The following is a 230,686-nucleotide window of genomic DNA, read 5'->3' as shown; positions in this document are numbered from 1 at the left end:
TGCATGCTTCGCAGGACGGCATAGTTGACGGCGGCTTGCTCCGGCTTGCCTTTGACCTCGTTCAAGACTCGGATGATCTCGAACCGGCTTTCCAGGCTTTCGCACTCGATACCAAGATCGCGGACGAACTCGGTCAGGTCGGCCAGCTTCTTGGGATCTGGCGAAGCATGGGCACGACGCAAAAAGAAGAGCTCGCGGTCGAACAGGGCTTCGGCCACGGCTTCGTTGGCCGCGAGCATGAACTCTTCAATGATTTGATGGCTCTCGGTGTTTTCCACCGTGTGGGCACCAATCACTTCGCCATCTTTATTGATGTCGAGCTTCAATTCCGGCATGCTCAGTTCCATGCTACCGCGAGCGAATCGACGCTTGCGGAGCATCATCGCCAGTTCGTGCATGCTACCGAGCAAGCTAAAGACCTCCGGCGTGAGTTTCTCTTTCCAGGGCTCGCGATCGGCCAAATACTCGTCCACCTCTTCGTAGGCGAAGCGGCGCTTGCTGCGGATCGCTCCTTTGCAAACTTCACAGTTCACCCGGGCTCCTTCCGGGGTGAACTCGATGATCGCCGTTCGCGTGTAGCGAACCTTGTCAGGCTGCAGGCTGGCCAGGTTGTTGCTGATCGTCTCCGGCAACATCGGAATGACTTTGTCGGGCAGGTAGACGCTGGTCGCGCGATTGCGAGCTTCGACGTCGAGCGCACTTCCTTCGGGGACAAAGTGCGAGACGTCGGCGATGTGTACGCCCAGGATCCAGTGCCCGTTGTCCAGCCGCTCCAGACTGATCGCATCGTCGAAGTCTCGGGCATCGATCGGGTCGATCGTGATGACCGTGTCAGGGGTGAAGTCGCGACGCCCTTCGGGGATCGACTCGTCGAACAGTTCGGCCTGTTCGCGGGCCACCTCCAGGGCATCTTCGGGGAACTCGCGCGGCAGGTCGTATTCGACGATGATCGACATCAAGTCGACGCCTGGTTCGCCCCGTTTGCCCAGCACTTCCACGATGACCGCTTCGCCGTCGTGGGCATGGGAAGGAAAGCGGACCATTTCGATGACGACTTTGTCTTCCGGCTGAGCATTCTTCGCCCCGGGATCCCCAACAGGAATCGGCTCGGCGAAGATACGACCATCGACCTGGACCAGGGCCATGCCGTGGATTTCATAATAGGTGCCGACGAAACAATGCGTTTCGCGCTCGACCACCTCGACCACTTCACCACACAGGCGCTGATCGCCGCCGGGACCACGCCCCAGGTAAGTGCGGATCATGACGAGGTCGCCAGTGGCGGCATCCATCCCGCGTCGCGGAGGGACGAAGATGTCGGCTTCGCGTCCTTTCGAGGCGGCAACCCCTTGTGGACGGACGAATCCAAAACCTTTGGCGTTGCGCTGGTAGCGGCCGACGATTCGCTTATCGCCATCCTCCGCCGAGGGCTTTTTCACCAGATGATTGGCTCCGTAGCGAACCAATCCTTTCCGAATGAGCCGCTTCAGGGCTCGCTTGAAGGGCTTCCGATCGTCCTCGGTAAGGCCCAACTTCTTGGCGATGACTTTTGGTTTGACCGGTTGATAATTCGGTGCGTTAACGTGACTGAGTAACTTTGCTTCGATTTCTTCTATTTCCATAATCCAAGTTTACGGCTCGCCTATCGAGCGAGCAATCATAAGAATCGCCCTGACGGCGATTTAGAGAGAATTGATTTCACGAGCCTGGCTCAAATTCTTATCCGGCGCCAATCGCCAGACCAGGCTCTTATACCAATGTCGTCGACGGCAGATGCTTGCGAATGGCAGCCAATGCCGGAGGATTGCCGTTGGTTTGCCCCCGGTATTGGGCAAGGTTCTCGCGGAACTTCGAGAGTCCATCGAGGAACGAAACGAGGTTGGACTTGGCGAACGTCTCGATCGCCGTCCAGCTTCCCACCCCCATCTCTTTCAGGAAGTGGGAATTGATCATCTGCTCGTGGTGCGAGGACTCAGGCAGGGCCAACACGGGCTTGCCCAGGTAAATCGCCTCGCCGAGCGACTGGTTGCCTGCGGCGCCGATCAACGCGTCACAGTGAATAAAGTCGTCTGTAAATCTTTGCTCATCAATTTCATGAAAGGTCAACGGACCGTCGTCGGGACGCTTGCCCAGGCCGTAGACCTTCACCGGTCGATCGCACGACTTCAGTAGCTGGAGCGTGTCGTCGGTCGTTGCTTTACGGACGTACGACAGGATGAAACCTTCTTCGGATGGCCGTGCCTGGCACACATCGGGGCGGAGCAGGGGACCAACCTGCACGACGTCGTTGTAGCCAGGGCGAAGCTTCGGCGTGAAGAAGGACGAAACGACCGTCGCTTGCTTCTCGACATGATGCGCCTTGACGACGAACCCCATGGCCCATGCATACCACTGCAAACTGGCCGGTAGCGACGACAAATCGTAGGCCAGCAGGAAGTCCTGATGATTCAGGCTGACCACGGGGATGTCGCACTTGCGACCCGCTTTGGGCAGGATCGGCTCGAAATCGGAAACGATCAGATCAGGCTTCTCGCTTTTGAGGATCTCGGTCGTTTCTCGAATGTTCTTATTCAATTGTCCCAGGAACTTGAGTCCCTGGTAAATCGATTTCGAGAGATCGAGCCGCCGCTTGGTGTAGTAAAACTTCAGCCCCGGCAATTTGCGAACTTCCACGCCAGGTACATCGGGCGTGTTGTAGATCGGGGCGAGGAAGTCGTAAGCTTCGTTGGGCGCGAAAAGGACCAGTTCATGCTCGTGGCGGAGATGCTCCGTCATCGTCCGAACTCGGGCCGCGTGTCCACGCCCTTCACCCGACATGCTGTAAAAGATTTTCGCCATAATTGCTTGGGGAAGAATCTCTCGGCGAAGCTCAGCAGGATTGATCCTCAACCCCGTAAAGTACTCCGCTCAAATGTCGCTGCGTCAGCAGTGATTGTAATGTATATGCTTAGTTCTTGCTGCGAGACAAGACAATTCCCATGAATTCGAGGTTCATCCTTGAAACTTGGAAGACGCTGTTACATGTTCTCGTCAGCATGGAAAGGAACTGCCAGGACGGGGGCTTCATCCGATCCCCGCAGGTCGACGCCGAGCGCCGCGGCCATCAGTTCCTGTCGGCGTCGTTCGACCTCAGCTGGATCCAAGGGGATTACCTGGGCGGCATCCCGATTGGTTTCATGCGGCACGTCAATAATTTCATAACGCCCGTCGGCGTATTCCAACAAGGCGGTGCTGTTTTCGATCCAGTCGCCGGTGTTGTAGTAGGTAATGCCATGTTTTTCGACGACGATCGGGGTGTGGATGTGACCGCAAATCACTCCCTGACACTCAAGCGACTTCGCATGCAACATCAGGCTGTCTTCAAAGTCGCTGACGAACTGAACCGCCGATTTGACGTTCTTCTTGATGGAAGCCGCCAAAGGCCAGCGGCTGAGCTTGTAGTGCCGCCGCCAACGATTGACCCGCTCGTCGGCCCAGCAGATCGAGTCGTACAGAAACGAGCCCATCACCGAAATCCACTTGGCCTTCTTTTCGACCTGGTCGAACTTATCGCCATGGGTGACGAGGATTCGACGGCCATTAGGGCAGTGGTGGATGAACTGGTCGGCGATCTCGACGAAATCAAATTTGAAGCGAAAACTGCGGAGGAAGTCGTCGTGATTGCCCGGCGTGTAGAAGATCTTCGTCCCGGTCTGCGACATCTCGAACAAGCGGCTCAGGATGGCGTTGTAAACCGGTTCCCAGTGCCAACGCTTGCGAAGACGCCATCCATCGATGAAGTCTCCCACAATGTAGATGTATTGTGGTTCGTGTTGATTCAGCAGATCCAAGAAGGGTTCGACTCGGGCATAAGGACAACCCAAGTGAAGATCGCTGAAGAATAACGTTCTAACCCGATCTCGATTGCGCGACATGGCACCCATAATCTGACAGGCTCCATCCTGATCGAAGTTCTGAGGGACTCGAAAGGCTTAGCTGTGCGTGTGGGGCCATCACAACTCGATGCGATCCTGCAAAGTTGTGATGATAGCTTAAGGAAACCTTTCGGAACATTAGAATTTATGACAGACAATCGTTGAGATGGAGTGAATGGGCCGTAAAGGTCTGATAAATCTGGCGCAAGCCAATGATTGTCGACCTGCACGCTAAGGTTTCAGCCATCCCGGCCAATCAATTGACGTAAGTCACTGCAAAAATGATACTTAAAACATCACCCCAACCAAAATGGAAGCGGATTATCGCTTGAATTCGGGTTCTAGCTATCGCATGATAGCCATGAGGGAGCCCAAAATTATCGACATTGCATCGACAATTGTCCCTCGTGGAAAAGATGTCGTTGAAAACGAATCAACGTCGGGCAGGGCTCTGTTAGGCTTCGCCGCCACCCTTGTAGAGCTTTCGACCGAATTGCGGACTGTACGTCGTCCAGCGGCTGTCGGTGTTCACGTCATCGGCCAGCAGTTTATCGAAGCCATGCATGTGGGCATCCAGGCTATCGATGTAATGCAAGGCGAGTGCTTCCGCCGTCATTGGAACCTTCGGACTGCCATACTCGAGCTTCCCATGATGGCTGACCACCATGTGCTTGATTCGCAGCGCCAACTCTTCCGGAAAAGGTTCGTCGGCCAGTTTCTCGGCTTCCTTGGTCAAGCGATCGACGATGCTCACACCGCTTACGAGGTGGCCAATCAACTGGCCTTCGTCGCTGTAAGCAAGCCCCTTATCGGTGCTTAGTTCGTCGACTTTGCCCATGTCGTGGAAGAGAATTCCCATCACCAGCAGATCTTCGTCGACCTGCGGATAGAACGGGACGATCGCCTTGCCGACCTTGATCAGATTGACCACGTGCTCCAGCAAACCACCTTCGTAGGCATGGTGATTCTTCACCGCGGCCGGCGACTTGCGGAAGCGAGCGATCAGGGCCTCGTCGATGAGGAAGCATTCCGCCAGATTCCGCAGGTGAATATTGCGGATTGCCCGCAAATGCTCGGCCAGTTCCTTCAGCATGTCGTCCATGCGTTGGGGACTGACCTGCATGAAATCGGACTCATCGACATCGCGAGCATCGACCTTCTCGATATGCGAGACGATGACCTGCATGGCCCCATTGTAGAACTGGGAAGTCCCTTGGATTCGGATGTAGTCCCCATCTTCGAAACGCTTGTAGATGCCTTCGTTGGCGTTCCACATCATGGCGTTGACGGCACCCGATTTGTCAGAAAGTTGCATTTGCAGGTAGAGGTTGCCCTGGCGATTGGGACGAAGCTGCTTACTGGAAGCGACGTAAACCTCGTTGATGCTCTCGTTTTCGCCCAACTGAGTAATGCTTCTTCTGGCCATTCCTGGTCCTATCTTATCTGTTTTAATTGCTGCTTTTCCGCAAATCGTTTCCCCCAGAGAGAAGGTTGGAGGCGATTCTAGAGACACCCCACTTTCTCAACAAGGACCCGCAAATGGAGTTGCATGGAACCACATGCCTACCTCGGCTGTCCCCAGTTGATAGATTTTTTTAGAATGCCGATCCATCCAATGGTGCAAACTTGCCCTCATTAAAGACATAGGAACATAGGGATCCCGATGGCCAAGGCGCCCAAGAACGCAATCAGCCCGACTCGCGAAGCGGACTATCCCGAGTGGTATCAACAGGTGATCAAGGCCGCTGATCTGGCCGAGGTATCCCCCGTGCGGGGATGCATGGTGATCAAACCATGGGGGTGGGGCATCTGGGAAAACATGCAAAAAGTTCTCGACGGCATGTTCAAGGATACGGGCCACGAGAACGCTTATTTTCCCCTCTTTATCCCCATGAGTTTCCTGGAGAAAGAGGCCGAGCACGTCGAAGGCTTCGCCAAGGAGTGTGCGGTCGTCACGCACCATCGCCTGGAACCTGGCCCCGATGGAGGGCTGGTTCCCGCCGGCAAGCTGGACGAGCCATTGATCGTCCGTCCCACCAGTGAAACGATCATTGGCGCGATGTACGCCAAGTGGGTTCAGTCGTACCGCGATCTGCCGATTCTGATCAACCAGTGGGCCAACGTCGTTCGCTGGGAACTGCGTACGCGCATGTTTCTGCGCACGGCCGAATTCCTGTGGCAGGAAGGGCACACGGCTCATGCCACCAAGGAAGAAGCCCTGTTTGAAACGCGCCAGATGCTCGACGTCTACGCCGATTTTGCTGAAAACTACATGGCCATGCCGGTCATCAAAGGAGAGAAGCCCTCGTGGGAACGCTTCCCTGGCGCCGACATGACCGTCAGCATCGAGGCCATGATGCAGGACCGCAAGGCGCTGCAAGCCGGCACGTCCCACTTCCTGGGACAGAACTTCTCGAAAGCCCAGGAAATCAAGTTCCAGTCGGCCGAAGGAACCGAGGAATTCGCCTGGACGACGTCGTGGGGCGTTTCTACCCGGTTGGTCGGCGGTCTGATCATGACCCACAGCGACGACGACGGTCTGGTGGTTCCCCCACGCTTGGCACCCAAGCACGTCGTGATTCTGCCCATCTATCGTAGCGACGAAGAGAAAGCCGCGGTTCTCGCGTTTTGCGATGACCTGGAAGCCAAACTCAAAGCGCAGTCGTACGACGGCGCACCCGTTCGCGTGATAATGGACGATCGTGACCTGCGAGGCGGGGAAAAGACCTGGTATCACATCAAGCGTGGCGTGCCGATTCGCGTTGAAGTCGGACCGCGCGACGTGGCCTCCGGCAGCGTTTTCGTCGGTCGCCGAGATCAAACCCCAAAAGACAAGCAAGGGATCCCCGTCGATCAGTTCGTGTCGGAGGTTGCCGCCACTCTGACCGAGATTCAGAACGGCTTATTCGAGAAAGCAAAGAAGCTACGCGAGGACAACTCGCGGAAGATCGACTCGCTCGAAGAACTCAAGAAGTGGTTCACCCCTAAAAGCGATGACAAGCCAGAGATCCATGGTGGCTTCGCGCACGTCCACTGTGCGGACGTGAAGGAAGTCGAGGAGGAACTCAAGAAGCTGAAGTTAACCGCTCGTTGCATTCCGGTAGACGGCGACGAGGAACCAGGCAAGTGCCTGTTCACCGGCCAGGAAGTATCCCGGCGGATGGTCATCGCCAAGGCCTATTAAGCCAAAAAAATTAAAGCCTCAAGAAACAAAAAAAACGGGTGCGATGAATCGCAACCGTTTTTACTTGGCTTTTGTTCGACGATCGCTTAATACGAACCGTTGATCACGGTGCCGTCGGCCATGGCCGTCAGTTGGATCCAGACGTCGCGGTCGATGGTCAGCGTAATGGCATGAACCGAACCGTCGCCGAAGACGCACTGCTCGACGTTGTGAGGCGTGCAAGCCGACTGCGAATTCGAGTTGATCGCCTGTTGCGAAATGAAGACAGGAGCGAATAGCGAGGTCGCCGGTGCGTTGGTACCGTCAGGCCTGTATCCTGAAGCGTCCGTAAGTCCCGAGTGAGAAGATGGCAACTGCGATGACGTCGGATAACGTCCCACCAGTGCGGCTCTTGCTCGGCCCGAGGTAATAAACGCCGACTCGCCGGAATCGGTTTGGGTATCCACGCCACCGGTGAACCCAGCCGCGGTCACTTCCGCCACCATGACGGTGTTGGATAGGCCGTCGGTTACCTTCGCCAAGTTGGTTGGGTAAGCCGGTCGGAAAATGCCACCCAAGTCGACCTTTTTGCCGAGGTAGTCTGGATTGCTTGAGGTCGCAAAGAATGCCGGCCGCGTGAGCGAGCCTGTGACGGCGTCGGTCTCATTTCGGTTGAATTGCTGATTCGATACCGCGGAAATAAACCCTTCCGCCCCGGCGTAGTTGGTGATGCCAATGCCGTCCACAGGCGTCAGGTTGTCGTTTTCAGGATCAGAAGGGCACTTCAACATTTCCAACTGCGTCGACAAAGCGGTTCGGTTCGCAGGCGGAACGTCTGGAACATTCATGTTGAAGCTCTCGGCCAGGTTGTTTTGTTCCAACTGCGGCAAGATCTTCGCGATCCATGAATAGCCATTGGCATCCACGGCTTCCGGCAGAAGCTGCTTGTCCGTCGAGAAGTTGATCAGGGCCAAACCGATCTGTTTCAAATTATTCTGACACTCAGCACGTCGACCGGCCTCACGAGCCATCTGAACCGCTGGCAGGGTCAAACCAACCAAAATCCCGATGATCGCGATAACGACGAGGAGCTCCACGAGCGTGAAACCGCGACGTACTTTCGTCGCGCGAGAGACATAACTGTTCATACGAATAGACCTTCCGAACGAAACGATGAGCCGGCACAGAGGAGTTTGTGGCTGAGAAAGCTGGCTGCATTCCTTAATAAGATTGATTGTTACCGAACTATGCCCATAACTCAAGGGATTTGTCGACTTAGGACGCTTCAAATCGACATCTGTACATCTCACCAACGCCATATTCCCCACCATTGGCCCTTCTCGAAAGCCAAATGGTGCCAATTGGCCTCCCTAATATCAACATAGGCAATACAGGCCAACTTTACGGATATGGCAAAGCTACGGGGCTGAATATAGCGGACTGAATTTCCACAGCGTCTGTATCGATAAACCAACTAAACCTGGACTAGCTGCGAGACGCTACGCACCTCCTGTCGTGCCCCTTGGCGGCGATAGACCTCCTGGTTTCGCCCTGACCGGCGAGTCACTAAGAAGGTCATAAAAGAGGTTCGATGGGGATGCGTAAGTTTTTTACCCGCCCCGATGGACACGGGCGTTAAGGCATCCGAGCGGCGGGTTGGGTAATTCGCGTTATGGACGCTCACGAATTCCTGGGAATTGGAGGGAGTTTTACAATGAAAATGGATTGGAAGGCCGCCATGTTGGCAGCCGCAATGATGGTCGGCGGTTCGACCGTCGCTTCGGCTCAGGAAGCTGGTATTTATGATGCCAGCCAAGTGAGCTACAACGCAATCGCTTCCGATTGCGGTTGTGCGACGGACGTAGCCTGTGGCTGCGATGCCGCTCCGGCCTGTGGTTCGGATTGTGGCTGCTACAGCGATTGCTGCTGTGGTGGCATGGACTGGTTCGGTTGCTGCGAACACGGCGACGCTTGGACCCTGTTTGGCGAAAACGACTGCGGTGTCACCATCGGCGGTTGGGTTTCGGCTGGTTACTATGGCAACTTCCGTGGTGTGAACACCAACAACGGAAATGCCCCGGTTGCCTTCCGTCAAATCTCCAACGCTCCGACCGTGAACCAAGTTTGGTTGTACGCTGAAAAGGCCGCTGACGCTGAAACCTACTGCTTCGACCTCGGTTACCGAGTTGACGCTATGTGGGGTGCTGACGGTCCAGACACGCAAGCTTTCGGATACGGCGACCGTTATCGCTGGGACAACCAGTGGAACTCGGCTACGACCAACGCTGGCGAAGCCCTCTACGGTTCGGCCATTCCACAAGCTTACCTGACCGCTGCTTGGGGCGACTGGGAAGTTAAGGTCGGTCACTTCTACACCATCATTGGTTACGAAGTCGTTACCGCTCCGGACAACTTCTTCTACAGCTACGCTTACACGATGAACTACGGCGAGCCGTTCACCCACGGCGGTATCCTCGCTACCTACAGCGGTGTTGAAGACACCACGCTGTGGGGCGGTTACGTTCAAGGTTGGGACACGGCTTTCGACAACTGGGAAGCTCAAGCGACGTTCCTCGGTGGTATCAGCCGCGACCTGTCCGACAGCACCACCTTCACTTGGGCCGTCAACGCCGGTGACTGGGGTAAGACCAACGGTGGTAACATCTACATGAACAGCTTCGTGCTGACTCATGACCTCGGATGTGGCTACAGCTACGTCTTCCAGCACGACTTGGGCGTTCAGACGAACATCCCTGGCGAAGCTGCTTACTGGTACGGTGTTAACCAGTACTTCTTCAAGGAAATCAACGACTGCTGGTCGGCTGGTATCCGTGCTGAATGGTTCTGTGACGAAGACGGTGCTCGCGTCGGTAACGGCTCGGGTAGCTACTACGCCACCACCATCGGCCTGAACTGGAAGCCAAACGCCAACGTCATCGTTCGCCCAGAAGCTCGCTTCGAGAAGTTCGACGGCATCTACGGCAACGGTGCCACGCCATACGCCGAAGGCACGCATGACGACTGTGTGTTCTACGGCATCGACGCTATCTTCACCTTCTAAGGTGCAGGAAAGAGTCGAAAGACGCTTACAAAAATGCCGCGGGTGGAAACATCCGCGGCATTTTTATTTCTTGTAAGATAGTCAGAAAGTACCTCAACTTCCCGTTCCGCATCCTTCGAGAGAGAACCCCGAGTGGGAGATATCCAAGAGCCGAGAAAGATCTTGCCCATCGTCGCCGCGTTTAGTCGCTACGGGGAAGCACTCGAGTGGGGCAAGACGCAGGCGGAAGCCGCTTGGGGCGAGATTGCCCTAGTCAGCGAACCCTTCCTACTGACCGAAACCACTTACTACGACCAGGAAATGGGGCCCGGCCAATCCAAGCAGTTCTGGGCGTTTTCCGAGCTTCGCTCGCCTGGCGATCTCCCCGATTGGAAACGAACTTCCAACCGCTGGGAAGAAACCTATGCCCAGACAGGCCTGTGGCCGGAAGAGCGGCCGTTGAATCTTGACCCAGGGTACATCTCCGAGGCCAAGCTGATCCTGGCAACCACCAAGGATCGTGACCACCGCATTTATTTGCGGGACGGGATCTACGCCGAGGTCACGCTTCACTTTCGCCACAAAGCATGGACCTCGTGGCCCTGGACCTATCCTGACTACCAGCGGCCGGAATATCACGAGTTTTTCGATCGCTGCCGGGCCTATCTGCGTCAGCGGATGACCGCTTAGAAAGCGAAAGGGCGGTCTACGAATTGCCGCCTTTTTAAATAGAATGGATTCTTTGCTCTTCGAACCTTAAATCTTCTGCCTAGGAAAAACTGTGACCTGGAGCCCTGGCATTGCCTTTGCATTTATCGTCGCGGCGATACTGCCGGGGTTGATTCTGTCGCTCATCACGACGTTTCTGGTACGCCGCTGGGCTCCGAAGCTGGGCCTGGTCGATCTACCCAGTGAGCGAAAAGTACACGTGGTTCCCACGCCACTTGGGGGCGGTATTGGAATCTGGGTTGGGCTGATCGTACCCTTCGCCATCGCCCAGGCACTGGTGTGGTACGCGTCGAACCATCCCGACATGACTTTCAGTTCCAGTCTGCTTCAGCGTGGCTGGGATTTCGCACAGCCCCATTTGGCTGGATATCAGGAAAAAGCGATCCATCTTTGGACGTTACTGACCCTGGCCACGGTTTTATTTACCGTTGGCCTGTTGGACGATCTGACAGGCCTGGGCTGGAAGATTCGTCTTGCCGTGCAGTTTGCCGTGGCCGCGATCGTCGTTTGGTTTCTCGATTGGAAACTCAGTTTTTTCGTCGACATTCCCGGGATACCAGAAATCGTCACGCTGTTCTGGATCGTGGCGTTGATCAATTCGTTCAATATGCTCGACAACATGGATGGGCTTTCGGCGGGAATCGCTGGAATTGGTTCGTTCATGTTGGCTTCGGTGTTGTTGTTAGCCCCCGACCCAACCACCGCTGGCCCTCAGCTTTTCGTGGGGGGCTTTCTGCTGGTGCTTACCGGTTCGATCCTTGGTTTTCTCTATCACAATCGCCCCCCAGCAAAGATCTTCATGGGAGATGCCGGCAGTTACCTGATCGGTTTTTGCATGGCCGTGATGACCATCCTGGCGACGTTCGGAAGCTATGAAAACAATCGCCAGCATGCCATCCTCGCTCCGCTGTGCATTTTGGCGGTGCCGCTATACGACTTGATCACGGTGCTTTACATCCGTCTTCGCGAAGGACGCAGCCCTTTTCAGGCCGACAAGTGCCACTTTTCACATCGCCTGGTCGAGATGGGCTTCAGCAAAACGAGCGCCGTGCTGGTGATCTACCTGCTGACGATGACATGCGGGCTGGGCGCGTTGCTGCTGCATATGGTCGATCTGATTGGGGCCATTTTCGTTTTACTTTTGGTATTTTGTGTTCTGTGTCTGATCGCCTTGATCGAAAAGGCGGCCCGTCGCAAAGAACGGAATCGAAGCGAATAGATGGCAGCCAAGCACAAGAAAGACCGACGTCCGACCAACGAGCCCTCTGGCAGTTCGCTGCTGCCGAATCTCGTGGGGACAGGCATCGCGTTTCTAGCCGTCGCCACGCCGCTTGTTTCCAGCGAAGGCTCTCCCGAACGTGGCGCGGAACTGTGGCTGGCCGTCGCCTGGTGCCTGCTTCTGGTGCTCTGGGGCGCTACGGCACTAATGAAGCCTAAACTGGAGATCCGCTGGAGTTGGACCGAAACGTGCCTGGCAGGGTTCCTCGTCTGGCTCGCCATTTCGACCTGGTTTGTCGCCGGTGAAGGGAACCTCCGGGCAGCGTTCAACAGCTATTGGGACTACGCTCATCTACTGATTGCGTACTTCCTGATCCGACAATGGGTCGTCAACGACTGGCAGCGACATGCGATGCTTTCCGCCATGATCTGCCTGGCTGTGTTTGTTTCGTCGTTCGCGGTATACCAATACCTGGTCGAGATGCCGGCGCAGCGTGCTGCTTACGCGGCCAATTCCGAGCAGATCCTCATTGAAAACGGCATCGATCCAACCCCCGGCAATCCCATTCGATCGCTGTTTGAGAATCGTCTGAACAGCACCGAACCGACGGCCACGTTCACCCTGACCAATTCATTGGCGGGCTTTCTGGTGCCGTGGATCTTGCTTTCGATCGGTTGGCTGAAGAACTCTCTGACAGGCGAAACCAACTGGAAGCGTGTGGGCGGATTGGCGCTCGCGATCGCGCTGCTGGGGATATGTCTCCTGCTTACCAAGAGTCGTACCGCATGGCTGGCGACTCTGTTCGGACTGACCTTGCTGGGGCTTTACGGAACGTCGATCGGACGACGTGTCTCTTGGGTGATTCCAGCCGCCGGGCTAACCATCTTTCTGGGACTGTTCATGCTGGGCTTTGTTACCGGCGTGCTCGACGTCGAGGTCTTGAGCGAAGCCCCCAAGTCGGTACTGTATCGACTTCAGTATTGGCAAGGAGCCGCGGCGATCATCGCCAATCATCCGATCTTTGGTTGCGGTCTCGCCAATTTCCAAGGGTACTACCCCGAGTTCATGCTGCCGATGGCCAGCGAAACGGTTGCCGACCCGCACAACTTTATCTTTGAAGTCTGGGCCACGGCCGGTACGCCCGCGTTACTGTTGCTGGTTTCGGCGATGGTGTTTTGGACGCTGCGAGTCGCCCGCGATCCTCAGCCAAGCGATGAGACCACAGAGCCAGCTAACCAAGACGATGCGTCATCCGCCTACCCACTGTGGCTTGGTGCTGGACTGGCACTGGTTTTTGCTCCGCTGCTGCAGATGATCATGCAGGAAGTTCCGCCCGACTTCACGCCGCTATTGATCGGTATCATCCCTACTGGTTTGGTCGCGTGGGTGCTGTGGGGCAGGCCCATCACGCAGAATCTGCGTTTGTGGCTTTGCATTGCGGTGGCCGCATTGGTCATCAACTTGTTGGCTGCCGGCGGGATCAGCTTCCCGAGCGTCGCTGGATCCCTTTATTTGCTCGCGGCCATCGCTTCGCCGGCACGACCGAGCTTCATCGTCGAAGACATGTCCAAGAAGCTCGCTCCCCTGGGCGTCGGGGCAATCGGACTGATGGTGGTGACGCTCTGGGGCATTCAACCTTCGCAAGCGCGACGCACGCAGATGAGCCTGTCGACGCTGGCCGCACGCCGCAGTGATTGGCAGGCCATGGAGCAGCACGCCAGGTTGGCAACCGCAGCCGACACCTGGAGCAAAGAAGGACCCTCCGCATTGGCCAACGTCTACTTTCAAGGCTGGGTGAATAACGCGGATGCCAGCCTCGAAGCCCGGCAGCCACTGCTGGATAGCTTTGACGATGCCCTGGCGGAAACGTTCCAACGCGCGGGGCACTCGTTTCCACTCCATAGTTCGGCGGGCCAATGGCTGCTGGACATCTATCGACAGTCGGACGATCCCGATCACTTACTCGCCGCGATCGACCATGACCGCGAGGCGGTCCGTCTTTTCCCCAATCGAGCGATTCACCATGCCCAGTTGGCCTGGACCCTTCATTTGGCGGGTTTGAAAGAAGAAAGCATGACCCATGCTGACGAGGCGCTGCGGCTAGACAAGCTGAATCCCCATGCCGAGCGGGCCCTCGACCAGCTGAAAATCCACGATCCTGGCCCCTGGAAGACGATCGAGAACCAGAAGCCGGGGCCAGACCCGAAACTTTCTGCCAAACAAGTCGTTGAGAATTTGCGTACAATGGGAAGATAGTATTCCCTCTCGATCATCCCGACTCTTTTCCTTGCCAGTGCCATGAAACCCATTGCCCTATTGCTTGTCTGTCTGCTCATTGGCTCTGCGGCCGGTTATGGCATCGCCTACCGTGACGCGACCCTTCCCAATCACTTCGGTCCCATTACCGATCCGGATCAAGCCTGGAAATCGATTCCGATTTCGGAAGATGCGCCCCAAGCCGTCGTCGTGGGGGGGCCGGTCTTTCTGTTTGGTCGCATGGAACTGAACTCGGTGGGCAAACACACGTTCGTTGTGAAAAACGAAGGGAAAGGGGTACTCGAGTTGACCATGGAAGGCACCACCTGCAAGTGCACCATGGCCGACCTGAAAGAGGGTGACACGCTACGGGTCGCTCCTGGTGAGTCGACCGACATCAAGTTGGAATGGCGTCCCAAGAGCTATTCCGAAGACTTCGCCCAGACAGCCCGCATCGCGACGAATGACCCGCGCAACTCGATGCTCGAATTGCGCATCAGCGGCAGCGTGGTCCAGGCCATCGTCCTTGACCCCGCCGAAGTCCGGTTCACCAACCTGGCCGCCGGCGAAACCCGCAAGGCAGGAACCAAGGTGCTGAGCTTTAAGGAGGAAGCGTTCGAAATCCAAGACCTCAACGTAACCGGCGACCAGTCGAAGCTGCTCACGGCCACCCAGCGTCCCCTCACCGAAGAAGAACTGAAGCAGTCCAACGGCGCACTAGCTGGGTACATGTTGGAAGTCGAAGTGCAACCAGGGCTGCCGCTGGGTACCAATCGTCATACGATCGTCGCCCATACCACAAGCGAATTTGCTCCGGAACTCGAGATTCCCGTCACCAGTTTCATCGTCGGCGACATCTCGGTCATCGCCGTGAAGAAGTACGATCGTGACAAGTCGGTTCTCTATCTGAACAAGTTGAAGAAAGCGGAAGGAGCTTCCACCAAGCTGTTCCTGATCGTCAAAGGGCCTCATCGTAACGACGTCAATGTGAAAGTCGAGGAAACGTTTCCTGAGTTCATGAAGGTCGAGATAGGCGAGCCTGAGTCGATCAACAACGGAAGTGTCCGCAAGATTCCTCTTTCGATCGATATTCCTGCTGGCGTTCCGGAAGGGAATTATCTTGGTCCAGAACGTAAGGATTTAGGGAAAATCGCTCTATCTGTGGAAGGACACCCTGAGATCAAAGAGGTCAATATTGGTGTTTATTTCTCCGTCGAGTAGATTCATCGGTATCACTTAGGTCGTTTCGGGCCGATCACCAGGGCAGAAGGGGATCGGCCAACGCTTCGTCGAACCAACAACCCCCTCAATGGTATGCGTCACGAATCGGGTTACTTCGCCACCTTCCTCTCCATCTTGACCATCTTGCTCGCAGGCGTTTTCGGCTGCGGTCCATCTTCGGAAGTCGGGATGGCTGATTCCTCTTCCCCGCAAGCGCCTGAGAAAAACCGTGTCGACGTGGGGGCCGCCGCGCCCATGCCTACCGGCAAAACGGCATCGGTTGGATCTTCCGAGGTTGCGCAAACCGGCGCTGAAATGCCGCTTGGCCCGCAAGGATCCGGCAAGTCGAGCGTCCAGCCAGTCGCAATGCCCTCAGAAATCGCGATGAAGGATGATTCCGAAGAGGAAGCAACGGAGCCCAAATTTTCGCGACGCGAACTGTTCGAGGGTTGGGACAAGCCGCAACTCGCGCTGTTTCTCACCGGACAGCAGCACGGATACATCGAACCGTGTGGATGCACCGGTCTCGACAATCAAAAAGGGGGACTGATGCGGCGTCAGACCTTCTTGAATCAGTTGCGCAACGATCGCGGCTGGGATGTGGTTGCGTTGGATGTCGGTAACCAAGTCCGCCGCTTCGGGCGTCAGCCAGAGATCAAGTTCCAGACCACGGCCGAAGGTTTGAAGAAAATGGGCTACGAGGCGGTCAGCTTCGGTCCCGATGACCTGCGCCTGTCCGTCGACGAGGTCTTTGCCGCCGTCGCTTCGGAAGACCCTGACAACATCAAGTACATCTCCAGCAATGCCAGCCTGTTGGGCTTCACCCCCAAGCATCGAATTGTGGAAGCTGGCGGCAAGAAGATCGGCATCACAGGCGTTCTCGGCGCGAAGGAACAGCAGAAGATCTCGAACTCGGAAGTCGAGATGGGGGATCCGATGCAAGAGCTGGAAGCCAGCTGGAATGCCTTGAAAGCGGAGAACTGCGATCTGTACGTGCTTCTTTCCCATGCCTCGCTTGAGGAAAGCCGACAATACGCCAAGGCGTTTCCCGGGTTCCAGATTGTGGTCACCGCCGGCGGGGCAGGCGAGCCTACGCTTCAGCCGGAGGTCGTTGAGGGTACCAACAGCCAGATGATTCAAGTCGGCACCAAAGGCATGTACGTCGGTGTGGTTGGCCTGTTCAACGATCCGCAAAACCCGATTCGTTACGAACGCGTTGCCTTGGATGCTCGCTTCAAGGACTCGGAAGAGATGCTCCGTCTCTTGGCGAGCTACCAGAAGCAGTTGGAAACGCTCGGTCTCGACGGGCTCGGCATTCGCCCTCAGCCGCATAGTAGCGGCTATTCCTACGTCGGTTCCGAGTCGTGTGCCGATTGCCATTCGGAAGCCTACGAAGTCTGGGAGAACTCCAAGCATAGCCACGCGACCGATACTTTGGTCCATCCGCCAGAACGCTATGAGGTTCCACGGCACTTCGATCCCGAGTGCCTGGCATGCCACGTGACCGGTTGGAACCCCGAACTTTATCTGCCGTACCGCTCTGGCTATCTGGGTCTGGAAACGACTCCCAACATGAAGAGCGTCGGCTGCGAGAACTGCCACGGGCCAGGCTCGCATCACGTTGCCTCTCAGAACGGGGAAGGGGGCTTCACCGACGAGCAGACCGCCCTGTTCGTCGATCAGATGAAGCTGCCGCTGGAATCGGCCCGCGATACGTGTCTGAAATGCCACGACCTGGACAACAGCCCCGACTTCCATGTGAAAGGGGCCTTCGAGAAGTACTGGGAAGAGATCAAGCACTAAGACCCAGAGTTGCTTTCCAGTCGCCTGGTCGCTGGCCGAGGCACTCTCAGCCGTTGGCTTCCTGGTGCGCCCTTCGGTCGCTCACATTGCGAGAGACGCCTGCATTCACCTGCGCAGGGGCGCAGCAGGCAAGTTTTTTCCTGCCGATCATTTCTTTGCCACGGGTGGACGAAACGAAGCCACTTTCTTTCTGGCATTCCATAAGTCGTTTTTCATAAAGCAGTTATACGCCTGCAGCGATCGACGAAAGATTCCTCATCCCAACTGGGCACACCGCTTGCGTTCCACCTGACGGCAAACTGCGCAAGTGCATCCTAAACGAGGGAATCCATCTTATGGTGACAGACGATCAGCAAACCATTGTGGTGATCGGCAATGGCATGGTCGGGCATCGGTTCGTCGAGAAGCTCGTCGACTTCGATCAAGCACGACAATACAAAATCGTCACCTTCTGCGAAGAACCACGCGCCGCTTACGATCGCGTCGGTCTGACCTCCTTCTTCGCCCATCGCGACGCAGAGAAGCTGATGATCGCCCGGCTTGAGTGGTACCACGAGCACGGCATCGAGCTTCACCTGGGAGACCGCGCTCACAAGATCGATCGTGAGAAGCAGGTCGTCTACTCCGAGAAAGGCGCCGAGATCCCTTACGACAAAGTCGTGCTGGCCACCGGATCGTACCCTTTCGTCCCGCCGGTCGAAGGGATCAACAAGCACGGCGTTTACGTTTACCGCACCATCGAAGACCTCGAGAAAATCATCGAGCACGGCAAGACGGCCAAAACCTGTGCCGTGATCGGTGGGGGCCTGCTCGGCCTGGAAGCGGCCAAAGCGGCGTTCGACCTGGGTTTGAAAACCCACGTGATCGAATTCGCCCCACGCCTGATGCCCCGCCAGGTCGACGACCGCGGCTCGAAGGTGTTGGTTCAAAAGATCGAGGAACTGGGCGTCGACGTTCATCTCAATAAGGGAACGAAGGAGATCCAAGGGGATGGCAAAGTCGAGAAGATGGTCTTCACCGACGATACCGACCTGGATGTCGACATGATCATCGTCTCGGCCGGCATTCGTCCCCGTGATGATGTCGCCAAGGAAGCAGGACTCGATATCGGACCGCGCGGCGGTGTTTCGGTCGACGACCACCTGCGAACGTCCGATCCCAATATCTTTGCCATCGGTGAAGTCGCGTTGCACTCGGGCATGATTTACGGCCTGGTCGCCCCAGGTTACGAGATGGCCGAGATCGTCGCCGGCAATCTGTGCGGACAAGACCTGAAGTTCAGCGGGACGGATCTCTCGACCAAGCTGAAGCTGATGGGGGTCGACGTGGCCAGCTTCGGCAACTACGAAGCCAGCGAAGACGTCAGCAAGTCGCTGGTCGTCGAAGACCCCTTCCAAGGAACGTACAAGAAGCTGCTGTTCAGCAAGGATGGCAAAACCTTGCTGGGCGGGATCCTGGTGGGCGATGCCTCCGAATACGGCACGTTTTCTGTCTTCGCGAAAAGTGGCGATCCATTACCCTGTTCCCCCAGCGATTTGATGGGCACCAGCGGGAATGGTGGTGGTGCTTCCGCGCTGGGTGGTGCCGAAAGCATGCCGGACAGCGCTCAGATTTGTTCCTGCAATAACGTGACCAAGGGACAGATCTGTGCGGCGATTCGCGACAACGACTTGATGACGCCTGCGGAGGTCAAGAAGTGCACCTCGGCCGGGGGTGGTTGCGGCGGCTGCATGCCGTTGGTAACCGATATCCTTACGGCCGAGCTTGCCGCCGCCGGCAAGACGCTGAGCAAAGACCTGTGCGAACACTTCGCTTACTCGCGACAAGAGTTGTTCGAGATCGTCAAAATCAAAGAGATCAAAACGTTCGACGACCTGCTGGCTTCGCACGGCAAGGGGGATGGTTGCGAGATCTGCAAGCCGGCCGCCGCGTCGATCTTCGCTTCGCTCTGGAACGACCACATTCTGGAAGCGTCGCACAAGACGCTGCAAGACACCAACGATCGCTTCCTGGCCAATATTCAGCGCGATGCCACTTACAGCGTGGTCCCGCGAGTTCCCGGTGGTGAGATTACGCCTGACAAGCTGATTGTCCTCGGCGAGGTGGCCAAGAAGTACCATCTGTACACCAAGATCACCGGCGGTCAGCGTGTCGACTTGTTTGGAGCCAAGGTACAAGACCTACCCGATATCTGGTCTGAATTGATCGATGCCGGATTCGAGAGTGGCCATGCCTACGGCAAAGCCGTGCGAACGGTCAAGAGCTGCGTCGGTAGCACCTGGTGCCGCTACGGGGTCGGTGATTCGGTCGGTTTTGCGATTCGGATCGAAAACCGTTACCGAGGCATTCGCGCCCCCCATAAGCTGAAATTCGCGGTCAGCGGGTGCGTACGCGAATGTGCGGAAGCCCAAGGAAAAGACGTCGGCCTGATCGCTACCGAGAACGGTTACAACCTCTATGTGTGTGGCAACGGCGGAGCCAGTCCTCGGCATGCCGACCTTCTGGTCGCCGACATCGACGAAGAAACGGCGGTGAAGTACATGGATCGTTTCCTGATGTACTACATCATGACCGCCGACAAGCTGACCCGTACCAGCGTTTGGCTGGAAAAGATGGAGGGAGGGCTCGACCACATTCGCGACGTGGTGATCAACGACTCGCTGAATATCTGCGAGGAACTGGAAGCCCGGATGCAGATGCTGATCGATACCTATCAGTGCGAATGGAAGACGGTCGTGGAAGATCCCGAGAAGCGGGCCTTCTTCAAGCAGTTCGTCAACACCGACGAAAGCGAACTGGGCATCGAGATCATCACCGAACGTGACCAGCAGCGTCCCGCCGACTGGCCCGACAACGGCGTCAGCCTGGTGGAACTCAAAGGCCTCAACGGCGAAACGATCTCGCACGATCCCGCCGGCGAGGAAGAGCTCGCGTGGGTCAGCATGGGCAAGGAGGCCGACTTCCCGATCAACGGCGGTGCCGCGGTCAAATATGGCGACGTCCAAATCGCCGTCTTCCGAGCCACGACCCACAGCGATTGGTATGCCTGCCAGAACATGTGCCCGCACAAGAATGCGTTCGTTCTTTCCCGCGGCATCATCGGCGACGCCGGCGGCGTGCCGAAGGTGGCCTGTCCGCTGCATAAGAAGACCTTCTCGCTCGAATCTGGCGAATGTCTGTCAGGCGAAGACTTCAAACTGCAGACCTTCAAAGTCAAGGTGGAAGACGGGACCGTCTTCGTGCAACTTCCACCGCAAGAAACATTGAACGCCACCTTGGCGACTAACCTTCACTGCATTTCAGCGTGCGATGCGGAAAAGAGTCGCCAGATGGCATGTGTCGGGGGTTGAGGAGAACCCTTCGATCATCACAAGAGGTAGATGGGTTGATTTGCCGTTGCCGTCCCGGGCACTGCGAATCGCTTCGTACCGCACCCATCTGCCTCTTGTTGGAACACTTTTCCTGCCTGGATCGAGACGACGAAACGACGCCGTAGCGTTGCCTCACCCCAGCCGTTGTACCTCGATCCCTCCGAGGCGAATGGGCAGGGTGAGGCACATCTCGTTCTTGGTTCCAAGAATTCTCAAGTCGCGGCGAATACTTTGCAGATAGAGTCTCGATGACGCTACATTTGTAGGCGCTTACATCCCACTCTTTTCATTCGTGGCACTTTTCATGGCAACCACACCCTGTCGCGATTGCGGCAACGAAGTGAGCTTTTCGGCGCGTTCGTGCCCCCAGTGCGGAGCCCCTTACCCTTATCTCGAAACGTGGGATGGGTATGGCTTCGAGTACAAGTCGGGTGCCAAACTGTTCGGGCTTCCGCTCTTGCACATTTCGTTCAAGTATCGCAGCAACGGTACGCCCGTCGTTGCCAACGGCGTGATTGCGATCGGCCAGTTTGGCTATGGCATCATCACGATCGCCCAGTTTGGAGTCGGCATGATTACCCTCGGACAATTTACGTTCGCTGGGGCGACCATCGCGCAATTTACGCTCGCCGCCTACGGCATCTGCCAGATAGGTGTACTCTACAAGGGAATTGGCCAGTTGATTATTCCGCTGGATAATTTTCTGTAGGCAGCAATGAATAATCCCTTCGAATCTCCGATTGATACCGAAGTTCGTGAACCAGAATGCGTATGCCCTGGATGCGGTGAGTCGATGCAAGCCGGAACGATCCGGACGGCGTACATCGGCTGGGACGATCCGACACGACCTTGGTACAAGAAGTTTCTCTCGTTCGGCAAGAATTTGGCGAGACCGAGATTCTTCCAAGTGATGAGCAAAGTTCCCAGCTTTCACTGCCAGGCGTGCCAATTGCTGATCATGGACCTCGATCCGAGAAAGCGTTAGCGGCTGCGCGATTCGTTCAAGCGACGACGCAGCGCATTGAGTCGCTCCTCCGCTTCGGCCAGGCGGTCGTTGGTGGAAGGTGCCGTCGACTCCGGCAGATCAGGGATCGACCCTAAAGAGTGCCGGCTGTTGTTGGCGATGTCGCGGATACCGCCCAGTTGATTCTGCACATCGGCGAGCCACTTCTGCGTTTCGGCCTGCTTGCCGGACGCATCTTGAAAGAACAAACACGCCGCCAAGGCCATACAGGCCAGCGAGATGACGGCGATCGGAAAGCCGATATTGAACAGTTCCGGACGTTTGGCCAACACGCTCCAAACGACCAGGAAACAGCCACAGACAAGCAGCATGACGCCGCCAGCCAGACTGAGCGAGGCAAGCAGCGGGAAGCCGTCGTCCGTGTCGGCCGAAACAGCCTGATCGGGAAGCGCTTGCGTCTGGGAAGCACGCTTCGCCGGGATTCGCTGAGCCATCTCTTTGAAATCAGCCGTTTCACCAAAACGCTGCACCAGTTGATCAACCCGGCTGAGGGTCACTTGCATGCGGTGCGTATCGAGTCGCATCCCAGGCAGCGGCACGGAAGCCTCGGAGCTTCGTGGCATGGGGGACGTCGATTTCGTGTCCGTGGAGAGACGCGTTTGGCACTTCGCGCAAACCAAGGCCGACTGCTCTCGTGGCGAGGCAATTCCGGCAACCTGGGTTTGACACTGAGGGCACCACATGTGCTAGCGACTCTCTGGTGATACGTGAGTGGGGTTTCACTCGTTATCGGCACCAGCGAGCATGCGGATTGAATCGATTTGGCGGGCTGGGAAAAAGATCCGGTCAAGGTCGATTCTATCGATCGAGCTAGCAGATTAGCCCATCGCTCGTTCGGTCGCTTCCAGCAGCATCGAGACCGTTTCGTCCAGCGGCTTCTTGACCAATGCCCCCGCGGCCGCGACGTGCCCGCCACCGCCAAACTGCTGGGCAAGCTTGGCGACGTCGAGCGACGAGCGACTCCGGAAACTGGCTTTCACGCCGTCTCCATTGGGCAGTTCGACAAACAAGATCGCCGCCTCGACGCCAGTCACTGCCATCGTCTTGTTGATGGCATCTTCGGTATCACTGGGGGTCGCGCCTGTTTCTTCAAAGTCCTGCTGGGTCGCCATGCTGTAGGCCAGCTTGCCGTCGTGAATGATCTTGGCACTGGCCAGAATTCGTCCCCGTAAATTGACCCGCTGGAGACGCTCGTTCTCGAAAAGATTCCCATAGATTTCGCTAGGCACCGCTCCGGCATCGATCAGATCGCCGATCGCCCGATAGGTCGAACCGCTGACCGAAGGAAAACGGAACCAACCGGTGTCCGTGGCAATCGCCGTGAACAGGACCGTCGCGACTTCCTTCGTCATGGTCATGTCCCAGGCCTTGTAGGCTTCGTAGACCAGGCGACCTGTTGCCTCGCACTTCGGGTCTTTGAACATCTCGCCTCCAAGATCGTCCTGGCTGACGTGATGATCGAGCACCAGCTTGACGCCCCGAAACTCCTTCATCACCTCGGCCATTTCGCCTAGCTGAATCCAGGCACTCGTATCGACCACCATGAACGCGTCGTAGCCGCTTACGATTTCCTCTCGCGAGACGTCTTTGCCAAGCTGCTTGATCTCGCCGGCGGGGTCGATGAATTCGAGGTGCGTTGGCGTCTCGGAGTCGTTGACGATCGTCACTTCTTTGCCCATCTGGCGAAGGAGGGCCGCCATACCCAGCTCGCTGCCCAGCGCGTCGCAGTCAGGACGAACGTGGCTAGTCAGGACAAATCTCTGCGGAACGTCGATCGCCGCTCTCAGTGCGGCCCAGTCAATATTCATGGGAGTTTCCATCGTCCTTCAGGCAGTCTAACAAGAAGTCTTCGACTGATAGTTTTGAAAAGTCTGGATCGTGGTTTGAATGTCTTGATTGAGTTGGTTCTTGAGTGCATCGACGTCGGGAAACGTGGTCACATCGCGCAAGCGCGACAGAAACGAGACTTCCAGCGGCTCGCCGTAGAGCGATCCTTGAAAATCGATCAGGTGGACCTCGATCTTGCGGGCCTTCTCGCCGAACGTGGGATTCGGACCAATGTTGATCGCGGCGGCGTACGCATCGTCCCCCCGATAACTCATTCCGGCGTAAACCCCCATCTCAGGCACCAGCGTATCGACCGCTTCCAGGTTGGCGGTCGCGAACCCTAGATTTGCTCCGCGGCCGGCTCCGTGCGTGACCATTCCGCGGATGCGATACGGCTGCGTCAACATCTCGCAGGCCAGCTGGACATTACCCTGAGCGATCAGCTTGCGAATGCGGCTGCTCGAGACGTACTCGGTTTCGCCTGGGCGGGTTAGGGGCTCGACGATATCCAGCAGGATGCCGTTCTTCAGGCATAATGCTTCTAATGTTTTGACGTCGCCGGCGCGGTCTTTTCCAAAATTAAAATTGGGCCCTTCAACCATTGCCTTGGCAGCCATCTTCTGCACGATGATCTGCTGGAAGAATTCGTCCGGCGTTAACTGCAGAAGCTCGGGCGTGGTGGGATATGCGATGACGGCATCGATGCCGAGTTGACCGAGAAGCTCGACCTTGCGCCGTGTCCAGGTAAGGGGGGGCGGAGCCAATTCCGGGCGAAGAAGCCGCACCGGATGGGGATCGAACGTAAACACAACCGCCGGGCCGGCAACTTCGTCAGCTCGCTTCCGCACTTGCTGCGCAATCTTGGCGTGTCCCAAGTGAACGCCATCGAAGTTGCCGATCGTTAGCGCTCCGCTTCGGATTTCTGTCGAAAGTGAATCCAGGTCCCGATAAAGTTGCACAATTCGCCTTTGCCCAAGGGCGACGTGGCCTGCATATTTTGCCCAGCCACTCGTCGGAAAACTCGTATTTTGCTTGGTTCGTTACCGAATGACAACCAAACCTTCATCCGAATTCTAGCTAACTTACTTCACTAGTTGACGTTAAATCGAGACAATCGATATAAATGCGCCTCGGTCTGGGCCGGCAGGAACGAACTTACGCAAGATCCACGTTCGTTTTCCGAAGTGCAAAGAAAGCGGAAGCCAAAGAGTATTGCTGGTTTTCTGCGTTAGAATAGTAGTTGTCTTGTCCAATATTGCCCATCTGCTAGAAAGTCCGATTCGTGACTGAGCATTCCTCCTCGCATATCAAGACGCACGTGGTGAAGTGCCCCGTCTGCTCGACCCGCATGTCGGTTCGCACGATGGATGTGGGGCGCAAGACGGAGTGCCCTGACTGCCACCATCGCTTCACGATTGAAAAGGCCGAGATCAAGCTGGAGGTGCCTGACCCGATTGTGCTTGAAGACGGGTATGGCCTGAAAGAGGTAGCCCACGATCATGATGATGCTCGAAAGAAGATGGGGCAGGAAATCATGTCCCAGGCCCAAAGAGAGATCAAGGAGCAAGCCGAGCGCAAAGACCTAAACAAGCGGACTCAGGGGGCGTTCGAGGAACGCAAACCACGCAACTACCAGGAGTCCGAGGAAGAAGAGAAAAAGCATCGCGAGCAACTGACTCCCATCGATTACGATCCACGTGAAGAGTTGGTCGATTACCCGCTCACCTTTTCTCCCAAAGAAATCCAACGAGACATCCTGTTGTTTTCGGACGTGGGATTGTTGATGCGCTGGGTCTTTCTTTCGCTGTTCGCTTCCGTGACGGTCTACTTCGCGGCCAATGCGATCTATTACGGACTGCAGCCGAACCAGACCTTCATGACTTATATGTACAGCCTGGCCGGCAGCGCCCTATCGGTGGTTCTCGGCGCCGGTACGATCATCTTCCTGGGAAGCCATTTCCTATTCCTGGTGATGTCGATCTCGAGCGGCCAGGAAGAATGGGACTGGCCGGAACTGGGTATCTTCGATCGCATGATGGAAGCCCTCTTTTTGGTGATCGCCGCGCTGCTGAGCTTCGTTCCATTCGGCATCATGGCCACCATCGACCCGTGGTCGGCACTTCCCCTGTTGGCATTCACCTTCCTGGCCTTTCCGGTGATCTATCTCTCGATGCTCGACCAAGGCTCGGTGGTCACGCCGTGGAGCGGCATGATCGTCTCGTCCCTTTTCAAGCTGCCGGGGAAGTGGCTGCTGTTCTATGTGGCAACGTCCGTCTTGATCTCCGCAATCCTGGCTGCCGGCGCGGCTCTCTTCTTCTTCGCCGGAATTGATCGCCTGGCATACATCGCACTGCCAGGCGGGGTGATGCTCGTCGGGGGCACGTTCGTCTATTCCCTCTGGCTCGGTCGCCTGAGCTGGGAGATCGGCGCGCTGAGTGCTGCCCAGCGGGAAGAAGAAGAGTAGTCAACACTCCTCAACCACAGAGTACCCATTCCACAAAAAAGGGAGCATGTCTTCAACATTTGAGACATTGCTCCCGGATCATTCGGTAGAAGTGGCTACACGTTCCAGATGCGGTCCGGACGCGAGATCAGTCCGTTGGCATCGGCGTCGTTCACGAAGACTTCCCTCTGTGGATCGATGGTCAGTTTGCGATCAAAGATCCAGGCCGCGGCGGCTGCGTGACAGGCAATGTGCGACTTGCGCATCACGTTCTGATTGGCCGCAGTCAGCTTGCGAGAGCGAATGCAATCGAGGAAGTTACGCGAGTGACTGGCCACGTCCAGGCCCCGCACGCGCGTCGTGTCTTCGGTGATCTCTTTTTGCAGTGCCGGCGAAGAGCAGACGATCTCGCCGCTGTCCCCTGTTTCGACCCAGCCTTCGGAGCCGATGAAACGTACCGGACACGTTCCCAGCCGCGTGATGTAGTCTGGCGAACGATCACCAAACGGATCGGCCAGGAAATCGATTTCCAACTTCACGCCGTTCTCGTACTGACAGGTAATACCATCCTTGTGTGGCTGGTACTCGACCGGCATGGTCGCGTCGGCCTTGTTGGCCCACTGGCAAAGGTCCAACGTATGAGCCCCCCAATCCAGCAGCCGAGCGCCGGAATCGAAGTCCCACTGACCGCGCCATTTCCCTTGCACGTACGCCAGGTTGAACGGACGCCAGGCGGCTGGGCCAAGCCACAAATTCCAATCGATCTCGTCTTGGGAAGGCTGAGCCTGGGCAGGCAACCAACTGTTATCGAGGACGGGCCGATAAACGGAAGCATGGAGCGTTTGCAGTTCACCCAGTTTGCCTGAGTGGGCCAGTTCGACCGCTTTAATGAAGTTAGGAACGCTACGCCGCTGCGTGCCGGCTTGAAACACCTTCTGCTCGGCCGTGATCGTATCGGCAAGTTGCTGACAGTCTTCAATCGTGATTCCGCATGGCTTCTCGCTGTAGACATCCTTGCCGGCCTTGGCGGCCAGGATCGATGCCGCCGCGTGCCAACGATCACCGGTCGCGATGACGACGGCATCAATATCTTTACGGTCTAACAGCTCGCGAAAGTCACGCATCGTCTCGCAGTCGGTGTTGCCGTAGTGTTTGTCGACGATCGCCTTGCCTTCGTCACGGTGCTTCGACCAGACATCGGCAATGGCGATGCAGCGGACGTCGGCATGGGGCAGGGTGCCTCCCATGACGTATTTGCAGCGGTTGCCGAAACCGATCACGCCAAGGTTCACTTTGTCGTTGGCACTCGGCACGCCGTCGGCACCCAGCACATGCCGGGGGACGTAGCTGGCAACGCCAGCGATAGCCGCAGCGGTCCCGGCTGTTTTCAAGAAGTGACGACGCGAAGATTTTTGCGGGTGTTTCATGGAAAGATTCCTCGAAGAGGGCAGGGGGCAAGTGGGTGGGAAAGCATGGTGCAGGAATCCATCCATTAAACCATGACATCCATTAAACCATGATCGGATAGGGATTTCCAAAAAGAATTTTGACCCAGCCCCAAGCGGTGACGATTTCGTATAATCAAACGTTTTATTTCGCTCCACTATCGAAAACCATTGACCTCGATCTCCATGAAACGCCACGAACTGGAACGCCTCGCCAAGCATTACCGCGCCGGTAAAGTAACTCTCGCGGACTTCTGTGCCCAAGTCATGCAGCCCAAATCGGAGCAGCTTACGGACACGACGCTTGACATCGATCGCGCTCGCCGCTGCGGCTTTCCGGAAGTCGTCTTCGGCGAAGGCAAGTCGGTCGAAACGATCGTCGAGATCTTTCGCAAACAACAAGAGCGTGGTGACAAGTCGCTGGCGACACGTATCGACGCAACCAAGGGTGCCGCATTGAAAGAGGCGTTGCCCGCAGCGATCTATCACGAAAAGGCCCGCACGTTTCGCATGCCCAGCAACGAGCCGACCTGGGGCAACGTCGGCCTGGTCACTGCGGGCACCAGCGATTTGCCGGTCGCGGAAGAAGCACGCGAGACGTTACGCTGGATGGGCATCGAACCAGTGTTCATTCAAGACGTCGGTGTCGCGGGTCCTCATCGCTTTGGAGAGCAAGCTCACCTATTGAGTGATGCCGATGCCGTAATTGTCGTGGCTGGCATGGAAGGGGCACTTCCCAGCGTTGCCGGCGGTCACCTGGCCTGTCCGGTCATCGCCGTACCAACGAGCGTCGGCTATGGAGCGAGCTTCCAGGGAGTTGCCGCACTGTTGGGCATGCTGAACAGTTGTGCTTCGAATGTCACGGTCGTGAACATTGATGCTGGCTTTAAAGGTGCGTACCTGGCCGGCCTCATTTCGCTTCGCGTGCACCAAGCCAAATCCCAATCCGAAGGTTAAAGTGACGGAACGACTCATGCCCAATCAACCTTTGCCATCCGGCTTGCCGATCATCGCCGCCCGAGCGGCCGATTCTCATAAGGGAACGTTTGGCAGGGCGCTGCTGGTTGGTGGTTCGGTCGGCATGCCTGGCTCGATTAGTCTATCCGGACAAGCGTGTCTCAAAGGGGGAGCAGGCCTGGTGACGCTGGCCGTGCCTGATGCGATCATCAACACGGTCGCCAACTTTGAACCGTCGTACATGACGTGGGCCTTGCCGACCGATCGCACCGGACGCATTCCCTTGCATGCCAAAGCACGCTTGAACGAAAAGCTTCACTCTTCAGACTGCCTGGCAATCGGCCCGGGGCTGGGACAAACACGCGGCTTGTTTCATCTGGTGAGTCATCTTTATGAAACGTTTTCTAAACCGATGGTCATCGATGCCGATGGCTTGAACTTGTTAGCGCAGCGCGACGATTCCCTTGCTGGTCATGCTGGCCCACGTGTCGTCACGCCGCATCTCGGCGAATTTCGGCGTCTTGTCGGCAAACCGCATCTGTCGATGGAAGACGCGCGCGACATGGCCGTCGACGTCGCGGGGAACCAGCAAGTCGTCGTTGTCTTGAAAGGCCCCCAGACGCTCGTTACCGATGGACATCGTCATTGGCATAATCCCACTGGCAATCCCGGCTTGGCCACCGGAGGAACAGGCGACGTGCTCACCGGTCTGATCACCGCACTGCTCGCTCAGTCGCTTGATGTTTATGAAGCGGCGCTTCTTGCGGTTTATCTTCATGGATTAGCTGCCGACCTGGCTATCCGAGAGACGACCCAGTCAGGTCTGACGGCATCTGGTTTGCTGACGTTCTTAGAGGAAGCGTGGCGCGATTACGAGTCGCGACGCGATCTCCCTTCGACGTAAATCAAACGTCCATGCAACAGTGGTTGTTTGCACGACTATCGTTTCCGTTGCGGTGATAACGTCATGGCGAAACAGTCATCCGCTAATCACAGATTAGTGCGTACGGATATCCACAACGATTTTGCAATTGGTTCACGTCGATGAAGTGAGTATTCTTTGACAAGGTTTAACGGAACTTCGACATGAAATTTCACGTCGGAGTTGTTCACCGAGGATTCGTTCAACAATCACTTAACACCGCGACTTGCTGGAACAGAGGCAAAAAGAGGCAGGACGCGAAGGAGGGCGACCTATGGTAACGATGAACGCAGTCGTTTATGAGAAGGATGGTCAGACTTACGTCTGGGCATTTCGTGAAGGGGATGAACAGCGTGCCCTGGAAGCGATTTGTCAGTCTGCCAACAGCAGTGAAACAAATCTTGACTGGGACGATGCCAACACGATTTGGCAACGCATGGCCGACGCCCCAGACCAGGTCGACGTTAGCGAGATTGGTACCTACCTGACTCGCGGTTCGCGTCGCTAATTCATTCTGAACTAGAGCACCCACGTACGCTTAATGACTTGGGTGCTCAATCTTACTCAGCAGGGCAACCTCTGGTTGTGACTGAACTGAGGGGGCGGTTAAGATGGGGATATTATCTAAATCCCATTTACGCCCAAGGTAATCTGCCTGTCATGCTGGCTCGCAAAGAAATCTTCCCCAACGTTATCGAACTCAACTACCAGGCCGGCGAGCTGTTAGGCTGCAATGTTTACCTGGTTTTCGAGGGAAATGAATGGATTCTCATCGACATCGGTTTCGATGAAACGGTCGAGGAATACATCGACGTCATCCGAAACATCGATTTTCCTCTGGCCAACTGCAAAACGCTGATCGCCACCCATGCCGACGTCGATCACATCCAGGGACTGGCCAAAGCCAAGCAAATTCTCGGCACGACGGTCACCTCCCATCCATTGGCTGTGAAGGCTCTGGAATCGGGCGATAAACTGCAAACGTTCGCCGAGATCGCCCTGCAAGACATCCATCTCGACATGCCGCCGGTGAAGATCGAGCATCAGATTGAAGATGGCGACGTCTTGAGGGTCGGCAAGCTCGAACTCGAAGTGTGGCATACACCGGGCCATACCAACAGCCAGTTGAGCTTCCGCATGGGGGATCTGCTCTTCTCCGGAGATAACATCTATCGCGATGGATGCGTTGGCGCGATCGATGCCCACCATGGCAGCGATATCCCGGACTTCATCAAATCGCTCGAGCGAATTCGTCACAGCGACGTGAAATGGCTTTTACCGAGCCACGGCCCCATCTTCCGGAAAGATGATGCCATGCTCGATAAGACGATTGCCCGCTTAAATGGCTACCTTCACATGGCCGACTTCGGAACGTGTGCGGTCGACTGGCCACTGATGGACGAGTGGGAAGACGAAATCGTCAAAGGCGTTCTGCCCAAGTAGAGACGAAATCGCCGAAGTCCTCACTCGATCGAAGCAGCAAGAGAGACCTGATTCAGGCCTCTCTTTTTTTGCGCATTTTTTTACGGCCAAAACATGCCTCTATCGGCCGGACCGATTCTCGTTGCGCCGCTCCACAAGCCATTATTACGGCGATTGCGTATGCCAAGGGCGTCCCAAACGGAGGCAGTGGCGCCAAGCAAAAGTGCTGAGAATCGTAGCAAGCTTCATGCGCGCATTCTTTGCATGCGGCGGCCCTGGCAAAAACGTCCAGTGAAAAGCGCAAATTCCCGCCTTCTCCTAAGTCGTTCTTAGAAAACGACATAGAACTCCAGCAATTCTTGCATGAGGCTTTTCATTGGCATAGTCGGAACTAATGGCACAACGCTTGCGAACAGGGGGTTCTCGTGCACACGACCCTACGTGGGAAGGCGCACTCAGAGATGTCCCACGTTGGATCGATTCCTGGCCCTGGCATATAGCTGGCTGATGTTTGTTTCATCTTATGTAAAAGGTACGAATCACATGGTAAGTTCCCTCTCCCTCCCCAACCGAGTGTGGTTTGCGATGCTCGCAATCGCTCTCGGGCTCATGATCTCTTACCCGCTTTCGGCGCAAGACGCCGGAACCCCGGCATCGGAGGAAGCTCCGATGGCCGAAGCAGGCGAACCAAAGGCTGAAGAAGCCGCCGCCGAAGAAGGTGCTGCTGAAGAAGAAGAAGCGGAAGAACCTCTCACCGCTGATGCCGTTCTGGGCGACGTTGACACGCTGTGGACCTGTCTGGCGGCGTTCCTCGTGTTCTTCATGCAGGCTGGTTTCGCTCTGGTAGAAGCTGGGTTCACGCGTGCCAAGAACGCTTGTAACATCATCATGAAAAACCTGATGGACTTCTCCATCGGCTCTCTTTCATTCTGGCTGATCGGTTTCGGCCTGATGTTCGGTCACACCAACGGCTTCCTTGGAACGGACATGTTCATCTTCGATGGCGGCAGCGATGCAGCAGTGGAAGTGAACTCGAACGTCGGTTTCAACTGGGCGTTTCTGATCTTCCAAACCGTGTTCTGTGCTACCGCCGCGACGATTGTTTCGGGGGCGATGGCTGAACGAACCAAGTTCTCCGCTTACCTCGTGTACTCGGTCCTGATCACCGTGATCGTCTACCCGATCTTTGGTAGCTGGGCTTGGGGTGGTCTGTACGCTGGCGGCGGATGGCTGGAAAGCATGGAAACCGGTTTCTACGACTTCGCTGGTTCGACGGTGGTGCACTCGGTCGGTGGTTGGGCGGCTCTGGCCGGTGCCATCACGATCGGTCCCCGTATTGGCAAGTACACCGCTGACGGTAAGGTCAAGCCAATTCCTGGTCACAGCATTCCGCTGGGTGCCTTGGGTGTGTTCATCCTGTGGTTGGGTTGGTTCGGCTTTAATCCTGGTTCGACCACAGCTGTCGGTGGTGGTTCCTTCGCTTACATCGCTGTCACCACCAACCTGGCTGCCGCAGCCGGTGTGGTTGGTGCCATGGTCGCCTCATGGATCATGTTCAGCAAGCCTGACACCTCGTTCACTTTGAATGGTGCTCTCGCCGGTCTGGTTTCCATCACCGCTGGTTGTGATGCCTTGAGCCCAGCATGGGCAGCTGTCGCCGGTTTGATCGGTGGCGTGATCGTGGTTCTCTCCTGTGTGATGTTCGACAAGCTGAAGATCGACGATCCCGTCGGTGCAGTCTCGGTTCACGGTGTCTGTGGTGCTTGGGGTACTCTGGCTGTGGGCCTCTTCATGACCGACGGCGGTCTGGTCACCACTGGTGGCACGGCTCAGCTGATCAGCCAAATCATCGGTGTCGCAGTTGGCTTCGTCTGGGCCTTCGGCGTCAGCTTTGTGATCTTCAACCTGATCAAGTTCACCATGGGCTTGCGAGTCAGTGCTGAAGAAGAAATGGCCGGTCTCGATATCCACGAGCACGGCATGTACGCCTACCCAGCTCACCTGGTTTCCGAAGGAACCCAGCAAGCTGGCCACGTCGCCTCCTAAGACTGAATGTTTTGAAAGCCAACCTCGCGGGCTTTGCCCCTGGTATCGCCCGCGAAGTTAATGAAGACACTTCGGCCTTTGCCTGGGCCAGAAGTTCTACCCCAATGACTTGGAAGGGTGTTCCGCCTCGCTCTTCCAAGTCGGGGTTTTTTTATGCGCTTCGCTTTCTTTTGAAGTTTTCAGTGTTCAGCGAGTACATTGATGGTGAAATCTGTACTTGGTTCGCCCCCGCACCCCGCGTAGGCGAGGGGACCAGAAAGGTCGCTGGGCGACTGCTTTCCTACTGAATACTGAAAAACTTGCCAGCTGCTACTCTGGCATCTGTCTTATTTTCCCGGTCTGCCAGCTGGCACTTGCCCCTTACGGGCACTCCGTTTACATTCGACGGTTTGGACTCCCATCGAACTTTCGATCTGGACCCCTCTCCATGAAACTTGTGATCGCCATCATTCAGCCGAGCCGCCTGGAAGCCGTGAAGGAAGCCTTGACTGAAGTCGAGGTTTTTCGTCTGACGGTGATGGATTGCCAGGGTTTTGGCCGCCAAAAGGGGCAAACCGAGGTCTACCGAGGGCATGAGTTCACGGTCAATCTGCTCCGCAAGGTCCAGTTGCAGATCGCCGTCAACGAAGATTTCGTCGAACCCACGATCGACGCCATCGTGAAGGGTGCCCGGTCGAGCGATAAAGGAGAAATCGGTGACGGCAAGATCTTCGTCGTCCCGATGGATGACTGTATCCGAATTCGCACCGGAGAACGCGGTCCTGAAGCCATCTAGCCGGTTGCCCGGGGGTTACTCTTGGCCTGGTTCCAATTCGGCACGAATCGCCTTGGCAATCGGAGCCAAGTCGCCCCCATAGCCCACCCATACGGCTTTGATCGTACCGTCGCGCCCCACCAGGAAATTGGTCGGATAGCCAAACTGCGGATTCAATTTCACCAGTTCTCGCCGAAAATCGGCATTCAAGTCGACATAGACGGGCATCGCAGAATTGTACTGTGCCAGCACCAACTGCGAGTCGTGTTTGAGCTGCTCGGTGTCTTCCTCAAACAACCCTGGCTTGCCCGCCATCCACTGCCCATCGGCCGCGATGGAGACTAGCTGAAAGTCTGGATCATCCGCGTAGCGCTGCTCGATTCCCAGGAGTTCCGGAAACTCCATCAGGCAAGGACCACACCACGGCCCCCAGAAGTTCACCAGTGTGACCTTTCCCGCGAAACTGCCCGTATCAATAGCCTCTTCCGCATTAAAAAGCGGCTGAAGCTGAGCTCCCGGCACCGGATGACCTACCCAGGGATGCGACGTGGCAGGTCCACTACTGCCTGGCCCCAGAAGCGAAATGAGCAGCATGACCGCCAAGCCTGCCAGGATGCATAGCAGGACAAAAAGCAGGACATTGCCGCTTCGCGGACTGCTGCTTTGTCTGGGGATTGCGGTAAATCGAGTCAAAAGTCGTGGCATTTCAGATTCGCATTAAGGTCACATGAAGGGACACGCGTGCCCCAGGCCCACCTTATTCTATCGGCCAATGCCGGTACCGTGGGATCCAATGAAGCGACAAACAAGGGACTTTCAGCTCGTCTTCGGCACCTCGCAGCTAGATCGCTCTGGCAACAATCGCCCCGTAAGGAAATAATAGGTCATTGTGTTCCCGTCAGCCTGTTGTACAACTGCGACTGACAGCTTCCCGATTTTGGAAGCAAACCGCTGCTTGAAGGATTCACTTGTGCGATGAATTTTGAGGTTGAATTAAAATTTCCGGTCGACGACCTAACCCCCATCGAGTCGCAGTTGGAAGAACTGGGTGGAATCATCGAGGTCCCCAAGCGTCAGGCAGACAAATACTACAGCCATCCTTCCCGGAATTTCGCCGAGACGGATGAAGCGCTGCGGATCCGTCGCGTCGGAGATCAGAACTTCATTACGTACAAAGGCCCGAAAGTCGACGATTCCACCAAAACCCGGCGTGAAATTGAAGTTCCACTGATTTCCGGAGCAACCGGGGCAGCCAACATCGTCGACATGTTTGAATCGCTCGGCTTTACCCCAGTCGCCGAAGTGACCAAGGATCGCCGTAAATCGCACATTCAGTACGAAGGCTTTGAGGTACTGGTGGCCATGGACGAAGTGCTCAACCTGGGCAAGTTCGTCGAACTGGAAATCACCTCAGGCGAGGAAGACATGGAAGCGGCCAAGGAAGCCATTGCCAAGCTGGCCCAGCAACTGGGGCTTTCTAATAGCGAACGTCGCAGTTATCTGGAACTGATTTTGGGCGAGAAGTAAGGCAGGAATTTTTCCCTAGAACTTTCCTGGATTTTTTTCGATTCGGCCAAAACCTTACCCAACTACCGGGGTTTTACCTCTCACCGCGACAATTTTCTGCATGAAGATCCTCTCTTCATCCAGCGATTGTTTGAGGAAGCCCTGGATCGTTAAGTTACCGCGCACTCGATCTGGGGCTTTCCTCTTTTCTTGCTTCTAGCCCAAATTGGCCCCCGTCGTCGGTTCTTATGGCCAGTTCTATAATGGTCTAAATGAGCGCAAACCCTCTTTCCTCGACTGCCAAGGAGCCCGACGGCCGCCAGGCCCCGCAATCTGAAGTAAACGCAGCGGCTGGCATCCAATTCGAGGAGGGGGTTTCACGAAACTTCGCCCTGCTCACGATTTATCAAATCGTGCTGCGGTGCGGCTGGATCTTTAAGACCGAGAGCATTATCATTCCCGCCGTGCTCGATCTAATCGCCGGTTCTGGCTGGGTCCGCGGGTTTCTCCCCATTCTCGGCCGGATTGGACAAAGTTGCCCGCCGCTGCTTTATGCCGACCGACTTCGTAGTCTTCCGCTGAAGAAATGGTCGCTGTTTGGTACCTCGCTGGCCATGTCGGTGGCCTTTGCCGGCCTGGCGGCCATGTTCATTCCTGGCGTCGATGCGGCGATTGGCCAATCGGCGATGGTCGTGGGGTTTCTGGGCTTTTACTTTCTCTTTTTCTGCGCCACCGGCCTGAATCAACTTGGTTTTGGAACCGCCCAAGGGAAGCTCGTTCCGCCCCATCTCCGTGGGCGACTCATGCTGGCCTCGAACGTGATCGGGGCAGTCATTGCCATCTCGCTGGCGGCATGGCTGCTGCCGAAATGGCTTGAAGGAAACACGATTCAGGTCAACTGGATCTTTGGTTTCGCAGCGTCTGCGTTTGTCCTCAGCGCGTTGAGCATTGTTGGATTAAAGGAAAATCGCGATCAACTCGACAGAAAAACGTTCTCGGCCAAGCATCTGTTGCTGGAATCATTTCTGGTTGTTCGCGATGATCTTCGCTTTCGCTGGGTGTGCTTGATCGCGGCGGCATTTGGCTTTTCGCTGATGCTCTTCCCGCATTATCAAGCCCTGGCGAGAGAACGCCTGGACGTCAGTCTTTCGCGGATGATTTTCTGGGTAATCATTCAGAACGCCGGGACTGCGATTTTCAGTTTGCTGGGCGGTCCCTTGGCCGACTGGAAAGGGAATCGCCTGGTGCTGCGAACGATGCTCTTCGGCGTGATGATCTTGCCGCTGGGGTCGATTGCCTTGGTGCACTCCGGCGACGTGGGCCTGCATCTGTTTGATTGGCTCTTCCTGTTCGTCGGAGTGACCCCTATTACGTTCCGCGCGTTTACCAACTACACGCTGGAACTCGTTCCGGCCGAACGGCACCCGCGTTACCTGGCCACCCAAAGCTTGTGCATCGCCATCCCGATGGTGCTCTCGCCGTTTGTCGGCCTGATGATCGACCTGACGAGCTTTGAAGTGGTCTTCAGCGGAATCGCCGTCATTCTGTTTGTCGGATGGGCGATGACATGGTTCCTGGTCGAACCGCGGCACGATCCGGGACATCATGTGCTATACGGCGAGATGGACGTCGATCCGGATGATGAATTGGAACCGCTCTAGCTACTCGCGCTGCGGTAACTCTTCAGAGACTTTTTGAAGACCCAGCGTGAAAAGAGCAGGCTTAATCCCGTAGCAACGATCATGTAGCCTGAGAGCAGCCACTTGTCGGTCGGATCGACGCCCATGGGCTGAGCCAGAATCCGTGCTGGTACGTTCACGACGATCAGAATGGGAATCGCGAACGTGAAGATCATCTTCAGAGTCAGGCCCAGACTGCCTGCATTGTAGATCTCCATCGGGTAACGCGAGAAGCTGGTGATGTAAAACCAGAAGTCGTACAGCGAAGTATTTCTACCGAGCCAAATGCTGGACGCGGCCAGGACGATCATCAGGCTATAAAGGATCGCCACGCCACACAGCAAAAAGACGATGTACACGGCCACCATCCCCACGGTCAATTCAATCGGATCATTCGGCCGATGCGTCAACTGATAGAGACTGATCGACATCAACAAGATGCCGAACAGAAAGTTCGCGGTGGAAGGCCAGTTCACTTTTTCAAAACTGATCAGGAACTGCGTATCGATCGGCTTGAGCAAAGCAAAGTCGAGTTTTCCGGTGCGGATCAACTCGGAGAACTCCTGAATGTTCGGCATGAAGAACATCTGCACCAGGCTGTTGACCAGCAGCGTCGTCGCCAGGAAGACGAAGAACTCCCACTTGCCCCAGCCGGTGTCGTTCCCGATCGAGTTGGTGTAACTGAAAATGAGCAAGTAAAAGCCCAAATTCATGATCACCCATGACAGGCTCGAAACGCATTCGACCCAGAAGTTCGAGCGAAAGCTCAGGTCACGGACCAGGCTGTTTCGCAGGAACATGAAGAACACGCTTCCATAGGAAGGTCGGTCGTTCATCGAGATCAACCTCCGTAAGCGCTATATTGCTTCACGCCGTAGTGAAACGCGAGGCGCGAGGCAATGATGAAGAAGACAACCCAGCCAACCTGTACGATCAGCCCCCACATCAGTTCCGCGCCGGTGATCTTTTCAAGAAACACGGCCGCCGGGAAATAGGCCAGGTACATCAATGGCAACGACTTCACGATCGTCGACCAGGGGCCTCCCAGTTCGTTCAGCATGTCCAAAGGAAACATGTGCCCGGACAGGAAGAACGTGAACAGCATATAAACGAACAGCAGCGACCGTACTTCCAGAAACCAGAAGCCGATCATGCCGATGGTGGCCTCCATGAAGAAGCCCAGCATGAACGACAGAATCAGCGAGAAGGCGTACGCACACAGCACGTGAGTCGGCGGCCATCCTTCGAAGTAGCCACGACAGATGAAGAAGACAATCGCAAATGGCACGGCCGCCACAATGTAATACGTCAACTTGTGGGCCACGCGATTCAACAGAAAGAACGAAATCAGATCCAGTGGTTGGATCAGGTACTTCTTGATTTCCCCTTCGCGAATCTGCAGGGCGATGCCAGACGCCAGCCCCGGCATGCTGGAAAACGCACGGGAAATGGTCGACAGCAAGTAATAAGCGACGATGTTGTAGTAGGTATAGCCGACGATCTCTTCGCCGGCGCTGTCTCCCCCACCTCGGGCCGAGAAGATCGCCGACCACAGAAAGATTTGCGTGACGATCGGCAGGAAACGCATCAGCGTCCCCAGCATGAAGTCGCCTCGATAAACGAGCTTCTCGTAGAAGTTGATCTGAAAGATGGCCCACCAGGTGGAGGCCCGTGCGGCAAGTTCCGCCATGTGACTCTCCTGTGGTTAGCTCGACGCCTCGGCCATCTTCTTTTCGTTCGCGGATTTGTCGCCGGGGTGTGCCAACGAAAAGACGTCCGCGATCACTTCTTCCAGCGGTGGATCTTCGACACCAACGTCGGCCAATTCGTACTGATCGAGAATTGAGGCGAGTACTTCGCCCACCTTCGCCCGATCGACCCGCAGTTTGACCTTGGGGAAGTCCTCGGAGATGACGTCGCCAAAGCGAGAAAGATTGCCCGACGCGGCATCCTCGCCGAAGGTCAGCGTCAGAATCTTATAGCCGCCAAAACGATCGATGATGCCGCTCAGTGAGCCATCATAGATGATCACGCCATGGGCAATGACCACCACGCGTTGGCACAGCGCGGCGATGTCCTTCATATAGTGGCTGGTCAACAGGACGGTGATCTTGCGTTCCTGCTGATAATGCTTGAGGAACTGCTGAATGTTGTGCTGGGCGACGACGTCCAGGCCGATCGTTGGTTCGTCGAGAAACAACACGTCCGGCGAATGGAGCAGGGCGGCGATCAACTCCATCTTCATGCGCTCGCCCAGCGAGAGTGCCCGGACCGGCTGCGAGAGGAGATCTTTCACCCCCAACAGGTCAACTAGTTCGTCCTGCGTTCGTTGGAATTGATCGGCATCGATGCGATAAATTTTTTGATGAAGCCGGAAGCTGTCTTGGGCCGGCAGGTCCCACCACAGTTGGTTTTTCTGCCCCATCACGAGGGCAAAACGACGACGATAGGCATTATCGCGATGCCAGGGAATGTGCCCCATGACCGTGGCCGAACCGGAGGATGGATTGATCACGCCAGAGAGAAGTTTCAGCGTGGTCGTTTTACCCGCCCCATTGGGGCCGAGAAAGGCGACGAATTCCCCCTGATCGACGGTCAGATCGATCCCTTTGACCGCCTCGACGGTCTTGTATTGCCGATGAAATAGCCCGCGTATGGAAGAAAGCAGGCCCTCTTGCTTCTGATAGACCTCGTAGGTCTTGGTCAGCTTTTCTAGTTGGATGATCGGTGCCATGTGCAGATTATAGACCAGGGGGGTATTTTCGGACAGTTGGCCGAGCCCCCTCGCGTTGTGGCAATATGGGGTATTAGCTATAATCGCCGCGCTTTCGGGCGTGTTTTCCGGTCAGGGAGATCGGAACGTGACCCAGCGAGGTTTGATTCGCCTTGGGAAATAATTACGGATGATACGTATCGGGCTCGGACACGACACCCATCGCCTTGCCGACGGGGGGCCACTCATTCTTGGTGGCCTCGAAATTCCGCACGACAAACACCTGGTCGGACATAGCGACGCCGATGCTTTGATGCATGCCATCACCGACGCGTTACTGGGTGCGGCCAATCTTCCTGATATTGGGCAACTTTTTCCCAATACGGCCGAAGAGAACAAAGATCGACCGTCAAGCGAATTTCTGCAACTTGCTTATCAAAAAGTCCTCGACGAAGGCTGGACGCTGATCAATCTCGATTGCGTCATCCATACCCAACGTCCCAAGCTGGCCGATCTGAAGTCGCTGATGCAAATCCGCATCGCCGAAATCTTGCACGTCTCGCCCGAGGACATTGGCATCAAAGCCAAGACCGGCGAGGGCGTCGGCAGTGTCGGCCGCGAGGAAGCGATCGAAGTCCAATGCGTATGTCTGCTTCGTAAAGTTTAAACTCCACCCAATCATTCGCCGAACCAACCGCATCCACTGGCGGTCTAAAGGAAGATCATGAGTAATCTCCGGGTCTACAACACGCTGAGCCGTACCAAGGAAGAATTTAAGACCGTCGAGCCTGGCAAAGTCGGCATCTACTTGTGCGGACCAACCGTCTACGCCGAAGCCCACATCGGTCACATGGTCGGCCCGGTGATTTTCGACACGGTCAAACGCTACCTCCAGCACAGCGGCTACGACGTTCGTCTGGTGGTGAATATCACCGACGTCGACGACAAACTGATCAACAAGGCGAACGAGCGCAAGATGACGATGCTCGAAGTCGCCGAAGAGAACATCAAGGACTACCTCGATAACCTCGCGGCGCTGAACGTCACCACGATCGACGACATGCCGCGGGCCACTTCTTCGATGGACGACATCATTCAGTTCATCCAAGACCTGGTCGAGAAAGGCTTTGCCTACGATGTCGATGGGGACGTCTTCTTTGAGGTCAGCAAAGATGCCCAGTACGGCAAGCTGACCAATCGCAGCGTCGATGCGATGCAAGGGGAGGGGGGGGGTGCCGCCGCCAGCAAACGCTCGCCAGGCGACTTCGCGCTATGGAAGAAAGCGAAAGCGGGCGAACCTTCCTGGGACAGCCCCTGGGGGAAAGGCCGTCCAGGCTGGCATATCGAATGCTCGGCGATGAGCAAGAGCATTCTCGGTGAAACCTTTGATATCCATGGTGGCGGTCTCGACCTGACCTTCCCCCACCACGAAAACGAAATTGCCCAAAGCGAATGCTGCCATGGCAAGCCGATGGTCAACTACTGGATGCACAACGGACTACTGCGAAGCGACCCCAGCGCCGGCAAGATCGGCGGTAAGGCCGAACGCGAAAAAGGCGCGACCGAAGGAGAAGCCGGCGGCAAGATGAGCCGCAGCGGCGGTGCCGGTGGTTTGCACTCGCTGATCGATCGCCAGGGGGGTGAACGCATTCGCTTCTTCCTGTTGCGAACCCATTACCGCAGCACAATCTTGTTCAGCGAGCCAGCCATCGAAGAAGCCGGGACCGGGCTCGATACGTTCTATCGTTTGTTCGAGCGATACGAGCGCATCACCGGCAAAAGCTTCTACGACATCGCGGCGGCCAAGACCCGCAGGGAAGGTGAAATCGAAGCAGGCAGCGACGAACTGCTGACGCTGCTCAAAAAGCATCGCGACGCTTACCTCGAAAAGATGGACGACGACTTCAACACCGGTGGCGGTGTGAGCGAGTTGTTCGAGATCGTCCGCGGCGTGAACAAGTACATCGATCAGAACAAGTTGGAAGAAACCAAAGACGCCGACACCCGTTCGCTCGATCAAGCGATGGCGACCATCCGAGAATTGTCCGCCATCCTGGGCCTCTTCACCGAAAAGCCCGAAGCCGATTCGAGCGAAGACGCCGGCCTGGTCGATCAACTGATGAGCCTGGTCATCGAGATCCGAGCCAACTCGCGAAAGAAGAAAGACTTCGAAACGAGCGACCTCATCCGCGATCGCCTGACTGAGTGCGGCATCACATTGGAAGACCGCAAAGACGGCACGCTTTGGCGTAAAGGTTAACTCGGCCATTCCTAGCCCTGAAAGGGCGATAGATAATAGCCAGGGGCGCAAGCCCCTGGTTGCATGTCCCAATTATTGACTGAGCCCCAACGGGGCGACAGAATTTCTGTCGCCCCGTTGGGGCTCACAACTATACACTTCCTTTCCAGGGGCTTACGCCCCTGGCTATTATCTGCCGCCCCGTTGGGGCTAAGACATGAAGAAACGTATCCTCGGCATCGATCCTGGTTTGAACATCACCGGCTATGGTGTGCTCGACGTCGGTCCGTCCGGCGTTTCGATCGTGGAAGCTGGCGTCGTGCGGGGGAAATCGCGGGGGGATGTACCGGCTCGGGTTCGTGAGATTCATGAGGGAATCACCGACGTCATCACGTCCCTCAAACCAAGCGTGATGGCGATGGAAGAGTTGTACTCGCATTACGAACGCCCCAAGACGGCCATCATCATGGGGCATGCTCGCGGCGTATTATGCCTGGCGGCGGCCCAGAATGACTTGACGTTCCACAGCTATGCTGCCACTCAAATCAAAAAGATTCTGACCGGTAACGGCCGAGCCCCTAAAAGCCAGATGCAGGAATCGATCCGCCGAGAGCTTGGCCTTTCGGAAGTTCCCGAGCCGGCGGACGTGGCCGATGCCTTGGCTGTGGCATTGTGTCATCATTACCTCAGCAAAATCGCAACGACCATCTAACACTTATTCTCGAAACGGAATTCTCCCTTGATTACGAAAATCACCGGCAAGTTGGTCTCGGTTGACATCACCAGCGTTACGATCGCCGCCGATCCCTTCGAGTATGAAGTGCTGGTGCCGGATTTCGTTCGCCGCCAGGTTCAGTCGCAGATTGGTCAGAAAGTTTCCTTTCACACGATCAACTACCTCGACGGCGATCCTTCCCGCGGGCGAATGAGCCCTCGCCTGGTCGGTTTTTCCAATCACATCGAACGCGAGTTTTTCGAGCTGTTTTGCTCGGTGGACGGGGTCGGCGTGAAAAAAGCTTTGCGAGCCATGGTCCGTCCGGTCCAAGAAGTCGCCAATCAGATCGAACAACAGGACGCCAAGGGTTTATCGGCCTTGCCGGGTATCGGTCCCGCCACCGCGGACCGAATCGTGGCGAAGCTGCGCCGCAAGGTCCCCAAGTTCGCCTTGTTGATCTCAGGTGCCGATGGCGAGCACCCCGAAGTTTCGCGCGACGTCGTCACCGAAACCTTCGAGGTCCTGTTGCAACTGGGTCACTCGGAAACCCAGGCCAGAAAACTACTCGACGCGGCGGTCGCCGAGAAAAAGAGCTACAAGGACGTGGATTCCCTCGTCCAGGCAGTGTACAAAATTGCTCATCAAGAGGGATGAAAAAGAAAAGGCTAACCACGGATTGCACGGATGTTCACGGATACTGAAAAGATGGTGCAGGAAATGAACATACTGTGAGTTCCGAACTGATTCATAAAGAGATAAGCGAATCGATCATTGGGGCATCCATGACTGTTTTGAATCAGTTAAGGCCAGGCCTCGACGAGAAACTTTATGAAAATGCCCTTGTCATTGAACTTAAAAGACGAGGGCACCAAATCGACCAACAAAAGCAATACCCTGTATTTTATTCAGGCGAGCGAATCGGAACGCTTATTCCCGATTTGATCGTTGACGATTTGGTCATTGCTGACACGAAGGTCGTGACTGCGTTTAGTGAGACTCATATCGCTCAAATGATTGGCTATTTAAACATCACATCACTCCGCCTTGCATTGCTTCTCAATTTCAAAAACGTCAAGCTCACGTGGAAACGCGTCGCTAACTAATCCTTATTTGTGTTAATCCGTGAAATCCGTGGTTAGTCCTCCTTCCAACGAAGAACAGCTAGTTGTTGCCGAGTCGGCGGCGGACGATGAATTGGTTGCTGCTGAAGTGGCTCAGCCGCAGGGGGAGCCATGTGCGGCTTGCGGTTGTCCGGTGGAACCAAACGATAAGTTCTGTCCTGCTTGCGGTACGCCTCACGAGGTGAAAGGGGCGGCCGAAAGGAAAGCGGAAGCCAAGCAGTCGATCAAGAAATATTTCCACTGCAAAACGTGCGGGGCGAATGTTTCGATCGATCCGCAAGAGTTGAGTTATGTCTGCCCCTTTTGCGATTCGACCTACGTCGTCGAGTATTCGCCAGAGGTCTCTGGCCGGCAGCTGCCTGAGTTTGTGATTCCATTTCGCGTGACGCCCGAAATGGCGATGGAAAAGTTTCGCGCGTGGATCAAGGGCAACGACTGGTATCGACCTGGCGACTTGCACATGGCCCAGATCGAAGACAAGCTGCGCGGGGTGTACCTTCCGTTCTGGAGTTTCTCGATGCTTGCCGAAAGCCGCTGGAGCGCTTCGATCGGCGAGTATTGGTACAAGACCGAATCGTACACGACCATGGAAAACGGCAAGATGGTCACTAAAACGCGTCGCGTTCAAAAGACCGAATGGTGGCCTCTCTCCGGCAGGCATCACCGGTACTACAGCGGCTACATGATCTCGGCCAGCAAAGGGCTGACCCAGGCCGATGCCGATCGCATCAAGCCGTTCTCTCTGTTAGCCGCCAAACGCTACGAGCCCTATTTCCTGGCCGGCTGGGCTGCCGAAGAGTACCAGATGGAAATCGCCGAGGCTCAGAAGTTTTGCTACGAAGAATTCTATCGCCGCGAACAAACGAATATCCGACAGTTTCTTCCAGGCGATACCAGCCGCAGCCTGGTCGTTAAGACGGAATTCTCCTACGAAAACTCCGACTTGTACCTGCTGCCGATTTATTTGCTCACCTATCGCTACAACGATAAGGTGTACCGCTTCCTGGTCAACGGACAAACAGGCCTGATCAATGGAGACAAGCCCGTCTCGTGGAAACGAATCTGGGGAGCCATTGGCGGCGGCATCGGTCTTCTGATCCTGTTCATTCTCATCGTTCTGCTGATCTCGGCACTGATGCACTAGAAAGTCGCAAAGAAAGCCTGGCCCCATGAGTGACCTTCTCGAGAAATGCACGGTTTGCGGCGGACTGATCGACGAGGAAGATCTGTTCTGCGGCAACTGCGGAACCGAAGCGCCTCACCGTCAAGATGCCCATACGCCTGATTCCACCCTGTCTACACACAGCTTCAACTGCAGCGGGTGCGGTGCGGCCATGAGCTACTCCGCGGAAGCGGAAGCCCTGCGATGCCCCTTTTGCGGATCGACCAATCTCGAAAAGGGAAAAGACCACAAAGTCATCGCTCCCACGAAAGTGATTCCGTTTCGCGTGACTGAGGAAGAAGCGCGAAAAGAAATGCGCGAAGCGATTGGCCAAGGCTTCTGGCGTCCGCCGGATATTTCCGAGAAGGCGGTGATCAAGAATATGGTGCCGGTCTACGTACCTTATTGGGTGTTTTCCGCCGACGTCTCGACGTTTTGGACGGCCGATACCAGCCAGACCCCCATGGGAGCCAGCGGCGATTGGTATCCCATGTCTGGCGAACATCGGGCTCGCTACGAAGGCGTTCTGGTCGGTGCCAGTGGTGCGCTTACCCCGAACGAGACCTCTCAGTTATGTCCTTTCGACATGAGCCAAGGAATTTCGCCCCAAGAGGCCAATCTCGATCAGTATACGGTCGAGCAGTTCAACGTTGCTCGCAAATACGCTCGACCGATGGCCAAATCGGGGCTTGAATCACTCGAGCGGAAAGCGGTTGACATGAAGTTCGTTCCTCCACGAAGCCGTAACGTCCAGGTCAATCTTCGTATCCAGAATATGGCCAGCGATCCGATTCTGCTACCGGTTTGGATCATGGCCTATCAGTACAAGGACGAGGTTTATCGTTTCCTGATTAATGGACAGAACGGACGCTCGACCGGACATGGCCCAGTCTCGTATCACCGCTTGATGATGGTGCTGGGAACGGTTCTCGCCGTGGGGCTTGGCATCGCGATCATTGCCATTCTATGCGGCGGCTTGGGAAGTTTGCTCGGTGGCTAGCGACGCAGATCACTGCTGGTCGTCGACAAAGTCGTAGACCATACCTTCGAGCACTTGCTCCGCTTCGCACTTGTCCATGTGAAGTTGGTCGGAAACATCGTTTACCATGTCATGGGCGACGATTTCAGTCATTTTCAGGGTTCCTTTGCTTGGGGGAGTGATGGGAGTGTAAATCTCCTTTACGCAAAGGCAGTGCCAATGGGCTATTTTCCTCTGAAATCAATATCTGGCGAACGAATCATGGTCGTGCGACAGGCAGTTCGCCTTTCACTAGACCACAAGCGTATCAGTTGAGGGCTGCGATCCAAAAGTTGAGCACCGCGGCGAACGAAACCCATAGCAGGTAAGGCACCAACAGCAGCGCCGCCACGCGGTCGTGCCGCCAGAATGCGACGATCGTAATGAGAATCGAAATCCAAAGCGCAGTGATTTCCACGGCCGCGAGTTTAGGGTTTTCGAGTCCGAAGAAGATCACCGACCAGGTGGTATTCAAGAGTAATTGAAAACACCACATCCCCAGCGAGTGAGGGGCGTTGGTCCAGCCTGCATTCTTCCACACAAGCCAAACGGCTACCGCCATCATCAGATAGAGCGTCGACCAGACCGGTCCGAAGATCCAATTGGGTGGATTGAAGGAGGGTTTCTCCAGGTCAGCGTACCAGGAATCGATTTGCGGAACCGTAAACGAAGAACCAACACCCGCCGCCGTGAAGCAAAGGACGATCCACCCCAACAGGCCCAAAACACTCTGCCAGGTAGGCGTAACCTCTTGCTCTTTGGTTATCGAATCCATGCGACCTGCCTCTTATCCGGAGAATACCGAACTTTTCGACCTCATCCTCTATTTGTTATAGTGGACGATCATAGTCAACACCTGTTCAGTTGCTATCAGGCATTAGACTCGCAAATTTATCACGGGAAAAGGTTTTTCCAATGGGCAGGGAAGCGATTCTGCAAGGCGAAAACAGCCCAAATGAAGAAGACAAGAGCCTCCGCCCGCAATCCATTTCTGAAATGGTTGGCCAACTTGAGGTACGTGAACGTCTGAAAGTGGTCGTCGATGCCGCCGTCAAACGTGATGAGCCACTGGGGCATATCTTGTTTGACGGTCCGCCTGGCCTTGGCAAAACGACCTTTGCAACCTGCATTCCCAAAGACCTCGGCGTTAATTTCCAACTCACCTCGGGACCGGCACTGCAGGCACCGAAAGACCTGGTTCCCTACCTGACCAACGCGGATGAAAAGTCGATTCTCTTCATCGACGAAATCCATCGTCTCCCCAAAGCGGTTGAAGAGTACCTTTACACGGCGATGGAGGACTTCCGAATCGATATCGTCCTGGGGGAAGGAACCAACGCGCGGACGATTAATCTACAAATCAAACCGTTTACTTTGATCGGAGCGACAACCCGCAGCGGGATGCTGACCGCTCCCCTGCGCGATCGGTTTCCGCTCCGCGAACATCTCGACTTCTATACCCACGAAGAACTGGCAGAGATCATCCGGCGAAACTCCCGCAAATTAGACGTCACCATCGACGATGACGCGTCTCTCGAAATCTCCAAGCGAAGCCGCGGAACACCTCGTGTTGCCAACAACCGTTTGCGTTGGATCCGCGATTACGTCACCAGCAAGGCTGACGGGCATATCACCTTGCAGTTGGCCCAAGACGCGATGGCCATGCAGGAGATCGATTCACTGGGCCTCGACAATCAAGATCGCAAGTACCTCAATACGATCATCCGGGTCTTCGCGGGCGGCCCGGCCGGCATCGAGGCGATTGCCCACACGATGAATGCCGCCCCAGAGACTTTGGCGGATGAAGTCGAACCGTTCCTGCTGCGCAGCGAACTTCTCGTTCGTACTCCGCGCGGCCGGATGGTAACGACCAAATCAGTCGAACACATTCAAAAGATGATCGCCGCCAAGAGCAAAGGCTTGCTCGACTAACTGCTATCAAATAGGGGACGCGATTTCAAAGCGAAGTCGCGCTACGGCAGCGCAATCTTTCTCAGGGAAATCTGCTTCGCGAACGACGAAGACGTCTCCGCCGTTCTTAAGTGTCTCCACGGCGGCATCGTCTAACAGATCGTGGCTGACTTCACTCGGGCCGCCATCGTTCTGAACGTGCCCGTCTTGGTCGACGTGTCCCCAAATGGCTGTATCCTCACGAATGAGAAGGGCCTCGACGGCGCCCATCTCCGATGCCCGTAGGATCGTCTCCAGATCGTTCGTGGCACGATTCTGGCCGTAGGCGTCTTGATAGTTGGAAATCGCTCTTTCGCATTCCTGCTGGAAGTACGGCCGAACGACACCCTGTGCTTTTTCGTGAAGCTCATCGGCCGAAGCGTCGTCGAAATTCCCATGTACGCTCTCAGGCAACAGGTTTGGGTAACTAATCGCTTCCTTGAAGATCGGATAAAGATACTCGACGCCGGCAAATATGAGCGGATCGTTGCGTCCTTCCAAGAACTGATTCAAAGGGGCGTCTATTCGGTGGAAGAACTGCAGGATATTTTGTTTGTGATCATCCTCACCGGCACCTTGGCCGTGATACATCGTGTCGACGTCGTTCCCCTGGGCATAGCTGAAATGCTGGATCGACGTCATGTAGTCATCAATGTTCAGTGCGTCCTTCAGGTTCTCAGGCAGTTCGGCTGGAACGCGTTCTTCCAGGCCATCCGCGTTGCCATCAAACAATCGCACATGGTTGTGGCTGACGGCGATTAGCACGAATCGGCCATCACCATGCAGCGCTGGCAACAGGGGACGCAGATAAAAACGTTCGCCAACATGCACCTGTTCAGTCAACTTGCAACCCATTTGTTGCACTTGCATAGAGTCTGGCGTAACGAAGAGTGCTAAACCGGCGGAAGGATGACGCCATGCTTGGTGCGTTTCGTCATCTCCAAAGTCTTCCAACCGCTTAAGAATGGCTTTGCGGCAATCGGCGTCACAAACTTCATCGCTTTGAAGCAGCGTCGCCGTATCTTTCATCAAATTCTTGTAGCGGATTTCATTTTGCTGAACTTCGCGGCCCCAGCGAAACATGGGCATGTAGATTGAGACGCAAATCTGGCTCGGGTCGTCTAGGAGCGTTTGAATCAATTGCGGTTCCATGTCAAAGTATCTCCTTATTCCAACTCGAAGCGCCTCGATGGTTTAGAAAACACCATGCTGGTTGCAGAGCCACCCACTCTGGCAGCTTACAGCGCGCCAAGTCGCATGTCACTGGTTATTTCGATTGATCCTATACAGCGTGCAAAGTCCGCGCCATAACTTTAGAATTGTTCTTCGACAGCTCGCCTTACGTCCAACTCGAATAGCTTCATGCCCACTTGGTTAACTGTTACTTTACTGACGCTGATGGCCGGTATGTCGATGCCGCTGGGAGCACTCTTCGCACGCATCGAACATATCCATCGCGAATGGCTTGAGCAGGAATTCCGGCATGCCGTGATGGCATTTGGTGGCGGTGCTTTGTTTTCCGCTGTGGCCTTGGTTTTAGTGCCGGAGGGGATAGAAGAACTCCCTACCCACTATTCGGTATTGTGGTTTGTCTTGGGAGGGCTCATCTTTTGTGGGCTCGATATCCTTCTGGCCCGTTACCATAGCCCCACCACGCAGCTCGTGGCGATGTTGTCCGACTTCATCCCCGAAGCCATGGCACTAGGAGCGGCTTTTAGTGCTGGCGGAAATTCCGGGCCGTTGCTAGCCATTTTGATTGCCCTACAAAATCTTCCCGAAGGATTTAATGCCTACCGCGAAATGAATCAGGGGCCTGGTATTTCCGGCTTCAAGATCGTCATGGTATTTGGCGTTCTGGCACTCCTCGGACCGATTGCGGGACTGGGTGGCTTTCTTCTTTTGGCGCAGTACCCGGCCGTGGTCGCGGCGATCAAACTCGTCGCTGGCGGTGGAATCTTATTCTTGGTCTTTCAAGACATCGCGCCTCAGGCCCGGCTAGAAAAGGCCTGGGCACCGGCACTGGGTGCCGTGCTGGGATTCGCTTTGGGTGTATTGGGTTGCGAACTGCTTCCGTAACTTTCAACTTTTTCTCCGTGCCAGCGTGAACCCCACGGCGTTTGGCACGTCCATCTATCCAGAACAATCAACCAGCCGCCTGAGCAAGTGCCAGGCAACATCAGGAGAGACCCCGTGTCATCCCATCTCAATCCACTAATAACGCAATATTCCAACGGCTTCGGTTTCAGGGCAGAGCAACCCACGCTCCGAGCCGGCCGAAGCTGGCAACGCATTTGACGCGTCGACCTCTCTGTCTCTCCGATAGAAGGCTCCTCGTCGAATGCGGCGAGGAGCCTTTTTTTGTTTTCATGCGGGATATTCGCTGCTGGTACGCGATCCTCGATTTTGAATCGAGACGTCGTTGGTTCAATTCCAACTCCCGCAGCCTCGTACGATCGCAATGGTGATCGCACGAACGAAATGATTGACTGCCGATTGGAGTACATGCTTGCAGAGCCGCGTGTCGCAGGTTCGAATCCTGCCACCCCTGCTTTCAAATTTGGGGGTGTAGCTCAGTGGATAGAGCAGCGTTATTACCTCTGGTCAATTCCTCGTCGATCATTTCCTTTTAAAACATTTTTCGCACACCCTCGACTGCTGGTTGGGAGTACATGGTTTTTCAAGTTCGATTCTTGACGGCCCGCCCTTTTTGATTGTGCGGGCCGAGCTCTCGCCATCCCTTCGTCGAGTGTGCTTTTTCACTTTTTTATTCTTCGCCAAGGAGAATGTTTCCATGGCTAACAAGCTGTTGTTCGGTTCTACCAAGTCTCATCGTCCCAGCGCTAACGCGCGTAATGCTGCCGGAGGCCCCGCCTACGCGTTGTCGCCCCAGCATGCACTCGCGCAGTTGGCATCCACCGGATGCTTGAGCGGTACGTTCTACGCAACCGGTCAGCAGCAGTTGGACGAGGTCGTGAAGCTCGTAGATCAGGTCAACGACGACCGGTTCCTGGCCAAGCTGGCCATTTACGCGCGGCAGCGCGGAATGATGAAGGATATGCCGGCCGCGCTGTTGGTGATGTTGTCGGTTCGCGATACGGAGTTGACCCATCAGGTGTTCGACCGCGTCGTCGACAATGGACGCATGCTGCGTAACGTGTTCCAGATGGTTCGTAGCGGACGCTTTGGACGCAATGGATTGTCTTCCAGCTTGAAGCGGGCCTTCGAGCGTTGGCTGAACGACGCTTCCACGCTGAAGCTGCTTTCCGCTTCGATCGGTAACGATCCTTCGCTGCGCGACGTGCTGCGGATGGCTCGGCCTAAGCCAACCAACAACGAGCGCCGTGCGCTGTTTGGTTGGTTGACCGGAAAGCCGGTCGCGCAGTGGGCTCCCGCTACGCTGCACGACTTGCCGGAGGAAGTGCGCCAGCTGAATGCCTTCCGTGAAGCGAAGAAGGGGGCCGAACAGGCCCGCATCGTGCGCGATTTGTCGGTGCGGTGGGACCTGCTGGCTGATGCGGCCAAGGATGCGCATGCCTGGAAGGCGATCGCCAAGCAGATGGGTCCGCAGGCACTGCGGATGAACTTGAATACGCTGCTGCGTCAGGGCGTACTGCGGAGCGAATCAGGTAAGCCTGATGCCGAAATGGTTGCCTTGATCGCGAAGCGGCTGTCCGACGAGCGTGAGATCAAGCGTTCGAAGCAGTTCCCGTACCAGTTCCTGGCCGCCTACAAGCATGCCTCGGATGAAGTTCCGCAGGCAATCAAGTCGGCGCTGCACCGCGCTGCCGAGATTGCGTGTGGGAACATTCCGCAGCTACCTGGTCCGGTCCTGATCGGCTTGGACGTGTCGGGATCGATGCATTGTCCGGTCACCGGCTACCGCGGCCGCGGAGCAACTTCCACGATGCGGTGCGTCGACGTGGCGGCGCTGTTCGCAGCGGCGATCCTGCGTCGTAATCCGGACAGCGTGGTCGTGCCGTTCGATACCGTTGCGTACGATGCGAAGTTCGATCCCAACGATTCGATCTTGAGCTTGTCCGATCGGCTATCCCGTTACGGTGGTGGTGGAACCGACTGTTCCATTCCACTGCAAACCGCCAACGGACGTTACGCACATCGGCCCTTTGCCGGGGTGATCCTCTTAAGTGATAACGAAAGCTGGATCACCAAGAATCGTCCGTACGGATATGGAAGCTACGGCCAGACGGGCGTGATGAGTGAGTGGCAAAAGTTTGTTGCCAACCAGATGAAGCTTCGCGGTCACGAGATCGCTACGCCCAAGCTGGTGTGTATCGACTTGCAGCCCTACACCACGACCCAGGCTCCGGAGCGGGCCGACATCCTGAATGTCGGTGGGTTCAGCGATGCGGTCTTCCAGGTCGTGGCATCGTTCCTGGAGGATGACGGAAGCCGTTTCGTGGCGGAAATTGACGCCATTAAATTGGCTGAATAATTGAAAACTATGTGGATAACGCCTCGGCTAATCGCAGCCCTGGCGTTTTTTTAGGCTAGCCGCACAATTCCCCGTCAGATTCGCCCAGCAAACGACGTAATATGGTTGTGAACCTCTGCTGTTGGACCACAATAGAAGGATTGCGTCTGTCCTGGTGATTCTCAAAGAATCATACGGACAACCGATCCAGAAATTCCTGCCAAATTCCTTTTCACCCCCATAGCATCATGAAGCTCTCTCGACGTATCTGGCTGAAGCTCTCCTCGGCATTTGCTTGGAGCGGACCAGCCGCCATCGCTTCGGCTCAAGACGCGCAGGCCGCCGCGAAAGAAATGGATCCGGCCATGCCGTTTGGTGCCGACCATAAGCGGCTCGATTCTCTCGCCGTCGGAAACTGGTGGGACAAGAAAGCCAACGGACGCAACGCGCCTCCGTCGATGATTGTTCCACGCGATGAAGTAGTTGCGTTTGCCGTCTACACGCAAGCCAACGGCGTGCTGAAGATGACCGCGCAGCTCTACCCGCTGAAACCGGACGAGGCCCGCGTCGCCCGACTGGAAATTCAAAAGGATGGCAAGTGGGTCGAGATCGCCAAAGAGGAAGTCCTCTTTCCAGGCTGGAGTGCCCACTTCCGCGTCGAAGACTGGGACGGGTCGAAGACGGTGCCTTACCGCGTGCGCCACGGCAACGAGGCCATGTTCGAGGGAACGATCCGCAAAGATCCGATCGACAAGGAAACGATCGTCGTCGCGAATATGTCGTGCAACTCGAGCCGTACGACCGGTGAACGTCACGAGATCGTCGAGAACCTGCTGCATCAAGATCCTGATCTGCTCTTTTTCGCCGGCGATCAAACTTATCGCCATACCGAACACACTGCAGGCTGGATCGAATTTGGTCTGCAATTCCGTGACGTGATCAAGGATCGTCCTACCATCTGCACACCGGACGACCACGACGTGGGACAGCCCAATCTCTGGGGCGAAAACGGCAAGCTGTCGACATTGTCAGGCAATGCAGACGGCGGCTTCATGTTTCCGGCCGAGTACGTCAACATGGTGCAGCGGCAACAGTCGTGGCACTTGCCTGATCCACCCGATCCAGAGCCGATCGAACGCGGCATTACCGTTTACTTTACGAGCATGAAGGTAGGTGGCGTCGACTTCGCGATTCTGGAAGATCGAAAGTTCAAGAGTGGCCCGGCCGGTAAAATCCCGCAGATGGGTCCGCGGCCTGACCATATCAACGATCCCGCGTACGACCCGGCCACGATCGATCTGTCAGGCTTGGTCCTTCTGGGCGAGCGCCAGCTCAAGTTCCTGAACAACTGGGGACAAGACTGGGAAGACGTGCAGATGAAGTGCGTCCTCTCGCAAACCGCATTCTGCGGGGCCGTTCATATGCACGGCAGCGAAACCGGCCGACTCTTGGCCGACCTCGACTGCAATGGCTGGCCACAAACGGGCCGTCGCAAGGCCTTGGAAGAAATTCGCCGAGCCAAGGCAATCCACCTGTGCGGTGACCAACACTTGGCTGTCGTGGTGAAGCATGGCATCGACCAATTCGGCGACGGGCCTTATGGATTCACGAGTCCCGCGCTGGTGAACACCATCTACGGCCGTTGGTGGCATCCAGAAGATGAAAAGCCAGGCCCTAACCCAGTTCCCGACAGCCCGCTACCGTGGACCGGCGACTTCAAAGATGGCCTGGGTAACAAGATCTCGATGATGGCTTATGCCAACCCGCCGAACATCAAAGACGAGAAGCAGCGAGCCGACGGTTATGGCCTGGTGCGTTTCAATAAGAAGACGCAAGAGGTCACGATCGAATGCTGGCCGCGATTCTCGGATGCCACGAAGGGGGACGAAGGGCAGTTCCCAGGCTGGCCCATCCAAGTTGCCGTCGCGGACTACGACGGACGCAAACCGGTCGGCTTTTTGCCGGAGCTCAAATTCGATGCCGAGGCGAACCCGGTCGTACAAGTCGTGAAGGATGACACCAACGAGATCATCTATACGCAGCGCGTCTCCGGAACTTCGTTCCGTCCGCCTGTTTTCGCCGAAGGTACGTACACCGTTCATGTCGGCAAGAACAAAGCTGGCGAGGTAAGTTTCGCTTCTCTGGCCATCGCCGAAGCCGAAACAGCAATCGACGTGGTACTCGCCTAACGCTGTTTCACTCACCAAATTCAGGGCCCGGCGATTTGCTTCGCCGGGCCTTTTTTACTTCTTGCCGTGCTTCTCCTGCAAGGCTCTCTGCTTCGCATCGGATGCTTTGGTGATTGCTTCGTGCTTGCCTAGCGCTCGGCGAAGCATCGCAATGCGTTCCGGCTCTGAACCTGGGGGCATGCTGCCGGCCAGATCATTCTTTTCGAGTGGATCCTCAACGACATCGTAGATTTGACCGCTGGCATACACTTTGTACTGCGAGTCACGAACATGCTGCGACGCTTTCCCACGCATCCCGTTGCGTTCGTACCAGCAATAGATGTATGGCTTGGCCCTCTCGTGGCCATGAAAGACCGGGGCCAGGCTGACTCCGTCGACTTCCAGCTTTTTAGGCACTTCGACCCCAGCCACCTCAAGGACCGTCGGCAGCACATCGCTGAAGTCGACCAGGTCCGCGGCGACCTTGCCTTGCTCGATCGTGCCTGGCCAACTCGCCACGAAACCGACATGCGTTCCGTTGTCCTTCGTCTTTCCCTTTCCACCGCGATAGTCTCTTCCATGAAACGGCGTGACGACCGACTCGTACGTTCCGTTATCACCGGTCCATAAGATCAACGTCTTCTCGCGCAGGTTGAGTTCGTCCAGCTTATCGACGACCTTGCCGACCATCTTGTCGGTGTAACGCACCATGGCGTCCCAATACTTCGGTCCTTTGTATCCGCCTGGTTCGTTCTTCGCGTCCCGCCACATCGTGGGGTCCCAGTCGGGATGATCAGGGGTCGGCAAAAACGGCCAGTGGGGAGCGATCATCGGGTAATAAACAAGGAATGGCTTATCCTGGTGCGTCTGGATGAAGTCGCAAACGTAGTCACTCACCACGTCGGGACCGAACTCACCATTCTTGAAGTCGACTTCTTTGCCATCGATTTCTAAGCCGGGGTTCGGGTAACGACTCGGACGCCGCGTGAGTTGCCACAAACAGTAATGATCGAAACCAAACTGACGTGGCCCGTCGAAACCGCCGTCGAGTTGCCATTTTCCAGCGATACACGTCTGGTAACCGGCATCGCGCAACAGGTTGGCAAAAGTGACCGCTTTGGGATCGAGCATTCCAAATCGAATGTAATTTCGATTGTTGTAAATGCCCGTCATGATCTGCACACGTGAAGGGGTACAGATCGGCTGTGAATGAGCGTTGTCGAAACGTAACCCTTCCGCGGCCAGACGATCGATATTCGGCGTAGGATAGGCCTCGCTCCCGTAGCATCCCAGGCACTCATAGCCGATATCGTCCGCCATGATGACGACAATGTTCGGCCGCTGCGTTTTTTCTGCCAAGAGGGGAGAAGAGCAAACCAAAAGGAGGGCGAAACCAACGGCGAATCTCAGCATGGGTAAGGACTCGGGAGGAAGAGGAAGTTCGGTGAGCTAGATCACCTATTGTACCGATTCGACCGGATCTAAGCGAATTCTCGATGAAGATTCGGTCAGGGCACTTTCCCTTGCTCCAAAACCTCGAACAATGACGTAGCGGTCACCTATCAATTCCCACTTTCGTTCACCCCAACGGCAGCGAAGCGTCAAGGATGAACCCTACGCCTAAGACACCTTCTGCCAGCACTTCAAGAGGTCAAACTTCGCATCCCATGGGATGGGTGTTGGTTTGCGTGATGGGTGCGTCGGTCATGTGCGGAGTTGTCTGGCACGGTCGCGCGTTCATCGTGACCGGGACATTACTACTGATCGCAGCCGTCGGGGTTCTTCTACCTTATCTGTCGATCCAAAAGCTGCTCGCCAAAATCACTCCTTTGCAGTACCGCGGACAAGTAGGGCAAGAGATGCCGGTTCGGATTCAAGTCGAAAATCAGAACTGGTGGACCTGGGGGACGACAGTCCTCCGTCTCAGTGAACGTCCGTCAGGAAGTAGCCCGGAAGGGTATCAGCACGAACACATGGTGCCGCGTATCGAGCGTAAGGGAACGACCAACGACGTCGTTTCGCTGGTCCCTAGTGCACGCGGCCTGTTTCCCGATCAAACTGGCACGCTCGTCACGCGATTCCCCTTCGGGCTTTTCACCGCCACGAAGACCTTTCCTATCCCCAACCAAGCGATCATTTGGCCCGAGATCGTTCCGTTAGCCGGTCGCGTCAGCGACTCTCGCTATTCGGGTTACGAAAGTTCAGCGACCAGTGCTCGTCACTGGGGGGATGAAGGGGACATTGCCGGACCACGTCCCTATCGGCCTGGCGAATCCCTCCGCCGCGTTCATTGGCGGCATACGGCCCGACGCGGTGATTTGATCGTTTGCGAACGGGAATCGACTTCTTCGCGGCGGCTGCGAATCCGACTCGATCTTGAAAAGCAAAACTCGGACGACATCGAAGCGGCCGAGGCGTATGAAGCCGCGATCAGTATTGCTGCCAGCCTCATTTCACAAGCCGTCGGTGATAACTGGCATGTCGATTTTGAATTGTCCGGTCATCGCTCGTGGGAAGGAATCGACCAGAACGGACTGTTGCCGGTGTTTGACTATCTCGCCATGCTCGATACGGAAAATCACCCTCGGGAAGTCGAGTACCCCTCCACGACTCGACGCGATACCATGCGATCGGTGCTTGTAACCCAGCGTCCGCTTGGTGAAAGCTACCCCGATAGTTGGCACGACGAAATCCTGTGCACCAGTCCCATCGAACCCGCGCCAGGGCAGGGTGCTCGTTGTGTATGGCTACCGCCCCACAGTGACTGGCGTAACACGATTCAGCAAACGGGATCGGTACTGTATGGCTAATACGCAGACGACGATGCGTCTCCAATGGCTTACGCTGGCGTCGGCCATCGCCGGAGTTACCGCCGCCAACGTGACGATCTTCGACAAGTTGGGCACGCCCATCGCCCTGGCAATCAGCGCCGGTTGGGGGCTGGGAATCTGGTTACTCTTCACCCTGGCCAGCCGATTCGGCCGCGATCAAACAACCGCGAGACACCCTTATTTTCCGCCAATCGTTCAAGCAACCATCATGTGCGCGGCGTTGGCAATCCCAGTTGTCCGCGTCTTCGGATTCGGGGCCGACGAGCGTATCGATGCTCTGCTGATGGAGTCGCTGCGTAATCTGTGCGCGACCTCGGCGATCTTCACGTTCGACCCGATCCGTCGTCGGGCAACGCTGTTTATTGGACTACTGCTTGTTCTGTTTTCCTTCACGCTGGAAAGTTCGCTCGCGGTCACGATCTGTACCCTGGCCGAACTAATCATCATGGCATTCTGGTTGTCTGCCAATGAATCACTGCCATGGGAAACCGACGGTCGATATGGCGCTACCCGCTGGAAGCCAGACTTCGTGATTACCTGTACTTTGCTGGTGCTAACCGGTTTCGCGGTGACCTTCTTCATCTACTCGGATAAAGAAAGAAAGGTTGATAAGTCGTTGGATAGCCTCGCGCGGCAGAAGGAACGCCGAGTGAAGTCGGACTTTTCCTTTCAAAAGGAAGAGGAAGAGATTGCCATCGACCATGCCACGAACAAGAAACATGGCGAAGATGCCGAAGGGAGCAGCCAAGGCAAGGACGAGGCCAAACGGCGTGCCCACCGTGAACAGTTCCGGGAATTCTCGACGATCCGCAGTGCCCCCAGCGAGAATCAAGACTTTGAGAAGCTATTCAGCCTGGATACCACCCAAGTCCGCCACATACCTTCCACGCATTACGAACAATTCAACGGCAAGCAGTGGCTCGCCGAGAAGAAATCGCAACTACCTGCCATGACGGCGCAAATCGCCGATCAACAAGGATTGTCGAAGCTGCTCAATGCCGATGATCTCGACTATTCGAAGATCACTCAGAACTTGGATATCACCGACGAAAACTTTCTGGAACAGGCCCGCACGGCCATAGTCAAAGCAATGGCCGACCAAGGTGCCGGCACAATGTCGCCTGATCTCAGTAAGATCTCTCCTTCCGATCTGCAGCGTTTGATGCAAAGCCACCCAGAGTGGGCCAACGAAGCGTCCCTGGTCGTGACCCACTACGAGCTTCAGGCACTAGCCGAACAAATGAAGAGCGATCCCCAACTGCTCTGGAAGTTTTTAGCGACGACCCGCGGAAACGAATACCGCCAGTCCAGCGTTCTCTCCAAATTAAGGCAGTGGCGAGAAGCACAAGAGGGACCATTCCTGCCCGACGAGTTAGCCGCACTCGTTCAGGAGTGGACCGACGGCACTGATCCTGGTTGGGAGGAAATCATGGGGGTCGTTAATGGACTCCGCAATCACGCCGAGTACGATCCCCAGGCAACGATTCCGGCTGGCGAAACCGATTCCGTCTTCTACTTTCTCGTTGAATCCAAACGTGGCCCTGACTATCTCTTTGCGTCGTCCGCCGTCGTGCTGTTGCGGTCCCTCGGCTATCCGACTCGCCTGGTAGGTGGCTACTACGCCAACGAGAACAAACGCTCGTGGCTTACCGGTAACGTTGCCATTGAAGAAGACGACGTGCATTACTGGGCTCAGGTCAAACTCGATGATCGAGTGTGGGTCGATATTGAACCAACTCCTGGCTTTGACATCCCTTCGGCAAACGATCAGGAGCAAGCGACCATCGCGTTGACCGTATGGAATTTTCTCGCTGATCATGGCGTTCGAATTGCCGGCGTGCTGATTTGCGTGCTGGTGCTCGCGAAGCTGGTTATTCGTCCGCTTGAGAGCTTGATCTTTTACCTGCTCTGGCGTTACTGGCCCTGGCAAACACCTCGTGAAATTGTTCATAAGACGCAGCGATTGCTCCGAAACCGGTTCAAAACAGCCGGTATTGCGCCGCACGCAGGGCAATCCTTTGCCAACTGTGTTCTTCGTCTCGATCCGCAGCAAGATTGTTTGCAGCGCTATCACACGCTAGGGCAACAAGCAATCTATCATGATGACCCATCCACCAATTCAACCCTCAAGCAAGAGCTTCGTAAAGCTTCGCGAGAAGTGGTTGCCTGGGCGACCCCCGGGCGTTTGAAGGATACCGTCCGCGCGTTGGATTCCGCCAGCTAACATCCGCTGATCAAGGATTTGTTCATGACCTCCTCCCATGAAATGGCTTCCCCGACAACCTCGGCAGACCTGGATGCTGAAGCGGTCCTGGGCCGGCTGCGTAATCGCCTGAACGAGCATCTGCGCGGCAAACCGGAAACCGTACAGCTCGTACTTGCCTGTCTGCTTGCCCGCGGAAATCTGTTGATTGAGGATCTGCCGGGTCTGGGCAAAACGACGCTGGCCAAGGCCCTCTCGGAAGCCATCGGCGGGCGTTTCTCGCGCGTTCAATGTACGCCGGACTTGCTGCCGGGAGACGTCACCGGATTCAACATCTTTAATCAGCAAACGTCACAATTCGAGTTTCACGAGGGGCCTGTCTTTGCCGATGTGGTCTTGGCCGACGAGATCAATCGTGCCACGCCCCGCACTCAGAGTGCCTTGCTGGAAGCCATGGCAGAGCACCAGGTAACCATTGACAATCACACCTACCGGCTTTCTGAAACGTTCTTTGTCATCGCCACGCAAAACCCGGAAGAACTACACGGCACGTTTCCGCTTCCAGAAGCACAGCTCGATCGCTTCTCGATGAAGATCAGCATCGGCGCGCCGGACCGAAACAGCTTGATGGAACTCATGAAATCGCGCGGCGGCGTATTGGAAGGGTTTCAAGAGGCCGAAGAGCCTATTTTGAATCGCACGCAGCTTCTTCAGCTGCAGCAGCAAGCCGCTTCGGTCGAAACAGGCGAAATGCTACTCGAGTACGTCGCTGATCTCGCCGAAGCATTCAGCGCCAATAATAAGTTCACCGGTCATGTGAGTCCGCGAGGCATCCTGCAGTGGCTGCGTTGTGCGCAGGCCTGGGCCTACCTGCAAGGTCGCCAGTTCGTCACAGCGGATGACGTGCAACACGTGGCGTTACCGGTGATTTCGGCCCGTTCGACGGGAGGTTCCGCCCAAAGCCGTCAAGTGATTGGTGACCTGATCGCTGAGGTCAATGTCCCTTTCTAAGGATCAGTCGATGCGAACCCCGTCGCCCACCATTTTGGCGACTTCCTCTTCCCCTCGGTAAACCCAGGCTTCCAGATCGTCTCCATGTTGCGTTTCAATCTGCTCGCCGATTTCGTTAACGCGTGACAGTGCCGCCTCGAACGTCGCTTCCGTCTTCGCGTCGGCCCGGGCAAACCCCTTCGCGTTGCGATCGTCTTCGTCCGACTGGGCCGTCCATGGCTCGAAGATCAAGTTCACCTGGTGATTGGGCGCATCGGGGTCGTAAGCGTCTCGATCCGCCTTGTCCGCAGTCCGCCCGCCGAAGTCAGGCACAGGACTACGCAACGCGGTCCAAGCCATTTGGCCGCCACGCGAAAAACGGATCATGATCATGCCTGGCAACCACTCGACGCACCAATAGACGTCGTCGCCATCCAAGATGTAGCTGTAGCGTGCCAACATGTGCAAAATGGCCGCCGGCCCCTTCATGTATTCTTCCGCTGAGAGGGGTTTGAGCGTTTCCGCGGCGCGGCGAAGGTAATCGGCATCGTCCTGATCGACCGGAGCCGTGAACATCGCTGGGGCCTGACGTTTTTGCTCGACAAGAATGACATACCGCATGATGACTTCTCAACAGACATAGGAAACCAACTGGGAATCCCGCATTTTACGGGGTGAAGGGAATCTTCGCGAGAACCTGCGAAATGCAACCCCTAAGGGCAAACTAATTGCCATCCACCGATCTGACTGGCGATGCGTTTTCCTTAAGTCAGATACTTTCTGGTTGGGATACAACCGCATCCATCCAGGCGGCTATCCGAATCCGCGAGAATGAGTGCGGTTGCATTTTCAAATTTGACGAGGTAGTATTCTCTGAGTCTTACTCAAGAATTTATTGCCTACCAGCATCGCTTGATGTTCCGTTCCTCCGCACAAAATGATTCCGCTGAATCTGCCTCGACCGCAGGTGGTGGTTCTGTGCTGCGTTGTGTACACGGGGCGAGATTTCATCTTTCGGACAACATTTCTCCCGTTCGAGCGTTCCTGGTGATCTTCTATGCCGTGCTGGTGGTTGGCGGTCTGCTACAGACCGATTTTTCCCCTAGCGGAAAGCTGACCAGCCCCCACTCGCACGACAGCGGATTGGCGGAAGTCACCGAAATTGATGCCGAAAGTAAGACCGAAACACAACTGCTGACGTTAGCTTCAAATTGGGCGACGCCTACATTCGAGGTCACAGCGACTTTCGTCGTCAGCGATCGTCCAGCGGCTATCATCTCTCGGCAACACGTCGTCTCTTGTTTGCGTGGGCCGCCGAACGCCTAGGCGTCTTGCCCTTCTGCCACTCATGCATTTCGATCGATCCCTTGCGGCGTGGCAGATCTCGCATCTCATAAGCCGTCACGTACAGACTTGCGTCGTGATTTTCGGCGAACGAGATCTGCGAGACCTTCCAATGAGCTTCCTCGGGATAACTTTTCCTGAGGTTTGAAATCGAGTGATCGGAAGCGGAAAGGCACCTTTTCGATTTGCTCAAACGCTCTATCAGAGCCTAACGAAACACTTGCTAGTCGCGACCGACTGGCATATTGGCGCGTTGATGGCTTTATAGCCATCTTCGGAACTGGCGGTTGCCGGCGGGTTGGCCGCAGTGGGGTTCATCGTGAATGGTAGTCCGGGACGGATCGTGACGTGGATGTTGCGAACATTCCTTCCGACACGCCATTTCTCGATGCGGTAACCGTCAGTTCTTTTTTTGATCAGATACGGCAGCGACATTCGGTCAGGCGATCGCTTTGGCCGAAGAATCCGACCTGGCAGAAATCACCATTTAATTTGTCGACGCGATGTCGAGCACTTCCTCCACCTCCTGAGTTCAAGAAGCGGCACCGAAAGCTTCAAGCCATCCCCTGCGCTTGAAAGCTGAGGTGTTCCTGAGAAATGGCCGCCGGCGCGCCTTTAGCCGACGGCTATTTCTTTGCGCTCAAACAGTCGTTCTCGTCGTTATGCGTGAGCGGCATCTTCCGATGGAGGCTCGGACTGGGTGGTGACCTCCTCGATCTTGTCCGCGATCTTTCCCAGAGTCATCGCGACGAAAATCAACGCCATACCGGTGATCAACAGATCGACACCTACCAGAATGCCAATCGCCCACATGCCCGAAGCGGGCCACTGCGTCCAGATCATCGCGCCCAACAGCCAGGTAATGACGCCACTAAAAAGCATCCCTAGCCAGCCTTGGGCTGGACGAAAGCTGAAAGAAGCGACGACCTTCCAGATACCTTCGGCAACAAAGTATGCCGCGAGAATCATCGTCAGAATCTCCATCCCCAAAATCGGATGCGCGAGAACGGCAATCCCACCCAACGTCGTCACGGTACCAAGAATCAGCGGAAGTAGTTTATGGGACCATCCTTCCGCTTTAAGCCCCATGGCAACCTGCGAGATTCCAGCGATCAGCATGATGGCACCCACGATATAAACGACCGCGGTACCAGCAACGGCCGGCGACCCAATCGCGATCACACCCAATATCGCCGTCAAAATGCCCATGATCAAAAGAAAGGTAACGCTTGCTTTTTTTGCTTCGGCCATGGTGTTTCTCCCCCGATTAGAATTTACCCAGTCCCCAGATTGTACCGCTGAAAACTGAGACATTCTACAAATAACTTCTCGCAGGGGTACGATGCGTGTGTTTGGTCTTAAGTCGATGCAGGCAGTCTGGAACGTATCCTTCACTATTGCTTTGCAGAGCGATCCCAGGTTCGTCGAACCGAAGCCGATAGAGCTACAGCCCGGTCATCTGCTCCAAATGCTCTGGATAGCGTTCGCCGTGGACGGCCACCTTCGCTGCTGCGTCTTCGATATCTGAGAGATCCTCAGCCGTAAGCTGCATCGAAGCGGCCGCCAGATTTTCTTCCAGCCTATTAAGATTCGTTGTGCCCGGTATTGGCACGATCCACGGCTTCTGAGCCAACAGCCAAGCCAGGCAAATCTGGGCGGCGGTCGCATTCATTCGACTGGCGACTTCCTGCAAGACATTCACCAGGGATTGATTCGCCTCTAAGGCCTCGGGGCTAAAACGCGGTAGCTTAGCGCGGAAGTCCTTATCATCCAGCTTCGTCGTTCCCTTGAGTGCCCCGGCCAGAAATCCGCGGCCCAGCGGGCTGTAGGGAACCAAGCCGATGCCGAGTTCTTCCAGTACCGGCAACATTTCGTTTTCGATCCGCCGCCACCACAGCGAATACTCACTTTGCAGCGCCGCGACCGGCTGCACGGCATGAGCCCGGCGAATGGTCTCGATGCCTGCTTCGGACATGCCAAAGTGCTTGACCTTACCTTCGGCAATCAACTCCTGAACCGCACCGGCGACTTCCTCGATCGGCACGTTGGGATCGACGCGATGCTGATAGAATAAATCGATCCGATCGGTTCGCAGCCGCTTAAGAGACTGCTCGCAGACCTCCTTGATATGCTCGGGCCGACTATTCAGTCCGATGGCCCCAGGCACCTTATCAGGACCGGTCAAATCAAATCCAAACTTGGTTGCCAACACAACCTGATCGCGTACCGATTCCAACCCTTCGCCGACGACCTCTTCATTGGCAAAGGGACCGTAAACCTCGGCGGTGTCGAATAGCGTCACGCCTCGTTCAACCGCTGCCAGTAGCAACGATTTCATTTCCTCCTTGTCCTTGCCGGGGCCGTAATAGGCCGTCATGCCCATACAGCCCAGGCCAATGGCCGAGACCTCGAGTCCGCTAGTTCCAAGCGTTCGCTTTTGCATGCGATTGCCTTTCTCTGTTCCAAGTGAGTTGTGCCGTTTTATTTCTCCGCAACGTCGTAGCACAGCAGCAGGTCGTGATCGCGAATGTACAACTTGCCATTGGCGATCACCGGGTGAGCCCAGGCCGGCGAATCGGTTCGATCAGGCTGCTCGAAACGTCCCTTCTCGACGTATTCTTCCTGGTTGGGTTCAATCAGCAGAACGGTACCATCCTCGGTTCGCAGATAGAGCAGACCATCCGCCATCGCCAAGGCACCTTTCTGGGCACTTCGTTCACGCCACAGCACTTCACCGGTTTGATAGTCCAAGCAGGCGAGAAATCCACCGCCGTTGCCACCGTTGGCACCGTACAGACAACCATCGACCACGATCATACCGCCGTGGTGGTTTTGCATGTTCGAGGTGAAATAGACCTCTTCGGCTTCGATGGTGCCGTCGTCCGTCTTATTCAATTGGACCGCTCCACCACCGTTTCCGTAGGCCGATGCAGCGAAGACCAAACCATCGTGGTAAATCGGCGTCGAGCAGTTGATTCCCATGGCATTGGCCGGACGGTCGTACTTCCAAAGAAGCTGGCCGTCGTCGGCAGCCACGCTCACCAAAGCCTTGGCCGTCAACTGCACATACTGCCGCTGGCCGCCGAAATCGATCGCAATCGCCGAAGCATAGGCCGCGTCCGGTCGAGGTCCACCTCGGCTAAAGCCACGTCGCCCTCGGCCACGTTCCCCGCCACGTGGTGGTTCCTCGCGTGGCTCTTCCTTCATCGGCTGGGCTTCCTCCTGCTGCGTCTTCGATTGCCAAAGCGTCTTGCCGGTTCGCTTGTCGAGAGCGACGATCGTGGCTTTGTTGCCGCCAGGCGTAACGATCATCTTTTCGCCGTCGATCAGTGGTGACTCGCGGTAGCTCCAACGTGGAATGGTGCCCCCGAAATCCTCCTTCAGGTCACGCTGCCAGACGAGCGTCCCGTCTTCGACACTCAAGCAGGCCACATTACCGGCCATTCCCATGACGAACAGAAGCTTGCCATCGACGGTCGGCGTGCAGCCGGGACCTTCCTTCGACTGGGGCATATCCTGCTGGTAAGCAGGGCCCAGCTTGGTTACCCAGAGCTGCTCGCCATTTTTTTCGGAAAGTGCCCACACCACTTCGTCCTCGCCACGATTGCTCATCCCGAAGATGCGTCCGTCGGCGATCGATGGAGTGCTGTCTCCGCCCCCGAGGCCGGTGACTCTCCAGGCGAGTTCAGGGCCACCGCTGGGCCAGGTTTTCATCAGGCCGGTCTCCTGGGAGATGGCATCCCGATGGTATCCCTGCCACTGCGGCCAATCGTTGGCCATAAGCGAAGCCGAAAAGCCAAAGCTGGCCACGAAAAAGGTAAGGATAAGCCGCTGCATAGTCATTCCCCTTGAATATCGTATTGACGTATCTTTGCCGAGCAAACGTACTTGGTTAAACACGTAAGCCGGCGGAACGTCCCGCTAAACCTGGTCGATTTACGCCGTTTTCAGCGATTCCATGTCAATGAAAAAACGATACTTAACATCTGATTTTAAAAGACGTTCGTACGCCTCGTTCACTTTCTGAATCGGAATCACTTCGACATCCGACGTGATGTTCTTTTCACCACAGAAATCGAGCATCTCCTGCGTTTCCGCAATGCCGCCAATGATCGAGCCTGACAGACTTCGGCGTCCAAATAGCAGCGAAAACCCAGAGACCTCGATCGGCTGTTCGCTGGCCCCGACCAAGGTCAGATTACCGTCGGTCGTAAGCATCCCCAGTAGCGCGTTCATATCGTGCGGAGCCGAGAGCGTATCGAGGATAGAGTTGAAACTGCCGGCGTGCTTTTGCATCTCGTCTGCATTGCGAGAGATGATCACTTCATCGGCACCCAAACGCAGGGCGTCTTCCTTCTTGCTAGGCGAAGTCGTGAAGACGACCGTGTGGGCCCCCAGCGCGTGAGCGAACTTAATACCCATGTGTCCCAGCCCGCCCAGGCCAACAATGCCGACCTTCATGCCAGGGCCGACGCCATAGCGTTTGATGGGGGATTAGGTGGTAATCCCAGCACAGAGCAGGGGGGCCGTTCCGGCCAAATCGAGATTCTCAGGCAGACGCAGCGTAAAGTGCTCGTTACTTGACCCGTTTCGGTGGAAATGCCCATCGCATGGTGCGAGCCATCGAATCGATCCTGGCCAACTTCGACCAGCCGATCCGCATTGAAGACCTCGCCAAAGAGTTGAGCATGAGCGTCTCCGGTTTTCATGTGCATTTCAAAACGGTCACTGCGATGACCCCCATCCAGTTCCAGAAGCAACTTCGCCTGCAGGAAGCACGACGACTGATGCTCGACGACGGCCTCGATGCCGCGCAAGCCGGCTTCCAGGTCGGCTACGAAGACGCCTCGCACTTCAGCCGGGAATACAAACGGCACTTCGGCAAGCCACCGATGCGCGATGTGGAACAGCTGCGAGCAACCGCCATATTGGATCGCGCCTAGCGTTTTTTTCTACATTTCTGCTGCGCGGTTGTTCATAATACGGGTTCCGCTGAGCGCTTCTCACCCTAAGGAAACCTATCATGACACGACATCTTTTCTTCACGCTTCTCTCGCTTCTTCTGTTCGCTTCGACTTCGCTGATCCAAGCTGCCGAGCCTTCAAATCTCGTCCGACCTGACGATCAGCCTGCCGATATGAGTAAGCCCGTGAAGGTCTACATCCTGATGGGGCAATCGAATATGCTCGAAATGGGCAAGGTCGCCGGGGACCAGGAAGGTACGCTCGAGCACGCGGTGAAGAGTAAGGGACTCTATCCCTACCTGGTCGATGACGCCGGCAATTGGACACAGCGTAAAGACGTTCGCAACGTGGCGGTGATGGGGAGCGGCGGCCCTGACAAATGGCAAGTGAGAAAGAACGATTGGCTGAAGGTCGCCGGAGGAAAGATCGGCGTTGAAATCGGCATCGGTCAGCATATGGGTCAATTCCACGACGAGCCTGTGCTGATCCTCAAGAGCGCGATCGGAAATCGCTCCCTCGGCTGGGACCTTCTTCCGCCTGGCTCACCCTCGTACGAGTTTACCGACCCCAAAGACGGCAAGACGTATGTCTATGCCGGTTACGGGCAGTCTCCACTTCGTTGGGAGAAAGGGACCGAGCCTGAGCCGATCGGCTGGAAGGCTGGCCTCCAATACGACGGCGACGTCGCGCGTGCCAAACAAGTCTTGAGCGAACTCGACAAGTACTATCCCGGTGCCAAGGGTTACGAGATCGCCGGCTTCTTTTGGTGGCAGGGGGACAAGGATCGCTACAACGCCGGCCATTCGCAGAAGTACGAACAGAACCTGGTCAACCTGATCAAGCAGCTTCGCAAAGAGTTCGACGCGCCGCATGCCAAGTTTGTGTGCGCTACCCTGGGACAAACCAACAAGGACGATGCTTCAGGCACCGAGAAGGACATCATCGAAGCCCAGCTGGCCATCAGTGATCCCAGCAAACACTCCGAGTTCAAAGGGGAAACTGCGACTGTTTACACCCATCCACTATCGAAAGGAGGGGCTTCCAACGGCCACTATGGAGGCAACGCCGAGACCTACATGAACGTAGGCCAGGCGATGGGAGCGGCCATGGTTCAGTTGATGAAGAACCAATAGCAGTCAGCGTTTCTTTCTCATCCTTCGAAAAGTCATCGACCTGCCCGCCGATCATTTACTTGCGGTGCGGCAGGTCCATTTCGATCCACTTCTTGATCAGTTCCATTTCCTCCTGCGGAAGCTTGCCGCCGCGGGGCGGCATTTGCGGAACGAGAGAATCAGGGGGAGCATTAAGCGCCTTGAAGATCATGCTTTCGTCGGGCCTGCCAGGCACCGCGCCGGGACCGCCGTAACCGCCAATCAAGATTTCCTCGCGCGAGTTCAACGCCAGATCACCTTTCGGCTCTTTCTCGGTCGTATGACAGCGATAACATCGCCGCTGCAGGATTGGTTCAACTTTCTCGGTGAAGAACGCAATCTGCTCTGGCGTGAACTCAATTTCCGACTTCTTAGCATTCTCTGGCTTCATAGCGGCTAACGCTGCTTCGTCATCGTGGTCCGCGACACTCGGCAGCAATTGAGCCATCGCATAGACCGACCAGGCAGTCGCCACGGCCGAGATGAATTGATCTTTCCCGTGCGGGAAGGACGTCTCGAAGTGAGGCTGCACGAAGGGGGCCCGCTTCTTCACGTGCCACGAACCATCTTCCAGCTGCGAGCCCAACAGAAAACGCAGTCCGGCCTGAATAGCAACGTCATCACGCTTGAGTTGTTCCGATTCGAGCAACGCAATCAGCACGGTACTGGTCGCGTACGCGTCGCTCTCTTGTCCAGGCAGCTGTGCCCAACCCCCATCGTCTTGCTGGATCTCAAGCAACTTCTTCGCTTCGTCTCGGATCGCACGCTCGTCAGCTTCCACAAGCTTCAGCGTCCGCAGCTTCGAAACACTCTCTTCGGTATCGCGACTGGGCGTGCGGATGAGCCAATCTCGAGCTTCAGTCACGCGCACCGCGACCCCCAGTTTCGTATCAGGCGTCGTGTAATCGAGAACCCCGCGGACAACGGCCCACGTGGTGGTGAACGGGCTGGCCACCGTCGGCGGACGAGGCCTTCCGGCCCAGGCCCAGTGGTCACTCTCGTGGTCGTATTGAACCAGGTGCTCGACGGCGAGGTGCGTCGCCTCATCGGCCGGCCAATCACCAGCGGCCAGCGTCATCAGTTGCCAACCAATCCCATCGGCCTGACCCGGCGTCCGCCCGCCAACGCCTACCCGGCGAATGGCCCGCGTAAGATTCAACTGGGCACGCTCCATCTGCTCAAGCACATTCTGCCGATCGACCTCAAACCCACGCAGCCGCGCGGCCTCGATCGCCATCGTGGTGACGCCCCCATGATGACATGTGTAACAAGCCCGCTCCCGCAGAGCGACCTTCGAGGTCTCTTCCACCAGCGGCAACGCCTTCTGAATCGAAGCACGAAGCTCGTCATCGGAAACAGGCTGCTGGGCATGTAGCAGAGAAGGGAGGAACAAGAGCACGGAAAGAGAGAAGAGCAATCGCATCCTGTTGGCCTTAGTTAGGGTCTTTGCGAGTAAAAGACTTTGGCAATCGTGCGGACCTAGGCCCAGCCAATCGAACCCCGTCGATGGGTTCGAGTTTCGGTAACAGAAGGTGAATCGCTCTTCATCCAGTGATCGTCGCCAAGAGTACTCTCGGATCACCTTTGGCTTCTTATTGAGACCGACTCACCACAACGCTCGTCTCAACAAGGCCCCTTGTTGAGAGCGACTATCTTTTGATGAAAAATGCAAGTGAAGACCACGCTTAGGGTTACTTCCCTCTGGATTTTGTCGATACGAGTGATACCATTCGGGAAGAAGTTGAGACTGTACACGATGATGTAGCCACCGCCAACGTATCGTTCAGGCTCGCGACTTGCACCGTACTTATCCAGCGTATCCGCTGCTTACTCAACGGTGATGACGCAACACTCACGAGCGACCTTGCTCGCTCTTAAGCCAGAATGAAAGGACACCACCATGGATCAGGCCGTAATTGACAAGTTGAATGAAATTCTGAAGCACGAATGGACCGGAGTCGCTCAGTACTCGCAGGCCGGCTTCGTTGTCAGCGGGCTGTGGCGCGAAGTTTACAGTGAAATGTTCCTGGATGCCGCCAAGGAATCGTTTGGCCATGCCAAGATCATCGGCCAGAAGATTTCCGCACTCGGCGGCGTTCCGACCATCGAACGTAACCAGGTCAAACAAACCGATGACCTGTACGAGATGCTAACCAACGGCCTGGCATTCGAATCGAAGGCCGTTGAGCTTTACCAGGAAGTCCTGTCGATGGTCGACGGAAAGAATCGCCCTCTGGTCGTTCTGCTGGAAGAAATCTTGCTGGAAGAGCAGGAAGGCGTGGACGAATTCACGATGATCCTGAAAGACCCAAGCGTGGCCGCCCAGGCCAAGGGTGGCAGCGCCTCGAAAGCTGGCTAAGCCGCCAAGAAAACAAACGACCCTTTGAACCAGGCGTTCAAAGGGTCGGCTGATTACACGAGTGTTGTTGGGGTGACACCCAGGCAAAACCCAGGCACTTGCCTCAACAATGCTTTTATCTAAGCGGATTCCGCGTGCCAGACACGCAGCGATGGGGCCGACGACGAACCGATTCTTCCCGACACGATGGCATCTTGTTCCGTGCGGGTCGCTTTAAGAGTGACACGCTCGCGATTCTTTGCGGAAACCATGTCTGGCAAAGCACTTGCGATACCCAAGGCCGTTCGCAGGGCGGCAAGCGATTCTGGCGATACTTGAACGCTGGATTGAGTGAACCAGCCCACACGCTGACCACCGAAGCTTTGCTGGCGGATTTCGACAAACGCGCAACCGTCACGGTCGGTACAATTGACGACGAGCGTGCGGTCACGGTCTCCGGTCGAGATCGTTTCGACCACATGTTCTTTGAGGTAGGACATAAATTCAGGCGAGAGTGTTATCGGCTTAAATAAAGTTGATATCAAGTCTCAGTACATGCTTATTCTGTGGCGATTGCATGGATGCGTCAATAACAAAAATCCCAAATACGGGAATTAGTAGGGCTTATTGACGGTTCTGCGGAATACCAGTATCATTTCGCGTTTCCACCTGCATATTGTGCCTCATCTATTTTGAGGCTTTCATCGGACGTTCGCCCCACCAGTCGCTGGATCGGCATAATCCACCGCGGCTTTCAGGGCACTAAATTGTGGCAAGCAAGCGACTTACGCTTTGCTACACCCTCGCTGGAAACACGGTCATGGCAGTACCAAAGAGAAAACAGTCGAATTCCCGCACCGGCATGCGTCGCGCTCACGATGGCCTGAAGGCCCGCGAGCTGACTCTCTGCCCCCATTGCTTGCACGAACGTCGCATTCGCGTCGCCGTTCCTACCCACGTGGTATGCCCTGAATGTGGCTACTATCAGGGTCGCATCGTCATGCCAACTAGCGAAGTCGCCGAATAAGCACTCCCCTGGGCTTCCAAGCGAACAAGACCGCTGGGACAATGCCCGTGCGGATGATTTCATCCGTACGTGTAGACCTCTGCCAGCGGTCTGTCGACTTCGAAGCTTGATCGAGAGAAGGGCCCCCTGCGATGAGCAAGATCGCATTTCTGTTCCCGGGACAAGGCGCGCAAACCGTTGGAATGGGGAAATCCCTCTACGAATCGTTGCCGGCCGCGAAAGAGCACTTCGACCGAGCCAACGAAATCCTGGGCTACGACCTGGCCTCGATCTGCTTTGAAGGCCCCAGCGAAAAGCTCGACTCAACCGTCCATAGCCAGCCAGCCCTGTTCGTCACCAGCATTGCGGCACTTGCGCAGCTGCGGGACCAGACCCCAGACGTTCTTCTCTCCGCGGAAGCCACCGCCGGACTGAGCCTGGGCGAGTATACGGCCATGGTCTTCGCTGGCGTGATGGAGTTTGAAGACGCGCTGAAAGTCGTCCAGGTACGCGGCGAAGCCATGCAGGCCGCCTCCGATGCCGTACCAAGCGGTATGGTCAGCATCCTGGGACTTGAACAGGATGCCGTCGAGAAGATCTGCGACGAAGCCCGCGGCGATGGCATTCTACAAATCGCCAACTTGCTTTGCCCTGGCAATATTGTCGTTTCCGGCACGAACGATGCCTGCGAGCGAGCCGCTGAAATCGCTGAGAAGAGCGGTGCCATGAAGGTCATTCCCCTGGCCGTCGCCGGGGCGTTTCACACGGAAATCATGCGACCTGCAGTCGATAAGCTGACCGCCGCGCTCGCGAACGTCACGCTCAAGAGTCCTAAGATCCCGGTTATTTCCAATGTCGACGGTCAACCGCACGACGACGTCGAAGAGATCCGCTCGCTTTTGCAGCAACAAGTCTGCTCGCAGGTTCGCTGGGAACAATCCATGCGCTACCTCTTGGACCAGGGCTTCGACGAGTTTTACGAAATCGGTGCCGGCAAGGTGCTTCGCGGCCTGATGAAGCGAATCAATCGCAAAGTTGCGTTCACCGGCGTCGAAGCCTAACCCCTTTGCGATTCCACTAACTCTTTTGAATACAACCTATTAGGCAATTTCCTCATGAGCGACGCTGAACGAACCGCACTTCCCGTTGATTTGACTGGCAAGATCGCCATCGTTACTGGTGCCTCGCAGGGGATTGGTCAGCAAATCGCCATTGGACTGGGCAAGCGCGGTGCTAAGGTCGCTTGTGTGGCCCGCAGCGCCGACAAGTTGGCCGAAACCGTCGCTGCCATTAAAGAAGCCGGCGGCGAGGCGGAAGCCTTCCCCTGCGACGTGACGTCGCGGGAAAGCGTCGAGCAACTGATCGACAAGGTTGCTGAAGACTGGGAAAAGATCGATATCCTGGTCAATAACGCTGGCGTTACCCGCGACAACTTGCTTCCCCGGATGACCGACGAAGAATGGGATACGGTCATCAACACGAACCTGCGCGGCATGTTCCTGTTCAGCCGAGCCGCGTCGAAGTACATGATGCGTGCCCGATATGGCCGGATCATCAACATCAGCAGCGTCTCCGGCATCATGGGTAACCCAGGCCAGACGAACTACTCGGCCTCGAAAGCGGGTATGATTGGTTTTACCCGCAGCTTGAGCCGCGAACTGGCCGGCCGCAAGGTAACGATCAACGCCATCTGCCCAGGCTTCATCGAATCGGACATGACCAAAGCCCTGGGCCCAGCAGTCGAAGACGAAGTCAAGAAACGCATTCCAGCCAAGCGGATGGGCAAGCCGGAAGAGATCGCGGACGCGGTCCTATTCCTGGCCAGCGATCACGCCGCCTACGTCACCGGCCAGGTTCTGACCGTCGACGGCGGCATGACCGGCTAGCATTCAATGGAAACACCTTAGTGACATTGACTTAGACACCAAATTTTTCCTAAGAGCGTGTTTCCTGAAAATTAAGATGGATAAGGTGGTCTCCACCTTGACCCGTTTTACTTGGGTCATCTATCTTGTTGAGCTTGAAACTTCATAAAAAACCAACTAGGTCACCATAGACGACCGAGCTTTCGGTCGCTTGCCCCAAAACGGAGGACACGTCGTGTCGGTTGAAGAGCGTGTAATTGAGATTGTTGCTAGCCAACTGGGTGTTGATAAAGAAAAAGTTTCCCGCGACAGCTCGTTCGTGAACGATCTGGGTGCCGACTCGCTAGACATGGTCGAGCTGGTCATGGAACTGGAAGAAGAATTTGATATCGACATTCCAGAGGATTCCGCGGATAAGATCGAAACGGTCGGTCAAGCGATCGATTACCTGGAAGAAGCCAAGAACTCCTAATCGGCTGAACTCTTCCTTCCCGCTTGTACTCCTAGCGTTCATAGAATCATGAAGCGTCGCGTTGTCGTTACCGGAATGGGGATTGTCTCCTCGCTTAGCTGCCAACTTGATCAGTTCTGGTCCAAGTTGATTGCAGGGGAGAGTGGTATCCACGAAATCAAGATCCTGGATACTTCCCGGTTCAAGGTGAAGTTCGCCGCTGACGTTCATGACTGGGCACCTGACGAGTACATCGATTCGAAGGAACAAAAGCGTCTAGACCGTTTCTCGCAGTTTGGAATGGTCGCGGGAATCGACGCCGTCACTCAATCTGGCCTCGATTTCTCGCAAGAAGATTCGTACCGCTGCGGCGTGATCCTGGGATCAGGCGTGGGGGGCATTGCCACCATCGAAGAGCAAACCGAAAAGCTTCTGACCAAGGGTGCCGATCGTGTCTCGCCGATGACGATTCCACGCCTGATGCTCAACGCCGCCGGCGGAAACATCTCGATCCGCTACGGCATGCGAGGCCCCAACTACACGGTGGCCACGGCTTGTGCCAGTGCGACCAATGCTCTGGGAGATGCTCTGAAAGCCATTCAATATGACGAAGCGGACGTCATGATTTCGGGCGGTACCGAAGCGGGCATCACCCCGATGGGAATCAGCGCCTTCTCGAACATGAAGGCCCTCTCGTTCCGCAACGACGACCCGAAAAGGGCAAGCCGTCCGTTTGATCTCGATCGCGACGGTTTCGTCATGGCCGAAGGGGCCGGCGTGGTCGTCCTGGAAGAACTCGAACACGCCAAGGCCCGCGGCGCGAACATTCTGGCCGAACTGGTAGGCTTTGGTTGCAGCGGCGATGGCGGCCACATTACCTCGCCTGACCCAGAAGGTCGCGGGGCAGCCCGGGCAATGCAGAACGCATTGAACGACGCTCACTTGGCACCGGAAAAGATTGACTACATCAACGCGCACGGAACGAGCACGCCCCCAGGCGACAAGGCCGAAACGACCGCCATCAAGACGGTCTACGGCGACCACGCCTACAAGCTGGCCGTCTCCAGCACGAAGAGCTCGCTGGGACACTCTTTAGGTGCCAGCGGCGGCATCGAACTGATCGCGTGTATCAAGGCCATTCAGGAGGGCATCGTCCCGCCGACCATCAATCTGGAAAAGCCAGATCCGGCCTGCGATCTCGACTACACGCCCAACGAAGCCAAGAACCGCAAAGTTAGCTACGCCATGAGCAACAGCTTCGGTTTCGGCGGCCACAACGCGTGTGTTATCGCGAAAGAGTACGCCGAGTAAGCCTCAAAGCATCTCTGACTCTGCGGAAGTCCTTGCGTTTTTCCTCACTTTGGGGAATGATCGGAAATAGAAAACCCTGCCTCGGGCCAATGGCAGGGATCATTTAACTTCCGTCCCGAGATTCACGCGAGCATGATTCGCATTACCTGTCCTTGCTGCGGTGTCGGCATCAATGCCGAAGAGCGTCTGATCGGCCAGACGGTCCGCTGCCCCAAATGCTTGAGCATCACCAAGGTTGTTCGTCCGAAGAGCGACAAAGACGACCTCGCGCCGGTGATCGAGCCCAGCTACGAAACCAAGACCTACGAAGATGACCGCCCGCAGCCGACCGACTGCCCGAAGTGCGACAAGGTGATTCCTGCCCAAGAGTACCTCTGCAAAGGCTGCGGCTGGCACACCAAGCTCGAAGCCTACTTCGAGGATCTCACCGAAGAAGCACTCGCGAGGGATTCCGAGCCCAAAACCAAAATGGAAAAATGGCTCGCCGAGCAGCTTCACGAACTGGCCACCCCCAGAGACTTCCTCATCGCATCGGGTCTCTGCGCGGCCTTTTTGGGTTTCGTGGCCGTGGTCGCGGGAAGAATCTTTTTCGGCCCGCTGGCGGGAACCATTGTCGGGCTGATCGTTGCTGCCGGCCTGGCGTTCGCCTGGTTCATCCTGATGCAACGATTTGGCGTACTGAATGATCCGAAGCGAGCAGAACGCCTTCAGCGAGAACGCATGGACCAGCGAACCAAGGTTGCTCGCGATCCGGGGCGGGGCAGAGGAGTCAGCGAGACGATTGCCAAGCCTGTCGGCGAATCGAGCCGAGCCGTCGCCACCGCATCGAAGCATATTTCGCTTCCCGACGAAGAGTACGACGTCGACGATATCGACCTCTTCGCCGACGAACCTGCCAAACCACGTAAAGCCGCGATACAAGACGCACCCGCCAGCTCCCCTCAGCACGCTAGCACTCCATCGGCGTCGACATCTCAAAAAACGGCCAAAAACAACGATGACGACTGGCTGAACGATCTCCTGTAACGCTGGGTTGCCGACGCATTCCGCGCGATCGGCCGATTCGCCTTGCCGCGGTTCTGCGTGGTTTCTATACTCCGGCACCTTTCGACGAAGCGTCTCAGCTACCAGTGGAATCGGCGAGACCAAATTGGCGTCGGATCATGGAGGATCGAATCATGGCACGTGGCACTCTTTTCAGCATTCTATTGGTTGCATTGACCACCCACGTGGCAACCGCTCAGTCGGAACCTCGGCCCATGCCGATCAGTGGCTCGACAACGACCGCTTCTGATACTTCGCTTCAATGGCGAAATCCAGGAGCCGCCGTTCCCAGCAGCCCTGGCAGCACCGTTCAGCCGGCCGCCTACGCCAGCGATCCACCGACACGCCAGGCCGAAAACGTCTCGAAGTCAGGTAGCCTGTTGAAGGTAACATCCGGCCTGAAAGAACTTCCTAATAGTGCCGGTCAGGTGTGGCGCGATTACGATCTCACGCCGTACACTAGCCGCGTCACCACCACCGCGAAGCCGGAGCAAGCCATCATCGACTGGATTCTGCGTGAAACAGGCACCGACGTCTGGTTCGGCGATCCCCTCGGCATGCTTTCCGCCAACAAGAGCACGCTTCGCGTCTATCACACGCCTGAGATGCAGGAAGTGGTGACCGAGGTCGTGACCAAGTTCGTCGACAGCCAAGCCGAAGTCAAAAAGCTGGGCGTTCGCCTGGTCACGGTGAAAAGCCCCAATTGGCGTCGTCTTGCCTACCGCATGATGCAGCCTGTTTCCGTGAAAACGCCAGGCATCGAGGCCTGGCTGATGAGCAAGGAAAACGCCGCTGTGCTGCTAAGTGAACTGCGACAGCGAAGCGACTTCCGCGAACATCACGCAGCCGACCTTTTGATTCACAACGGCCAATCGAGCACGATCTCGATGCTTCAGCCTCGTTCGTTCGTCCGCGGTGTTCGCGCAACGCAGACCTTCCCAGGCTACGAACTGCAAACCGACCAAATCGAGGAAGGTTTCTCGATGGAAGTCAGCCCGCTGCTGACGCCGGACGATCGCATGATCGATGCAGTATTGAAGTGCAGCGTCGACCAGGTCGAGAAGTTCGTCACCGTTGACGTCGACGTCCCCACCTCTGGTGTCCAGCGACAAGCGGTCGATATCCAGATTCCGCAAATGGTCAGTTGGCGACTGCACGAGCGTTTCCGCTGGCCGTCCGATCAAGTCTTGCTGATTAGCTGCGGTGTCGTGGCCCGGCCTCAGGCAGGCATGGCCTCGGCTGCTCAGATTCCGAGCCTTCCCAGCTTGATTCCCACCGGCCCACCGCGTGCCGACGGCTTGATGTTCGTGGAATTCAAGGGAGACGCCAAGACCGGCGCTGGCGCCCCAGTTCCGACGGCTCAGCCGAATGCTGTGGATAGCCGCGGTCGATACTAACAATCCCCCAACAGGTGGCATTCTGGCAATCGGCGTGAAGAGTCCGCTGCCAGATTCCGATTTCATAAGTACGCGGGCCCAAGGAAGTCTTTCCGCGCATCTCGCACTGGGGATGCTTGCGGTTCTGATTCGAGCGATCCAATTGGCATTACGGCACTTGGACGCCCTTCGTCAGCGTGGGGGCAGCGGCTGGCTCCCATCGACAGTGCCGCCCTAGTGGCCTAAAATTTTGGGTCACCATTAAAAATCCCCAACACCCTAGGCACAACCTAGTTTGCCCGGTGTCGATAGGCGTACGAATGCAATCGAGACGAGTCGTCATTACTGGTATGGGTCAGATCAGCCCCCTAGGGATGGATCTGGACACCTTCTCCGCAGCTTTGGAAGCGGGCACCTCCGGGATCCGCAAGATCGAGAGCTTGCCAGCCGATGCGTTACCTTCGCCATATGCCGGCGAAGCCCTCGATTTCACGGGTAATATCTCCGACTTTGGCGAAGTCGATAAGAACCAGATGCGGTCGATCCGCAAGAACCTGAAGGTCATGTGCCGCGAGATACAAATGGGGGTCGCCGCCGCGCAACGTGCCTTGCAGCACAGCGGCCTGGCAATGGGTGACTACGATCCAGAACGTTCGGGCGTCATCTTCGGTTCCGACTACATGATGACCATTCCGGAAGAGTTCGACAAAGCGACCGCCGCGTGCCTCAACGGCTCGAACGAGTTCGTATTCGAGCAGTGGGCCGAGAAGGGCCTGCCGGAGATCACACCGCTGTGGTTGCTCAAATACTTGCCGAACATGCCGGCCAGCCACGTCGCCATCTTCAACGACATGCGCGGCCCGAATAACTCGATTACGCTGCGGGAAGCTTCGGCTGGGGCGGCCCTGGGGGAAGCGATGATGACGATCGCCCGCGGCCATGCTGACGTGATCGTGGCTGGCTCGACGGGTACCCGCGTGCATGAAACCCGCACTTGCCACTCGTACCTTCAAGACCCGATCGCCAAGGGCTCGGACGAACTGAGCGGCCAATGCCTGCCGTTTGACTTGAACCGAAAGGGAATGATCATCGGCGAAGGCGCCGGATCGATCGTTCTCGAATCGCTCGAACACGCCGAGGCCCGGGGGGCCAAAATCCTGGGGGAAGTCATCGGTCAAGCGATTTGCACCGGCTGGAAGGCTGATCGCACGCCTGACCGTGCCACAGCCATCGGTAATGCGATGTCGGTCGCTTGCCGCGATGCGGGCATCCAACCAGGCGATATTCAGCACATCAACGCCCACGGCTTGGGCAGCGAGCAATCGGACTGGGACGAAGCCGCCGGTCTCACGCAGTTCCTGGGGGATCATGCCCAAAAGGTCCCAGTGGTCGCCCTGAAAAGCTATTTCGGTAACCTCGGAGCAGGTTGCGGCGTCATAGAAGTGATTGGTAGTTTGCTCGCCCAGCAGAAAAAGTCGCTGCCGGGCACCCTGGGCTATTCGACCCCGGACCCGAAGTGCCAACTGAAGGTATCGGCCGAACCCCAGGAGATCACCTCAGATGGGGTATTCGTGAGCCTGAATTTCAGCCCTCAAGGGCAGGCCTCGGCAATCGCGATTCGCGGAGTTTAATCGATTTCAGCGGATTGGCCGAAACGCTCATCCGGTACTTGAGTTGGTTGACACTCGCGGGGGTAGCCGATATCTTAACGGGATTGTGACTGCCACTAAGTTCAGCATGTAGGACGGCTTTCATTTTGAGAGCCGTTTTCCGTTTGGTAAACGAGCGAAGCACATAGCGGCAGCAGGCGATCATGGCGAAAGTCGTTCTAAATCAAGTTAGTAAACGATTTTCCGACACGGTTGCTGCTGTTCGTGAGTTGAATTTAGAGGTCGCCGACCAGGAATTCCTGGTACTGGTGGGTCCCAGTGGTTGTGGAAAGACGACCACGCTGCGGATGATCGCCGGTCTCGAGGATGTTTCCGGCGGTGTGATCACCATCGGGGACCGAAACGTCACCCACGTCTCGCCGAAAGATCGGGACATCGCCATGGTTTTCCAAAACTATGCGTTGTATCCCCACATGACGGTGCGACGAAACATGTCGTTCGGTCTGCAGCTTCGTTACGGAGGGAACATTGTTTCTCGTCTGTGGCGACGCTTGAAAGATGCCCAAAGCGCGGCAGAGCGTGAAAAGCAGTATCAGCAGATTCCGACCAAGGTCGACCAGGTGGCCGGCACGTTGGGAATCAGCAAACTGCTGGATCGCTACCCGCGAGAGCTTTCGGGCGGGGAGCGTCAACGGGTAGCCCTAGGGCGGGCTATTGTGCGACAGCCAGCTGCCTTTTTGTTTGATGAGCCTTTGTCGAATCTCGATGCGAAACTTCGCGTGGAGATGCGACGAGAATTAAAAGAACTTCACCGTCGCCTTGGTGCGACGATGATATACGTCACCCATGATCAGGTCGAAGCGATGACGCTCGGAGATCGGATCGCGGTGATGGACCAAGGAGTTCTCCAGCAAGTCGGTTCGCCGAGCGAGGTTTACCACAAGCCTGCCAATCGGTTCGTCGCCAGCTTCCTGGGAACCCCTGGCATGAACTTGCTCGAGGGTGAGTTGGTTGAAGAGAATGGCCAGGTTCAATTCCGCGCTTCCGGCGTGCAGTTGAAAGTGAGTGCCAACCAGCGTCCCGAGTTAAAACCAAGCAGTTCGAGGAAAATAGTCCTTGGAGTTCGCCCGGAAGACATCCTTTTAACCGAGGAGTCTTCTGCCGACTGCCCCCAGGCAGGACGCGGACAGGTCGAACTGGTCGAATCGCTGGGAGATACGGGCTACGTCCATATTCGTCTTCCTGGCGAGACACCTGGCAGTGAAGAGCTGCCACGTATCACGGCCAAAGCCAACGGCGCCATGTTAAGCGGCGACCTGGAAGCTCGGCCCGTGCCGATGGCATTCAGGGCCGACTCGCTGCATTGGTTTGACGTAGCAACAGGTCTTCGTCTATCGCCCGCCGGGCGAGACTGAGATCGCCTTACAATTTGGATATCCGCGGTGAATTGCCGCAAGTAAGCCTGCCCAGGCTGCGACCCCTTGGCTCATCAAGTCAAGTGCACCCCAGGCAGCACCCATCGTTGAAAGTGAAGGACTCATGAATCCGTCTGAAGTCTTGCGAATCGTTGACGCGATTCACCGGGACAAAAAGATCGACAAGGAAATCGTCTTCCAGGCGATCGAATCGGCATTGGTATCGGCTTCGCGCAAGTACCACTCCGAAGACGCCGAGGTCGTGATCAACATCGATCGGAAAGATGGGTCCATCAGCGGGACCATCGATGGCGCACCCATGGACCCGGAAGAAACGGTGGGCCGTATCGGTGCGCAAACTGCCAAACAAGTCATCATCCAAAAGATTCGCGAAGCCGAACGCGACGCACTGCACGAAGAATACGACGAACTGATCGGCCAGATGGTCAACGGCGTCGTGCATCGCAGTGAAGGGGGCGCGACGATCGTCACCCTAGATAACGTCGAATCGATTCTGCCTCGCAGCGAACAAATTCCTGGTGAATCGTTCCATGCGAATGACCGTGTGCGCGCGGTTGTGTTCGAGGTGCGCAAGCAGGGAAGCCGCGTGAAGGTGGTTCTCAGCCGTACCAATAAGAAGTTCGTGGAACGCCTGTTCGAACAGGAAATCCCGGAAATCACCGAAAACGTGATCGAAATCCGCAACATCAGTCGCGAGCCCGGCTACCGCAGTAAGGTAGCCGTCGATAGCTCGGACCAGCGCGTCGACTGCGTCGGTGCCTGCGTGGGTGTTCGCGGGAACCGCATTAAAAACATCGTGGATGAACTCGCCGGCGAACGGATCGATATCGTTCGTTGGAGCGAAAATCCGCAAGAACTGATCACCAATGCTCTTCAGCCTGCCGAGGTCGAGGAAGTGATTCTGTGCCAGATGATGGGTCGTGCCATCGTTCTGGTTCGCGAGGATCAGCTTTCCCTGGCAATCGGTCGCCGAGGGCAAAACGTCCGCCTGGCCAGCAAGCTATGCGGATGGGACATCGAGATCATGCTCCGCGAAGAACTCGAAGAGCAGATCGAACGCGCCGTGACCGGCTTCAGCTCCATCGAAGGCATCACCGACGAAGTGGCCGAGCAGCTCGTGGGGGAAGGGTTCCTTTCCTATGACGATCTCTCAGTCATCGAAACCGACGCCATGATGGAAATGGGTGAATACACGGAAGAACAAGTTGAACACATTCGCGATATGGCGGAACAAAAGGCGGAAGAGGCCGAAAAGGCCATGGAAGCCGAGCGTCGCCGTATTCGTGATGAGAAGCTTAAAGACGGCTCCGCGCAATGATTGAGCGGAGCCCCCAAATCGTATCCCCTCGGCAGCGAGGCCTTTCCCGATGAGTTCCAACTAGCGAAACGAATCGGGCAAATGGCCGCACTCGTGTGCGAGCTGCCGGATTCGCCAAGTTGCGATTGTAACGATTAGCAAATTGGCTCGTGGTTGGCAAAATAATTGGCGGGACGTAGGATTATGGGTCCCGGTAACAGGTGTCTCGTGAGGTAATCAACCTCAGGGTCACCCCAAGTAAACTCAGCAGGAAGGCCAAAGTGCCCATACGAATTTACGCGTTAGCTAAAGAACTTCAGGTAGATAGCAAGCAACTCGTCGACATCTGCAACCGTGCAGGCGTTACCGGGAAGGGGTCTGCACTTGCCAGCCTGGACGATGACGAACTCGTCAAAGTCAAGGCCTTCATGAACAAGGACTCTGGTGGCGACGGAGGCGGCCGCGGCTCGCAAAGCCGATCAGCCGTCGACGAACCGATGCGCCCGGAACGCCCGGTCCAGCCGGCCAAGCCCTCGCGAATCCGCACTCTTGGCGGTCCTCTGGGCAACAAGATGCGTCCCAAAGAGGATGAATCGCAATCGTCTTACGAGGAAGAAGTAGCGGACGAAAGCGCAGCGGTCGCCCAGGAAGAATCGACGCCGGTTTCCGCGAAGGAAGCCGCTCAAACCCCTGATGCGGAAAAGGGTGCTGAGCCAGCTGAAGTCGTTGCCGAAAAGCCGGCTGCCGATGCCCAGTCGGGGCAGGCTGACGATCAGGAAGAGGCCAAGCCTGAAGAGGAAGCGGATCAGGACGCCCCAGTTCGCAGCATTCGCCGCGGCGACTACATCGCCATCGGCTCGCAGCGTAAAGTTCGCACCCTCGGCGGTGGCAGTGGTCCGAAGCGAGAAGACGATCGCGACAAGCCCAAGCCGAAGCCCAAGAAGGTGACGCCGGTCGTCAAGATCGCCAAGATGCCGACCGCTCCGGCCCCGAAGCAGCCGACCCAATCGAAAGAGCCGGCCGCTCAAAAGCCGATCATGCAGCTCCCCAAGGAAGCCATCAAAGGCGCCAAGAAGGGGCAGAAAGCACCGCTTGAAGAATTCACCAAGCTGCACGAGAAGAAGCGTAAGTCCAAGGATCGCAAATCCTCGGCAGACTTTGAAGAAGTAGTCGAAGTTCGTGATGACGCCGAGGCACCAGCCAAGGGCAAAGGTAAGGGTAAAGGCAAGTCGACCGGGATGGCTGGCATGGCCGGCAGCCGCGACGCGCGAACCCAGGGCCGCAAGCGTTCCAAGTCGATCTCGGCCGACATGAATGAAGGGGACGAAACGCGCGGTCGCCGTCAGCGCCCCCGTCGCGAAAAGTCAGGCCCCAAGATTTCGACGGCTGCACCACGTAAAACGGACGTCGCGTTGGAACTGCCATGCACGCTGCGTGAGTTTTCCGAAGCGACCGGCCTGCCCGCCCAAGCCGTCCAGCGGACGCTCATGGCGTTCGGCCAGATGGTGACCATCAACGCCACTCTCGATGCCGAAACGGCCGAGTTGATCGCAGCCGAACATGGCGTCGATCTCAAGATCAAAGAACCGGAGTCGATCGAAGACACCCTCATCTCGCAGATCGAGGATCAGGTCGACGACGAAAACGATTTGGCCGAACGTCCGCCCGTGGTTACGTTCCTGGGTCACGTCGACCACGGTAAAACGTCGCTGTTGGATAAGATCATCGGCCTGGACGTCGTCAGCGGCGAAGCCGGCGGGATCACCCAGCACATTCGTGCCTACATCGTCGACAAGGGAGACAAGAAAATCTCCTTCGTCGATACGCCGGGTCACGAAGCGTTTACCGAAATGCGTGCCCGTGGTGCCAACGTGACCGACATTGCCGTGCTGATTGTGGCCGCCGACGACGGTGTGATGCCGCAAACGGAAGAAGCCATCAGCCACGCCAAAGCGGCCGAAGTACCGATCATCGTGGCACTCAACAAGATGGACGTCCCCGGTGCCAATCCCGACCGAGCCCTGCAGCAGTTGTCGCAGCATGGCCTGTTGCCGGCCGAATGGGGCGGTGACGTCGAAGTGGTGAAGACCAGCGCCATCACCGGCGAAGGGGTCGACGCGCTGCTGGAAACCATCTTGCTGACCTCCGAAATCCACGAATACAAAGCCAACCCCAGCCGCGACGCGGTCGGCGTTTGCCTGGAAGCCGAACAAGAGTCGGATCGTGGCGTGCTTGCCAAGCTGATCGTCAACAACGGTACCCTGAAAGTAGGCGACGTGATCGTCTGCGGTAGTACCTTTGGCCGTGTCAAAGCGATGTACGATACGCTTGACGCCCGCAAGCGTCTGGAAGAAGCCGCTCCTTCGACCCCGGTCAACGTCACCGGTTTCGACGAAGCTCCTGCCGCCGGCGAGAAGTTCTACGTATTGAAAGACATCGCCGATGCACGCGAGATCGCCGAAATGCGATCGGACCGCAGCCGCGCCGATAAGCTCGGTGGCCACACCGTCAAGGTTTCGTTCGAGCAATTCCAGGAACGTCTGCAATCCGGCAACCTGGCCGGCGACGACGCAGGCATCGTCTACCTGAACATCATCTTGCGAGCCGACACGCGTGGTTCGATCGAGGCGATTCAGAAAGAACTCGACAAGCTCGATCACCCCGAAGTCAAGGTCCGCGTGATGCAGGCCACCGTGGGTGGTGTGACCGTGGCCGACGTGACGCTCGCTTCCGCTTCGAATGCGGTCATCGTGGCGTTCAACGTCATTCCGGATGAAGCGGCACGTAGCCTGGCCGATGATCGCGGCGTGGAAATTCGCCGTTACGACATCATCTACAAGGTGACCGAAGACATCAAACTGCTGCTCGAAGGTCAGCTCAAGCCCGAGTCCCGCGTCACGGAACTGGGCCGCGCCTTGGTTCAGCGAACGTTCTCGATCAGCCGTATCGGTACCATCGCCGGTTGCCGCGTTTTGGGCGGCATCATCGAACGCGGTTGCCGGATCCGGGTCAACCGCGACGGACGTGGTATCGGCGACTATCCGTTGGATTCGCTCAAACGAGAAAAGGACGATGCCAAGGAAGTCCGCGAAGGCTACGAGTGCGGTATCAAGCTCTCGGGCTTCAACGACATCAAGGAAGGGGACATTCTCGAAGCTTTCAAGGTCGAGGAATTCGCTCGTACCCTGGAAAGCTAAACACCCCTCTTGATGCCCCTAACTACGGGGAAAGGACCTATGGCGTCTCGTCGAACATTGAAAGCCGCATCTGCGATTCGGGAAGTTGTCAGCATGGCAATCCTGACGCAGCTGCGCGACCCGCGCGTCAAAGACGTGACGGTAACCAAAGTGGAAGTGGCGGGCGACATGCGCAGTGCCAAGGTCCACGTTTCCATCATGGGAGACGAAAAGAAGCAGCAACTCTGCCTCAATGGTCTCCGCCGCTCGGCCGGCTTCCTGCAGTCGTGCATCAAGGACCGTATCGACACGCGTTACATCCCGAAACTCGAATTCGAGATCGACAAGGGGGTAAAGCAGTCGCTGGAAGTCAGCCGCATTCTGAAGGAAGTTCTGCCGCCGTCGGAAGACGAGGATGTCTCGGAAGAGGAACTGGCAGACGAAGATTGGGAACCGGAAGACGACGACTCGGACGAGTCTTCGTAGTTGTCCCGCGAATCCGTTTGCCTTTCATCCCGCCCATTACAACCAAGAGACTTCACACAACGCCATGGCCGCAGCAAACCGAGCAAACGTCTTCACCGCTTGCCACAAGATCGTCAAAAAGCATTACACGACCGCCGGTCCTGACAAACGGTCGATCCTCGAGCAACTCGTGTTTTCCGCCATCCTGGAAAACGCCCCGCATAAAGTCGCCGAAGAATGCTACGGCACGCTTCAAAGCGAGTACTTCGACTGGAACGAAGTCCGCGTGACGAGCGTTCCCGAACTGGCCGAAATGTTTGCCAAGCACCCGATGCCGGACGTTGCCGCGACGCGTGTAAAGACGCTGCTGCAAAACATTTTCGAGGCCATCTACACCTACGACCTGGAAGGCCTGAAGAAGGGGAACCAGGGCAAGGCCGTCGCCAGCATCGAAAAGTATGGCGCCACGCCATTTGTGGTCGGGTACGTCACCCAGCACGGCCTCGGCGGCCATTCGATCCCGGTCGATCGGGCTCTGTTGAATCTGATGTTTGTCCTCGGTGCGATCACCGACAAAGAACTCGAAAAGCAGGCCATCCCCGGCATGGAGCGGGCCATTCCCAAAACCAAGGGGGTCGAGTTCTCCGACATGGTCCACGAACTGGCCGTAGATTTCCAGAATGCACCGTTCTCGAAGAAGATTCGTGACCTGCTTTTGGAAATCGCCCCCGACGCCAAGTCGCGTTTCCCTAAACGGGTAAGCGAAGAACCGCCAGCACCGAAGGAAGACCCCGCTAAGGAAGCAGCGGCTCCGAAGAAGAAGACGACGACCAAGAAGGCCACCACCAAAAAGGCCGCTCCCACTAAGGCCGCCAAGTCGACCACTAAGAAGGCTGCCACCAAGAAAACGGCCAAGGCCGAACCCGCCAAGAAGAAGGCCACCAAGTCGACCACCAAAAAGGCCGCAACGAAGAAAACGTCGACGCGAATCACCAAAAAGAAGCCTAAATAGAACTGCTCCTCACCCGAACGAGGTGGCAGGTTTCATCTTGGACCATTTCCCCCGTCCAGGATAGAATTCATGGCAAACCGATCCCCAGCAGATCTAAACCTGCTGCCGAATCGATTCATCCACTCCTCGCCCGGTTGAGGGTCCTATGATACTTCGTCCATCTTCATGGATGCTGCCGCTGTTTGCGGCTCTCGTTCTAGGCAGCGTCATCCCAAGGTCACTGGCCGCCGCCGAAAGTTCCTCGGCCGAGGAAGTTGTCGCCTCCAACCGTGGCAAAGATGAACTTCCGTTTTCTCAGTTGCCGGAACCGTTGATCGAGAAAACCCCTCGTAACGAATCGGCCGAGAATCGTCTTCAACTGACGACGCTGCTGACCAAGGCCCGCCTGCAAGATCATCGCGGCGACGTAGCCGGCGCCCTGGAAACCTATCAACGCGCTTACCGCCTAAGCCCCGGCTCGGCCACCATCCTCCAAGAGATCGTGCGACTTGGTTTTCTGCTGCAGCGAAACGAAATCGCATCGCGGTATGCCATTCTGCTGGCGGAAAACCAAATGACGATGACGGCCGATGCCTTGCAGCGGGTCGCTCAGTACTGTCTGGAAGATGGCCAAACCGAACGAGCCATTCAACTTTACGAACGCGCGCTCGCGCTGCTTAAAAAAGAAGGTGCCCACACCCAGGCGCTGGGCATCCACTTCCGTTTGCTCAGCACCTATCAATCGCACGGCGAACCTAAAATGGCAGCGCGTCATGCCAACGAAGTCGCCAAGATGATCGGCGAGCCGGATAAGTTTGAACTCGATGGGGTCGTCGAGCAGTTCACCAGTGGCGGGCTTCGTTCGACGTTTGAAAAACTGGGGGATGTTTACCTGGAAGCAGACCAGCCCGACAAGGCCGCCAAGATGTTCGCCAAGGCCGAAGAGATCGATCCCAGCCCCGAAGTCCACCTGATACACCTGGCCAAAGTTCTCGCTGCCCGCAAAGACTGGGCTGGGGCCCAAGGCAAACTCGACCAGTACCTGGACGCCGATCATCGCGTGTCCGGCCAAGAGCCGTACGCACTGCTGCTGAAGGTTCGTCAGCAGATGGCCGATAGCCCCGAGGCCGCCCGAAAGGAAGTCATCGACCGGCTGCGAAAGCTGCACGATGCGTCCCCCGACTTCGCACCGCTGGCGTACTTTCTGACCAGTCTCTACGCCCAGCAAGAAGACTGGGACAACGTCATCGCCGTCGCGGCACCTCTGATCGAAGAAGAGACCGATGCCGATGCGCTCAATAACCTCTGCCAGGCCTACATCGCCAAGTCCGATTGGCCTGCACTAGTCTCGCTGTTGGCAACGTCGCTCGACGGGAACTACAACCTCGATACGATCAACGAGCCACTCGATAAATTGATCGCCGATCAAAAGAAGTGGGATCAACTGGCGGCTTACTTGAAGTCGCTCACTCCGGCGGAACGTTCGCTCAACGAGCGGATCGGCATTGCTCGGCTCTATCAGCTGGCCAGCCAAGGCCAGACTGCCTGGTCGTGGGCGGAGTCCGCTTTCCCTGATCTCGACAACCAGGAAGAGGCCCGCCTGCTGATGCAATTCGGACTACAAGCGTTCCGAGACCAGCAGGAAGAGGTCGCCGAACAGGCCTTTCGCACGGCCATCAAGCTTGGTCTGCCGAAGTCGCAAACTTCGCTGTTCTACTTCTACCTGGCCACCACGCTCGAGATGCAAGGCAAAACGTCCGACGCATTGCGAACCGCCAAGCGAGCAGCACTGCTGGACGAGGAGTCGGCCCTGCTGCGAAGTCGTATTCCGTGGACCCTCTACCATGCTGGCCGCACCGAAGAAGCGGTGAAGGAGTATCAAACGCTGCTCGAGAAGTTCTCCGATGACTTCGCGAACCAGCAAACTCGCCAGGTGATTCGCGACGCCAAGCGATTGTTATCCGCGATTGCCGGACAAAGGGACGATCTGCCCCAGGCAACCGAATGGCTGGAACAGGTGCTCGATGAATTCCCCGACGATACCGGCGCGATGAACGACCTCGGTTATCTTTGGATCGACCATGAAAAGAACCTGGGGCGAGGGTTCGCCATGATCCAGAAAGCGGTCGCGAAAGAGCCCGACAACTACGCCTATCTCGATAGTCTCGGCTGGGCCTATTACCGCCTGGGTCAGTACGAACAGGCCGTCTCCACCTTGGAGCACGCCGCCAAGCTCGCCGAAAGCAAAGACGGCACGGTCCTCGATCACCTGGGGGATGCCTATCTTGCCTTGGGACAAAAAGAGAAAGCCCTGGCCAGTTGGAAGCAAGCCAGCGACGTCCTACAAGACGATGACGATGCCGAGATTCTCTCGCAGGTCGAGTCCAAACTGAAGACGCACACCTAAGCGGTACCGCATTACAACATTCCCCATTCACCCCGTTGCCCACTGGCGGCACGCACAGACCGACGAGAATCTGAGACGATGGCAGGACATTCCCACTGGGCCAACATCAAACGCAAAAAGGAAGCCGTCGACAATAAGCGCGGCAAGATCTGGAACAAGTGTTCGAAAGCTCTTACGGTCGCTGCCCAGATGGGCGGAGGAGATCCCGCCGCCAACCCGCGACTGCGATTGGCCATTTCCGCTGCCAAAAGTGCTCGGATGCCCAATGACACGATCGATCGCGCCATCAAGAAGGGAACCGGTGAGTCGAAGGGGGACGCGTTCGAAGAGATCCTCTACGAAGGGTACGGCCCATGCGGCGTTGCGGTGTTGGTCGACACGCTGACCGACAATCGAAACCGCACCGCGCCCGAACTGCGGAAGCTATTCGACACCCACGGGGGCAACCTGGGGGCCAGCGGCTGCGTGGCTTGGAACTTCGATCGCAAAGGAGTCTTCCACATCCTGCTCGATCAGTCGACCGAAGAACAACTCATGGAGATCACCCTGGAAGCCGGCGCCGATGACATCCAGCGGGAAGCAGAACATTTCACGGTCACCTGCGAGCCCGAAGTTTACTCCGACGTTCAAGAAGCCTTGGAGAAGGCCGGTATCGAAGTCGACGACTCCAGCGTCACGCGGATTCCCAAAGATCATGTCGACGTGGAAGGCAATGATGCCAAAAAGCTCATGAAACTGATGGCCGCACTGGACGACCACGACGACGTCCAAGGAGTCTCGGCGAACTTCAACATCTCGGATGAAGTGATGGCCGAAATCGACGGCTAGAGCGTTTCCAAGTTAGGTGTAGCGTCCTGGGCGTCGGCGAGGCAAGCTGGACAAGGCGACCGAAGCAGGCGAGTCCTTTTGATTCGTCGATGCAGGTCAACGAAGTCCCGCGCGGCCGCAGCCAGCCAAAGACGCTACAGATGAATTGGAACCGCTCTAGTTCGTCTTTTCATTCACGCGAACCTGGATCTCTTCGTCCACCACACGGACCTCGAAGCAGTCGACCTTGATCTTCGGATTATCGAGCCAGGCCCCATCGCACAGCTGAAATCCCCAAGCATGCCACGGACAGACGACCACGCCGTCTTCCAGTGGCCCAGAAGCCAGCGACGCCCCCATGTGCGGGCAAAAGTCGTCGATCGCCTGGTAGCCTTCTTTCGTGTTGAATACGGCAACCGTGCGTCCCCCGACGTTGAAGGCCTGACCTTCCCCCTCAGGGATATCACCAACTTTTGCAACGGTATGAAAATCAGACATGGGGTAAACTCGTGATCTGGACGAAAACCTTCGCCCTGGAAGACGCGTACAGCTAGAATAAAGTCGACACTGCATTCTAAAATTTTCCCTCTTCGCCGCACAGGGCAGGGGAGGGGAGGAGCCTATTCGCTTGACGATCCGCCACGCCGTTACCGCACTGTTCGCCTATGCGTTTGTGTTGTCGACTTTTAGCTTCGCACTGGCTGCTGATGTGAAGACACTTCGCACCAATCTGCAGCAAGGACGCTACGCCGAAGTCGTCGAACAGATTGGCGAAACGCCCACCGATGCCCAGACGGCAATTCTGCTTGCCCGTAGTCTCGAATCGCAAGGCAAACGCGACGAAGCCCTCGCTGCGATAACCACGTTTGCGAAAGACTCCCAGCCCACGGCCGCACTCTTAGCCGAAGCGGCACGATTGCACTTCCAGCGAGGCAATTGGGAAAAAGCCAACGAGGACGTGAAGCGGGCACTCGCGCTCGACCAGTCGCAAACGCTCGCCCGTTGGCTGCGCGCGGAACTCGCTCGCGTGCAAGGAGATCTTGAATCAGCGCAAACGGGGTACGAATGGTTCGTCGACTACTATAACGAGAACGACGACTTCGACTCGGCCGAAGATCTTTACTATGTCGGCCAGGCCGCGTCGCAGTATGCGCGCTGGACACGCAACAGCGGGCAGTTTCAATTCCTGGTCAACGATCTTTATCCGGACGTGCTGCGGCGAGACCCCAACTTCTGGCAAGCGGAACTCGCGCTGGCGCAGCTCTTCGCCGAGAAGTACAACATGGCCGAGGCCGCCAAGCACTTGAACAAGGCCCTCGCCATCAATGCGAACAGCGCTGACGTCTATGCCGAAAAAGGGGCAGTCGAACTGACTGGTTACGACGTCGATGCCGCGCTGCGGACGGCTGAATTGGCGCTAGGCATCAACCCACAGCACATCCCAGCGAAACAGGTCCAAGGAAAAGCCAAGCTGACCGACTTCCGGCCGGAGCAAGCCATTGAGATCCTCAGTGAAGTCGTTAAGCTCAACCCGAACGATCAAACGTCGAAAGGGTATCTTGCTTCCGCGATGCTGGCGGCAGACGGAATTGCGCTCATCGACCGAGAATCGGGCGAAGCAACGCGTCTGGGTGAGTTGCTTGCCCAGGTTGAACAGGACCATCCCAACCTGGGCGAGTTCTACGCGGCCCTGGGCAACGGCTGCGACATCGTGCGCAAGTATCCCGATGCGGTGAAGTACCTGGAACAAGCTCGGGAAAAGATGCCGCAATTGATCGGCGTTCACGGTGACCTGGGCATGGTCTTGATGCGGATGGGAGAGGAGGGGACCGCGAAAGTGGTTCTCGACGAAGCGTTCGAGGCCGATCCGTTCAACGTCCGCGTAAAGAACACGCTGGAAGTGCTCGACGTTTTGGCTACGTACGAAACGATCGAAACCGAGCACTTCATCATCCGCTTCGATCCCTCGAAAGATCGCCTGCTTGCCGTGTACATGTCGCGATTCCTCGAAGAGAACGTCTACCCGAAGGTATGCGAAGGGCTCGGCTACACTCCCAAAGACAAATCGCTGATCGAGATCTTCAACCAGGCCAAGAACACTAGCGGTCACGGTTGGTTCAGCGCCCGGATGGTGGGGCTGCCGTATATCGGCACAGTCGGCGCGTGTGCCGGCAAGATGATTGCCATGGCCTCGCCCGATGCCGTGCCGAGTCCTTACAACTGGGCTCACGTGATTCGCCACGAGTTCGTCCACGTGGTGAACTTGCAGCAGACCGACTTCAACATTCCCCACTGGTTCACCGAGGCCCTGGCGGTCAGTTACGAAAGTGAGCAGCGTCCGCCGGAATGGAAAACGCTTCTGGCTCGTCGGCTGGCCGAGGATCGCGTCTTCAATCTCGACACCATCAATTACGGTTTCATTCGCCCCAGCGATCAGGACGACTGGACGATGGCCTACTGCCAGGCCTATTACTACTCGCAGTTCATCCAGCAGAAGTTCGGCGAAGACGCGCTCGCCAAGATGCTGGCCGCCTATCACAACTACCAGACGACCGATGAAATCCTGAAAGACGAGTTTCAAATCGACAAGGCCGACTTCGAACAGCAGTACGTCGAATTCCTGAAGAAAGAAGTCGCAGGGACCAAGCTGAGCACCGAGGCCGAGCAGTCGTTCGCCGAGCTTTATCAAACGGTCGAAGAAGATCCTCAGGATGCCGATGCCCAGGCCCAACTGGCATTCATCTATCTCAAACGCAAGGCACTTCCCGATGCCCGCGATCATGCCAAGAAGGCGCTCGCCGCCGACAAAGATCAGCCGCTGGCCCATTACGTTCAAGGGCGGCTGTACCTCACCATTGGCGACAACGAAGAAGCGATCGCGGAGTTCGAGACCGCGGCCGGGAGCCCTCGCTTTGAACGCAACGCCGTGGCACTGCTGGCCGGCCTGCGCGTGAAGCAGAAACGCTTCGATGAAGCGCTGCAATTGTACCAGCGCGGGGCCGAGGAGGAGCCGGGCCAACTTGATTGGCAGGAATCGATCTTGCGTATTCATCTGCTGAAAAAAGACAACGACGCACTGCTCGAACTCATTCCCCAGATCGCCGCCCAGAAGCATCACGACGTGCTGTTGCGGAAAAAGATGGCCGAGATTCTCCTCCAGCAAAAGTCGTGGGAAGAGGCCGCCAGGTGGGCGTACGAAGTGATCGGCATTCAAGTGACCGATGCCGACGCGCACGCGTTACTGGCCCAGGCCTACCACGGTCAAAAGAAGTGGGACCTGGCCGCTCGCGAGTTCGAGGTTGCTGGTCAGTTACGACCAAAAACGGTATCGTGGTCGGTCGAAGCGGCAGAGCTTTATGAAAAAGCTGGCAATCATGAAAAGGCCCGCAAGGTAGCCCAACGCGTACTCGACCTCGATCCCGACAACGCCGCCGCGAAAGCCATCCTCAACGACTAATTGAGAGCCCCTATGACCTCTTCCGATAGCTGTCCCCCGCAAACCAACTCCGACGATGTTGGATTCCGCCAGCTGCAGAAGCTGATACGCGAGATGTACTACGAAAAGGATGAGTCTCGCGGCATCGAAGGAACGTTCATGTGGCTCATGGAAGAAGTGGGGGAGCTTTCCTCCGCACTTCGTGGGGGAACGCACCAGGAGCGGAAGGAGGAGTTCGCCGACGTGATCGCCTGGCTGGCCACGATCGCGAATGTCGCCGGAATCGATTTAGCCGAAGCTTTGAACGAAAAATATGGCAGCGGCTGCCCTGGCTGCGGAAAGTTCGTTTGTACCTGCGATGATGCCGAAAAACCGTAATCTACGGTGTTAACTTCCGGCAAATTTCGGCCACCCGCCGCGTGCGTTGGCTCGCCCAAGTCGCAGGGGCCGATTATCCTGAATAGTTTGCTGTAAGGCCCTTGCTTCCCCCTGGAATGACGAGAGCCAGCCCAGCAGCGGAAAGTGGCCTGACAAGCCTGAACCCCCTAGTTTGAAAACGCAAAGAGAACAGGCCCAGGCTTGTTTTGGTAACACGATGCGGAGTTGCACTCCAACCTACTTTTCGTTCTGCCTGGTTGCGGTAGTGGGTTGCCTATTGGCGATCTCGCCGTCGGCACGTGCCCAGTCCGATGATGCATCGGCAACCAAGCCGGAGGTCGCCGGCTATTGGGTGGCCAACGAGCACGACGTGAAGATTCAGTCGGTCGAACTCGGCATCGCCGGCCATTTCAAGCTGGGGAGTTGGACCGAAGTTCGACTCCACGTTCAGTCCAGCGACGGCGGGTTCTTGGACTCGAAGCCCAAGGTATCGATTATCGCTTTGGACAGCGACGGGGTACCAACGGAGATCACGGCTCCTGATCCATTCCGCCTTGCCGACTACATGACTTATCATATTCCAGTCAAGATCGGCCGGCGTGATTCTAACTTGAAGATCAAGTTCATCACCGAAGAGGGTGGCCGTGAAAAGACTTCGATTCGCGAAATCCCGATATCTCAGTTAGCCAAGCCGGTCGCGGCTTCGAATCGTTTGTTCCTGCAGATCGGTCCCGACATCGGACTCGGTGAAGCACTCAATCGTTATGCGTCCGATCTAAGTGATTCGACCACCTTCGCCACCCTCGACCAACCAGGCCAGTTGCCCAACCAGTGGTACCTGCTGGAAGGAATCGATCACGTCATTTGGACCGCGAACGATCCTGCGATGGTCGATGCCCTGCAGCCGCAGCAACTCGCGGCCATCGAGAAGTGGCTGAAGCTGGGTGGCAAGATGACCCTGTCAGTCGGCGATCAAGCCGCCCAGTTAATCGGCCCCGGCAAGCCGCTGGCTCCTTTCTGCCCAGGCACCTTTCGCGAAGTTCAACAACTTCGCAGCACCACCGAACTGGAAGCGTTGATCAACACCGTTGCCCACGTCGATCGCCCCGTGGACAAACCGTTGCCGATCGCCGTGATACAAGATCCATCCGGAGTCATTGTGGTGCAGGAAGGATCGCGTCAGGCATCGACTCCACTGTGGATTCGAAGTGCGAAGGGATTTGGTGTCGTCGAGTTCTTCGCATTCGATCTATCGGCCAATCCCATTGCCAATTGGCCCGGCCGCGAGCCGCTGCTGAAGCTTCTGTTGGATGGCATCAGCGACCGGCTCGACGAGGCGAAGGTCTCGATGCAGTCCGGCAGCAGCGTCGCTCACTTTGGCTACACCGACATCGCCGGCCAACTGCGGATGGCGCTCGACCAATTCCCAGGCGTGCGGAGCGTATCGTTCTTCTTGATTGGTTTCATCATCATTGCTTATCTGGCGTTGATCGGCCCCGGCGATTACTTCTTCCTTCGCAAGGTAGGCCTGCGAATGGAATGGACCTGGGTCACCTTCCCCGCGGTCATTTTGCTGGCCAGCGTCGGCATCTGGTTTCTGGCGACGTGGTGGAAGGGGACGTCGCTGAAGATGAATCACGTCGAAGTCGTTGACATCGATCTGGAAAGCCAACTCGTCCGTTCGACCACCTGGTTCCATCTATTCAGCCCCGAATCAAAGCGGTATGAAGTCGAGTTGCAGCCGTCCACCGTGCCTTCCAGCAAGTGGAACCAACTGGTCAGCTGGCAAGGTCTCGCCGGTTCCGGCCTCGGCGGGATGAGCGCTCGCCAGTCGATCTCCACGGTGCCGACTCCTTACGACATCGACTTCGCACAAACCGGCGAAACCACCCAGGCATCGCTGCAAGAACTACCGATCCAGATCTGGTCGTCCAAAACGCTTATGGGGCGCGGCTGGGGTTCGCTGAATGAAACCGAGTACGAACCACTCAGCGAACGCGAGAGCCAACTGATCGAAGGCCTGCTGACCAATCCGACCGATATGGAACTGACCGACTGCTACGTCTTCCATGGCCGCTGGGCTTACTTTGTGGCCAAGCTGCCGGCCAGGGGAACGGCCCGCATCGTGCCCGGTCAATCGGCCCAGAACACCGAGAAAGTCCTCAAGCGTCGCCGCGTTCAAGAGTCGACCGATGGGGGTGAACTGTGGGACCGGCAAAGCACCGACGTTCAGCGCATCATGGAAGTCACCATGTTCCATAGTGCCGCCGGTGGTCGCAGTTATTCCAGTCTTACCAATCGATTTCAAAGCTACGTGGATCTCTCTTCGCACATCGCCGGAGATCGAGCCGTTTTGGTTGGCAAGGTGAAAAGCCCGCCCAGCAAGATCCAAGTTGACGGCCAATCGGTCGACAACGACCAGGCCCAATCGTGGTCGTACGTGCGAATCATTTATCCCGTCCAGAAGCGCAGCCCGAGTGAGATAGCCCAGAGATGATCAAGACCGTCGACCTGACCAAAAAGTACGGCGATTTTTTCGCGATCAAAGGTATTGAACTCGATCTCAACCAGGGAGATGTGTTCGGTTTCATTGGTCCCAACGGTGCCGGTAAAACGACCACCATGCGGATCATCGCGACGCTGCTCAACCCAACCTGGGGCGAAGCCTACGTCTGCGGCAACTCGATCTATACCAAGCCGAAGGAAATCCGCCGACTGGTCGGTTACATGCCAGACTTCTTTGGCGTGTACGACGACATGAAGGTGATCGAGTACCTCGAGTTCTTCGCCGCCGCTTACCGTATCAACGGGAAAGAGCGGGCCAAGGTCTGCAACGAGATGCTCGAACTGGTCGACCTGGAATTCAAACGCAACGCGTTCGCCAACACCCTTTCGCGCGGTCAAACACAGCGTCTGGGCCTGGCTCGCGTGATGCTGCATAACCCTCAGGTTCTGCTGCTGGACGAACCGGCGAGTGGTTTGGACCCGCGTGCTCGTATTCAGATGCGGAACCTGCTCAAGCGTCTGCGCGACATGGGGAAAACGATCATCGTTTCCAGCCACATTCTGCCGGAACTGGCCGACGTCTGTAACAAGATCGGCATCATCGATCGCGGCGTGCTGGAAGTGAACGCATCGGTCGCCGAGGTGATGAAGCAGGTCAAACAGAAGACCACGCTGCTGGTCGCGGTGACGGGCGACAACGACGCCGCCGGTAAGGTCCTGGAACAAGCCGACATCGTTGAAAGCATCGAATCACGCGTCGATCACCTGCTGGTGACGCTAAAGAAAGAAGCGGAAGACTACAGCGACCTGCCGACGATGCTCATCCAGGCAGGGCACAAGATCACCCTGTTCCGCGAAGAGGAGATCAACCTCGAATCGGCATTTATGGCCCTCACCAAGGGGATGGGGCAACAGGTCGCGGCCGAGCCAGCTAAGTAGGTTTGGGAAGAAACGGGAAGATCGAATCTATCCCAAGCATGACGAGAACGAAGATTACGGTCATCAGAACGACGAAGATGATCAGTACGGCAATACCTCCCCCAGGCTCGTAAGGGTACTCTTCTGCCGATATGTCGATACCATCGTCTCGCAGACTTTTCAGATAATCGTGAAACCACTCTGAGAGCGACTGGTGCTCTTTCTTAGCATTCAGGTTGGGCCAGATGCGCTCGATACTTTCGTATTCCATGGTGTAAACCATCGAGGGCTCACTCGTTGTATCGATCAGATGCTGCCAGCCTGCTTTGTCGTCACCAATGAAGAAATATTTCTCCGGTAGCGGCTTGAGTTCGGTTCCCCAAAGGTTGCGTGTGGTTCGGTACTCCTGATTTCGCTCGATTAGTGCCTCGACGTCATCCCATAAGAAGCCATCGGCCGTGCCTGCGTCAAATCGAATGGGAAAGTGCAAGAGGATCTCGCGGTAGTCGGAGGGGAGCGCAGTGCCCAACTCCGTTTCCATTCGTTCGAGATCCGCCTCTGTCATCGCGACGCCTTAAGACTTCCAAACTCTAACCGAGCAAACCGCATTAATAACGAGCCAGGTCTCGTTGATCCCCATCGGGACGCAAAACCTTAAGCGACTCTTGAGCTTTAACCGTCATCATTCGCAGATCACTGCCGATCGCCAGAAACTGCATCCCTTCGCTGGCCCGCTTTAGTGCTTCCTCCGGCTCCATGGTGTGCATGCCGGTCGGTGTGCCCACCTTCTTTCCGGCGGCGATCACGCGTTGGATCATCTCTTCGTGTGCCTCCGGCGTCGGGTCGGCGCCATCCGACGTGCGCATCTGGGCTCGCAGATCGTTGGGACCGATGAAGATGCCGTCGCAGCCGGGCAGGGCATAGATGGCCTCGGCGTTCTCAACGCCCAAGGGGCTTTCCGTTTGCAGAATCACCAGGATCTCATCGTTCGCTTGGCGGTAGTAATCGCCGGCCGTGGCATCAAAATTCATCGCGTGCATGCCGCCGCCGACGCTGCGATTGCCTTGCGGTGGGTATTTGGCCGCGGCGATCACCTGCTGGGCCTGTTCGACCGTATCGACCATCGGGGCCACGATTCCCCAGGCACCGGCGTCGAGCGTTCGCTTGATCGTCGTATGGTCGTGATCGGGAATCCTGGCTAGCGGCACGCTACCGGCGTCGGCCACCGCGCCAAAGATCATGGCGGCCTGAGACCAGTCGATCGCGGAGTGCTCAATATCCAATGTCAGCCAATCCCAACTCATCCGAGCCAGCACCCTTGAGGCGTACAGATCGCCCAGCGACAACCATGTTCCGAAGGTGGGCTCGCCTGCTTTTAGTTTCGCTTTGACAGGATTGTGACGCATGTGACGGTCTTTCCAGCGGGACTGGGGCGGGGGAAAGCCACATTCTCAGATTCCTGCCCGCCCGTTGCAAGCCAGACGGAGATTCTCAGGGCAGCGACCGAGCAGCAAAAAAGTGGGCAAATAGGCGTGTTCTGGGCATAAACAACCTATAATGGGAGGTCGTAGGCCTACTAGAGTTTCCCTCTTTTACCCCTGCCAAGCTCATGACTCGAATGAATCGCCGGACGATCTGGTCCGCTATTGTTGCCCTGGTCTCGCTTCCGTTGATTTCGACGGCCCAGGCCCGTGATCCTTACGAGGCGGCTCGCAACGAGTTGGTGGAAACGGCGATCATTGCCAACGGCGTCAAAGATCCACGCGTCATCGCTTCGATTCGCAATACGCCGCGGCACGAGTTCGTCTCCGCCAATCAGCGCCAGCAGGCCTACTTCGACATGGCCTTGCCCATTGGCGAAGACCAAACGATTTCGTCGCCGTTCATCGTCGCTTACATGACCGAATCGCTCGACCCGAAACCTACGGACAAGGTACTGGAAATCGGTACTGGCAGCGGCTACCAGGCGGCGGTCCTCAGTCCGCTGGTGAAGCAGGTCTTCAGCATCGAAATCAAAGAACCCCTGGGACGCAAAGCGGCGCGCACGCTCAAGCGGCTCAACTACGACAACGTCTACACGAAAGTTGGCGACGGCTACTTAGGTTGGCCGCAGTACGCTCCGTTCGATAAGATCATCGTGACCTGTTCGCCCGAGAACGTCCCCAAACCATTGGTCGATCAGCTTAAGGAAGGGGGCCTGATGGTGATTCCCGTGGGCGAACGTTACCAACAGACGCTCGTTCTGTTCACCAAGAAAGATGGCAAGCTCGAAGCCCAACCGCTGCGGCCGACGCTGTTCGTGCCGATGACCGGCGAAGCGGAAGCACGCCGTAAGGTGAAGCCTGATCCGGCGAATCCACGTTTGGAAAATGGAGACTTCGAACAGAAGCTGTCCGAAGACGGCTCCGTCCCCGGCTGGTACTACCAGCGCCAACTGGAACTCGTCGAAGATACCAGTTCCCCAGGCGGCACGCAGTGCTTGAAGCTTTCTAACGAAGATCCGGGTCGTGTCGCGCTGGTTTTGCAAGGGCTGGCACTCGATGGCCGACAGGTTCAGCGACTAAAGATCAACGGATGGGTGAAGACCGAAGGGATGGGACTGGGCCCCGATCGGACTTTGGCCCCCATGATGGTGATTACTTTTTACGACGAACAACGCCGCGATCTGGGAAAAGCGGCTCTGGGCCCGTTCATCGGTTCGCTCGACTGGCACGAGGTCAGCAAGATGGTCAATGTGCCCCCAGCAACGCGTGAAGCCCTGTTTCGCGTGACCAATTTCGGGGCGGTGGGGACCATGTACGTCGATAACCTCTCGATCGAGGCCTCTCGTTAAAAAAGGGGGTGTGGCACGGCACCCTCTTCACCAGGCCGATATCTGCGCGTAAACCGTTACTAGCTAGGCACTTTACGCGCATCTACCAAGAGGCCCACGAATTCTATCTATTCAGCAAATTTTGCCCATTCTGCTTGAATTGAAACCTACACTTGCTAAGTTCTAGGAAGGCAGCGTGGTGCTAGCCTAGCAACGAAAGCAGATCACGTGTTTGGAAAAACGGTAGTTGGAGTGAATCCGGGTATGAAAAGCAGCATTGGCCGAAAATTCGCGTGGGCCGGCGCTCTGGCATGTGCCGCCATGGTAATGGGCACGAGCCAGGCCGAAGCCGGCTGGGGTTCTTGGGGATCGAGTGGCGGTAGCAGCGGCGGAAGCAGCAGCTCCAGCTACGGCAGCAGTGGCGGTTCGAGCAGCAGCAGCTGGGGATCCAGCGGTTCCAGCAGTGGTTACTGGAGCGGCGGTCTGTTCCAACGTTGGTGGGATAATCACCAAGCCAGAAAGGCTTACGCCAGCAGCGGCGGAAGCAGCAGCTCCAGCTACGGTAGCAGCGGCGGTTCGAGCAGCAGCAGTTGGGGATCCAGCGGTGGTTCGAGCGGCGGCGGTTTGTTCGGTCACCATCGCGTGAAGCGAAGCTGGGGTTCCAGCGGTGGCAGCAGCAGCTCCAGCTACGGCAGCAGCGGCGCATCGAGCGGCGGCAGCAGCGGTGGTTCGAGCGGTACCTACTACACGCCAGTCGAATCGGCTCCGGCAATGGACGCTCCAGCGGACATGCCACCAGCCATTCCGGCTGAATCGGCTTCCTACCGTGGTAACGATGCCGTCATCAACGTCACCGTTCCCGCAGGTGCCAAGATCTACGTCAACGACAAAGTCACTTCGAGCACCGGTACCGTCCGTCGCTTCGTTTCGCGTGACCTGGAACCAGGTTACAAGTTCGAGTACGAAGTCCGCGCTGAAATGCGTATCGACGGCCGCCTCGTTCGCGAAGTGAAGAAGCTGGAGATGACCGCTGGCGAAGCGAAGGAGCTCGAGTTCCAACTCGATCCAGAAGCCAAGCCAGAAACCCAAGTCGTGGGTGCTCCGGTTGAAACCAAGGTCACCCTGAACGTTCCTGCGAACGCTTCGGTTACCCTGGCTGGTAACGAAATGCGAACCCTGGGTGCCCAGCGTGTGTTCAGCACCGTTGCTCTGGCTCCGGGCGAAACCTGGAAGGATTACGACATCGTCGTGACCGTCCTTCGCAATGGCACGCCAATCACCCAGCGTAGGGTCATCGACCTGACCGGTGGTGACGTGCGTGAAATCAACTTCGATTTCAATGCCGATTCGGTTGCTTCGCTCTAGTAGCGAGCTTGCCAGAATAGTTTGACTAAACAACAAAACCCCTCGCCTTGGGTAAACTCCAGGCGAGGGTTTTTTCTTTGTAAATCGACTGACCTGACCACCCACGATTTCAGGCACCCTTTCTTGCCAATTTGGTCGATACGTTGAATACCATGAACGATCGACCTCAATCACCCTCTGAACAACCGGCCCCCGCTCCGAAAATCACCTGGAGCCCCGGCTTTCGCGGTTTCGTAAGCGTCCTGCTGCTGATCCACCTGGTGGCACTGTTTGTCGGACCTTGTGCTTCCCCTCCGCCATCAAGCTATTGGGCCCAGGGAACCGAGCAGTTCATGGCCCCATACCTGCACGCGACGTTCCTTCGCGGTCACGGCTATCGCTTCTTCGCTCCCAACCCGGGACCAAGCCACTTGGTGAGGTACGAACTGCTGGACGAAGCCGACAACGAAATCAGCGAGGGAACCTTCCCCAACCTCGACGAGCACTGGCCGCGGTTGTTTTACCATCGCCATTTCATGATCAGCGAGTCGATGTTCAACACGGCCAACCTCCCCGGTGAGCCTCCACCGCCGGAAGCGCCGCCAGGTGCCCATGCCGAGTACCGCTCGGTCACCGGTCTGCGTGACGCCTACCTCGATTCGATCTCGCGTTACCTCGCTCGCCAACATCCCGAAGCGGCCAAGGTTCGCATCGTGATGGTGCAGCATGCGATCCCCATGCCGGAAGACGTCGCCAACGGTCGTCCCTTGAACGACCCAGGTCTGTACGAAGAAGTGGTCCTCGGTGTGTACGTCATTCAGCCGGAGGATCGCCTGTGATCAAGATGCTCAAGACTTACCTGCAAGAGCTTTTCTCCGGCATCCGCGACGGCTGGAATCGTTTCTGGTTCAAACCGACCGATCCCGCCACGCTCGGGCTGGTGCGTATCTTCGCCGGCAGCATGCTGTTCTACACGCACCTGGTCTGGTCGATCGACCTGACAGGGTTCATGGGAGAGAAGGGGAGGTTCTCGGCCGAACTGGTCGATCGGATGCACCAGGGCAGCTCGTTCGCGTTCAGCTATTTGTGGCTGTTCGACGGCAACCCGGCCATGCTGTGGATGGTACACATCGCGGCACTGATCATTCTGCTGATGTTCACGCTCGGTTTTTGTTCCCGCATCACCAGCATCCTCACGTTCATCATCGCCGTGAGCTACGCCCACCGAGCACCCGGTGCATTGTTTGGGCTCGATCAAATCAACGTGATGCTGGCGATGTACCTGATGCTGGGCGGGGCAGGGGCCGCCTACAGCCTGGATCGGTTGATCGAGAAGTGGCGTTATCCCAATCGCAAGCTCCCCACGACCAGCACTGCGGCGAACGTCTCGGTCCGCTTGATTCAGCTCCACATGTGCGTGATCTATCTGTTCGCCGGAACCGGTAAACTGCTCGGCGACACCTGGTGGGAAGGGACGGCCCTGTGGGGCGCGGTCGCCAATAGCGAATACCAATCGATGGACATGACCTGGCTGGCCAGCTACCCGCTGCTGATCGCGCTGATGACCCAGGTTTCGCTGGCCTGGGAACTGAGCTACAGCGCGCTGGTTTGGCCTCGTCTGACAAGGCCGCTGGTTCTCTTCATGGCGATTCCACTTCACCTGGGAATTGCCCTATGCATGGGCATGGTCACGTTCGGCCTGGCAATGCTGATCGGAAACCTGGCATTCGTCAGCCCCTGGATCATAAGAGAACTTGAAGCCGACATCCGTAGTAAACTGGCCAAAGAACCAGTTGCCGAAGCGGCCTAAAGGGGAGAGCAGGGGGGCAAACCGACGCAATCGTCGCGAAAACCGCATGAATTCTCAAAGAATTTCATCCCCCTGGCAGAATCCCAGTAACACACCATCAAGCCAACACTTACCAGGGAATTTGAGACGCTTCTACTTGCAGTCTAGCGCGGCCTACCGCCCGAATGAACCTCATTACGCGTTGATGTGTCCCGGGGCGTGATTCTATAATGCAGGTTTTGGATATCCGCTAGGATCCATACAGGTAGTTCGTTTTAACCCGATAGGAATTCCCCGTGTACGAGAATCTGGCCATTGTCGGAGCCACTGGAGCCGTAGGACGACTGATCCGTCAGTTACTAGAGGAACGCAAGTTCCCTTACAAAACCATCAAATTCCTCGCTTCGAAACGTTCCGCTGGCACAGAGATCACATTCAACGGCACCACGCACACGGTGGAAGAACTGACGCCTGAGTCATTTGAAGGAGTCGACATCGCCATCGGCAGCACCCCAGACGAAGCCGCCAAAGAGTTCGCTCCGTGGGCGGTCCAAGCAGGCTGCATCGTCGTCGACGAAAGTGGCTACTGGCGCATGAAAGAAGACGTGCCGCTGGTCGTGCCGGAAGTCAATCCGGAAGCGATCAAGAACCACAAGGGGATCATCAGCAGCCCGAACTGCTCGACCACGCAGATGGTCGTCGCCATGAAGCCGCTGCACGACGCCAGTAAGATCAAACGCGTCGTCGTCTCGACCTACCAGGCCACCAGCGGTGCCGGTGTGGTCGGCGAAGAAGAACTGGTCAACGGTGCCAAAGCCGTGCTCAATGGCGAGTCCTTCCAAAACAAGGCCTTCGCCCACCAGATTGCTTTCAACCTGATTCCACAGATCGGTAGCGAGAAGTACGAAGGGTACACCTCCGAAGAAATGAAGATGGTGTACGAAACACAGAAGATCTTCGGCGACGACTCGATCAAGGTCTGTCCAACCTGCGTTCGCGTGCCGGTGACCAACTGCCACAGCGAAACGATCATGGTCGAGACCGAGCGTCCGATCTCGCCGGCCGAAGCACGCGAGTTGTTCGAGAAGACCGAAGGCATCACCGTCGTCGATAATCTCGGGGCAGGGGAGTACCCCATGCCCAAGGACTGCACCAACAAGAACGACGTCTTCATCGGCCGTATCCGCAGAGACATCTCCTGCGAAAACGGTCTGACGTTCTGGTGCGTGAGCGACAACCTGCGAAAGGGTGCCGCTACCAACGCCGTTCAGATCGCGGAACTTCTGGTTCGCAGCCAGGCCGCCGTCTAAAGCCAGGCGGGTGCCATGGAATCTACCGAGCACGCGGCGGCCCGAACTCCGGGCCGCTGCATCAAGCTGACGGTTGCCTACGACGGCACCAACTATCAAGGCTGGCAGCGTCAGCCGACTGGCCCCACGATTCAAGCGGCGCTCGAAGCCGCCATCAACAGCATCACCCAGGAAGAAGTCCACATCTCGGGCAGTGGACGAACCGATGCCGGCGTTCACGCGTGGGGACAAGTCGCCAGCTTCCGTACCCGGTCGAAGATCCCGGCGGACGCGTTTCGCAAGGCGCTCAACGCGACACTCCCCCACGACATCGTCGTGCGGCACGCATGCGATGTGCCGACCACGTTTCGACCGATCAACGATGCAATCTCCAAGCGTTATCGGTACGTCCTTCAGCCAGGCCGGATCAACGATCCGTTTTCGCTCCGGCATGCCTGGTTCGTGAAACGCGTTCTCGACGTCGAAGCGATGCAAGTGGCCGCGAAGGCGCTGATCGGCGAGCACGACTTCGCCGCCTTCCAAGCGACCGGCTCGCCGCGTCAGTCGACGGTACGCACGATGCTCGATGCCACCGTCGCGGTTCACGATGCGGATGAGCGCATGAAGATCTTCATCGAGGTCGAAGCGACAGGCTTCTTGTACAACATGGTCCGCATCATTGCCGGCACCTTGGTCGACATAGGGCAGGGGAAGCGCACCGCCGATTCGATGGCCGACATCATTGCGTCATGCGATCGCGTTCAGGCCGGCATGACGGCCCCGGCGCATGGACTATACTTGCTTGAAGTCCATTATCCCAAGTTCGATTGAACTCTTTCCAAGGCCAACGATCTGATGCGTGTTGCTCATGTGATTACCCGAATGATCATCGGCGGCGCGCAAGAGAACACGCTTTACAACTGCCTAGATCTCGTTCAACAGTTCGGCGACGACGTTCTGCTGATCACCGGCCCCAGCGAAGGGCCCGAAGGAAACCTGCTCGAGCAAGCGCACGCGCAAGGGGTGCCGGTGCAAACGCTGCCCAACCTGGTGCGGAACATTCATCCGGTCACCGATTACCGAGGCTACCAGGAAGTCAAAGCCGCGATCAAAGAGTTTCAGCCAGACGTCGTGCACACGCACAGCGCGAAGGGGGGCATGCTGGGGAGAAGGGCAGCCACCGCGCTCAAGGTACCGGCAGTCATTCACACCGTTCACGGCGCGCCGTTTCATCCGTATCAATCAACCCTCGCGCGGAAGTTCTTCATTGCCTGCGAACGTTACGCGGCCAGCCAGTGCCACCAACTGGTCAGCGTGGCCGATGCGATGACCGACCTGTTGGTCGCAGCCAAGGTCGCCCCGCGCGAAAAGTTCATCACCGTCTACAGCGGCATGGAAGTCGAACCGTTTCTCGATAGCAGCACGCTGCGCAACGAAACGCGCCAGCAACTTGGCATTCAGCGCGACGACGTGGTGATCGGCAAGATTGCTCGGCTGTTTCACCTGAAGGGGCACGAGTATGTGATCGAGTCGGCCAGGGATGTCGTCGCCAAGTGCCCCCAGGCCAAGTTCCTGTTCGTGGGAGATGGCATCCTGCGTGAGAAGTTCGAGGGGATGATCGCCGAGTCAGGGCTGACCGATCACTTCATCCTGGTCGGACTGGTGCCCCCGAAAGAGATTCCGAAGTACATCTCGGCCATGGACGTTCTCGTGCATACGAGTCTCCGCGAAGGGCTGGCCCGGGCACTTCCTCAGGCACTTCTAAGCGGCAAGCCGGCGGTCAGTTTCGATATCGACGGGGCACGCGAGGTCGTGTCCACCATGGAGACCGGTTTCCTACTTCCACCTGGCGACACGGCCGAGCTGACGTCGGCCCTGATCCAGCTGTGCGAAGACCCAACCCTCCGCGAGAAGCTGGGAGAAGAGGGGCGACGGCGGTGCAGCCAGGTCTTTCCGCATCAGGTAATGACCCGTCGCCTGCGCGAAATCTACCAGGATGTGCTTCGCCGAAATGGCCACGAAGTGGTCTAACCTGGGAAGTCTATTGTGGTTACGGTAGATGTGACGGTAGTTCACTCTTTTGAAACCGCAATGATTAGGGTAAGATTAAGAGGCCTATCGATCCGATAGGTTCAGGGAACAAATAGGGGCAAATCCTCCTCACGGATAATCTCATCGGTGTCTACCGCAGGAAGAAACTATATCGGTCCGTACCGCTTGATACGTATGCTGCGCGCGAGCAAGACGTGTCAGGTATGGGAAGCCATTCACGACCTGGACAGCCGTAAGGTCGTCATCAAAACGCTTCGCGAGAACTACATTCGCGACAAAGAAGAAATCAACTCGCTGAAGCACGAGTTCACCGTCGCCAGCAAGTTCGATCATCCATACGTCATTCACGTCTACGAGTTCGATAGCTTCCGCGGCGTCGCCTATCTCGTTCTGGAATTCGCCTTTTCGCGAAACATGAAGATGGCCATTCGCGACGGGGTCGAGGAACTCGCTTATTGGACGCCCAAGATCATTGAAGAGGGTGCCAAGAGCCTGGGCTACATGCACGAGCAAGGCTGGGTTCACTGCGACGTGAAGCCTGACAACTTCCTACTCGATACCGAAGGCAACCTCAAGCTGATCGACTTCTCGATCGCCCAGAAAAAGAAGAGCGGCCTGGGCAAGCTCTTCGGCGGCTCGAAAGTCAAAGGCAACGTCCAAGGCACCCGTAGTTATATGTCCCCCGAACAGATACGCGGCGCGGCATTAGATGATCGCGCTGATATCTATAGTTTTGGCTGTACCGTATTTGAATTGATCAGCGGCAAGCTGCCATTCACGGCAACCAGTCCCGATCACTTGCTCGATAAACATTTGCGAGGCGCGATCCCGACGCTGCAAGCCGCTCACGACAACGTCACGCCTGAGTTTTCCTCGCTCGTGGAACGGATGATGGCGAAAGATCCCAAGCAGCGTCCCGACACGATGAACGACGTCGTGCGTCTGCTGAAGAATACCAAGATTTACAATATTCCACCCCGCAAACCGGCGGCACTCGTCGAACGAGAAAAAGCCGCGACGGCCAGCGGTGATGAATCCACTTCGACGTCAGGCGAATCGTAACTTCGCGTAGCGTCCTATCCCACTGATTGCCTGGAGCACCGAAAGCTTTCATGAGCACCTCGATCTATCTCGACTTCGAACAGCCGATTGAAACCCTCGAGAACAAACTGAAAAAGTTGGAGGCCGAGAAAAACGACTCGCCAGAACATCACGACGAGATTCGCAGCGTCCGCAAGCAGCTCACCGACACGATGCGTGAAATCTATAGCGAACTCTCGCCGTGGCAAACGGTGGAAGTCGCGCGCCATCAAAAGCGACCCCAGTCGGCCGACTACTTGAACCTGGTCTTCGACGAGTTCGTCGAGCTGCACGGCGACCGCAAGTTCGGTGACGATCGCGCACTAAGAACCGGCTTTGCCAAACTCGACAAGCACAAGGTCATGTTCATCGGTCACTTCAAGGGACGCGACCTGAAGGAACGCAGCGAGTGCTACTTCGGTTGTGCCAACCCCGAAGGCTACCGCAAGGCGATCGAAAAGATGGAACTGGCCGAGAAGTACAACCTGCCGGTCATCGCGTTCATCGACACCCCAGGCGCGTACCCAGGCATCGGCGCCGAGGAACGCGGCCAGGCCATGGCCATCGCCGACGCGATGTTCGCCATGAGCCGATTGAAGACGCCGATCATCTCGGTCGTCATCGGCGAAGGTGGTTCCGGCGGCGCGCTGGGCATCGGCGTCGCCGACCGCACGGCCATGCTGCAGCATGCTTACTACTCGGTGATCAGCCCGGAAGGGTGCGCCGGCATTCTGTGGAAGAGCCACGAGTTCAAAGCCAAGGCCGCCGAGGCCCTGAAGTTCACCTCGAAGTACTTGCCCAAGTTCGGGATCGTCGACGACGTGATCGAAGAGCCACTCGGAGGAGCCCACCGAGACCATCACCAGATGGCAGCCCGCCTGAAGATGTACCTGGTCAAAACGGTCAACGAACTGATCGCCAAACCGACCGACGAACTGGTCGAAGGCCGCTACGACAAATTCCGCCAGATGGGCATGTTCCTGGAGCGTGAATTGGAGACCACCGAAAGCGAACCAGCAAGCTAAATCGAAGCCGTCTTCGGCAATGAAATTCATCACTCCAAAAGGCCGTCGCCAGGCAATCTCGCGACGGCTTTCTTCTTTCGAACATAAATATCCAGTCGTTTGCTCTAGCACCAACTGAATATGCGCCGCGATAGAACCTTTATCACCAACTCGACTAGGCAATAGTGATTCGCCCTGCGATGCGTTAGCATTGACATAAATTGGAAGTATCGGATTTTTTGCGTGAGCTTTTTCCGAAGATGGAGCAAACATGGGAATGCGTGAAACTTTTGATCAAGCATGTCGGCATAGAAGGTTGGGCGAGCTTTTCGATATAGAAGCAATTCCTCAAGCTCCTTCTTACTCCGTCTTTCAGCATACGCGTGAACTCGCTGTGGACTTGATTGATAGTGCCAAAACTTTTTTGCCGTCGCTGCCGAACATCCATTTTGATTTCGTCCTAGATGGAGAAATCAATGCCGCCGCGTTTAAGCATGAAGGCAACTATTTTATTGCAGTTACGACAGGCGCCGTTGCGATGCTTCACCTTGTAGTAAGCAGGATAATGGCTAATCCGAGGACATTTCCTCAGATTGGCAGACCTTCAATCGAGAGAGATGATCTTCCCAGCATTGAATGGACGATTACAGATGCAGAAGATCTATTTCAAATGGGTGTACGCCCCGTCCTTCCACAAGATGACTCTCGCCGTGCGTATGGTCAGATTCTCGCGGATCAAGCGCTGATGTTTCTTGTGGGTCACGAAATTGCGCATATCACCCGTGGCCATGTCGACTACCTAGACCAAGTTTGGGGCTCGTTTGTGAGAGAACTTGGCTGGCGTTGCAATCGAGAACAACAACTGGAACGACAGGCACTTGAACTGGATGCAGATCGTCGGGCAATATTTTCACGTATCGTTTCGATGCGGCTGACCTCTGAACAAGAACAGTCTATTAGAGTTCACCCTTCGGGACTCAAAGCAACAGAGGAGATGCTTCAGTACGATACATTGTTTGCGGTGAATGTTTTGTTTCGTTTATTTGGGGACAAGCGATTTACCCACGAGGAACTTAACGAATCACTGTATCCACCTCTTCCTTTACGAAGATTCTTGGCAATGGAATACGCAAGAGCACAGATTCGTGGCCAACTCGATCGAAAGCAAGCTGAACGGGTCAATATCGTCATGCAGGGAGTCTTACACGCGATCGAACTTTCTTTCACTGAAATTGGGGCGGCTCCACAAGAAGGTGGATATGAATCCGCTCTAAGTGAAGAGTCACAGGGACACATTCGACGCATCAATGAATGCTGGAATCGTCTCTCTGTTTCACTGACGCAGTTTGCGTACGAGCCTGTCGGGAAGAAGACGGAATGACTGGCACATGAATTTCGAATACGACAAATTCCGCCAGATGGGCATGTTCCTGGAGCGCGAACTGGAGACCACCGAAAGCGAACCAGCGAGCTAAATCGAAGCCGTCTTCGGCAATGAAATTCATCACTCCAAAAGGCCGTCGCCAGGCAATCTCGCGGCGGCTTTTTCGTTTCGAAATCAGGCTCGCTCCGAGAGGCGTTCTGGTGGCCTTTGGACCTGGGAGTCGACCGTCGAGCTTCGATGCGATGAGAAGCGATCCTGAAGGACGATCTTCAGAAGATTGGCAATGAAGTTCATGAGAGAGTAGGGCCCAAACAGGCGAATGAGCCGAATAACCCAGTCTCCAGAGAACCCCCACTGCAACGTCCGATAATGTTTGTTATGTGCGGTTCGAGCCCTGTTTTTGCCGGGTTTTGAGCATATCCCGGTTTCCGACCACTTCTTCCCTGACGTTGGCAGTTGGCCACTTAATACCGTGGCTGCGCCGGGTAGTATGGCTGGCCGTTCTGCATCGGATACGGCGTCTGCTGAGGCGGCTGCGAGTACTGCGGAATGTAGCTGCCTCCCTGCTGCTGCGGCGACGGAATGTTCATTTGCGGTGGGTAATAACTTGGCTGCTGAGGCGGCTGATACTGGCCGGAATACTGCTGCCAATTCGACTGAGCGTTCTGTGGATTTTCAATCGTCTGATTCACGAAATTCTGGAACTGCCCTGCCTGGTTTTGAACCTCGTTCTGGATCTTATTTTGGATCTGGTTCTGCACGTTATTCTGGAAGTTCTGGAACTCGGTCTGGAGGTTGAAATTGGCTGGGTCGATCGTCACGCCATCACCACCGCCGGAGCCCAATCCCGTGCCGCTTCCGGTCTCGGCGAACCAATCTGGATTCTGTCCGTTGATCCGCTGGTTGTAGCGTTCGATGAATGGCCCCACGACCTGGTTCACTTCCGCCGGCATCACGCCGTGCAGATTGTGGATCACCTTGGTGATGTAGAAACCCGACTTCGACTGCACGATCTGCTGGCGGCTGTCATCCTTGGTCAGCGCCACGGCGAACATCGTCACGATGATGCACAGCAGCACGCCTTTGACCAGGCCCAGCCCGGCACCGACCTGGCGGTCCCAATCCTTGAGTTCAAAGTTCTTCAGCGTCTTGTTGATCATCGAGAAGACGACCCACACGATCAGCGACGTCGCCATGTACAGACCCAGCATCGCGGCGGTCGTTCCCCAAGGTGGTTGAAGACCGAGCGCGTTGGCGACCGGCTCGCGAAGTTGCATCGAGACGAAGTAGCTGGCTACCAGCGAAACAAACGATGCGACTTGCCAGGCCATGCCTTTGTACACACCCCACAGGACCGCGCCTGCGAGTATTGCCAGCATGAGGAAATCGTATGCAACCATTGTTCGCTATCCATCGCTCAAGAAAAACTTCGCCCCAGAAGTCGCACGAGTATACGCACGACGCGCGGAAACCCGAAGGTCAGTTTCCGCTATTGCTAGCGGACGTAAAAAGATGCTCTGGAAAACAAACCCACGCTTCCGGTACAAGTGCCGAACTTCCGTCCCGCTGCGCGCGTAGTTCACTGGCAGGGGGGCGCACCAAATTTTTTTGAGGCAGGGGATCCATGGCCGATTTCAACACGCACATCTCGACCAGCACGGTAGTCGGCGTTGGCGTTGGCGTCGCAGGCTACTTCATACTCGATACGCCTGAGCCCAGTCGGATCATCACGTGCATGCTTGGTGCAGGCCTGTGCAGCTTGGCCGGCATTCTGCCTGACCTCGACTCCGGTTCCGGTCGTCCCCTTCGCGAAACAAGCAACGTGCTGGCTGCCGTCGTCCCGATGTTGATGGTCGATCGCTGGCAACACATGGGGCTCTCGGCCGAAGCGATCGCCCTGGCAGGGGCCTTGGTTTATATCACGATCCGTTTCGGCGTGGTCGAGATCTTCAAACGTTACACGGTGCACCGCGGCATGTGGCACAGCATTCCGGCCGCCGTCTCGTGCGCCTTATTGGCGTTTCTGGTCGTCTCCGGCGAGAATCTCGACGTCCGCATCTTCAAGAGCGCCGCCGTCTTCATCGGCTTCATGGTCCACTTGATCCTCGACGAAATCTGGTCGGTCGAATGGAAGGGAGCTCGCATTCGATTGAAGAGTTCGTTTGGTACTGCTATCAAGTTCTGGTATGGCAAGAGTCTATGGTCGAATGTATCGACCTATGGCAAGCTCATCGTATTAGTCGTTGCCGCGGTTGGTGATCCTCTATTGATGGAGCATTACAAGTTCCATCCACCGCACCAGCAAGAAGCCATTCCGACCCAGCAGATCGCCACCGAACAGCCACCGATCATTCAGCGATAAAATTCTTGTCCCCGCTCCCTCGCAGAGAGAGTGAGGGTTTCGGGAGCGAGGCGTCTAGCGCATCGCCGGTCAAGTGTTCGGTACGCACCTGAACTTGATTCTCGAATGCGCTATCATCGGACGGTGATGCCCCCTCACCCCAACCCTCTCCCCGAAGGACGGTGGAGAGGGGACAGGAATTTTTGCCACGTCAGTCGCAAAAGAATCTTGCTGCTGTTAAAGAATCTTGCTGCTGTCGAGCAACAGCGTGACTGGTCCGTCGTTTACCAGGTGGACCTTCATGTCGGCTTGAAAGATGCCGGTCTCGACGGTCACCCCCTGCTCGCGGATTTGGCGCACGTACGCCTGGTACATTTCGGTGGCCTCTTCTGGCCTGGCCGCAGTGATGAAACTGGGGCGGCGTCCTTTGCGCGCGTCGCCCAGCAGCGTGAACTGACTGATCGCCAGGATGCTGCCTCCGACGTCGAGCACGCTGCGATTCATTTTGCCTTCGTCGTCTTCAAAGATCCGCAGATGGATCGTCTTCTCGACCAGGTACTTCAGATCGGCCTGGGTATCCCCTTCCGCCACGCCAAGCAGCACTATCAGACCTTGCTCGATCTGACCTACGATCTGGCCATCGACTTCCACGTGAGCCTCAAGAACCCGTTGCACGACGCCGCGCATCAGTAGTGCCCCCCTGCCCCGGACGTCACGGCCATTTGGTACGCTTCGGTCTGGTCGGTAGCGTCGGGGACGATCGTCGTCGGTGATAGCAGTTGGCTATTGGGCGAAACGCCTGCTCGCACGCGGATCAAGTCGACCGTCACCAAAGGCGTTCGTCGGTTCGATTCGACCGACTCCCATTGAATCCGATGCGGAAACCCCGACGCCGCATCCAACAGCAAGCTGGCTCCGTTGGCTTGCTGGTCGAGAAACGGAAGCAGTCCCTCATCGTTCTCTGCATCGCGTCGCTTGGTTCCTCGAACGAGCAGTAGTTGGCGTTCTCCTTGCATGACTGGCTCGATCGAAGTGAACGCATAGCTTTGTTGCAGCCGCCAAATGAGATGTGCGATACCCGCCCGCGGCATTTGCGGATGAGCGTGTGCCAAGTCGTCCAGCCGAACCATCGAGGCCGATTCGTCGAGGCTTGTTTTCCATTGCGTCCACACGACCGGCTCGCTTGCCAGCACCGCCTGCTGAAAGAACATCGGCGCGGCCGGGTCCGTACTCTTCAAAATGACTCCATGTCGCTGAAGCGGACCGCGGCCAGACTGCGTGTATTCTCCTATACCTTGCAGCGTGTGCTCGAACAGATGAACCTGCCAGTTGACGTCGGCGGTCAACGCGTCGGCTTGCTGCCAGCGCGTGACGACGTTCATTAAGAGCAAGTCGATATCGAGCCCCAGGCGGTTCTCTGGCGGAGCACTCCCCCCTGCCCCGATTCCGCTGGCATTGCTGTCGTGAAATCGCTGCGCGGCGTACCCCAAGCCGACGCCAACGGCTAGCAGTGCTACTGCGATCAGGCCTGTTAATTTGAAACGATTATCTTTCATGGCCGGGATTTGCCGGTTTTCCCAAAGAATCCTGTCCTGCCACGCCGAACATAAATGGCAACAGGGATAGTCTTGCGCTTGAGTCGTTTGTTGGCATGGATGCCAAACCAACGGCTGCGATTGTAAGGATTTCCTTGAGGCCGGGTCCACGTCAGTCGGTGAGGTTCTTTGGAACCGTTGGCGGCGTTGCCCTTAACCGCTCGCAACCATTGGTCACTTACGAATACCTGAGAGGATCTCCGCTCTTGCCATGGAGAATGCCGCGATGGCGCGGCAGCAAGGGTTTAGTGAGGGGGAAATCATGAAACAAACTTTGTGGATGTGGACCTTGATGCTTCTGACGGCTGCCGCCGGTACCGGCTGCCAGCACGTTGGACACCAGGCTGCTGGTGGCTATAACTTGCCTCCGGCTCAGCAACTGCGTCATCCTGGCCCAGGCGTCGACGGCCCTGGCCCAGGTGTTCTGGCACCTCCGGCGATTGCTCCGGTTTCTGCCATGATGCCACTGGAAGGTGGAATTCCACCGATGCCAGCTCCTAGCTGGACCAGCCAAGTGCTGTTCGTCTCGCCAGACGGCATGCAGGTCAGCTGGGACATTGGCGGCATCGGCCTGTACGACTCCGAACCACGGATCGTGCCGTTCTCCAAGAACTTCCCACAAGGCGGTATCTATCGTCTGAAGATCACCAACATCGAAGGCCAACCGGGCGTCGAGTTGTATCCGACCATCGAAGTCGGATTCGCTACGCCGCGAACCGAAGCCTTCCTGGCTCACAACGCCATTCCTGTTCAGTTCACCGAAGACGACTTCGCTCAAGTTCGTAGCGGCACTTACGTGACCAAGGTCATTTACCTGCCAGATCCGAACTACCAAGAGCTGGCCCTGGCCAACGTCGAAACGCTTGTCTCGACTCGCTTGGATCCAGGCGTCGACCCGATTGTCGAAGCCGACCGTCGCGGTTCGATCATGGCCATCGTTCGACTGGGTAACAAGGACTTGGAAGTCCCCGGCGAAGATTTCGGCGGGATGATGGCTGGCGGAATGCCCATGGGCGTCCCAGCCGCCGGTGCTTACTGTGGTCCTGCCCCTGGCATGGGTCCCGGTGCTGCCGCCGCTGCCGGTCCTGGCGCTGGTCCTGGCCCATACGTTGCCGGGATGACGGCTCCGATGTGGGGCATGCCAACCACCGGTACGCCAATCGGCCTGCCTGGCCCACCACACATTCCGCTGGGTGGTCCGGCTGGCTTGCAGAAGCACGTGATCAAGAATCACACGCACACGCACCTGCCTGGCCCGACGCCCAAGGTTGCTGTTCACGTCAAGCAGCGTCCTGGCATCAGCTACCCACAGCCGCCAAACCGTGCTTGGATTACCGAAGAGAACATTCATCCTTCGCCTAATCTGAAGCAACCGTTCGCGGACATGCATCAGCAAGTTCCGCCAGCAAGCGGTGGCTACTACGACGCTAACGGTCAGTGGTGCCCGGCTCAGTAAGCCGCCCAACGACCAAATCTCCATGGCAATGGAACAGGGTCGCGGACATGATTCCGCGACCCTACTTCCATGCCGGATGAGAAGATCAACCTGGCCCGGAACACGCGAAGCCAACGCACTTCAAGGCCACACTATTAAGTCCCCCCGACCTCACGCAGACCTTCAGGGAAGAAGATCGCCGTGAAACGAATTGAACTGAAAAAGCTCTTACTCATGGCCGCCTTCGTGGTACTGGCCGCCGCGGACGTCGCCAAGGCTCAATCGGGCCTGGTGCCTCTGTATACCGAGCGTCTGAACCCTGGCACGATCGGCCAGTTTCAGAACATGAAGGGACGCGGCATTCCCGGCTACTCGCAGCCCATCAAGATGGTGCTGCCGGAAGGAGCCAAAATCGCCCCGGTGATTGGCGATGCCTTCGCCGACGATCAGCCTGCACCGCAAACTTACGGCTGCCTGATCGGGGCCGTCTATCGTTTCCGCGTCACGCAGATCCCCTTCCGACCCGGTGCCGAGCTATTTCCGTCGGTCGAAGTGATCGACCGCACCTATCCGCCAGCAGGCATGGAATTGCAATTCCCGATTCCGATTCACATCACGCAGGAAGAACTGCAATACGCACTCCAAGGCAAGTTCGTCACGCGTGTGATCTACTTGGAAAACCCACGCACGGCGATTCCCAACGCTTACGAACCTGGCTTTCAGCCATGGTTTGAAGTCGAGCCTGGCACCGATCCGGTCGTCACCGCTGATTCGCTCGGTCGCCCGGTAGCCATCCTGCGACTCGGCTCGCGGCGGCCAACCGCCGAAGACATGCCTGGTGAGTTCACGTACCAATCACCGCCGATCCAACTGTTCGGCAATCCCCCCCCTGCCCCGGCTGGCGGCGTTGAAATTCCTTTGGGACCAGGCCCCATGGCCGGCGTGCCTGTGCATGCGTTGGCTCCCAAGGCTCCACCGCGTACCGAATTTCATCAGCGGGAAGAAAACGTTCGCCGCAACACGGCACCGTGGCCTATGCAGCCTCAGTACATGGCCCAGCCCGGATATCCAACGCAGCGATAGACCGACGGAACCACGATCGATGAAATACAACTTTGCCTTTCGACAACTCGTCACGCTGACCTTGCTGGTCGCTTGTGGTTCGGCATTTTCTGCTTGCTCGCTCAATCGACAGGCTAAGCAGCAGGAAGAAGTCCCCGTCAAACCGGAAGCTGGCGTCACGTTCAATCAACCGCACGTGCCGGAGTACGACTACGCGGCGGCCCCCTCCCCTGCCCCGGTTCAATCGGCGGAAAACACCGGATTGAACGGCGTGCCGGCGTATCAACCTCGTTACCAAGGCCAGCCTTACCAGGCCCCGGTCAATACCGCGACCGCACCGCAGGTCAACTACCCCAGCGCCATTCAGCGCACTTCCGCTGAAATGCCGATCGAGCCGCAACCGGCCGCCGCTCACGTTCCCACGCAGCAGGTAAGCTACGCTTTTCCGCGTGGGCAGATCATGCCACCATGCGGGCCTGGCTGCCAGCATCCTAACACGATCTGCCAACATGGCGCGACCCTGGGAAGCTGCCAAACGTGCCGCGCCGCGGGCATTCCTTTTCAAGCAGGACCTTGCTGGCCAGAAGACGAATACTTGTACGACGGCGGCGATCGCAACATCCACGCCGAGATCGACGGTGAGTTCGGCGTGCATGGTCTCGACATTGAAGACACCATCGGCCACTACGACACGCTCGACGGCAAACGGATCGTAACGCCCAGCAACCGCGTCTGCATTTACGCGCCGCGCTTCGCGGCCGTTCGCAAAGTCGCCGGGCTCAACCAGGAGGTCCTGGCCCGGCAGATCGCTGGCATCGACGCCGACCTGCAGCTGATCAACCAGCAGCAAAACGGTACGCCGGTGGGTATGATTCAACCGCTGGCACTTCGCGGCCAGATCGGCGGCAAGAATGCCAATGCTCTGACCGAAGACCTGCCGCCGCTGATGGCTCACAACTGGCAGAAGCCGCATCAATTCATCGAAGCGTTCAAAGCCTACGAAAACCTCAGCCTGATCCGTTACGGCATCCTCGAACAGGGCGAGAAGCCGCGTCTATCACAGAGCCTGCAGAACGCCGTTACCTGGACGCGTAACCAACAAGTTCAAGTCATGCTCGAAGGCCGCAAGGCTTCCGAATTGGTCGAAGGAGATCTGCCTCACGAGTTCGTCTGGTCGGAAGTTCCTGGCGAACCTCGCCTGCGGGTGATCAAGGTCGCCGACAAGGGGGCTGCCGAGATCGGCGAGATCGTCGAGTTCACCTTGCGATTCGATAATGTCGGCACGCAGGTCATGGGCAACGTCACGATCATCGACAATCTGACGCCGCGTCTGGAATACGTCGAAGGCTCGGCCCAGTGCAACATCGATGCTCAGTTCATGAAGCAAGCCAACGAAGCGGGAAGCGAAGTCCTTCGCTGGGAAATCCAAGATCCGCTGGCCGTTCAGGCTGGGGGTATCATCCGGTTTAAGTGCCGCGTGCGGTAGTGGAACTAGTGTGAAGTTTTCCGTGTTCAGTCTTCAGCGGGAACACTTCACACCGTCTGAAGAAATCAGTTAGCCACAGAGATCACTGAGGAGAAGAAGTGGCCTGTGTCATTGGGACCAAGTTAATCGAATGTTCTGAGACTTATCGCTGAGTAACCGAAGGTACTCGTCCGTTCTTATCCGTGACTATCGGTGTAATCCTTAGACTTATCTTCTCTTCCTCGGTGATCTCTGTGCTCTCTGTGGCTAATCCACCCTCTTACAAATCCAACCGGCTCACATAGAAGCAGGTAAGCCCCAGCATCACGCAGATGAAGATGAGATTGTGCACGACCGGCATGACGATGTTGTCGGCCATGCGGACTTCGCGAAGGTCGCCGGTCGATTGGGGGCCTTGGAACGAGCTGGTCGATTCGTCGGTGACCAGGTACTTCAGCAGGTTGTTCAGTTCGCCTGGCTTGGGGAAGACGTAGTAGACCGGCTCGATCACCCAGTCATACGTGAATCGCCACCAGTCTGACTCAGGCCAGTAGGTCTCCAGCGTTTCACCGCTGGACAGCGAACGCACACGGACGCGGGTTTTATTGTCGGCGAAGATCAGCTTATCGTTATCGAACGCAATCGCGGAAGCGTCGTTGTCGATGCGACTCCCCTTCCCTGCCTCGACGTCGTACAGCCAAAGTGCTCCGTCGTGAAACAACACCGCGATGAACTTTCCGTCGCGGCTCGTTTCGATCGCGTTGGGCGGCGTGTCGCCGGCAGGCCGGAAGCTCTTTTGCACTTCGAGCGTCTCACCATCGCGAAGCTCGATGTGGCCATGCTCGTCAGCCACCACGGCCACCTTGCCAGTCAGGCCCACTGCCGTTTCCCCTTCGCTGTCTCGCTTGGCCTCGGTCTTGACGACGTATCCTTTCTTCGGATCACGCTCGAGCAAGTAAAGCGATCCCTGATTCTCGACCAATAGTCGATCGGACGAAGGATCGATCGCGGCGGCAAATGGTGGAAAGTACGGTACGCCTTCGCTGGGACCAAGTCGCTTGAACGCGTTGTTGCCCCCCAGCGGAATATCGAAGCCAAGGAACTTCGCCTTCTTCTGCGTGCCATCCCCTTCGTACAGGAAGACGCCTGCGGAACTGACGACGAAGACGTTATCCTTCGCGTCTTGCAGGATCCACGAAGCACCGGTCGGCGGGCCGGGGCCTTCCTCGGCAACCCAATTGCCAGACCACTTGGCCGTCATGAACGACGTGCTGCCACCCATGCGACGACGCCCACCACCGGTGGGTTGCTGGAGGTACATCATGCTCTTGGCGGGCTCATTGTAGATCGGACCGATCAAGATCGATTGCATCGCGAAGTTCTCAGGCCCGCGGCGTTCGCTTTGCAGCACCACCTCCCACGATCGTAGGCTGTCGTTCCACTGCACGAACTGCCCTACCTGGGTCACGCCTACCAGGCCTTCGTCCGTATCGACCAGGCGTACCAGTCGCGTTGGATTGACGATGAACGGTTCGAAGACCGACGTCTTCAAGAACCCAATCCCGAAGCAGGCATAAAAGAAGAGCACCGTCACCACGATCGAGACAATCGAGTTCCGCCACATCACCCCGGCCAATACCGATACGCAGTAGTAGATGGCGAACTGAAACAGAAACACGGGAATGCACAACAGCAGCGAGTTGCTCCACACGTCGAATCGCCAACCGACGATCAGCCACAGCCCAACCAGAAAGTACGTCACGCTCAATAGCACGAAGGCGCACCCGCCCAGGTACTTGGCCAGAATCAACAGCGAGCGCGAGATCGGTTTGCTAAGCAGCAGGTCGATCGCCCCAGGCTCGAACGTCCGCGGCATGATCGGCGCGGTGACCAGGATCGCCACGAAGATCGCGAACATCCCGATGAACACGTCGATGAATCCGGTGAGCATGTACTTCACCGTCATCTCAAACATGTCCTGCGTGATCGGCAGCGGCAGCGGTTCCCACAATAGCGGATAGGTCAAGTAAAGCTGCTCGGCCGGCACGTTGCCCAGGTACACGGGGTACGCGTCACGCATCAGCAGGCGATTGAAGTACGAAAGGTCATCGCCGGTCAGCTTCTCAGGTCCCTGCTTGAGCAGCACCTTGGTCTCTTCCCCCAGCTTGACGTCCTTCCAGGCCGCTTCGCTATAGAAGTCCTTCTTGGTGAGAACCTCGTTCAAGCCGTCGACCACGTCGTTGACCTGGTTGCCGGTGAACTTTCCATTCTCCGTCGCATTGACCAGGTTCTTGAGCGAGTCGCCGGCCAACGCCACGATTCGCTTGCCGGGGTTCTCTCCTTCGGCGGTGGATTGCTGCTTCAGTTCGCCTACGAAGGAAGGAACGTCCCGAATGCTCATCCGATGCAGCGTCACCATCCGCTTGGTCTCGTAACCCAGCGGAGCAATCGACAGAAGCACCAGCGTCAGCGCGAGCAGCAGAATGTACAGCACACGGGAAACGAACGCTTCGTGAAAGGAATCGTAGATTACGGTCAGATAAGGTCGCATCAGAGAGGTCAGCTCAATGTTTGAGATAAGTACGAAGCGTGATTACTCGACCGTTTCGGCAGAGACGATGTTCAAGAAGGCATCTTCCAGGGTCGTGCGAAGCCGTCGCATTTCTAAGATGTCGATGTTCTTTTGTCGCAACGCATCGACGCAGCGATTCAGTTCGTTTTGATCTTCGGCCGAAACGATCACGCGGGCCAGGTGATCGCCATCGGTCTGCCACGGCTCGGTCTCGGCGAAGTTCAACGCGTACTGCATGTCGTCGAGCGAACCTTGCAGGACGAACTCGATGCGGGCATTGGGATGCTTGGTGATCTCTTCAATCGTCCCCAACTTCTGAACGCGACCGGCAGCGAGGATTGCGGCCTGATCGCAGACCAGTTCAATCTCTTGCAGCTGGTGGCTGTTCAGAAAGATGGTCGTCCCTTCCTGCTGAAGTTCCTTGAGCAGCTTCCGAACGTCGGCGCGGCCCACCGGATCGACCCCGTCGGTCGGCTCGTCCAAGATCAACAGTTCCGGATTGTGCAACAGCGCCTGGGCGATGCCGAGCCGCTGCTGCATTCCTTTCGAGTATTTATGAACCGGCGTCTGTCCCCATTTCGATAGGCCGACGCGTTCTAACAGTTCTGGTCGCTTGTGCAGTACTTCCCGCCGGCTCAATCCGCTCAGGCCGCCGTAGTAAACCATCGCGGCGTTGCCGGTCAGGTGGCGCGGAAAGCGATGGTGCTCTGGCAGGTAGCCGACCTTCATGCGTCCCATACGATCACCCAAAGGGCGACCCAACAGGTTGCCGCTGCCTGAGGATCGCTTCACCAGCCCGAGCATTACCTTGATGAGCGTGGTCTTGCCGGCTCCATTGGGGCCGAGCAATCCGAAGATGCAGCCACGCGGAACTTCGAGCGTTACCCCGCGCAGCGCGTTGACCTGTTTGCGGGCGAAAAGACCTTCACGATACGTCTTGTGAAGATCGTGCACTTCGATGATGGAGTCAGACATGGGGCGCCGTGCAGACCGGAAGTCGGCCTGTCAGATGGAAACGAAAGACATCGATGGTAACCGCTTTACAGGGGTATACCAATTCGATTTCACATTAGCTTCACGGCATGTGCGTGAATTCACATAGTTTCTCAGAAATAACTCCGCGCCGAAATGGCACGCTACTTGCAATCATCGGATTCGGCAAATTGTGGTAACGCTTCCCAGTCAGTGGATCGAGGAATCCCCTCGATCCGCTGGCCGAGAAGTTGGAACGGAATATGAGGTAGAAGCAATGACTTTGTGGATCATCCTTTTGATTGTCGTTATGTTGGTCGCCCTGAGTGGGGCAAGTTATGGCTACGCGTCGCGGCCAGCGGATGGCCCCTACCCTGCTTACACGGCACCCCTTGGCGGTCTGGCCAGCCTACTGCTGATTGGCCTGATCGTGCTGCTGGTGCTGGGCATGATGAATGGATTTGAAGGTTTCACCGTCGATCTGCCAAGGATCACGGTCGACAACTAACCTGGAAAACAACCGCCCACCACTCCCGGTGTGCGATAACGATAAGAGGCTTTGGATCAAGCAACCAACTTGATTCACCTCATGAAAAAGGCCTGTCCAAGTATCTCTTGGGCAGGCCTTTTTCGTTGCAATCATCAACGCGGGACTATTGGTCTGACATCGACCAAATGTGTCGGCGTTCGCTCACCACCACGATGGCTACCTCACTTGCGAGGCGGCCGGTCGACCGGCGATGGTCCAGTTGGCGGCTTCTTTGCCGGGTGGGCCCAACCACTGCTCGATCACTTTCAGCGGCGGCACCACTTCCAGGTCGTCCCAATCTTGATCAGTACTGACGGTCCATGCACTGGCTTCGTCATCGAGTAGCTGCCAGGCTTCACTGTAAGTTCGCATCTGATCACTACTCAGCTTCCACGAAAGGGGCGGATCGCTGTCCCCTCGATACGGAATCGATACGACCTTGAACTGAATCGGATACAGGGCTGGCCCCTTACCGCGCTGCGAGCCAAACGTTTCGTGGTGATCCGCATGATCCCCTGGCATAGCTCCCGTGTGCTGGCTGCTGGTTGGCGTGGTCAGGGGGGCTTCGCTGAAGCGCGACATACGCTGCCATGCACTACGCTGGGCCTGCATGCTGATGCTCGAGTTGCTGGCGAACTCGGGTGGGTCCTGATCGCGCGGTCCACGACGATCTCCCCTGCGTGACATCTGGCGGATGACCCACATCACTTCTTGCTCGGTCAGCGTTCGATCTTGAAGCAAACCGACTTCCAACCGGCCACGCTCGGCCTGCGATGCACCACGGACGTTACTGAGCCCCAACAAGGGACCAATGGTCGCGTAGCTCAACGCTTCGACTTGCCCGCCTGATCCCTCTATTTCAGGATGACCGGCACTGGTGCCGTAGTTGTCGATGTTGATCAGCAGAATACGATCGAACGGTCGTTGGCTCGGCGGAAGCGTGCTGAACCGATCGATCAACTGGCTGACCGACTCCAGCGCCGTCATGATCCCGTCGTTGTCGGCGTAGGCACCGTCGCCGATTCGCACCGGCGGCATGACTTGTTTCCCTCCTTCACCATGCACCGGCCGACTGATCGGGGTGACGTAAGGAAACGAAGCCGACAGGCGAACGGCCGTCGCGACGTTCATATCCAGATCGTTCTGACGCAGATCGAACGCGCACGTATGCGTGTTGCAGACCATGCCATGCGAATGCGTTTCCTGTGAATCGTCTCGAATGGAGGTCGATGCCAACAGCACGCGTCGGCCTGACTTCACGTCGGTCGCGTTGAACACCATCACCGGCATTTGACCACTCTGGGCCTGGATGCCCCAATCGCTCAAGCTGGGTGAACCTCGTTCGCCAGAGCGGAGCGTGAAATCCCAGAAACGTTCGATGGCCGTGCCGCGATCGTACGGAGTCAGTGGCAACAGATCATGAAACGTGGCCGCGAAGAAGATCGGCTCCAAGCACGAAAGCTTGGCTCGCTCGCGTACTTCTTCCATCGTGACCTCGATCTGAGGCGAACTGATCGCGTCCATGTAATACATCGAACCGACGCTTCCGCCGGAGACCGAACTGATCATCCCCAGCGATTGTCGAAACGTATCGGGCCAGCGTTCGTCCAAACGCGTCAACACTTCCGCCGACCAGGCCGCCGCGTGGATGCCACCCCCAGGCGCCGTCACGACAATCAGCGTCCGCTGGTCATGCTGCCGCGGATCGTTCGATCGGCTGGCAGGAATTTTCTTCGCCTCGATCGCTTCGACCAGCGTCGGGCTCTGCCAGCGAGCCATTTCGACTTGAAACTCGTAGTCGCGCGACAAAAACAAAGCCAGCGCAAACGCAGACGCGGCCAGCAACGTCGAAACGCGAAAACGATCCAACCAGAACGCCATACCGGAAGCAAACGTCGAAAGGATGGCAACGACCAATGCGAAGTGCCCCAGCGTCGGAATCACCTTGGCCAGGTTGCTGCCGGGAAATATGACGTGATCGAAAATCCCCAGCGCGAAGGTCATCACCAACAGCAGGAGCAGCAAGAGAGCCAACTCCAGGTGACCGGCCAGCGGACGTTCGACTCCGTTAGGATCTTTGATCGAGTAGCCTGGCCCGCGAACCATCCCAATGCGGGCCAGCATCACGGCGATCCCCTTGGGCAGATTGGCGACCTCGTTCGGATCGTTCAATAGGTTGTCTTGCTGGTGAAGCAAACACTCGAATGGGAAGATCCCTCTCAGCGGCACGACGCCAGGGAGGATGTACTTCCGAAGAAAGCTCAACAGCAACAGTACCACCGTCGCGATGAGCCCTCCGACAATGAATCCGCTGTAGAGTTCTTCGGCGGTGATCACCGCCGTGTTCACCCGCAGGTTCAAGTCGGCCACCATCGTCAGCGCCGGCATGGGCAGAAAGATCCACAGCAGCCACAGCCAGCCTGGCCACCCTGCCCCGCGGCGGCGCGATGCTTCCATCAGGTCGTTCAGTTCGCGCGGCTCGCGCTCGGAAGGTTCGCCGGAGATTTGATTCCACCACGTGAAACGCTCGGGCCCGTGCGCCAGCGCGATGCGGACCTGCAGGATGAGCAGTGCCGTCGTCACGTACCAGGCAAACGAGGCTAAGATAGCCTGCGAGAAGTTGTCGATCAGCAGGCCGTTTTCCATGAGCAGTGGCAGCGCAAACCGCGACACCGGAACGATCATCAGCAACAAGATCAACGCCCCAATCGAAAAGCGGCAACCGCTCGAGATATTGAAAAAGTCGGCTAGCTGCTGCCGCAACGAATCGTTCCGCTGTTGGGACATCCTTCTTACTCCCCTTCCGTGAATTTTCAATAAGCCCCCCTGCCCTGCCGCATGCGCGCAGCTCAGGCGGAGAGATCTATTGCCCTTCCTTCCTTATCGGCAATTTGGCGAAAGATTGACGATTTTGCGTGTGCCCCCAGTCAGAGATTTTGGAGAATTTATGCACCTGACCGGCCCTCGTTTCCGCTAGCAACGCCGGCAGCTGCTGGTAAGTAGAACTAGCAGCCAATCGATTTCGGTGGCTGAACAATGCCGATCCGTTTTCCCACATACCGCGATTGTGTTAGAGAAACGGAAGATATCGCGAACCCATTTCACCCAAGGACCGAATCATGCAAGTCAAAAGAATCGTCGCCAACACCCAAACGCCTGAGCCTGACAAAGCGAAAGCATTTTACGGCGATCTATTAGGATTGGATCTATTGATGGATATGGGCTTCATCCAGACGTACGGCTCGGCGGAAAAGATGACCGTTCAGATCAGTTTCGCCCAGGAAGGTGGCGGTGGAACAGCCGTTCCCGATCTTTCGATTGAAGTGGGTGACCTGGACGAGGCGATCGCGAAATTCGAGGAAGCGCAGATCCCTTTCGAATACGGACCGGTGACTGAACCATGGGGTGTGCGCCGATTCTACGTTCGCGATCCTTTCGGAAAGCTCGTGAACATCTTGCAGCACGGTTGAGCGTTCGCGGACTTACTGATTCCAGACAGCCTTCTGCATGTCGAACCAACTTTGCGCAGCTGCCAACAACCTCCTTCAAAGTCGAAGCGATCTCTGCCCAAGGGGGAGACGCGAAGCACCCCATGGGCCTTAGACAAATCGATGACGGTATCTCATAACGGGAGGTCGCAATGGACACAACAAGTGTGATTTCGCGCGACGTAAGTCAAGGTTAGCAAATTGATTGAGTCGTTTTAGCCGAGAAACTTAACTTTCGGCCTTCCCCCGTAAATCGCGCTTGCCATGAGCGAGCCTGGATGAAAAAATAGATCTATGGCAGCAGGCCAAGCCTGATGTGCCACTCCCGCCTTTCACCTCCCCGCCTACAACTTAACCCTTCGTTTCTCTCATTCGCCCCCGATAGCGAAACAGAGCAAGCGATGTAAAGCGATTCAGTCGCATGATTTCGACAGCAGTCTCGAAACGTGATGCCCACTTGGTAAGTTTTTCACCTTGCGTAAAATCGCATGAAGCCAGGACTGTTGCCAGCCATCCCACCTTCCCCAACATGGCAGCAAACCATCAATCAGGAAGCCTCGATGTACGTTCGCATATTACTTGGAATTTCGCTTAGTCTGACTCTTTCGAGTCTCGTCAACGCCGACAAGCTCATCGACTTTCGTCGCGATGTGCAGCCGGTGTTGGAGGTTCGCTGCCTGGAGTGCCACGGTCCGGACAAGGCGAAGAACGATTTTCGAGTCGACGATCCCGAAATGATGAGCTACTACGTCGAGCCAGGCGACCTGGAGTCAAGCACCCTTTGGAGCGACTATCTCATCACCGACGATCCCGAACTGAAGATGCCTCCGGCCAACTCAACCCATCACGAAGGGATGACCGCCGCGGAGCTTGCCACCATCAAACTGTGGATTGAGGAAGGGGCCGAGCACGACTGGTCGGTCCCCGATACCAAAACCGAAACGGAAGTCGTCGAAGCCGCCACGCCTGTTTCCGAGCTTAGCATGCCGTACAAAGTGTGGCTCTTCCAAGGGCTGTTCCATCCGGCGATGACGCACTTGCCGGTCGGTCTGCTGTCGATCTCGCTCGTCTTTCTCGTGCTGTCGAAGTTCGCCGGCTCGTCCTTCGAGTCGGCTGCATTTCATTGCCTGTGGGTCGGTGCCTTGGGTGCCTGCGTGGCCTGCGTGTCAGGCTGGTCGTATGCGACTCACGAAGGGTACGGCATGAGCTTTTCCTTTGCGAGCGACATCGACCGTCACCGCTGGCTGGGGGTCATCCTGGCGATCGGATCGCTGGCCCTCATCCCCGTCGCCTATAAAGCCGTGAAAAGCGAAGAGGGGAGTGGCAAGATGAAGCTGGGCTGGTTCCTGGGTGCCCTGTTGGTCGCCATGTGCGTTTCGATCGTCGGCTTCCAAGGGGGTGAACTCGTCTACGGCGAAGGTCACTACGAAAAGGAATTCGACCATCTCTTCCTCACCGACAACACCCCGGCAGCAACCGATGCCAAAGCCGTGGAAGTCGAAGAGGTCGTGGAAACCGAATCGTCCGAGTAACCTTTCCTCCGCTTACTCAAAATCTCCAGCATCGACTAACCTACCGGAGAGCCCCAACATCCGCCGCAGCGTCAGATAGAGTACGATCTTGAATCGCGTGCTCCAACTAACTTCGCTTGACTCCGGCCCCACTTGAGCGACAACCTCGTCGTAGTCCGCCGCGAACTGCTGCGTTTCTTCTTCGTCCAGTTGCAAGACACACCCGGCGAACAGCTCGATCAGCGGATCCGTTTCGCTGGTCTCTTCCGATTCGAGTACTTCCACGCTCTCGGTTTCCTCCTCAACGGCGACCACTTCCACCGACTGCGACTGGAGGGTCTGTGTCGCGGTAACACGCGTCGAACTTGTGCTCGTGACCGGGTTGGTCGGCAGCGGGTTGTTGCCGGTGCCTGGCACGTTGGTCGGAATCGTAGGAATCGTCGGCGTCGTGGGGACGGTATCGGCCTGGGGCACGTACTCAGGCGGAGTCGTCGTATACCGCGATGGGGTCGTCGTGTACGCTGCCGGCGTGGTCGTGTACTGCGACGGAGTCGTTGTGTAACGAGGATCTTGCGTCGTGAAATCCTGCGCCGAAGCGATCGACGAAACTAGGAGCAAAACCAAGCTGCAGGCGAAGCGATTCATCGCACAGGTCTCCTCGGTGATTCGAGATTCGATCAGAGAAGCTAACGTCAACATAACGGGCTGACGCTGCTTCGTCGAATCGATAGTACAAATCGCGTGCGGAAACTCGGCGCAATACTTACCGGCAGCTTCCTTTCCCTTATCAACTAAGCACCTGCTTGAGCGTCTTCATCGTTTCCAATTGACGCTGCTCGACGAATGCTTTGGCCTTGGCGGCCTTCGCTTTTGCTTTCTCGGGATTCTGGGCGATGTCGAGCACGGTCGCAGCGATCCGCTGTTGGTCTTCGGCCGAGTCATGATCGAACAGCCACTCGCCCAGGCCGATGTCTTCCCACATGAAGCCCTTGGTCGTCTGCTCTTCCCAGCGGCACACGACCGCCGGAACGCCGTGGCCGATGCACATGATCGGCGAATGCATCTCGTTGCCGAACAGGCCTGCACTGCGAACGTAAACGCTGACCGCCTCGCCGGTGAGCCAATAGTCAGGCCGCCACGCCACGCGCTTCCGCACATCGGCCGGCAGCTTGTCGACGATCATCTCCTTGCCGACCGCCATCTGCGTACGATCCTCGGGACAGACCAGCACCTTCAGGTCGGTGTTGTTCACCACCTCGATAATCGCTTCCCGCAGCGGAGCGTGATCGTGCTCCTTCAACGCTTCGTTGCGAGCATGTTTCTGCGCATCGAACGCCCTCCCCTCTTTGATCGTCCAATAAGGCGTATAACGCAGCCGCGGAATGCAGCACAGAAATTTGCCCGTTTCGAGACCGTGCTTCGACAGGAACGCTTCCGCGAGATCGGCATCGCGCAGGTCACAGGCAAACGCGCCGTCCGGCCCGAACTCCATCACCGGCGACTTGGCACCCAGGCTCTTGGCCAGCTCCAACGATTTACTATCGCGGAAGTAAACGAAGCTCGCGTTGCTGAGCACGTCGACCGCTCGCTGCAGGGCATCGTCGCTTTCAGCCGAAGTCGACGAAGACTTCTTCCGCGGGAAGGTGATCCCGTAAATGCCGTAGGGCTTGCCGGTCTTTTCGTGCCACTGAATCAAATCGTTCTGAGCGACGATCGACGCCCCCGATCCGTGCAGCAGAAAGTCGCACTCCTCGAATGCCTGGGCGAGTTCAGGGCTCCCCTTCTTGGCGATCTTCAAGCCGGGGAACTCGCGCAGCAGCAGTTGGTCGACGCCGTTGTCGACGCTCGACGGCCATAGCGTGACCTCCGCTTCCGGCAGATGCTGCTTCAAAATCCGCAGCACGCCCGGCGTGTGGGCGATGTCGCCGATGTTGACCGTCTGCCACGACGATCGCAACAAAATCCGCGGCGGACGCTTCCCTTCCTCCCCCAAGCTGGAGCGAAGTGCAAGACCGAGAGCCGCGAAACCAGAAGCGTGAAGAAACGTACGTCGTTGCATGGAGCAAGATGCCTATGTGGGTAGGAGTTCAATCATCAAAGGTGGGCGGCGCGTGGCCGAGCGTTTGATTATAGCTACTGGCCATTGACGCTGCACACTTACCCATCCGCGCAGCACGCTCCGGTCCCCACTTCGTGCGAGGGGAGCGCATTCCGGTCCCCTCGCCCCTGAGGGGAGAGGGTTAGGGTGAGGGGTTATCCCCGCCGGCATGAAAGCACACACGCAAACGAAGTCCCCATCGATTTAGGAACGTCATCCGGCGATGCTGGGCAAAGGGCGCACATGAAACCCTCACACTGGCCCTCTCCCTGCGAGGGAGAGGGGACAGGTTTTTTTTAGGGAGGCCCGCGTTGGTGCGCGTCATCCACCCCGGGTGACACGTCCAAGTCCGCTTGGGCGTGTCTTTCGAGTGCATGACTGACTGGCCCATGCGATCGCCGCGCAGCAGGCTCCTTCGCATGCCCGCGGGAACGTGAACAGGACATCGACTGCTTGAGCAGCTTCTTCAGCCGCTTCACTTCGCTCCCTTGCCGGTCGAGCACTTTCAGGTGAAACGAAACCCACGCCAACGCGCGGTCCAGTTCGCCGGCCAGCGGCACGCGGAGCCCGTCGATGATCTGGGCGGCTCTACCGTCCGGCGCAGGGCGTTTCGGACGCCCGGGCCTCGGCGGGCAGGTCTTCGCCGGCGTGGAACGAGGCTGCGGCGGTACATCGTGAGAAGGTTCGACACTGGCTCGCTCTTCCCTGCGATACGGATCCTCCGTCGAACGCTCGACGGCAATCACCAGCTGACCGACGACGTCCTCGGGTACCTGCACCAACGTCCCACAGGCCGAGCAAAGAAAGGTCTTCCCAGCGCGCACCACAACCTGCGGAGCGCGCTGGGTCGAGCGCGATCTGCTTTCTGTAGGTTGCTGGTGGACTGCTGACATGACGATACTCGCTACGGTGGTGAGGTACTGGGCAGAAAACTGTGACGCACCGAGAAAAAGAATGTGTTGGGGAAGAGTTCCCGTGAGATGACTTATGTATACCAGCCTGGGGTGGGCGGAAGATAGTGCGCGCTGGATTTTGTTGGTTGGGGCAAAATATCGGGTCGCATGCCAGCTATGGCGACCCTTTGCCAAGGAATATCATGAAGTCGGAAACCAGGCATCGGACCTGGCGAAACGAGCACAGCACATGACGACTTGGTAACCATGCCCAAACCCGAACAACATCGCCACGATCGCATTGGCTGGCTTCGTGCGGCCGTTTTGGGAGCCAATGATGGCATCCTTTCCGTTGGCAGCATTCTTGTCGGTGTTGCCTCGGCGCAGTCGGATCATCCCTCGGTGCTGCTGGCCGGTGTCGCAGGACTGACAGCCGGGGCCTTGTCGATGGCTGCTGGCGAGTTCGTCTCGGTCAGTTCGCAGTCCGACACAGAAGCAGCCGATAGGGCACGCGAGACCGCCGAACATCAGGAAGACCCTGAAGGGGAACTCCAGGAACTGACCAACATCTACATCGACCGAGGCCTCAGCCCCGAGTTGGCCCACCAGGTCGCCCTGCAGTTGACCGAGCATGATGCCCTGGGAACGCATCTACGCGACGAACTCGGCATGTCGGAAACTCACGCTGCCCGGCCGCTGCAAGCGGCGTTCTCATCGGCCGCGGCCTTTGGCATCGGGGGCACCTTCCCTGTCGTAGCCACGCTCTTCTCGCCGGCGTCGTGGATTGCCTGGATCGTCGCGTGTACCACGATCGCCGGCCTGGCCATTCTCGGAAGCCTGTCAGCCTGGGCCGGAGGTTCACCGATCTGGAAAGGCACCGCCCGGGTTACGTTCTGGGGCATCGTGGCGATGGTGGTGACTTCGCTGGTGGGCAAGTTGTTTGGGGTCGCGGTTTCGTGATGGGTGTGATGAGGAAATACAATGGCACGGCGTTCATTATCACATTTAAAGGAAAGACCGCCAGTCGCTGCAAGAGATCGTGTTCAAAGCAACACGAGTTGTTAGCGCGGGCAGAATCTACCTCCAAGTAACACAAGATATCCATGCCGAGGTCGTTCGATTCGGCGAGCAAACGTGCTTTCGATCGCTCTAGAAGCATCAGCAGGCTTTCCACGCACACATGAAGCCCAACCGGGTCGTCGGTCTCCATGTCGTAGAAACAGATCGAGTCCTTGTGCAGGCGACTATCTTTCGGGTGTTTGCTGATGGGCTCGCCCTTGCGGATCGTCCTGTCAGGTGCGGTGCCCATCAATGCCGTCAGTTCTTCGACATTCAAAGTGCTTGAATAGACACGCAGCGCGGCTTTGTGATTCGCACTCATGATGTTTGTGCCGATGATGTGAACTGTTACCAAAAAACCAGTCTGGGCTGGGCGGCTCTGATGGTCAGTGGCACACGGAGAGTCTAGCTGGTTACAAACGCAACCCTGTCGGTACTTCTATCGCAGTTAAGAATTCACTTGAAACAATCACCACTTCATTCTTCAAAGAGTTTTTCTTCGTCTGAAATTACTTGCTTTTCATACACTTTTCTTCTCGAATCAAGCTCGCAAAAGACCATTTCTTTCGCGTTTACGACTACCAATTTCTCGCGATCCAAGTCCTTAATCACGATCACTCCATCCCGATGAGATTGGTAGGTTGCGTTATCAAATGTAAGAACTCTCCCCTCCTTCAATTCAATTTTCGTTATTGATGGGTTCCGCCATAGCTCAGGATAGTTACGCTGATAGAAACTAATGAAGCAATCAGCTAAAAACAAAAACACGGCTGCAATGGCAAAGATCGCGGCACACTGATACACTCGTGTACTTCTCGCATATCCTATTTTAAAATTTTCATAACTCCACAAATACCAACCAGGAGCAACTTGTTTGTATAGATGTTTCACCCAGAGCAACACGCAGTAAGTTGCGAACGCCATACCCAAAACAGCAAAAAGCACGAGAGTGCCTTGCATAATCGTAACTCTAACCGAGCGTTCATATTGAAGCTCCATTGGCATCATGTTTGATCGTGCTTCTGTAATTTCCGCATAATAGCCAAGCCCGAAGGCAACGGCTACGACACATCCGATTACCAAAGCACTGTCAACAAGGCGTTCAGTCAACTTGGATATTGTTCTGGGCTGCTCTTCACTCACGGCTCTCGACCTCACGCTGCAAGCTAATCAAGTTACCTCAGCTGTTAGCAACGAGGATGTTGCAAGACAAATGAGTCACTTAGAATATTTAGGACTATCGTAACCCGCAACGATCTAGTTTGCATAAAGGTTTTTAACCGAATCTGAATACCGAAAATACTTTTCGTGAACTACTCTGGTATCAGATCGCCCAAAATTCTGTGTGAAGCCAAAAAAAGCCCCGAGCAAACACTCGAGGCTTTCCCATTTCATCCCATTGAAACCAAACCCTTACTCAGGCAACCGCCCCGGCTCAATCTCCGGAAACTCGCCGGTACAAGCCTTCATGAAATTCACCAAATCCTGCTTGTCCTGCTCTGTCAGGTTCAGCTTCTTCATCTTGTCCGATAGGTGCGGATTCGGGTGGCCTCCTTTGGCGTACCACTCGACCACTTCTTCCAGGGTCTTTTGGCTGCCGTCGTGCATGTAGGGGGCGGTTTGGGTGATGTTGCGGATGGTGGGCGTTTTGAAGGCGCCTTTGTCCTTGTCCTGCTTGGTCACTTCGTAGCGGCCCAGGTCAGGCGTTTCCTTATCCATGCCGACGCCCAGGTTGTGGTACAGTTCGTCGGTGAAGTTGGCTCCGGCGTGACAGGCCGTGCAGTTCCCCTTTTCGCTGAAGAAGATCTCGCGGCCGCGACGGGCACTCTCGGACATGCCGGCGGCGTTCTTCTTCGCCTCGGCGTACTTGGCGTACAGCTCCGGGTCGTCTTCTTCGAGGAACTCCAGTTCATCGGCGGGCAGCTGCTTCTCGAAGCTGCGGACCACTTCGTAGTAGTCGTAGGGAGCAGGGCCGGTGACGATCGTGCGTTCGAAGGTGGCGATGGCCTTGCCGACGTTGTCGATGTTCACGCCGTCGTCGAAGATTTTTTCGAACTGAGCTTTGTAGCCGGGGATCTCTTTCAAGGTCTTGACCGCGACGTCGTGCGTGTTGGCCATTTCGATCGGGTTGGCGATCGGGCCGACTGCTTGTTCTTCCAGGGTCGCGGCGCGGCCATCCCAGAACTGGGCACCACTCAAGATGCGATTGAACGAAACGGGAGAGTTACGTCCCCCTTGCTGGCCGTCGACGCCGATGCCGAACTGCGAATTAAACGCCCAGCCGTAATCGGGATGGTGGCAGCTGGCGCAGCTGATGGTGCTGTCGGATGAAAGACGTGGGTCGAAGTAAAGCTGACGCCCGAGTTCGATCTTGGCCCGGGTCATCGGGTTTTCGTCGAGGCCGGTGATCTGCCCCGAGGCGGCGTTCAGGCCGTACGGAAGTTCGACCTTCAGCACTTCATGGTTCTTGGGATTGGCCAGCCACTGGTTGATTTCTTTCAGCTTGAGTGGGCCTTCGCCGGGGATGCCGGCCGTCAGGGAGGGATCGCCCAGGGTGACCGTTTCCGATTTTTCCGCGGCCAGCAAGCTGCCAGCCAGGGTAAGCGAAGCGGCGGCGATCGCCACGACAAAGCGCGTCGATTTCATGGTGTTCTCTCTCCAATGGTGTTAGGCCGTCGCCAAGAGGGCTTGGTGACTTTGCTGGGTGGGTTTCCTGGCGAGGACGGCACGCCCCGCTGAGATTCTGGGCGGGGCACTAAGTAGGTGGGTGGGTTGTTGTTGGGTGCCAGCGTGTGGGAGGCTGGCAATACCTACGTCTATTATGGCAGAACGAATGCGAAACGGGAAATCGGTTCCGTGATTTCCGGCGAATTCGGTGCGGTCAGCCACAAATATCTTGTCCCATCTCCCTCGCAGGGAGATGGTTTTGTGAGCGTGGTGTGAAGCGAAATGGCCAGGCAAGTGTTCGGTATCGACTGGAACTTGGATTGCCTGGGCGCTATAAGCCTGTGTGAGGCCCCCTCACCCTAGCCCTCTCCCCCGCAGACGGGGGCGAGGGGACAAGATTATCCCGGTGATGCATCCAGTGATGCACAATTAAAAAAAGGCCCCGAGTTATGTTCGGAGCCTTTTGGCGAGTGAACGCGACTGGAGCGTTTTAGCTGGAGTATTCGGCTTCGAAGAATTCCTTGGAAGCTTCTGGCGAGGCCTTGATGCTGCGGGCGCCTTCTTTCCAGTTGGCTGGGCAGACTTCGCCGTTGGCTTCGAAGAACTGCAGCGCCTGAACCATGCGGAGGGCTTCCTCAACGCTACGACCCAATGGCAGATCGTTGACCACCTGGTGACGTACGGTGCCTTCCTTGTCGATCAGGAACAAGCCACGCAGAGCGATCCCGCCAGGAAGCAGGACGTCGTAGTTCTTGGCGATGGTCTTGTCGAGGTCAGCGACCAGCGGGTACTTGATATCGCCGATGCCGCCTTGGCTGCGTGGCGTTTGACGCCATGCCAGGTGCGAGAAGTGACTATCGATCGAGCAGCCCAGAACCTGAACGTTCAGCTGCTTGAAGCTTTCGATCGCCTCCGAGAAGGCGATGATTTCGGTTGGGCAAACGAAGGTGAAGTCGAGCGGGTAGAAGAACAGCAGGACGTACTTGCCGCGGTAGTCCGACAGACTGATCTTCTTAAACGAGCCATCTTCCATCACTGCTTCGGCGGAAAAATCCGGAGCTGGCTGTTGAACTAAAACACTCATCAAACTCTCCCTGGTGTTGGGGTACTGCAGAAATTATGGTAGCTGGAGAACCGGATTTGATCGGGACCATCGTCCATGGTGCCAATTTCCGCACCACCTCGCAAGGGGCGGATGGTGATCGGTTCACGCACGTCACGGTGTGGGAGATAAAGCCGACTGCCGAGAAACTTTCCGCAGAGACTTCAGGTGACTTGGAAATTATTATTCACACTTATAAACAATAGGCAATAGCCATGAATAAATTATTTTCCATAGGCATTTTAATTGCCTGTATTGCAGCACTAACGGGCTGTCAGTCGGCAGAACGTCCATTGGAAGGTACCTGGCACGGCATCATCCAGATATCGGGGCCGGTCAATCATGCTTCGGTCGCACCGAAAGTAGCCGGCGATCGAGACGCCGCAAACGAGTCTCCGCACACGGATGTTGCCCAGCTGACGATGCAGTTCGTCGGCGAAAACGAGCTGCGGATTCAAACCGAGCCGATCGAAGCCCAAACCATTCTGCCACCGGCCGAGAAGCAGCTGACCTATGAAATCGCGGAAGCCTTGCCCGATCTGATACAGCTCAAGCTGCAAGACGAAGACCGCGTGCGGACGCTCCAGCTGCGGTTCTCGGACGACGAAACGATGACCGTCAGCGAAATGGGGAGCGACGTGCGTCTGTTGCCGGTGAAGATGAAACGAGTTGACGAACTTTAGCAGGTAACTACTCGGCTGAGTATTCGCGCGGACCGTAGACACGTTCGCGATACAAAACCAGCCCGTGCGCGGCGTGGTACAGCGCACCACATTCGAGCGAAACCTGCTGGGTGCGTTCGAAGACTTCGCACTGGTACGAAGCCGCCCGGCGGACCCACTCTTCTTTCAGCTGCTCGTCGTCGAGCGCCAGCGAAAGGAACTCGAGCGTGTGCCCCGTGGTGCCCAGGTTTTCGGCCAGGTCCGGCGAGCTGCCGGGACGCTGGAAGTAGTTGACGCTCAGCGCGCCGTTGGGGTTTTGATATTGCCGAGCGGCGGTGATGCTTTCCTGAATCAGCTGTTCGGCGTCGGCCCATACCCCTTCGATGGGCAGGCCCGCTTTCTTGCGGCGATTAAGGGCCATCGTCAGGCCGATCAAGCGATGCGTTCCCCCACAGGCACCGTTGGCCAGGCCTTGTTCGATTTCGATCTGAGCAAGATCCGCGATGCTCCACTTTTTGCCAGAGATGTCAGTCCAGCTGTGGTCGGTGGGGAAATACTTGGTCAGACCGATCAAGGTCCAACTGAATTCGCGGAGGTGATTGCGCGACGTGTCGAGCTGAACCTGCTGCACGAAGTTGGTCATCGTGAAGGTGTCAGGCCCGACCACGAAGGTCGCGTCCGGTGGGACGTCGCACTGCGAAAGAATAGCCAGCCACTGATCGTAGTGCCCCTGCCCTGCTCTGGTGCCAGGCTCGGTGACGGCCCGCATGCCGAAGTTGTCTTTGCCTTCTTCTTTCGACTGGAGCTTGAAGCCGCGCTCGATCGTCCAACCATTCATCCGGCCCCCTTCGGCCAGGTAGTCGATCACCGGAATCGGCTGGCCTTCGTGCATCACCGGAAAGGCCCGACCGTAGGCCAGGCTGCCGTGCAGGATCTGCCAGGCGGCGTGATCCTGGGTGTTCAGGTGGCGATGCTTCAGCGTGAAGTCGAGGACCTGGTCGATCCGCTCGCGGAGCTTCTCTGGCTCAATCTTCTCGTCCGCGGAAATCGGCAACGCATTTTGCGAGATCTCTGGCGGCATGGGCCGGCAACTGGCAAGCGAGAGAACGAGAAGAAGTCCCAAAAAACGCTGACAAACTGGTGGCATAGAATCGACTTGGGAAATGCTAGGCAGGAAATATCGAATAACAATCATAGATGGGCCAAACTCTCTAATTTAACTCAGAACCAGCCCTATCCAACGGGGATTCACGCGATTTGAGTAACTTCTGAGTTAGGTTTTCAAAAGAAATAGCCCCCCGCCAGCGAAGCCCTATAATTATGCGTTGGTCCGATGTTTGCTTGATAAGGTTTTGGCAGTTTTTCCACTGCCAAAATTGCAGGCATTTCGCCTCGATCCCTTTGAAAAACAGTCCATTTTTGGAGTGATAAACCGTGATCTTCGACTTCCGTTACCTGCTGTTTATTGCCCCGGCGATCATCTTAGGCATGCTCGCTCAGTTGTGGTTGCGGTCCGCCTATGCCAAAGCCATGAAGCAAGCCGCACCCCTTTCCGGAGCGGCCGCGGCACGTCATATCCTGGATGCGGCCGGTCTGCAGAACGTGGCGATCGAGCGGGTTGCTGGACACTTGTCCGACCATTACGATCCGCGTGCGAAGGTCCTTCGCCTGAGCCCTGAGGTTTATGGCGAGCGAACCGCCGCGTCGGTAGGTATTGCGGCTCACGAAGCAGGCCACGCCATTCAGGATGCGCGCAATTACGCCCCGCTGATCATCCGCAACATGGCCGTCCCGGCGGCTCAATTCGGTGGGAATTTCAGCTTCATCCTGCTGTTTATCGGTTTGCTCATTTCGAGTTCGATTCCAGCACTCGGTCAAGGGATGATCTGGGGAGGCATCGCGCTGTTCAGCTGCGTGGTCTTCTTCCAGCTGATTAACTTGCCGGTCGAGTTCGACGCCAGTAGCCGTGCTCGTGGGATTCTGATCGATATGAACATCGTTCCCCGCGACGAAATGCCCGCGGTGCGCGGCGTGCTGAATGCCGCTGCCCTGACCTATGTGGCGGGAACACTGCAGTCAGTGATGACCTTGATGTACTACTTGATGCTGGCCTCGGCCCGCCGCGACTAAGGCGAACTAAGTCAAGTTTAAAGGGGGACGCTTAACGGTGATCCCCCTTCTCTTTCCAGACCCCGCGCCTTGAGTGGCACCGCCGCTTGATCCACACTGGGGGGATGCCGGACGCGAACTACAACTCGGGAGATCCACCACCTTTGTGGTTGTATGTGGGTGGATTTATCTTGTTCATCGTGCTCATCTTTGCCCTGCGCAGCTGCTAATTGGTACGTTGCCGCAGAACAGGGAAATAAACCTCCCGATAAAAGCGAATCCACCCAAGGCCTGAGAGGCTGACCCTTAAGAGGAAGCAGTTGAGTTGGGCGATCTTCTTGGCGATCGATGAAGTCCCTCAATAATTCGCGGCCGTTTAGTCGACCAAACGTACTGAAATGCGGTAAACTTAGGCAACGGATCACTAACCTGAACCCCCTAGCTGCCTGCAAGGCCTCGCGATGAATTTGCCTATATCCGTGCTTCGCCACTGGACGTTCAGCCTCGGTCTCGTTGCCCTGATGTTCTTCTCACAAGGGGCCAGCGCGGACGATCGCCGCTATGAGTCGCCGGAGATCCGTGAAGCGGTTCTGCACCTGCAAGCCAACGGAGCGCGTATCCACTTCAACATCCCGCGCGATGGCGTGCGCGGTCCGATCGTCGATACCTCGCGTCCGATCCCGTACACGGTCAATCTATTCGCGATGAAAGCCACGCAGGAGAACCTGGACGCGCTGTTGGTGCTGCCCCAGGTTGAGCGATTGTACCTGGCCAGCGAGTTCGAGCGGAGTGAGAAGACGTGGAAGACCCTCTCGCAGTTCGGTGAACTCGAACACCTGTACATCATGGACAACCTCAAGAACGAGGATATGCAGTACATCGCCGAGTTCTCGAATCTCGAGTCGCTGGAAGTTCGCATCGGAGAGGTCGATGCCGATTACCTGTGGTACCTCGAAGCGTTGGTCAATCTGCAGCGGCTCTCGATCCATGTCGATGGAGAGGATGAAACCTCGTTCAAAGCGCTACCCAACATGCCGCATCTCTCGCAGTTGGTGCTGAACCTGCGGGGCGAGAAAGAAGTCGAACTGGACGGGATCGAGAATCTGACCGCACTGAAAACCTTGAACATCAACGCTCGGGCGATCAAGGGGAAAGAGTTGCAAGGGATCGCCGGTCTTCCGCACCTGGAAATGCTGACGATCTCGAACGTCACGTTCGACGCCGGCGAACTGGAAATGTTTCGCCAGATGAAGGGCCTGAAGTCCTTGAACCTGACCAACAGCAATTTAGCCGACGACGATCTTTCGCCGTTTGCCGAACTGGAGAAGCTCGAACGTCTACAGATTTACAATACGAAGATCACCGACGATTCGCTGGCCGCGCTTTCCGATCTGCCGGAACTTAACTATCTGTACATTCGCGGAGCGGAAATCACCGACGAGGGACTGAAACACATCGCCAAAATCCCCAAGCTGCAGCGGGTGTATCTTTACACGACCGATATTACGGCCGACGGCGTGAGCTGGCTCACCAAGGAGCGTCCGGATATGCGGGTTTCAGCGCCGATCAAAAAGAACTAATTCAGGGTAGAATTCTCGCAGTGCGGTGCGGAATCACGTACGATAGAAGCTGCTTTTCGGCTTCTGGGATGAACGTGAACAGGCACGAGGTTCCGGCGATGAAATCTTACGATCGAATATCTCCCCTGCTGCTTGGCCTGCTATCGATGGGGCTGTTGGCACTGGCGTCCGCCAGCGCCCTGGCGGACGACAAGAAGTATGAGTCGCGCGAGATCGGCGAGGCGATCGAATACCTGCAGCAAAACGGCGCGTCGGTGCAGTTCTATTCGTCGCAGTTCTTTCAACTGGCCAATCCCCAGGCCGAGCGTGGACCGATTTCCTACAACATCAACATTCACACGTTGAAACCAACCCCGGAGAACCTGGCACCGCTGCTGGTCATTCCCCGGGTCGATCGCTTGTCGCTGAGCCCCAGTTTTCAGCGCGACCAATTGGCCTGGAACACATTGATCCAGATGAGCGAACTGGAAGCGCTCACGATCACCGGCGAGTTGCAAGAGTACGACCTGCAAAACCTCGCCCAGTTCACCAACCTCAAGAACCTGACGCTTCACTCCAGCAATCTGAAACCGGAAGACCTGTGGTACCTGGAAGAGCTCACCGAGCTGAAACACTTCTCGCTGCTGATCTCCGGCAACTGTCAGCCATACTTCGATTATCTCACTCGGCTCCCGAAGCTCGACAGCTTGACGCTTCGCATCGATTCCGACCAGCCGTTTTCGCTCGATGGCATCGAGCACCTCACAGGGCTCCGCACGCTAAGCATTGATTGCCAGGAGACTCAGGACAGCAGCGTCAAAGCGATCGGCAAGCTGACCCAGCTACAATCGCTGAGCATCATGCGTACCGTCCTTCATGAAGAAGAGATGGAACTCTTTCGCGGGCTCGATCAGGTTTCGTACTTGCACCTGTACCGCTGCCACTTCAAGAAGCTGCCGGTCGATGCGTTCTCGGGCATGACCGCCTTGCAACGGGTACAGCTTTCCAACAACGAGATGAACGACGACATGCTCCAGCCGCTGGGCAAGCTGCCGAGGCTGCATTACCTTTACATTCGCAGTGCCCCGATCACCGACGAAGGGCTGAAACACCTGCACAAAGCTCCCGTCCTGCGGACGCTGCAACTGAGTGCGACCGACGTCACCGAAGAGGGGGTGCAGGCCCTGCAGAAAGAGCGTCCCACGACGCATGTGATTGCCCCGATTAGGAAGTGAGTAACCAAGTTGCCCCAGGACCACCCTGCCGCGGAGCCATGGCTGGAACACGGCTGGCCCGCCCATCTGCAGATTCTGCTCGATTCGTACTGCCAGCTTCTCGGCGATCAGCTCGTCCCTCGCAGCGGCTCTGCAGAGGAGGATGCCCGACGCGTGTTCGAGGCCCCCTTCGTCGTCGTCTCGCATACCGCGTCCCGCGATCCGATCCTCAACTTCGGCAATCAAGCGGCGCTTCGGCTATGGAAAATCGACGTCGAGACCTTGCTGCAAACCCCGTCGCGCATGACCGCCGAGCCAATGCACCGTGACGAACGCGCGCAGCTGCTGGAGCGCACCACGCGCGATGGCTATGTCGACGACTACCAAGGGATCCGCATCGCCACGACCGGCCGAAGATTTCGCATCGAAAAGGCGATCGTCTGGAACCTGCGCGACGCGGCCGGCACCTATGTCGGTCAGGCCGCAACGTTCGATCAGTGGACGTTTCTTGATTAGTGGCAGATAAGGGTGACCCAGAGAGCTATCTCTGGGTCGGCGACGCCGACAAGCGGCTCATGTATGGACGTTGCCGATGATTGAGACAACCCATCTTGTTCGTGCCTTTTGCATTAGCCGCCTGTGGCCTGCGGCCACCCATCCCACTGAATGGAACGTTACGCCGTCTTCGCCGCCGGCTTGGCTTTTTCGGCTGACGAGCCGAACAGGCCTCGCATCATCCAGACGAAAATCCCGCCGAACGCGAACAGAATCGCCACGACGATCACTCCTACGTGCAAATAGGGAACGCACGTCAGTACGACGTAGAAGACGAGCCCGAACGCCAGCGCCAAGATCAACCGCCCACGCGACGTGATGGGGTGATCGGAAAAGACGATGCGTCCCAGGGTAATGCTGGTGACGGCGGCAGCCCCGAAGACGAAGAAATACCCCAGGCTGCCCACATACAGCACCATCCCAAACACCGCGATCAATGCTCCGGCAACCGCTAACCCATCGAGCGTCAGCCAGCCAAACGCCATGGGGACCAACAGGATCAACCCCGCAACCACCCCCAAGGCAATGATCGAAAGAGGCACCGCCAGCACGCCTGCCAAAAAGCTGACGATCGGACGCTGCACGATTTGATCGACCGCTCCGCCGCAAGTGGCAGGACAGCACACGACCATCAAAATGCCCATCACCAGCAACGTGACGTAACGTTTCAGCTGATTCCAGAAGTAGTCGGTCTTATCTTGGGGATCTCGCGGGGCAGGCTTCTCAGGCTCGATCCATTCGATCGGCCCGGTCACTTTGGCCCCGTCGTCGATCGTGACCTCGGTGGGGGAATGATAGGTCAGCTTGCCGCCGATGGTCGCATCTTCGTGAATCGTCAGCCCAGGCGACACCATGGGAATTACGACCAGCTTCATATCTTGCCAATATTGATTAGGTGGAGGTCCTTGCTGGTGATTCGAGTCGGTTGTGATGCTCAACTCGCGACCGATCTTGCCGGAAACTTCGGCGCGATTCACTGCGGCCCAGACATCTTCCTGAATGGTTCCCCCGAGCATTGCTTGAAAGCCGGCGTAGATCAGATCGCCATCGATCGTGGCTCCCTTGTCGATTTCCAAAGAGTAGCAAGCGGCAACCAGGTCTCGCTTCATTTCGGTACCAGAAGCGACCTTGGCGGCCTGACAGGCAATACGGCTGGAACGGCCATACGTCCCCTCGAGCAAGATCTCTTGAGCCGCCGCGATCACGCCCCCTTCGACGGTACCGGAGATGTGCAGCCGCTGGGCATAAACGACCAGGTCTCCCTTGATGGTCCCTTCGACCGTGGCCGACTGAGCGAAGATGTAGACGTCTCCGTCCCAGGTTTCGTCGGAGGCAATGGTCACTTCCTGGCCGGACAGGAACTCAGCCGCGAGTGCGGAATCGACCAAGGCAAAGGATAAGACGCCAGCGAGAATCAAGAATAGAATGCTGCGCACGGACCGGCTCTCCGAAGATCAAAGGGGTGAAAGCAAGAGGATGAAATGAGCGGAGTCTTCTTCGCATAGTAAATGAGGCCGACGGCGAATGCAAAGATTGCTGCCTGGCGTTAAAGGGTCGGCCCGACCAGCCACGGGACGAATTCCTCGTCGCCGATCCCCTGCTGCTCGCTCTTGGTCTTCTTGCCGCTGGCCACTTCCAGGATCTCGTCGAAGATCCGCTCGCCAGCCGAAACGATCGATTCCCCTTCCAGCACGGTCCCGGCGTTCACGTCCATGTCGGCGCTCATTCGCTCGTACATCGGGGTGTTGGTGGCGATCTTGATCGAAGGGGTTGGCTTGCAGCCGAAACAGCTCCCCCGCCCTGTCGTGAAGCAAACGACGTTCGCCCCGCCTGCGACCATGCCGGTGACGCTCGCCGGATCGTAGCCAGGCGTATCCATGAAGACCAACCCTTTGGCCGTGACCGGCTCGGCATAGCGGTAGACGTCGACCAGGGCGGTGCTGCCCGCCTTGGCCACGGCGCCGAGTGACTTCTCGGCGATGGTGGTCAGCCCGCCGGCCTTATTGCCTGGGGAAGGATTGTTGTCCAGCTGCGCGCCAAACATGGCGACATAGTTCTTCCACCAGTCGATCCGCTCGATCAGCTTCGCGGCGACTTCCGGAGAAACGGCCCGCCGCGTCAGCAAATGCTCGGCGCCGTACACCTCGGAGGTTTCACTCAGGATCGCCGTTCCGCCGCACGCCACGATACGGTCGCTGGCGATGCCTAGCGCAGGATTGGCCGTCACACCCGAGTTGCCGTCACTACCGCCGCACTCGAGACCAACCGAAAGATGCCGCGCCGAGACGGTCTGCCGCTCGATGGCATTCACCTGGGGAAGCATCTGGGCGACCTGAGCGATCCCCGCTTCAACGGTCTTTAGCGTGCCTCCTTCGTCTTGCATCGAAAGGACGAGTGGCCCCGGCCCGTTGGGTCCGCTTACGCCTTCAATCTGAATGAGGTTCTGCTGCTGAAGCAGATATCCCATCGCACCGGTCTCGCAGCCCAGCCCCACCAGTAGAAAGCCGCCGACGTTGGGGTGATTGGCGATGCCGGCCATCAAGCGGTTCAGCGTATGATGCGCGTCGCTACCGAACTGCATGCCGCAGCCCGCTTCGTGCTTCATCGCAATGACGCCGTCGACGTTGGGGTACTTGGCAAGTTCCTCCGCAGGAAACCGCTGGGCGATGAACTTGGCGACGCTCGCCGAACAGTTCACCGTGCTGATCACGGCCAGGTAATTTCGCGTCCCGACTTTGTCGTTGCCACGGACGTATCCCTGGAACGTCTTATCTTCGATCGGCGTCGGAGGCTCTGGGATTTGAGAACACGGGGCATAGTCGGCATGGACTTCGACCATGGCCAGGTTGTGGGAATGGACGTGCTCCCCCGGGGCGATATCGGCGGTGGCCTGGCCGATGATCTGGCCGTACTTATAGACCGACGCTCCCTTGGCAATGGAGATGACGGCGATCTTATGACCGGCTGGTATCGAATCTGCGGCTGAAAACTCCCCTTCCGGGCATTTCAGGGAGGTCCCGGCCGAAATGGGTACTCGGGCGACAGCCACGTTGTCGAAAGAGTCCAGCATGACGAGTGATCGGGAAATTTTCTCGTCAAGCATGCCAGTTACCCTATAATTAGCTTTCATAACCAATGCGTTTGGGGCCGGTCCCGAAACGCTCTTTCATCCACGCTCGAATCGTATCGAATTCGCTGCCGGGTGAAAATCCTCCGCCACCGAGCCTACCCTCTCGTCAAGGAACCCTCGATGAACCTTTGGCCGAACGCTTCTCGTAAGTTCATCCTGGCGTTATCCCTGGCAGTGCTGACGATCGGCGTTTCTTCCACCCGAGCCGATGATCGGGATTACGAGTCTCCCGAGATCCGTAAAGCCATCCAAATGCTGGAAAAGAACGGGGCTCACGTTCAATTCTATCAGAACTACGACGATCAAACTTCCTACTACGTCAACCTTTACGCGACCAAGGCCAACCCCGAAAATCTGCAGGCCCTGTTGGTTCTGCCCAAGATCGAACGTCTTTGGCTGGGAGCTAATTTTGAGTTGAGCCCGCTGACCTGGAACACGATCACGCAGTTGGGCGAGCTTCAGCATTTGCACGTGTTCGGCAGCCCAACCGATGCCGATCTGATGCAGATCGCCCAACTGTCGAATCTCATTTCGCTGCAATTGGGGGGCAACAACTTTTCGCCGGCCGGCCTGTGGTATCTGGAAGAGCTGACGCAGTTGGAACAGTTGACGCTGAAAATCGACGGAAACTGTGAGCCGTACTTCGCTTACCTCGCCCGGTTGCCGAACCTGAATCAGCTTTCGATCTACGATCCCAACTCGAAGGACGTCTCGCTGAAAGGGATCGAGAACTTCCCAGCACTGCGAACGTTGTCGGTTAATTTCGGGCACATTCCTGGTAGTGCCCTCAAGACGATTCCGCAGATTGCCACCCTCAAGGCGCTCACGCTGACCAATGTTTCGTTCAGTGCGAACGACATGGAGATCTTCCGTAAGCTCAAGCAGTTAGAGCACTTGAATCTTCACCACTGCGAATTCCCATCCGACAACTTCACGGCCCTATCGGGGCTGGAAAATGTCCAGCACATGACCATTTCGCATTCCAATTTGATCGATGACGCGATGACGACGCTCGGTAGCCTGCCGTCGCTCAATTATCTGTATCTCAACCTGACCCCCATCACCGACACCGGTCTAAAGAATCTGAAAGACGCCAAGGGATTGGAAACGCTTCATTTGCGAAGCACGGACGTGACTCAAGAGGGAGTCGATTGGCTCTCGGCGGAACTTCCCAATCTTCGCGTTATTGCCCCGCTCAACAATTGAGCGAATGATTCCTGAGTGACATTCACTTTAACGGTTGGGGAATTCGCGTTACGACGTGTTGAAATATGCGGGTTCCGCGAAATCTGCCGATTAAGTGGCTTCCTATATTGAAACTTCCCCGCTCCTGGCGTTCAATGATCAATACGTCAGGGGTAAGCATGGACGGATCGATTCGGGAGTCGCAGCGGCGAGTTTCCCGACCATCAGGAGGGTAATCAATGCGGCGCGGGGCATTCTCACTATTTATTGTCGCGACAGTTCTGACCACCGTTAGCAGTTTACCTGCCCAGGCCCCTGTTGCTTTCCCACCGGTGCCCATTGATGTCGGCGGGCCGATGGACCCGGAAGTCGAACGCATTGTTGCCACGCTGGAACAAAGCGGCTGTTTGTTCGGCTATGGTGCTTCCCTTTCCGACGAAATCGTCAACTGGCCTGAATACGGCTGCATCCGTGTGGATGGGGCTAAAATGCAAGACGACCACTGGGAATTGCTTCTGCAGCTTCCCTCGGTGAAACTTCTTTCCCTGCACAACACGCCACCAGCAGGCAACGTGCGAAATTGTTTGCGACAGATGTCGCAGCTGGCCGAGCTTCAGCTGCATAACAGTCTCGATGACGGCGGCATGTCGACCATCGCCGAACTGCCCGGCCTGCAAGCGATTCGCATTGCCGAAACGAAGATCTCGGACCACGGCATCTGGTACCTCGAAGAGTTGCAAAACCTGAAGCACGTCGAGCTTGAGCAGTTACCGGTAACCAACCAGAGCTTCCACTACCTGAAGCAGCTGCCTCGGCTCAGTACCCTGACCGTCACCGAAGCCGACCTGAGTGGGCCTTGGTATCTGAAGAACGAAGACTTCCCGAGTCTCGGTAAATTGTCCCTCCAAGGGGAGAAGATCACCGACGAGGTGGCCCAACAGGTTTCGCAGATGCAGAGTCTGGTCGAAGTTCACTTCGATCGGACCAACCTCACCATGAGCGGGCTGGCACAACTGGCAGGCATGCCGAACATCGAGCAGATTTCAGCCAAGAATTCGACCTTGGAAGATGCCCCGTGCCCGATGGCGCGACCTGCGGCCAAGCTTCAATCACTGGACCTCAGCAGCACCAGGGCCGGGGATCAGTTCCTTGGCTCGGTGACCAACTTCCCCTGCCTGGCCGAGTTGGACCTATCAGGCGCGAAAGTTACCGACGCTGGCGTCTCGAACTTGCGCTGCTTGAAGTCGCTCGAAACGCTAAGGCTCAACGACACGCAGATCACCAGCAGCGGACTGGAATCGATCCAAAGTCTTCCGAGTCTTCGCGAGATCCACTTGCACGGGACGAAACTCAACGGCGACGTCCTCGACCACCTGACCGCCGTGAAGACGCTGGAATGGATCGACCTGAGCAATACCAACGTCAGTGGTGAGAAGCTCTCGAAGCTGGCCGAGCTGCCAAACTTGCGTGGGGTGGCTTTGTTCAACACACCGATCAACGCCAGTGACCTCCCTTACCTGCGAAAGCTTTCGCACGTGGACGAAGTCTACGTCGACGGGAGCCAGCTGACGGTCGCCGAGCAGCAGCAGCTTCGCGAATTCTACGCGACCGCGAAGACACGATTGTCGCGATAACCGTGAACTGTGGTCTCGAAACGTGCTTTTCGAGCCCTTTTTGGACGCAATGGGTACCATACGAGCCTCACCCGCCAATGTAGGGGGCTTGGCCAGCAGGTTTTTGACCGAAATCCCCTGCGGTTTGTTAATCGTCTCCTATAATAGGTAAGGTCCTACTTTTCCGCATCTGCGCGCGCTGCGAGCCCGGGCAAACTCATTTCAGGCAATCGCCAACGATCCTATGTCGACTGACGCTTCATCCAGCATGTCCCCGACCAAGACCGTTCCAGCCCAATCGGTTGGCACCGACTCGATCCGTCGGAAGATCAATCGCACCCGCCGTAGCGTCAAACTGGCCGAGTTGGTTGCCGGTATCCTGTTGTTTGCCGCCGGTTCGCTGCTATTTCTCTTGACGCTTGCCGTCATCGATCACTGGATCGTCGGTCTGAACTTCGCGGCTCGCTTGATGGCGTTTTTGGTCTACGTGGTCGCGGCAGTCGGCTTTTTGTGGATTTATGTCGCCCCCCTGCTCATTCATTCGATCAATCCGCTTTACGCGGCCAAGATGATCGAGCAAGGCCAACCGAAACTAAAGAACAGTTTGCTCAACTTTCTTTTCCTGAGCAAAAACCACCAGGGCACGCACAAGGCGATTCTCGATGCGGTCGAAACCCAGGCCGCTTCCGACATCTCGTCGCTGTCGCTGGAACACCTGGTCGATTACACGAAGGCGATTCGCATTGGTTACGTCTTGGCGGGGCTCGCCGTTTTGTTCGGCTTGTACACCATGCTTTCGCCGAAGAACCCCCTGCAAACCGCGGCTCGAATCGCGATGCCATGGAACGACATCGCCCGGCCTTCGCGGGTCAAGATTGTCGACGTACAGCCTGGCGACGTAAGCATCTACCAGGGGCAGGAAGTCGAGGTCGTCGTCAAGTTGTATGATGCCAGCGAAGGAGACCGGTTGGAGGTCATCTACTCCACCAAAGATGGCCAGATCGTCGATCAGGCCATTCCCCTTCAGCCAGGCAAAGAAGGCTTTGATTATCGCGCCACGTTGAGCACGTCCGACTCAGGCATTCAGCAAGACCTGACCTACCGCATCGAAGCCGGCGACGCTGCCACGCGTGACTTCGAGGTCACCACGCTGGAAGCACCATCGATCGACGTGGCGTCTGTGCGTTACGACTTCCCGTCGTACACGCAGGAAGCATCGTGGGAACAACAAGGGGATGGCCACATCCGGGCCCTGGAAGGGACGATGGTCACCATTCGCGCGGTCAGCAATCGCCCCATTCAAAAGGCCTACATCGAGTTCGACCCGGTCGCCGATTCCCCCATCGTCTCGCTCAACACGATTCCCTTGCAGGTCAATTCGGAAGAGCCAATCAAAGCCTCGGTCCGCTTCCCCTTGGAAATGAACGACGCCGGGAGCGCCGGCAAGTTCCGCTCGTACCAGATCCGCTTCCGCACCGACGACGGCGTGCTCAACCCGCATCCGGTTCTGTACCACATCGACGTCGTGCGGGATCTGCCGCCCGAGATCGAATACCTGGAACCGACCGCTTCGGAAGTGGAATTGCCCGCCAACCGCAGTCTCGATGTTCGCCTGCGTGCGATCGATCCCGACTACGGCATCCGGCAAATGCGTGTCAGCGGTACCATCAGCCAGGAAGGTGGACCAAGGCTGCAAAAGACGATCGAAGCTTCACTCCTCGACCAACCCAAGTCCGGCCAGGTAATCGAGTCGTGGAAGCTCGTTCCCAAACAGCACAAGCTGGAAGTTGGCGATATCGTCAAGCTGATCGGCGTGGCGGAAGATACACGAACCGACTTCGCTGGCAATCTGAAGCCGAATGTCGCCCAGACCAACCCACGCACGATCCGCATCGTCGAGCCGATCGCCGGAGATCAGCAAGGCAAGTCGGAAGAAGAAGGTTCGACCGACGACCAAGGTGAGCAGTCGGACGACAAGAGCGAATCGAACGACTCCGGCGAGCAAGGAGACCAGCAAGGCAAGGGCTCAGAGTCAGGCGACTCCGGCGATATGTCGGAAGGGGAAAAAGGAAACGAAGAGAACCAAAGCGAAGGCAACTCCGGCGGCGATTCCAACCAGGAAGGGATGAAGGGACAATCCGACAAACCTCAAGAAGGCGAAAACAACGGCGAGTCGGAAGACCAGCAGTCGGGCCAAGGAAGCGGAAGCTCGTCGAAGAAGGAACAAGGGGATAAGAACCAAGAGCCCCAACAAGGCAAAGGTTCCGAGCCCCAGGAAGGCGAGCAGCAGTCAGGCGAACCTCAAGAGGGTGATCCCCAGTCGGGCGAAGGAGGCATGGGCCAATCGCAGCAAGAAGGTGGAGACCAAGAGTCGCAGTCTCAATCCAACGGCGGCAAAGGGGGGGAAGCCTCGCAGGCCTCGGACAATCAGCAGCGCGAGCAGAACCAATCGGACCAAACAGGCCAGCCCAATGGCAGCGGCACCGGCAAAGCAGGCGATCCGAACAAGGGTGGCGAGTTGCAACAAGGAGACGCTTCGACCCAGCCCAACGAGAACTCGACCGTCGAGCGTCAGCAAGAGCCGGTCGCTTCCGATGGTTCGCAAGATGGCGATGCCTTCGAACGGATTCAGGAATACCTGAAAGAGAAGGATATGCAACAAGGCCAGCAGCTTGCACCGGAGAAGAGCAACCCACAAAACGCCGAGCAACCAAGCGAAACGGAAGGTTCCAGCACAGGGCAAAAGCCGGAAGAGGGAATGCAGGACGGCGCCAGTAGTGGTAGTCAGAAGAATCCGGCCGATTCGCAAGGAGAAAAGAGCGAAGGTCAGAAGAACCAAGGCCAGGCAGGCAAGCAAGGTTCCCAGGAGCAATCGACCGGCGAGCAAGAAGGTTCGCAGCCCAATGAAGGTGGCGCCGACAACGGGATGAAGCCTGAAAACTCCGTCGGAGGCGAGAACGCGACCGGCGAGCAGAAACAAGAAGGTGAGCCCGGCAGCAACGATAAGAACGACGGCATGTCGTCGGAGCGGAACACGCAGAACGACGAACAAGGCGCCAGCGACAATAAGGGAGGCGCCAAGCAAGAGGACCAAGAGGCTAACCCGTCGAACGACTCGGAACGTTCCGGCGACACCGGCAAGGGAGACAACACGAACTCCGGAGCTGGCTCGAAAGCGAATGAAGGGGATAAGGGAAGCCCCGAGTCGAGCGAGAAGCCCAACAAGCAGGGCGAAAACAACATGAAGCCGGACGATCGCGGCAGCGACGAGCAAGGCGATCAACCGAAGTCCCCTTCCAACAGCGACAAGCAGTCTAACAGCAAGGGAGAAACCCGCGGCGATCAAAGTGGCGGGGGTGGATCAGGCGGGGGACAATCGGCCAAACAGGCCGGTAACGATAGCGCCGGTAGCACCAGCGCTGCCGACCAAGGGGCAGGTGCCGCCAACCAACAAGGCGAAGGAGAAACCGGCCAAGAAGGAGGCGACGGTCCCCAAGCCAATCAGCAAACCGGTTCCAGCGGCGAGCAAAAGGGGGACGGCTCAAGCCAGACCAATTCGCCTGCCGGTCAAGAAGCAGGCATGCAAGGTGCCGAGTCCGAAAAAGGTCCCAGTGATTCTCAACAGTCCAGCGATCCGCAGCAAAGTGGACGGGGGCCCGGCAATTCGGCCATTCCTCAAGGAGGCGGCCTGGAAGGTAACAACGCGCCGCAGAACTACGATGGTCCTCGTGTCGAGCCAGGCGAAGATGCCGCCAACTTGGAATACGCCAAGCAGGCGACCGACATGGTCCTGGACGAACTGAAGCACCAGGATTCGCCGGATCAGGAAATGCTCGACGAGTTGGGCTGGACGAAAGAGGACTTTGCCCGGTTCGTTCAGCGCTGGCAACAAATGAAACAGGCCGCCAGCAGTGAAGATACCCAGGCCCAGCAAGACCTCAACAACGCCCTGCGAAGCCTGGGGCTTTCACGCGGCACGGACACGACTCGGCGCGTCGAATCGCGCGATGCTGCGGCCGGTGGTTCCAGCGATACGCAGCGCGGCAGCCCTCCGCCGTCGTTCATGGAACAATACCGGGCCTATCTCAAGGGGGCTTCTCAATAAAGGCCCTGTTAGGGCAAAATAGAGAATCGCTTTCGTTTTCAACTCGCCGAGCATATTTCGCAGGGATTCGTCTTTCGGTTTGCCCAAGCAGGCCGCGTCCTCCCTGCCATGCACGATACAAACATCGTCAGCCGCATGGCACCTCATGTCCCTCGATACCTCGTTCCCTTCCATCCCAAAAGCGTCTCGCACTACTTTACGGACGTTCTGATTATTGGCGGCGGGATCGCCGGTCTGCGTGCCGCTTTGGAGGTCGATCCGACGCTTTCGGCGCTGATCCTATCGAAAGAACAGATCCAGGAATCGAACAGCAACTACGCCCAGGGTGGCATCGCTGGCGTCCTGGACGACGAAGACCGCTACGAAGACCACGTAGCCGATACGATCACCGCCGGCGGTAGTCTGTGCGATAAGGACGTCGTCGACCTGGTCGTCCACGAAGGACCCGAGTGTATCCGCGAGTTGATTCGCTGGGGCACCGAGTTCGATCGAGTCGACGGACGACTGGCCCTCACGCGCGAAGGGGGCCACGGTCGCGACCGCATCGTTCATGCGCTGGGAGATGCCACCGGCAAAGAGGTCATCCGATCGATCGTCGAGATGGTCCGCTCGCGCCGCAACATTCAAATCTGGCAGAACGAGTTCACCCAGGATCTGATCGTGCATGACGGGATCTGCCGCGGGGCGCTCGCTTCCGATGAAAAGCACGGTCGAACGCTGATCTGGGCCAAGCATACGATCCTGGCTTCCGGCGGCGTCGGTCAGATTTATCGCGAATCGACCAACCCTGGCGTCGCCACGGGGGACGGCATCGCGATGGCACTACGCGCCGGTGCCGAGCTGCGTGACATGGAGTTCATGCAGTTCCATCCGACCGTCCTGTACATCGCCGGTAGTAGCCGTAGCTTGATCACCGAAGCGGTTCGCGGCGAAGGAGGGCACCTGGTCGATCGCAATGGCTACCGTTTCATGAAAGACTACGACCCGCGCGGCGAGTTGGCCCCTCGCGACGTCGTTTCCCAGGCGATCGTCTCTCAAATGGAACTGACCAAGCACCCCAACGTCTACCTCAAGCTCGATCACCTGGACGCCGATTTCGTCCGCAACCGCTTCCCAAGCATCTACGCCAGCTGCAAGAAGTTCGGCATCGATATCACCTCCGATCGCATTCCGGTTCGGCCGGGTGCCCACTACATGATCGGCGGTATCTCGGTCGATACGAACGGGGCGACCACGATTCCCAACCTTTGGGCGGCAGGGGAAGTCACCAGCAGTGGGCTGCATGGGGCGAATCGACTGGCATCGAACAGTTTGCTGGAAGGTCTCGTATACGGTAAGAGGGCCGGTCGCAATGCGTCCCAGGGGGCACTTGCGATGCCGGACCGCTTCGAGGCGATCAACCTGCAGCATCCCGTCGCCGAGCCAAGCGAACCGCTCGACTTGAGCGACATTCGCAACTCGCTGAAAAGCCTGATGTGGCGAAACGTCGGGGTCCGCCGTGATGCCCGCGGGCTGGAGGATGCCATCGATACGATCGAGGCGTGGTGCCGGTACGTCCTGCCCCAGCAGTTCGACCACCCCAGCGGCTGGGAACTGCAGAACATGCTGATCGTGGCCCAAGTCATGGCCCGGGCAGCCTTCTTGCGAGAGGAATCGCGAGGCGTTCACTTACGAATGGATTATCCCCAGACCGACAACGCCAACTGGAACCATCACCTTCCGCTACGGTTGTCAGACCTTCCGTAAGGACTTTTCACCCATCCTACTCCTGTCGGGATGAACTCGAACTTCGGCAAGTCTTAACTAGACCGGAGTTTATGTCATCCATCGCTTGCGTTACACTACGTGTTTTGATCCTGGTCAGCGGGGTGCCCCATCTTCACGGCGGCCCCCTCCCCTGCCCTTTCGGATAGCCTGAGAAAAACGAACTGCTATGGTTGATCACAACGCCGATCTGCCGATGATCGAAGCCGACCGGCTTTCCAAATTCTACGGAATCTTTGCCGCCTCCCGAGAAATCAGCTTCAAGGTCCACCGAGGTGAAGTGGTTGCCTTTCTCGGCCCCAACGGGGCCGGCAAAAGCACGACGATGAAACTGCTCACCGGGTACCTTTCGCCCAGCGAAGGGGTTGCCCGCATCGCCGGTTACAACATGGCCACCCAGCGTCTGCAAGGGTCGTCGATGCTGGGATACCTGCCGGAAAACGGTCCGCTCTATCCCGATGCAACGCCGCATAGTCTGCTGTGGTTCATCGGCGAAGCTCGCGGCATGAGCCCGGCCAAGCGTACCGAGCGAATCGACGCGGTGGTCGACCTGTGCAATCTGCACACGGTGCTGCACAAGCCGATCTCGAAGCTCTCCAAGGGTTACAAGCAGCGTGTCGGCATGGCTCAGGCCATTTTGCACGAGCCAGAAGTGCTCATCCTGGACGAACCGACCTCGGGGCTCGATCCGAATCAAATTCGCGGCGTGCGCGACATGATCCGCCGCTTGGGCCAAGAGAAGACGATTCTCCTTTCCACTCACATCTTCCAGGAAGTCGACGCACTGGCGACCCGGGCCATTGTGATCAACGAAGGTCGACTCATCTACGACGGTAGCGTCGATGGAATGAAGCAGCCCGGCGAAACGCTGGACGACGCTTTCTATCGGATGACCAAAGGGGTGAATGCGTTGACCGAACCTGCCAGCGAAGAGACGGTTGCGGCAGACCAGAGCGACTAAACATCTTCGGCTCCCACGATCCAAGACCTTATACCTTTCGCAGCTACATCACGGTAATCAACGATGTCCGCCGATTTCTATTTCAAACTACTCACGCTAGTTCTGTTCGATTTAATGTTCATGCTGGCGTTCTTTATCTTGCTGATCCCGCTATCGGTAGCCAAGAAGGCTTCGTACGCGGTGATGAAGCGGAACTTCAAGTCGTACTTCAGCAACCCGACTGGGTACGTCTTTCTGGCGATCTTCGTTTTGTTGACCTCGATGGCCGCGTTCTGGCCGCACGAGTTCTTCAACGCGAACCTGGCGAATCTCAACGAGCTTAACTCCCAGATCACGCTCATCATGCTGATCTTCATTCCGACGATCACCATGGGTTTGTGGGCCGACGAAAAGCGACTGGGAACGGACGAACTGCTGTTGACCTTGCCGGCCACCGACTTCGATATCGTGATCGGGAAGTACCTGGCTGCGGTGTCGGTGTTCAGCGTTTCCCTCGTCTTCTCGCAGCTTTGCAATTTCCTGGTGCTCGATGCCCTGTCGCTCGGTTCGCTCGACGCTGGTCTCTTCATCACCACCTACATCGGTTACTGGTTCATCGGCCTGACGATGATCGCGTTGGGGATGGTCGCTTCGTTCATGACCAACAACCTGACCCTCGGCTTCGTGCTGGGTATTCTGGTCAACGCACCGTTCGTGCTGCTGCAATACTCGGACGCCTTCGTCACGCAAAACGAATGGGTTGGCTTCCTCAGCGAAGCGAGCATGGGGAAACAATTCGCCGACTTTGGGCGCGGGGTGATCTCCATCAGTTCGCTGGCCTACTTCCTGATGATGACGATCGTCGGCATCTATCTGGCGATGGTCTTGATCGGCAGACGACACTGGCTCGGCGGTAAAGATGGCGAGTCCCTCCTGGGGCATTACCTGGTCCGCTCGACCTGTCTGCTGGCGATCGCTTTTGCTGGCACGCTTTTCTTCGTGATGAATGACGTCCGCTGGGACTATACCGAGAACGGCACCAGCAGCCTGCTTCCTCAGACCAAGCAGTTGGTTCGCAACCTCTCGACCGACCAGCCGGTTCGCATCGAAGCATTCGTTAGCGGCAGCGTTCCCAAAAATTACGCCCAGACCAAGCTCGACCTGATCAGCTATCTCAACGAGTTCCGTGCCCTGAGCGGCTCGAAGATCAACGTGGTGATTCATGACGGCCTGGAACCCTTCAGCGAAACGGCCGACATCGCTCGCGAGACGTATGGCATTGAGCCGCGCGAGTTGATCTCACAGGAGCGTGGGGCCTTGGCACAGGAAGAAGTCATTCTGGGTGCCGCGGTTCAGCGCGGCCTGGAAAAGGTGGTGATTCCCTTCTTCGATAACGGCGTGCCGGTCGAGTACGAATTGATTCGTTCCATCGGCACCGTTTCGGAAAAGAAACGCAAACGCCTGGGCGTTCTGGCGACCGACGCTCAGCTGTTTGGTGGCATTCAGCAAAACCCCCTGGGCGGTTATCAGAACATTCCCCCGCAGCAGATCATCACCGAATTAGAGAAACAGTACGATGTGATTGAAGTCGACGCGACTTCCGCGATCGATCCCAGTTCGTACGACGTGCTGCTCGCCGTGCAGCCATCCAGCTTGTCGCAACCGGCGATGAAGAACTTCCTTGACGCGATCAAGGCCGGCGTTCCAACGGCCATCTTCGACGACCCGGCTCCCACCTTAATGGGACAAGCCACCCCGATCGGACAGGACAAACGAAATCCATTCCCTGGGCGACGTCCGCCGGAACAAAAGGGGGACATACGTCAGCTGTGGGACCTGCTGCATATTTCCATGCCAGGCAAGCAGCTCCCGACCGATCGTTACTATCAGCCTTACGTGGTGTGGCAAGACTACAACCCGGAAGTTCGCCTGCGAAACCTGGGCGCGATTACCAAGGAATATGTATTCGCTGACCGCTTCACGCCGGGTGCCCCGGAATACGAAGCACTCAACAACACCGTCGACGTGACGCAGGACCTTCGTCAGATGCTGTTCCTCTACGCAGGGGCGATCAAGAAACAGCCTGGCTACCCGAAGACCATGACCTTCACGCCGCTGGTCACCACGGGGACCAAGATCGGAACGATCACGCTGCAAGACTTAAGCGGCGCCCGTCAGGATCAGCAGCGAATTGAAGCCAAGCGACAACCGGTTTACGGCCCCAGCGGTGGTGCCCCGGATCCGTTCGTCCTGGCGGCCTTGATCCAAGGAACGCCTCCTTCGGTTGCCGCGAATGCCGCCCAGGCGGAAACGCCAGCCGACGCTGAAACGAAGGATGGCGAAGAAGAGAAAGAAGCCGAAAGCAAGAAGCCAGAAAAATCGGATGGCGCGATCAATGTGGCGATGGTCGGGGATATTGACCTATTGCATTCGGTCTTCGTGCAACTTCGTGCTCAGAGTGCCGACAGCTCGGAAATGCAGATCGACAACACCAACTTCTTGTTGAACCTGATCGATAAGCTGGCTGGCGATGACGAGTACATCCCGATCCGCAGCCGCAGCGAACCGATCGCTCGCTTGGGCTTGATGGAACGTTTGACTGAATCAGCCAAGACCGAAGGGGACCTGGCCCTGCGTGAAGCCGCCTTGAATGCCCAGGCCCAGCAAGAGCAGTTGGAGAAGGAACTTCAAAAGCCGCTGGAAGATCTGAACATGAAGATCAACACGCTCAATGCCCGGGCCAACCAAGGTGGCGAGATTCGCCCCGAAGATTTGCGTGAAGTCCAGGCCCTGCAACTGGAACTGGCTCAGCGTCAAGCGGACGTTCAAAACAAACAGCGTGCGGCCGTGCAGAAGATTGAAGCCAATCTCCAGCGCGAACAAGAACGCATCACGCGCGAACTGAATCGCAAGATTCTGTACTACCAGAACCAGGTCAAAACATTGGCCGTGGCTCTGCCCCCCATCCCGCCGATCGTCATCGGAATCGTGGTCTTCGTGCTTCGACGCTTGAAGGAACGCGAGGGATTGTCGAAAGACCGAATCATCAAGTAGTTCCCTACTGATCCTCATAGATTCACGAAGATTTTTTAGCACTAGTTGCAAAGCATTTCGTCATGAGTGAAGCCGTTAAAACATTGATCTTTCTGGCCGTGGCCGTCGTCATGGGAGGCCTGGCCTACGTCTCGCGTCCCGCACCGGCAACCAGTGCTCCGGAAGAGGAAGTCAATCAGCCTCTGTTCCCTGAGTTCACCGATCCACTGCAAGCCGAGTCGATGCAGATTACGCGTTTCGACTCCGAGCGTGGTCAGATCCGTCGTTTCGAGGTCGCCAACACCAGTGAAGGTTGGCAGATCAAGACCAAGGGGGATTACCCTGCCAACGCCACGCAGCACATGACCCAGGCCGCCAACAGCCTAGTCGACCTGAAAGTACTGCGGATCGTCAGCGACCTGCCTGGCCAGCAAGCGGAATACGGTGTCGTCGAACCGAACGCCAACGCGATCTCGGCCGCCGACGAAGGGGTCGGGCAGATGGTGACCATCGAAGACAAAAGCGACAAAACCCTGGCTAACCTGATTGTTGGCGCCGCTGACAAAGAAGACCCCCAGCTGCGTTACGTCCGCGTCCCAGGTCGCGACCGCATCTACCTGGTTCGCCTGGACCCAACCGTCTTCTCGACCGAGTTTTCCGACTGGATCGACAAAGATCTGCTGCAGCTCAATCCGTTCGATGTAACTTCCTTGCGATTCCGCAACTACACCATGCAAGTTGCCAACAACCGCATCGAAGCGCTGCCGCAAATGGATGCCACGGTGGCTTTCGACGCGGAACGAAGCAGTTGGAGCCTACTCAGCCTGAAGGAAGCATCGCCAGGCAATCAAACTCAACTGGCCGATGCCCAGTTGCCTGCCGGAGAAAAGCTGAACACTGAAAAGCTCGACGAGATTCGCAACTCGCTGGATGACCTGACGATCGTTGACGTGTACCGCAAGCCTGAGCAACTCGCCGAAGTTCTCAAGCAAGGGGAAGGGCTCAAAGGCCTCAAGCAAGATGACCTTCCCACCCTGGTTGCCAACGGCTTCTTCCCTCACTTGATGCCAGGCGAAGCGGAGCCACAACTGGTGGGCCTCAACGGCGAACTGGTCATCGAAACCCAGGACGCGATTCGCTACCGACTTTTGTTCGGGCTCGAAAAGCTCGGGGGAGACAACAAGGACCAGAAGCAGCAGTTCCTGTTCGTTCAAACCGAGCTGGTCGATGAAATGCTTCCCCCGCCGATGCTGCAAGAGGTTCCCGAAATCAAGGAAGGGGAAGACCAAGACATCGAAGCCCAAGCCAAGGCTCGGGAAAAGATCTTGCAAGCGAACGACGCCGCGATGACCGCGTATCGCGAAAAGAAGAACGCGGCTACGCGAAAGATCTACGAACTGAATACCCGCTTCGCCGACTGGTACTACGTCGTCAAAGCGGAAGACGTCGCGAAGATTCTGCTCACGCGCGGTGAACTGGGTGTTCCGATCAATCAGCCCACCAACCAGCCGAGCGGCGTCCCTGGCCGCGTCTTCCCAGGCGGCCCCGGCACAGGCATGATGCGGCCACCAGCCGCCCAGCAGCCAATGGCTCAGCCCATGCCCCAACCAGAAGCCACGGATAGGCCGGCCGAGGACGAACCAGCTGACAAGACGCCCATGAACGAGAAGCCAGCCGGCGAGGAAACTTCTAAAGAGGCCCCACCTGCCAAGGAAGAGCCTGCCGAAACGGAAAGCGAGCCCATGAAATCAGCCGAAGCAACAGCCGACCCGGCCCCAGAAGAGAAACCGGCCGAAACCGAAGATACTCCGGACGCAACAGCCGAAAGCGACAAGCCAGCGGAAGAATCTTCCGAGTAGGACGGTGAAAGTTTGGCAAAGACCCTCCCAAACGCGATCCTTTTTGTTCCGGTTGTGTCGTTTCGATAAGGCCAGCCTGATATCCTGCGACGTGATTGGCCCGTTTCCACAACAGTTCGACTTGGCGTTCGCGTCACATCAGCTAGAATCTAGGAAACTTGGTCACTGCCAAGCCTTTGCGCCCATAGCTCAGCCGGATAGAGCAGCGGTCTTCTAAACCGCAGGTCGCAGGTTCGAATCCTGCTGGGCGTGCCTTCCGTCCTGGTTACGCAACTTCGCAGAGCGATAGTCGCGTAGCTCGACGGACAAGGGCGTGGGGCGGCGGCCCCACGCTTGAATGTTCATTTCACCTTGCTTCTGACCCTTTTCGAAATTGAGGTGAATCTCCTTCACAAGCAACCGAACTGCGTACTGTCGTTCTTCAAAATCCAACTCCTCCCAAATCTCGTCGAAGTGCTCAAATGCCTCTCGAATTTCGTCGAGCGAGAGGTTTTGGTCCCGACGATCGCGGATCTGGAGCGTCAAGTCTGTGATCTGCGACTTCAGGATTTGTTGCTGATGTTCCAGTTCGGTCAGGCGGGATTTGATCGCGCTGATCCCTGCTAATTCGGGGTCGGCGAGGCGGTCGACGAGTGTCATCGATTCCCGCTCCGCCGTGGCCAGTTGTTTTGAGAGTTCGGCCCGCTCGGATTCAAACTGACCGACGCCCTCGCGAGAAGCTGCATCTGCTGCTTTCAAGACGGCTTCCAGATGTTTCGGCTCATGCGCGAGTTGCCGGAAGTACTGAATAAAGGCGTCGTCGATCATCGTGGCGCGCAAGTCCGCACTTGGACAGGCTTCCGCGTCTCGCCGCGATTTTGACGTGCATTTGTAGTAGTAGTAGCGCTGAATCGTTCCGTCCTTTTGTTTCTTGTTTACGAAACTTGACGTGCATGCGCCGCCACAGAATCCACAGCGAAGCAGCCCCAGCAGTAGAGTCTCCTGTTGGCGTTGATCGCCCCGACGTGGCTTATCTTTTTTGGCGGCCATCAACTCCTGGACCTGCAGAAATTTCTCTTCTGGAATAATTCCGTCGTGCGCGCCGTTGTACTCAACACCGTCAAAGCGAACCTTGCCGATGTAGGTGATATTGCTCAGCATTCGTTGGATATCGGCGCGGGTGAACTTGCGAGGCTTGAACTCGCGCCCATTCTTGCACTGGACGTGCTTGGTGCGATAGCCCTTAAGATTGGCCCAGCGTGCCGTCTTGGCGATCGAGGCCAGTTCCAGGTACTTGTCGAAGATCGCTTCGACGATCTTTACTTCATCACGGTTTACGACAATCGTCTTGTCTACCACGTCGTAACCAAGAATCGGTCGCCCGCCGCTCCAGCGGCCTAGTCGCGCCTGCTCGGCCATTTTTTCGTAGGTTCGTTCCGCAATCATTTCTCGCTCGAACTGAGCGAAAAGCATCAGCAAGTCACGGAAGAACCGCCCCATCGGCGTTGACGTATCGATCTTCTGCGTTACCGAAACCAAAGCCACGTCATGCTGATCGAGCAACTCGTTGACTCGACACCAGTCATGCATGGAACGCGAAAGACGGTCGAGCTTTGTCACGTAGACCGCGTCGAACTCATCGAGCTTGCCCATCATCTTGCGAAGTTCGTCACGCTCCAAGTTTGCCGAACTGGCTACTTCCTTGAAAACCTGAAATACGGTGTAGCCTTCCGCCTCGGCCGCACGGCGCAACCGCGATTCCTGATCCTCCAGTGAGCTGTAGTCGCCACGGTTTTGATCAAACGTGCTGACACGACAGTAGAGTACGGCTCTGGGCCGCTTCTGGTGCTTTTCAGTCTTCGGTTTCCTCTTCGCCATCTTCGTGCCTTTCGTTTAGCAGGCTGCCCAATCCTTCGCTAGCTGCGATGTCTTCGATTTTTCCCTTGATGTTTTGGAGAGTCGTTTGCCGCCATCGACGATGGAACTTCGTGGGATCTACTCCGGTTATCTCGGCGGCCCTTCGATAATCACCGCGTGCATCCATCATCGCCTGTAGCCTTTCGGCGTCCCGTGGCTTCAACCGTGGCAGGACGGCCCCCATAATGTCCCAGTCTTCATTGAAAATGGCCTGTTCACTGGGGTTGGTTGTTTCTTCATCTTCCTGGTTGTCAGGCGAAACGCGTCGGCCGGTAGGAGGCCGACGCGGACGCCTCGATCGACGTTCCCGCTGTTCTTCGGCTCGGGCGCGCCGGCGTCTTCGTCGAAACCTGCCAAGCAAATCAATGTATTGATGCAGCCGTTCGGTTCGGGCTTCGAGGTCCGCTTCCGGCACGCCAGCTACGTGGGCGAAAGCAAAGTCGTTGACCAGTTCGGCAAACAGCGGACCGCATCCGAAAAGAAGTCCGATATTGATGTCTCTTAAAGCACGGCTTCCCCCATAGCGTAGTTCGAGGAGGGCCTCTTCCTCGGGTGTAAAGGTTTGTTCGTCACGAGGGGAATCGAGGCGTCTGAATATCAATGCTCGTGCCACGTTGCCATTGAACTGACTCGCCAATCGGATTGTGGCGGCCAGGACGTCCTTAAAAACTCGACGCCGCTGTCGAGTAGGCACGCGAAGGTCCAGACTGCCGAAGTTCTCTGACCAGTGGTTCATGATACGTCGGCGGATGTTCGATATAAGCACTTCTTGCCTGCCTGTGCCTGCCTGCACGAGATCGTCGTAGAGTACACGAGCGAGATTTGACATGTCGGGATCTTCAAACACGTCCGGCAAGTCACGTAATGATGAGTGGGCGTCCCAGAAGATCTTGGCGAGCGAATCCTGCGGTGGCTCAACGCCAGTCGTGACGACGCGGAAGTCTCCTGCCTGGTTCACGGCTAAATCGCGTGACAATGGTATCCGCGTGTGCTCGTAGAGAGTTTCGCCGCGAATATCACTCTCCGACCATTCTTCGACAATCAAGTGGCGTCGATTACCTCGGTACTCCAAGCACGGTACGAGGAGTCTGCAGAGGGAAATAACGACAGACATCTCTGGTTGCTGACGCCCGTACAGTTCGAGAAGGGAGGCCGCTAGATCCAAGCCCAAGAGGTTCAACGGGTGAATAATCTGCGGCGTGGGAGCTTCCCCATCGGCGACCGTGTAGAAGACAAAATCGCGTGTCCCAGAAGGATGGACTTGGATCATTAGCCGAAAGTCGTCCTCGTTCAAGTCTGACATTTGCCAACCTCTCAACCCTTCAAGTTAGGTGCCTATGTCTCCGTCCTGCGACTGAGCAGTCTTGCTGTGACGCGATGGTGGATCGCGAACGAACAATTCCGCCGTCAATTTTTCGACACAACCGCCGGTTGCAATGTCTGCCCCGCTGAAACACCTCTGTTTCACGGAGCAGATCGATGCCCCAATCGCCTCGCTCTCTTTCCACACCAAACACCGAGCCATGCAAGCTCCCTCCACGCGAGAAAAACGGCGGTTTTCCACTTGCAATGGGCGATTCGCGACCCGATCCGAAAGTCCTCACGCCGGCTGAGCGGATGTCGGAATTCGGACGGCTAATACTGCGCGCCATCGAGCGTCGCAACAGCCGAAACTAACCCGTATTTTAGTCCGGACACATCAAAAACGCAACAATATCTGATTGCAAGTATGGCTCTCGCACTGCCCGTCAGAAGAACGACACAAGTCGCTTCATATCATGTGGTTACAGCTAAATTCGGAGCAAAAACGCGGCATATATACATGAAGGACACGGCTTAGCTCTTGTAAGCCGCCGACTTTCCGCTTGGCCGCGCCTCACGCGTCGTTTTCGACGCACTCTTTCCGGTGCCGCAACTTTTTTTCGACGCATGAAGCCGTGCAATGTCTGCCTGCTCTGGAGACGTCTTCATCCGTTACTGAAATCGACTCGACAGTCGACGGTCCCAACTCGGAAGACCGGCGAAGGTCGGACGCAGGATCGCCGTGCGCTGTCGAGTCCACCGTTTGACTTTCATGCGGGAACAGTCCCGTAAGGAGAATAGACATGCTTGCCATGGTCTTGAGTTTGGCCCTCGTGATCTACACGAGGTTTTCCAGCGACTTGCAATCCAACAAGTCGTGCAAGGATCAGGAGCGCGAAGTCCGCGAAGCGCTCACGCGAATGGGGATCGACCACTCCAAGGCGATCGTCATCTACGACGAAGCCGAAAGTGGGACCAAGGTGTTTCGCGATGACTTCAAGCGGTTGCAAGCGATGATGGAAAGCGGCCAGATCGGTATCCTGGCCGTGGATGATCAGTCGCGTTTGAGCCGGGCGGACAACACGTTCGCGTTCATTACCGATCTGGTCTACATGGGTGGACGTTTTATCGCGACCGGCGAAGGAATCGACACCGAGCAAACCGGCTGGGAGTTGCGAGTGAAGGTGATGGAGCTACATAACTCCACCACCATTCGTGAACTTGGCCGCCGTGTTCGCCGCGGGCAGCTTGGTCGCATCCTCGGTCAACTTTCTGCCGGCGATTACTGTTACGGCTATGAGTCCTATCTGCTGAATCCGGAGAAGGCCGCCGAGAGCCGGGGCCCGAAACCGGAACGTGGACTTCGCATCAAAGAATCCGAAGCGAAGTGGGTTCGCAAGATCTTTGAGTGGTTCAACAAAGGGCGTTCCATTTCCTGGATCGCAGAAGAACTGAACCGCCAGAATGCGCCGCGGGGACATCGCCGTCGCTCCAATCGTTGGCGTCCCCGTCACGTCCGCAAGATCCTGGAAAACGAGAAGTACATCATCAAATGGCGTTGGGGGACGACCCGCACCATCCGTAACTCCCAGGGCAAAAAGAAGCAAATCCCTGTGCCCGAAGAGTTGCAGGTTGTCGTCGAGCGTCCAGAGCTGCGGATCATCGAGGACGACGTTTGGGACGCGGCCCAAAAAGGTCTGGCCGACCTCAAGGAGTTATACGGCAAAAAGCCGGGACAGAAGCACCGTGGGCCCAAGGTCCATCATACGGCGATCTATCCCAACGGTTTGCTGGCCGGCATGGTGTTTTGCAGCAAGTGCGGTTCCCGCATGTGGCAGCAGGCGAGCGGCAAACGGCTGTATCTGGGCTGCCATAATCGCGGCGCGGACGACTATTGCTGCGAACTGACTACGCGCGTGCCCGTTGAGAAGGCGGAGGAAGCCGTGCTGGAGTTTCTCGCCAAGCTGCTAACGTCGTGGCCTGAGTGGCTTGATGAGGCGCTGGCCGCCATGCGTCAACAGATCGAAGAGGTCACCCAGCGCGTTCCCGAAGAAGTCGCCCATGATGAGCGGCGCCTACGGGACGTCGAATCCCAAGTCGCCAATCTCGTTGATGCCTTGGCCGAAGGCCGCGTCCAGAGCCAAGCGGTCCGTGACCGTCTCGACGAAGCGGAGCGTGAAGCAAAACGACTTCGCAAGAAGATCGAAGATGCCCGCAAACTGCTCTCCGCACCGGTGGAAATGCCGGATGACAAGTGGATTCAGCAGCAACTCGATGGTCTGGCGTCGGTGATCCGCGAAGGTGGCTACGAAGCCTCGCTGTTGCTGCGGAAGATCGTCGGCCGCATCGAAGCCGATCAGGTGATTCCGCCTGGCAAATCGCGCGGGTACGCCCGCCTGCGCTTTCGCGTCCTCGCCTGGGAAGCCTTGAAAGCGATCCTGTCGTCAGCGGACTCCGGCGACGCTCTGGACGCGTTGTTGGCGAACTGCGTCAACGACGAATCCTCGGAGGAGTTTGTCATCGACCTGGGCGGCCCCACCTTGATGGACCATTGGGCCCCGAAGATCGCTGAGATGCGGGCCGAGGGAACCAAATGGACGGAGATCGTTGAGATCACCGGCCTGGACCTCAACCGTGCGTACCGCGCGTGGAAGCGTTTCGTCGATGCCCAGCAGACCGGCGACGATCCTGGAGACGACTCGCCGTCGGAGTCTGACGACGAGCAGTCGGACGGATCGGCCGACTCAGACGAGGCGGCGTAGCCCTTCGTAACGCCGAACAACGAAGCTCGGCACAATTCAACTGTTACCCCCAAAGGCCCGGCATTTTGCTGGGCCTTCTTTTTTGGAGTTGAGTCAATGGAGAAACCGTATCGAGAACTCGCACGACTGGTCGGCCGCGTGCTGGCGAAGCGCTGGTTGAACAAGAACGCCAAACAAGGAGTGCGGTCCGACTCGCAATCGAAACCGCCCAACGCCGATACCCGCGACGAACCTCATGCCGACTCGTCCGAAGTCGGCAGCAACGCACCAGTGTGACGATGTTCATGACCAATGCGGAGCTAAATCCAAGGCCAAAACGCGTCACTATACATGAAGGGATCGCTTAGCTCTGGCTGGGTTGATCGTCTTTCTGAATTTATCAATCGCGAAGAAGAAAGGAGAATCACTTGTCGTACGTTGTACTCGCTTTTGTTTCCGTGGCCCTGCTGCTGGCGGTTGTTGCGCTCATCAAGGAGCGACGCCTGCGCCTCGCGCTGCAGGACATTCTCAGACGTCTCATTAACCGTTGGAGGTCGTATGCAAACACACAAGCTGATCCTCACGCCGATCGCCGTAACGCTGATGCTGACGGCGATCGGATGTGATGAAGAAGAAAACAAACGTCTGGCTGAAATGGCCGAACGGCATCTCGAACGGCAGGCGGAGCAGAATCGTCAGGTCACCGAACTGCAGCGCGAGGTTGCCGAAGGTTCGCGGCGACTGGTCGAAGCCGATGCTCAAGCGCGACAGGAAATGGTTGTCCTGCAGCGCGAAATTCAAGCGGAACGTACCGAGGTAGGGCGGCAACGCGATTTGCTGGAAGGAGAGCGCCGTGACCTGGCCGCTAAACGTCGCTTGGACCCAATCATCGCTGCGGCGATCACCAACATCGGATTTCTATTGGCGTGCCTGCTGCCGTTGGTCCTGTGCTGGTATCTGCTCGGGCGCCGCGTCGAACCTGCGAACGATCAGGCTATTGCTGAGGTGTTGCTCGAAGACCTTGTCACCGATAGGCCATTGTTGCTGCCACCCTCTGACAACGTCCGCGCCATTGGCCTGCGCACGGGCAATGATAATTCGAGTTCGCCCTACGATGCCGACCCAATCGAGAAACCAACCTGACCCAATCACGACATATCACCAACGGAGACACTGACATGTCCCACATCGTTACCGTCGAGACCGAGATTCGGGACGCGGCAGCACTCAACTCGGCCTGTCGACGTCTCGGTCTGTCGCTCCCAACGCACGAGACCGCGCAAGTCTTCAGCGGCGAGGCCACCGGCTATTGCGTGCGGCTACCCGACTGGCGCTACCCAGTCGTCTGTGACACGGAAAGCGGTCGCATCCGATTCGACAACTTTGAGGGCCGGTGGGGCGCGCAGCGCGAATTGGACCGACTGATGCAGGCATACGCCTGCGAACGAGCCAAACTCGAAGCCCGCCGCAACGGCCACACCGTAACCGAACAGCCGCTGGCCGATGGCTCCATCAAACTCACCGTTCACGTAGGAGAACTGCATGAAGACGATTGAAATCATCATCTCGCCCGGCAGTGAGTCCCGCGTGGAAACCAAGGGCTTCGCCGGCAGTGCGTGTCGCGACGCCAGTCGCTTCTTGGAATTGGCGCTCGGCAAGGCCACATCGGAATCACTGACGGCCGAGTTCCACGAAGCTTACACCCACGATCAGAATCATCTGGAACAGGAGAAATGACCCTCTTGCAACAACCTATCGCATCCGTGCCTGGCCGAAAGGCGGCAACAACCGACTTGGTGAGAATATTGCTCGTTGTCGAAGGCACGAATGACATTGAGTTTCTGCGGCGCATTTCGATGCTGCTTTACGCAAGCGACGATACGCTGCCGCATCTGGTAGAGATGGAACAGCGGGGCGAGTTGGTCTTCGTTCCTTTCGGCGGCGGCAGCGTCCATGCGTGGACGTATCGACTCGCTCCCTTGGGCAAGCCCGAGTTCCATCTGTACGATCACGAGCTACCGCCGGAAACGGACTTGCGCCGCGAAGCCGCTGATGCGGTGAACCGCCGCCCAAACTGTCGCGCCGTGCTGACTCGCAAGCGTAGCCTGGAGAATTATCTTCATGCCACTGCGATCACGGCGGCTGGGGACGTTGATGTCACATTCGACGACTTCGATCCGGCTGCCGAGTTCGCCGCGAAAAGCCTTTATCAGCGCGGCCTTGATGAAACTCCCTGGGAACTGCTCCCGCCGCGTGCGCGCCGACGTATGGCCAACCGGGCCAAGCGCTGGCTCAATACCAAAGCGGCTGACCACATGACCGTGGAACTGCTGCACCAACGCGATCCCGACGGCGAAATCGTCTCTTGGCTGCAGACGATCGGTCGTCTGGCTGCATCGCGGTGATTGGCCAGCCGCCCGTCACTCTTCTCAAACCCCAAACTACATAAGGAATAAACCATGACGCTATCAGAGCGTTTGGCGGAGACCGTGCGCGCGTGCTTCGCCGGCATTTGGATTCAAAGCCACGAGCATGAAGACGCGCTGCTGGAGATTGCCCGTCTCTGCCACAACGAGCAATGGAAGATGGCCACTTGGGATATCGACCAGGGATTGCGATTATCGGGTGGTACGGACGGTAGCACGGCGGATACGGCGGCGGGAGCCGATCCGCTGGCGGCGGTTCGGGCACTGAGCGCCATGGCGGATGACGAGAACCCGTCACTGTTGGTGCTCGTCAACTTTCATCGGTTTCTGAATTCCGCGGAAGTCGTCCAGGCCATGGCCCGGCAGATTGTGCAGGGTAAGAACAACCGCACGTTTGTCGTCGTCTTGTCGCCGGTCGTGCAAATCCCCACTGAACTGGAAAAGCTAATCGTCTGCATCGAACACGAGTTGCCTGATCGGGATCAGATCGATGAGATCGCCCGCGGCGTCGCCACCGAAGATGGCGAGTTGCCTACCGGAGTCGAGTTGCAGCGCGTGCTCGACGCCGCTTGCGGACTCACACGGTACGAAGTCGAGGGCGCCTTCAGTCTTTCGCTCGTGCGGCATGGACGTATCGAGCCGTCGTCGATTTGGGAACTCAAGTCGCAGACGCTGACCAAGAACGGTCTGCTCTCCCTTCATCGAGGAAGCGAGTCTTTTTCCGACCTTGGCGGACTGGAGTCGCTCAAGTCGTTTTGCCTGCGCGCGATGCGGCCACACAACGGCAGCACACGGGCGCTCAAGCCGCGGGGCGTGCTGCTACTGGGCGTGCCGGGCACGGGAAAGAGCGCGTTTTGCAAGGCGCTCGGCAATGAAACGGGCCGACCGACGCTGACGCTCGACGTTGGAGCGCTGATGGGTTCGCTCGTAGGACAGACTGAGGAGCGAACGCGCCGGGCGCTGCGGATCGTCGATGCCATGCAACCGGCCGTGCTCTTCGTGGACGAAGTTGAAAAGGCACTCAGCGGCGTTGCCGGTTCCGGCCAAACCGACAGCGGAGTTTCTGCGCGGATGTTTGGTTCGTTGCTCTCGTGGCTCAACGATCATGAATCGGACGTGTTCGTCGTTTGCACCGCGAACGATGTCACAAAACTGCCGCCAGAGTTTTGTCGCGCGGAACGCTTTGACGGTTTGTTCTTTCTTGACTTGCCCGGCAAACAACAGAAGCAAGCCATCTGGCGAATGTATCTCGACCTGTTCGGCATCGAAGCCGACCAACGTCTTCCCGACGATCAACATTGGACCGGCGCGGAGATTCGAGCCTGTTGCCGTCTTGCCGCCCTGCTCGATGTTCCGCTCGTACAGGCGGCCCAAAACATCGTGCCGGTTGCGGTCACCTCGGCCGAATCGGTCGATCAATTGCGTAACTGGGCAAGCGGTCGCTGCCTGTCGGCAGACACGGTGGGAATCTACACAACCGCGAGCGGTTCGAAAGCCAAGTCGCGGCGGAAGATTCCACGCGATCCCAGTGTCAACTGATCGCTACGACCGATCACTGTCCATTCATCGAATCACGTCAAAACGAAAGGAGCAATGCAATCAATGACCGACTCTGATTCTGCAGCCGATTGGATGACCGCGTATCAGGAGCGACTGGAACGAGAGCGAACAGAAGCTCGCCAAGCCATGGGCAAAGCCTGCGATGCCCTTGACGAGTTGGGCGTTACGGCAGTGCGCATCGAGTACGACGGCTACGGCGACTCGGGCGCCGTCGAAGGCGTCACGGCAACCGGCCCGGCGGGCGACGTCGCGATTCCCGCCGATCTCCGCGAGGAGTTGATTTCCGCCGCCGAGCGACTGCTCCCCGATGGCTGGGAAAACAACACCGGTGCGTTTGGCGAGTTGGTGCTCGACGTCGCTCATCGCCGACTGACCCGCGAACACAACTGGCGCGTCGAAACGAGCGAATACGACGAGGAGGTGTGGGAGCTATGAATCCGTACCATCATGCCCTTTCGAGCGCCGCTCATTTTGGCGGGCGGCCGGACGATTATCTGCCGCTGCACCAGTGGCTCGACGAATCGAAGGCGTTCTTTGCCGACTTTCGCCACCGGGCATTGCGCCATCACGCCGAAGGCATCTTCCTGCTGGAACGTTTGTTCGGTGTGACAATCACCAATAGCGACGGTCGGTCGATCCCTGTGCGATTCATCGGCGAGCAGCATGTCAAGGAAGACCTCGGACGTATCCCGACCGCTCAGGATTGGCTGGAACATCTGGCTCCTGCCCCGTGGATGATGAAACGAGGAAAGCTGCTATATGTCAGTGAGGCTGAAACGCACGACGCTGACTCCATCGCCAGCGACGAGTGCGAGAGAGAAGCACGTCATGTCTGATCAACCACAGCTTCAGCAATACGACGTCCACCTGTTCGCCGTGGTCAGGCGCAAGGTAGCCGGCATCGACGCGACATCACATCGCGAGGCGATTGAGGCCACACTTGGGAAAACCGATCTTTACGCTTGCTTCGACGGGACAGAAGCGGAGTACGCCGAGGAACTGTCCCATTTTCTTGTCGATGTCGTTGGCGACGATGAATATGCCCAGTCGCAGTGGTACTACAGCCAGGACGTGCCGTTGATGTCGAACCTGGCCAGACTCGTGTCGTGGTATGAGCGGGGACGGCCAGGAGAGGAATTGGAGCAAATCATCCGCGACGCTCGTGATGTCCTGGCAAATTACGTCTGAATGAAAGGAGAAACAACTGTGTTCAGCCAGCGAGAACTGGCAACGATGCTTGCCGCCTTACGCTGTTGGCAGCATCAAATGGCAGGCGATCGCTCCATGCCGTCGCCCTTTGCTTCCCATTTCGATGAAGCGCATCCGCTTACGCCTGCCGAAATCGACGCGCTCTGTGAGCAGTTGAATACATCCGTCACTAGCGATGATTTCGTTGAAATGTGTCACACCGTGGCCGAGTCGGCCACCCATTGGGCACATTGTTCGGACTGGCGTGAAGCATGCGCCGTGTTCGCAGAATTGGGACTCCGCTGTCGGCAACTGCTTGAGCGGGCGAAGTTGTGGAAACCGGAGCCATGTGAATGCGAACAGCCCGGTTACTTCCAATGTGGCGTCCCAGGAATTCTAGCGCACTTGGAAGGCGGCAAACTGGAGTCCGGTTCGGCCGTCGAGCGCTGCGACCTTTGCCAGCGCTATCCATCCGACGAAGCGGCGCTTGTTCGTCTACGCGAAATGGGAATCGCCTGACAAACCATAATTTACACACTGTTACCCTCGGAGAAAAACCATGACTGTTTCCACAGGCCGACCGCCGACGCAGCGCACCGGCGCGGCAGATCAGATGCGGGCGACGATGTGCGCCACACGCGTCAGCTTCACGTGGTTCGGCACACGGAAAACGCTTTCGACGGCTCAGAAGGCCCAGGCGGCCGAATCGTTCGGAGCCGAGGGCGATTTTCTCAGCGCCGGCAAGAAACTGCTCGACACCAAACATCCGCGTTTCAAGGCAGTAACCTCGGTGCGCAATCGCACGCGTGCCTATTGGGCGTCGCTCAGCCTACCCTATCCCGAGCCCGGGATTCGCTTGGTGCGGCAGGATACGCTGGCGACATTTCAGGACCAAATGAGCGTTTTCAAGGAGGAACTCGACGAAGCCGTGGCCGGACTTGACGAGCGATATGCAGCGCTCAAAGTGGCGGCTGAAGAGCGACTGGGTAGCCTTTACAACGAAGCCGACTATCCGGCATCGCTCGCGGGGATGTTCGATGTCTCTTGGGATTTTCCCAGCGTCGAGCCGCCGTCGTATTTGCAACAACTCAATCCGGAGTTGTACGAGCAAGAATGCCGCCGCGTGCAGGCCCGTTTTGACGAGGCCGTGCAGATGGCCGAGCAGGCGTTCATCGAGGAGCTGTCGCAACTGGTTTCGCATCTCACCGAGCGGCTGGGCGGTCACGAAGACGGCAAGCCCAAGATCTTCCGCGACACGGCCGTGGGAAACTTGCGTGAGTTTTTCAATCGTTTCCGCGCACTGAATGTGCGATCTAACGATCAGCTCGATTCGCTTGTTTCACAGTGTCGTCAGGTCGTCGATGGAGTCCAACCACAGGAACTGCGCGACAACGGGGGCCTGCGCCAGCAGGTTGCCACGCAGCTTTCCGGCGTCCAATCGGTGCTGGACGGACTGCTTGTTGACCGACCACGGCGACGGATCATTCGTTCGCCCAAGTGAGGACCCGGCTATGCAACTTCTGATCTCCCCCGGCGGCACGATCCGCTACGTCTACGCTGAATCCATCGACCTCACCCATATCGGGCATGTTTCCATTTCTCGTGGATCACACGTCGAGCCCGATCAAGACGGTCGCTGGTTCGCTGATCTGGCGCCGGTAGGCGGGCCACGGCTCGGCCCATTTGCTCGCCGCAGCGACGCCCTCAACGCGGAATCCGAGTGGTTGCACAAGCACTGGCTGCTGCCACCGCTCGACTGACCGCCGTCAACGACAACACGTATACCTTTTTGCCCCGGCCACGCAGGCAACTGTACCTGTGTGGCCGGGGCTTTTTTCGTTTCCCCACCTCAACAGGAGTGCTTTCCATGAAACAGGCCGACCTTGACCGCGCCGTCGCCCGCGCCACGGGCGAAACCGTTTCCACCATCAAACGTCTCGGGTTTCTGCTCGCCGAACCGAGCGACGGTCTCGATCCCGAGGCCGACGAACACGGCCCTTACGTCATCGATTGGGACGAATTGGAGGCGCAGCGTCACGAAGCAGAAACGCGGAGGCCGCGCTATGAACCGGCCGTCGCTTGAGCAAAAGCGTCAACTTCGCGTTGCCGCCGTGACTGATGACTCCGCACTGCGCAACGGTGATTCGAGCAAGCAAAACCAGTTGCGTGGTGGCCAACGGCGAGGGCGGCGCGAAGTCAAGAACGCATCGCGCCGTCGAATGCGACGATGGCCGGTGCGGCAACCGACTTGATGCCAACGATATCGATTTCACACTCAACAAAACTCATGAAAGGATACATATGAAGATTCTGGTGATCAACAACGACGGCGGCGGCTTCGCCGATTACGTGGACGTCGCCGATGGCACGACTGTCGCTCAACTGTTCGAGCGACAAATCGGCGCTACCAAGCCGAGTCACTACCTGATCCGTGTCAATCGTCAGCCCTGCCCGGCGGATCAGGTGTTGCGTGAAGGGGACCGCATCTCCATCACGCCAACGAAAATCGAGGGCGCGAAATCGTAACCACAAGCCTTCCGCACGCCACCGGGTCTAAGCGCTCGGTGGCGTGGCGGGCGGTGTTCACTTTGGAGTGACGAACCATGACGCGCCAACAACGGCTGCTCATCCGGATGGCAATCGCGATCCACGAGCGGCTTCACTCGAAAATTACCAATGACAAATGCTTCTCGCTGCCAGCGGCAGCGTGGCAACAATGCGAAATGCTAAATCGCAAGCTGCGGAAAGCTTCCCAGCGCGGCTGGAACCTGGCGGCCGATCGGCTGAATCACGACCAGCGTTTGGCGGTCGAGCGACTTCGCAATGAGGTAGCGGAACTTGACCACAAGCTTCGACCATCAGGCGACGAAGGCCGCAAAGCCTCGGTGGGCGACATCTTTGCTGACCTAGTCGCTCTGCACGATGAGTTCGAAGATGTCGCCTTCCATCGAAGAGAGCACACGTTGTCGGTCACGACGGAGGCCATTGAGCTAGACGGTGTTTATTTGGGTCCGTTTGAGATTCGTCTGGATTGGACCGACTTGCTGAAAGGCCATCCGTATAACTATCGCGTGATCGCCGTCGATCCCAATCCCGCTGCAGCGAATGAGAGCGTTACGCATCCCCACGTGCAAGACGAAGGGGTTTGTGAAGGCGATGGGCATCAGTCGATCCGCAAAGCGCTGGAACAGGGCCGCTTGCTCGATTTCTTCATGATCGTCGCCAACTTGCTACGGACGTACAACTCTGGTAGCCCCTTCGTTTCACTATCGGATTGGCACGGCGTGGAATGTGCCGACTGCGGCAGTACCGTCTGCGACGACCAGCGGTGGACGTGCGAAAAGTGTGAGACGACGGTGTGCGGCGAATGTTACTTCAACTGCCCTGGCTGCGACGGCATCTTCTGCAACGAATGCACGACACGCTGCGAAGGCTGCGATGAGAACCATTGCAGCGGCTGCATGAAGGAGTGCTCGCGTTGCGATGCTGAGCTTTGCCAGGGCTGCCTCGATGACAACGAAAGGTGTTCTGATTGCCATGACCAAGAACTCGAAGAAGAAACGGAAAGTGACGGAAGCGGTCACAGACGCGACGACGCCGACGCTCCGATTCAGCCCAACCGCGTGGGCCAAGTTGCTGTTCCTGCGTGATTATGGCGACACGGAAGTCGGCGGTTTCGGCATCGGGACGAGGGACGACCTGTTGTTCGTTGAAGACATTCAACTCGTCAAGCAAGTTTGTTCGTGGGCACACGTCGCGTTCGACGACGAATCGGTCGCTGATTTCTTTGATCGTCAGGTGGATGCCGAGCGAAGGCCCGAACAATTCGCCCGCATCTGGGTGCATACGCATCCGGGCGACTGCCCGCGACCGAGTATGACGGACGAGGAGACATTTGGCCGCGTCTTCGGCCGTTCGGATTGGGCTGTAATGTTCATCCTGGCCTGCGAAGGCCAGTCGTACGCTCGGCTGCGTTTCAACGTCGGGCCATGCGCCGAAGTCGAGATCCCCGTCGGCGTTGATTACTTGCGGCCGTTTGGCGCCTCCGAACCCGATGCCTGGGAGCAGGAGTATCTGACCAATGTACACGCTGCACAACCGGTCCGCAGCATGGCCGCCGAATTGGAACCCGCGCTTGCCTCACCATTCGAAGAGAAACCAACTAACAGTTGGTACGAAAGCTGGTTCGACTATGCGGCCGACGAAGAGGATGCGGAGGAGCTGATTGTATGAACGCAATTGAGATCACACCCCACGATCGTTTCACGCGACAGCGAGACCTTGTACCGAGCGATCGTCTGGCCGATGTCGCAACCACCGTCATCGGTGTCGGCGCCATTGGCCGCCAAGTGGCACTACAACTTGCGGCCATTGGTGCTCCGCGCATTCAATTGGTCGACTTTGACGCGGTGGATGTGACCAATGTCACGACACAAGGCTACGCGGCCGAAGATGTGGATCAGCCGAAAGTGCTTGCAACGGCCACTGCGATTCGTCGTCTGGATGCTTCGATTCAAGTTGCGACGATTCAGGATCGCTACCGTGCAAAGCTGGAGATCGGTGAGGCAGTGTTTTGCTGCGTCGATTCGATCTCCACGCGGGCTGCCATTTGGCGATCCGCAGCCAACCGCTGCCGGTTCTGGGTGGACGGCCGCATGTTGGGCGAGACCATTCGTATCCTCGCCGCAAGCGATACCGACACATTCGCCCGCTACGCAAACACGCTGTTTGCCCCGGCAGATGCTCAGACCGGCAGTTGCACGTCCCGTAGCACGATCTACGCCGCCAGTATCGCGGCCGGACTGATGGTCCACCAGTTCACCCGCTGGTTGCGTCGCCTTCCCGTCGATTGCGACACCACACTCAACCTGCTCGCCGGCGAATGCACGGTCGCATAAGTCGACGGTTCACCAACCTGTAACGACAAAGCCCCGGCGACTCAATGGTTACGAACCGATGAGCTGTCGGGGTTTCTCATTTGGAGAATAGAATGATTGCCACACTGACCCGCGCCAGTCCCGCGCGCGATAACAATTCGGGACTTCTCGATTACGTATCGCCCACCAGACTGAACACCTGGGTGTCATGTCCGTTGAAGTTCAAGCTGCGTTATGTGGATGGCATCAAAGAGCCGACCTCACCGAGTCTATTTCTCGGCAAGCGCGTCCACGCTGGCTTGGAATTCTTCTATCGCCAAATTCAGGCTGGCGAGAACGTGACGTCTGCCGACGTCTCGCAGCACATTTCCGACTCGTGGGATGAAGCAGTCACTGCTGAAGATATGCAGTTCGCTTCGTTCGACGACGAAGCGGCACTGAAGTGTCAAACGATCGGATTGGTCGGAGCCTATCTCGATAGACATGATAGCAAAGAGGGCTTCCCAATCGCCGTCGAAAGTCCGCTGGAGTGCCCGCTGATCGAGCCTCACACCGGGGCCGACTTGGGCACGGCGTTGTTTGGATTCGTCGATCTGATCCTTGAAACGCCCACCGGGATGACGATCGTTGATTTCAAGACGGCAGCGCGTACGAGCGCGCCGCTTGAGATTTCTCACGAAGTTCAGTTGTCCTGCTACGCCTACGCCTTCCGGCACGTGTTCGGTGCGACCGAGCAAGAACTGCAAATCCGCAGCCTCATCAAGACGAAGACCCCGAAGGTTGAAACACACCGTTATCCCGCCCGCGGCGACGCGCACTTTCGGCGACTGTTCGCCGTGATCCGCGCCTACCTCGATGATCTACAGTCCAATCGGTTCGTGTATCGGCCTGGTTGGACTTGTTCGATGTGCGACTACCGCGAAACCGATTGTCGCCAGTGGCAGGGTTAAACCATCCGTATTCTACGAACAACAAGGAGCAAACCATGCCAGGACTGACCGTCACCGAAAAGGAACATTGGAAGGATCGCATCGGCAAACGGATCGACAAGAAGATCGAAGTCGTTTCCGCAGAAGACCCCAACCTGCTGGATCGCGTTCACCGCGAGGCCCGCGAGCGGGCGCTCGCTTCGCTCGGTTTGTCAAAGATGCAGCAGGAACTGGACGAAGTCGAACAGCAGAAGTCGGCGCTAGAAAAACGCGAACGGCAAATCGAACGTGCCATGCTCGCACACGTCCGCGGCGTGCCCGTCGAAGACATCGACGATTACCACTCCTACCGGTACGACCACGAAGTGGACAGCGCGGTGAATCGTCGGCAGGCCGTTCACGAGGACGAGCTGCTCGCGGAAAGCGAAAACGGCCAGCGGATTCTGCAGCTCCGCGAAGAGAAGGATAACCTGCTCGATACCGTATGGCTCGCCACTTCGCCGAAGCAGATCAAGGAACTGTGGTCAAAAGTCGCCGATCTGCTTGGCGACGACCAAACACAATTACAGCGCGACGCACTGGCGATCGTTCCCGCCGAAGAGTGATCGCCTCGCATTCGCGCGAACAGAAGAGGGGACCACATGGAAAGTCTGTTTGGACTCGCCGTGCTGGCCGCGATTGCCTGGTGGTGTTACAAATCGGGCAAACGCATCGGCAGCCGCAAAGGCTACAACGTCGGCCGCTCCCGCCGTCGCCGACGGCGGCGCTGAACAACATCGGCCAGCACGCACGGCAGTTGGGCCGCCCTCCGGGGCGGCTCAACTTGCCGTCTTTTTTTAGCTATCAAGATACGAAGGATTCTTACCGCAATGCGTATGACTCTGTCGCAGATCTGGCCGTGCTGGCAATACAGTCGAATTTTGCGGATTGTACACCTGCATTTTGCCGAGCTTGCCACAGGCTGGCTTAAGAATGGCGAAAACGTCTGGCAAATCCGTTATACTCAGTGTTTTCTGGGGCGATGATGGACGAATCAGCAAAGCAACAACTTGAGCAAACCCGCGAGACACAGCCGGCGTGGAATTCGACACTTCATAGCCGTCAACGTGTGTTGTTGCATACACAGCCGCTCGTAACGCTGCAGCAGAAGTGGAAACTCGGAACTGAGGATCAGGCTCATTACGATGCGCTCACGCTCTCAATCAAGTTATTCGATGCGATCATTGATGGAAGCGGATTCGGCAACGAGGTTACTCGCGAGACAATGCTGCAGTCGCTTCGCCCGCTGCTTGCCGCATTTGACGATGCAACGAATCTTGACCCCAACGAGCGCCGGCACTTGCAGGTCGTCGACCGCTTGATCGGTTATCTGAAAAACGATGCAAATCGGGGACGTGCCTTTGAAGTTGAATACGCGGACTTCGACGATCGATGGCAGCTCGACCGCAAGGTGCTCAGATTCAAATTGCTTAAGGAAATGCACGGTTACAGTGGCGAAATTGTGCTGCAGCTTTCTTCCGAAGCGATCAATCTATTCCTAAACGCCCTGGACTTGGACATCGAAAGTGCCCAGGAAGCGAATGAAGCGGTAGTTCGGTTTCAGCTTGAGCGGGGCAAGTTCGACCAGGCCCGCGCCTTCGCAGAAAACGCCCGCGGACAGTCGCTTCGATACCAAGAGAAGATCGAGCACATCGTCGGTCAGACAAAGCGCGATATTCGGCAAGTCGATTGGCGCAACGAGGTTCATGAGTTGCTTGTGGAAGCAATGGACCACGTACAAAACCGCCAGCGGATCGAGTCTGACATCATCGACTCGGCACAGCAGAAGCTCGCTACAGTTCAGCTAGACGAGGACCAGCGACATGCCGTAGGTGATGTCATTCGCCTAATGCGCGATTGCCGCCATCGTCACTTGAATCTAAACCGGCAGTTGATGCAGACGCGCAATCACTTTTTTGAGCAGCAAACCAGGCAGTGTTTTTCGGATTCTGAGTCGATCACGCCAATCAATCTCCGCGATGAAGTTCTCCAGCCCTTATTGGCAATGCCGCAAGCCGACGTGGTCCCCTTGGGCGAATACGCGACGTCTTTGTTGGCTACTGCACGAACACCGAAGTTGCTTTCATTGGCCGGTCTCATCATTTGGCAGTTGCAACCGCTTCGCATTCGGACAGAAGGTGAAGTTGAAATGGAAGAGCTTGACCTGCTTGAGTCAGGTGTCGAAGTCAAACGATTTGATGATGATGTGCTGCAAGGGTCAGAAAAGGTTTTTGTCGAGTTGGATCGGGCGATCGTGCTTTCCGAACTGATTCAAAGGCTCGAAACAGATGGATGTCCAGACGAAGTGCAGGACGCCGTCGTGCTGCGAATCCTTGAACAATTCGATCCGGAGGACGGAATAGATGGGTTCGAGGTAGCCATGCACGAGAAAGACGGATTTGCACATCACCGCATGTTCGGGGATGACTTGTTGATTTGTCCCCAGAGGACCACCACGTAAAAGGCGTGAAGCGATGGAAGATGATAGAAGTGACGCTTTCTTGGCCGGAAGATTGATTCAATACGGACTTCAACCCGGTATGATTCCGTTCAATGAACCGGAATATATGGAGTTAGTCGACCGATTTATTGATCGTCAGGCGTTTCGCGGTATGGTGCGCGATGTGGCCGATGGGTTGGGATTGATAGTTGTAGACGTGAACGACCGTGGGATTTTTCTGGGAACGAGCAATCAATCTGTCTTCGCAATGAAGCCGAGCGAATTTCGCAGCGGCACATCGGGTGAAGACCGGTTGTTGGACGGGCTGATTCAGATCGCGATCGCGGCAACCGTTTATCCGCGTCAGCGCGATCTTGACGAAGATTCATATGAAGCGAAACCTCCGATTACCGTTGCAGAGGTCGACCAGATGCTGCGGGAGTTGTCGGAATCAGCAAAATCTCGCGTCGGCGACAGCGACTTGAGCGATGAACAGCTTCAGCAGGGCATTCAAGAAGCATGGCGGGTTTACGAGAGCCGCCCAGCGGTTCGCAAGATGAAAAGCGGGTTACACTCAAAGGACTCGACGCACGGGTTGATATACAAGCATCTCCAATTGCTGGCGAACCAGGGTTGTTTCACCGTCATCGGATCAAAAGACTCCCCGTCGTTTCGTCCTACGCTGAAGTATCAAATCCTCGTAAAGGAATTGGCCGCATCTGAATTGTATCGAGAGTTCCACGATTTGATCGCTTCGGCAACCGGCGATGACGGTTCGACGGGCATTGTCGCATCGCAGGAGACCTATCATGCCTAAGCTACGGCGCATACGGCTGGTTTCCGTTGGCCACGACAGCGCCCGGTTCGAAGACGTGACGCTCGACTTGACGGATCACCAAGAATGCCCAACAAACTCGATTCTATGGTTGCGAAACGGTGGCGGCAAAACATCATTGCTTAGCTTGTTATTTGCGAGCATCAGGCCAAGCAAGATCGACTTTCTTGGAAAGAGGGCTGAGGGGAAGATACGACGGATCGAGGACTACGTCGGGCCACGTGACCAAAGCGTCGTCGTATGTGAATGGGAACTCGACGACGATGGCGGCAGGCTGTTTGACGACGATCGCCCACGCTATCTCAGCGGCTTCTTCTATCAACGAAAATCCGGGGGTGATGGCGAGACAACTCGAGACATCGATCCCGCCTACTTTGCGACCAAGGTGTCCGACACTGAAGTTCAGTTGACGCTCGACGGTCTGCCGTTACAGGTCGAGGTTTGCGGATCTAATGGGCAGCCGCGCCGGCGCAGGACGCTAGCGGGCTTTCGTCGACGTTGGCGGCAACTCCAGCATGACTATCCGGATCACGATGTCTTCATTCACGACCGCCAAAAGGAATTTGCCAAGGAACTCGCCGATCGGGGAATTGATCCGCAGGTGTTCTTCTACCAGATCCGAATGAACGAACGGGAGGGCGGTGTTTCGGAACGATTCTCGTTCTCCGAGTCTGAGGATTTCGTCGATTTCCTGCTGGAAATGACATTTGATCCGCAACAGGCACAGCAGGTCAAAGAGCAGCTGTCGACATTTCGCCATGAGCTTCTCGAGCGCAATGAACAGCTCAAGCCCGAACGGGAATTGTGCCTTGCATTGATCGAGCAACTCAGAAAGATGTCGCAAGTCCGCAACCAGCGTGTTGACACGGCAAAAGATGTGGCACGCTCAAAGGCGCGGCTTGATCTCCTGCAGCAATGGGTCAAAACACAAATCACAAACAACTTAGCTGAGGTTGAGGAACATCGATCAAAGGAAGCTGAGATCCGCGCTGAGACGCGCGAGGCCGAAGAGGAATCAAGTGCTGCGCTGCGTAGAGCTGCGGTGCTAAACGAAATCGCGCGCTCTCGCATTCTTGCCACACTTGAATCGGAGTACGCGGCACAAGAAACCAAGATGCGCGCGGCAGAGCGTCTGAAAAACATCTGGCAGGCAGCAGTGCCGTTATCACGTCTCCAGAATTTCACAAAAGAAGCAAATCATTGTCGGGAACAGTTGGCGCGACTCAAGAAAGAACTTGAGCCGGATCACCAGCAGTTAGTGACGATGTGTACTGAATATGCAAATGCGATTGACTTCCGACGGGAGCAGGTTAGTCGGGAGCGAGAAACATTGCTGCAGAATGCAAAACGTCACAAGCTGCGAGCAGAACAACTGCAAAAGGAAGGGTCCGAATCAGGAGAACGGGCGGCAAGATCTGAAACGCTAGCCGCACAACTGAGCGAAAAGATTGAGGAGGCCGAGCGCGAACTTAAACGCCTTCGTGACGAATCAGTTCTTCACGACGGCGAGACTGTCGATTCCGCAAGTGGCCGAATCACGGAGTCGGTGAAAAACACGCGTAATGAAGTTGACGCCAAGAAAGCGACTATCGAAGACTTTGACTCTGACCGTCGACAACAGGAGGTCTATAAGCAGAAACGGGAGCACGATCGCGTTCGATTTGACAAAGCTCACGCGCTTCTGAAGGCTGACTTTACACGCGGTCTGGAAGCCAAGGCCAAGCTGGAAGCGGACGATGCTTTCTTGCGGCTGTTGCAGGCATCCTCTGTCAACGTGGATATTTCAGCAACAAAGGCAATCAGCAAAGCCGACGATGAGTTACCTCGCGTGCATCAAGCGATCCTTGACCTCGAAGTAGCCTCGGTAGAGGACAAGCGGAACATTTTTGGTCTGGATGACACGGGCTTTTTACCCGCCAGTCGTGATGTGCAGTCGCTCCTGGATCGTCTGAAGCAGACAGGAATCACTTGCTACTCAGGATGGCAGTACCTCGCGGTGAACTTTCCTGTCTCGTCCATTCGCGAACGCATCGCCGAGTTTCCCCACATCGCCAGCGGTATTGTCGTCGCTGACAAGGACTTTGAGCGCGTCGCCGAAATCAGCAACGCGAACGCCGCAGACTCTGGCTTACCGTGTCTGACGGCGCCAGTGGCCGTCGCTCCGGTTTCGACTCTTAAAGACGAAGGGCTGGCGAATTGGCGGGTATTCGGCCCACAGTCGGATGCCTACTTTAATCCGCAGTCAGCCGACAACGAACGAAAGCGGTTAAGTGAGATTGTCGATGCGCGTAACGATGAGATTGCCGAGAGTAAAAGATGGTACGACGACCTGAATAAGTTGGCAGGTCGTTTGCGCGATTTCCGGCAGCACTATCCTCGCGGTTGGTTCAACGAGATCGAGCAAAAGCTGAATGCACAACAGTCTCAGATTGATGATTGCACCACGGACATCGCGCGGGCGACTGAAAGTGTCGAGACGCTAACAATTCAGATACAAGACAACGAAGAGCGTCTTCAGACAGCTTTGGACGAAGTCGCGGCATACGAACGGCAGCTGTCGCGATGCGATCAGTATCAGAGCCAATACGGGTTGAAGCTCGGGCATTGGCGAGAAGATCTCGACTTACAGAAGAACCAGACACGGGAACATCGTGAACGAAGTCAAACGAAACTCGACCAATCGAAACTCGCCCGTGATCAGGCCGAGGCCGTACAAGAAGAAGCACACGTGAAGTCACTGGCTATTTCAAAGCTTGAAGAACAATTGCTTGATGCCAATTACGTAGATTCGGAGCGACGCGCAGCTGTCGCCGGCGATATAGAGCAGCTTAAGACGGACTTTGAGCAACTGCGCGCGGGATACGAGGGAAGACTCAACGAGCAGGGATTGTTGGCATTGGCGGAACGTGCCGACAAGGCAGCAGCGGCAGAAAACAAGGAGTTGGAACGAGTCCTCGGCAAGTTTGCTGAGATCAGCAAGACTGATGTATCTGAAGAATTGGCAAAGCGGCCGGCAGGTGTCTCCGTGGACGAGCAGAAGGAAAATGCGGAGCGCGCGTACGATGATTCGACACGACAGCTTGGTCCAATGAAACGCAAAGTTGACACTGCTTGCGAGAAACAGAAAGCGGCTCAGGACGAATTGGTCGAGCTTGAGAAGACTGGGCCGTTACCATCACTCTCACCCGAAGGAACAGATGATGAGATTCTTGTAAATTCCGAACGACTTCGCAAGGAGTCGGTAGAACAGTCGCGCTGGCTTGAAGCGTTGCGTGAGGAACTTGTGGCCATAGGTAGCACACTGCAGAATTTGGAACATCGCAACGAGTCACTTGGCAAGGACCTTACAAACATTCGCACGATTGCCGATGCACAGGCAACTGTGCTTGAACGTTTAACTGCTATCTTGCCAGACGGCGAACCTGACGCCCAACCAGTTTTATTGATCAAGGCGGATGAAGACGTTGCACGAATGTCAGGTGAAATCGCGTCCACTTTGCAAGAAGGGCGAGAGAAGTGTGAACATCTCGACCGGCAGCGTGAGGACATCGCCAAGAGGATTCATCGTGCCTCAAGTGAGTCGCGATTCGAGCAGATTCGCGATTCAGTCAGTGTTCGATTCAAGTCTCGTCACGCCAGCGCTCTCGAACAGAATGCCGACTCTGACATCGTGCAAATCGAGGAACGCATCTTTCATATCGAAGAAAACCTGAAGACGGCGGAGAAGCAGATGCAGATCGTCGTGGATGTCATCCTCGGCGCTGCCAACGAGGGGCTGGATTTGTTGGGGCGAGTCTCCCGAATGTCGAGGTTGCCCGATTCATTGCCTCAAGCCGGAAAACGCTTTATGGAGATCACTACGAAAGCATCGGACAACCCAGCAGAGCGGCGCGCGAAGATTCGCGACCTTGTTGACGAGTTGCTAGAACAGGGCGAAGTCGGCGAAGGGATTTCGTTGATTCAAAAGGCCGTTCGCCGAATCGGCTCTCCAATCCGAGTCAGGGTACTGCATCCGGACTTACACCAGAGTCGTCCGCGATTTGATATTCATGATCTTGGATTGTTCAGTGGCGGCGAAAAGCTGACCGTCGCAATCCTGCTTTACTGCACTCTGATCCGTCTGCGCCAGCAAGAGGGTTATGGTAAATCCAGCTCTAGTGTGTTGGTGCTGGACAATCCGATCGGGACGGCGTCACGAATCACGTTCCTCGACATGCAGCGAGAGGTTGCTCAGGCAATGAATGTGCAGCTAGTCTATGCCACGGCCGTGAAAGATCTAGATGCTGTCGGTTGTTTAGAGAACATCATTCGATTGCGGAACTCGCGGATCGATCGGCGCACCGGGAAGCGAATGGTCGAGGTCGACGCGAACGGCGATGGGGAAACAAGTACGCAAACCATTACTACCGCCCGAGTGTCATTCGATTCCCCGCCATCATCGCTGCCAAAGCATGAAGTGGAGACCGGGGACGAGTCCCTGGAGGACTGATGTCCGCGTCGCATGACGACTTCGAGTTTTTGTTTGATTCCGAGAAAGTGTCGCGTTTTCTCGATAGGCTCAAGGCGTCGGGAAAAAGACGTGTAGGCAACTCAGAAATCTGGTCCGCGTTCGCCGAGACCTATCGAGACATTCCGCAGGGTCCCGATGGTCGACGCTGCCTAATGCGGCTCCTGCGCGAGTTGGAAGCATCAGAGGTGTTACGTCTGCCGGTCGGCCACGGAACGCGGTGGGATCGCAATAGCACAATTCCAACACCTACATCAATCGATCTGAAGATCGACGAAAAGCGAACATCGACGGTGTGGCGAGATTACCCTTGGCACCCGCGACTGCAATGGGTGCTGAACCGCTCCCAGCTTTCCGAGCAACAGTTTGTTTTTCTGAAAAAGATTCAGCAAGGATTGGTCGATGGCTGGTTTGAGACCCTGGCACCGCTCAAGTACCGATCGTTACAGCTAACCGGCGACGAGAAAAAGTTGGTATCGCTATGTAAGACACGACTGTTTGGCGAAGGACGACTAACATTGTCGATGCTCGGTTGCGATCCCGATATTCTTCCCATGGTGATCGAGCGTGTTTCAGATGCGGCCGATTTCTTGATTTTCGAAAATGCAGCTCCCTACATGCTGGCCCGCAAAGTACTGCGGGCGTCATCCAATCCGGCTGTCGGCAGAATCGCGTACGGCAGCGGCCACCAAGTTGGTAAATCAATCGAATACATCGCGCTACTAGAAGCGCCCGTTCGGAACGTGTTCTATGTCGGAGACCTCGATATGCGAGGGATCTACATCGCTGCTAAACTTCAATCGCACTGTGCCGCAAACGACCTCGCACGGGTTCATCCGGCCACAGTGCTGCACGAGCAAATGCTTGCCTCGGCCAATCGGTTAGGTGCGCCGCGCGGCTGGCCAGACCAGTCAAGGCGGACGAGTGCCGCAGGTGATTGGGTATTTCAGTTTCTCGAACCGGCGATTCGAGATGAGATTAAGACAATCGTCGATTCGGGCCATCGAATCCCGGAGGAAACCCTCACCGAGTCCGACCTGATAGGCTGTTTCTCTAGTTGGTAAATTCGACCAGAGGCGAGATCAGGGGACAATTGGGACAATTCCTTAATTCTTCGGCAACACACGGTCTTGCGGCGCGTCGTAACCTGCTGTGAATGAACACGTTGCAGCATCTTTATCTGCCTGCGCTGCGCAGTCCAACCTTGAGTCCTCAAGAGGGCACCGTCTCGCATTTCTCGATAAATGGGAGAATCTTTCGACGCTTCGCCCTGTGCAATGTCTGCTTGCTTGATGAGCGGTTGGCACGCAGTTGTGCCGGACGAATTTCTGGCAGAAAGCGACATGTGGCGAGCGAAACATGGGAAGGCCGGAGAAGCGGTTTCACGAGTTTATTGGCCAGCGGCGAGTCGTCGAGCATCTGCGGCGGCTGATCGGTGGTGCTAAACAGTGTGCCGACCCATGCACCTCGCTGCTGCTGATCGGGGCAGCGGGTTTTGGCAAAACGTCGATTGCCAAGGCTGTCGCCGCGGAATACGGAAGCAACTTCCGCTGTGTGCTGGCCAGCGGCGATACGAAGCCCGCTGAGATCTGTGCCGTGTTGCGCGATGTTCGTCACGGCGATGTCGTACTTCTCGATGAAGCCCATGCGCTTTCACGAGACGCCCAGCAGATTCTCTACGTCGCGCTGGACGAATGGCGCGTGCCTGTCGAGACCAAGCGTGGCATTAGCCGCTCAGAGAACGAAAGCATCGCCCAATTCACGCTCATCTTGGCGACCAACGAACCGGGCGGAGTAAAACAGGCACTGCGGAGCCGATTGACTCGGATAGAATTTGATCCCTACACGCCCGCAGAATTGAAGGCAATCGCTGAGCATGTCGCTCAACAGAGTGAAGCCAGTGTGACACCTCAGGCCGCCAATCTCTTGGCACAAGTCGCGCAGGGATCGCCCCGTGTGATTGTCCGTCGAGTGCAGAACCTCAAACACTACTGGCCGGACGGCCGTTCGATCACCAAAGATCATGTTCGGAATTTTCTGACGAGCGAAGGCGTTGACGATCACGGATTCACGCCCCATCAGCGGATGTACCTGCGGTACCTGGCCGCCCTGCCGGACTGCGAGTGCAACGTCGAGCGACTCGCCATCAAACTCGGCTGCGACACGGCCAACATCCGGCAGGAAGTCGAACCCTATCTGATTGAGCAGGGGCTCGTCGACCCAACATCGCGACAAGGGCGCGGTCTCAAGGAGGCTGGTGCTGCACTCATCAGCAGCCTTCGAGAGCCAGGCCATGCGGAATCGGAGGCGTGACCATGATGAGGTTACCGGCAGGAGATTCCGTTGTTGAAATGATCGAGTTGGCGCGCCATGCAGATCAGCCGGTGCTGTTGGCGGGACGACACGGCGTCGGCAAGAGCAGCCTGTTCGAGGAAGCGGCTCGACGGCAAGGAATCGATATCATCGTTCGCGACTTGTCGTTGATGGAACCAGTCGACCTGATCGGCATCCCCAGAATCAATGATGATGGCCGTACCGAATATCACCCACCGTCGTTTCTGCCGTGCAAAGGTGAGGGGCTGCTGGTGATTGAAGAACTCAATCGCTGCCCGCGATACGTCCAAGTGCCGTGTTTGCAGTTGTTAACCGACCGGCGGCTAAACGACTACGCCTTGCCGCCGGGCTGGTTGCCGTGCGCTGCAATCAATGACGGCGAGCAGTATCTCGTCGATGAATTGGACGACGCTCTGACGTCGCGATTCGTTCAGGTGCGCATCGAACCAGACTCAACCGCCTGGGCCACTTGGGCACGGCATCCCGGGAATGTTCACGACAAGATTGTTGATTTCGTTGAGCAGAGCCCAGGAGTCTTTGACGATCCCCAATCCAATCCGAGGGCTTGGACGTACGCAAGCAACCTTCTCAAGAGCTGGGAGGAACTGCGCTCTGGTGACGATGCACTGGCAGTTGCGCTTGCCGGCGTAGTCGGCGAGACCTGGGCGGTGGCCTTCCTTGAGTATTACGGCACAAACGCGGCACGACCGCTTCAGCCGCAGGAAATCACGGAAGATTACCTGACACATCGAGGCCAGTTCTTGAACTGGATCAATGACACACGATTGGACTTGGTTTCGGCCTCGCTCGATAGTTTGCAAAAGCACCTCCAACGGCAGCGGGATTACGAAGCCGTGGCCCACGATCCAGAAGCGAAACGGAACGTCGAGCAGTTCCTGTTCGACTTGCCGCCGGATCTGCGCAGATTGGCGCGGGGCTGGCTGAAGGATCGCGGCTTTCACGAACTCAAAGTGCCTCGGAAGTCGCGATTATGAAGTCCAACCTGGAGAAATATGCAAGCGGCCTATTGAAAATCGCGGTCCGCAGGATGGCGAAGTCGTACCCATTCCATGCCCATCTGCTGTTGCCGGAGAAGTTCGTCTGTGTGCCAGAGGTTGAAACGATGGGCGTAACGATCCGCGACGCACGGCTTCAGTTCTGGTATTCCCCTGAGTTCGTTTGTCGCTGTCACTTTGACGAATTGATCGGTGTGCTGCACCACGAAGTCAACCATCTGCTTTTTGGTCATCTGCTTGTACAACCCGACGAGTTTCCTGATCAGTCAGCTCGCGTCATTGCGGAAGAAGTATCGGTCAACGAATGGATCGTTGAACCGCTGCCCGGCAACCCGATCAAGCTGGAACAGTTTCCTGAATTGCCGCCACTGGAAGACACCGCAACGCGATACGCCCGATTGCTGGAAAATTCTCCGCGTAGCGGACGAAAACCGGTACGCTCAGCACCGAAAACGGTACAAACCGGACGAGAATTGGTGCAATCGGGACAGAAAACCCCCAGTGCTAAACGGAAAATCGAGTCGTCCGATGACAAAATCAGTCTGTCGCCGCTCGACAATCACGAAATCTGGGAGAACGCACGCCAGAATCCCCACTTAGGAAAACTCGTGATTGCAAACGCCGTTCGTCAGGCAAGAGAAGCCTTAAGTAAGCGCGACTGGGACGACATGTCCGACTGTCTCCGCGACCAAATTGAGGAAATCCTTGTCGGCAAAACGTCAATGAATAAGAAAGAAAGTATCCGTTCGCGGCCTGGAATCGTCAGCTGGACTCACATGCTTCGGCAGTTGATCGCGAAGACCATGGAATATCGCCCCGCTCTGCATCGTGCGCCGCGACGATTTCCTCACTTGGTCGGCATCGTACCTGGTAAATCACAGACCATTGTCAGGCATAAGGTAATGGCGGTGATCGATACCAGTGCTTCGATGACCTTCGATCTTTTGGAGCAGATCGGCGGAGAGCTGTGTCGCCTTTCGCGGGAGTGCGACGTCACCATTGTCGAGTGTGACTCGGAGATACGATCGGTTTACCATTTCAGGGGTGAGTTGACCGAAGTCCACGGGCGCGGCGGCACGGATCTTCGGCCACCGTTCGAGCCGGCGCTACTTGCACAAGTTCGGCCCGAAGTGATCGTCTACTTCACTGACGGTGAGGGCATCGCACCGACAAAACCGCCGGCGATACCTACGATCTGGTGTTTGATTGGTGCAATCGCTTCACCGACGACTTGGGGGCACCAGATCTATGTCGAACCGTAGCCGGCGCCCTTTGCCACACTTCTTGGCCGCGGCGGTCGATTCCCGTTCCGAGAGAGATTTGTAATCTTTGGTTGAGCGGCGAGATTGGCCAACGATTTCCCGATTGTCTCGCGTGACCGTTATCCGGCGTCAGTCGCACTTTATCATCCGGCTACTGGACGCGCATCAACAGAAATGTAGCGATGCACGCTTACGGGCCTGGAATTGGCCTCTAGCTTTGGGCTGTGGTTGCCCATCGGAAACAAAGAGTCCCCAACGCCCAAAAGTAGGTCGACTGAGCTCGGGAAAGCCAGGTGGAACAGACGGCGGAACAAGACGTCTTCCGTGCGTCGGCGTGCCTCACCGAATGCACTCCACCCGCTGCTGTTTCCTGCGTCGGTGTTGTCGACGTGTTGTCGACCTGACCAGATTCAGGAATGTGCCGATCTCCCTTGAACATCCTCACATCGCGCCATCCATCGGATGGCACCGGTCCGCCGGTATCTCAACTGTGAACTGCGGTCGATCTGACCGATAGCAGTTACGTAGCCCGAAGAATCGGCGAATGCCGGGACGGGCTTGCGGGCTCGGGCCAGTGCGTCCCGTGTCTCATAACCCGGCAGTCGCAGATTCGGATCCCGCCCGCTCCACTTGAATCCGCCGGTAGCGAAATCACGCGACTCGCGGGTTAAGAGACAAAGCCGACGCTAACCACGTCGGCTTTTTTCGTGGAAACGCCAGGACTCGCAACGGTTTGCGGTTGGACGTTCTCTCGCCGCGATGTCTCTCCATGTCGCGCGCGACATCCGGCGTTGGCCTCGGGGTAACGGATCGGGCGGTCGAAACGCCAAAACTCTCGGTTGTCTCTGTCGCGTCGACTCGTTCGGGTTAAGAAGCGTTCCGGCCCGCTATGCAGGCAGAAACCTCCCGTTTCGGCCCGGTAGGATGAACACCGGTCAGAACCAACTCGCGCTCCGCAAGCAGATGCGACTTTACCCAAAGCTTGCGCGACATCTCGGGTTGGCTAGGTGTGTTCGAGCCACGCCAAGCGTGGGGATGCAGCTCACGATCGTCGAACGACTTTGGAAATTCCACCTTCAAGTTCTCGGTTCTCCATCATCGTTTCTGCAGCACGTATTCGGCGGGGTCACGGTTGAACTCGCCGTTGGCGACCTCCAGAAAGTAAATCGTAACGACGGTGCGGCGAATTCTCGCTCGTCGACTGGGTCAAAAGTCGAAGTCGCGGAAGGGATCCCAATCAAACGGCGGTCCGTACCGGAAGTCAGGTATTACGGGCTCGTGCATGTCCAAGCCACGGAGTAGATGCTCTTTTTCGTTGTCCGGCAGATCTTTCTCGGCTTTGATCTGGCCTTTGATCTCATCGCGCGTGCCCTCAAATTTATGGTGTTCTTTCTTTCCGTTCTTGGCCAGATATTCGATTTCCGCGCGATAGTGGTTGTCGTCAAGTTTTCTAAGCGTGAGTGAATCGAAGCTCGTCCAGTCGCCTGCGTCTTCCTTCTGTTTCTCTTTTTCGCCCGGCGCTCGCAGGTGCCAAGGGATGTGCGGCAAACGCTGCCACCAGTGACTCGGCGCGGCTGGTCGTTGAGCCACCCGTTCGGGCTGCGTGCCGAGTGTCAGTGTGTGCGACTCCAACTTGCCGTCGCGGACGATGCCCACCTTTATCTTGTTTCCGGCCCTGTCGGCATGGACGAGCTTCACAAGCTGCTCGGGCGAGAACAGCTTTTGGTCGCCGTAACTGACCAGGATGTCGTGCGACTTGAGCCCGGCTTCCGCCGCTGGCGAATCCGGCACGACTTGGGCCACGAGAACGCCCTGACCGTCAACTAGTGTTTTGGGCAAATGAGTTACTAGCGCCGGGTGCAGCGATTCGACCGCGATGCCCAGGTAGGCAGCGCGTGCCTGTTTGGGGGACGTGGCGTCGCTTTGTTTCTTCAGTTCCTGGGCGAAGGCCGTCTGCGAAGATACGACCGTCACTGCCAGAAACAGCATCAGACTCGTCCATGGTAGCTTTCTCATGACTTTCAACTCCTTATTTTGTCGTCAGGTAGATTACTTACGAGCCCGCTCAACTCGAACATAGCCGCCATTATCTGATTCGCAGCTCGACCTGAAAATCGCGAAGATAACGCATTTTGAACTGGTGGTTTCCACTATGCCAGGCAAAACGCGACTTAGCGAACAGGTGACCGCTCTTTGACACTCGAGGTGCAGGCCTACAAGAGCGATTCTGACTTTCAAAAATGCACCACAAAAGGCCGAGTCCGATGATGGCAACGAAGCTGCCGTACAACGCGATCGCCAGAATGCAGCCATACGGTAATTGATCAGGACTTTCGTAGCACATTGTCGTAATTCGAGGCTGCCTCGACGGCGCGAACATACCTTTTGCGGATTCAGGCGAGAGATAGAACTCCGGCAGCGCCGGAAATTTTCTCGCAAAGACCGTGCCGCGCGTCCCGCAATTGTTCCATCAATGGTGGATTCCGCCAAGTGAAATTGGTCAAGGATTCGATTCTCAGCAACTCCGCCTAGGAAGACAATTGCGGTATCCCTGGTGTGGATAGTCGTGATCAAGGAGCGGAACATGCGTTCGGCGCTGGTAACACTCAGTCTCATTGCCCTGTGTTTTACGGAAGCCGATACGGCGCGGGCGCAGACTTCCGCAAACGCCGCCCGTTCGGTGGTTGTTCGTGTCCGTTTGGACAATGAAGCCATCACGCCGGTTGTTGCCCATTTCATTGAAAGGGCCTTACGCGAAGCGGAAGAGGCGAACGCACAGTGTCTCGTGATCGAGCTCGACACACCCGGTGGATTGCTTGATTCCACGCAGCGGATCGTCAAGGACATCGTCGGCAGTCCCGTGCCCGTTGTTGTTTACGTCTCGCCCTCCACGGCTCGGGCGGCTTCGGCTGGAGTGTTTATCACTCTGGCCAGTCACGTGGCGGCGATGGCTCCCGGCACGCGAATTGGCGCGGCACACCCTGTCGAGATGGGTGGTTTGCCCATCACGCCGCCAAATCCCATGCCGCAGCCGAGTGAAAAAGAGGACGAAGGCGCCTCCAAGACGGTTCCGGCTGCGTCGCCTATGGAGGAGAAGATCGTCAACGACACCAAAGCCTGGGCCCGCGGGCTAGCGAAGTTGCGGAATCGGAACGCCGAGTGGGCTGAGCGGGCCGTCGAGAAGAGCGAGTCGATCATTGCTTCCGAGGCGGCGGAGCAGCAAGTCGTGGATCTGATCGCTGCCGATCTCGCGAGCCTGCTGAAACAGATCGACGGCCGCGAGATCACGCTGCGGGCTGGTACGGCTCACGAGCACACCGTGCAACTTCGCACAACGGACGCCGAGATTGTCACGGTTGAACAGTGGTGGGGCGAGAAGCTACTTGGCGTCATCTCCAATCCCAATGTTGCCTTGCTGCTCATGATGTTTGGCGTTTATGGCATCTTGCACGAACTGTTCAGTCCCGGTTGGGGCGTTTCCGGGACACTGGGAGTGATCAGCCTGGTCTTGGCGTTCTTTGGCCTGTCTGTTTTGCCGATCAACTACGCCGGTTTGGCCTTGATCGTCGTGGCGCTGGCTCTTTTCGCCGCGGAACCATTCTTTGCCAGTCACGGCATTCTTGCCGTTGGTGGCATCGTCTGCCTGATTTTGGGCGGAACCATGTTGGTCGATTCGCCGACAGGCTTCATGAGGGTTTCACTGTCGGTCCTGATTCCGATTGCGGTGGCCACGGCGCTGGTCGTGGGGTTCCTGGTCAGCCGGATCATTCAGGCCCAGCGCAGCCGCGTACAGACCGGCAGCGAGAGCATGCAGGGTTTGGCAGCAGAGGCGAGCGACAAGTTTCAAGCCGAGGGGGACCACTTTCGTGGACGGGTGGGGGTGCGCGGAGAATGGTGGAACGCCCGAAGCGCTTTCCCTGTTGCAGCTGGCGAGACCGTCCGCATCGATGAGTGCCAAGGGTTGACGTTGCTCGTGAGCGCAAACGGCAGCCCGCCGGCCACCTCGAACATTACACCGGAAGAATCACCATCCACTTAAGGAGTCTAACTATGTTACCGCTTCAAGTTACCGGAATCGTTGTGGGGATCATCGTACTGTATCTCCTGAGTTGCATTCGCGTCCTGAACGAATACGAACGCGGAGTGATCTTTCGTCTCGGCCGAGTGTTGTCTAAGCCGAAAGGGCCGGGTCTGATCTTTGTGTTTTGGCCGATCGACCGCATGGTGCGCGTCAGTTTGCGTGTCATCGTGCACGACGTGCCTTCCCAGGACGTAATCACGCACGATAACGTTTCTGTGAGCGTCAACGCCGTACTCTATTACCGAGTCGTCGACCCGATGCGGGCAATCCTGGAGGTTGAACAATTCCACTTCGCGACCAGCCAACTTGCTCAGACCACGCTCCGTAGCGTACTGGGCCAGGCAATGCTGGACGAACTGCTGGCGGAACGCGACACGATCAATCAACGGCTCCAAGAAATCATCGATGAACACACGGATCCTTGGGGCGTGAAAGTCTCGCTCGTGGAAGTAAAATTCGTCGATCTGCCCGAACACATGAAACGGGCGATGGCCAAGCAGGCGGAAGCCGAGCGCGAGCGGAGGGCCAAGGTGATCCACGCCGACGGCGAATCTCAGGCGGCCACCAAACTGCGCGAAGCTGCCGAGACGATTGAAGGGCATCCCATGGCCATGCAGATGCGCTTTCTGCAAACACTGGTCGAGGTCGGCGCCGAAAACAACACGACGTTGGTCTTCCCCGTGCCCCTGGAACTGGCCAGTACGTTTTTGAACCCGTCGCCAAACGGCAATGGAAAACCACGATGGGATGAGCCGTCGCCAAGCCACGGCAAACCAGTTGACACCGGCGCATTGCGTTGAACCGTCGATCGCGCACAGGTAAGACGGATTAGCAATCCGTCCTACAGTTGTTTCACGACCAATCAATGACGCCGGAAAGGGATGAACCATGAAGAAATTATTCACGCTACTCGTAGGTGCAGTTTTGCTCGCGACGTGGACGGTGTCAGCTGTGCAAAGCCAGGAAGACGATGACATTAAGCCAAATGTCCAGGAGTTCATGCGTGTCAAACTTCTTCACTCGCAAAAGGTGCTGGAAGGATTGGCCACGGAAGATTACGACATGATTGCCAAGCACGCCCAGGAAATGAGCTTGATCAGCCGGGCAGAAGAGTGGCAAGTGTTCGAAACTCCGGATTATCTCCACTACAGTGAGCAGTTTCGTCGCGCCGCGGATTCGGTCACCAAAGCGGCAAAAGAGAAGAACCTGGACGCCGCCACGCTGGGTTACGTCAAAATGACGACCAGTTGCGTCGAATGTCACAAGCACGTCCGGCTTGTTCGAGAAGCTCGCCTCGATCGCCCGCTATTGCAGAAGACATTTCGCGAATAAGCCGTGTCATGGGAGTCCTCGGTGACCTGGATGGCGTTATCCGTTCTTCAATGGCATGAAGTTTGCCTGTCTTTATTTGGAAGACACAGGTCGGATTTGCATGGTCTGGAAAGTAGTCACCCCGCGATTAAGAAGAGGGAGAAATAGCCATGAGTGAAGAATGTGTAGTTGCGGTTTACGCAAGCTTAGAAAAAGGGCAGCAGGCGGTTCACACCCTCGATCGAGGCGATTTCCCCGCTAAACAGATATCGCTGGTGACCAGACCTCTGGAGGAACAACCCGAAGTCATGGAAGACATTGCGCTCGGCGACGACTCGGCGCGTGACGCTGCCATTGGAGCTGGTTTGGGAGCGATCCTTGGGGTCTTGGCAGGCGTTGCGGTGACGGTTGTCTCGGGCCTCGGCGCGGTATTCCTGGCTGGGCCCATCGGTGGTGGTATTGTAGGTGCCGCGGCAGGTGCGTTCCTCGCGGGGCTCAAAGGATGGGGGGTGCATCAGGAACACATTCATCACTACCAGAACCGAGTGAAGGAGGGTGATGTGTTAGTGATCGCCCACGGAGACCCGCTTGAGCTAGTTCACGCCCACAAGATTCTGACGGAAACGGATCCGGTCGAATTACACACGTATGCCAAGACCAGCTCGGAAACGCCTGAGATTCAACAATAGCAAACATAGCATAGTGGAGACTCTGTCATGACCACCGAAAACGCTCGCGAACGATTCAAAAAAAGCCGTCGGCATCCTGACCGATCAGAAAGATCGCATTAAGGAACGCTTGCTGGTTGCTTACGCCAGCCAACTTAGCGGCATCGACCAGAATCACGATCTGCCCAAGTCGCTCGTTGATGAGTTCGACCTGCTGAAATACGCTCTCAGCGATGCCGTGATGCCCTACGGCTATGGTGAACATGCTGCCAAGAAGATCCACGACATGCGCGAGGACGAGGCATCCGATTTGGCGCGCAAGATCTACGCCATGTTCCTCAAACTGCACGAACTGGATCCATGGGAGACGCCGGGCTAATGGGCACATTGGTGCTGTGGCGGTCGTCTTAACAAGGTTTGACGCGGGTGCCGCTTTCGTCGCGATAGTCGCTTGATTCGGGTGGCGTGGGCCGACGGCATCCACACCACGGTCTACGCCGTCGACGGGATTAGACCCTACTGGTTGAACGAAAAGAGATTGCATGACTCACGCATTGCGTTGATTGGCACGCGAGCAGCCATCCATACGACACGGGGTTCGCCGCAGTAGCAATGCTCGCTTTGGCACGGTGTTTGCCCCAACGTTTTCGAGAAAGGAGACACGTCCCATGTCCAAGACAATCCTGTTTGCAACCGACTATTCCCCAGGCAGCGCCAAGGTCCTCAAGCTGGCGACTACGCTCGCTCGCGAGGAGGACGCCAAGCTGCTGATCGCCCATGTGACGATGTTGGAAAAATACCCGGTGGGAGAGCATTTCAACGAAGAGACGGAACCGAATCCAGCGGAACTGAAGCAACTCAAGGCGGTTGTCCCTCCCGACCCCAACGTCCCATTTGAGCATCGGCTTCTGTATGGCGAGCCAGGCAGCGTCGAAGTGACGAAGCCGGCTGACGAGATCATCAAGTTGGCAAAGCAAGGGAACGTCGACATGATTGTGCTGGGCACACATGGCCGCACGGGTCTTCGGCATTTGATTATGGGCAGCGTTGCCGAATCCCTAGTTCGACACGCACCATGTGCGGTGGTGAGTGTCAAGCTTCCGAAGGAGAACAGCGAGGATGTCGAGTGAGCAAATCGAAGCAAATGATAAATCAGGGGTGATGATTTGGCATGCAAGAGCTCGCAGCCATCAGGTGCAAGTTGTTGCACGGTGTTACGCAAGTTCTAGCGCGGTTGCCGCGGTTTGCTTTGCCTATTCGTTGCTGCCTCGAACGGGATGATTGCGGATTGGCTTGACGCTCGTCAACAGCAACGCGGCCAGCAGGGCGAGCGCAGCGCCCCAGCCGAACGAGGCCAGAGGGCCGAACGTTTCGTACAGGTATCCGAATACGAGACTCGACGGTAGAGCCGAGATTCCGATCGCGAAGTTATACCAGCCAAATGCCAACCCCTTTTTTGCGCTTCCAACCAAATCCGTGACCAGCGTCTTTTCGGCCGGCTCGGTAAGTGCATAGAAAACGCCGTAGGCGAGAAACAGGGCCCAGGCGTGCCACGCCGCCGTTGCCAAGGCAAACGCCAGATACACGACCGCATAGAGAAACCAACCCACAAACATCGGGGCCCGCGGTCCGATTCGATCAACCAGCCGCCCGACAGCAAGATTCCCGACGCTCTTAACGATGTGGAATGCAAACCACAACAGGGGCAGCATGACCGTGGCAACCCCCAGCTCGCTGGCGCGCACCAGCAAGAACGCGTCGCTGGAATTACCGAGCGTAAAGATGACCAACGCCAGCAGGTAAATGCGGAAACTGCGGCCGAACGGCTTCATACTCAACTTGACGCGTTCTGACTTTTCAATCTGTTGAGGCTCTTTCAATCCAACGAGCAGGAGCGTAACGACCGCCAAGCCGGGAAGCAGTGAAAGGGCAAACAGCAAACGCAAATTTCCCGGCCAGACCCAAAGAAACAGCGCAGCCAGGACCGGTCCGACAGCGGCTCCGAAATGGTCCATCGCGCGCTGAAACCCGAATGCGGAACCGCGCACATCGGGGCCGGTCGAATCCGCGATCATTGCATCGCGCGGCGACGTGCGAATGCCTTTGCCAACTCGGTCTCCGATGCGTGCGACGAACAAGTGCCAAGGCATCGTCGCGAGGGCAATCAACGGTCTCGCAACCGCGGCAAATCCATATCCGAATAACACGAAGCCCTTGCGTCTGCCGGCTCGATCGGACCAAGCTCCGGAGCCAAGCTTGAGTAAGCTGGCCAGCGATTCGGCAACGCCTTCGATGATCCCCAAGTAAAACCGATTTCCGCCGAGAACCGTGATCAGGAATTGCGGCAGCAGCGGAAACAACATCTCGCTGGCGATGTCGTTCAGACAGCTTGCCCAACCGAGCAGCCTAACGTTGCGCGGCAGAGGCGGCCGCGATCCAGAAGTTGTGTTGTTGATTTCGTTTGACACATACTCAATCTATGGCTGCACGTAGATCAGTAGACAAATGGGACCAGCACTTTTGTACATCTGGCCCATTCCTCGTATTGTTCGCCGTAATGCTCTCACAGATGTTTCGTCAACGAGGGGACGAACGCGAAAATGAATCCAGCGGCAAGCGGACCCAGATTGGTGGAATCCGCCATGTTGACAGCTCAGACAATTCCGGACCATTGATCAGACAAAGGGTCAGCCGTTTTCCAACACCCACTGCGCCGCGTAGCGGTTCAGTTCGGCGCTGTTGGCGAGATTGAGCTTGATCTTGAGCTTCTCGCGATAGGTGTCGATCGTGTGGACGCTCAGGTGCAGGCGGTCGGCGATGGCGCTGGTGGTGAGGCCCTCGCCGATGAGTTGCAGCACTTCCAGCTCTCGGTTTGAGAGATTGTCGATGGGGGATTTGCCTGGTTCGATCGTGCTGCCAACGCGGCTGCTCACGATGCGCTCTGTCATTTCCGGGCTGAGGTACGTCTTGCCCGCGAGGATCGTGCGAATCGCCTCGATCACGGTCTCGCGGCCGGCATGTTTGTTGAGGTAGCCGTGCGCGCCGGCTTGCAGCGCACGTTCGGCGTAGACGGACTCGTCGTACATCGAGTGGACCAGCATCTTTGCCTTGCTGCTGCGTCCGCGGATTTTCTTGACCAGGTCGATGCCGTGGCTGCTCTTGAGCGAAATGTCGAGGATCACCAGGTCGGGATGCAGCTCGGCAATTTGGCGGAGTGCATCAGCAACGTCATCTGATGCACCGCAAATCGTTAGATCCGGTTCGTTCGAGATCCTTGTCTCCAACCCGTCGCGCACCATCGGATGGTCGTCCACGATCAGGATCTTTGCTGGCGTGTTGCTATCACTCACTGTAAGTTACCCCCCCCTGATAAACTGTGCAGGTTATCAGCGTCCCACCTCGTTCGGCGGGTTGGATGTCGAACGTTGCGCCGATGAGGCCGGCGCGGTAACGCATTGTCTTCAAACCCATGCCTGTCGCTGGAACGGCCGACGGATCGAAACCGGCACCGTCGTCGGCGATTTGCATCGTGAGTTTTTCGCTGGTGGCTTCCAGCGCGATCAGAATGTGCTCCGGATGGCCGTGTTTCAGCGCGTTGCTGACCGCCTCTTGGGCAATGCGGTAGAGGTGCGTTGCGGTGGCGGCGTCTTCGAGCTCCGGCGGCTCTTCGCACTTCAAGGCGCAAGTCATCCCCGGCAAGGCGTCGGTCTGGGCCGCCAGGCCTTGCAGCGCATCTCGCAGGCCGTGCGGACCGAGCTTGACCGGCACCAAACCGCGCGAAACGGTTTGCACGTGCGAAAGAGCCTGGCCGATGCCGTCAGCCAGTTTGGGGGCTGTCTCGCGCAGCTCAACAAGCCCGGCTTCTTCGAGAAGCCGGCCTTCTGTCTTCGCAACGGTGTCGGCGAGCGCCTGAGCGACGTATCCCAAGCCGGTCAACTCCTGGCCGATGCCGTCGTGCAGGTCCTGGCCGATGCGTCTGTCTTCTTCCGCGGCGATGTCCAGAATCTGTTTTTGCAACGCCTTCCGCTCGGTGATGTCGCGGATGATGCCGGTGAACAGCCACTGCGTCCCATCGTGATGTTTGCTGACGTTTACGTCGATGGGGAACGTCGATCCGTCTTTGCGGCGCCCGGCCATTTCGCGGCCGATGCCGATGATTTTCGCCTCACCCGTTTTTAGGTAGTTGGCAAGGTACTGATCGTGCCCCTCGCGATAAGGCGATGGCATCAAGATGTTGACGTTCTGGCCGATGATTTCATCGGCTGCATAACCGAACATTTTCTCGGCTGCCGGATTGACGGCACTCATGATGCCGTCTTCGCCGATCGTGATGATGGCGTCAGTGGCGGTGTTGACGATCGCGCGGGTGCGTTCTTCGTTTTCCCGCAGTTTCTCAGTCCGCTCGGCGATCCGTTGCTCCAACGATTCATTCAGCGTTTGCAGCTCGTGTTGAGTTCGCTTCAGTTCCGTGATGTCATCCGAGATGGAGGCAACACCGTTCGGCTTGCCGGCTTCGTCGGTCAGCAGCGTGTGTGTCACCAGCACCGTCAAACGCTGGCCGTCCTTGGTCAGTCGCGTGGATTCCTCACCGTGCACTTCCTCGCCGCGCAGACAGCGGGTCATCCGGTTGTCGAATTCCTCGTGTTCTTCGTCTGGCAGCAACATCTTGAGCGACTGGCCGAGCAACTCGTCGCGCTTCCAGCCGTACTGTCGCTCAACGGCCGCATTGGCATCGACGATCTTCCCGTCGAGGTCCTTGATGAAAATCGTGTTAGTTGAGTCCATGAAGACCTGTGTGTGACGCCGCGCTTGAAATGAATCCTCTGCCGATGACTCGCGCTTGCGTGTTTTCTCTTCGCGCACAACACATCCTTATTGGTCCGCGGCCATTACGCACGTATCCGAACTCGCCGGACTTAGTCATTCAATTCGCTCGCCAAACTCTTGGCGAACTCGACTTCCGATCCGGCGAACCCAACCAGAAGTAACGATTCATTCGCACATCCTACCAGTTTCACAAAGCTTGTGGGAGCCACGCATTTTCGCGAACGCGCGGAGCATGGTGGAAATCACCAAGACTGGAATGGCGGGATCCACCATATCGCGGAATCCGCCACCGGAGACTGGTAAACCGCTTGATTACTTGATCGCGAGCGTCGAACGACAATCGTGTTTATTACTTAACGCCAAACACGCGCCCAAGAAAGACCGCAATGTCCGTACGCCTGGTGATCGCCGCTCGTCTGCACGAGCTGCTCGAAATGGTTCGCGAAACCACAGACGGGCGGCGTCGCCTTCAGACGCCCGAATCGCGCTACATGTTGGCGGAAGAATGAACGCAGGCGCGTCCTCAGTCTGCCAGAGGAACCGAAAATGGCACTACTTGACTCGTTGTCAGCGATCTCCTCGCGGCGAGATAAGGCACCGGAAGCCCAGCCTTTAACAAGGAATGGCGACATGAACGTGAGACTGTTAATCGTGGATGACCACGAGATGGTGCGCGAAGGACTGCGGTATGCGCTGCGCAGTTCGGAACTGGAAACGACCGAGGCCGCCAGTGGCCAGCGTGCTCTGCGAATCGTGGCCGAAGAAGACATCGACGCCGTGCTGCTGGACGTCGACATGCCGGAAATGGACGGCTTGGAAGTGCTCAGCCAGATCAAGGCCGTGAAGCCCGACCTGCCTGTGCTGATGCACTCTTGTCATGACAACACGGGTTACGTGCGCCGCAGCATCGAGCTCGACGCCCGCGGTTACATCATCAAAGGCGTCCACAAGAACGAATTGATCGAAGCAATTCACATCGCGGTCAGTGGCGGAAACGTTTGGACGGCGGAGCAGTTGCGCACGCGATGAACCGTTGTCTGCGCCGCGCTAGATGATTCGGCGATGGCTGACGCACCACGAAGAGTGGCGTTGGACGATCAGGGCCACCACAGGCCGGCAAGGCGACAGTGGTGATTTCCACCATCTGATATTCATTCCTTCCACGATTTCCAGACGCTGGGCAGCGCCGATAATCGGTGTCGTGGTAGTTGCGACGTTCGCGACTGCATTTGGCTAAGGAGAAGGAAAAGGAGGAATTCATGGCTGGTACACTAACGACCCAACCTACCCAACGACGCCGATCTTTGGCACCCTGGTTCGGACGCGGACCGCTGTCGGCGTTTCGCGAGATGGAAGACTTGATGGAACGATTCTGGGGCGAAGAAGGCGATGGCTGGGGCACGCAGCTTCTCGCGCCCCCGCTGGACGTGAGCGAAACGGACAAAGCCATCAGTTTGCGCATTGACTTGCCGGGCGTGTCGCCAAAAGAAATCGACATTCAAGTCAGCGGCAATCAATTGACGGTCAGTGGCGAACGGAAGGAGCAGAAGGAAGAAAAGGAAGAGACCTACCATCGCATCGAGCGACGCTGTGGGCGATTCTCTCGGTCGATCATGCTGCCCTGCGAGGTGCAGGATGACAAGGTCGATGCCAGCTACCAGGACGGTGTGTTGAATATCACCTTGCCCAAAACCGCTGAGGCCACGGCCAAGCACATAGAGGTCAAAACCTAAGACAAGGCGACTTCGGCATCGTCCGCCGCAAGCCGAGTCGTAGTGGATTCCGCCATCCGAGATTACTGTTCCACGCGATTTAGAGGCAACGCCGCAGACTGCATAATGACGATCCTTTGTCAATTCAATTCGCAACCTCATAGCCAATAGCCGACGGCAGATGTCGGTACGGAGACTGGCAATGTCGATCGGCCCAGCCCTGGAATTGCCGCCGGATACGAACGCGGTTATCCAACCTCAGTGCCGCTCAGCGAAGCGGCGTCGCACCAAAGTAGAAGGCGCTCCGCCAACTCGCCCGGCTGCAATCACCGACCCGGTCGTTGAAGCTCAGGCCGAACGCGACGGGATGCTGGAAACTCAGGCAAGAGCCGAGTTACACAACTCGGCCTACCACGCGGTCCGCCAAGTGTCATGCGAAGTGCGAGATTGCACGCTGACACTCCGCGGCCGCCTGCCGAGTTTCCATCTCAAACAGATCGCACAAACGGTTGTGCGTCGCGTCGACGGCATCGTAATTATCGACAACCAAGTGGAAGTTGACCGGGCGTAATCGTCCTATTTCACGGAACGTGCTTCATTATACGACAATTCGAAATTCAATCACTGGAGATGAACAATGACACTTTCAGCCGAGCAAAAACTAGAACACATCGGTGAGACGTGCAAGTGCGCCGACCACGACCATGACTTGATCCATGAGTTGAGCCGTCGATTGGATGCCCTTTGGCGGTACGATCAATACATTGCCAATGCCGACTGGCGCGACAACTTGCGACAGTTCTGGTGCGACGTGAAAGAGCAGGAGCAACAAAACGTCGAGCGGCTCAAGCAACTGCTGGTCGAAGAACTTCACAATGGATGTTTTTAACGACCGTACCAGCCGTCCAAGGAACCATGGAAGAAGAAAACCATGCTCGTTCGCAGTCGTAAAGCAAGACAGCGACTCGTCATTTAATGAAGACATCGAAGTGATCGTCGTCGCCGTGAACGGCGACTGTGTTAAGTTCGCTTTCAACGCGCCGGGCCACGTGCGGATTCATCGCGAAGAAGTCCATCGGCGTATTCAGTCGGAAGAACGCCACGCTGATGTTTCCACGGCCGCAGGACTCGTTGAAGCGGAGATCGTATTGGCGGACCTGAGACAAACAAAGGCAAAATCAGCATGAGCAAAATTGCAGAGCGGACGGACAATCAAGAGCGCGCATCGAGCACGTTAGCAATGGACGAATGGAAAGTGCGCCTGCGGGAGTCGGACCATGCTATTGAAGAGGCAATCAACCGACGGATTGAGGAGAACGGCGCGTATGCGTTCTATTTCAGCGAAGTCGAATGCGCATGTTCCGACGGAGTAGTGAAAGTGTGCGGACGTGTGCCGACGGATCGTCTGAAGCACGCCCTTTGGTCGTTGATACTTGACTTGGACGGGGTCAACGAGATCGACGATCAGTTGGACGTGGTTAGTTCGACCGGGTTGAGCAGCATCCGTCCGAGATGATTCGCCTATAAACTATTTGACTCCGCTGTAATGGCGCAGCGGGAAGAAAGGGTTGCGATGGCCACGGATAGCGAAACTCGTTTGAAATCGATCGTCCAGACGGCGGTCGATGGTATCATCACGATCGACGAGCGGGGGAGCATCGATACGTTCAACGCGGCGGCGGAGCGTCTGTTTGGATATCGCGCCAACGAGGTCATCGGCAAGAACGTCTCGATGTTGATGCCATCGCCGTACCGTGACCAGGACGACGAGTTTCTAGCACAATACCTGGCCACTGGTGACAAGAAGATTATCGGGATCGGCCGGGAAGCCGTCGGACGTCGCAAAGATGGCTCGACATTTCCCATGCACCTGTCCGTTGGTGAGATGCGCCTCGGCGACAAACGCTTCTTCACGGGCATTCTGCACAACATCAGTGACCGCAAGCAGGCCGAAGAGCGGGCGTTGCAAGAGGAACGGCTCGCCGCGATCGGGCAGATGATCGGCGTCGTCACACAAGAGAGCCGTAATGTCCTGCAGCGCATGGTAGCTAACCTGGAAATGGCGGCAATGGAAATTGAAGACCGGCCCGAAGCACTCGAGTACATCTCGCGCACCCAAGCGGCGCAGGATGACCTTCATCATCTCTACGAAGAACTCCGCAGCTATGCGGCTCGCATCACGCTTGAACGCGAGCTGTGCCGCGTAGATCACCTTGTTGGACAAGTCCTCAACGACATATCGGCGTCACACAAGAGCCGCCAGATTCGACTTCGCCCCAATAACAACGGTTGTGATACGCGCTGCGAAGTCGATCCGTTTCGCATGAACCAGGTGTTCCGCAACATGGTCGAGAACTCCCTCGCCGCCTGCGCAGATCCGCTTTCAATCGAATTGCTGCTGTCGGATACGGAATTCAAGGGACGAGCGGCTGTCGATTTGTGCTACCGAGATAATGGAACGGGCCTCAACGAAGAACAGCGCCGCAGAATGTTCGAACCGTTCTTTACAACCAAAACAAAAGGAACCGGCCTGGGAATGGCCATTTCCAAACGCATTGTCGAAGCGCACGGTGGGCAGATGGCTGTCGGCGGCAAGGTGACGCCCGGCGGAGCGGAATTCCTAATCACGCTGCCCCGTCAATCGGCGTGACGCAACCGTCATCCAACAGGCTCCCGCGTTAGGCAACCTCAAGAAGAGGAATCGCCGTCGAGGAATTCGGTCAACCGGCCCCACACACGCGGGTTGCCACAATTGTCCTTCAACATCGCAGATCCTCACTTTGGGCCAAGCTCCACCCAGCTTCGCAATACCGTCGCCGCGACACTAACCTCCGATTGCCAGCACCTTGGCACCTCGGATTTGACCACATTTTAGCTCCACGAGCGCACGATTGGCCTCTTCGAGACGATATGTCTCTATGGTGGGTTGAATCGGGATTGCGGCGGCCACAGGCAGGAAGTCGCGGATGTCGTGGTGAGTGATGTTGGCGACCGATTTAATCTCACGCTCCATCCACAGGTCTTCGTGGTAGTTGAGATGCTGAAGATACGCTTTGTCCGCGTCTTCCTTGCGGATGGCGTTGATGACCAGCCGGCCGCCGGGCGTCAGGTTCTTCATCGCCTCGACAACTGGTTTCCAGGCGGGCGTGGTGTCGATGATGGCGTGGAGCGGTTGTGGGGCCCGCTCTGACGTGTCGCCAGACCACGCCGCACCAAGCTGGCGAGCAAACGCCCATGCCTCTGCGTCACGGGCAAAGACATACACGTCGCTGTTGGGGAACATGTGGCGGGCCAATTGGATCACCAGATGTGCCGACCCGCCAAAGCCGGTAAGCCCCAACCGCTGGCCGTCGACGAGATTCGTCAGCTTGAGCGCTCGATAGCCGATGGCGCCGGCACACAACAGCGGGGCGGCGTGTTCGTTGGAGAACGTGCTGGGGATGGGGTAGGCATAATCCGCCGGAACGGTCATGTATTCAGCGTAGCCGCCGTTGGCGTCGCGGCCGGTCGCGCGGAAGTCAGGGCTCAGGTTTTCATCCGTGCCGCCTATCGAGTGGTGAATCCAACCCACGCCGACACGGTCCCCTTCCTGATGCTGAGTCACTCCACGGCCAAGCTCCACGACGCGGCCGACCACTTCATGGCCGAGGATGATCGGCAGTCTTGACGGCGGGGCGCGGCCTTCAATCTCGTCCAATTCCGTGTGACAGACGCCGCATGTCATCACGCGCAAGAGCACGTCACCTGGACCTGGCGTCGGTTCCGGAATGTCGGCGAGTTCAAGTGGAGCATCGGTCTCGTCGAGCGATACGGTGCCTCGCATCAACATGGCTTTCATGGATCGGCTCCTCGCGACGATTGACGATCGTCGAGGCGCCGCCTCGCCACTTGCCAAAGAAACTGGCGCGCATGGCGGGCGCGCTCCAGCGTCCCAGGGATATCAGGACTTCCCGCGATCTCAAGGATAAAAGCGCCGTGAAAATGGAGTCGTGAAAGCTGGTCGATCAGTGTTTCCCATGCAATCTCGCCTTCTCCGGGCGGCAAATGATCGTCGTGCTTGCCGTGATTGTCACTGGCGTGGATCATCCAGAGGTGGCCCGACAGCTTGTGCGCCACAGTGCGAAGATCACCGGACAGATGTGCGTGCCCCGTATCCAGACAGATTCCGACCTCGGTCGTATCGAGCGCACCCAGGATCCAAAGCACGTCCCGCGCGCGGCCAAAGAAGAGATGCGGCAGCATATTCTCCAGCACCAGGCTGATGCCGAGTTGACGACACTGCTGAGCGAGTTGGTTGAGCGCGCCCGCAGCGTTGTCCATGCGTCGGAGCCGCTGGTCGTTGGGAATGTTCGCGTTCTCCGGTCCAGGGTGAATGACGAAGTGGCGCACGCCAAGTTCAGCTGCGGCTTCCGCAGCCTTGAGCATCTCGGCGAGTGATTTGTCGCGAATTTGACTGTCCAGCGATGTTAAATCGATGTGTTCCGCAAACGGCGCGTGAAACGAATAAGGATCAAGTTCCAAATCGCGAATCAGCCTGGCAGCTCGGTTGACCGCTTCCGAGTCGTGGTAATCCAGATGCGCCGGAAAGGAGCAGACTTCGATTAACGCGAATCCCGCACTGCGGATGTGCTCCAGGCAATCGAAGATACTTGTCTGGTAGAAGCAGCCTGTCGATAGACCGATTGGCCAGTCGTTCATTCGTCATCTCGAAAGTTGTAGTGCATTGCAGGCCTCCGCAGTCTTACCTTGCCGCAGCACAATCGGCGTTGTCGAGAAACCGGGCTTCTCCATTGTCACGCCGTGTCAGCAGCAGGTCCCTGAATCTCGACAGGTTATCGTTGCACGATCCATCTGGGCAGTATCGCTTTTCCTGGCATGATCGACAATTCAGATCGACGAGGGCGTCGTGGCCGGTCGCGAACAGACCGGCAAACAGTCGAACGTAGAAATCGGCACGTGTGGCGGCGTCGTAGCGATACCATTTCTCACCCCAGCCGAAATCGCGCTCGTATTTCGAGCGAAAGAGCCCAGCAATGTGCCGCGGATGCCAGCCCACCGCCAGCAGAATCCGCACGATATGCTGCAAAGCCGCCGGTTTGAGCATCCGTTCGTTCGGTTGTTCAAGAATGATCCGTGCGCACCGCGGCAGGGGTGCCCGAGGAGTGCGGTCATAGGTCTGCGGCCACGCTTCGCATGGGTCGTGCTCGGCGGAGTAAAAGTAATCGTGCCAGCGAGCTAGCCGCGAACCGTTATAGTCCGCCACGAGCCTTTCAGTGGCCTGTGACTGGTCGGGAATCTGCACCGAACCACGGCGGGCGATCTCTAGGACCTGGTCCACATCGCGCATGGCGAAGAGTCCCTGGCGGTCGTCCATCTCGTGGAGCGGGATCATGAACAACGGCGGCAACTCCTCCACCACGTCGCCTAGCATCCACCGTTGCTGGTGTAGTTTGAGATACGTGGAAAAGGGAATACGAACGCCGCGTGTGTGGAGCGGGTCACCGTACTCGGAAAGATCGATGGAAACTACCTCACGACCGCGTCCATTTGGTCCGGCTTCGACGGCAGTCAACATCACTGGAATGCCACATATGCTCGCCGATCTTTCCAACACGCGGTGCGCCACATTTTCCATCACCAGCGCAAGGCTAGCAAACGCGGCGCCCAAACGCGGATCAACGCTTTCACCGCACGGTGCGTGCGGCTGCGCGTATTTGGACCGCAGAGTTTCGGGAAGCTGCCCCATCGCGGTCAGGGATTCGAAGGCGGGCGAATGGTAATCAATTCGCCAGACGAAATGATGCCCGCGCCCGGTGAGCAGATGAAGCGGTGCAATGCCGTACCCAAGCAAGACTTCCTGAATCGCGTGGACAACGGGCCGTTGGATGTCGAAGCAGCGTGCCGGTTCAACGTACGGCTCAGCAGGCAAGTCGAAGTTGACATATTCGATGTCCAGGTGCGCGATCAACGACCTGCGGTCCCACAGCGACCTGCCGACATCCAGCCCCTCGTCAAGGCATCGCCACAGATCTCCCGGCGATCGGGGAACAAAGCCCACGTCCGCCGAAGGTCCCTCGCCGGTGATGTGGACGCTCGTCGCATCGTCCGGCGAGTCTCCACCGAGAAACTCCACCATCCGTGCGCATACGTCTGAGTTGGCATAGTAATCTTCGAGCATCACACGATTATCGGGCGTAAATGACGTCGGCAAAATCGCGTGCCAGATGATTCAGTGATGGCGGAAACCGCCACGACGAACGCAAGAAAACGCCTCATGGCGGTTTCCACCATTCGATATTCATTTCCTCCGCGATTCACAGTCGTTCGTCTCGACGGCGATAATCGGTCACGTCCGCACTGCGTCCTACGCGATTGCCGTCGTACTGGATGACACATCCCCACCAAGTAAGAAGGAGAAAATCATGGCGGGAACACTGAGTACCCAACGAGGCGGAGCTTTGGCGCCCTGGTTCCGCCGCGGACCGTTGTCGGCCTTCCGTGAGATGGAAGACATGTTGGAACGATTCTGGGGCGAGGAAGGCGACGGCTGGGGCACGCAGTTGCTCGCTCCGCCGCTGGACATGAGCGAAACGGACAAATCCATCAGTTTGCGCATGGATTTACCGGGCGTGTCGCCAAAAGAAATCGACATTCAGGTCAGCGGCAATCAACTGACGATCAGCGGCGAACGGAAGGAGGAGAAGGAAGAAAAGGAAGAGACCTACCATCGCATCGAACGACGCTGTGGGCGGTTCTCTCGCTCCGCCATGTTGCCCTGCAGCGTGCAGGATGACAAAGTCGAGGCCAAGTATCAGGACGGCGTGCTGCAAATCACATTGCCCAAGACCGCCGAGGCGACCGCACGTCACATCGAAGTTAAGACTTAACACACGACGGTTCTGGAAATGCCGGACGATTTGAAACTCAATAAGCCCTGGCTGGTCGCTGTCTGGCCAGGCATGGGACACGTTGCAATCAGCGCCGGCTACTATCTGATGGCCAAACTCGGCATGCACCTGCTTGCCGAGTTCTCGGCACGTGAGTTGTTCGATGTCGAACACGTCGAGGTGAAAGGCGGGTTGATCCGCACGGGTCGTCTGCCGCGAAGTCGGCTGTTCGTCTGGATGGACCCGCAACAGCGGCACGATATTATTGTGTTCATCGGCGAGGCCCAGCCGCCGAGCGGCAAGTACGCATTTTGCCGCCGGCTGATCGAATACGCCCGCGAGCTCGGAGTCGAGCGGGTCTTCACGTTCGCGGCGATGGCCACACAAATGCATCCCGAACACGATTCGCGTGTCTTCGGAGCCGCCGCCGAGATGGGGCTGCGCGGCGCCTGTTTGCTCGGCGAAATGCCGCACATCTTCGCTCAGCTTCCCTTCCCCAAGGCGTCTCTGGCTGTGCTGAAGGTCTTCACCATGATCGCCGACATCGAGATCGATACGGCGGAGTTATCCGAACAGGCTCAAGCTATGGAGGAGAAGCTGGGCGAGATTCTGGCGGAGGTGGAAAGAGCGATGGAACAACAGATGCCAACCGAGGAAGAGGACTCGCTTGGCTTCGAACTACCGGAAGCGGAAGGACTCAGTCCCGAAGATGAGCGTCTCATCGAACGACTCTTCGAGCAAGCTCGGCGGGACCGATCGAAAGCCTACGAGTTGAAACGGGAATTAGACCGGCTCGATGTCTTCGATGGATATGAGGACCGGTTTCTCGACTTGTTCAAGAAGCCGGACTGACTGTGGAACGCGGGACGACGTTTGAGCCGCGGATCGGTTGCGCCTGCGATGAACGGGCGACGCGTTCGTAAAAATCGCCGTGTCTGTTAGTACATGTCGTAGTTGGCACCCTGACCGCGCCCAGCCCTTTCCTCGTTCGGCCTTTCGGCAATCAGAGCGTCGCTGGTGAGCAACAGAATTGCCACGCTCGCGGCGTTTTCCAGTTCACAACGCACAACCTTGGTTGGATCGATCACGCCGGTGGAGACCAGGTTTTCGTACTTGCCAGTCATCGCGTTGTAGCCGTGGTTTCCGGATCTCTCGGCGACCTTCTCGCAGATCAAGCTGCTGTCCTGGCCGGCGTTCTCGGCGATGCACGTGAGCGGCCAGCGGCATGCTTTGCGGACGATGTTGTAGCCCACTTCTTCGTCGTGGCTCAGGCCGGTCGGCTGGCACGCTTGAGAGGCCCGCAACAGCGCCACGCCGCCGCCCGCCACAATGCCTTCGTCGGCGGCAGCTGTCGCGGCGTTGATCGCGTCCTCGTACAGGAATTTCTTTTCCTTGAGCTCGCTTTCGGTTGTGGCGCCGACGTTGATCTTGGCCACGCCCCCGGTCAGTTTGGCCATCCGCTCCTCCAGCTTCTCGCGGTCATAGTCGCTGGTCGACTTCTCCAGTTCGTGCTGAATTTGAGCGATGCGAGCCTGAATGTCCGCCGTCTTGCCGGCGCCTTGGATGATCGTGCTGTTGTCTTTGTCGACAATCACCTGTTTTGCCTGTCCGAGATCGGTCAGCGGCAGCGATTCAAGCTTGATCCCCAGGCTTTCAAAGATCGCTGTGCCGCCAGTCAGAATCGCAAGGTCTTCCATCATCGCTTTGCGGCGATCTCCGTAGGCGGGAGCCTTGACCGCACAGCACTGGAACGTCCCGCGCAGACGGTTCACCACCAGCGTGGCCAGCGCCTCGCGTTCCACGTCCTCGGCGACGATCAACAGCGACCTGCCGGCCTGAACCACCTTCTCCAACAGCGGCACGATGTCCTTGATGCTGGTGATCTTCTTTTCGTGGACCAGAATGTACGGCTCTTCCAGCACGCACTCCATCTTGGACGCGTCGGTGACGAAGTACGGCGACAGGTAACCTTTGTCGAACTGCATTCCTTCGACAACTTCGATCTCGGTTCGCATCGTCTTTCCTTCGTCCAGTGTTACGACCCCGTCCTTGCCGACTCTGTCGAGCGCGTCGGCCACGTGTTGGCCGATGGTGGGATCGTTGTTGGCGGCGATGGAAGCGACTTTGGTCAGGTCGTCTTTACCCTTGACAGGCACGGAGTTCGCTTTGAGCTTCGCGACGATGTCGTCGACCGCCTGCTCGATGCCCTGTTTCATGTGAACGGGCCGAATCCCACCAATAACGGCCCGCAAGCCTTCGTTGAAGATAGCCTCGGCCAGCACGGTGGCGGTCGTAGTTCCGTCGCCCGCCACATCGTTCGTTTTTGAAGCCACTTCGCGGACTATGCGAGCACCGATGTTCTCGAAGGGATCTTCCAAGTCGATCTCTTTGGCCACGGTGACGCCGTCCTTGGTAACCACCGGAGGACCGAAGCTCTTTTGCAGCAGAACATTTCGACCGCGCGGACCGAGGGTTTTGGTGACCGCGCGCGACAGCGTGCCCACACCGCGTTTGATGGCCTCCAGGGCGTCTTGGTCATAAGCAATCATTTTCGACATCGCTGTTCTCCTGCGCGCAGGTTCAATTGCCAAGCGTCATTCGTTCAACAGCACGATGGCGTGGTCGTTATTGGATGAATTCAGCACAGCCAGGCACTTGTCCTGATCGACGTTTACACTGGTTTCCAAGACAGGCATTACAAACGTCGATCACGGACGCACCGCAATTGTCGCCGGTGGCGTAGAAGCACGAAATCGGCAAATCCAGGAATCTTCAATGGCGGAAATCACCACGACGGAGTTGCAAATCGCCACAGCTCGTGTTCCCATAGGCGGGCAGGAACGAACCAGAAAAGAGGTTTGTTCCCCGCTCATAGCGGGCCAGACTGTTGGGTACGTCGCATGCGACCTTGCCATTGGTGGTTTCCGCCACAACAAACTCATTCCTTTGCCGATACATGCCTGCTCAACACTCTTGCCATAATCTGTTGGAGAACACGTCGGTTTCTTGAAAGGCAACAATGGACGCAACTCAGATTGCCGCGACTTCTCAAACGCCGATGTCCCGTCAGGCGGCCGAATACGTCGAACGGAAAGGGATAGGGCACCCGGACACCGTCTGCGACTCGGTAATGGAATCCATTGCGGTAGCGTTGTCGGGAGCGTATCTCGAAACCGCGGGGCGCGTTTTGCACTTCAACGTCGATAAGGGACTTCTGGTCGCCGGCCAAACCGAACCAAAGTTTGGCGGCGGCAAAGTCTTGGCACCGATGCGTCTGTTCGTCGGCGACCGGGCTACGGACACCTTTGAAGGCAAGAAGCTTCCTGTCGGTGACATTGTGGAGGCGGCGGCCGAGCATTGGCTCCAAACACATCTGCGGCACGTTAAGCCGGACGTGCACTTGGATATTCAGAACGAGTTGCGGCCAGGGTCGGCCGAGCTGGTCGGCATCTTCGACCGTGACAAGATCACGGCCAACGACACATCAGTCGGCGTCGGATTCGCTCCGCTCAGCGAGACGGAGCACCTGGTGCTGTCCGCCGAGCATTTTCTCAATTCGAAGTCCTTCAAACACGACTTTCCGGAGACGGGCGAAGACGTGAAGGTGATGGGTGCCCGGTACGGGCGAAAGCTGCACTTAACCGTGGCCATTGCTTTCATCGACCAGTTTATCTGGGAGGAAGAGACCTATCTGCATCGCAAGGCCGCCGTGAAAGAGTCGTTGCTCTCGTATTTGCGATCGAAGCTCCACGACTTGGACGCTGTCGAAGTCGTCGTCAACGCTCTCGACGATCCCTCTCGTGGCCAAGACGGACTCTACCTGACCGTCCTTGGTACAAGCGCCGAAAGCGGGGATGGCGGTCAAGTCGGTCGTGGCAATCGAGTGAATGGCCTGATCAGCCTCAGCCGTCCCATGACGCTGGAAGCCGCCGCGGGCAAGAACCCGGTGAGCCACGTCGGCAAGATCTACAACTTGCTCGCTCATCAAACGGCTGACCGAATCTACCACTCGTCGGATGCGATCGAAGAAGTCTACGTGTGGCTCTGCAGCCGCATCGGCCAGCCGCTCGACAATCCTTGGTCCACGTCGATTCAGTTGGCCTTGAGCGCCGGCGCGACACTTGGCGATGTCCAGCACGAAGTGAATGACATCGTCAACCAGGAGCTGTCTGGAATCTCTCAGTTCACGAAGCGATTGACTCAAGGAGAATTATCAGTTTGTTGACCGACGTTCAACATCACGCTTGTAAGATAGAAACCGCTTCTTTCCTTTTGCGCAGGAGGACGAGTTCAGCTTCCTGGACCAGCCAGCCGGCGCCACCGAACGATTCCGTCGTCCTGTCAGAAGGGCACGTCGAAATTCAAAATTGCAGTTAGATGAGTAAGCGAATGTCAGACACAGATAACACGCACGTCTTCTCACCGCGCACGGGCGACGCGTTTCTCGTCGTCGACCTACAACGTGATATCTTGTCGAGCGGCTCGCTACCGGTTCAGGGAGCCGACATCGTGTTGCCCAAGGTGAACCAAGTTCTTCACGAATTCCATCGCCTTGGTTGCCCTGTCGTGGCAACGCGCGACTGGCACCCTCGCGACCATTGTTCGTTCACCGGATTTGGCGGACGCTGGGAGCCGCATTGTGTGCAAGACACGTCGGGAGCTGAATTCGCTGCGGGACTAAAGCTTCCTAGCGATGCGCTCGTTGTATCCAAGGGCACGAACCGCGACCGGGAAGCGTATTCCGCTTATTCAGAAACGGGCTAAGCTGACTGGCTGCGGCAACATGGCATACAGCGCCTGTTCTTGTGTGGTGTTGCGACCGAATACTGCATCTTCGAATCAGCTCAAGATGCCATGCTCGCTGGTTCCGAAGTTGTTTTACTCGACGATTGCATTGCGTCTCTCAATCCGCAGCAAGGTCGCGACGCCATTGCCAGGCTACGGGCAATGGGCGTGTTTGTGCTTGGCACTGCCTATCTCGACCTCCCGCTCCCGGACACGGGTGCGCTACTTACCGACATGTATCAACTGACCATGCTGCAAGGTTACTTCGAGCAGGGCATGGAAGAGACGGCTGTCTTCGAGTTCTTCATTTGCAAGCTGCCGCCTGCTCGAAACTTTCTCATAGCGGCGGGCCTGGAACAAGCGCTGGAGTATCTGGAAAGCCTGCGATTTTAGCCGGATGAACTTGATTGGCTTGCGTCGTGCGGTCACTTTCGGAAGGACTTCATCTCCTACCTCGAACAACTGCGATTTGCAGGCGATGTCCACGCGATGCCGGAGCGCACGATTTTCTTTGCTCACGAACCAATCCTCCACGTAACCGCGCCGCTTCCCGAAGCGCAACTCATCGAATCCCGCCTGATCAACATCTTGCACTTCCAAACACTCATCGCGTCGAAAGCAGCGCGATCCGTGCTGGTGGCGCCCGACAAGCTGCTGGTCGATTTTGGCATGCGTCGGGCTCACGGCGCTGAGGCCGGGCTGCTGGCGGCGCGTGCAGCTTATCTGGCGGGTTTCTCCGGCACGGCGACCGTACAGGCCAGTCAACGCTTCGGTGTACCCGTTTACGGCACGATGGCCCACTCGTTCGTTCAGGCACATGACGATGAGGTCGAAGCGTTCGAGCATTTCGCGCTGGCCAATCCGGACAATGTTGTCCTGCTGCTTGACAACTACGACACCGAGTCCGCGGCCGAGAAGACGGTCGAATTGGCACGGCGATTGAATGCGCAGGGAATCGAAGTCAAAGGAGTCCGCCTCGATAGCGGTGACCTGGCCGAGCACGCGCGCCGCGTGCGCCGCATCTTCGATGACGGTGGGTTGCCGAACGTTACGATCTTTGCCAGCGGCAACCTGGACGAGTGCAAACTGCATGACTTGCTCGCCTCCGGCGCGCCGATTGATGGCTTCGGGATCGGCAGTCGCCTGGACGTCTCGGCCGACGCACCGTACTTGGATTGTGCCTACAAGCTGCAAGAGTACGCCGGCCGTCCCCGACGCAAGCGCTCGGAGGGAAAGGCCACTTGGCCAGGGCGCAAGCAGGTTTATCGAGCTTTCGTGGAAGGAGTGATGGCGGGCGACGTCGTGACATTGCAGGGCGATCCGCACCCCGGCCAGCCGTTATTGTGCGAAGTAATGAACAACGGACAGCGAGTTGGGACCGCGAAGCCGTTGCTTGAGTTGCGCCAGTACGCCGCCGAGAATCTTTCCCAACTGCCGCCGCGTCTGAAGCAGATTGAAGGCGACGCACCCTATTCGGTTACGATCTCGCGAGCGGTCCGCGAGCTGGCTCGTTCAATTGACCAGTCCGCATACGAAAGGAGCTTGCCATGAAGACGAAACTGCGTTGTTGGGCGCTCGTCGCGCTGACGTTGCTGGCGGGATATATCCCGTCGTTGAATCCGGTCTACACGGACCAGCAGTTGGTCTTTGATGCGAACGTGCTGGGGACGTGGGTACAGGCCAATGGACAAGACACGTGGGAATTCACCAAACGAGATGCGAAGTCGTATCGGCTGGTGTACACCGACAAGGATGGCCACCAGGGACGCTTTGTCGCCCGTCTTGCCGATTTGAACGGAACGCTGTTCCTCGATTTATTCCCAGAGCAAAAAACCGAGGACGATACCGCCGGCTTCTACAAGTTCCACCTGGTGCCGATCCATACGATCTATCGGGTGAAGCGGACCGAGCTGAAATTGGAGTTAGCCGCCATCGACTACAAGTGGTTTGACAAATACTTGACCGACCATCCTGGCGCCATCCAGTTTGCGACGTTCAATGGCCGCAAACTGATCACGGCGTCAACAACGGACGTGCAAGCGTTCGTCCTTGAACATCAGGAGATGTTCACCGGCGACTTTAGCTTAAAGCGGCGTTAGTCGCACTGGTATCAGTGCTTCGTCTTGCAACGCAAAGTTGAACGCGGCGCCGGCCCGACAAAGAAATCGCCGTGAGCGAGCTGCTCGCATAATTCCTGGGGTGACATTGCACCGACGAACAAGTAACACCATACAGCCCGTCGCCGTTTGCGTTCATAAACTGCAATGCTCGTAATCGGCTCCTTCGGTCGCTCGCCCTTCCCGTCCAGGATGTGAAAGACGTTTGCGCCGACGAACCACATCAGATCTTGGGGCAACTGCTCTGCCGGAACGGGAACATTTCGACATGACCATCGAACGGGCCGCCGATGAATTCGACGCTGTAATGCCGGCACCGCACGTAACCACTCTTACGCAACCCCGCCATTTCCATCCCCTGGTGACGCGCTGCGGCGATGTACCTCGTGCCATACTTCTCACCGAGGATTTCCCAAGCCACCGCCCGCTGCACCGCCGTGGGGGAGATGCGAAACCGCCGTCGGTTTGTATGCCGCCGAGACGACGAATCGAGCGGCAGAGCTCACGACGATCGACCGGATCGCCATCGTTGATGCTCGTCCGAATCAGAAATGGGCCGCCAGTGTGGTGCAATGATTGTGTTTGCATAAGGGCATTCTGTCCTCTGGTGGCCATCGGCGTGAATCGAATGGCTGACCAATACGCGATGGCGGAAATCACCAGTGGCAGCGAGGCCCCACAGCGGTGCGAAATGCCAGTTTTGGCCGAGACGACAGCGCGGTCTCAGGCATAGTGGATTCCGCCATTCGAGATTACGTTTCCACGCGATTTAAGACCCATCCCACTGGCCGTCATAATAACGGCCCTTTGCCTTTGCGAGTGCCTGCTCCTCGTAGCAAGGATGCTGGACACAGCGAATCCGTTGAAGTTGAAACCAACGACCTGCGTCGGACGGAAACACGATGATCGAAATCCTCGTCGAGCGACCTGCGGATACCAATGGCTCTGCCAAAATCCAACGCCGGGCGGGAACGTCGCGCCGGAAACAAACGAAATCGATTGAACGGAACGGCACGCCGCAAACAACGGCTTCCGTGGCCGCGGTTCAGCGGGAACATGAGCAAGTTATTGAAGCCCAGGCGAGTGCTGAGCTGCGCACGTCGTCGTATCACGCCGTCCGTAACGTTTCCTGTGAAGTGTGCGAATGCGTGCTTATCCTGCGGGGCCGCGTACCAAGCTTCTACATGAAACAAATCGCCCAAACCGTCGTGCGGCACCTGCTGGACGGCAACTTGGTCATCGATAACCAATTGGAAATGGAAGTTGACCGGGCGTAATCGCCCATCTCATGGAAGGAGAAAACCATGCTCGTTCTCAGTCGCAAAGCCAAACAACGAATCGTGATTGGCGAGAACATTGAACTGGTCGTGATTGCCGTAAACGGCGACCGCGTAAGACTCGGCTTCAACGCGCCCAGCGATGTGCCGATCTACCGCGAAGAAGTCCATCGACGCATCCAGACTGAACAAGGTGGTCTCTTTGTTGCCGATCGGTGCAACCGCCAAACGATGGTACTGCAATCCCAAACAACCGAACCCGTGTAGCCTGTTTCACAAACCTAAGATCAATTTTTCAAGGAGTCGCAATGTCGCCAGCTTTTCCCTTACCGGCGGATGCCCAAGCACGAAGGGTCATGCTTTCTAAACTTTCTGCCGGCCGATCGAGGTCGCCACGGCATGGGATCAACGATAACCGACGGCAACTGCCACTGACGGAGGCAAACGGGATCGCTGGGGGCGACGATTGTGGAACGGCCAGCGATGATTATCAGCGGGATGCTTTGCCCACAGCCGCAGCGCTCGCCGAAGCTGAATTGCTGCTGGCAGAAATCAGACAAACGAAGGAGGATGTCGCATGAGCGCAACGACACAAGAAGCTGCGCCAGCCGCCCGTGTACGTAGAACGAGACTCGCCGACGACCGACGTACATTGGATGACGCCATCGCAGACGCGGTTCGGCAAAAGCTTTCAGTAGACGAGCGGGGGCCCAGCAGGTTTTATTTCAATGATGTGCGGTGCGAATGTTGCAACGGTATTGTGAAGCTCGAAGGACGCGTCCCCACGTATCGATTGAAGCGGCTGCTGTTGTCGCTGATTGAAAACCTGGATGGCATCCAGGAAATTGACGACCGGGTAGAATGCGACCGGACTGAGTAGCGTTCGTCCACGGAAGTCAACGATGCCGCGGCGCGTGGTCAGCCGAGCGCTGAGCGAGGTGGTGTGATGTTCGGAGCGACCAAAAGAATCCTCATTGTGGATGACGAACCAGATTCTTGCAGTAGCCTGTGTCGCATCATTCGTGGGAATGGCTACTATGCGGATGTCGCTCACACCGCAAAGGAATTGTTCCAGCCAAGAGAATGGGCAGAATACTTTGGAATCGATCTCGACCGTAGGCTTCCCGACGGCCTGGCCGAGGAGCTACTTTCCGGCATCAAGGAGCGGGCAGCACAGGCCGCCGTCATCATCATCACCGGCTATGGCGACCTGGACAGTAGCATCGCCGCCCTTCGCCAGGGCGCCGAAGACTACATTCTCAAGCCGGTTAATCCGGACGATTTGCGAGCCAAGATCGCTCAGATCAATCGTTGCCGAGAGGCTGAAGAGCAGGCGGGGCGGGGCGTGCCGAGCAGCTGGCGGCCATTGGCCAGGTCGTGACCGATCTGACTCACGAGAGCGGGAATTTCATTCAGCAGATTTCGTTGTCGTCGCAACTGCTCGCGGAGGAAATCGACCCAAACAACCAATCCGCCATGGAGGAAATCACGCGGCTCCAGTGGGCACGAAAGGGGCTTGAACATTTGTTAGAAGACCTCCGCCAGTTTGCATCCCCGTTAAAGCTCGAAAAGGATCAATGCTCAGTGCGGTCTCTATGGCGACAGGCTTGGTCGGATGTTACCAGGACCGACGAGGCGACCAACGCTTCGCTTGAGGATACAACGGACGTGTCCGACGACACATGCCACATCGATGCCTTTCGCTTGGGGCAAGTGTTTCGCAATTTGTTCGAAAATTCACTCGCTGCTTGTGGCGAGAAACCGCGTATCAAGGTGTATTGTCGAAACGGCGATGGCACACTCAAGATTGTCATCGCGGATAACGGGCCCGGACTTCAACCCGAGGCGCGAGAAAGGCTCGTTGAGCCGTTTTTCACGACCAAAACGAAGGGTACAGGCTTAGGAATGGCCATCGCCAAGCGCATCGTCGAAGCGCACGGTGGCCAGATAGTCGCTGGCCGCACCGCGACCGTGGGAGCGGAGTTCCTGATCACGCTGCCGCGTCAAACGGCTGAGAAAGCGGGGGCAGAAGGAAGTTCTCTTGTCGCTGATCCAGAGCTTAGACTTAGACGGCGTCACTGCAAATCTATCTGGTTAAGTGGACCGAGTCGAATTTGGAGTTAGCCGCCATCGACTACAAGTAGTTTGTCAAATACCTAACCGACCATCCTGGTGCCATCCAGTTTGCCACGTTCAATGGCCGCAAACTGATCACGGCGTCAACGTCGGACGTGCAGGCGTTCGTGAACTTGGGAACCAACGGTACGCATGAAGCGCGAGGGGTCGAGTTGATTTTGAGAAAGGGTAGAATGAGCGCAGTCCAATTGTCGCAACCACGACCGAAGCGGTCGAACCACGTTCCTGTCAGCGCAGGCAACAAAGGACAAGACTATGCCAGAGAACGCTGATTTCCAAAAGCTGTCGGTGGAAGAAGCCCTTGATCGCCTCGCAGGCAATGCGTCTACAGGACTCGCCAGCGACGAGGTACAGCGGCGGCAACAGCGATACGGATTGAACGAGATTCCGGAAAAAGAGGAATCAACGTTTAAACGGATTCTGAAACGGTTCTGGGGCCCGATTCCCTGGATGATCGAGGCGGCGGCGATTCTCTCGGCCGCCGTGCAGAAGTGGGAAGACTTCACGATTATTATCATCTTGCTGCTGGTAAACGTCGTGATCGACTTTCGGCAGGAAGCATCGGCTCTCAAAGCACTCAAACTGCTGAAGGAAAAGCTCGCCCGGACGGCGCTTGCGCTCCGTAACGGCAAATGGCAGGAAATCCCGGCGCGGCAGCTCGTACCCGGCGACATTGTCAAATTGCGAATCGGCAATATCGTTCCGGCCGACGTCAAGCTGGTCGAGGGCGGCTACCTGCAAGCCGATCAATCCGCGTTAACCGGTGAATCGATGCCAGCGGACAAGTCCGCGGGTGACGTCGCCTATGCGAATTCGGTCGTGAAAATGGGCGAGATGACGGCGGTCGTAACCGCGACCGGCTTGAACACGTTCTTCGGCAACACCGTGGCCTTGGTGGCGCAGGCCGAGAAGCAGCAGCGAAGCCACTTCCAGAAAGCCGTCGTCAATGTCGGCAACTACTTGATTCTGATATCGGCAGTGATGGTTGTGTTGATCATCTTTACGGGCCTCTACCGGCACGATTCTCTGATGGAGATTCTGCGGTTTTCGCTGGTATTGACCGTGGCTTCGATTCCCGTTGCCCTACCCGCCGTGTTGTCGGTCACGATGGCGGTGGGTGCCGTGCGGTTGGCCAAGCACCAGGCGATCGTTAGCCGGCTGGTCGCGATCGAAGAACTCGCGGGAGTCGACATCCTGTGTAGCGACAAAACCGGGACGTTGACCAAAAACAAAATGCAGCTTGGCGATCCGGTCACGTTCAACGGCTATTCGCCGGACGATACCGTGTTTTACGCGGCCCTAGCTAGTCGCGAAGAAAACAACGATCCCCTCGAGATGCCCATCTTCGATGCTCTCAACAAGTCGGGCGGACATAGCCGTCTTGGTGCCTATCAATTGAAGGAGTTTGTCCCTTTCGACCCCGTACGCAAACGAACCGAAGCCTCGCTCACCGGCAATGACGGCGAGCTCGTTGTCTCGAAAGGCGCACCCCAAGCTATCCTCGCCCTCTGCGACGATCCGGCGGTTGAAGAGCAAGCCACTCAACAGGTCGAACTCTTTGCCAAAAAGGGCTATCGCACGCTGGGCGTAGCGTTCAAGCAGCCGACAGATTCGGCCTTTCGGTTCGTGGGCTTGTTGCCGTTCTTTGATCCACCGCGCGATGACTCCGCGGACACCATCGCAGAGGCGAAGAACCTCGGCCTCGACATCAAGATGATCACGGGTGACAACCTGGCGATCGCTCGCCAGATTGCCGAAGTGTTGGGGATCGAAGGCGAGATTCGCGACCACACCGAGCTGAAGGAAGACAAGCCGGTCGAGTTGCTCCTGATCGCTGACGTCGTGACGGAGTCGTTATACGGCCGGCTCAAGCCCGAAGCTTCTCCCGACGAGGTCCACGCGGTCGCGGAGGAAGTCGTCGAGAAACTGGAAGAGAGGTTGCGGCAGCTTCGCCCGCATGACGGTTTCGTCCGTCGACACGAATCGGAGATCATTCGCCTGATCGAAGAAACGGGCGGCTTCGCCCAGGTCTTCCCGGAGGACAAATACAAGATCGTCGATCGCCTCCAGAAGCACGATCACATCGTGGCCATGACGGGCGACGGTGTGAACGACGCACCGGCTCTCAAGAAAGCCGATGCTGGGATCGCGGTGTCGGGCGCGACCGATGCGGCGCGAGCCGCCGCCGACGTCGTGCTGCTCCAACCCGGACTTTCAGTGATCATCCGCGCTTTGGAGGAAGCGCGCATGATCTTTGGGCGGATGAAAAGCTATGCCATCTTCCGCATTGCGGAAACGCTGCGCGTGATCTTATTCATGACACTCGCGATCGTGGCGTTCAACTTTTATCCCGTGACGGCGCTCATGATCATCATTCTCGCGCTGCTGAACGACATTCCGATCATGGCCATCGCGTATGACAACGCCAAGATAGAACCGAAGCCAGTTCGCTGGAACATGCGTGAAGTATTGACGATCGCTACCGTCCTTGGTCTGGCGGGCGTGGCGTCGTCCTTTTTGCTCTTCTTTGTCCTTCAGGAATTGAAGTTCTCTCACGCGTTGATTCAGGCCATTATCTTCCTCAAGCTGGACGTGGCGGGGCATTCCACGATCTACGTGACCCGCACCGGCGAGCGACACTTCTGGCATCGACCGTACCCCTCCCTCAAGTTGTTCATTCCCGCGATGACGACTCGCATTATCGGCACGCTGATCGCCGTCTATGGTTTGTTCATGGAGCCGGTCGGTTGGAAATACGCCTTGTACATCTATATCTACGCCACCGTGTGGTTTGTCTTCAACGACTTCCTCAAGGTGTCCGTCTATCGTATGCTGCACAGAACCAAGTGGCTGTTGGGCCGCGAGCACATGCACGAGGTGGTTGAGTGAACGCGACCGGTACCCAAAAACTCGGGATTCCCGAACTCCTGGCGATGGGCATCGGGGGGATGATTGGTGGCGGCATCTTTTCGGTGCTGGGCATGACCGTTGAGATCGCAGGGCATGCTGCGCCGTTGGCGTTCGCGATTGGCAGCCTGGTGGCGCTCGCAGCAGGGTACTCTTACGTAAAGTTGGCACTCGGATTCCATAGTGACGGAGCTAGCTTTACGTACCTGGAACGCGCGTTTCCCAAGCACCCCAACGTCGCTGGCATCACCGGATGGGCGGTAGTGGTCGGATATGTCGGCACGCTTGCGTTGTACGCGTACACATTTGGGGCCTACGGGGCTCACCTGCTCGGAAGTGCCGAATCTCCGGCGGTCCGCATGGTGTTGTCCGCCGGCGTGTTGCTCTTCTTCATGGTCGTCAACCTGCGAGGCGTTCATGCGAGCGGAGTCACCGAGGACCTCATCGTCGCGACGAAGGTCATCTTGCTGGGGCTGTTCGCCATCGCCGGAGCGTTCTACATCAAGCAAGATCATCTCGTGCCCGTGTTTGAGAAAGGCGTGTCGTCGGTTTTTGTGGCAGGTGCAATGATCTTTGTGGCGTTTGAGGGATTTCAGTTGATTACGAACGCCGTTCTGGAAACGGAGAACCCGACCCGCAACATTCCGCGAGGGATTTACGGTTCGATTGTGGTGACTTCGCTGATTTACATTGGAGTGGCGCTAGTCGCGGTCGGCAACCTGACGGTTGAAGAGTTGACCGCTGCTGAAGAATACGCACTGTCGGTCGCCGCGAAACCGGCGCTCGGAAACGCCGGTCAAATCCTCGTCGACATCGCCGCGCTGTTGGCGACTTCCTCTGCCATCAATGCGACCGCATTCGGCGCGTCGCGGATGATGGCCGAAATGGCAACTGGAAAAAGAATGCCAGCGGCTTTTTCGTTTCGCAGCCGAGCCGACGTTCCCTGGGTGGCGGTGGTCGCGTTAACGGGCTTGGCGATGGTCTTCACAATACTCGGCGGACTGGAAACGATCGCGACCTTCTCCAGCGCAACTTTTCTGCTAGTGTCGCTTGGTGTTTCGGTCGCGAATCTGCGATTGAGATCTCGCACCAATAGCAAACTATCGCTCATATTGCTGGGCATCGGTTTGATGTTGACGACGCTCAGCCTGTTGATAACGCACTTGGCAGCCAACGAGCCAACAACCTTGTTCTGGTTGATTGGATTCTTTGCCGCCATCGCGATTGTCGAAATCATATTCTGTCAACGCGAATGCCCAACTCCCACTGAAAAGGACGACGTTGATGCCACCTGAAACCAACGTGAATAAATACGAACCAGGCGTCCTGCGCATCTTTCAGACCAAGGACGAGACGAAGGCGTATTACAACAAGATCGCCAAAGTGTACGACTTGCTGGCGGAACACTCCGAGCAGCCGATGCGTGAGAGAGGTTTGCAGAAGTTGGCTGCCCAGCCTGGTGAGCGAATCCTGGAAGTCGGCTTCGGCACGGGACACAGCGTCGTCGAACTGGCTCAAGCCGTCGGGCCAACCGGCAAAGTCTTCGGCGTCGATATCTCGGACGAGATGGTCGCCCTGACCAATGAACTGCTACAGCGTGAGGGCTTGCGGGATCAGGTTGAATTGACCTGCAGCGATGCCGAAGCACTGCCCTACGAAGACAATTCGCTCGACGGGATCTTCACGAGCTTCACTTTCGAGCTGTTCGACACGCCCGAAATCCCCAAGGTGTTGGCCGAATGGAAGCGAGTGCTCACAACGGGAGGACGGCTGGTGGTGGTCGCGCTTTCCAAGGAAGGAAAGCAAGGCGTAATCATGAAGGCCTACGAATGGACGCACAAACACTTTCCCAACTTGATGGACTGCCGCCCCATCTACGCACGACGAGCAATTGAGGCAGCGGGCTTTGACGTCAAGGAAACGGACATCGAGCACATGTGGGTCGCTGTCGAAATCGTGCTGGCAGTCAAGCCGTAGGCCCTCGAAAGCAGACGTACCGTGAAGCAACAAACATACCGCCTCACTCAAGACCGTTACCTCGAACGATGTCCGCCGGAGCGTTCGCCGGCCGGTGCATCCAGCGTGGGCGGCCCCTGTTGGATCGATCTGGAGCGTGGCGAACCAGAATCGCTGACGGAGTTTCTCACTGCGTTGGAGCTGCATCCGCTGGCGATCGAGGCGTGCCTTGATCCCACACCGGCCTCACGCTTGGTCGCCTACGGCAAGTCGCTCTTTCTTGGCATTCCGACGCACGCGAGTTGGGAGGCCGAGCATCGGACGTTTCTGTGGATTGTCTGTACCCCGGGCATGCTGATCACGATCCATGAGTATGCGATTCCCGCACTGGAGACGATCTCCGATCAGTACAGCGACGGCATGCGTTTTCATACCGCGGACACGTCGGCGATTCTGTATCAGATTCTCGACCACCTCATCGATGACGACATGGCCTTCACCCTGCGGACTCGCGACGCCATCGATCGTCTCGATGAGATGCTCGACGATGTGGACGACGAAGAGCTGACGGAACAATCTTTACTGCTAAAGCGACAGCTCACACGACTAGCTGCGACCTTCGAAGATCAGCTTTACTGTGTGGGTTCTCTACAGACGATCGAATCCGAATCGTTCCGCATCGAAGGTTTGCAAGACTATTTCCGCGACGCGTTCTCGCACTTGGAGCACGCTTCCCGCTCGATTGGCCGGCAGCTTGCGCACCTGAATGCCATCCATCAGGAATACCAATTACAACTGCAGAGCAAAACAAATGACCGGCTGAGGTTGTTGACCATCATCTCGACGATCTTTATCCCGCTCACGTTGATCACAGGGATTTACGGAATGAACTTTCGCCGCATGCCCGAGTTGCAGTGGGACTATGCTTACTTCTGCGTTCTGGGCGTTATGGTGACGATCACGCTGGCCATGTTGTGGAGATTTTACCGCGCGGGATGGTTCAAATGAGCCGCGCCGCCGACAATGTGAACACCGACAACAAGGTCTCGCCCGCGAGATGAACTGGCTACTCACACTGACTGTAGTGACGGTGATCGTGGTCGTGCTGTTCGATTATACGAACGGGTTTCACGACGCGTCGAACATAGTCGCAACGATAGTCGCCTCGCGAGCGGCGACGCCCATCCAGGCGGTGATACTGGTAGCCGTCTTCGAATTCCTGGGGCCGCTACTCGCCGGGACCGCTGTGGCGGACACCATCGGAAACTTTGTCAACGTTCGCGACTTGCCCGCCGCGCCGTCGGTTGCGATTGTGCTTTGTGGTGTGCTCGGAGCTATCTGCTGGAATTTGCTGACGTGGTGGCTGGCCATTCCGTCATCGTCGTCGCACGCGCTGGTCGGCGGGCTGGTGGGCGTGGTTGTCATCGCGGCGGGCCCCGATCATGTTGTGTGGGGCGTGGGCGAACTGGCTGGCGGCAAGCTTGTCGGTGTTACGAAGGTGATCCTGGCGCTTTTGCTGTCGCCGCTGGTCGGCTTCGTGGTCGGGTTTGTGATCCATCGTCTGATGCGACTGCTCTTGCGCGCCGCACGACCGACGGTAAATCGGTCGTTGCGGCGGGTGCAATTTGTGACGGCGGCCGGACTGGCGTTTTCTCACGGAGCAAACGACGCGCAAAAGAGTATGGGCGTGATCACAATGTTGCTGGTTCTGGGCGGTTATCTGCCGCGATTTGAGGTGCCGCTGTGGGTGATCGTGCTTTGTGCCACGGCCGTCACCGCCGGCATTCTTTCCGGCGGCTGGAGAATCGTTCGCACGGTAGGATTCGGCATTTACAAGCTGCGACCATTGCACGCTGTCGATGCCCAACTGACCGCAGGCAGCGTCATCCTTGGTGCGGCCTTGTTTGGAGCACCCGTGTCAACAACCCACGTCGTGACTTCGTCGATTATGGGCATTGGCGCGTCCGAACGTCCTAGGGCCGTGCGTTGGCAGAAGGGGAAGGAGATTGTTGCCGCATGGGTCGTCACGATCCCAGCTGCCGCAACTGTTGCGATCCTGATCTACACAGTTGCCTCCTGGCTGATTTCCAGCGTGAATTAAATCCACTTGCTTCTGGTACGTCCTGACATGATTGGGAAAAAGAAATCACTACTCCGACGGTTACTGGACCGAGCTTTCCCTCGCGCTCCGGACTTCTATCTCCTGCTGAATGGGCAATGCGATTTAAGTCTCGAAGCGATGACGGTTTTTGCCCAGTTTATGAAGGACGGCGATCGTAACAAAGGCGTTCAGGTACGAGAACTGGAGCATCGGTGCGACGATTTAAAACATCAAAACATGGATCAGCTCAATCGATCGTTCTCCACGCCGATGGATCGCGATGACATTTACCGAGCTATTAGCACCATCGACGATGTTGTCGGTTATGCGAAAACCACCGTGCGCGAACTCGAGATCTTGCAAGTCACTCCAGATGAACCCATGCAGGAAATGGCTGCTCTATTACTGGAAGGCATGCAGTCGCTGCACCAAGGATATGCCAAATTGCGAAGCAAGCCGCTAGATGCCGAAGCGGATGCCAGAAAGGCCCATAAGACGGAGCGCGAAACAGAAGACGTTTATCGACACGCCGTGGCCAAGCTGTTTGACGAACAACGAATCAGACAGATGGCTGAGTCCGGGGATGTCCATGCCGAGATTTCAACGTTCGTCGAGATGTTGCGTCGCCGCGAAGTTTATCGGCACATGTCCAATGCCGCAGACAAGATCGAAGTTGCCGCCGAGACGCTGCACAACATCATCGTCAAGATCGCTTAGAAGATCAGGCTTTTTGCGACCGGCGGGGGTACAGATATGAGAATTGCAATCGCATCGGATCATGCTGGATTCGCCTACAAGGAGAAGATCAAGCAGCGGCTTGTCGCGTTGAACCATCAACCGCGCGATTTTGGCGCACATTGCACCGATCTGGTTGACTACCCGGACTTTATTCATCCGGCGACCGCGGCCGTGGCGAAGGGAGAATTCGATCGGGGCATTGTGTTGGGCGGTTCGGGTAATGGTGAGGCGATGACAGCGAATCGACATCCCGGAATCCGCTGCGCGTTATGCTGGAGCTTCGAGTCGGCTCGGCTTTCGCGGCAGCACAACGATGCGAATTTGCTGTCGCTGGGAGAGCGGCTGATCGATTTGGAATTGGCATTGCAGATTGTGGAAGTCTGGTTAACCACGCCCTTCGAAAATGGCCGGCACGTGTTGCGGATTCGCAAGATCGATGAGGGCGCGAAGTGAAACGGCTCGACGCGCCGCTCGACCGCCGCCTGGGGAGACCCATACAATGAACTGGGAAAGCAGCGAAGGCTGCCCTTATCCGCTGGGCGTGTCGTGGGTCGAATGCGAACAGGCCTATAACTTTGCGATCTACTCGAAGCACGCCGAGCGAGTGAGTTTGCTGCTCTACAAACAGGACGACTGCGTTCAACCCATCTATCGCCAAGCACTTGATTATTTGAAAAACAAGTCCGGGTCGATCTGGCATTGCCGCGTCCGGGCAGATGACGCCGGAGATGCCAGGTTTTATGCCTACCAAATTGACGGTCCACCACCTGCGTCCGGATTCAATTGGCATTCGTTTGACGCGGAAAAGATTCTGCTCGATCCGTACGCGCGAGCCGTTTTCTTTCCTCCGCACTTCGACCGTCAAGCCGCGATCGAGCCTGGCTCGAACGCCGGTCGAGCGCCTCTGGGCCTTCTACCCCAGTCCACGCCAACTATCGCCGAGGCAAGGTCATCTGAGCAACCGCATCATCAGTCGGACCTGGTGATTTATGAGATGCATGTCGGTGGCTTCACGCGGCATGCGAGTTCGAGCGTCGCCGAAGCAGAACGCGGCACATTCCGCGGTGTGATCGAAAAAATACCCTACTTGCGCGAACTGGGGGTCACGGCGGTCGAACTCATGCCGGTCCAGCAGTTCGATCCCCAAGACGGCAATTACTGGGGCTACATGCCGCTGAATCTGTTCTCGCCCCAAGACGGCTACTCAAGTCGATCCGCACCCTGCTGCCAACTCGATGAATTTCGCGAAATGGTCGAGGCGCTGCATGCTGCCGGCATCGAAGTCATCCTCGACGTCGTCTACAACCACACCTGTGAAGGAGATGAACGTGGCCCGACCTACAGCTTCAAAGGCATCGACAACACGACGTACTATATGGTCTCGGGCGACCCGAACAAGCCTTATTGCAACTTTAGTGGGACCGGCAACTCGATGCACACGGCCAATCGCGCCGTTCGACGCATGGTGCTGGAAAGCTTGCGTTACTGGGCTCACGAATTGCAAGTCGACGGCTTTCGCTTTGATTTGGCGTCGGCGTTCGCGCGCAACTCGGATGGTTCGATCAACACAACGGATCCGCCAATCTTCGGGCAAATTGCGGCCGATGACGACTTAGCTCACGTTCGATTGATTGCCGAACCGTGGGATGCCGGTGGAGCGTATCAACTTGGCCGCAATTTTCCGGGAACAAAATGGATGCAATGGAATGGTGCGTACCGGGATGCCCTGCAGCAAGTTGTCCGCGGCGACAGCTCAATGGTCCCCGAACTCATGACGCGGATCTATGGCAGTTCTGACTTGTTTCCGGATGACCTTTCGCACGCCTACCATCCGTATCAGAGCGTCAACTACGTATCGTCGCATGATGGTTTCACTCTCTACGATCTCGTCTCGTTTAACTACAAAAACAACTGGGCAAACGGCCACGAGAACGCAGATGGGTACAATGACTTCAGTTGGAATTGTGGTTGGGAAGGCGATGACCAGGTCCCTGCTGATGTGATGCGACTTCGAAAGCAGCAGGTGAAGAACTTTTTCTGTCTGCTGATGCTGTCCGCCGGCACCCCGATGTTTCGCATGGGGGACGAGTTCCTGCAGACGCAGCGTGGCAACAACAACCCATACAACCAAGATAACGAAACGACATGGCTCAACTGGCGGCGGCTGGACCTTCATCAAGACATCTTTCGCTTCTTCAAGCGAATGATTCGATTTCGGCGGAGCCATCCGTCGATCGCCCGCTCGCGTTTTTGGCGCGATGACATCCATTGGTTTGGCCCGAGTCGTCACGTCGATATGACGGCGGAGTCACGAACACTGGCGTACTGTCTACATGGGAGCTCGCAGCGGGACGATGACTTATATGTTATGGTCAACGCGAGTTCGGAGGTGGTACGATTCGGTTTGCATGAAGGCCGACCGGACCAGTGGCAATGTGTTATCGACACCTCGCACGAGTCACCGGACGATATTCGCGAGACACCCGGTGGAGCATTGGAAGATCACTTTTACGACGTTGCCGCTCGAACGGTCGCCGTCCTGGTGAGAGACCACAATAACTCTTGAACAATTAGGTGGACGAAATGAAAAAAGTTATCCGCGTCCTTCTTGTGGTCTGTCTCCTTGGCGGCGCGGGTTTCGGAATTTGGTATTGGCAAAATCAGCAGAACGGCGGCGACGCCGATGAGCTTGTGATCTACGGCAACGTTGATGTGCGACAAGTCGAATTGGCGATCAATGGCAACGAACGTATCGGCGAACTGCTCGTTGAAGAAGGAGATCGCATCACCAAAGGCAACTTGCTTGGAAAGTTGAACACCGAGCGGTTGGAGTATGCGGTTGAGCGGGCGAAGGCGATCGTGGAATCGCAGCGTCAGGTCGTCGCACGACTCGAAGCGGGGTCCCGCCCTGAGGAGATCGCCATAGCCAGAGCAGATGTAACCGCGGCGAAGGCCACGGCCCTCGACAAGAAACGCAATTTGGAACGAATCCGGTCTCTCGTCGGCACGGGAGCAGTAACACAAGAGGAGTTCGATGACAACTTGGCCGCCTATGAATCGGCTGAGGCACAGGTGAACGCTCGCCAGGCGGAACTGGACTTGGCCGTGGCCGGGCCGAGAAAAGAGGACAAGGAAGAGGCGAAGGCCTTGCTCAAACGATACGAAGCCGAACTGGCTCAAGCGGAGCACGACCTGAAGGATTCCTTTCTCTACGCACCGTCGGATGGCATCATCCAAGATCGCATTCTGGAAGTCGGCGACATGGCTTCACCACAGAAAACGGTGTTTACCGTGGCGCTTACCGATCCGGTGTGGGTGCGGGCTTACGTCTCCGAGCCGGACTTGGGAAAAATCCACGAAGGCATGAAAGCGAGGGTCATCACCGACAGCTTTCCGGACAAAGAGTACGAAGGCTGGATCGGATTCATCTCGCCGACCGCCGAGTTCACGCCCAAGCCGGTCGAAACGCGCGAGCTGCGCACCAAGTTGGTGTACCAGATTCGCGTGTTCGTCAAGAATCCGAACAACGAACTGCGGCTGGGGATGCCAGCGACCGTGAAGATTCCCCTCGATCAATCCCGACCGTCTTCGGAGAAAAAATAGAACGCGGAGAAACACGGATTTGGCCGATCAGCGCTGATCGGATCCGTGGCCATGCACCTAATCCATCTCCCGATCCTCAACAGATGACAGCCCGCATGACCGCCGACGATCAGACCGCGTTGAACTGCCAAAACGTCACGAAGTCGTTTCGTGCTGGCAGTCGGATTGTGACGGCCGTCAAGGATCTGGATGTCGAGGTCCATGTCGGCAAGATTACCGGTTTGATCGGTCCCGACGGCGCGGGCAAGACGACATTGATGCGACTGGCGGCCGGGCTCTTGCGAGCAGACAGGGGAACGGTCAACGTGCTGGGCCTTGACGCGGCTCGCGAAGCGCTGAAGGTGCAAGCCAGCGTCGGTTACATGCCGCAGCGGTTCGGACTCTATGAAGACCTGAGCGTGCAGGAGAACCTTGATTTGTATGCTGATTTGCAAGGCGTCCCAGTCAGTGCGAGGAAAACGCGGTACGACGAATTGATGCACATGACCGGGCTGGCTCCTTTCACGAAGCGTTTGGCCGGCAAGTTGTCGGGCGGGATGAAACAAAAGCTCGGCCTGGCTTGCACGCTGGTCCATCCGCCGCGGCTGCTGCTGTTGGATGAACCGACCGTGGGCGTCGATCCGGTCTCGCGCCGCGAGTTGTGGGCGATCGTCGCGCGCTTTGTCAAAGAGGAAGGAACGACGGTGCTGCTGAGCACGGCGTATCTGGACGAAGCTGAACGGTGTGACGAAGTCATCATGCTGGACGAAGGCCAGTTGATCGGCCAGGGCCCGCCCAGCCAGTTCAGCGATCCGCTGGCCGGCCACACGTTCAAAGTCCGCATTCCCGACCGCAAGAACCGCGATGTGCAGGAGTTGTTGGCCGGTCGGCCGGGCGTGGTGGATGCGGTGATTCAGGGCGACGCGGTCCGTTTAGTGTTGGCCCGCGATGCCGAACCGTCCGTCGAGACACTGCTGCCCGACGAGAAGTCCGCCACGGTTGATGCTGTGCCGCCCCGTTTTGAAGACGGCTTTATCACCACGCTCCGCGAGCGCCGCGGCGACGGCATGAAGCCGCCGGAACGGACGGCGGCGGATTCAAACGGCAAGACGAGCGATACCGACGGCACCGTCATCATCGTGCGCGACGTCAAGCGGCGGTTCGGCGACTTTTACGCGGTCAAAGGCATCTCGTTCGACGTCACGCACGGCGAAGTGTTTGGGCTGCTGGGAGCCAACGGGGCGGGCAAGACGACCATGTTCCGCATGCTCTGCGGATTGCTGCCGGCCAGCGACGGCAAGCTACAGGTGGCCGGCATCGACGTCCGCAAGACGGCCGCCACAGCGCGGGCTCGCATCGGTTATATGTCGCAGAAGTTCTCGCTGTACGGAACGCTTAGCGTCGCCGATAACTTACAGTTCTTCGGCAGCGCCTATGGACTTTCCGGCCGCCGACGCCGTGACCGCATCGACTGGGCCACGGACGAGTTCGAACTGAAACCGGTGCTGGACGATACCAGCGGTGCCTTGCCGTTGGGTTACAAACAGCGGTTGGCGCTGGCCTGCGCGTTGATGCACAAACCGGAGATCATCTTCCTCGACGAACCCACTTCGGGAGTCGATCCGCTGGCCCGCCGCGAGTTTTGGCACCGCATCAACGCGCTGGCCTCGGCCGGAGTCACGGTGCTAGTCACAACGCACTTCATGGAAGAAGCCGAATACTGCGACCGCATGGCCATCATGATGGCCGGCGAAGTTCTCGCCTTCGGCACACCACAGGAGATCAAACAACGCGCCCGCTCCGAAGACAACCCCGAACCAACCATGGAAGAAGCCTTTATTCACTTGATCGAAACCCAGGAAGAGTCCCCAACACCGCCGAGGCCAAACGAATGAGCAGCCAACGCGGCGGAACATTGATGCGAATGCGCGGGCTCGTCCGCAAAGAGTTCTTGCAGGTGCTGCGCGATCCCAGCGCGCTGGCGATCGCATTTGTGCTGCCGGTCGTGTTGCTGCTGCTGTTTGGGTATGGCGTATCGCTCGATGCCGAGCATGTGCCAATTGCGATCGTGGTCGAGCAGCCGACGCCGGACACAACCAGCTTCTGCAGCGAACTGGAACACTCGCTCTATTTCGAGCCGACGTACCTGCACGGCATGCCGGCCGCTCGCCAGGCACTGATGGAGCGGCGAGTCGACGCAATCCTGCACTTGCGGCATGATTTTTCCGAGAAGCTGCGGCGGCCAGGCGGCGCCTCGGTCCAATTGATCGTTAACGGTGTGGACGCGAACACAGCACGAATCATCAACGGCTATGTCGAGGGAGCATATGCGAAGTGGCTGGAACATCGGGCCATCGAACTCGGCCAGACTCTTGCCGCGCCGGTCAACGTCGAACACCGCATTTGGTTCAACGCCAAT

General features: G+C 57.0%; 202 protein-coding genes, 2 tRNA genes and 1 pseudogene (2 of these 205 cut by a window edge). 151 read left to right on the top strand and 54 right to left on the bottom strand.

Annotated features, from left to right (window positions below):
- The 4 genes from rnr to Pan97_RS08785 all read right to left on the bottom strand — a co-directional run.
- A protein-coding gene (gene rnr / locus Pan97_RS08800; RefSeq protein ID WP_144971723.1) for a ribonuclease R crosses the window boundary here: on the bottom strand, window positions 1-1,622 show its 5' portion. 730 nt of this gene lie to the left of the window's left edge; 1,622 of the gene's 2,352 nt are visible here — the first part of the coding sequence; the start codon lies at window positions 1,620-1,622; the stop codon falls past the left edge of the window.
- Between the two features lie 127 nt (window positions 1,623-1,749).
- A complete protein-coding gene (locus Pan97_RS08795; protein ID WP_144971722.1) occupies window positions 1,750-2,838 on the bottom strand; it encodes a glycosyltransferase family protein in 1,089 nt (362 codons plus the stop codon).
- Window positions 2,839-3,017: 179 nt separating this feature from the next.
- Complete coding sequence (locus tag Pan97_RS08790; protein ID WP_144971721.1) at window positions 3,018-3,914, bottom strand: UDP-2,3-diacylglucosamine diphosphatase; 897 nt, start codon at window positions 3,912-3,914, stop codon at window positions 3,018-3,020.
- Between the two features lie 454 nt (window positions 3,915-4,368).
- Window positions 4,369-5,340: a 3'-5' exoribonuclease YhaM family protein gene (locus tag Pan97_RS08785; RefSeq protein WP_144971720.1), complete on the bottom strand. Its 972-nt coding sequence runs from the start codon at window positions 5,338-5,340 to the stop codon at window positions 4,369-4,371.
- Window positions 5,341-5,577: 237 nt separating this feature from the next.
- Here Pan97_RS08785 and proS point away from each other — a divergent pair, with 237 nt between their 5' ends.
- Complete coding sequence (gene proS, locus Pan97_RS08780; RefSeq protein ID WP_144971719.1) at window positions 5,578-7,098, top strand: proline--tRNA ligase; 1,521 nt, start codon at window positions 5,578-5,580, stop codon at window positions 7,096-7,098.
- An 86-nt stretch (window positions 7,099-7,184) separates the two neighbouring features.
- Here proS and Pan97_RS08775 read toward each other — a convergent pair whose 3' ends face one another.
- Entirely contained in the window at window positions 7,185-8,225 is a 1,041-nt protein-coding gene (locus Pan97_RS08775; protein WP_165698667.1) for a DUF1559 family PulG-like putative transporter, read from the bottom strand.
- A gap of 566 nt (window positions 8,226-8,791) precedes the next feature.
- On the opposite strand from Pan97_RS08775, the gene Pan97_RS08770 reads away from it, so the two are divergent.
- The 9 genes from Pan97_RS08770 to Pan97_RS08730 all read left to right on the top strand — a co-directional run bounded on the left by Pan97_RS08770 (window position 8,792) and on the right by Pan97_RS08730 (window position 21,701).
- Complete coding sequence (locus Pan97_RS08770; RefSeq protein ID WP_165698666.1) at window positions 8,792-10,138, top strand: porin; 1,347 nt, start codon at window positions 8,792-8,794, stop codon at window positions 10,136-10,138.
- Window positions 10,139-10,270: 132 nt separating this feature from the next.
- Window positions 10,271-10,807: a DUF4416 family protein gene (locus tag Pan97_RS08765; protein WP_144971716.1), complete on the top strand. Its 537-nt coding sequence runs from the start codon at window positions 10,271-10,273 to the stop codon at window positions 10,805-10,807.
- A 91-nt stretch (window positions 10,808-10,898) separates the two neighbouring features.
- The gene (locus Pan97_RS08760) at window positions 10,899-12,065 is read left to right on the top strand and encodes an MraY family glycosyltransferase (protein WP_144971715.1); all 1,167 of its coding nucleotides are present in this window, start codon (window positions 10,899-10,901) and stop codon (window positions 12,063-12,065) included.
- Window positions 12,066-14,321: an O-antigen ligase family protein gene (locus Pan97_RS08755; RefSeq protein WP_144971714.1), complete on the top strand. Its 2,256-nt coding sequence runs from the start codon at window positions 12,066-12,068 to the stop codon at window positions 14,319-14,321. It abuts the gene before it with no gap.
- A 42-nt stretch (window positions 14,322-14,363) separates the two neighbouring features.
- Complete coding sequence (locus Pan97_RS08750) at window positions 14,364-15,542, top strand: DUF1573 domain-containing protein (protein ID WP_144971713.1); 1,179 nt, start codon at window positions 14,364-14,366, stop codon at window positions 15,540-15,542.
- A 93-nt stretch (window positions 15,543-15,635) separates the two neighbouring features.
- Window positions 15,636-17,345, top strand: coding sequence for a multiheme c-type cytochrome (locus tag Pan97_RS08745; protein WP_144971712.1), 1,710 nt, complete (start codon window positions 15,636-15,638; stop codon window positions 17,343-17,345).
- 335 nt (window positions 17,346-17,680) lie between these two features.
- On the top strand, window positions 17,681-20,695 hold the full coding sequence (nirB, locus tag Pan97_RS08740) for a nitrite reductase large subunit NirB (protein WP_144971711.1): 3,015 nt from the start codon (window positions 17,681-17,683) through the stop codon (window positions 20,693-20,695).
- 325 nt (window positions 20,696-21,020) lie between these two features.
- Window positions 21,021-21,425 carry a zinc ribbon domain-containing protein gene (locus tag Pan97_RS08735; protein WP_144971710.1) on the top strand — a complete coding sequence of 135 codons (405 nt, stop codon included), beginning with the start codon at window positions 21,021-21,023 and terminating at the stop codon, window positions 21,423-21,425.
- A 6-nt stretch (window positions 21,426-21,431) separates the two neighbouring features.
- Window positions 21,432-21,701, top strand: a complete 270-nt coding sequence (locus Pan97_RS08730) for a PF20097 family protein (RefSeq protein WP_144971709.1) — start codon at window positions 21,432-21,434, stop codon at window positions 21,699-21,701.
- On the opposite strand, the gene Pan97_RS08725 is transcribed toward Pan97_RS08730, so the two are convergent.
- From Pan97_RS08725 to Pan97_RS08715, 3 genes are all read right to left on the bottom strand, one after another.
- Window positions 21,698-22,303, bottom strand: a complete 606-nt coding sequence (locus Pan97_RS08725) for a hypothetical protein (RefSeq protein ID WP_144971708.1) — start codon at window positions 22,301-22,303, stop codon at window positions 21,698-21,700. The two genes, Pan97_RS08730 and Pan97_RS08725, sit on opposite strands and share 4 nt — an antisense overlap.
- Window positions 22,304-22,558: 255 nt before the next feature.
- Window positions 22,559-23,548, bottom strand: a complete 990-nt coding sequence (locus tag Pan97_RS08720; protein ID WP_144971707.1) for a DHH family phosphoesterase — start codon at window positions 23,546-23,548, stop codon at window positions 22,559-22,561.
- A 27-nt stretch (window positions 23,549-23,575) separates the two neighbouring features.
- Window positions 23,576-24,526, bottom strand: a complete 951-nt coding sequence (locus tag Pan97_RS08715) for a bifunctional riboflavin kinase/FAD synthetase (protein ID WP_144971706.1) — start codon at window positions 24,524-24,526, stop codon at window positions 23,576-23,578.
- Window positions 24,527-24,849: 323 nt separating this feature from the next.
- Between Pan97_RS08715 and Pan97_RS08710 the strand changes: the two genes are divergently transcribed.
- Window positions 24,850-26,031, top strand: a complete 1,182-nt coding sequence (locus tag Pan97_RS08710; RefSeq protein WP_144971705.1) for a hypothetical protein — start codon at window positions 24,850-24,852, stop codon at window positions 26,029-26,031.
- Window positions 26,032-26,126: 95 nt separating this feature from the next.
- On the opposite strand, the gene Pan97_RS08705 is transcribed toward Pan97_RS08710, so the two are convergent.
- Complete coding sequence (locus Pan97_RS08705; RefSeq protein ID WP_144971704.1) at window positions 26,127-27,437, bottom strand: Gfo/Idh/MocA family protein; 1,311 nt, start codon at window positions 27,435-27,437, stop codon at window positions 26,127-26,129.
- A gap of 204 nt (window positions 27,438-27,641) precedes the next feature.
- Between Pan97_RS08705 and larB the strand changes: the two genes are divergently transcribed.
- The 6 genes from larB (at window position 27,642) to Pan97_RS08675 (ending at window position 33,577) form a co-directional block, all read left to right on the top strand.
- Window positions 27,642-28,412 (top strand): nickel pincer cofactor biosynthesis protein LarB, encoded by a 771-nt coding sequence (gene larB / locus Pan97_RS08700; protein WP_144971703.1) that lies wholly within the window; start codon window positions 27,642-27,644, stop codon window positions 28,410-28,412.
- A gap of 16 nt (window positions 28,413-28,428) precedes the next feature.
- Window positions 28,429-29,316, top strand: coding sequence for an NAD(P)H-hydrate dehydratase (locus Pan97_RS08695; RefSeq protein ID WP_165698665.1), 888 nt, complete (start codon window positions 28,429-28,431; stop codon window positions 29,314-29,316).
- 292 nt (window positions 29,317-29,608) lie between these two features.
- Complete coding sequence (locus tag Pan97_RS08690) at window positions 29,609-29,842, top strand: hypothetical protein (RefSeq protein ID WP_144971701.1); 234 nt, start codon at window positions 29,609-29,611, stop codon at window positions 29,840-29,842.
- Window positions 29,843-29,994: 152 nt separating this feature from the next.
- A complete protein-coding gene (locus Pan97_RS08685; RefSeq protein WP_144971700.1) occupies window positions 29,995-30,777 on the top strand; it encodes an MBL fold metallo-hydrolase in 783 nt (260 codons plus the stop codon).
- A 522-nt stretch (window positions 30,778-31,299) separates the two neighbouring features.
- A complete protein-coding gene (locus Pan97_RS08680) occupies window positions 31,300-32,802 on the top strand; it encodes an ammonium transporter (RefSeq protein ID WP_196782327.1) in 1,503 nt (500 codons plus the stop codon).
- Between the two features lie 427 nt (window positions 32,803-33,229).
- Entirely contained in the window at window positions 33,230-33,577 is a 348-nt protein-coding gene (locus tag Pan97_RS08675) for a P-II family nitrogen regulator (RefSeq protein ID WP_105356734.1), read from the top strand.
- A gap of 15 nt (window positions 33,578-33,592) precedes the next feature.
- Here Pan97_RS08675 and Pan97_RS08670 read toward each other — a convergent pair whose 3' ends face one another.
- Complete coding sequence (locus Pan97_RS08670; protein ID WP_144971699.1) at window positions 33,593-34,261, bottom strand: TlpA family protein disulfide reductase; 669 nt, start codon at window positions 34,259-34,261, stop codon at window positions 33,593-33,595.
- A 270-nt stretch (window positions 34,262-34,531) separates the two neighbouring features.
- Between Pan97_RS08670 and cyaB the strand changes: the two genes are divergently transcribed.
- Window positions 34,532-35,083, top strand: a complete 552-nt coding sequence (gene cyaB, locus Pan97_RS08665; RefSeq protein ID WP_144971698.1) for a class IV adenylate cyclase — start codon at window positions 34,532-34,534, stop codon at window positions 35,081-35,083.
- Window positions 35,084-35,334: 251 nt separating this feature from the next.
- Window positions 35,335-36,723, top strand: coding sequence for an MFS transporter (locus Pan97_RS08660; protein ID WP_144971697.1), 1,389 nt, complete (start codon window positions 35,335-35,337; stop codon window positions 36,721-36,723).
- Here the strand turns inward: Pan97_RS08660 and Pan97_RS08655 are convergent.
- From Pan97_RS08655 to Pan97_RS08645, 3 genes are read right to left on the bottom strand one after another with little or no spacing between them, the layout of a single operon-like run.
- On the bottom strand, window positions 36,720-37,577 hold the full coding sequence (locus tag Pan97_RS08655) for an ABC transporter permease (protein ID WP_144971696.1): 858 nt from the start codon (window positions 37,575-37,577) through the stop codon (window positions 36,720-36,722). The genes Pan97_RS08660 and Pan97_RS08655 overlap by 4 nt on opposite strands.
- Window positions 37,578-37,582: 5 nt before the next feature.
- Window positions 37,583-38,431: an ABC transporter permease gene (locus tag Pan97_RS08650; RefSeq protein ID WP_144971695.1), complete on the bottom strand. Its 849-nt coding sequence runs from the start codon at window positions 38,429-38,431 to the stop codon at window positions 37,583-37,585.
- A gap of 15 nt (window positions 38,432-38,446) precedes the next feature.
- On the bottom strand, window positions 38,447-39,475 hold the full coding sequence (locus Pan97_RS08645) for an ABC transporter ATP-binding protein (protein WP_144971694.1): 1,029 nt from the start codon (window positions 39,473-39,475) through the stop codon (window positions 38,447-38,449).
- Between the two features lie 169 nt (window positions 39,476-39,644).
- Between Pan97_RS08645 and ispF the strand changes: the two genes are divergently transcribed.
- From ispF to Pan97_RS08610, 7 genes are all read left to right on the top strand, one after another.
- Window positions 39,645-40,121 carry a 2-C-methyl-D-erythritol 2,4-cyclodiphosphate synthase gene (gene ispF, locus Pan97_RS08640; protein WP_144971693.1) on the top strand — a complete coding sequence of 159 codons (477 nt, stop codon included), beginning with the start codon at window positions 39,645-39,647 and terminating at the stop codon, window positions 40,119-40,121.
- A 57-nt stretch (window positions 40,122-40,178) separates the two neighbouring features.
- Window positions 40,179-41,714: a cysteine--tRNA ligase gene (gene cysS / locus Pan97_RS08635; RefSeq protein ID WP_144971692.1), complete on the top strand. Its 1,536-nt coding sequence runs from the start codon at window positions 40,179-40,181 to the stop codon at window positions 41,712-41,714.
- 196 nt (window positions 41,715-41,910) lie between these two features.
- The gene (ruvC, locus tag Pan97_RS08630; protein WP_144971691.1) at window positions 41,911-42,405 is read left to right on the top strand and encodes a crossover junction endodeoxyribonuclease RuvC; all 495 of its coding nucleotides are present in this window, start codon (window positions 41,911-41,913) and stop codon (window positions 42,403-42,405) included.
- A gap of 27 nt (window positions 42,406-42,432) precedes the next feature.
- A complete protein-coding gene (gene ruvA / locus Pan97_RS08625) occupies window positions 42,433-43,062 on the top strand; it encodes a Holliday junction branch migration protein RuvA (RefSeq protein ID WP_144971690.1) in 630 nt (209 codons plus the stop codon).
- 74 nt (window positions 43,063-43,136) lie between these two features.
- Window positions 43,137-43,511 carry a GxxExxY protein gene (locus tag Pan97_RS08620; RefSeq protein ID WP_196782326.1) on the top strand — a complete coding sequence of 125 codons (375 nt, stop codon included), beginning with the start codon at window positions 43,137-43,139 and terminating at the stop codon, window positions 43,509-43,511.
- A 19-nt stretch (window positions 43,512-43,530) separates the two neighbouring features.
- Entirely contained in the window at window positions 43,531-44,673 is a 1,143-nt protein-coding gene (locus Pan97_RS08615; RefSeq protein ID WP_196782325.1) for a zinc ribbon domain-containing protein, read from the top strand.
- Window positions 44,674-44,698: 25 nt separating this feature from the next.
- The gene (locus Pan97_RS08610; protein ID WP_144971689.1) at window positions 44,699-45,691 is read left to right on the top strand and encodes a zinc ribbon domain-containing protein; all 993 of its coding nucleotides are present in this window, start codon (window positions 44,699-44,701) and stop codon (window positions 45,689-45,691) included.
- 9 nt (window positions 45,692-45,700) lie between these two features.
- On the opposite strand, the gene Pan97_RS27020 is transcribed toward Pan97_RS08610, so the two are convergent.
- Both Pan97_RS27020 and Pan97_RS08605 read right to left on the bottom strand, forming a co-directional pair.
- Window positions 45,701-45,823 carry a hypothetical protein gene (locus tag Pan97_RS27020; RefSeq protein ID WP_261342373.1) on the bottom strand — a complete coding sequence of 41 codons (123 nt, stop codon included), beginning with the start codon at window positions 45,821-45,823 and terminating at the stop codon, window positions 45,701-45,703.
- 154 nt (window positions 45,824-45,977) lie between these two features.
- Complete coding sequence (locus Pan97_RS08605) at window positions 45,978-46,484, bottom strand: TspO/MBR family protein (RefSeq protein ID WP_144971688.1); 507 nt, start codon at window positions 46,482-46,484, stop codon at window positions 45,978-45,980.
- Window positions 46,485-46,573: 89 nt separating this feature from the next.
- Here Pan97_RS08605 and ruvB point away from each other — a divergent pair, with 89 nt between their 5' ends.
- The gene (gene ruvB / locus Pan97_RS08600) at window positions 46,574-47,641 is read left to right on the top strand and encodes a Holliday junction branch migration DNA helicase RuvB (protein ID WP_391529983.1); all 1,068 of its coding nucleotides are present in this window, start codon (window positions 46,574-46,576) and stop codon (window positions 47,639-47,641) included.
- A 6-nt stretch (window positions 47,642-47,647) separates the two neighbouring features.
- Here the strand turns inward: ruvB and Pan97_RS08595 are convergent, their stop codons facing one another.
- Window positions 47,648-48,811, bottom strand: a complete 1,164-nt coding sequence (locus tag Pan97_RS08595; protein ID WP_144971686.1) for a baeRF7 domain-containing protein — start codon at window positions 48,809-48,811, stop codon at window positions 47,648-47,650.
- A 210-nt stretch (window positions 48,812-49,021) separates the two neighbouring features.
- Between Pan97_RS08595 and Pan97_RS08590 the strand changes: the two genes are divergently transcribed.
- From Pan97_RS08590 to Pan97_RS08580, 4 genes are all read left to right on the top strand, one after another.
- Complete coding sequence (locus Pan97_RS08590; RefSeq protein ID WP_144971685.1) at window positions 49,022-49,735, top strand: ZIP family metal transporter; 714 nt, start codon at window positions 49,022-49,024, stop codon at window positions 49,733-49,735.
- A 291-nt stretch (window positions 49,736-50,026) separates the two neighbouring features.
- Window positions 50,027-50,102 (top strand) — tRNA-Gln (locus tag Pan97_RS26235).
- Window positions 50,103-50,450: 348 nt separating this feature from the next.
- Complete coding sequence (locus Pan97_RS08585; protein WP_144971684.1) at window positions 50,451-52,112, top strand: TROVE domain-containing protein; 1,662 nt, start codon at window positions 50,451-50,453, stop codon at window positions 52,110-52,112.
- A gap of 227 nt (window positions 52,113-52,339) precedes the next feature.
- On the top strand, window positions 52,340-54,280 hold the full coding sequence (locus Pan97_RS08580) for a hypothetical protein (protein ID WP_144971683.1): 1,941 nt from the start codon (window positions 52,340-52,342) through the stop codon (window positions 54,278-54,280).
- A 54-nt stretch (window positions 54,281-54,334) separates the two neighbouring features.
- Here Pan97_RS08580 and Pan97_RS08575 read toward each other — a convergent pair whose 3' ends face one another.
- Window positions 54,335-55,672: a sulfatase-like hydrolase/transferase gene (locus Pan97_RS08575; RefSeq protein ID WP_144971682.1), complete on the bottom strand. Its 1,338-nt coding sequence runs from the start codon at window positions 55,670-55,672 to the stop codon at window positions 54,335-54,337.
- Window positions 55,673-55,866: 194 nt separating this feature from the next.
- Here Pan97_RS08575 and Pan97_RS08570 point away from each other — a divergent pair, with 194 nt between their 5' ends.
- From Pan97_RS08570 to Pan97_RS08560, 3 genes are read left to right on the top strand one after another with little or no spacing between them, the layout of a single operon-like run.
- On the top strand, window positions 55,867-57,069 hold the full coding sequence (locus tag Pan97_RS08570; protein WP_144971681.1) for a DUF58 domain-containing protein: 1,203 nt from the start codon (window positions 55,867-55,869) through the stop codon (window positions 57,067-57,069).
- Window positions 57,062-59,314: a transglutaminase-like domain-containing protein gene (locus tag Pan97_RS08565; RefSeq protein ID WP_144971680.1), complete on the top strand. Its 2,253-nt coding sequence runs from the start codon at window positions 57,062-57,064 to the stop codon at window positions 59,312-59,314. The genes Pan97_RS08570 and Pan97_RS08565 overlap by 8 nt, the downstream gene beginning before the upstream one ends.
- Window positions 59,315-59,338: 24 nt before the next feature.
- Window positions 59,339-60,304: an AAA family ATPase gene (locus tag Pan97_RS08560; protein WP_144971679.1), complete on the top strand. Its 966-nt coding sequence runs from the start codon at window positions 59,339-59,341 to the stop codon at window positions 60,302-60,304.
- Window positions 60,305-60,307: 3 nt separating this feature from the next.
- Here the strand turns inward: Pan97_RS08560 and Pan97_RS08555 are convergent, their stop codons facing one another.
- On the bottom strand, window positions 60,308-60,904 hold the full coding sequence (locus tag Pan97_RS08555) for a hypothetical protein (RefSeq protein WP_144971678.1): 597 nt from the start codon (window positions 60,902-60,904) through the stop codon (window positions 60,308-60,310).
- 294 nt (window positions 60,905-61,198) lie between these two features.
- On the opposite strand from Pan97_RS08555, the gene Pan97_RS08550 reads away from it, so the two are divergent.
- Window positions 61,199-61,609, top strand: coding sequence for a hypothetical protein (locus tag Pan97_RS08550; RefSeq protein WP_165698664.1), 411 nt, complete (start codon window positions 61,199-61,201; stop codon window positions 61,607-61,609).
- A 678-nt stretch (window positions 61,610-62,287) separates the two neighbouring features.
- Here Pan97_RS08550 and Pan97_RS08545 read toward each other — a convergent pair.
- The 4 genes from Pan97_RS08545 to Pan97_RS08530 all read right to left on the bottom strand — a co-directional run bounded on the left by Pan97_RS08545 (window position 62,288) and on the right by Pan97_RS08530 (window position 66,088).
- Window positions 62,288-62,878, bottom strand: a complete 591-nt coding sequence (locus Pan97_RS08545) for an HdeD family acid-resistance protein (protein WP_165698663.1) — start codon at window positions 62,876-62,878, stop codon at window positions 62,288-62,290.
- Between the two features lie 193 nt (window positions 62,879-63,071).
- Window positions 63,072-64,070 (bottom strand): aldo/keto reductase, encoded by a 999-nt coding sequence (locus tag Pan97_RS08540; protein WP_144971675.1) that lies wholly within the window; start codon window positions 64,068-64,070, stop codon window positions 63,072-63,074.
- Window positions 64,071-64,108: 38 nt separating this feature from the next.
- The gene (locus Pan97_RS08535) at window positions 64,109-65,464 is read right to left on the bottom strand and encodes an outer membrane protein assembly factor BamB family protein (protein WP_144971674.1); all 1,356 of its coding nucleotides are present in this window, start codon (window positions 65,462-65,464) and stop codon (window positions 64,109-64,111) included.
- A 99-nt stretch (window positions 65,465-65,563) separates the two neighbouring features.
- Window positions 65,564-66,088, bottom strand: a complete 525-nt coding sequence (locus Pan97_RS08530; RefSeq protein ID WP_196782324.1) for a zinc-binding dehydrogenase — start codon at window positions 66,086-66,088, stop codon at window positions 65,564-65,566.
- Window positions 66,089-66,207: 119 nt separating this feature from the next.
- Here Pan97_RS08530 and Pan97_RS08525 point away from each other — a divergent pair, with 119 nt between their 5' ends.
- Together Pan97_RS08525 and Pan97_RS08520 are read left to right on the top strand one after the other, a co-directional pair.
- Window positions 66,208-66,570 carry a helix-turn-helix domain-containing protein gene (locus tag Pan97_RS08525; protein ID WP_196782323.1) on the top strand — a complete coding sequence of 121 codons (363 nt, stop codon included), beginning with the start codon at window positions 66,208-66,210 and terminating at the stop codon, window positions 66,568-66,570.
- Between the two features lie 80 nt (window positions 66,571-66,650).
- Window positions 66,651-67,724, top strand: a complete 1,074-nt coding sequence (locus Pan97_RS08520) for a sialate O-acetylesterase (RefSeq protein ID WP_144971673.1) — start codon at window positions 66,651-66,653, stop codon at window positions 67,722-67,724.
- A 55-nt stretch (window positions 67,725-67,779) separates the two neighbouring features.
- On the opposite strand, the gene Pan97_RS08515 is transcribed toward Pan97_RS08520, so the two are convergent.
- On the bottom strand, window positions 67,780-69,165 hold the full coding sequence (locus Pan97_RS08515) for a c-type cytochrome domain-containing protein (protein WP_144971672.1): 1,386 nt from the start codon (window positions 69,163-69,165) through the stop codon (window positions 67,780-67,782).
- A gap of 477 nt (window positions 69,166-69,642) precedes the next feature.
- Between Pan97_RS08515 and Pan97_RS08510 the strand changes: the two genes are divergently transcribed.
- On the top strand, window positions 69,643-70,101 hold the full coding sequence (locus Pan97_RS08510) for a ferritin-like domain-containing protein (protein ID WP_144971671.1): 459 nt from the start codon (window positions 69,643-69,645) through the stop codon (window positions 70,099-70,101).
- A 119-nt stretch (window positions 70,102-70,220) separates the two neighbouring features.
- Here the strand turns inward: Pan97_RS08510 and Pan97_RS08505 are convergent, their stop codons facing one another.
- A complete protein-coding gene (locus tag Pan97_RS08505; protein ID WP_144971670.1) occupies window positions 70,221-70,580 on the bottom strand; it encodes a hypothetical protein in 360 nt (119 codons plus the stop codon).
- A 320-nt stretch (window positions 70,581-70,900) separates the two neighbouring features.
- Between Pan97_RS08505 and rpmF the strand changes: the two genes are divergently transcribed.
- From rpmF to Pan97_RS08430, 15 genes are all read left to right on the top strand, one after another.
- Window positions 70,901-71,107, top strand: a complete 207-nt coding sequence (gene rpmF, locus Pan97_RS08500) for a 50S ribosomal protein L32 (protein WP_144971669.1) — start codon at window positions 70,901-70,903, stop codon at window positions 71,105-71,107.
- Window positions 71,108-71,238: 131 nt separating this feature from the next.
- Window positions 71,239-72,147, top strand: a complete 909-nt coding sequence (gene fabD, locus Pan97_RS08495) for an ACP S-malonyltransferase (RefSeq protein ID WP_144971668.1) — start codon at window positions 71,239-71,241, stop codon at window positions 72,145-72,147.
- A gap of 54 nt (window positions 72,148-72,201) precedes the next feature.
- Window positions 72,202-72,972: a 3-oxoacyl-[acyl-carrier-protein] reductase gene (fabG, locus tag Pan97_RS08490; RefSeq protein ID WP_144971667.1), complete on the top strand. Its 771-nt coding sequence runs from the start codon at window positions 72,202-72,204 to the stop codon at window positions 72,970-72,972.
- Window positions 72,973-73,162: 190 nt separating this feature from the next.
- Window positions 73,163-73,423, top strand: coding sequence for an acyl carrier protein (acpP, locus tag Pan97_RS08485; protein ID WP_199188718.1), 261 nt, complete (start codon window positions 73,163-73,165; stop codon window positions 73,421-73,423).
- A 48-nt stretch (window positions 73,424-73,471) separates the two neighbouring features.
- On the top strand, window positions 73,472-74,713 hold the full coding sequence (gene fabF / locus Pan97_RS08480; RefSeq protein ID WP_144971666.1) for a beta-ketoacyl-ACP synthase II: 1,242 nt from the start codon (window positions 73,472-73,474) through the stop codon (window positions 74,711-74,713).
- A gap of 132 nt (window positions 74,714-74,845) precedes the next feature.
- Window positions 74,846-75,739 carry a DUF5336 domain-containing protein gene (locus Pan97_RS08475; protein WP_144971665.1) on the top strand — a complete coding sequence of 298 codons (894 nt, stop codon included), beginning with the start codon at window positions 74,846-74,848 and terminating at the stop codon, window positions 75,737-75,739.
- Between the two features lie 152 nt (window positions 75,740-75,891).
- Entirely contained in the window at window positions 75,892-77,154 is a 1,263-nt protein-coding gene (locus Pan97_RS08470) for a hypothetical protein (RefSeq protein WP_144971664.1), read from the top strand.
- A 299-nt stretch (window positions 77,155-77,453) separates the two neighbouring features.
- A complete protein-coding gene (locus Pan97_RS08465; protein ID WP_144971663.1) occupies window positions 77,454-78,764 on the top strand; it encodes a beta-ketoacyl-[acyl-carrier-protein] synthase family protein in 1,311 nt (436 codons plus the stop codon).
- Between the two features lie 182 nt (window positions 78,765-78,946).
- On the top strand, window positions 78,947-80,158 hold the full coding sequence (locus Pan97_RS08460; protein ID WP_144971662.1) for an ABC transporter ATP-binding protein: 1,212 nt from the start codon (window positions 78,947-78,949) through the stop codon (window positions 80,156-80,158).
- Window positions 80,159-80,282: 124 nt separating this feature from the next.
- Entirely contained in the window at window positions 80,283-81,497 is a 1,215-nt protein-coding gene (nusA, locus tag Pan97_RS08455) for a transcription termination factor NusA (protein ID WP_144971661.1), read from the top strand.
- A gap of 260 nt (window positions 81,498-81,757) precedes the next feature.
- A complete protein-coding gene (gene infB / locus Pan97_RS08450) occupies window positions 81,758-84,673 on the top strand; it encodes a translation initiation factor IF-2 (protein WP_144971660.1) in 2,916 nt (971 codons plus the stop codon).
- A 39-nt stretch (window positions 84,674-84,712) separates the two neighbouring features.
- Window positions 84,713-85,138, top strand: coding sequence for a 30S ribosome-binding factor RbfA (rbfA, locus tag Pan97_RS08445; protein ID WP_144971659.1), 426 nt, complete (start codon window positions 84,713-84,715; stop codon window positions 85,136-85,138).
- 64 nt (window positions 85,139-85,202) lie between these two features.
- Entirely contained in the window at window positions 85,203-86,129 is a 927-nt protein-coding gene (locus Pan97_RS08440) for a hypothetical protein (RefSeq protein ID WP_144971658.1), read from the top strand.
- A gap of 145 nt (window positions 86,130-86,274) precedes the next feature.
- Complete coding sequence (locus Pan97_RS08435; protein ID WP_144971657.1) at window positions 86,275-88,515, top strand: tetratricopeptide repeat protein; 2,241 nt, start codon at window positions 86,275-86,277, stop codon at window positions 88,513-88,515.
- Between the two features lie 78 nt (window positions 88,516-88,593).
- Window positions 88,594-89,343 (top strand): YebC/PmpR family DNA-binding transcriptional regulator, encoded by a 750-nt coding sequence (locus tag Pan97_RS08430; protein ID WP_144971656.1) that lies wholly within the window; start codon window positions 88,594-88,596, stop codon window positions 89,341-89,343.
- A 156-nt stretch (window positions 89,344-89,499) separates the two neighbouring features.
- On the opposite strand, the gene Pan97_RS08425 is transcribed toward Pan97_RS08430, so the two are convergent.
- Window positions 89,500-89,820: a Rieske (2Fe-2S) protein gene (locus tag Pan97_RS08425; RefSeq protein WP_144971655.1), complete on the bottom strand. Its 321-nt coding sequence runs from the start codon at window positions 89,818-89,820 to the stop codon at window positions 89,500-89,502.
- A 130-nt stretch (window positions 89,821-89,950) separates the two neighbouring features.
- Between Pan97_RS08425 and Pan97_RS08420 the strand changes: the two genes are divergently transcribed.
- The 4 genes from Pan97_RS08420 (at window position 89,951) to Pan97_RS08405 (ending at window position 96,580) form a co-directional block, all read left to right on the top strand.
- Window positions 89,951-92,779 (top strand): tetratricopeptide repeat protein, encoded by a 2,829-nt coding sequence (locus Pan97_RS08420; protein WP_144971654.1) that lies wholly within the window; start codon window positions 89,951-89,953, stop codon window positions 92,777-92,779.
- A gap of 12 nt (window positions 92,780-92,791) precedes the next feature.
- Complete coding sequence (locus tag Pan97_RS08415; RefSeq protein WP_144971653.1) at window positions 92,792-93,136, top strand: MazG nucleotide pyrophosphohydrolase domain-containing protein; 345 nt, start codon at window positions 92,792-92,794, stop codon at window positions 93,134-93,136.
- A gap of 217 nt (window positions 93,137-93,353) precedes the next feature.
- Window positions 93,354-95,633, top strand: a complete 2,280-nt coding sequence (locus tag Pan97_RS08410) for a hypothetical protein (RefSeq protein ID WP_144971652.1) — start codon at window positions 93,354-93,356, stop codon at window positions 95,631-95,633.
- Window positions 95,630-96,580, top strand: coding sequence for an ABC transporter ATP-binding protein (locus tag Pan97_RS08405; protein WP_144971651.1), 951 nt, complete (start codon window positions 95,630-95,632; stop codon window positions 96,578-96,580). Before Pan97_RS08410 ends, Pan97_RS08405 begins: the two co-directional genes overlap by 4 nt.
- On the opposite strand, the gene Pan97_RS08400 is transcribed toward Pan97_RS08405, so the two are convergent.
- A complete protein-coding gene (locus Pan97_RS08400; protein ID WP_144971650.1) occupies window positions 96,573-97,124 on the bottom strand; it encodes an SMI1/KNR4 family protein in 552 nt (183 codons plus the stop codon). The two genes, Pan97_RS08405 and Pan97_RS08400, sit on opposite strands and share 8 nt — an antisense overlap.
- Window positions 97,125-97,167: 43 nt before the next feature.
- Window positions 97,168-97,965 (bottom strand): HpcH/HpaI aldolase family protein, encoded by a 798-nt coding sequence (locus Pan97_RS08395; protein WP_144971649.1) that lies wholly within the window; start codon window positions 97,963-97,965, stop codon window positions 97,168-97,170.
- Window positions 97,966-98,177: 212 nt separating this feature from the next.
- Between Pan97_RS08395 and Pan97_RS08390 the strand changes: the two genes are divergently transcribed.
- The 10 genes from Pan97_RS08390 (at window position 98,178) to Pan97_RS08345 (ending at window position 109,310) form a co-directional block, all read left to right on the top strand.
- Window positions 98,178-99,392, top strand: a complete 1,215-nt coding sequence (locus Pan97_RS08390) for a protein-L-isoaspartate(D-aspartate) O-methyltransferase (protein ID WP_241676373.1) — start codon at window positions 98,178-98,180, stop codon at window positions 99,390-99,392.
- Window positions 99,393-99,635: 243 nt separating this feature from the next.
- Window positions 99,636-100,736 (top strand): TIGR03000 domain-containing protein, encoded by a 1,101-nt coding sequence (locus tag Pan97_RS08385; protein WP_144971647.1) that lies wholly within the window; start codon window positions 99,636-99,638, stop codon window positions 100,734-100,736.
- 152 nt (window positions 100,737-100,888) lie between these two features.
- The gene (locus Pan97_RS08380; protein ID WP_144971646.1) at window positions 100,889-101,554 is read left to right on the top strand and encodes a hypothetical protein; all 666 of its coding nucleotides are present in this window, start codon (window positions 100,889-100,891) and stop codon (window positions 101,552-101,554) included.
- 5 nt (window positions 101,555-101,559) lie between these two features.
- Window positions 101,560-102,525: an HTTM domain-containing protein gene (locus Pan97_RS08375; protein ID WP_144978231.1), complete on the top strand. Its 966-nt coding sequence runs from the start codon at window positions 101,560-101,562 to the stop codon at window positions 102,523-102,525.
- Between the two features lie 275 nt (window positions 102,526-102,800).
- On the top strand, window positions 102,801-103,814 hold the full coding sequence (locus Pan97_RS08370) for an aspartate-semialdehyde dehydrogenase (RefSeq protein ID WP_144971645.1): 1,014 nt from the start codon (window positions 102,801-102,803) through the stop codon (window positions 103,812-103,814).
- 15 nt (window positions 103,815-103,829) lie between these two features.
- Entirely contained in the window at window positions 103,830-104,624 is a 795-nt protein-coding gene (gene truA, locus Pan97_RS08365) for a tRNA pseudouridine(38-40) synthase TruA (RefSeq protein WP_144971644.1), read from the top strand.
- 24 nt (window positions 104,625-104,648) lie between these two features.
- Window positions 104,649-105,824, top strand: coding sequence for a glycosyltransferase family 4 protein (locus Pan97_RS08360; RefSeq protein ID WP_144971643.1), 1,176 nt, complete (start codon window positions 104,649-104,651; stop codon window positions 105,822-105,824).
- 147 nt (window positions 105,825-105,971) lie between these two features.
- Window positions 105,972-106,907 (top strand): serine/threonine-protein kinase, encoded by a 936-nt coding sequence (locus tag Pan97_RS08355; protein WP_144971642.1) that lies wholly within the window; start codon window positions 105,972-105,974, stop codon window positions 106,905-106,907.
- A gap of 50 nt (window positions 106,908-106,957) precedes the next feature.
- Window positions 106,958-107,950: an acetyl-CoA carboxylase carboxyltransferase subunit alpha gene (locus Pan97_RS08350; protein WP_144971641.1), complete on the top strand. Its 993-nt coding sequence runs from the start codon at window positions 106,958-106,960 to the stop codon at window positions 107,948-107,950.
- Window positions 107,951-108,200: 250 nt separating this feature from the next.
- The gene (locus Pan97_RS08345) at window positions 108,201-109,310 is read left to right on the top strand and encodes a hypothetical protein (RefSeq protein WP_144971640.1); all 1,110 of its coding nucleotides are present in this window, start codon (window positions 108,201-108,203) and stop codon (window positions 109,308-109,310) included.
- 467 nt (window positions 109,311-109,777) lie between these two features.
- On the opposite strand, the gene Pan97_RS08340 is transcribed toward Pan97_RS08345, so the two are convergent.
- Window positions 109,778-110,713: a CvpA family protein gene (locus Pan97_RS08340; RefSeq protein ID WP_144971639.1), complete on the bottom strand. Its 936-nt coding sequence runs from the start codon at window positions 110,711-110,713 to the stop codon at window positions 109,778-109,780.
- Window positions 110,714-110,937: 224 nt separating this feature from the next.
- On the opposite strand from Pan97_RS08340, the gene Pan97_RS08335 reads away from it, so the two are divergent.
- Complete coding sequence (locus Pan97_RS08335) at window positions 110,938-111,675, top strand: metal-dependent hydrolase (RefSeq protein WP_144971638.1); 738 nt, start codon at window positions 110,938-110,940, stop codon at window positions 111,673-111,675.
- A 216-nt stretch (window positions 111,676-111,891) separates the two neighbouring features.
- On the opposite strand, the gene dtd is transcribed toward Pan97_RS08335, so the two are convergent.
- A complete protein-coding gene (gene dtd / locus Pan97_RS08330) occupies window positions 111,892-112,341 on the bottom strand; it encodes a D-aminoacyl-tRNA deacylase (protein WP_144971637.1) in 450 nt (149 codons plus the stop codon).
- Window positions 112,341-113,210, bottom strand: a complete 870-nt coding sequence (locus Pan97_RS08325) for a hypothetical protein (RefSeq protein ID WP_144971636.1) — start codon at window positions 113,208-113,210, stop codon at window positions 112,341-112,343. Before Pan97_RS08325 ends, dtd begins: the two co-directional genes overlap by 1 nt.
- A gap of 301 nt (window positions 113,211-113,511) precedes the next feature.
- On the opposite strand from Pan97_RS08325, the gene Pan97_RS08320 reads away from it, so the two are divergent.
- The 3 genes from Pan97_RS08320 to Pan97_RS08315 all read left to right on the top strand — a co-directional run bounded on the left by Pan97_RS08320 (window position 113,512) and on the right by Pan97_RS08315 (window position 117,232).
- A complete protein-coding gene (locus Pan97_RS08320) occupies window positions 113,512-114,705 on the top strand; it encodes a hypothetical protein (protein ID WP_196782321.1) in 1,194 nt (397 codons plus the stop codon).
- 180 nt (window positions 114,706-114,885) lie between these two features.
- A complete protein-coding gene (locus tag Pan97_RS26230; RefSeq protein ID WP_165698662.1) occupies window positions 114,886-115,767 on the top strand; it encodes a hypothetical protein in 882 nt (293 codons plus the stop codon).
- Between the two features lie 19 nt (window positions 115,768-115,786).
- On the top strand, window positions 115,787-117,232 hold the full coding sequence (locus Pan97_RS08315; protein ID WP_165698661.1) for a DUF11 domain-containing protein: 1,446 nt from the start codon (window positions 115,787-115,789) through the stop codon (window positions 117,230-117,232).
- A 259-nt stretch (window positions 117,233-117,491) separates the two neighbouring features.
- Here Pan97_RS08315 and Pan97_RS08310 read toward each other — a convergent pair whose 3' ends face one another.
- Window positions 117,492-119,762, bottom strand: a complete 2,271-nt coding sequence (locus Pan97_RS08310) for an ABC transporter permease (protein ID WP_144971634.1) — start codon at window positions 119,760-119,762, stop codon at window positions 117,492-117,494.
- A gap of 42 nt (window positions 119,763-119,804) precedes the next feature.
- The gene (locus Pan97_RS08305) at window positions 119,805-120,758 is read right to left on the bottom strand and encodes an ABC transporter ATP-binding protein (protein ID WP_144971633.1); all 954 of its coding nucleotides are present in this window, start codon (window positions 120,756-120,758) and stop codon (window positions 119,805-119,807) included.
- Between the two features lie 274 nt (window positions 120,759-121,032).
- Between Pan97_RS08305 and Pan97_RS08300 the strand changes: the two genes are divergently transcribed.
- Window positions 121,033-121,263, top strand: a complete 231-nt coding sequence (locus Pan97_RS08300; protein ID WP_144971632.1) for a hypothetical protein — start codon at window positions 121,033-121,035, stop codon at window positions 121,261-121,263.
- Window positions 121,264-121,461: 198 nt separating this feature from the next.
- Here Pan97_RS08300 and Pan97_RS08295 read toward each other — a convergent pair whose 3' ends face one another.
- A complete protein-coding gene (locus tag Pan97_RS08295; protein ID WP_144971631.1) occupies window positions 121,462-124,071 on the bottom strand; it encodes a patatin-like phospholipase family protein in 2,610 nt (869 codons plus the stop codon).
- Between the two features lie 332 nt (window positions 124,072-124,403).
- Here Pan97_RS08295 and Pan97_RS08290 point away from each other — a divergent pair, with 332 nt between their 5' ends.
- Together Pan97_RS08290 and Pan97_RS08285 are read left to right on the top strand one after the other, a co-directional pair.
- Window positions 124,404-124,754, top strand: coding sequence for a VOC family protein (locus Pan97_RS08290; protein ID WP_144971630.1), 351 nt, complete (start codon window positions 124,404-124,406; stop codon window positions 124,752-124,754).
- Window positions 124,755-125,260: 506 nt separating this feature from the next.
- Window positions 125,261-126,304 carry a c-type cytochrome domain-containing protein gene (locus tag Pan97_RS08285; RefSeq protein WP_144971629.1) on the top strand — a complete coding sequence of 348 codons (1,044 nt, stop codon included), beginning with the start codon at window positions 125,261-125,263 and terminating at the stop codon, window positions 126,302-126,304.
- A 12-nt stretch (window positions 126,305-126,316) separates the two neighbouring features.
- Here the strand turns inward: Pan97_RS08285 and Pan97_RS08280 are convergent, their stop codons facing one another.
- From Pan97_RS08280 to Pan97_RS08270, 3 genes are all read right to left on the bottom strand, one after another.
- On the bottom strand, window positions 126,317-126,928 hold the full coding sequence (locus Pan97_RS08280) for a hypothetical protein (RefSeq protein WP_144971628.1): 612 nt from the start codon (window positions 126,926-126,928) through the stop codon (window positions 126,317-126,319).
- A gap of 142 nt (window positions 126,929-127,070) precedes the next feature.
- Entirely contained in the window at window positions 127,071-128,342 is a 1,272-nt protein-coding gene (locus Pan97_RS08275; protein ID WP_144971627.1) for a polysaccharide pyruvyl transferase family protein, read from the bottom strand.
- 335 nt (window positions 128,343-128,677) lie between these two features.
- Window positions 128,678-129,274 (bottom strand): hypothetical protein, encoded by a 597-nt coding sequence (locus tag Pan97_RS08270; RefSeq protein WP_144971626.1) that lies wholly within the window; start codon window positions 129,272-129,274, stop codon window positions 128,678-128,680.
- Between the two features lie 267 nt (window positions 129,275-129,541).
- Between Pan97_RS08270 and Pan97_RS08265 the strand changes: the two genes are divergently transcribed.
- The gene (locus tag Pan97_RS08265) at window positions 129,542-130,234 is read left to right on the top strand and encodes a VIT1/CCC1 transporter family protein (protein WP_144971625.1); all 693 of its coding nucleotides are present in this window, start codon (window positions 129,542-129,544) and stop codon (window positions 130,232-130,234) included.
- On the opposite strand, the gene Pan97_RS27140 is transcribed toward Pan97_RS08265, so the two are convergent.
- The 4 genes from Pan97_RS27140 to Pan97_RS08245 all read right to left on the bottom strand — a co-directional run bounded on the left by Pan97_RS27140 (window position 130,161) and on the right by Pan97_RS08245 (window position 134,084).
- Window positions 130,161-130,655, bottom strand: a complete 495-nt coding sequence (locus Pan97_RS27140) for a DUF4279 domain-containing protein (protein WP_144971624.1) — start codon at window positions 130,653-130,655, stop codon at window positions 130,161-130,163. The two genes, Pan97_RS08265 and Pan97_RS27140, sit on opposite strands and share 74 nt — an antisense overlap.
- A 155-nt stretch (window positions 130,656-130,810) precedes the next feature.
- A complete protein-coding gene (locus Pan97_RS08255) occupies window positions 130,811-131,476 on the bottom strand; it encodes a hypothetical protein (RefSeq protein ID WP_144971623.1) in 666 nt (221 codons plus the stop codon).
- 270 nt (window positions 131,477-131,746) lie between these two features.
- On the bottom strand, window positions 131,747-132,979 hold the full coding sequence (locus Pan97_RS08250; protein ID WP_144971622.1) for a cytochrome-c peroxidase: 1,233 nt from the start codon (window positions 132,977-132,979) through the stop codon (window positions 131,747-131,749).
- A 511-nt stretch (window positions 132,980-133,490) separates the two neighbouring features.
- Window positions 133,491-134,084 (bottom strand): peroxiredoxin, encoded by a 594-nt coding sequence (locus Pan97_RS08245; protein WP_144971621.1) that lies wholly within the window; start codon window positions 134,082-134,084, stop codon window positions 133,491-133,493.
- 233 nt (window positions 134,085-134,317) lie between these two features.
- On the opposite strand from Pan97_RS08245, the gene Pan97_RS08240 reads away from it, so the two are divergent.
- Window positions 134,318-134,785 carry a hypothetical protein gene (locus tag Pan97_RS08240; RefSeq protein WP_144971620.1) on the top strand — a complete coding sequence of 156 codons (468 nt, stop codon included), beginning with the start codon at window positions 134,318-134,320 and terminating at the stop codon, window positions 134,783-134,785.
- Window positions 134,786-134,792: 7 nt separating this feature from the next.
- Here Pan97_RS08240 and Pan97_RS08235 read toward each other — a convergent pair whose 3' ends face one another.
- Entirely contained in the window at window positions 134,793-135,911 is a 1,119-nt protein-coding gene (locus Pan97_RS08235; RefSeq protein ID WP_144971619.1) for an ADP-ribosylation factor-directed GTPase activating protein isoform b, read from the bottom strand.
- A 287-nt stretch (window positions 135,912-136,198) separates the two neighbouring features.
- Between Pan97_RS08235 and Pan97_RS08230 the strand changes: the two genes are divergently transcribed.
- The 4 genes from Pan97_RS08230 to Pan97_RS08215 all read left to right on the top strand — a co-directional run bounded on the left by Pan97_RS08230 (window position 136,199) and on the right by Pan97_RS08215 (window position 140,162).
- Entirely contained in the window at window positions 136,199-136,894 is a 696-nt protein-coding gene (locus Pan97_RS08230; RefSeq protein ID WP_165698660.1) for a zinc metallopeptidase, read from the top strand.
- Between the two features lie 440 nt (window positions 136,895-137,334).
- The gene (locus Pan97_RS08225; RefSeq protein ID WP_144971618.1) at window positions 137,335-138,453 is read left to right on the top strand and encodes a leucine-rich repeat domain-containing protein; all 1,119 of its coding nucleotides are present in this window, start codon (window positions 137,335-137,337) and stop codon (window positions 138,451-138,453) included.
- Between the two features lie 98 nt (window positions 138,454-138,551).
- Window positions 138,552-139,667, top strand: a complete 1,116-nt coding sequence (locus Pan97_RS08220; protein ID WP_144971617.1) for a leucine-rich repeat domain-containing protein — start codon at window positions 138,552-138,554, stop codon at window positions 139,665-139,667.
- A gap of 9 nt (window positions 139,668-139,676) precedes the next feature.
- Window positions 139,677-140,162 (top strand): MEKHLA domain-containing protein, encoded by a 486-nt coding sequence (locus Pan97_RS08215; RefSeq protein ID WP_196782320.1) that lies wholly within the window; start codon window positions 139,677-139,679, stop codon window positions 140,160-140,162.
- 158 nt (window positions 140,163-140,320) lie between these two features.
- Here the strand turns inward: Pan97_RS08215 and Pan97_RS08210 are convergent, their stop codons facing one another.
- Window positions 140,321-141,637 carry a bactofilin family protein gene (locus tag Pan97_RS08210; RefSeq protein WP_144971616.1) on the bottom strand — a complete coding sequence of 439 codons (1,317 nt, stop codon included), beginning with the start codon at window positions 141,635-141,637 and terminating at the stop codon, window positions 140,321-140,323.
- Window positions 141,638-141,747: 110 nt separating this feature from the next.
- Complete coding sequence (locus tag Pan97_RS08205) at window positions 141,748-143,304, bottom strand: UxaA family hydrolase (RefSeq protein WP_144971615.1); 1,557 nt, start codon at window positions 143,302-143,304, stop codon at window positions 141,748-141,750.
- 147 nt (window positions 143,305-143,451) lie between these two features.
- Between Pan97_RS08205 and Pan97_RS08200 the strand changes: the two genes are divergently transcribed.
- The 8 genes from Pan97_RS08200 to Pan97_RS08165 all read left to right on the top strand — a co-directional run bounded on the left by Pan97_RS08200 (window position 143,452) and on the right by Pan97_RS08165 (window position 158,082).
- Window positions 143,452-144,537 carry a leucine-rich repeat domain-containing protein gene (locus Pan97_RS08200; RefSeq protein ID WP_144971614.1) on the top strand — a complete coding sequence of 362 codons (1,086 nt, stop codon included), beginning with the start codon at window positions 143,452-143,454 and terminating at the stop codon, window positions 144,535-144,537.
- 218 nt (window positions 144,538-144,755) lie between these two features.
- Window positions 144,756-146,150 (top strand): leucine-rich repeat domain-containing protein, encoded by a 1,395-nt coding sequence (locus Pan97_RS08195; RefSeq protein ID WP_144971613.1) that lies wholly within the window; start codon window positions 144,756-144,758, stop codon window positions 146,148-146,150.
- A gap of 223 nt (window positions 146,151-146,373) precedes the next feature.
- On the top strand, window positions 146,374-150,234 hold the full coding sequence (locus Pan97_RS08190; RefSeq protein WP_144971612.1) for a hypothetical protein: 3,861 nt from the start codon (window positions 146,374-146,376) through the stop codon (window positions 150,232-150,234).
- A 108-nt stretch (window positions 150,235-150,342) separates the two neighbouring features.
- On the top strand, window positions 150,343-151,980 hold the full coding sequence (gene nadB / locus Pan97_RS08185; protein ID WP_241676372.1) for an L-aspartate oxidase: 1,638 nt from the start codon (window positions 150,343-150,345) through the stop codon (window positions 151,978-151,980).
- Window positions 151,981-152,167: 187 nt separating this feature from the next.
- Window positions 152,168-152,959 (top strand): ABC transporter ATP-binding protein, encoded by a 792-nt coding sequence (locus Pan97_RS08180; RefSeq protein WP_144971611.1) that lies wholly within the window; start codon window positions 152,168-152,170, stop codon window positions 152,957-152,959.
- Window positions 152,960-153,022: 63 nt separating this feature from the next.
- The gene (locus Pan97_RS08175) at window positions 153,023-155,992 is read left to right on the top strand and encodes a Gldg family protein (protein WP_144971610.1); all 2,970 of its coding nucleotides are present in this window, start codon (window positions 153,023-153,025) and stop codon (window positions 155,990-155,992) included.
- Window positions 155,993-156,054: 62 nt separating this feature from the next.
- The gene (locus Pan97_RS08170; protein WP_144971609.1) at window positions 156,055-157,830 is read left to right on the top strand and encodes a DUF4340 domain-containing protein; all 1,776 of its coding nucleotides are present in this window, start codon (window positions 156,055-156,057) and stop codon (window positions 157,828-157,830) included.
- A gap of 178 nt (window positions 157,831-158,008) precedes the next feature.
- Window positions 158,009-158,082, top strand: a tRNA-Arg gene (locus Pan97_RS08165).
- Here the strand turns inward: Pan97_RS08165 and Pan97_RS08160 are convergent.
- The 3 genes from Pan97_RS08160 to Pan97_RS08150 are packed head-to-tail and all read right to left on the bottom strand — an operon-like array spanning window position 158,044 to window position 161,251.
- On the bottom strand, window positions 158,044-159,687 hold the full coding sequence (locus tag Pan97_RS08160) for a recombinase family protein (RefSeq protein ID WP_144978221.1): 1,644 nt from the start codon (window positions 159,685-159,687) through the stop codon (window positions 158,044-158,046). The two genes, Pan97_RS08165 and Pan97_RS08160, sit on opposite strands and share 39 nt — an antisense overlap.
- A complete protein-coding gene (locus Pan97_RS08155) occupies window positions 159,662-161,029 on the bottom strand; it encodes a hypothetical protein (protein WP_144971608.1) in 1,368 nt (455 codons plus the stop codon). The genes Pan97_RS08160 and Pan97_RS08155 overlap by 26 nt, the downstream gene beginning before the upstream one ends.
- A 24-nt stretch (window positions 161,030-161,053) precedes the next feature.
- Window positions 161,054-161,251 (bottom strand): hypothetical protein, encoded by a 198-nt coding sequence (locus Pan97_RS08150; RefSeq protein WP_144971607.1) that lies wholly within the window; start codon window positions 161,249-161,251, stop codon window positions 161,054-161,056.
- A gap of 580 nt (window positions 161,252-161,831) precedes the next feature.
- Between Pan97_RS08150 and Pan97_RS08145 the strand changes: the two genes are divergently transcribed.
- The 28 genes from Pan97_RS08145 (at window position 161,832) to Pan97_RS08015 (ending at window position 187,182) form a co-directional block, all read left to right on the top strand.
- Window positions 161,832-163,790: a recombinase family protein gene (locus Pan97_RS08145; RefSeq protein WP_144971606.1), complete on the top strand. Its 1,959-nt coding sequence runs from the start codon at window positions 161,832-161,834 to the stop codon at window positions 163,788-163,790.
- Between the two features lie 96 nt (window positions 163,791-163,886).
- Entirely contained in the window at window positions 163,887-164,066 is a 180-nt protein-coding gene (locus tag Pan97_RS08140; protein WP_144971605.1) for a hypothetical protein, read from the top strand.
- 261 nt (window positions 164,067-164,327) lie between these two features.
- Complete coding sequence (locus tag Pan97_RS08135) at window positions 164,328-164,912, top strand: hypothetical protein (RefSeq protein WP_144971604.1); 585 nt, start codon at window positions 164,328-164,330, stop codon at window positions 164,910-164,912.
- Window positions 164,913-164,947: 35 nt separating this feature from the next.
- Window positions 164,948-165,325: a DUF1257 domain-containing protein gene (locus Pan97_RS08130; RefSeq protein ID WP_144971603.1), complete on the top strand. Its 378-nt coding sequence runs from the start codon at window positions 164,948-164,950 to the stop codon at window positions 165,323-165,325.
- Window positions 165,312-165,506, top strand: a complete 195-nt coding sequence (locus Pan97_RS08125) for a DUF2997 domain-containing protein (RefSeq protein ID WP_144971602.1) — start codon at window positions 165,312-165,314, stop codon at window positions 165,504-165,506. Before Pan97_RS08130 ends, Pan97_RS08125 begins: the two co-directional genes overlap by 14 nt.
- The gene (locus Pan97_RS08120) at window positions 165,503-166,174 is read left to right on the top strand and encodes a hypothetical protein (protein WP_196782319.1); all 672 of its coding nucleotides are present in this window, start codon (window positions 165,503-165,505) and stop codon (window positions 166,172-166,174) included. Before Pan97_RS08125 ends, Pan97_RS08120 begins: the two co-directional genes overlap by 4 nt.
- A gap of 54 nt (window positions 166,175-166,228) precedes the next feature.
- Complete coding sequence (locus tag Pan97_RS08115; protein ID WP_144971601.1) at window positions 166,229-167,734, top strand: AAA family ATPase; 1,506 nt, start codon at window positions 166,229-166,231, stop codon at window positions 167,732-167,734.
- Between the two features lie 63 nt (window positions 167,735-167,797).
- The gene (locus Pan97_RS08110; RefSeq protein WP_144971600.1) at window positions 167,798-168,190 is read left to right on the top strand and encodes a DUF6878 family protein; all 393 of its coding nucleotides are present in this window, start codon (window positions 167,798-167,800) and stop codon (window positions 168,188-168,190) included.
- Window positions 168,187-168,591 (top strand): DUF6915 family protein, encoded by a 405-nt coding sequence (locus Pan97_RS08105; protein WP_196782318.1) that lies wholly within the window; start codon window positions 168,187-168,189, stop codon window positions 168,589-168,591. Before Pan97_RS08110 ends, Pan97_RS08105 begins: the two co-directional genes overlap by 4 nt.
- Window positions 168,584-168,943, top strand: a complete 360-nt coding sequence (locus Pan97_RS08100) for a hypothetical protein (RefSeq protein ID WP_144971599.1) — start codon at window positions 168,584-168,586, stop codon at window positions 168,941-168,943. Before Pan97_RS08105 ends, Pan97_RS08100 begins: the two co-directional genes overlap by 8 nt.
- 18 nt (window positions 168,944-168,961) lie before the next feature.
- Complete coding sequence (locus Pan97_RS08095) at window positions 168,962-169,462, top strand: hypothetical protein (RefSeq protein ID WP_144971598.1); 501 nt, start codon at window positions 168,962-168,964, stop codon at window positions 169,460-169,462.
- Window positions 169,463-169,502: 40 nt separating this feature from the next.
- Window positions 169,503-170,444: a hypothetical protein gene (locus tag Pan97_RS08090; protein WP_144971597.1), complete on the top strand. Its 942-nt coding sequence runs from the start codon at window positions 169,503-169,505 to the stop codon at window positions 170,442-170,444.
- A 10-nt stretch (window positions 170,445-170,454) separates the two neighbouring features.
- Window positions 170,455-170,703 (top strand): hypothetical protein, encoded by a 249-nt coding sequence (locus tag Pan97_RS08085; protein WP_144971596.1) that lies wholly within the window; start codon window positions 170,455-170,457, stop codon window positions 170,701-170,703.
- A gap of 107 nt (window positions 170,704-170,810) precedes the next feature.
- Window positions 170,811-171,026, top strand: a complete 216-nt coding sequence (locus Pan97_RS08080; RefSeq protein WP_144971595.1) for a hypothetical protein — start codon at window positions 170,811-170,813, stop codon at window positions 171,024-171,026.
- Between the two features lie 83 nt (window positions 171,027-171,109).
- Window positions 171,110-171,469 (top strand): MoaD/ThiS family protein, encoded by a 360-nt coding sequence (locus tag Pan97_RS26795; RefSeq protein ID WP_241676371.1) that lies wholly within the window; start codon window positions 171,110-171,112, stop codon window positions 171,467-171,469.
- Between the two features lie 77 nt (window positions 171,470-171,546).
- Window positions 171,547-172,593 carry a hypothetical protein gene (locus Pan97_RS08070; RefSeq protein WP_144971594.1) on the top strand — a complete coding sequence of 349 codons (1,047 nt, stop codon included), beginning with the start codon at window positions 171,547-171,549 and terminating at the stop codon, window positions 172,591-172,593.
- Entirely contained in the window at window positions 172,577-173,176 is a 600-nt protein-coding gene (locus Pan97_RS08065) for a hypothetical protein (protein ID WP_241676370.1), read from the top strand. Before Pan97_RS08070 ends, Pan97_RS08065 begins: the two co-directional genes overlap by 17 nt.
- The gene (locus tag Pan97_RS08060) at window positions 173,173-173,841 is read left to right on the top strand and encodes a ThiF family adenylyltransferase (protein WP_144971592.1); all 669 of its coding nucleotides are present in this window, start codon (window positions 173,173-173,175) and stop codon (window positions 173,839-173,841) included. Before Pan97_RS08065 ends, Pan97_RS08060 begins: the two co-directional genes overlap by 4 nt.
- Window positions 173,842-173,933: 92 nt before the next feature.
- The gene (locus tag Pan97_RS08055; RefSeq protein WP_144971591.1) at window positions 173,934-174,770 is read left to right on the top strand and encodes a RecB family exonuclease; all 837 of its coding nucleotides are present in this window, start codon (window positions 173,934-173,936) and stop codon (window positions 174,768-174,770) included.
- Between the two features lie 35 nt (window positions 174,771-174,805).
- Window positions 174,806-175,354: a hypothetical protein gene (locus tag Pan97_RS08050; protein WP_144971590.1), complete on the top strand. Its 549-nt coding sequence runs from the start codon at window positions 174,806-174,808 to the stop codon at window positions 175,352-175,354.
- A gap of 36 nt (window positions 175,355-175,390) precedes the next feature.
- Window positions 175,391-175,519: a hypothetical protein gene (locus tag Pan97_RS27015; RefSeq protein ID WP_261342372.1), complete on the top strand. Its 129-nt coding sequence runs from the start codon at window positions 175,391-175,393 to the stop codon at window positions 175,517-175,519.
- A 251-nt stretch (window positions 175,520-175,770) separates the two neighbouring features.
- Window positions 175,771-177,249 carry a hypothetical protein gene (locus tag Pan97_RS08045; RefSeq protein WP_144971589.1) on the top strand — a complete coding sequence of 493 codons (1,479 nt, stop codon included), beginning with the start codon at window positions 175,771-175,773 and terminating at the stop codon, window positions 177,247-177,249.
- A 13-nt stretch (window positions 177,250-177,262) separates the two neighbouring features.
- Window positions 177,263-178,045 carry a hypothetical protein gene (locus tag Pan97_RS08040; protein ID WP_144971588.1) on the top strand — a complete coding sequence of 261 codons (783 nt, stop codon included), beginning with the start codon at window positions 177,263-177,265 and terminating at the stop codon, window positions 178,043-178,045.
- Window positions 178,038-182,552 carry a coiled-coil domain-containing protein gene (locus tag Pan97_RS08035; RefSeq protein ID WP_144971587.1) on the top strand — a complete coding sequence of 1,505 codons (4,515 nt, stop codon included), beginning with the start codon at window positions 178,038-178,040 and terminating at the stop codon, window positions 182,550-182,552. Before Pan97_RS08040 ends, Pan97_RS08035 begins: the two co-directional genes overlap by 8 nt.
- Window positions 182,552-183,634 carry a hypothetical protein gene (locus Pan97_RS08030; RefSeq protein WP_144971586.1) on the top strand — a complete coding sequence of 361 codons (1,083 nt, stop codon included), beginning with the start codon at window positions 182,552-182,554 and terminating at the stop codon, window positions 183,632-183,634. The genes Pan97_RS08035 and Pan97_RS08030 overlap by 1 nt, the downstream gene beginning before the upstream one ends.
- A gap of 295 nt (window positions 183,635-183,929) precedes the next feature.
- A complete protein-coding gene (locus Pan97_RS08025) occupies window positions 183,930-184,883 on the top strand; it encodes an AAA family ATPase (RefSeq protein ID WP_144971585.1) in 954 nt (317 codons plus the stop codon).
- Between the two features lie 2 nt (window positions 184,884-184,885).
- A complete protein-coding gene (locus Pan97_RS08020) occupies window positions 184,886-185,899 on the top strand; it encodes an AAA family ATPase (RefSeq protein WP_144971584.1) in 1,014 nt (337 codons plus the stop codon).
- On the top strand, window positions 185,896-187,182 hold the full coding sequence (locus Pan97_RS08015; protein WP_144971583.1) for a vWA domain-containing protein: 1,287 nt from the start codon (window positions 185,896-185,898) through the stop codon (window positions 187,180-187,182). Before Pan97_RS08020 ends, Pan97_RS08015 begins: the two co-directional genes overlap by 4 nt.
- Window positions 187,183-188,388: 1,206 nt before the next feature.
- Here the strand turns inward: Pan97_RS08015 and Pan97_RS08010 are convergent.
- A complete protein-coding gene (locus tag Pan97_RS08010; protein WP_144971582.1) occupies window positions 188,389-189,198 on the bottom strand; it encodes a S1C family serine protease in 810 nt (269 codons plus the stop codon).
- Between the two features lie 568 nt (window positions 189,199-189,766).
- On the opposite strand from Pan97_RS08010, the gene Pan97_RS08005 reads away from it, so the two are divergent.
- The 6 genes from Pan97_RS08005 to Pan97_RS07980 all read left to right on the top strand — a co-directional run bounded on the left by Pan97_RS08005 (window position 189,767) and on the right by Pan97_RS07980 (window position 194,372).
- Complete coding sequence (locus Pan97_RS08005) at window positions 189,767-191,221, top strand: NfeD family protein (RefSeq protein ID WP_144971581.1); 1,455 nt, start codon at window positions 189,767-189,769, stop codon at window positions 191,219-191,221.
- An 11-nt stretch (window positions 191,222-191,232) separates the two neighbouring features.
- Window positions 191,233-192,063 carry a slipin family protein gene (locus tag Pan97_RS08000; protein WP_144971580.1) on the top strand — a complete coding sequence of 277 codons (831 nt, stop codon included), beginning with the start codon at window positions 191,233-191,235 and terminating at the stop codon, window positions 192,061-192,063.
- 88 nt (window positions 192,064-192,151) lie between these two features.
- Window positions 192,152-192,595 carry a hypothetical protein gene (locus Pan97_RS07995; RefSeq protein ID WP_144971579.1) on the top strand — a complete coding sequence of 148 codons (444 nt, stop codon included), beginning with the start codon at window positions 192,152-192,154 and terminating at the stop codon, window positions 192,593-192,595.
- A 149-nt stretch (window positions 192,596-192,744) separates the two neighbouring features.
- On the top strand, window positions 192,745-193,263 hold the full coding sequence (locus Pan97_RS07990; RefSeq protein ID WP_144971578.1) for a hypothetical protein: 519 nt from the start codon (window positions 192,745-192,747) through the stop codon (window positions 193,261-193,263).
- 109 nt (window positions 193,264-193,372) lie between these two features.
- The gene (locus tag Pan97_RS07985) at window positions 193,373-193,621 is read left to right on the top strand and encodes a hypothetical protein (protein WP_144971577.1); all 249 of its coding nucleotides are present in this window, start codon (window positions 193,373-193,375) and stop codon (window positions 193,619-193,621) included.
- 289 nt (window positions 193,622-193,910) lie between these two features.
- Window positions 193,911-194,372, top strand: a complete 462-nt coding sequence (locus tag Pan97_RS07980) for a universal stress protein (RefSeq protein ID WP_144971576.1) — start codon at window positions 193,911-193,913, stop codon at window positions 194,370-194,372.
- A 123-nt stretch (window positions 194,373-194,495) separates the two neighbouring features.
- Here the strand turns inward: Pan97_RS07980 and Pan97_RS07975 are convergent, their stop codons facing one another.
- The 3 genes from Pan97_RS07975 to Pan97_RS07965 all read right to left on the bottom strand — a co-directional run bounded on the left by Pan97_RS07975 (window position 194,496) and on the right by Pan97_RS07965 (window position 198,105).
- Window positions 194,496-195,710 (bottom strand): MFS transporter, encoded by a 1,215-nt coding sequence (locus tag Pan97_RS07975; protein WP_196782317.1) that lies wholly within the window; start codon window positions 195,708-195,710, stop codon window positions 194,496-194,498.
- Between the two features lie 219 nt (window positions 195,711-195,929).
- Window positions 195,930-196,592 (bottom strand): response regulator, encoded by a 663-nt coding sequence (locus Pan97_RS07970; RefSeq protein WP_241676369.1) that lies wholly within the window; start codon window positions 196,590-196,592, stop codon window positions 195,930-195,932.
- Window positions 196,585-198,105 carry a PAS domain-containing sensor histidine kinase gene (locus Pan97_RS07965; protein WP_144971575.1) on the bottom strand — a complete coding sequence of 507 codons (1,521 nt, stop codon included), beginning with the start codon at window positions 198,103-198,105 and terminating at the stop codon, window positions 196,585-196,587. The genes Pan97_RS07970 and Pan97_RS07965 overlap by 8 nt, the downstream gene beginning before the upstream one ends.
- A 350-nt stretch (window positions 198,106-198,455) precedes the next feature.
- Between Pan97_RS07965 and Pan97_RS27010 the strand changes: the two genes are divergently transcribed.
- The 8 genes from Pan97_RS27010 (at window position 198,456) to Pan97_RS07930 (ending at window position 202,431) form a co-directional block, all read left to right on the top strand.
- On the top strand, window positions 198,456-198,578 hold the full coding sequence (locus tag Pan97_RS27010) for a hypothetical protein (protein ID WP_261342371.1): 123 nt from the start codon (window positions 198,456-198,458) through the stop codon (window positions 198,576-198,578).
- A 121-nt stretch (window positions 198,579-198,699) separates the two neighbouring features.
- Window positions 198,700-199,098: a response regulator gene (locus tag Pan97_RS07960; protein ID WP_165698659.1), complete on the top strand. Its 399-nt coding sequence runs from the start codon at window positions 198,700-198,702 to the stop codon at window positions 199,096-199,098.
- Window positions 199,099-199,328: 230 nt separating this feature from the next.
- Window positions 199,329-199,802, top strand: coding sequence for an Hsp20/alpha crystallin family protein (locus Pan97_RS07955; RefSeq protein ID WP_144971573.1), 474 nt, complete (start codon window positions 199,329-199,331; stop codon window positions 199,800-199,802).
- A 181-nt stretch (window positions 199,803-199,983) separates the two neighbouring features.
- The gene (locus tag Pan97_RS07950) at window positions 199,984-200,352 is read left to right on the top strand and encodes a BON domain-containing protein (protein ID WP_144971572.1); all 369 of its coding nucleotides are present in this window, start codon (window positions 199,984-199,986) and stop codon (window positions 200,350-200,352) included.
- 66 nt (window positions 200,353-200,418) lie between these two features.
- Window positions 200,419-200,670: a hypothetical protein gene (locus tag Pan97_RS07945; RefSeq protein ID WP_144971571.1), complete on the top strand. Its 252-nt coding sequence runs from the start codon at window positions 200,419-200,421 to the stop codon at window positions 200,668-200,670.
- Window positions 200,657-200,968, top strand: coding sequence for a carbon storage regulator (locus Pan97_RS07940; protein ID WP_144971570.1), 312 nt, complete (start codon window positions 200,657-200,659; stop codon window positions 200,966-200,968). Before Pan97_RS07945 ends, Pan97_RS07940 begins: the two co-directional genes overlap by 14 nt.
- Complete coding sequence (locus Pan97_RS07935; RefSeq protein ID WP_144971569.1) at window positions 200,965-201,297, top strand: BON domain-containing protein; 333 nt, start codon at window positions 200,965-200,967, stop codon at window positions 201,295-201,297. Before Pan97_RS07940 ends, Pan97_RS07935 begins: the two co-directional genes overlap by 4 nt.
- A 57-nt stretch (window positions 201,298-201,354) precedes the next feature.
- The gene (locus Pan97_RS07930) at window positions 201,355-202,431 is read left to right on the top strand and encodes a two-component system sensor histidine kinase NtrB (RefSeq protein ID WP_165698658.1); all 1,077 of its coding nucleotides are present in this window, start codon (window positions 201,355-201,357) and stop codon (window positions 202,429-202,431) included.
- A 174-nt stretch (window positions 202,432-202,605) separates the two neighbouring features.
- Here Pan97_RS07930 and Pan97_RS07925 read toward each other — a convergent pair whose 3' ends face one another.
- From Pan97_RS07925 to Pan97_RS07915, 3 genes are read right to left on the bottom strand one after another with little or no spacing between them, the layout of a single operon-like run.
- Entirely contained in the window at window positions 202,606-203,619 is a 1,014-nt protein-coding gene (locus Pan97_RS07925) for a zinc-dependent alcohol dehydrogenase family protein (RefSeq protein WP_144971567.1), read from the bottom strand.
- The gene (locus tag Pan97_RS07920; protein WP_144971566.1) at window positions 203,616-204,479 is read right to left on the bottom strand and encodes a sugar phosphate isomerase/epimerase family protein; all 864 of its coding nucleotides are present in this window, start codon (window positions 204,477-204,479) and stop codon (window positions 203,616-203,618) included. Before Pan97_RS07920 ends, Pan97_RS07925 begins: the two co-directional genes overlap by 4 nt.
- A gap of 43 nt (window positions 204,480-204,522) precedes the next feature.
- Window positions 204,523-205,959, bottom strand: coding sequence for a hypothetical protein (locus Pan97_RS07915; RefSeq protein WP_144971565.1), 1,437 nt, complete (start codon window positions 205,957-205,959; stop codon window positions 204,523-204,525).
- Window positions 205,960-206,203: 244 nt separating this feature from the next.
- On the opposite strand from Pan97_RS07915, the gene Pan97_RS07910 reads away from it, so the two are divergent.
- Together Pan97_RS07910 and Pan97_RS07905 are read left to right on the top strand one after the other, a co-directional pair.
- Window positions 206,204-206,668: an Hsp20/alpha crystallin family protein gene (locus Pan97_RS07910; protein WP_144971564.1), complete on the top strand. Its 465-nt coding sequence runs from the start codon at window positions 206,204-206,206 to the stop codon at window positions 206,666-206,668.
- Window positions 206,669-206,686: 18 nt separating this feature from the next.
- A complete protein-coding gene (locus Pan97_RS07905; RefSeq protein WP_144971563.1) occupies window positions 206,687-207,520 on the top strand; it encodes a PAC2 family protein in 834 nt (277 codons plus the stop codon).
- 86 nt (window positions 207,521-207,606) lie between these two features.
- On the opposite strand, the gene groL is transcribed toward Pan97_RS07905, so the two are convergent.
- The gene (gene groL, locus Pan97_RS07900) at window positions 207,607-209,226 is read right to left on the bottom strand and encodes a chaperonin GroEL (RefSeq protein ID WP_144971562.1); all 1,620 of its coding nucleotides are present in this window, start codon (window positions 209,224-209,226) and stop codon (window positions 207,607-207,609) included.
- Window positions 209,227-209,687: 461 nt separating this feature from the next.
- On the opposite strand from groL, the gene Pan97_RS07895 reads away from it, so the two are divergent.
- The 19 genes and pseudogenes from Pan97_RS07895 to Pan97_RS07800 form a co-directional block, all read left to right on the top strand.
- Complete coding sequence (locus Pan97_RS07895) at window positions 209,688-210,893, top strand: methionine adenosyltransferase (RefSeq protein ID WP_144971561.1); 1,206 nt, start codon at window positions 209,688-209,690, stop codon at window positions 210,891-210,893.
- Between the two features lie 152 nt (window positions 210,894-211,045).
- Window positions 211,046-213,004, top strand: a pseudogene (locus tag Pan97_RS26790) (nicotinate phosphoribosyltransferase).
- A complete protein-coding gene (locus tag Pan97_RS07880; RefSeq protein ID WP_144971559.1) occupies window positions 213,001-213,552 on the top strand; it encodes a hypothetical protein in 552 nt (183 codons plus the stop codon). The pseudogene Pan97_RS26790 and the gene Pan97_RS07880 overlap by 4 nt, the downstream one beginning before the upstream one ends.
- Window positions 213,553-214,472: 920 nt before the next feature.
- Complete coding sequence (locus Pan97_RS07875; protein ID WP_144971542.1) at window positions 214,473-214,847, top strand: hypothetical protein; 375 nt, start codon at window positions 214,473-214,475, stop codon at window positions 214,845-214,847.
- Between the two features lie 27 nt (window positions 214,848-214,874).
- A complete protein-coding gene (gene csrA / locus Pan97_RS07870; protein WP_174819542.1) occupies window positions 214,875-215,114 on the top strand; it encodes a carbon storage regulator CsrA in 240 nt (79 codons plus the stop codon).
- 310 nt (window positions 215,115-215,424) lie between these two features.
- Window positions 215,425-215,727, top strand: a complete 303-nt coding sequence (locus Pan97_RS07865) for a BON domain-containing protein (protein ID WP_144971558.1) — start codon at window positions 215,425-215,427, stop codon at window positions 215,725-215,727.
- Between the two features lie 96 nt (window positions 215,728-215,823).
- On the top strand, window positions 215,824-216,228 hold the full coding sequence (locus tag Pan97_RS07860; RefSeq protein ID WP_165698656.1) for a response regulator: 405 nt from the start codon (window positions 215,824-215,826) through the stop codon (window positions 216,226-216,228).
- Window positions 216,225-216,971: a sensor histidine kinase gene (locus Pan97_RS07855; protein ID WP_196782315.1), complete on the top strand. Its 747-nt coding sequence runs from the start codon at window positions 216,225-216,227 to the stop codon at window positions 216,969-216,971. The genes Pan97_RS07860 and Pan97_RS07855 overlap by 4 nt, the downstream gene beginning before the upstream one ends.
- 267 nt (window positions 216,972-217,238) lie before the next feature.
- On the top strand, window positions 217,239-219,872 hold the full coding sequence (locus tag Pan97_RS26785) for a plasma-membrane proton-efflux P-type ATPase (RefSeq protein WP_144971556.1): 2,634 nt from the start codon (window positions 217,239-217,241) through the stop codon (window positions 219,870-219,872).
- Window positions 219,869-221,185, top strand: coding sequence for an APC family permease (locus Pan97_RS07845; protein ID WP_144971555.1), 1,317 nt, complete (start codon window positions 219,869-219,871; stop codon window positions 221,183-221,185). Before Pan97_RS26785 ends, Pan97_RS07845 begins: the two co-directional genes overlap by 4 nt.
- Window positions 221,175-221,867: a class I SAM-dependent methyltransferase gene (locus Pan97_RS07840; RefSeq protein ID WP_144971554.1), complete on the top strand. Its 693-nt coding sequence runs from the start codon at window positions 221,175-221,177 to the stop codon at window positions 221,865-221,867. Before Pan97_RS07845 ends, Pan97_RS07840 begins: the two co-directional genes overlap by 11 nt.
- Window positions 221,868-221,888: 21 nt before the next feature.
- Window positions 221,889-222,854 (top strand): magnesium transporter CorA family protein, encoded by a 966-nt coding sequence (locus Pan97_RS07835; RefSeq protein ID WP_144971553.1) that lies wholly within the window; start codon window positions 221,889-221,891, stop codon window positions 222,852-222,854.
- A 49-nt stretch (window positions 222,855-222,903) separates the two neighbouring features.
- Complete coding sequence (locus Pan97_RS07830; protein WP_144971552.1) at window positions 222,904-223,947, top strand: inorganic phosphate transporter; 1,044 nt, start codon at window positions 222,904-222,906, stop codon at window positions 223,945-223,947.
- A gap of 27 nt (window positions 223,948-223,974) precedes the next feature.
- Window positions 223,975-224,664 carry a DUF47 domain-containing protein gene (locus Pan97_RS07825; RefSeq protein WP_144971551.1) on the top strand — a complete coding sequence of 230 codons (690 nt, stop codon included), beginning with the start codon at window positions 223,975-223,977 and terminating at the stop codon, window positions 224,662-224,664.
- 36 nt (window positions 224,665-224,700) lie between these two features.
- On the top strand, window positions 224,701-225,138 hold the full coding sequence (rpiB, locus tag Pan97_RS07820; protein WP_144971550.1) for a ribose 5-phosphate isomerase B: 438 nt from the start codon (window positions 224,701-224,703) through the stop codon (window positions 225,136-225,138).
- Between the two features lie 46 nt (window positions 225,139-225,184).
- On the top strand, window positions 225,185-227,251 hold the full coding sequence (locus Pan97_RS07815) for a glycogen debranching protein (RefSeq protein WP_144971549.1): 2,067 nt from the start codon (window positions 225,185-225,187) through the stop codon (window positions 227,249-227,251).
- 17 nt (window positions 227,252-227,268) lie between these two features.
- On the top strand, window positions 227,269-228,288 hold the full coding sequence (locus Pan97_RS07810) for an efflux RND transporter periplasmic adaptor subunit (RefSeq protein ID WP_144971548.1): 1,020 nt from the start codon (window positions 227,269-227,271) through the stop codon (window positions 228,286-228,288).
- A gap of 95 nt (window positions 228,289-228,383) precedes the next feature.
- Window positions 228,384-230,162 (top strand): ATP-binding cassette domain-containing protein, encoded by a 1,779-nt coding sequence (locus tag Pan97_RS07805; RefSeq protein WP_144971547.1) that lies wholly within the window; start codon window positions 228,384-228,386, stop codon window positions 230,160-230,162.
- Window positions 230,159-230,686: the beginning of an ABC transporter permease gene (locus Pan97_RS07800; RefSeq protein WP_144971546.1), read on the top strand. It continues 606 nt past the right edge of the window; 528 of the gene's 1,134 nt are visible here — the first part of the coding sequence; it begins with the start codon at window positions 230,159-230,161; the stop codon falls past the right edge of the window. The genes Pan97_RS07805 and Pan97_RS07800 overlap by 4 nt, the downstream gene beginning before the upstream one ends.

The organism is Bremerella volcania (genome assembly GCF_007748115.1).
GTDB lineage: Bacteria > Planctomycetota > Planctomycetia > Pirellulales > Pirellulaceae > Bremerella > Bremerella volcania.
The sequence above is the reverse complement of the archived record's forward strand: the minus strand, read 5'-3'. Positions and strand labels throughout refer to the sequence as shown.

What these genes read in the sequence shown, in the direction of transcription:
- Pan97_RS07935 (WP_144971569.1), top strand. Translation starts at nt 200,965, where the DNA reads ATGAGCAAAATTGCAGAGCGGACGGACAATCAAGAGCGCGCATCGAGC.
- Pan97_RS07930 (WP_165698658.1), top strand. Translation starts at nt 201,355, where the DNA reads ATGGCCACGGATAGCGAAACTCGTTTGAAATCGATCGTCCAGACGGCG.
- fabD (WP_144971668.1), top strand. Translation starts at nt 71,239, where the DNA reads ATGAGCAAGATCGCATTTCTGTTCCCGGGACAAGGCGCGCAAACCGTT.
- Pan97_RS08770 (WP_165698666.1), top strand. Translation starts at nt 8,792, where the DNA reads ATGAAAATGGATTGGAAGGCCGCCATGTTGGCAGCCGCAATGATGGTC.
- Pan97_RS07905 (WP_144971563.1), top strand. Translation starts at nt 206,687, where the DNA reads ATGCCGGACGATTTGAAACTCAATAAGCCCTGGCTGGTCGCTGTCTGG.
- Pan97_RS08565 (WP_144971680.1), top strand. Translation starts at nt 57,062, where the DNA reads ATGGCTAATACGCAGACGACGATGCGTCTCCAATGGCTTACGCTGGCG.
- Pan97_RS07825 (WP_144971551.1), top strand. Translation starts at nt 223,975, where the DNA reads ATGATTGGGAAAAAGAAATCACTACTCCGACGGTTACTGGACCGAGCT.
- Pan97_RS07815 (WP_144971549.1), top strand. Translation starts at nt 225,185, where the DNA reads ATGAACTGGGAAAGCAGCGAAGGCTGCCCTTATCCGCTGGGCGTGTCG.
- Pan97_RS08290 (WP_144971630.1), top strand. Translation starts at nt 124,404, where the DNA reads ATGCAAGTCAAAAGAATCGTCGCCAACACCCAAACGCCTGAGCCTGAC.
- Pan97_RS27010 (WP_261342371.1), top strand. Translation starts at nt 198,456, where the DNA reads ATGTCCGTACGCCTGGTGATCGCCGCTCGTCTGCACGAGCTGCTCGAA.
- Pan97_RS08200 (WP_144971614.1), top strand. Translation starts at nt 143,452, where the DNA reads ATGAACCTTTGGCCGAACGCTTCTCGTAAGTTCATCCTGGCGTTATCC.
- Pan97_RS08035 (WP_144971587.1), top strand. Translation starts at nt 178,038, where the DNA reads ATGCCTAAGCTACGGCGCATACGGCTGGTTTCCGTTGGCCACGACAGC.
- Pan97_RS08120 (WP_196782319.1), top strand. Translation starts at nt 165,503, where the DNA reads ATGACCCTCTTGCAACAACCTATCGCATCCGTGCCTGGCCGAAAGGCG.
- Pan97_RS08530 (WP_196782324.1), bottom strand. Translation starts at nt 66,088, where the DNA reads ATGAAGGTCGGCATTGTTGGCCTGGGCGGGCTGGGACACATGGGTATT.
- Pan97_RS08195 (WP_144971613.1), top strand. Translation starts at nt 144,756, where the DNA reads ATGCGGCGCGGGGCATTCTCACTATTTATTGTCGCGACAGTTCTGACC.
- Pan97_RS08725 (WP_144971708.1), bottom strand. Translation starts at nt 22,303, where the DNA reads ATGCCACGAAGCTCCGAGGCTTCCGTGCCGCTGCCTGGGATGCGACTC.
- Pan97_RS08720 (WP_144971707.1), bottom strand. Translation starts at nt 23,548, where the DNA reads ATGAATATTGACTGGGCCGCACTGAGAGCGGCGATCGACGTTCCGCAG.
- Pan97_RS08645 (WP_144971694.1), bottom strand. Translation starts at nt 39,475, where the DNA reads ATGGCACCGATCATCCAACTAGAAAAGCTGACCAAGACCTACGAGGTC.
- Pan97_RS08110 (WP_144971600.1), top strand. Translation starts at nt 167,798, where the DNA reads ATGACCGACTCTGATTCTGCAGCCGATTGGATGACCGCGTATCAGGAG.
- Pan97_RS08060 (WP_144971592.1), top strand. Translation starts at nt 173,173, where the DNA reads ATGAACGCAATTGAGATCACACCCCACGATCGTTTCACGCGACAGCGA.
- Pan97_RS07830 (WP_144971552.1), top strand. Translation starts at nt 222,904, where the DNA reads ATGAACTGGCTACTCACACTGACTGTAGTGACGGTGATCGTGGTCGTG.
- Pan97_RS08350 (WP_144971641.1), top strand. Translation starts at nt 106,958, where the DNA reads ATGAGCACCTCGATCTATCTCGACTTCGAACAGCCGATTGAAACCCTC.
- Pan97_RS08125 (WP_144971602.1), top strand. Translation starts at nt 165,312, where the DNA reads ATGAAGACGATTGAAATCATCATCTCGCCCGGCAGTGAGTCCCGCGTG.
- Pan97_RS08405 (WP_144971651.1), top strand. Translation starts at nt 95,630, where the DNA reads ATGATCAAGACCGTCGACCTGACCAAAAAGTACGGCGATTTTTTCGCG.
- Pan97_RS08535 (WP_144971674.1), bottom strand. Translation starts at nt 65,464, where the DNA reads ATGCAGCGGCTTATCCTTACCTTTTTCGTGGCCAGCTTTGGCTTTTCG.
- dtd (WP_144971637.1), bottom strand. Translation starts at nt 112,341, where the DNA reads ATGCGCGGCGTCGTGCAACGGGTTCTTGAGGCTCACGTGGAAGTCGAT.
- Pan97_RS08510 (WP_144971671.1), top strand. Translation starts at nt 69,643, where the DNA reads ATGGATCAGGCCGTAATTGACAAGTTGAATGAAATTCTGAAGCACGAA.
- Pan97_RS08520 (WP_144971673.1), top strand. Translation starts at nt 66,651, where the DNA reads ATGACACGACATCTTTTCTTCACGCTTCTCTCGCTTCTTCTGTTCGCT.
- Pan97_RS08560 (WP_144971679.1), top strand. Translation starts at nt 59,339, where the DNA reads ATGACCTCCTCCCATGAAATGGCTTCCCCGACAACCTCGGCAGACCTG.
- Pan97_RS08705 (WP_144971704.1), bottom strand. Translation starts at nt 27,437, where the DNA reads ATGAAACACCCGCAAAAATCTTCGCGTCGTCACTTCTTGAAAACAGCC.
- Pan97_RS08320 (WP_196782321.1), top strand. Translation starts at nt 113,512, where the DNA reads ATGAAACAAACTTTGTGGATGTGGACCTTGATGCTTCTGACGGCTGCC.
- Pan97_RS07940 (WP_144971570.1), top strand. Translation starts at nt 200,657, where the DNA reads ATGGATGTTTTTAACGACCGTACCAGCCGTCCAAGGAACCATGGAAGA.
- csrA (WP_174819542.1), top strand. Translation starts at nt 214,875, where the DNA reads ATGCTCGTTCTCAGTCGCAAAGCCAAACAACGAATCGTGATTGGCGAG.
- Pan97_RS07910 (WP_144971564.1), top strand. Translation starts at nt 206,204, where the DNA reads ATGGCGGGAACACTGAGTACCCAACGAGGCGGAGCTTTGGCGCCCTGG.
- Pan97_RS08275 (WP_144971627.1), bottom strand. Translation starts at nt 128,342, where the DNA reads ATGCAACGACGTACGTTTCTTCACGCTTCTGGTTTCGCGGCTCTCGGT.
- Pan97_RS08180 (WP_144971611.1), top strand. Translation starts at nt 152,168, where the DNA reads ATGGTTGATCACAACGCCGATCTGCCGATGATCGAAGCCGACCGGCTT.
- Pan97_RS08650 (WP_144971695.1), bottom strand. Translation starts at nt 38,431, where the DNA reads ATGGCGGAACTTGCCGCACGGGCCTCCACCTGGTGGGCCATCTTTCAG.
- Pan97_RS08250 (WP_144971622.1), bottom strand. Translation starts at nt 132,979, where the DNA reads ATGAAATCGACGCGCTTTGTCGTGGCGATCGCCGCCGCTTCGCTTACC.
- Pan97_RS08225 (WP_144971618.1), top strand. Translation starts at nt 137,335, where the DNA reads ATGAATTTGCCTATATCCGTGCTTCGCCACTGGACGTTCAGCCTCGGT.
- Pan97_RS08400 (WP_144971650.1), bottom strand. Translation starts at nt 97,124, where the DNA reads ATGACAGAGGCGGATCTCGAACGAATGGAAACGGAGTTGGGCACTGCG.
- ruvC (WP_144971691.1), top strand. Translation starts at nt 41,911, where the DNA reads ATGAAGAAACGTATCCTCGGCATCGATCCTGGTTTGAACATCACCGGC.
- Pan97_RS08030 (WP_144971586.1), top strand. Translation starts at nt 182,552, where the DNA reads ATGTCCGCGTCGCATGACGACTTCGAGTTTTTGTTTGATTCCGAGAAA.
- cyaB (WP_144971698.1), top strand. Translation starts at nt 34,532, where the DNA reads ATGAATTTTGAGGTTGAATTAAAATTTCCGGTCGACGACCTAACCCCC.
- Pan97_RS07980 (WP_144971576.1), top strand. Translation starts at nt 193,911, where the DNA reads ATGTCCAAGACAATCCTGTTTGCAACCGACTATTCCCCAGGCAGCGCC.
- Pan97_RS07895 (WP_144971561.1), top strand. Translation starts at nt 209,688, where the DNA reads ATGGACGCAACTCAGATTGCCGCGACTTCTCAAACGCCGATGTCCCGT.
- Pan97_RS08160 (WP_144978221.1), bottom strand. Translation starts at nt 159,687, where the DNA reads ATGGCGAAGAGGAAACCGAAGACTGAAAAGCACCAGAAGCGGCCCAGA.
- Pan97_RS08375 (WP_144978231.1), top strand. Translation starts at nt 101,560, where the DNA reads ATGCTCAAGACTTACCTGCAAGAGCTTTTCTCCGGCATCCGCGACGGC.
- Pan97_RS07995 (WP_144971579.1), top strand. Translation starts at nt 192,152, where the DNA reads ATGAAGAAATTATTCACGCTACTCGTAGGTGCAGTTTTGCTCGCGACG.
- ispF (WP_144971693.1), top strand. Translation starts at nt 39,645, where the DNA reads ATGATACGTATCGGGCTCGGACACGACACCCATCGCCTTGCCGACGGG.
- Pan97_RS08675 (WP_105356734.1), top strand. Translation starts at nt 33,230, where the DNA reads ATGAAACTTGTGATCGCCATCATTCAGCCGAGCCGCCTGGAAGCCGTG.
- Pan97_RS08545 (WP_165698663.1), bottom strand. Translation starts at nt 62,878, where the DNA reads ATGGCCGAAGCAAAAAAAGCAAGCGTTACCTTTCTTTTGATCATGGGC.
- Pan97_RS08570 (WP_144971681.1), top strand. Translation starts at nt 55,867, where the DNA reads ATGAACCCTACGCCTAAGACACCTTCTGCCAGCACTTCAAGAGGTCAA.
- Pan97_RS08415 (WP_144971653.1), top strand. Translation starts at nt 92,792, where the DNA reads ATGACCTCTTCCGATAGCTGTCCCCCGCAAACCAACTCCGACGATGTT.
- Pan97_RS08475 (WP_144971665.1), top strand. Translation starts at nt 74,846, where the DNA reads ATGATTCGCATTACCTGTCCTTGCTGCGGTGTCGGCATCAATGCCGAA.
- Pan97_RS08685 (WP_144971700.1), top strand. Translation starts at nt 29,995, where the DNA reads ATGCTGGCTCGCAAAGAAATCTTCCCCAACGTTATCGAACTCAACTAC.
- Pan97_RS08610 (WP_144971689.1), top strand. Translation starts at nt 44,699, where the DNA reads ATGAGTGACCTTCTCGAGAAATGCACGGTTTGCGGCGGACTGATCGAC.
- Pan97_RS07955 (WP_144971573.1), top strand. Translation starts at nt 199,329, where the DNA reads ATGGCTGGTACACTAACGACCCAACCTACCCAACGACGCCGATCTTTG.
- Pan97_RS08505 (WP_144971670.1), bottom strand. Translation starts at nt 70,580, where the DNA reads ATGTCCTACCTCAAAGAACATGTGGTCGAAACGATCTCGACCGGAGAC.
- Pan97_RS07865 (WP_144971558.1), top strand. Translation starts at nt 215,425, where the DNA reads ATGAGCGCAACGACACAAGAAGCTGCGCCAGCCGCCCGTGTACGTAGA.
- Pan97_RS08145 (WP_144971606.1), top strand. Translation starts at nt 161,832, where the DNA reads ATGCTTGCCATGGTCTTGAGTTTGGCCCTCGTGATCTACACGAGGTTT.
- Pan97_RS08345 (WP_144971640.1), top strand. Translation starts at nt 108,201, where the DNA reads ATGGGAATGCGTGAAACTTTTGATCAAGCATGTCGGCATAGAAGGTTG.
- Pan97_RS08040 (WP_144971588.1), top strand. Translation starts at nt 177,263, where the DNA reads ATGGAAGATGATAGAAGTGACGCTTTCTTGGCCGGAAGATTGATTCAA.
- Pan97_RS08090 (WP_144971597.1), top strand. Translation starts at nt 169,503, where the DNA reads ATGACTGTTTCCACAGGCCGACCGCCGACGCAGCGCACCGGCGCGGCA.
- Pan97_RS08585 (WP_144971684.1), top strand. Translation starts at nt 50,451, where the DNA reads ATGGCTAACAAGCTGTTGTTCGGTTCTACCAAGTCTCATCGTCCCAGC.
- Pan97_RS08385 (WP_144971647.1), top strand. Translation starts at nt 99,636, where the DNA reads ATGAAAAGCAGCATTGGCCGAAAATTCGCGTGGGCCGGCGCTCTGGCA.
- nirB (WP_144971711.1), top strand. Translation starts at nt 17,681, where the DNA reads ATGGTGACAGACGATCAGCAAACCATTGTGGTGATCGGCAATGGCATG.
- Pan97_RS08750 (WP_144971713.1), top strand. Translation starts at nt 14,364, where the DNA reads ATGAAACCCATTGCCCTATTGCTTGTCTGTCTGCTCATTGGCTCTGCG.
- Pan97_RS08785 (WP_144971720.1), bottom strand. Translation starts at nt 5,340, where the DNA reads ATGGCCAGAAGAAGCATTACTCAGTTGGGCGAAAACGAGAGCATCAAC.
- Pan97_RS08735 (WP_144971710.1), top strand. Translation starts at nt 21,021, where the DNA reads ATGGCAACCACACCCTGTCGCGATTGCGGCAACGAAGTGAGCTTTTCG.
- Pan97_RS07840 (WP_144971554.1), top strand. Translation starts at nt 221,175, where the DNA reads ATGCCACCTGAAACCAACGTGAATAAATACGAACCAGGCGTCCTGCGC.
- Pan97_RS08190 (WP_144971612.1), top strand. Translation starts at nt 146,374, where the DNA reads ATGTCGACTGACGCTTCATCCAGCATGTCCCCGACCAAGACCGTTCCA.
- Pan97_RS08775 (WP_165698667.1), bottom strand. Translation starts at nt 8,225, where the DNA reads ATGAACAGTTATGTCTCTCGCGCGACGAAAGTACGTCGCGGTTTCACG.
- Pan97_RS08055 (WP_144971591.1), top strand. Translation starts at nt 173,934, where the DNA reads ATGATTGCCACACTGACCCGCGCCAGTCCCGCGCGCGATAACAATTCG.
- Pan97_RS08325 (WP_144971636.1), bottom strand. Translation starts at nt 113,210, where the DNA reads ATGAAAGATAATCGTTTCAAATTAACAGGCCTGATCGCAGTAGCACTG.
- Pan97_RS08025 (WP_144971585.1), top strand. Translation starts at nt 183,930, where the DNA reads ATGGGAAGGCCGGAGAAGCGGTTTCACGAGTTTATTGGCCAGCGGCGA.
- proS (WP_144971719.1), top strand. Translation starts at nt 5,578, where the DNA reads ATGGCCAAGGCGCCCAAGAACGCAATCAGCCCGACTCGCGAAGCGGAC.
- Pan97_RS08010 (WP_144971582.1), bottom strand. Translation starts at nt 189,198, where the DNA reads ATGAGAAAGCTACCATGGACGAGTCTGATGCTGTTTCTGGCAGTGACG.
- Pan97_RS08070 (WP_144971594.1), top strand. Translation starts at nt 171,547, where the DNA reads ATGACGCGCCAACAACGGCTGCTCATCCGGATGGCAATCGCGATCCAC.
- Pan97_RS08515 (WP_144971672.1), bottom strand. Translation starts at nt 69,165, where the DNA reads ATGCGATTGCTCTTCTCTCTTTCCGTGCTCTTGTTCCTCCCTTCTCTG.
- Pan97_RS07875 (WP_144971542.1), top strand. Translation starts at nt 214,473, where the DNA reads ATGATCGAAATCCTCGTCGAGCGACCTGCGGATACCAATGGCTCTGCC.
- Pan97_RS08360 (WP_144971643.1), top strand. Translation starts at nt 104,649, where the DNA reads ATGCGTGTTGCTCATGTGATTACCCGAATGATCATCGGCGGCGCGCAA.
- Pan97_RS08465 (WP_144971663.1), top strand. Translation starts at nt 77,454, where the DNA reads ATGCAATCGAGACGAGTCGTCATTACTGGTATGGGTCAGATCAGCCCC.
- Pan97_RS08335 (WP_144971638.1), top strand. Translation starts at nt 110,938, where the DNA reads ATGGCCGATTTCAACACGCACATCTCGACCAGCACGGTAGTCGGCGTT.
- Pan97_RS08155 (WP_144971608.1), bottom strand. Translation starts at nt 161,029, where the DNA reads ATGTCAGACTTGAACGAGGACGACTTTCGGCTAATGATCCAAGTCCAT.
- Pan97_RS08235 (WP_144971619.1), bottom strand. Translation starts at nt 135,911, where the DNA reads ATGCCACCAGTTTGTCAGCGTTTTTTGGGACTTCTTCTCGTTCTCTCG.
- Pan97_RS07915 (WP_144971565.1), bottom strand. Translation starts at nt 205,959, where the DNA reads ATGCTCGAAGATTACTATGCCAACTCAGACGTATGCGCACGGATGGTG.
- Pan97_RS08550 (WP_165698664.1), top strand. Translation starts at nt 61,199, where the DNA reads ATGTTCCGTTCCTCCGCACAAAATGATTCCGCTGAATCTGCCTCGACC.
- Pan97_RS07920 (WP_144971566.1), bottom strand. Translation starts at nt 204,479, where the DNA reads ATGAACGACTGGCCAATCGGTCTATCGACAGGCTGCTTCTACCAGACA.
- fabG (WP_144971667.1), top strand. Translation starts at nt 72,202, where the DNA reads ATGAGCGACGCTGAACGAACCGCACTTCCCGTTGATTTGACTGGCAAG.
- Pan97_RS07950 (WP_144971572.1), top strand. Translation starts at nt 199,984, where the DNA reads ATGTCGATCGGCCCAGCCCTGGAATTGCCGCCGGATACGAACGCGGTT.
- Pan97_RS07810 (WP_144971548.1), top strand. Translation starts at nt 227,269, where the DNA reads ATGAAAAAAGTTATCCGCGTCCTTCTTGTGGTCTGTCTCCTTGGCGGC.
- Pan97_RS08590 (WP_144971685.1), top strand. Translation starts at nt 49,022, where the DNA reads ATGCCCACTTGGTTAACTGTTACTTTACTGACGCTGATGGCCGGTATG.
- Pan97_RS07925 (WP_144971567.1), bottom strand. Translation starts at nt 203,619, where the DNA reads ATGAAAGCCATGTTGATGCGAGGCACCGTATCGCTCGACGAGACCGAT.
- Pan97_RS08305 (WP_144971633.1), bottom strand. Translation starts at nt 120,758, where the DNA reads ATGTCTGACTCCATCATCGAAGTGCACGATCTTCACAAGACGTATCGT.
- rbfA (WP_144971659.1), top strand. Translation starts at nt 84,713, where the DNA reads ATGGCGTCTCGTCGAACATTGAAAGCCGCATCTGCGATTCGGGAAGTT.
- Pan97_RS08730 (WP_144971709.1), top strand. Translation starts at nt 21,432, where the DNA reads ATGAATAATCCCTTCGAATCTCCGATTGATACCGAAGTTCGTGAACCA.
- Pan97_RS08100 (WP_144971599.1), top strand. Translation starts at nt 168,584, where the DNA reads ATGTCTGATCAACCACAGCTTCAGCAATACGACGTCCACCTGTTCGCC.
- Pan97_RS08220 (WP_144971617.1), top strand. Translation starts at nt 138,552, where the DNA reads ATGAAATCTTACGATCGAATATCTCCCCTGCTGCTTGGCCTGCTATCG.
- Pan97_RS08265 (WP_144971625.1), top strand. Translation starts at nt 129,542, where the DNA reads ATGCCCAAACCCGAACAACATCGCCACGATCGCATTGGCTGGCTTCGT.
- Pan97_RS08695 (WP_165698665.1), top strand. Translation starts at nt 28,429, where the DNA reads ATGCCCAATCAACCTTTGCCATCCGGCTTGCCGATCATCGCCGCCCGA.
- Pan97_RS08670 (WP_144971699.1), bottom strand. Translation starts at nt 34,261, where the DNA reads ATGCCACGACTTTTGACTCGATTTACCGCAATCCCCAGACAAAGCAGC.
- Pan97_RS08205 (WP_144971615.1), bottom strand. Translation starts at nt 143,304, where the DNA reads ATGCTTGACGAGAAAATTTCCCGATCACTCGTCATGCTGGACTCTTTC.
- Pan97_RS08395 (WP_144971649.1), bottom strand. Translation starts at nt 97,965, where the DNA reads ATGCGTCACAATCCTGTCAAAGCGAAACTAAAAGCAGGCGAGCCCACC.
- Pan97_RS08390 (WP_241676373.1), top strand. Translation starts at nt 98,178, where the DNA reads ATGAATCGCCGGACGATCTGGTCCGCTATTGTTGCCCTGGTCTCGCTT.
- Pan97_RS08270 (WP_144971626.1), bottom strand. Translation starts at nt 129,274, where the DNA reads ATGTCAGCAGTCCACCAGCAACCTACAGAAAGCAGATCGCGCTCGACC.
- Pan97_RS08680 (WP_196782327.1), top strand. Translation starts at nt 31,300, where the DNA reads ATGGTAAGTTCCCTCTCCCTCCCCAACCGAGTGTGGTTTGCGATGCTC.
- Pan97_RS07960 (WP_165698659.1), top strand. Translation starts at nt 198,700, where the DNA reads ATGAACGTGAGACTGTTAATCGTGGATGACCACGAGATGGTGCGCGAA.
- Pan97_RS08295 (WP_144971631.1), bottom strand. Translation starts at nt 124,071, where the DNA reads ATGTCCCAACAGCGGAACGATTCGTTGCGGCAGCAGCTAGCCGACTTT.
- Pan97_RS08300 (WP_144971632.1), top strand. Translation starts at nt 121,033, where the DNA reads ATGACTTTGTGGATCATCCTTTTGATTGTCGTTATGTTGGTCGCCCTG.
- Pan97_RS08310 (WP_144971634.1), bottom strand. Translation starts at nt 119,762, where the DNA reads ATGCGACCTTATCTGACCGTAATCTACGATTCCTTTCACGAAGCGTTC.
- Pan97_RS08605 (WP_144971688.1), bottom strand. Translation starts at nt 46,484, where the DNA reads ATGGATTCGATAACCAAAGAGCAAGAGGTTACGCCTACCTGGCAGAGT.
- Pan97_RS08245 (WP_144971621.1), bottom strand. Translation starts at nt 134,084, where the DNA reads ATGAGTGTTTTAGTTCAACAGCCAGCTCCGGATTTTTCCGCCGAAGCA.
- Pan97_RS08015 (WP_144971583.1), top strand. Translation starts at nt 185,896, where the DNA reads ATGAAGTCCAACCTGGAGAAATATGCAAGCGGCCTATTGAAAATCGCG.
- Pan97_RS08115 (WP_144971601.1), top strand. Translation starts at nt 166,229, where the DNA reads ATGACGCTATCAGAGCGTTTGGCGGAGACCGTGCGCGCGTGCTTCGCC.
- Pan97_RS08595 (WP_144971686.1), bottom strand. Translation starts at nt 48,811, where the DNA reads ATGGAACCGCAATTGATTCAAACGCTCCTAGACGACCCGAGCCAGATT.
- rpmF (WP_144971669.1), top strand. Translation starts at nt 70,901, where the DNA reads ATGGCAGTACCAAAGAGAAAACAGTCGAATTCCCGCACCGGCATGCGT.
- Pan97_RS08430 (WP_144971656.1), top strand. Translation starts at nt 88,594, where the DNA reads ATGGCAGGACATTCCCACTGGGCCAACATCAAACGCAAAAAGGAAGCC.
- Pan97_RS08150 (WP_144971607.1), bottom strand. Translation starts at nt 161,251, where the DNA reads ATGGCTCGGTGTTTGGTGTGGAAAGAGAGCGAGGCGATTGGGGCATCG.
- Pan97_RS08000 (WP_144971580.1), top strand. Translation starts at nt 191,233, where the DNA reads ATGTTACCGCTTCAAGTTACCGGAATCGTTGTGGGGATCATCGTACTG.
- Pan97_RS08745 (WP_144971712.1), top strand. Translation starts at nt 15,636, where the DNA reads ATGCGTCACGAATCGGGTTACTTCGCCACCTTCCTCTCCATCTTGACC.
- Pan97_RS08790 (WP_144971721.1), bottom strand. Translation starts at nt 3,914, where the DNA reads ATGTCGCGCAATCGAGATCGGGTTAGAACGTTATTCTTCAGCGATCTT.
- nadB (WP_241676372.1), top strand. Translation starts at nt 150,343, where the DNA reads ATGCACGATACAAACATCGTCAGCCGCATGGCACCTCATGTCCCTCGA.
- Pan97_RS08020 (WP_144971584.1), top strand. Translation starts at nt 184,886, where the DNA reads ATGATGAGGTTACCGGCAGGAGATTCCGTTGTTGAAATGATCGAGTTG.
- Pan97_RS07880 (WP_144971559.1), top strand. Translation starts at nt 213,001, where the DNA reads ATGAAGACGAAACTGCGTTGTTGGGCGCTCGTCGCGCTGACGTTGCTG.
- Pan97_RS08135 (WP_144971604.1), top strand. Translation starts at nt 164,328, where the DNA reads ATGCAAACACACAAGCTGATCCTCACGCCGATCGCCGTAACGCTGATG.
- Pan97_RS08085 (WP_144971596.1), top strand. Translation starts at nt 170,455, where the DNA reads ATGCAACTTCTGATCTCCCCCGGCGGCACGATCCGCTACGTCTACGCT.
- Pan97_RS08575 (WP_144971682.1), bottom strand. Translation starts at nt 55,672, where the DNA reads ATGCTGAGATTCGCCGTTGGTTTCGCCCTCCTTTTGGTTTGCTCTTCT.
- Pan97_RS27020 (WP_261342373.1), bottom strand. Translation starts at nt 45,823, where the DNA reads ATGACTGAAATCGTCGCCCATGACATGGTAAACGATGTTTCCGACCAA.
- Pan97_RS08080 (WP_144971595.1), top strand. Translation starts at nt 170,811, where the DNA reads ATGAAACAGGCCGACCTTGACCGCGCCGTCGCCCGCGCCACGGGCGAA.
- Pan97_RS08795 (WP_144971722.1), bottom strand. Translation starts at nt 2,838, where the DNA reads ATGGCGAAAATCTTTTACAGCATGTCGGGTGAAGGGCGTGGACACGCG.
- rpiB (WP_144971550.1), top strand. Translation starts at nt 224,701, where the DNA reads ATGAGAATTGCAATCGCATCGGATCATGCTGGATTCGCCTACAAGGAG.
- Pan97_RS07990 (WP_144971578.1), top strand. Translation starts at nt 192,745, where the DNA reads ATGAGTGAAGAATGTGTAGTTGCGGTTTACGCAAGCTTAGAAAAAGGG.
- Pan97_RS07945 (WP_144971571.1), top strand. Translation starts at nt 200,419, where the DNA reads ATGACACTTTCAGCCGAGCAAAAACTAGAACACATCGGTGAGACGTGC.
- Pan97_RS08440 (WP_144971658.1), top strand. Translation starts at nt 85,203, where the DNA reads ATGGCCGCAGCAAACCGAGCAAACGTCTTCACCGCTTGCCACAAGATC.
- larB (WP_144971703.1), top strand. Translation starts at nt 27,642, where the DNA reads ATGAAACGCCACGAACTGGAACGCCTCGCCAAGCATTACCGCGCCGGT.
- Pan97_RS08340 (WP_144971639.1), bottom strand. Translation starts at nt 110,713, where the DNA reads ATGGTTGCATACGATTTCCTCATGCTGGCAATACTCGCAGGCGCGGTC.
- Pan97_RS08130 (WP_144971603.1), top strand. Translation starts at nt 164,948, where the DNA reads ATGTCCCACATCGTTACCGTCGAGACCGAGATTCGGGACGCGGCAGCA.
- cysS (WP_144971692.1), top strand. Translation starts at nt 40,179, where the DNA reads ATGAGTAATCTCCGGGTCTACAACACGCTGAGCCGTACCAAGGAAGAA.
- Pan97_RS08240 (WP_144971620.1), top strand. Translation starts at nt 134,318, where the DNA reads ATGAATAAATTATTTTCCATAGGCATTTTAATTGCCTGTATTGCAGCA.
- Pan97_RS08660 (WP_144971697.1), top strand. Translation starts at nt 35,335, where the DNA reads ATGAGCGCAAACCCTCTTTCCTCGACTGCCAAGGAGCCCGACGGCCGC.
- nusA (WP_144971661.1), top strand. Translation starts at nt 80,283, where the DNA reads ATGAATCCGTCTGAAGTCTTGCGAATCGTTGACGCGATTCACCGGGAC.
- Pan97_RS08140 (WP_144971605.1), top strand. Translation starts at nt 163,887, where the DNA reads ATGGAGAAACCGTATCGAGAACTCGCACGACTGGTCGGCCGCGTGCTG.
- Pan97_RS08285 (WP_144971629.1), top strand. Translation starts at nt 125,261, where the DNA reads ATGAAGCCAGGACTGTTGCCAGCCATCCCACCTTCCCCAACATGGCAG.
- Pan97_RS08175 (WP_144971610.1), top strand. Translation starts at nt 153,023, where the DNA reads ATGTCCGCCGATTTCTATTTCAAACTACTCACGCTAGTTCTGTTCGAT.
- Pan97_RS08045 (WP_144971589.1), top strand. Translation starts at nt 175,771, where the DNA reads ATGATGGACGAATCAGCAAAGCAACAACTTGAGCAAACCCGCGAGACA.
- Pan97_RS08460 (WP_144971662.1), top strand. Translation starts at nt 78,947, where the DNA reads ATGGCGAAAGTCGTTCTAAATCAAGTTAGTAAACGATTTTCCGACACG.
- Pan97_RS08580 (WP_144971683.1), top strand. Translation starts at nt 52,340, where the DNA reads ATGAAGCTCTCTCGACGTATCTGGCTGAAGCTCTCCTCGGCATTTGCT.
- Pan97_RS08540 (WP_144971675.1), bottom strand. Translation starts at nt 64,070, where the DNA reads ATGCAAAAGCGAACGCTTGGAACTAGCGGACTCGAGGTCTCGGCCATT.
- Pan97_RS08690 (WP_144971701.1), top strand. Translation starts at nt 29,609, where the DNA reads ATGGTAACGATGAACGCAGTCGTTTATGAGAAGGATGGTCAGACTTAC.
- Pan97_RS08280 (WP_144971628.1), bottom strand. Translation starts at nt 126,928, where the DNA reads ATGAATCGCTTCGCCTGCAGCTTGGTTTTGCTCCTAGTTTCGTCGATC.
- Pan97_RS08050 (WP_144971590.1), top strand. Translation starts at nt 174,806, where the DNA reads ATGCCAGGACTGACCGTCACCGAAAAGGAACATTGGAAGGATCGCATC.
- Pan97_RS27015 (WP_261342372.1), top strand. Translation starts at nt 175,391, where the DNA reads ATGGAAAGTCTGTTTGGACTCGCCGTGCTGGCCGCGATTGCCTGGTGG.
- Pan97_RS08755 (WP_144971714.1), top strand. Translation starts at nt 12,066, where the DNA reads ATGGCAGCCAAGCACAAGAAAGACCGACGTCCGACCAACGAGCCCTCT.
- groL (WP_144971562.1), bottom strand. Translation starts at nt 209,226, where the DNA reads ATGTCGAAAATGATTGCTTATGACCAAGACGCCCTGGAGGCCATCAAA.
- Pan97_RS08105 (WP_196782318.1), top strand. Translation starts at nt 168,187, where the DNA reads ATGAATCCGTACCATCATGCCCTTTCGAGCGCCGCTCATTTTGGCGGG.
- fabF (WP_144971666.1), top strand. Translation starts at nt 73,472, where the DNA reads ATGAAGCGTCGCGTTGTCGTTACCGGAATGGGGATTGTCTCCTCGCTT.
- Pan97_RS08555 (WP_144971678.1), bottom strand. Translation starts at nt 60,904, where the DNA reads ATGCGGTATGTCATTCTTGTCGAGCAAAAACGTCAGGCCCCAGCGATG.
- Pan97_RS07805 (WP_144971547.1), top strand. Translation starts at nt 228,384, where the DNA reads ATGACCGCCGACGATCAGACCGCGTTGAACTGCCAAAACGTCACGAAG.
- Pan97_RS08425 (WP_144971655.1), bottom strand. Translation starts at nt 89,820, where the DNA reads ATGTCTGATTTTCATACCGTTGCAAAAGTTGGTGATATCCCTGAGGGG.
- Pan97_RS08315 (WP_165698661.1), top strand. Translation starts at nt 115,787, where the DNA reads ATGAAATACAACTTTGCCTTTCGACAACTCGTCACGCTGACCTTGCTG.
- Pan97_RS26785 (WP_144971556.1), top strand. Translation starts at nt 217,239, where the DNA reads ATGCCAGAGAACGCTGATTTCCAAAAGCTGTCGGTGGAAGAAGCCCTT.
- Pan97_RS08470 (WP_144971664.1), top strand. Translation starts at nt 75,892, where the DNA reads ATGGCACGTGGCACTCTTTTCAGCATTCTATTGGTTGCATTGACCACC.
- truA (WP_144971644.1), top strand. Translation starts at nt 103,830, where the DNA reads ATGGAATCTACCGAGCACGCGGCGGCCCGAACTCCGGGCCGCTGCATC.
- Pan97_RS08655 (WP_144971696.1), bottom strand. Translation starts at nt 37,577, where the DNA reads ATGAACGACCGACCTTCCTATGGAAGCGTGTTCTTCATGTTCCTGCGA.
- Pan97_RS08005 (WP_144971581.1), top strand. Translation starts at nt 189,767, where the DNA reads ATGCGTTCGGCGCTGGTAACACTCAGTCTCATTGCCCTGTGTTTTACG.
- Pan97_RS27140 (WP_144971624.1), bottom strand. Translation starts at nt 130,655, where the DNA reads ATGAGTGCGAATCACAAAGCCGCGCTGCGTGTCTATTCAAGCACTTTG.
- Pan97_RS08380 (WP_144971646.1), top strand. Translation starts at nt 100,889, where the DNA reads ATGAACGATCGACCTCAATCACCCTCTGAACAACCGGCCCCCGCTCCG.
- Pan97_RS08170 (WP_144971609.1), top strand. Translation starts at nt 156,055, where the DNA reads ATGAGTGAAGCCGTTAAAACATTGATCTTTCTGGCCGTGGCCGTCGTC.
- Pan97_RS08410 (WP_144971652.1), top strand. Translation starts at nt 93,354, where the DNA reads ATGCGGAGTTGCACTCCAACCTACTTTTCGTTCTGCCTGGTTGCGGTA.
- Pan97_RS08435 (WP_144971657.1), top strand. Translation starts at nt 86,275, where the DNA reads ATGATACTTCGTCCATCTTCATGGATGCTGCCGCTGTTTGCGGCTCTC.